The organism is Pseudomonas sp. TNT2022 ID642 (genome assembly GCF_028656995.1).
Taxonomy (GTDB): domain Bacteria; phylum Pseudomonadota; class Gammaproteobacteria; order Pseudomonadales; family Pseudomonadaceae; genus Aquipseudomonas.
Genome location: NZ_JAMDGW010000006.1, coordinates 1 through 227,557, shown reverse-complemented (window position 1 = coordinate 227,557; position 227,557 = coordinate 1). Strand labels below are relative to the sequence as shown.

210 protein-coding genes, 4 tRNA genes and 1 pseudogene (1 of these 215 cut by a window edge) are annotated in these 227,557 nt (G+C 59.5%); 113 read left to right on the top strand and 102 right to left on the bottom strand.

Annotation, left to right across the window (positions count from 1 at the left end; translation table 11 throughout):
- The 3 genes from M5G26_RS05775 to exaC form a co-directional block, all read right to left on the bottom strand.
- A protein-coding gene (locus tag M5G26_RS05775) for an ethanolamine ammonia-lyase subunit EutB (RefSeq protein ID WP_273914663.1) crosses the window boundary here: on the bottom strand, positions 1-492 show its beginning. Its footprint begins 903 nt before the window's first position; the window shows 492 of its 1,395 coding nt (coding positions 1-492); its start codon is at positions 490-492; its stop codon lies off the left edge, out of view.
- A gap of 163 nt (positions 493-655) precedes the next feature.
- Positions 656-2,026 (bottom strand): ethanolamine permease, encoded by a 1,371-nt coding sequence (eat, locus tag M5G26_RS05770; RefSeq protein ID WP_141126569.1) that lies wholly within the window; start codon positions 2,024-2,026, stop codon positions 656-658.
- 303 nt (positions 2,027-2,329) lie between these two features.
- Entirely contained in the window at positions 2,330-3,850 is a 1,521-nt protein-coding gene (gene exaC, locus M5G26_RS05765) for an acetaldehyde dehydrogenase ExaC (protein WP_034153748.1), read from the bottom strand.
- Between the two features lie 302 nt (positions 3,851-4,152).
- On the opposite strand from exaC, the gene M5G26_RS05760 reads away from it, so the two are divergent.
- From M5G26_RS05760 to M5G26_RS05745, 4 genes are all read left to right on the top strand, one after another.
- On the top strand, positions 4,153-6,066 hold the full coding sequence (locus M5G26_RS05760; RefSeq protein WP_273914662.1) for a sigma-54-dependent Fis family transcriptional regulator: 1,914 nt from the start codon (positions 4,153-4,155) through the stop codon (positions 6,064-6,066).
- Positions 6,067-6,331: 265 nt separating this feature from the next.
- Positions 6,332-7,681: a UDP-N-acetylmuramate:L-alanyl-gamma-D-glutamyl-meso-diaminopimelate ligase gene (gene mpl, locus M5G26_RS05755; RefSeq protein ID WP_273914661.1), complete on the top strand. Its 1,350-nt coding sequence runs from the start codon at positions 6,332-6,334 to the stop codon at positions 7,679-7,681.
- The gene (ubiX, locus tag M5G26_RS05750) at positions 7,678-8,310 is read left to right on the top strand and encodes a flavin prenyltransferase UbiX (RefSeq protein ID WP_095122104.1); all 633 of its coding nucleotides are present in this window, start codon (positions 7,678-7,680) and stop codon (positions 8,308-8,310) included. Before mpl ends, ubiX begins: the two co-directional genes overlap by 4 nt.
- Positions 8,303-8,587, top strand: a complete 285-nt coding sequence (locus M5G26_RS05745; protein WP_273914660.1) for a YceK/YidQ family lipoprotein — start codon at positions 8,303-8,305, stop codon at positions 8,585-8,587. The genes ubiX and M5G26_RS05745 overlap by 8 nt, the downstream gene beginning before the upstream one ends.
- Before the next feature lie 137 nt (positions 8,588-8,724).
- Here M5G26_RS05745 and M5G26_RS05740 read toward each other — a convergent pair whose 3' ends face one another.
- The 3 genes from M5G26_RS05740 to M5G26_RS05730 form a co-directional block, all read right to left on the bottom strand.
- Complete coding sequence (locus M5G26_RS05740) at positions 8,725-9,366, bottom strand: oxidoreductase (RefSeq protein WP_273914659.1); 642 nt, start codon at positions 9,364-9,366, stop codon at positions 8,725-8,727.
- Positions 9,367-9,393: 27 nt separating this feature from the next.
- The gene (locus tag M5G26_RS05735) at positions 9,394-11,121 is read right to left on the bottom strand and encodes a C13 family peptidase (RefSeq protein ID WP_150694706.1); all 1,728 of its coding nucleotides are present in this window, start codon (positions 11,119-11,121) and stop codon (positions 9,394-9,396) included.
- A 102-nt stretch (positions 11,122-11,223) separates the two neighbouring features.
- Positions 11,224-11,679, bottom strand: a complete 456-nt coding sequence (locus tag M5G26_RS05730; protein ID WP_007909575.1) for a MaoC family dehydratase — start codon at positions 11,677-11,679, stop codon at positions 11,224-11,226.
- A 194-nt stretch (positions 11,680-11,873) separates the two neighbouring features.
- On the opposite strand from M5G26_RS05730, the gene M5G26_RS05725 reads away from it, so the two are divergent.
- The 5 genes from M5G26_RS05725 (at position 11,874) to M5G26_RS05705 (ending at position 14,532) form a co-directional block, all read left to right on the top strand.
- Positions 11,874-12,236, top strand: coding sequence for a CidA/LrgA family protein (locus M5G26_RS05725; RefSeq protein ID WP_273914658.1), 363 nt, complete (start codon positions 11,874-11,876; stop codon positions 12,234-12,236).
- The gene (locus M5G26_RS05720) at positions 12,236-12,952 is read left to right on the top strand and encodes an LrgB family protein (protein WP_273914657.1); all 717 of its coding nucleotides are present in this window, start codon (positions 12,236-12,238) and stop codon (positions 12,950-12,952) included. The genes M5G26_RS05725 and M5G26_RS05720 overlap by 1 nt, the downstream gene beginning before the upstream one ends.
- Before the next feature lie 10 nt (positions 12,953-12,962).
- Positions 12,963-13,553: an LON peptidase substrate-binding domain-containing protein gene (locus tag M5G26_RS05715; RefSeq protein WP_150694703.1), complete on the top strand. Its 591-nt coding sequence runs from the start codon at positions 12,963-12,965 to the stop codon at positions 13,551-13,553.
- Between the two features lie 114 nt (positions 13,554-13,667).
- Positions 13,668-13,898 carry a hypothetical protein gene (locus M5G26_RS05710; protein ID WP_273914656.1) on the top strand — a complete coding sequence of 77 codons (231 nt, stop codon included), beginning with the start codon at positions 13,668-13,670 and terminating at the stop codon, positions 13,896-13,898.
- A 73-nt stretch (positions 13,899-13,971) separates the two neighbouring features.
- Positions 13,972-14,532 (top strand): hypothetical protein, encoded by a 561-nt coding sequence (locus tag M5G26_RS05705; protein ID WP_273914655.1) that lies wholly within the window; start codon positions 13,972-13,974, stop codon positions 14,530-14,532.
- Positions 14,533-14,591: 59 nt separating this feature from the next.
- Here the strand turns inward: M5G26_RS05705 and M5G26_RS05700 are convergent, their stop codons facing one another.
- The 6 genes from M5G26_RS05700 to M5G26_RS05675 all read right to left on the bottom strand — a co-directional run bounded on the left by M5G26_RS05700 (position 14,592) and on the right by M5G26_RS05675 (position 26,743).
- Entirely contained in the window at positions 14,592-16,568 is a 1,977-nt protein-coding gene (locus tag M5G26_RS05700) for a hypothetical protein (protein WP_273914654.1), read from the bottom strand.
- 47 nt (positions 16,569-16,615) lie between these two features.
- A complete protein-coding gene (locus M5G26_RS05695) occupies positions 16,616-18,592 on the bottom strand; it encodes a hypothetical protein (protein WP_273914653.1) in 1,977 nt (658 codons plus the stop codon).
- 109 nt (positions 18,593-18,701) lie between these two features.
- The gene (locus M5G26_RS05690; RefSeq protein ID WP_273914652.1) at positions 18,702-22,172 is read right to left on the bottom strand and encodes a calcium-binding protein; all 3,471 of its coding nucleotides are present in this window, start codon (positions 22,170-22,172) and stop codon (positions 18,702-18,704) included.
- A 49-nt stretch (positions 22,173-22,221) separates the two neighbouring features.
- Positions 22,222-24,342, bottom strand: a complete 2,121-nt coding sequence (locus M5G26_RS05685) for a hypothetical protein (protein ID WP_273914651.1) — start codon at positions 24,340-24,342, stop codon at positions 22,222-22,224.
- A 262-nt stretch (positions 24,343-24,604) separates the two neighbouring features.
- Positions 24,605-25,921, bottom strand: a complete 1,317-nt coding sequence (locus M5G26_RS05680) for a bifunctional DedA family/phosphatase PAP2 family protein (protein ID WP_134177804.1) — start codon at positions 25,919-25,921, stop codon at positions 24,605-24,607.
- A gap of 126 nt (positions 25,922-26,047) precedes the next feature.
- A complete protein-coding gene (locus M5G26_RS05675) occupies positions 26,048-26,743 on the bottom strand; it encodes a DNA-3-methyladenine glycosylase (RefSeq protein WP_273914650.1) in 696 nt (231 codons plus the stop codon).
- 177 nt (positions 26,744-26,920) lie between these two features.
- On the opposite strand from M5G26_RS05675, the gene M5G26_RS05670 reads away from it, so the two are divergent.
- The 13 genes from M5G26_RS05670 to M5G26_RS05610 all read left to right on the top strand — a co-directional run bounded on the left by M5G26_RS05670 (position 26,921) and on the right by M5G26_RS05610 (position 39,502).
- Positions 26,921-28,192, top strand: a complete 1,272-nt coding sequence (locus tag M5G26_RS05670) for a glutamate-5-semialdehyde dehydrogenase (protein ID WP_273914649.1) — start codon at positions 26,921-26,923, stop codon at positions 28,190-28,192.
- Entirely contained in the window at positions 28,161-28,883 is a 723-nt protein-coding gene (gene nadD, locus M5G26_RS05665) for a nicotinate-nucleotide adenylyltransferase (protein ID WP_443218372.1), read from the top strand. The genes M5G26_RS05670 and nadD overlap by 32 nt, the downstream gene beginning before the upstream one ends.
- 72 nt (positions 28,884-28,955) lie before the next feature.
- Positions 28,956-29,450: a ribosome silencing factor gene (gene rsfS, locus M5G26_RS05660; protein ID WP_273914647.1), complete on the top strand. Its 495-nt coding sequence runs from the start codon at positions 28,956-28,958 to the stop codon at positions 29,448-29,450.
- A 9-nt stretch (positions 29,451-29,459) separates the two neighbouring features.
- Positions 29,460-29,927, top strand: coding sequence for a 23S rRNA (pseudouridine(1915)-N(3))-methyltransferase RlmH (gene rlmH, locus M5G26_RS05655; RefSeq protein ID WP_003185785.1), 468 nt, complete (start codon positions 29,460-29,462; stop codon positions 29,925-29,927).
- A gap of 10 nt (positions 29,928-29,937) precedes the next feature.
- Positions 29,938-31,833: a penicillin-binding protein 2 gene (mrdA, locus tag M5G26_RS05650; protein WP_273914646.1), complete on the top strand. Its 1,896-nt coding sequence runs from the start codon at positions 29,938-29,940 to the stop codon at positions 31,831-31,833.
- Between the two features lie 31 nt (positions 31,834-31,864).
- Positions 31,865-32,968 (top strand): rod shape-determining protein RodA, encoded by a 1,104-nt coding sequence (gene rodA, locus M5G26_RS05645; RefSeq protein WP_049802149.1) that lies wholly within the window; start codon positions 31,865-31,867, stop codon positions 32,966-32,968.
- Between the two features lie 17 nt (positions 32,969-32,985).
- Positions 32,986-33,996 (top strand): lytic murein transglycosylase B, encoded by a 1,011-nt coding sequence (gene mltB / locus M5G26_RS05640; RefSeq protein ID WP_122599808.1) that lies wholly within the window; start codon positions 32,986-32,988, stop codon positions 33,994-33,996.
- Positions 33,996-35,006 (top strand): septal ring lytic transglycosylase RlpA family protein, encoded by a 1,011-nt coding sequence (locus tag M5G26_RS05635; RefSeq protein WP_150694693.1) that lies wholly within the window; start codon positions 33,996-33,998, stop codon positions 35,004-35,006. The genes mltB and M5G26_RS05635 overlap by 1 nt, the downstream gene beginning before the upstream one ends.
- A gap of 185 nt (positions 35,007-35,191) precedes the next feature.
- A complete protein-coding gene (locus M5G26_RS05630; protein WP_038361911.1) occupies positions 35,192-36,349 on the top strand; it encodes a D-alanyl-D-alanine carboxypeptidase family protein in 1,158 nt (385 codons plus the stop codon).
- 85 nt (positions 36,350-36,434) lie between these two features.
- Positions 36,435-36,710, top strand: coding sequence for a DUF493 domain-containing protein (locus M5G26_RS05625; protein ID WP_008087908.1), 276 nt, complete (start codon positions 36,435-36,437; stop codon positions 36,708-36,710).
- On the top strand, positions 36,710-37,357 hold the full coding sequence (lipB, locus tag M5G26_RS05620; RefSeq protein ID WP_134177810.1) for a lipoyl(octanoyl) transferase LipB: 648 nt from the start codon (positions 36,710-36,712) through the stop codon (positions 37,355-37,357). The genes M5G26_RS05625 and lipB overlap by 1 nt, the downstream gene beginning before the upstream one ends.
- A gap of 25 nt (positions 37,358-37,382) precedes the next feature.
- A complete protein-coding gene (lipA, locus tag M5G26_RS05615; RefSeq protein ID WP_161986515.1) occupies positions 37,383-38,381 on the top strand; it encodes a lipoyl synthase in 999 nt (332 codons plus the stop codon).
- 173 nt (positions 38,382-38,554) lie between these two features.
- Positions 38,555-39,502, top strand: a complete 948-nt coding sequence (locus M5G26_RS05610) for a S66 peptidase family protein (protein ID WP_273914644.1) — start codon at positions 38,555-38,557, stop codon at positions 39,500-39,502.
- A 103-nt stretch (positions 39,503-39,605) separates the two neighbouring features.
- Here the strand turns inward: M5G26_RS05610 and M5G26_RS05605 are convergent, their stop codons facing one another.
- The 5 genes from M5G26_RS05605 to leuS form a co-directional block, all read right to left on the bottom strand.
- Complete coding sequence (locus M5G26_RS05605; RefSeq protein ID WP_134177204.1) at positions 39,606-40,928, bottom strand: lytic murein transglycosylase; 1,323 nt, start codon at positions 40,926-40,928, stop codon at positions 39,606-39,608.
- 61 nt (positions 40,929-40,989) lie between these two features.
- The gene (arfA, locus tag M5G26_RS05600) at positions 40,990-41,154 is read right to left on the bottom strand and encodes an alternative ribosome rescue factor ArfA (RefSeq protein ID WP_016986126.1); all 165 of its coding nucleotides are present in this window, start codon (positions 41,152-41,154) and stop codon (positions 40,990-40,992) included.
- Positions 41,155-41,329: 175 nt separating this feature from the next.
- Complete coding sequence (gene holA / locus M5G26_RS05595; protein WP_095048770.1) at positions 41,330-42,367, bottom strand: DNA polymerase III subunit delta; 1,038 nt, start codon at positions 42,365-42,367, stop codon at positions 41,330-41,332.
- Between the two features lie 39 nt (positions 42,368-42,406).
- Complete coding sequence (locus M5G26_RS05590) at positions 42,407-43,012, bottom strand: LPS-assembly lipoprotein LptE (protein ID WP_134177205.1); 606 nt, start codon at positions 43,010-43,012, stop codon at positions 42,407-42,409.
- A gap of 87 nt (positions 43,013-43,099) precedes the next feature.
- Positions 43,100-45,706: a leucine--tRNA ligase gene (gene leuS, locus M5G26_RS05585; RefSeq protein ID WP_134177207.1), complete on the bottom strand. Its 2,607-nt coding sequence runs from the start codon at positions 45,704-45,706 to the stop codon at positions 43,100-43,102.
- 255 nt (positions 45,707-45,961) lie between these two features.
- Between leuS and M5G26_RS05580 the strand changes: the two genes are divergently transcribed.
- A complete protein-coding gene (locus tag M5G26_RS05580; RefSeq protein WP_134177208.1) occupies positions 45,962-46,285 on the top strand; it encodes a hypothetical protein in 324 nt (107 codons plus the stop codon).
- Positions 46,286-46,389: 104 nt separating this feature from the next.
- Positions 46,390-47,151, top strand: a complete 762-nt coding sequence (locus tag M5G26_RS05575) for a YdcF family protein (protein WP_273914643.1) — start codon at positions 46,390-46,392, stop codon at positions 47,149-47,151.
- Between the two features lie 87 nt (positions 47,152-47,238).
- Here the strand turns inward: M5G26_RS05575 and lnt are convergent, their stop codons facing one another.
- The 5 genes from lnt to miaB all read right to left on the bottom strand — a co-directional run bounded on the left by lnt (position 47,239) and on the right by miaB (position 52,613).
- Positions 47,239-48,762 carry an apolipoprotein N-acyltransferase gene (gene lnt / locus M5G26_RS05570; RefSeq protein ID WP_095114030.1) on the bottom strand — a complete coding sequence of 508 codons (1,524 nt, stop codon included), beginning with the start codon at positions 48,760-48,762 and terminating at the stop codon, positions 47,239-47,241.
- 14 nt (positions 48,763-48,776) lie between these two features.
- Positions 48,777-49,616 carry an HlyC/CorC family transporter gene (locus tag M5G26_RS05565; RefSeq protein ID WP_007909641.1) on the bottom strand — a complete coding sequence of 280 codons (840 nt, stop codon included), beginning with the start codon at positions 49,614-49,616 and terminating at the stop codon, positions 48,777-48,779.
- A 5-nt stretch (positions 49,617-49,621) separates the two neighbouring features.
- The gene (ybeY, locus tag M5G26_RS05560) at positions 49,622-50,116 is read right to left on the bottom strand and encodes an rRNA maturation RNase YbeY (protein ID WP_150694689.1); all 495 of its coding nucleotides are present in this window, start codon (positions 50,114-50,116) and stop codon (positions 49,622-49,624) included.
- On the bottom strand, positions 50,109-51,107 hold the full coding sequence (locus M5G26_RS05555) for a PhoH family protein (RefSeq protein ID WP_042704951.1): 999 nt from the start codon (positions 51,105-51,107) through the stop codon (positions 50,109-50,111). The genes ybeY and M5G26_RS05555 overlap by 8 nt, the downstream gene beginning before the upstream one ends.
- Positions 51,108-51,284: 177 nt before the next feature.
- On the bottom strand, positions 51,285-52,613 hold the full coding sequence (gene miaB / locus M5G26_RS05550) for a tRNA (N6-isopentenyl adenosine(37)-C2)-methylthiotransferase MiaB (RefSeq protein WP_273914642.1): 1,329 nt from the start codon (positions 52,611-52,613) through the stop codon (positions 51,285-51,287).
- Between the two features lie 133 nt (positions 52,614-52,746).
- Between miaB and M5G26_RS05545 the strand changes: the two genes are divergently transcribed.
- A complete protein-coding gene (locus tag M5G26_RS05545; protein WP_003185742.1) occupies positions 52,747-53,076 on the top strand; it encodes a DUF1820 family protein in 330 nt (109 codons plus the stop codon).
- Between the two features lie 124 nt (positions 53,077-53,200).
- Here the strand turns inward: M5G26_RS05545 and M5G26_RS05540 are convergent, their stop codons facing one another.
- From M5G26_RS05540 to M5G26_RS05525, 4 genes are all read right to left on the bottom strand, one after another.
- The gene (locus M5G26_RS05540; protein ID WP_003228518.1) at positions 53,201-53,755 is read right to left on the bottom strand and encodes a tetratricopeptide repeat protein; all 555 of its coding nucleotides are present in this window, start codon (positions 53,753-53,755) and stop codon (positions 53,201-53,203) included.
- Positions 53,756-53,980: 225 nt separating this feature from the next.
- Positions 53,981-55,264, bottom strand: a complete 1,284-nt coding sequence (gene hemL, locus M5G26_RS05535) for a glutamate-1-semialdehyde 2,1-aminomutase (protein WP_038361864.1) — start codon at positions 55,262-55,264, stop codon at positions 53,981-53,983.
- Between the two features lie 15 nt (positions 55,265-55,279).
- Positions 55,280-55,903, bottom strand: coding sequence for a thiamine phosphate synthase (thiE, locus tag M5G26_RS05530; RefSeq protein ID WP_122599794.1), 624 nt, complete (start codon positions 55,901-55,903; stop codon positions 55,280-55,282).
- An 18-nt stretch (positions 55,904-55,921) separates the two neighbouring features.
- Complete coding sequence (locus tag M5G26_RS05525) at positions 55,922-56,719, bottom strand: hydroxymethylpyrimidine/phosphomethylpyrimidine kinase (protein WP_007909650.1); 798 nt, start codon at positions 56,717-56,719, stop codon at positions 55,922-55,924.
- Positions 56,720-57,022: 303 nt separating this feature from the next.
- On the opposite strand from M5G26_RS05525, the gene M5G26_RS05520 reads away from it, so the two are divergent.
- The 4 genes from M5G26_RS05520 (at position 57,023) to M5G26_RS05505 (ending at position 63,521) form a co-directional block, all read left to right on the top strand.
- Positions 57,023-59,377, top strand: coding sequence for a hybrid sensor histidine kinase/response regulator (locus tag M5G26_RS05520; RefSeq protein ID WP_273914641.1), 2,355 nt, complete (start codon positions 57,023-57,025; stop codon positions 59,375-59,377).
- A 96-nt stretch (positions 59,378-59,473) separates the two neighbouring features.
- Entirely contained in the window at positions 59,474-61,123 is a 1,650-nt protein-coding gene (locus M5G26_RS05515; protein ID WP_273914640.1) for an acyl-CoA dehydrogenase family protein, read from the top strand.
- A gap of 192 nt (positions 61,124-61,315) precedes the next feature.
- The gene (gene amn, locus M5G26_RS05510) at positions 61,316-62,815 is read left to right on the top strand and encodes an AMP nucleosidase (RefSeq protein WP_161986511.1); all 1,500 of its coding nucleotides are present in this window, start codon (positions 61,316-61,318) and stop codon (positions 62,813-62,815) included.
- Between the two features lie 70 nt (positions 62,816-62,885).
- On the top strand, positions 62,886-63,521 hold the full coding sequence (locus M5G26_RS05505) for a pseudouridine synthase (RefSeq protein ID WP_150694684.1): 636 nt from the start codon (positions 62,886-62,888) through the stop codon (positions 63,519-63,521).
- On the opposite strand, the gene M5G26_RS05500 is transcribed toward M5G26_RS05505, so the two are convergent.
- Together M5G26_RS05500 and M5G26_RS05495 are read right to left on the bottom strand one after the other, a co-directional pair.
- On the bottom strand, positions 63,516-63,725 hold the full coding sequence (locus tag M5G26_RS05500; protein ID WP_007909655.1) for a DUF2788 domain-containing protein: 210 nt from the start codon (positions 63,723-63,725) through the stop codon (positions 63,516-63,518). The genes M5G26_RS05505 and M5G26_RS05500 overlap by 6 nt on opposite strands.
- Positions 63,726-64,020: 295 nt before the next feature.
- The gene (locus M5G26_RS05495) at positions 64,021-64,500 is read right to left on the bottom strand and encodes an Lrp/AsnC family transcriptional regulator (RefSeq protein WP_007909658.1); all 480 of its coding nucleotides are present in this window, start codon (positions 64,498-64,500) and stop codon (positions 64,021-64,023) included.
- A 451-nt stretch (positions 64,501-64,951) separates the two neighbouring features.
- On the opposite strand from M5G26_RS05495, the gene M5G26_RS05490 reads away from it, so the two are divergent.
- Positions 64,952-66,046, top strand: coding sequence for a DUF6515 family protein (locus M5G26_RS05490; protein WP_273914639.1), 1,095 nt, complete (start codon positions 64,952-64,954; stop codon positions 66,044-66,046).
- Here the strand turns inward: M5G26_RS05490 and M5G26_RS05485 are convergent.
- Positions 66,040-66,948: a cation diffusion facilitator family transporter gene (locus M5G26_RS05485; protein ID WP_150694682.1), complete on the bottom strand. Its 909-nt coding sequence runs from the start codon at positions 66,946-66,948 to the stop codon at positions 66,040-66,042. The genes M5G26_RS05490 and M5G26_RS05485 overlap by 7 nt on opposite strands.
- Positions 66,949-66,960: 12 nt before the next feature.
- Positions 66,961-67,380 (bottom strand): hypothetical protein, encoded by a 420-nt coding sequence (locus M5G26_RS05480; RefSeq protein WP_007909665.1) that lies wholly within the window; start codon positions 67,378-67,380, stop codon positions 66,961-66,963.
- 364 nt (positions 67,381-67,744) lie between these two features.
- Here M5G26_RS05480 and hrpB point away from each other — a divergent pair, with 364 nt between their 5' ends.
- Complete coding sequence (hrpB, locus tag M5G26_RS05475) at positions 67,745-70,264, top strand: ATP-dependent helicase HrpB (protein ID WP_273914638.1); 2,520 nt, start codon at positions 67,745-67,747, stop codon at positions 70,262-70,264.
- An 82-nt stretch (positions 70,265-70,346) separates the two neighbouring features.
- Here hrpB and M5G26_RS05470 read toward each other — a convergent pair whose 3' ends face one another.
- Together M5G26_RS05470 and M5G26_RS05465 are read right to left on the bottom strand one after the other, a co-directional pair.
- Complete coding sequence (locus tag M5G26_RS05470) at positions 70,347-71,426, bottom strand: endonuclease/exonuclease/phosphatase family protein (protein ID WP_273914637.1); 1,080 nt, start codon at positions 71,424-71,426, stop codon at positions 70,347-70,349.
- A 75-nt stretch (positions 71,427-71,501) separates the two neighbouring features.
- On the bottom strand, positions 71,502-72,176 hold the full coding sequence (locus M5G26_RS05465) for a YciC family protein (RefSeq protein ID WP_134177226.1): 675 nt from the start codon (positions 72,174-72,176) through the stop codon (positions 71,502-71,504).
- A 178-nt stretch (positions 72,177-72,354) separates the two neighbouring features.
- On the opposite strand from M5G26_RS05465, the gene M5G26_RS05460 reads away from it, so the two are divergent.
- The 3 genes from M5G26_RS05460 to M5G26_RS05450 all read left to right on the top strand — a co-directional run bounded on the left by M5G26_RS05460 (position 72,355) and on the right by M5G26_RS05450 (position 74,372).
- On the top strand, positions 72,355-73,113 hold the full coding sequence (locus M5G26_RS05460; protein WP_273914636.1) for a DUF2076 domain-containing protein: 759 nt from the start codon (positions 72,355-72,357) through the stop codon (positions 73,111-73,113).
- Positions 73,114-73,251: 138 nt separating this feature from the next.
- Complete coding sequence (locus M5G26_RS05455; protein WP_016986151.1) at positions 73,252-73,731, top strand: LabA-like NYN domain-containing protein; 480 nt, start codon at positions 73,252-73,254, stop codon at positions 73,729-73,731.
- 35 nt (positions 73,732-73,766) lie between these two features.
- Complete coding sequence (locus tag M5G26_RS05450) at positions 73,767-74,372, top strand: 3'-5' exonuclease (protein ID WP_150694677.1); 606 nt, start codon at positions 73,767-73,769, stop codon at positions 74,370-74,372.
- Positions 74,373-74,419: 47 nt separating this feature from the next.
- On the opposite strand, the gene M5G26_RS05445 is transcribed toward M5G26_RS05450, so the two are convergent.
- Complete coding sequence (locus tag M5G26_RS05445) at positions 74,420-74,875, bottom strand: Lrp/AsnC family transcriptional regulator (protein ID WP_150706848.1); 456 nt, start codon at positions 74,873-74,875, stop codon at positions 74,420-74,422.
- A 163-nt stretch (positions 74,876-75,038) separates the two neighbouring features.
- Between M5G26_RS05445 and yedA the strand changes: the two genes are divergently transcribed.
- Both yedA and M5G26_RS05435 read left to right on the top strand, forming a co-directional pair.
- Positions 75,039-75,974: a drug/metabolite exporter YedA gene (gene yedA, locus M5G26_RS05440; protein WP_150694675.1), complete on the top strand. Its 936-nt coding sequence runs from the start codon at positions 75,039-75,041 to the stop codon at positions 75,972-75,974.
- Between the two features lie 52 nt (positions 75,975-76,026).
- Positions 76,027-77,364, top strand: coding sequence for a DEAD/DEAH box helicase (locus M5G26_RS05435; protein ID WP_016986155.1), 1,338 nt, complete (start codon positions 76,027-76,029; stop codon positions 77,362-77,364).
- Between the two features lie 411 nt (positions 77,365-77,775).
- Here the strand turns inward: M5G26_RS05435 and M5G26_RS05430 are convergent, their stop codons facing one another.
- Both M5G26_RS05430 and M5G26_RS05425 read right to left on the bottom strand, forming a co-directional pair.
- A complete protein-coding gene (locus tag M5G26_RS05430) occupies positions 77,776-79,023 on the bottom strand; it encodes a TIGR03862 family flavoprotein (RefSeq protein ID WP_273914635.1) in 1,248 nt (415 codons plus the stop codon).
- Between the two features lie 307 nt (positions 79,024-79,330).
- On the bottom strand, positions 79,331-80,251 hold the full coding sequence (locus M5G26_RS05425; protein ID WP_102899921.1) for a histone deacetylase family protein: 921 nt from the start codon (positions 80,249-80,251) through the stop codon (positions 79,331-79,333).
- An 82-nt stretch (positions 80,252-80,333) separates the two neighbouring features.
- On the opposite strand from M5G26_RS05425, the gene M5G26_RS05420 reads away from it, so the two are divergent.
- The 3 genes from M5G26_RS05420 (at position 80,334) to M5G26_RS05410 (ending at position 82,474) form a co-directional block, all read left to right on the top strand.
- Complete coding sequence (locus tag M5G26_RS05420; RefSeq protein ID WP_273914634.1) at positions 80,334-80,903, top strand: GNAT family N-acetyltransferase; 570 nt, start codon at positions 80,334-80,336, stop codon at positions 80,901-80,903.
- A gap of 111 nt (positions 80,904-81,014) precedes the next feature.
- Positions 81,015-81,884 (top strand): acyl-CoA thioesterase II, encoded by an 870-nt coding sequence (tesB, locus tag M5G26_RS05415; RefSeq protein ID WP_095048747.1) that lies wholly within the window; start codon positions 81,015-81,017, stop codon positions 81,882-81,884.
- Entirely contained in the window at positions 81,881-82,474 is a 594-nt protein-coding gene (locus tag M5G26_RS05410) for an HAD family hydrolase (RefSeq protein ID WP_273914633.1), read from the top strand. The genes tesB and M5G26_RS05410 overlap by 4 nt, the downstream gene beginning before the upstream one ends.
- 143 nt (positions 82,475-82,617) lie before the next feature.
- On the opposite strand, the gene M5G26_RS05405 is transcribed toward M5G26_RS05410, so the two are convergent.
- The 4 genes from M5G26_RS05405 to M5G26_RS05390 all read right to left on the bottom strand — a co-directional run bounded on the left by M5G26_RS05405 (position 82,618) and on the right by M5G26_RS05390 (position 87,209).
- Positions 82,618-83,571, bottom strand: coding sequence for an alpha/beta fold hydrolase (locus M5G26_RS05405; RefSeq protein WP_273914632.1), 954 nt, complete (start codon positions 83,569-83,571; stop codon positions 82,618-82,620).
- Positions 83,572-84,459 carry a KPN_02809 family neutral zinc metallopeptidase gene (ypfJ, locus tag M5G26_RS05400; protein ID WP_095121652.1) on the bottom strand — a complete coding sequence of 296 codons (888 nt, stop codon included), beginning with the start codon at positions 84,457-84,459 and terminating at the stop codon, positions 83,572-83,574.
- Positions 84,460-84,652: 193 nt separating this feature from the next.
- Positions 84,653-85,486, bottom strand: coding sequence for an aldo/keto reductase (locus M5G26_RS05395; RefSeq protein WP_273914631.1), 834 nt, complete (start codon positions 85,484-85,486; stop codon positions 84,653-84,655).
- On the bottom strand, positions 85,470-87,209 hold the full coding sequence (locus M5G26_RS05390) for an FAD-dependent oxidoreductase (protein ID WP_273914630.1): 1,740 nt from the start codon (positions 87,207-87,209) through the stop codon (positions 85,470-85,472). The genes M5G26_RS05395 and M5G26_RS05390 overlap by 17 nt, the downstream gene beginning before the upstream one ends.
- Positions 87,210-87,385: 176 nt before the next feature.
- On the opposite strand from M5G26_RS05390, the gene M5G26_RS05385 reads away from it, so the two are divergent.
- The 4 genes from M5G26_RS05385 (at position 87,386) to M5G26_RS05370 (ending at position 91,267) form a co-directional block, all read left to right on the top strand.
- Entirely contained in the window at positions 87,386-88,162 is a 777-nt protein-coding gene (locus M5G26_RS05385) for an IclR family transcriptional regulator (protein WP_134177246.1), read from the top strand.
- A 230-nt stretch (positions 88,163-88,392) separates the two neighbouring features.
- Positions 88,393-89,454: a Gfo/Idh/MocA family protein gene (locus M5G26_RS05380; protein WP_273914629.1), complete on the top strand. Its 1,062-nt coding sequence runs from the start codon at positions 88,393-88,395 to the stop codon at positions 89,452-89,454.
- A 2-nt stretch (positions 89,455-89,456) separates the two neighbouring features.
- Positions 89,457-90,272 (top strand): sugar phosphate isomerase/epimerase family protein, encoded by an 816-nt coding sequence (locus M5G26_RS05375; protein ID WP_273914628.1) that lies wholly within the window; start codon positions 89,457-89,459, stop codon positions 90,270-90,272.
- Between the two features lie 116 nt (positions 90,273-90,388).
- Positions 90,389-91,267, top strand: coding sequence for a DMT family transporter (locus M5G26_RS05370; RefSeq protein ID WP_102899931.1), 879 nt, complete (start codon positions 90,389-90,391; stop codon positions 91,265-91,267).
- Positions 91,268-91,393: 126 nt separating this feature from the next.
- Here M5G26_RS05370 and M5G26_RS05365 read toward each other — a convergent pair whose 3' ends face one another.
- On the bottom strand, positions 91,394-92,731 hold the full coding sequence (locus tag M5G26_RS05365) for an MFS transporter (protein ID WP_016986167.1): 1,338 nt from the start codon (positions 92,729-92,731) through the stop codon (positions 91,394-91,396).
- Between the two features lie 357 nt (positions 92,732-93,088).
- Between M5G26_RS05365 and quiC the strand changes: the two genes are divergently transcribed.
- Entirely contained in the window at positions 93,089-94,990 is a 1,902-nt protein-coding gene (gene quiC, locus M5G26_RS05360) for a 3-dehydroshikimate dehydratase QuiC (RefSeq protein ID WP_134177252.1), read from the top strand.
- 101 nt (positions 94,991-95,091) lie between these two features.
- The gene (locus M5G26_RS05355) at positions 95,092-95,769 is read left to right on the top strand and encodes a TetR family transcriptional regulator (RefSeq protein WP_134177253.1); all 678 of its coding nucleotides are present in this window, start codon (positions 95,092-95,094) and stop codon (positions 95,767-95,769) included.
- Positions 95,770-95,873: 104 nt separating this feature from the next.
- On the opposite strand, the gene M5G26_RS05350 is transcribed toward M5G26_RS05355, so the two are convergent.
- Together M5G26_RS05350 and aroQ are read right to left on the bottom strand one after the other, a co-directional pair.
- Entirely contained in the window at positions 95,874-96,728 is an 855-nt protein-coding gene (locus tag M5G26_RS05350; protein ID WP_273914627.1) for a shikimate dehydrogenase, read from the bottom strand.
- A 5-nt stretch (positions 96,729-96,733) separates the two neighbouring features.
- A complete protein-coding gene (gene aroQ / locus M5G26_RS05345; protein WP_134177257.1) occupies positions 96,734-97,174 on the bottom strand; it encodes a type II 3-dehydroquinate dehydratase in 441 nt (146 codons plus the stop codon).
- Positions 97,175-97,504: 330 nt separating this feature from the next.
- On the opposite strand from aroQ, the gene M5G26_RS05340 reads away from it, so the two are divergent.
- On the top strand, positions 97,505-97,933 hold the full coding sequence (locus tag M5G26_RS05340) for a DUF4160 domain-containing protein (protein ID WP_273914626.1): 429 nt from the start codon (positions 97,505-97,507) through the stop codon (positions 97,931-97,933).
- Entirely contained in the window at positions 97,930-98,376 is a 447-nt protein-coding gene (locus M5G26_RS05335; RefSeq protein ID WP_016986172.1) for a DUF2442 domain-containing protein, read from the top strand. The genes M5G26_RS05340 and M5G26_RS05335 overlap by 4 nt, the downstream gene beginning before the upstream one ends.
- A 54-nt stretch (positions 98,377-98,430) precedes the next feature.
- On the opposite strand, the gene trmA is transcribed toward M5G26_RS05335, so the two are convergent.
- Both trmA and M5G26_RS05325 read right to left on the bottom strand, forming a co-directional pair.
- Positions 98,431-99,510: a tRNA (uridine(54)-C5)-methyltransferase TrmA gene (trmA, locus tag M5G26_RS05330; RefSeq protein ID WP_273914625.1), complete on the bottom strand. Its 1,080-nt coding sequence runs from the start codon at positions 99,508-99,510 to the stop codon at positions 98,431-98,433.
- A complete protein-coding gene (locus M5G26_RS05325; RefSeq protein WP_102899937.1) occupies positions 99,507-100,802 on the bottom strand; it encodes an NCS2 family permease in 1,296 nt (431 codons plus the stop codon). The genes trmA and M5G26_RS05325 overlap by 4 nt, the downstream gene beginning before the upstream one ends.
- Positions 100,803-101,024: 222 nt before the next feature.
- On the opposite strand from M5G26_RS05325, the gene M5G26_RS05320 reads away from it, so the two are divergent.
- Entirely contained in the window at positions 101,025-101,474 is a 450-nt protein-coding gene (locus tag M5G26_RS05320; RefSeq protein WP_273914624.1) for a DUF4879 domain-containing protein, read from the top strand.
- Between the two features lie 66 nt (positions 101,475-101,540).
- On the top strand, positions 101,541-102,086 hold the full coding sequence (locus M5G26_RS05315; RefSeq protein ID WP_273914623.1) for a DJ-1 family glyoxalase III: 546 nt from the start codon (positions 101,541-101,543) through the stop codon (positions 102,084-102,086).
- A 12-nt stretch (positions 102,087-102,098) separates the two neighbouring features.
- Here the strand turns inward: M5G26_RS05315 and M5G26_RS05310 are convergent, their stop codons facing one another.
- The 3 genes from M5G26_RS05310 to M5G26_RS05300 all read right to left on the bottom strand — a co-directional run bounded on the left by M5G26_RS05310 (position 102,099) and on the right by M5G26_RS05300 (position 104,002).
- Entirely contained in the window at positions 102,099-102,386 is a 288-nt protein-coding gene (locus M5G26_RS05310) for a HigA family addiction module antitoxin (RefSeq protein WP_273914622.1), read from the bottom strand.
- A 14-nt stretch (positions 102,387-102,400) separates the two neighbouring features.
- Positions 102,401-102,679: a type II toxin-antitoxin system RelE/ParE family toxin gene (locus tag M5G26_RS05305; RefSeq protein WP_122607875.1), complete on the bottom strand. Its 279-nt coding sequence runs from the start codon at positions 102,677-102,679 to the stop codon at positions 102,401-102,403.
- An 84-nt stretch (positions 102,680-102,763) separates the two neighbouring features.
- Positions 102,764-104,002 carry an MFS transporter gene (locus M5G26_RS05300; protein WP_016986176.1) on the bottom strand — a complete coding sequence of 413 codons (1,239 nt, stop codon included), beginning with the start codon at positions 104,000-104,002 and terminating at the stop codon, positions 102,764-102,766.
- A 395-nt stretch (positions 104,003-104,397) separates the two neighbouring features.
- On the opposite strand from M5G26_RS05300, the gene M5G26_RS05295 reads away from it, so the two are divergent.
- The 3 genes from M5G26_RS05295 (at position 104,398) to M5G26_RS05285 (ending at position 107,095) form a co-directional block, all read left to right on the top strand.
- Positions 104,398-105,846, top strand: a complete 1,449-nt coding sequence (locus tag M5G26_RS05295) for a cytochrome ubiquinol oxidase subunit I (RefSeq protein WP_102899941.1) — start codon at positions 104,398-104,400, stop codon at positions 105,844-105,846.
- Positions 105,847-105,849: 3 nt separating this feature from the next.
- Positions 105,850-106,857 carry a cytochrome d ubiquinol oxidase subunit II gene (cydB, locus tag M5G26_RS05290; RefSeq protein ID WP_007909749.1) on the top strand — a complete coding sequence of 336 codons (1,008 nt, stop codon included), beginning with the start codon at positions 105,850-105,852 and terminating at the stop codon, positions 106,855-106,857.
- Between the two features lie 70 nt (positions 106,858-106,927).
- Positions 106,928-107,095: a DUF2474 domain-containing protein gene (locus M5G26_RS05285; protein WP_016773090.1), complete on the top strand. Its 168-nt coding sequence runs from the start codon at positions 106,928-106,930 to the stop codon at positions 107,093-107,095.
- Positions 107,096-107,167: 72 nt separating this feature from the next.
- Here M5G26_RS05285 and M5G26_RS05280 read toward each other — a convergent pair whose 3' ends face one another.
- Positions 107,168-108,292 carry a methyltransferase gene (locus tag M5G26_RS05280; RefSeq protein ID WP_273914621.1) on the bottom strand — a complete coding sequence of 375 codons (1,125 nt, stop codon included), beginning with the start codon at positions 108,290-108,292 and terminating at the stop codon, positions 107,168-107,170.
- A 176-nt stretch (positions 108,293-108,468) separates the two neighbouring features.
- Positions 108,469-109,182 carry an autoinducer binding domain-containing protein gene (locus M5G26_RS05275; RefSeq protein WP_273914620.1) on the bottom strand — a complete coding sequence of 238 codons (714 nt, stop codon included), beginning with the start codon at positions 109,180-109,182 and terminating at the stop codon, positions 108,469-108,471.
- A 321-nt stretch (positions 109,183-109,503) separates the two neighbouring features.
- Between M5G26_RS05275 and M5G26_RS05270 the strand changes: the two genes are divergently transcribed.
- Positions 109,504-110,280 (top strand): ferredoxin--NADP reductase, encoded by a 777-nt coding sequence (locus tag M5G26_RS05270; RefSeq protein WP_273914619.1) that lies wholly within the window; start codon positions 109,504-109,506, stop codon positions 110,278-110,280.
- 46 nt (positions 110,281-110,326) lie between these two features.
- Here the strand turns inward: M5G26_RS05270 and mscL are convergent, their stop codons facing one another.
- Positions 110,327-110,740: a large-conductance mechanosensitive channel protein MscL gene (mscL, locus tag M5G26_RS05265; RefSeq protein ID WP_038361758.1), complete on the bottom strand. Its 414-nt coding sequence runs from the start codon at positions 110,738-110,740 to the stop codon at positions 110,327-110,329.
- Between the two features lie 286 nt (positions 110,741-111,026).
- Here mscL and katB point away from each other — a divergent pair, with 286 nt between their 5' ends.
- Genes katB through radA form a run of 3 tightly spaced genes read left to right on the top strand, consistent with a single transcriptional unit; the run spans position 111,027 to position 114,586 of the window.
- Positions 111,027-112,568, top strand: coding sequence for a catalase KatB (gene katB / locus M5G26_RS05260; protein ID WP_273914618.1), 1,542 nt, complete (start codon positions 111,027-111,029; stop codon positions 112,566-112,568).
- Between the two features lie 59 nt (positions 112,569-112,627).
- Positions 112,628-113,173, top strand: a complete 546-nt coding sequence (locus M5G26_RS05255) for an ankyrin repeat domain-containing protein (protein WP_273914616.1) — start codon at positions 112,628-112,630, stop codon at positions 113,171-113,173.
- 45 nt (positions 113,174-113,218) lie between these two features.
- The gene (gene radA / locus M5G26_RS05250; RefSeq protein WP_007909773.1) at positions 113,219-114,586 is read left to right on the top strand and encodes a DNA repair protein RadA; all 1,368 of its coding nucleotides are present in this window, start codon (positions 113,219-113,221) and stop codon (positions 114,584-114,586) included.
- Between the two features lie 127 nt (positions 114,587-114,713).
- Here radA and M5G26_RS05245 read toward each other — a convergent pair whose 3' ends face one another.
- Entirely contained in the window at positions 114,714-115,082 is a 369-nt protein-coding gene (locus M5G26_RS05245; protein WP_122599752.1) for a PilZ domain-containing protein, read from the bottom strand.
- Positions 115,083-115,241: 159 nt separating this feature from the next.
- Between M5G26_RS05245 and M5G26_RS05240 the strand changes: the two genes are divergently transcribed.
- The 3 genes from M5G26_RS05240 (at position 115,242) to yjiA (ending at position 118,656) form a co-directional block, all read left to right on the top strand.
- Positions 115,242-117,308 (top strand): carbon starvation CstA family protein, encoded by a 2,067-nt coding sequence (locus M5G26_RS05240; RefSeq protein WP_095121699.1) that lies wholly within the window; start codon positions 115,242-115,244, stop codon positions 117,306-117,308.
- A gap of 15 nt (positions 117,309-117,323) precedes the next feature.
- The gene (locus M5G26_RS05235) at positions 117,324-117,521 is read left to right on the top strand and encodes a YbdD/YjiX family protein (protein ID WP_003228401.1); all 198 of its coding nucleotides are present in this window, start codon (positions 117,324-117,326) and stop codon (positions 117,519-117,521) included.
- A gap of 163 nt (positions 117,522-117,684) precedes the next feature.
- Positions 117,685-118,656 carry a GTPase gene (yjiA, locus tag M5G26_RS05230; RefSeq protein WP_273914615.1) on the top strand — a complete coding sequence of 324 codons (972 nt, stop codon included), beginning with the start codon at positions 117,685-117,687 and terminating at the stop codon, positions 118,654-118,656.
- A gap of 123 nt (positions 118,657-118,779) precedes the next feature.
- On the opposite strand, the gene M5G26_RS05225 is transcribed toward yjiA, so the two are convergent.
- The 5 genes from M5G26_RS05225 to morA form a co-directional block, all read right to left on the bottom strand.
- Positions 118,780-119,490 carry a GntR family transcriptional regulator gene (locus tag M5G26_RS05225; RefSeq protein ID WP_273914614.1) on the bottom strand — a complete coding sequence of 237 codons (711 nt, stop codon included), beginning with the start codon at positions 119,488-119,490 and terminating at the stop codon, positions 118,780-118,782.
- Between the two features lie 19 nt (positions 119,491-119,509).
- Entirely contained in the window at positions 119,510-120,214 is a 705-nt protein-coding gene (locus tag M5G26_RS05220; protein WP_034153832.1) for a FadR/GntR family transcriptional regulator, read from the bottom strand.
- 83 nt (positions 120,215-120,297) lie between these two features.
- Positions 120,298-121,611, bottom strand: a complete 1,314-nt coding sequence (locus M5G26_RS05215; RefSeq protein WP_007909782.1) for a C4-dicarboxylate transporter DctA — start codon at positions 121,609-121,611, stop codon at positions 120,298-120,300.
- Positions 121,612-121,948: 337 nt separating this feature from the next.
- Entirely contained in the window at positions 121,949-123,202 is a 1,254-nt protein-coding gene (gene glyA, locus M5G26_RS05210; protein WP_077574612.1) for a serine hydroxymethyltransferase, read from the bottom strand.
- Between the two features lie 253 nt (positions 123,203-123,455).
- Positions 123,456-127,304 (bottom strand): cyclic di-GMP receptor MorA, encoded by a 3,849-nt coding sequence (gene morA / locus M5G26_RS05205; RefSeq protein WP_273914613.1) that lies wholly within the window; start codon positions 127,302-127,304, stop codon positions 123,456-123,458.
- A 425-nt stretch (positions 127,305-127,729) separates the two neighbouring features.
- On the opposite strand from morA, the gene ettA reads away from it, so the two are divergent.
- Positions 127,730-129,394 carry an energy-dependent translational throttle protein EttA gene (gene ettA, locus M5G26_RS05200; RefSeq protein WP_007909789.1) on the top strand — a complete coding sequence of 555 codons (1,665 nt, stop codon included), beginning with the start codon at positions 127,730-127,732 and terminating at the stop codon, positions 129,392-129,394.
- A 374-nt stretch (positions 129,395-129,768) separates the two neighbouring features.
- Positions 129,769-131,106 (top strand): NADP-specific glutamate dehydrogenase, encoded by a 1,338-nt coding sequence (gene gdhA / locus M5G26_RS05195; RefSeq protein WP_134177283.1) that lies wholly within the window; start codon positions 129,769-129,771, stop codon positions 131,104-131,106.
- Here the strand turns inward: gdhA and M5G26_RS05190 are convergent.
- The 4 genes from M5G26_RS05190 to M5G26_RS05175 form a co-directional block, all read right to left on the bottom strand.
- Positions 131,103-131,597 (bottom strand): GreA/GreB family elongation factor, encoded by a 495-nt coding sequence (locus tag M5G26_RS05190; RefSeq protein WP_273914611.1) that lies wholly within the window; start codon positions 131,595-131,597, stop codon positions 131,103-131,105. The genes gdhA and M5G26_RS05190 overlap by 4 nt on opposite strands.
- Positions 131,598-131,667: 70 nt before the next feature.
- Positions 131,668-132,024 (bottom strand): hypothetical protein, encoded by a 357-nt coding sequence (locus tag M5G26_RS05185; protein ID WP_038361731.1) that lies wholly within the window; start codon positions 132,022-132,024, stop codon positions 131,668-131,670.
- Positions 132,025-132,179: 155 nt separating this feature from the next.
- Positions 132,180-134,033, bottom strand: a complete 1,854-nt coding sequence (locus tag M5G26_RS05180) for an Lnb N-terminal periplasmic domain-containing protein (protein ID WP_273914610.1) — start codon at positions 134,031-134,033, stop codon at positions 132,180-132,182.
- A 95-nt stretch (positions 134,034-134,128) separates the two neighbouring features.
- Positions 134,129-134,617, bottom strand: coding sequence for a DUF3015 domain-containing protein (locus M5G26_RS05175; RefSeq protein WP_007909797.1), 489 nt, complete (start codon positions 134,615-134,617; stop codon positions 134,129-134,131).
- A gap of 301 nt (positions 134,618-134,918) precedes the next feature.
- Between M5G26_RS05175 and M5G26_RS05170 the strand changes: the two genes are divergently transcribed.
- Together M5G26_RS05170 and M5G26_RS05165 are read left to right on the top strand one after the other, a co-directional pair.
- A complete protein-coding gene (locus M5G26_RS05170; RefSeq protein ID WP_038361727.1) occupies positions 134,919-137,357 on the top strand; it encodes a Lon protease family protein in 2,439 nt (812 codons plus the stop codon).
- A gap of 312 nt (positions 137,358-137,669) precedes the next feature.
- Positions 137,670-137,987, top strand: coding sequence for a PA4575 family protein (locus tag M5G26_RS05165; RefSeq protein ID WP_095121723.1), 318 nt, complete (start codon positions 137,670-137,672; stop codon positions 137,985-137,987).
- A 51-nt stretch (positions 137,988-138,038) separates the two neighbouring features.
- Here M5G26_RS05165 and M5G26_RS05160 read toward each other — a convergent pair whose 3' ends face one another.
- On the bottom strand, positions 138,039-139,868 hold the full coding sequence (locus M5G26_RS05160; RefSeq protein WP_273914609.1) for a hypothetical protein: 1,830 nt from the start codon (positions 139,866-139,868) through the stop codon (positions 138,039-138,041).
- A 161-nt stretch (positions 139,869-140,029) separates the two neighbouring features.
- Between M5G26_RS05160 and M5G26_RS05155 the strand changes: the two genes are divergently transcribed.
- From M5G26_RS05155 to M5G26_RS05145, 3 genes are all read left to right on the top strand, one after another.
- The gene (locus tag M5G26_RS05155; protein ID WP_007909801.1) at positions 140,030-140,518 is read left to right on the top strand and encodes a TIGR00645 family protein; all 489 of its coding nucleotides are present in this window, start codon (positions 140,030-140,032) and stop codon (positions 140,516-140,518) included.
- A 135-nt stretch (positions 140,519-140,653) separates the two neighbouring features.
- Positions 140,654-140,959, top strand: coding sequence for a DUF6482 family protein (locus tag M5G26_RS05150; protein WP_150694646.1), 306 nt, complete (start codon positions 140,654-140,656; stop codon positions 140,957-140,959).
- A 121-nt stretch (positions 140,960-141,080) separates the two neighbouring features.
- Entirely contained in the window at positions 141,081-141,698 is a 618-nt protein-coding gene (locus tag M5G26_RS05145) for an FKBP-type peptidyl-prolyl cis-trans isomerase (RefSeq protein WP_008078561.1), read from the top strand.
- Positions 141,699-141,829: 131 nt separating this feature from the next.
- Here the strand turns inward: M5G26_RS05145 and M5G26_RS05140 are convergent, their stop codons facing one another.
- The 3 genes from M5G26_RS05140 to M5G26_RS05130 form a co-directional block, all read right to left on the bottom strand.
- Complete coding sequence (locus M5G26_RS05140) at positions 141,830-142,087, bottom strand: PA4570 family protein (protein WP_034153845.1); 258 nt, start codon at positions 142,085-142,087, stop codon at positions 141,830-141,832.
- Positions 142,088-142,292: 205 nt separating this feature from the next.
- On the bottom strand, positions 142,293-142,634 hold the full coding sequence (locus tag M5G26_RS05135; protein ID WP_016986200.1) for a zinc ribbon domain-containing protein YjdM: 342 nt from the start codon (positions 142,632-142,634) through the stop codon (positions 142,293-142,295).
- Positions 142,635-142,780: 146 nt separating this feature from the next.
- Entirely contained in the window at positions 142,781-143,749 is a 969-nt protein-coding gene (locus M5G26_RS05130) for a polyprenyl synthetase family protein (RefSeq protein WP_007950962.1), read from the bottom strand.
- Between the two features lie 239 nt (positions 143,750-143,988).
- On the opposite strand from M5G26_RS05130, the gene rplU reads away from it, so the two are divergent.
- From rplU to M5G26_RS05105, 5 genes are all read left to right on the top strand, one after another.
- A complete protein-coding gene (gene rplU, locus M5G26_RS05125) occupies positions 143,989-144,303 on the top strand; it encodes a 50S ribosomal protein L21 (RefSeq protein ID WP_003176051.1) in 315 nt (104 codons plus the stop codon).
- A 34-nt stretch (positions 144,304-144,337) separates the two neighbouring features.
- A complete protein-coding gene (gene rpmA / locus M5G26_RS05120; RefSeq protein ID WP_003176049.1) occupies positions 144,338-144,595 on the top strand; it encodes a 50S ribosomal protein L27 in 258 nt (85 codons plus the stop codon).
- Between the two features lie 193 nt (positions 144,596-144,788).
- Complete coding sequence (gene cgtA / locus M5G26_RS05115) at positions 144,789-146,012, top strand: Obg family GTPase CgtA (RefSeq protein WP_016986202.1); 1,224 nt, start codon at positions 144,789-144,791, stop codon at positions 146,010-146,012.
- 220 nt (positions 146,013-146,232) lie between these two features.
- Positions 146,233-147,351: a glutamate 5-kinase gene (gene proB / locus M5G26_RS05110; protein WP_034153848.1), complete on the top strand. Its 1,119-nt coding sequence runs from the start codon at positions 146,233-146,235 to the stop codon at positions 147,349-147,351.
- Positions 147,352-147,361: 10 nt separating this feature from the next.
- Positions 147,362-147,829, top strand: a complete 468-nt coding sequence (locus M5G26_RS05105; protein ID WP_007909822.1) for a CreA family protein — start codon at positions 147,362-147,364, stop codon at positions 147,827-147,829.
- A 183-nt stretch (positions 147,830-148,012) separates the two neighbouring features.
- Here M5G26_RS05105 and rpsT read toward each other — a convergent pair whose 3' ends face one another.
- Complete coding sequence (gene rpsT, locus M5G26_RS05100) at positions 148,013-148,285, bottom strand: 30S ribosomal protein S20 (protein WP_003228351.1); 273 nt, start codon at positions 148,283-148,285, stop codon at positions 148,013-148,015.
- Positions 148,286-148,537: 252 nt separating this feature from the next.
- Here rpsT and murJ point away from each other — a divergent pair, with 252 nt between their 5' ends.
- The 6 genes from murJ to ispH all read left to right on the top strand — a co-directional run bounded on the left by murJ (position 148,538) and on the right by ispH (position 156,028).
- Positions 148,538-150,076, top strand: a complete 1,539-nt coding sequence (gene murJ / locus M5G26_RS05095) for a murein biosynthesis integral membrane protein MurJ (protein WP_134177291.1) — start codon at positions 148,538-148,540, stop codon at positions 150,074-150,076.
- 129 nt (positions 150,077-150,205) lie between these two features.
- Positions 150,206-151,144 (top strand): bifunctional riboflavin kinase/FAD synthetase, encoded by a 939-nt coding sequence (ribF, locus tag M5G26_RS05090; RefSeq protein WP_038361708.1) that lies wholly within the window; start codon positions 150,206-150,208, stop codon positions 151,142-151,144.
- A 13-nt stretch (positions 151,145-151,157) separates the two neighbouring features.
- The gene (gene ileS, locus M5G26_RS05085; RefSeq protein ID WP_038361705.1) at positions 151,158-153,989 is read left to right on the top strand and encodes an isoleucine--tRNA ligase; all 2,832 of its coding nucleotides are present in this window, start codon (positions 151,158-151,160) and stop codon (positions 153,987-153,989) included.
- Positions 153,982-154,494, top strand: a complete 513-nt coding sequence (gene lspA / locus M5G26_RS05080) for a signal peptidase II (protein WP_007909836.1) — start codon at positions 153,982-153,984, stop codon at positions 154,492-154,494. Before ileS ends, lspA begins: the two co-directional genes overlap by 8 nt.
- Before the next feature lie 7 nt (positions 154,495-154,501).
- Positions 154,502-154,939, top strand: coding sequence for an FKBP-type peptidyl-prolyl cis-trans isomerase (gene fkpB, locus M5G26_RS05075; RefSeq protein WP_180988114.1), 438 nt, complete (start codon positions 154,502-154,504; stop codon positions 154,937-154,939).
- Between the two features lie 144 nt (positions 154,940-155,083).
- Positions 155,084-156,028 (top strand): 4-hydroxy-3-methylbut-2-enyl diphosphate reductase, encoded by a 945-nt coding sequence (gene ispH / locus M5G26_RS05070; protein WP_034153853.1) that lies wholly within the window; start codon positions 155,084-155,086, stop codon positions 156,026-156,028.
- Here ispH and M5G26_RS05065 read toward each other — a convergent pair.
- Positions 156,000-156,554, bottom strand: a complete 555-nt coding sequence (locus M5G26_RS05065; protein ID WP_134177293.1) for a GspH/FimT family pseudopilin — start codon at positions 156,552-156,554, stop codon at positions 156,000-156,002. The genes ispH and M5G26_RS05065 overlap by 29 nt on opposite strands.
- A 130-nt stretch (positions 156,555-156,684) precedes the next feature.
- Here M5G26_RS05065 and M5G26_RS05060 point away from each other — a divergent pair, with 130 nt between their 5' ends.
- From M5G26_RS05060 to thiO, 7 genes are read left to right on the top strand one after another with little or no spacing between them, the layout of a single operon-like run.
- Positions 156,685-157,158 (top strand): GspH/FimT family pseudopilin, encoded by a 474-nt coding sequence (locus M5G26_RS05060; RefSeq protein ID WP_273914608.1) that lies wholly within the window; start codon positions 156,685-156,687, stop codon positions 157,156-157,158.
- On the top strand, positions 157,155-157,604 hold the full coding sequence (gene pilV / locus M5G26_RS05055; protein ID WP_273914607.1) for a type IV pilus modification protein PilV: 450 nt from the start codon (positions 157,155-157,157) through the stop codon (positions 157,602-157,604). The genes M5G26_RS05060 and pilV overlap by 4 nt, the downstream gene beginning before the upstream one ends.
- Positions 157,601-158,314, top strand: a complete 714-nt coding sequence (locus tag M5G26_RS05050; protein WP_273914606.1) for a PilW family protein — start codon at positions 157,601-157,603, stop codon at positions 158,312-158,314. Before pilV ends, M5G26_RS05050 begins: the two co-directional genes overlap by 4 nt.
- A gap of 10 nt (positions 158,315-158,324) precedes the next feature.
- The gene (locus tag M5G26_RS05045) at positions 158,325-158,804 is read left to right on the top strand and encodes a pilus assembly PilX family protein (RefSeq protein WP_134177300.1); all 480 of its coding nucleotides are present in this window, start codon (positions 158,325-158,327) and stop codon (positions 158,802-158,804) included.
- Positions 158,791-161,874 carry a pilus assembly protein gene (locus M5G26_RS05040; RefSeq protein ID WP_273914605.1) on the top strand — a complete coding sequence of 1,028 codons (3,084 nt, stop codon included), beginning with the start codon at positions 158,791-158,793 and terminating at the stop codon, positions 161,872-161,874. The genes M5G26_RS05045 and M5G26_RS05040 overlap by 14 nt, the downstream gene beginning before the upstream one ends.
- 15 nt (positions 161,875-161,889) lie before the next feature.
- Positions 161,890-162,291, top strand: a complete 402-nt coding sequence (locus tag M5G26_RS05035) for a type IV pilin protein (RefSeq protein WP_038361678.1) — start codon at positions 161,890-161,892, stop codon at positions 162,289-162,291.
- Between the two features lie 57 nt (positions 162,292-162,348).
- A complete protein-coding gene (gene thiO / locus M5G26_RS05030) occupies positions 162,349-163,449 on the top strand; it encodes a glycine oxidase ThiO (RefSeq protein ID WP_273914604.1) in 1,101 nt (366 codons plus the stop codon).
- An 89-nt stretch (positions 163,450-163,538) separates the two neighbouring features.
- On the opposite strand, the gene M5G26_RS05025 is transcribed toward thiO, so the two are convergent.
- The 4 genes from M5G26_RS05025 to M5G26_RS05010 all read right to left on the bottom strand — a co-directional run bounded on the left by M5G26_RS05025 (position 163,539) and on the right by M5G26_RS05010 (position 167,846).
- The gene (locus tag M5G26_RS05025; RefSeq protein WP_273914603.1) at positions 163,539-164,885 is read right to left on the bottom strand and encodes a sigma-54-dependent transcriptional regulator; all 1,347 of its coding nucleotides are present in this window, start codon (positions 164,883-164,885) and stop codon (positions 163,539-163,541) included.
- Positions 164,882-166,471, bottom strand: a complete 1,590-nt coding sequence (locus M5G26_RS05020; protein WP_273914683.1) for an ATP-binding protein — start codon at positions 166,469-166,471, stop codon at positions 164,882-164,884. The genes M5G26_RS05025 and M5G26_RS05020 overlap by 4 nt, the downstream gene beginning before the upstream one ends.
- Entirely contained in the window at positions 166,461-166,703 is a 243-nt protein-coding gene (locus tag M5G26_RS05015) for a PP0621 family protein (RefSeq protein WP_038361669.1), read from the bottom strand. The genes M5G26_RS05020 and M5G26_RS05015 overlap by 11 nt, the downstream gene beginning before the upstream one ends.
- Before the next feature lie 126 nt (positions 166,704-166,829).
- On the bottom strand, positions 166,830-167,846 hold the full coding sequence (locus M5G26_RS05010; RefSeq protein WP_093434846.1) for an outer membrane protein assembly factor BamD: 1,017 nt from the start codon (positions 167,844-167,846) through the stop codon (positions 166,830-166,832).
- Between the two features lie 151 nt (positions 167,847-167,997).
- Between M5G26_RS05010 and rluD the strand changes: the two genes are divergently transcribed.
- The 9 genes and pseudogenes from rluD (at position 167,998) to M5G26_RS29485 (ending at position 174,878) form a co-directional block, all read left to right on the top strand.
- Positions 167,998-168,960, top strand: coding sequence for a 23S rRNA pseudouridine(1911/1915/1917) synthase RluD (rluD, locus tag M5G26_RS05005; RefSeq protein WP_042610487.1), 963 nt, complete (start codon positions 167,998-168,000; stop codon positions 168,958-168,960).
- Complete coding sequence (gene pgeF, locus M5G26_RS05000) at positions 168,957-169,679, top strand: peptidoglycan editing factor PgeF (protein WP_273914602.1); 723 nt, start codon at positions 168,957-168,959, stop codon at positions 169,677-169,679. Before rluD ends, pgeF begins: the two co-directional genes overlap by 4 nt.
- Before the next feature lie 130 nt (positions 169,680-169,809).
- The gene (gene clpB, locus M5G26_RS04995; protein WP_034153867.1) at positions 169,810-172,374 is read left to right on the top strand and encodes an ATP-dependent chaperone ClpB; all 2,565 of its coding nucleotides are present in this window, start codon (positions 169,810-169,812) and stop codon (positions 172,372-172,374) included.
- 297 nt (positions 172,375-172,671) lie between these two features.
- Positions 172,672-172,747: transfer RNA gene (locus M5G26_RS04990), tRNA-Asn, on the top strand.
- A gap of 9 nt (positions 172,748-172,756) precedes the next feature.
- Positions 172,757-172,833: transfer RNA gene (locus M5G26_RS04985), tRNA-Pro, on the top strand.
- A gap of 5 nt (positions 172,834-172,838) precedes the next feature.
- Positions 172,839-172,914: transfer RNA gene (locus M5G26_RS04980), tRNA-Lys, on the top strand.
- A 97-nt stretch (positions 172,915-173,011) separates the two neighbouring features.
- Positions 173,012-173,088, top strand: a tRNA-Pro gene (locus tag M5G26_RS04975).
- Between the two features lie 164 nt (positions 173,089-173,252).
- A pseudogene (locus tag M5G26_RS29490) lies at positions 173,253-174,023 on the top strand (MCP four helix bundle domain-containing protein); the annotation flags it as partial.
- The gene (locus M5G26_RS29485; protein ID WP_371044025.1) at positions 174,015-174,878 is read left to right on the top strand and encodes a methyl-accepting chemotaxis protein; all 864 of its coding nucleotides are present in this window, start codon (positions 174,015-174,017) and stop codon (positions 174,876-174,878) included. The pseudogene M5G26_RS29490 and the gene M5G26_RS29485, both read left to right, overlap by 9 nt.
- Before the next feature lie 59 nt (positions 174,879-174,937).
- Here M5G26_RS29485 and M5G26_RS04965 read toward each other — a convergent pair whose 3' ends face one another.
- The 5 genes from M5G26_RS04965 to M5G26_RS04945 form a co-directional block, all read right to left on the bottom strand.
- The gene (locus tag M5G26_RS04965) at positions 174,938-175,345 is read right to left on the bottom strand and encodes an HvfA family oxazolone/thioamide-modified RiPP metallophore (protein ID WP_273914600.1); all 408 of its coding nucleotides are present in this window, start codon (positions 175,343-175,345) and stop codon (positions 174,938-174,940) included.
- A gap of 316 nt (positions 175,346-175,661) precedes the next feature.
- A complete protein-coding gene (locus M5G26_RS04960; RefSeq protein ID WP_016986237.1) occupies positions 175,662-176,960 on the bottom strand; it encodes an NAD(P)/FAD-dependent oxidoreductase in 1,299 nt (432 codons plus the stop codon).
- 63 nt (positions 176,961-177,023) lie between these two features.
- A complete protein-coding gene (locus M5G26_RS04955) occupies positions 177,024-177,197 on the bottom strand; it encodes a DUF3094 domain-containing protein (RefSeq protein ID WP_007909875.1) in 174 nt (57 codons plus the stop codon).
- A gap of 51 nt (positions 177,198-177,248) precedes the next feature.
- Positions 177,249-177,776: an MOSC domain-containing protein gene (locus tag M5G26_RS04950; RefSeq protein ID WP_273914599.1), complete on the bottom strand. Its 528-nt coding sequence runs from the start codon at positions 177,774-177,776 to the stop codon at positions 177,249-177,251.
- Positions 177,773-178,399, bottom strand: a complete 627-nt coding sequence (locus tag M5G26_RS04945) for a DUF1780 domain-containing protein (RefSeq protein ID WP_007909887.1) — start codon at positions 178,397-178,399, stop codon at positions 177,773-177,775. Before M5G26_RS04945 ends, M5G26_RS04950 begins: the two co-directional genes overlap by 4 nt.
- Before the next feature lie 130 nt (positions 178,400-178,529).
- Here M5G26_RS04945 and M5G26_RS04940 point away from each other — a divergent pair, with 130 nt between their 5' ends.
- From M5G26_RS04940 to M5G26_RS04930, 3 genes are all read left to right on the top strand, one after another.
- On the top strand, positions 178,530-178,997 hold the full coding sequence (locus tag M5G26_RS04940) for an FAD/FMN-containing dehydrogenase (protein ID WP_273914598.1): 468 nt from the start codon (positions 178,530-178,532) through the stop codon (positions 178,995-178,997).
- The gene (locus M5G26_RS04935; RefSeq protein WP_122599716.1) at positions 178,994-179,683 is read left to right on the top strand and encodes an energy-coupling factor ABC transporter permease; all 690 of its coding nucleotides are present in this window, start codon (positions 178,994-178,996) and stop codon (positions 179,681-179,683) included. Before M5G26_RS04940 ends, M5G26_RS04935 begins: the two co-directional genes overlap by 4 nt.
- Before the next feature lie 65 nt (positions 179,684-179,748).
- Positions 179,749-179,964 (top strand): hypothetical protein, encoded by a 216-nt coding sequence (locus M5G26_RS04930; RefSeq protein ID WP_007909901.1) that lies wholly within the window; start codon positions 179,749-179,751, stop codon positions 179,962-179,964.
- Positions 179,965-179,969: 5 nt separating this feature from the next.
- On the opposite strand, the gene yacG is transcribed toward M5G26_RS04930, so the two are convergent.
- The 5 genes from yacG to pilB are packed head-to-tail and all read right to left on the bottom strand — an operon-like array spanning position 179,970 to position 184,581.
- The gene (gene yacG / locus M5G26_RS04925) at positions 179,970-180,170 is read right to left on the bottom strand and encodes a DNA gyrase inhibitor YacG (RefSeq protein WP_007959585.1); all 201 of its coding nucleotides are present in this window, start codon (positions 180,168-180,170) and stop codon (positions 179,970-179,972) included.
- Positions 180,167-180,790 carry a dephospho-CoA kinase gene (coaE, locus tag M5G26_RS04920; RefSeq protein WP_134177320.1) on the bottom strand — a complete coding sequence of 208 codons (624 nt, stop codon included), beginning with the start codon at positions 180,788-180,790 and terminating at the stop codon, positions 180,167-180,169. The genes yacG and coaE overlap by 4 nt, the downstream gene beginning before the upstream one ends.
- The gene (locus M5G26_RS04915; protein ID WP_095114084.1) at positions 180,787-181,659 is read right to left on the bottom strand and encodes a prepilin peptidase; all 873 of its coding nucleotides are present in this window, start codon (positions 181,657-181,659) and stop codon (positions 180,787-180,789) included. Before M5G26_RS04915 ends, coaE begins: the two co-directional genes overlap by 4 nt.
- A 1-nt stretch (position 181,660) precedes the next feature.
- Positions 181,661-182,878, bottom strand: a complete 1,218-nt coding sequence (locus M5G26_RS04910) for a type II secretion system F family protein (RefSeq protein ID WP_273914597.1) — start codon at positions 182,876-182,878, stop codon at positions 181,661-181,663.
- A 2-nt stretch (positions 182,879-182,880) separates the two neighbouring features.
- Positions 182,881-184,581 carry a type IV-A pilus assembly ATPase PilB gene (gene pilB, locus M5G26_RS04905; protein ID WP_273914596.1) on the bottom strand — a complete coding sequence of 567 codons (1,701 nt, stop codon included), beginning with the start codon at positions 184,579-184,581 and terminating at the stop codon, positions 182,881-182,883.
- A gap of 226 nt (positions 184,582-184,807) precedes the next feature.
- Between pilB and M5G26_RS04900 the strand changes: the two genes are divergently transcribed.
- Both M5G26_RS04900 and M5G26_RS04895 read left to right on the top strand, forming a co-directional pair.
- Positions 184,808-185,239 (top strand): pilin, encoded by a 432-nt coding sequence (locus tag M5G26_RS04900; RefSeq protein WP_038369043.1) that lies wholly within the window; start codon positions 184,808-184,810, stop codon positions 185,237-185,239.
- Between the two features lie 297 nt (positions 185,240-185,536).
- Positions 185,537-185,893 carry a BON domain-containing protein gene (locus M5G26_RS04895; protein ID WP_047600285.1) on the top strand — a complete coding sequence of 119 codons (357 nt, stop codon included), beginning with the start codon at positions 185,537-185,539 and terminating at the stop codon, positions 185,891-185,893.
- A gap of 234 nt (positions 185,894-186,127) precedes the next feature.
- On the opposite strand, the gene M5G26_RS04890 is transcribed toward M5G26_RS04895, so the two are convergent.
- The 16 genes from M5G26_RS04890 to dksA form a co-directional block, all read right to left on the bottom strand.
- Positions 186,128-186,424 carry a DUF2845 domain-containing protein gene (locus M5G26_RS04890; RefSeq protein WP_007909909.1) on the bottom strand — a complete coding sequence of 99 codons (297 nt, stop codon included), beginning with the start codon at positions 186,422-186,424 and terminating at the stop codon, positions 186,128-186,130.
- On the bottom strand, positions 186,424-189,375 hold the full coding sequence (locus tag M5G26_RS04885) for a DUF748 domain-containing protein (protein WP_273914595.1): 2,952 nt from the start codon (positions 189,373-189,375) through the stop codon (positions 186,424-186,426). Before M5G26_RS04885 ends, M5G26_RS04890 begins: the two co-directional genes overlap by 1 nt.
- Positions 189,376-189,574: 199 nt before the next feature.
- Positions 189,575-190,591, bottom strand: coding sequence for a class I SAM-dependent rRNA methyltransferase (locus M5G26_RS04880; RefSeq protein WP_273914594.1), 1,017 nt, complete (start codon positions 190,589-190,591; stop codon positions 189,575-189,577).
- Positions 190,592-190,729: 138 nt separating this feature from the next.
- Positions 190,730-191,602: an oxygenase MpaB family protein gene (locus M5G26_RS04875; RefSeq protein WP_273914593.1), complete on the bottom strand. Its 873-nt coding sequence runs from the start codon at positions 191,600-191,602 to the stop codon at positions 190,730-190,732.
- 51 nt (positions 191,603-191,653) lie between these two features.
- Positions 191,654-193,591, bottom strand: a complete 1,938-nt coding sequence (gene acs / locus M5G26_RS04870; protein ID WP_273914592.1) for an acetate--CoA ligase — start codon at positions 193,589-193,591, stop codon at positions 191,654-191,656.
- Between the two features lie 230 nt (positions 193,592-193,821).
- Positions 193,822-195,486: a glucose-6-phosphate isomerase gene (gene pgi, locus M5G26_RS04865; RefSeq protein ID WP_102900508.1), complete on the bottom strand. Its 1,665-nt coding sequence runs from the start codon at positions 195,484-195,486 to the stop codon at positions 193,822-193,824.
- Between the two features lie 231 nt (positions 195,487-195,717).
- Positions 195,718-196,098 (bottom strand): aspartate 1-decarboxylase, encoded by a 381-nt coding sequence (gene panD / locus M5G26_RS04860; RefSeq protein WP_003205654.1) that lies wholly within the window; start codon positions 196,096-196,098, stop codon positions 195,718-195,720.
- A 209-nt stretch (positions 196,099-196,307) separates the two neighbouring features.
- Entirely contained in the window at positions 196,308-197,168 is an 861-nt protein-coding gene (panC, locus tag M5G26_RS04855) for a pantoate--beta-alanine ligase (protein ID WP_273914591.1), read from the bottom strand.
- Positions 197,165-197,965 carry a 3-methyl-2-oxobutanoate hydroxymethyltransferase gene (gene panB / locus M5G26_RS04850; RefSeq protein WP_038369034.1) on the bottom strand — a complete coding sequence of 267 codons (801 nt, stop codon included), beginning with the start codon at positions 197,963-197,965 and terminating at the stop codon, positions 197,165-197,167. The genes panC and panB overlap by 4 nt, the downstream gene beginning before the upstream one ends.
- Before the next feature lie 389 nt (positions 197,966-198,354).
- A complete protein-coding gene (gene folK, locus M5G26_RS04845; protein WP_273914590.1) occupies positions 198,355-198,840 on the bottom strand; it encodes a 2-amino-4-hydroxy-6-hydroxymethyldihydropteridine diphosphokinase in 486 nt (161 codons plus the stop codon).
- A gap of 4 nt (positions 198,841-198,844) precedes the next feature.
- A complete protein-coding gene (locus tag M5G26_RS04840) occupies positions 198,845-200,248 on the bottom strand; it encodes a polynucleotide adenylyltransferase PcnB (RefSeq protein WP_038369032.1) in 1,404 nt (467 codons plus the stop codon).
- Positions 200,249-200,982: 734 nt separating this feature from the next.
- Positions 200,983-202,419, bottom strand: coding sequence for a sigma-54-dependent transcriptional regulator (locus M5G26_RS04835; RefSeq protein ID WP_134177340.1), 1,437 nt, complete (start codon positions 202,417-202,419; stop codon positions 200,983-200,985).
- Between the two features lie 22 nt (positions 202,420-202,441).
- Positions 202,442-205,396, bottom strand: coding sequence for a sensor histidine kinase (locus M5G26_RS04830; protein ID WP_162483053.1), 2,955 nt, complete (start codon positions 205,394-205,396; stop codon positions 202,442-202,444).
- Positions 205,380-205,556 carry a hypothetical protein gene (locus M5G26_RS04825; protein WP_003176118.1) on the bottom strand — a complete coding sequence of 59 codons (177 nt, stop codon included), beginning with the start codon at positions 205,554-205,556 and terminating at the stop codon, positions 205,380-205,382. The genes M5G26_RS04830 and M5G26_RS04825 overlap by 17 nt, the downstream gene beginning before the upstream one ends.
- Positions 205,557-205,633: 77 nt before the next feature.
- Entirely contained in the window at positions 205,634-206,530 is an 897-nt protein-coding gene (gluQRS, locus tag M5G26_RS04820) for a tRNA glutamyl-Q(34) synthetase GluQRS (protein WP_134177341.1), read from the bottom strand.
- A gap of 203 nt (positions 206,531-206,733) precedes the next feature.
- Positions 206,734-207,177 carry an RNA polymerase-binding protein DksA gene (dksA, locus tag M5G26_RS04815; RefSeq protein WP_008080850.1) on the bottom strand — a complete coding sequence of 148 codons (444 nt, stop codon included), beginning with the start codon at positions 207,175-207,177 and terminating at the stop codon, positions 206,734-206,736.
- A 334-nt stretch (positions 207,178-207,511) separates the two neighbouring features.
- Between dksA and M5G26_RS04810 the strand changes: the two genes are divergently transcribed.
- Positions 207,512-208,684 (top strand): pyridoxal phosphate-dependent aminotransferase, encoded by a 1,173-nt coding sequence (locus M5G26_RS04810; protein ID WP_150694623.1) that lies wholly within the window; start codon positions 207,512-207,514, stop codon positions 208,682-208,684.
- Positions 208,684-209,397 (top strand): DNA/RNA nuclease SfsA, encoded by a 714-nt coding sequence (gene sfsA, locus M5G26_RS04805; RefSeq protein ID WP_134177345.1) that lies wholly within the window; start codon positions 208,684-208,686, stop codon positions 209,395-209,397. The genes M5G26_RS04810 and sfsA overlap by 1 nt, the downstream gene beginning before the upstream one ends.
- On the opposite strand, the gene M5G26_RS04800 is transcribed toward sfsA, so the two are convergent.
- Positions 209,394-209,711, bottom strand: a complete 318-nt coding sequence (locus M5G26_RS04800; RefSeq protein ID WP_273914589.1) for a Rieske (2Fe-2S) protein — start codon at positions 209,709-209,711, stop codon at positions 209,394-209,396. The genes sfsA and M5G26_RS04800 overlap by 4 nt on opposite strands.
- Before the next feature lie 165 nt (positions 209,712-209,876).
- Between M5G26_RS04800 and M5G26_RS04795 the strand changes: the two genes are divergently transcribed.
- The 4 genes from M5G26_RS04795 to M5G26_RS04780 are packed head-to-tail and all read left to right on the top strand — an operon-like array spanning position 209,877 to position 213,423.
- Complete coding sequence (locus M5G26_RS04795) at positions 209,877-210,749, top strand: heme/hemin ABC transporter substrate-binding protein (RefSeq protein WP_134177349.1); 873 nt, start codon at positions 209,877-209,879, stop codon at positions 210,747-210,749.
- Positions 210,746-211,783 (top strand): FecCD family ABC transporter permease, encoded by a 1,038-nt coding sequence (locus M5G26_RS04790; RefSeq protein WP_273914588.1) that lies wholly within the window; start codon positions 210,746-210,748, stop codon positions 211,781-211,783. The genes M5G26_RS04795 and M5G26_RS04790 overlap by 4 nt, the downstream gene beginning before the upstream one ends.
- 2 nt (positions 211,784-211,785) lie before the next feature.
- A complete protein-coding gene (locus M5G26_RS04785; protein WP_443218373.1) occupies positions 211,786-212,550 on the top strand; it encodes a heme ABC transporter ATP-binding protein in 765 nt (254 codons plus the stop codon).
- A gap of 21 nt (positions 212,551-212,571) precedes the next feature.
- Entirely contained in the window at positions 212,572-213,423 is an 852-nt protein-coding gene (locus tag M5G26_RS04780; RefSeq protein WP_273914586.1) for a ChaN family lipoprotein, read from the top strand.
- 227 nt (positions 213,424-213,650) lie between these two features.
- On the opposite strand, the gene M5G26_RS04775 is transcribed toward M5G26_RS04780, so the two are convergent.
- The 4 genes from M5G26_RS04775 to M5G26_RS04760 all read right to left on the bottom strand — a co-directional run bounded on the left by M5G26_RS04775 (position 213,651) and on the right by M5G26_RS04760 (position 217,019).
- Positions 213,651-214,451: a Crp/Fnr family transcriptional regulator gene (locus M5G26_RS04775; RefSeq protein ID WP_273914585.1), complete on the bottom strand. Its 801-nt coding sequence runs from the start codon at positions 214,449-214,451 to the stop codon at positions 213,651-213,653.
- A 16-nt stretch (positions 214,452-214,467) separates the two neighbouring features.
- Complete coding sequence (locus M5G26_RS04770; protein ID WP_003228231.1) at positions 214,468-214,740, bottom strand: TfoX/Sxy family protein; 273 nt, start codon at positions 214,738-214,740, stop codon at positions 214,468-214,470.
- 287 nt (positions 214,741-215,027) lie between these two features.
- Entirely contained in the window at positions 215,028-215,372 is a 345-nt protein-coding gene (locus tag M5G26_RS04765) for a pentapeptide repeat-containing protein (RefSeq protein ID WP_007909940.1), read from the bottom strand.
- A 90-nt stretch (positions 215,373-215,462) separates the two neighbouring features.
- On the bottom strand, positions 215,463-217,019 hold the full coding sequence (locus tag M5G26_RS04760) for a bifunctional aminoglycoside phosphotransferase/ATP-binding protein (protein WP_134177358.1): 1,557 nt from the start codon (positions 217,017-217,019) through the stop codon (positions 215,463-215,465).
- Between the two features lie 118 nt (positions 217,020-217,137).
- Between M5G26_RS04760 and mrcB the strand changes: the two genes are divergently transcribed.
- Genes mrcB through M5G26_RS04745 form a run of 3 tightly spaced genes read left to right on the top strand, consistent with a single transcriptional unit; the run spans position 217,138 to position 220,563 of the window.
- On the top strand, positions 217,138-219,462 hold the full coding sequence (gene mrcB, locus M5G26_RS04755; protein WP_150694617.1) for a penicillin-binding protein 1B: 2,325 nt from the start codon (positions 217,138-217,140) through the stop codon (positions 219,460-219,462).
- 16 nt (positions 219,463-219,478) lie between these two features.
- Complete coding sequence (locus tag M5G26_RS04750; RefSeq protein ID WP_273914584.1) at positions 219,479-220,228, top strand: hypothetical protein; 750 nt, start codon at positions 219,479-219,481, stop codon at positions 220,226-220,228.
- On the top strand, positions 220,228-220,563 hold the full coding sequence (locus tag M5G26_RS04745; RefSeq protein ID WP_273914583.1) for a YqcC family protein: 336 nt from the start codon (positions 220,228-220,230) through the stop codon (positions 220,561-220,563). Before M5G26_RS04750 ends, M5G26_RS04745 begins: the two co-directional genes overlap by 1 nt.
- A gap of 108 nt (positions 220,564-220,671) precedes the next feature.
- Here the strand turns inward: M5G26_RS04745 and M5G26_RS04740 are convergent, their stop codons facing one another.
- The gene (locus M5G26_RS04740) at positions 220,672-221,088 is read right to left on the bottom strand and encodes a DUF4124 domain-containing protein (protein WP_273914582.1); all 417 of its coding nucleotides are present in this window, start codon (positions 221,086-221,088) and stop codon (positions 220,672-220,674) included.
- 398 nt (positions 221,089-221,486) lie between these two features.
- Between M5G26_RS04740 and M5G26_RS04735 the strand changes: the two genes are divergently transcribed.
- From M5G26_RS04735 to msrQ, 6 genes are all read left to right on the top strand, one after another.
- Entirely contained in the window at positions 221,487-223,211 is a 1,725-nt protein-coding gene (locus M5G26_RS04735; protein ID WP_034153917.1) for an acetolactate synthase 3 large subunit, read from the top strand.
- A gap of 2 nt (positions 223,212-223,213) precedes the next feature.
- The gene (ilvN, locus tag M5G26_RS04730) at positions 223,214-223,705 is read left to right on the top strand and encodes an acetolactate synthase small subunit (protein WP_003176102.1); all 492 of its coding nucleotides are present in this window, start codon (positions 223,214-223,216) and stop codon (positions 223,703-223,705) included.
- Between the two features lie 48 nt (positions 223,706-223,753).
- On the top strand, positions 223,754-224,770 hold the full coding sequence (ilvC, locus tag M5G26_RS04725; RefSeq protein ID WP_007909969.1) for a ketol-acid reductoisomerase: 1,017 nt from the start codon (positions 223,754-223,756) through the stop codon (positions 224,768-224,770).
- Positions 224,771-224,918: 148 nt separating this feature from the next.
- A complete protein-coding gene (gene pssA / locus M5G26_RS04720; RefSeq protein WP_016983477.1) occupies positions 224,919-225,776 on the top strand; it encodes a CDP-diacylglycerol--serine O-phosphatidyltransferase in 858 nt (285 codons plus the stop codon).
- 63 nt (positions 225,777-225,839) lie between these two features.
- Positions 225,840-226,853 carry a protein-methionine-sulfoxide reductase catalytic subunit MsrP gene (msrP, locus tag M5G26_RS04715; RefSeq protein ID WP_273914581.1) on the top strand — a complete coding sequence of 338 codons (1,014 nt, stop codon included), beginning with the start codon at positions 225,840-225,842 and terminating at the stop codon, positions 226,851-226,853.
- On the top strand, positions 226,853-227,470 hold the full coding sequence (gene msrQ / locus M5G26_RS04710) for a protein-methionine-sulfoxide reductase heme-binding subunit MsrQ (RefSeq protein WP_273914580.1): 618 nt from the start codon (positions 226,853-226,855) through the stop codon (positions 227,468-227,470). The genes msrP and msrQ overlap by 1 nt, the downstream gene beginning before the upstream one ends.
- The last annotated feature ends 87 nt before the right edge of the window (positions 227,471-227,557 follow it).

Here is a 227,557-nt window from a genome sequence, read left to right as displayed (position 1 = left end):
GGGTTGTAGTCGGGTCGAAAGGCGTCCGCGCAGGCCAAGGGTGCCGCGAAATTTTGTGACCACGCGGATTTTTTGCGCCACCAGCACCAGATCCTGCACGCGCATGATCTTTGATACCGCCGCGACCATTTCTGGTGTCAGGCCGGGGGCGAGGTTGCGCAGGCTGGTTTCATCGGCGGCGTCGCTGAGCAACCAGTCGCGAAAACCACCGACGGTGAGGTGGCTGACCACGGCGAAGGCTTGTTTGTCGTGGGTGTCGATGATCAGGCGGGTGACTTCATCGGACTCATAGGGAATCAGCGCCTCTTGCAGGAAGTGCGTGAGCGGGATGTCGGCCAGCGCCATTTGCGCAGCCACGCGCTCGCCGTCGTTGAGCGCGGCGACGCCAGCGAGAAAGTCCCCGGAGCGCGCCGGGCTGGCCTTGGCCATGACGTCCTTGAGACTGTCGAAGCGATAGGTCTGGGCGCCGACGGAATGGGCGAATGCGGCCACAATATCCTCCTGTAATCGATAAACCCCCTGTAGGAGCTGCCGCAGGCTGCGATCTTTTGACTTTGATTTTCTAAAAACAAGATCAAAAGATCGCAGCCTTCGGCAGCTCCTACAGGGTTCCAGCACAGTGCCTGAATGGGCGCTGTGCACTTTTAAATGGCAGTCAGATACCTTCGAGCATAGCGTCTGCCGGCGCTTCGGAGCGTTGCTTGGCGGTCAGTTGGAAGTACAGATAGCCGGCGGCCATGAAGCCAAGGAACACACAACCGATCAGCGTGTTGAACCACGCCATCGCGATCAGGCACACCACCGCCAGAAACAGCGCAATCGCCGGCACCACCGGATAGCCCGGGGCGCGGAAGGTACGTTCCAGATTTGGCTCGGTCTTACGCAGTCTGAACAGGCTGAGCATGCTGATGATGTACATCACGATGGCGCCGAACACCGACATGGTGATCATCGCTGCGGTCAGGGTCATGCCTTGCAGATTGACCAGGCCGTCGCTGTAAATCGCCGCGATGCCGATCACGCCACCGGCCAGAATCGCCCGATGCGGCGTCTGGAAGCGCGACAGTTTGGCCAGGCCTTTCGGCAGATAACCGGCGCGGGCGAGGGCGAAGAACTGTCGCGAGTAACCGAGAATGATCCCGTGGAAACTCGCCACCAGTCCGAACAGCCCAATCCACACCAGCATGTGCATCCACGTCGAGTTGTTGCCGACCACGGCTTTCATCGCCTGCGGTAGCGGGTCGTTGATGTTCGACAGTTGGCGCCAGTCGCCAACGCCGCCGGCCATGACCATCACGCCGATCGCCAGAAATACCAAGGTCAGGATGCCGCTGACATAGGCCTTGGGAATCGTGCGTTTCGGGTCTTTCGCCTCTTCAGCCGCCATGGCAGCACCCTCGATGGCGAGGAAGAACCAGATCGCGAAGGGGATCGCCGCGAAGATCCCCGGAATCGAACCGAGGGTGAATTCGTTGGCGCCCGACCAGCCGTTGAGCACGAAATTGCTGAAGCTGAAGCCCGGCGCAACCACGCCCATGAACACCAGCAACTCGGCAACGGCGAGCACGGTGACTACCAGCTCAAAGGTCGCCGCGATACTCACGCCGAGGATGTTCAGGGTCATGAACACAAAGTACGCGCCGACGGCAGCGATCTTCGGATCAAGCTCCGGATACTGCACATTCAGATAGGCGCCGATGGCCATGGCAATCGCCGGTGGCGCAAAGACGAACTCGATCAGCGTGGCGATGCCGGCGATCAATCCGCCTTTCTCACCGAACGCCCGGCGGCTGTAGGCAAACGGCCCGCCGGCGTGTGGGATGGCGGTAGTCAATTCGGTGAAGCTGAAAATGAAACAGGTGTACATCGTCGCGACCATCAAGGCCGTGACCAGAAAACCGAGCGTGCCGGCGGTACCCCAGCCGTAACTCCAGCCGAAGTATTCGCCGGAAATCACCAGGCCGACGGCAATGCCCCACAGATGCAGGGTGCCGAGTGTGGGTTTGAGCTGTGTGGTGGAAGTCATAAGTCCTCTCTGTTTTTTATTGTTTGATCTGTTGGACTTTCGGGTGGCGCGGTTGAGGTGGATGGATGCTGTTCACGCAGCGGCAGTTTTAGTGCAAAACCTGAATGACGGGTACGCAAGGGCCGTGCCAGAGCGGCCAGACCTTGTTTGATGTGTCATTGAGGACGCCTTCGCTGGCAAGCCAGCTCCCACAGTTTTGAGTCGAACTCAAAATGTGGATTCGCCCACACCCCTGTGGGAGCTGGCTTGCCAGCGATAGCTATCTGGAGGGCAACACAGAATCGTCTGTGTTGCCCACGGTTTTTAGAAAAAGCCCAACGGATTGATGTCGTAGCTCACCAGCAGGTTTTTCGTCTGCTGGTAGTGATCGAGCATCATCTTGTGGGTCTCACGGCCAACGCCGGACTTCTTGTACCCGCCGAACGCGGCGTGCGCCGGGTACAGGTGATAGCAGTTGGTCCAGACGCGACCGGCCTTGATCGCCCGGCCCATGCGATAGGCGCGGTTGATGTCGCGAGTCCACAGGCCGGCGCCGAGGCCGAACTCGGTGTCGTTGGCGATGGCCAGGGCTTCGGCTTCGTCCTTGAACGTGGTGATGCTCACTACCGGGCCGAAGATTTCTTCCTGGAACACGCGCATCTTGTTGGTGCCCTTGAGCAGGGTCGGCTGGATGTAATAGCCGGTCGACAGGTTGCCCTCGAGTTTCTCCACTTTGCCGCCAGTCAGCAGCTCGGCGCCTTCGCCCTTGGCGATTTCCAGGTACGAAAGAATCTTGTCGAATTGCTGCTCGGACGCCTGGGCGCCAACCATGGTGTCGGTGTCCAGCGGATCGCCACGTTTGATTTGCAGGACTTTCTTCATGACGACGGCCATGAACTCGTCGTAGATCGATTCCTGCACCAGTGCGCGGGATGGGCAGGTGCACACTTCGCCCTGGTTGAAGAACGCCAGCACCAGACCTTCAGCGGCTTTCTCAATGAACGTCGGCTCGGCCTGCATGATGTCTTCGAAGAAGATGTTCGGCGATTTGCCGCCCAGTTCCACGGTGGAAGGAATGATGTTCTCGGCCGCGCACTTCATGATGTGCGAGCCAACCGGGGTCGAGCCGGTGAAAGCGATTTTGGCGATGCGTTTGCTGGTCGCCAGCGCTTCGCCGGCTTCCTTGCCATAACCCTGGACAATGTTCAGCACGCCCGGTGGCAGCAGGTCGCCGATCAGTTCCAGCAACACGGTGATACCCAGCGGGGTTTGCTCGGCGGGTTTGAGTACCACGCAGTTCCCGGCAGCCAGGGCCGGGGCGAGTTTCCACGCGGCCATCAGGATCGGGAAGTTCCACGGGATGATCTGGCCGACCACGCCCAGCGGTTCATGAATGTGATAGGCCACGGTGTTGCCGTCGATTTCGGCAGCACTGCCTTCCTGGGCGCGCAGGCAGCCGGCGAAGTAGCGGAAATGGTCGGCGGCCAGCGGGATGTCGGCGTTGAGGGTTTCGCGGATGGCTTTGCCGTTGTCCCAGGTTTCGGTGATCGCCAGCAGTTCGAGGTTGGCTTCGATGCGATCGGCGATTTTCAACAGGATCAGCGAGCGCGCCTGCACGGAGGTCGCGCCCCACGCGTCGGCAGCAGCGTGGGCGGCGTCCAGTGCCTTGTCGATGTCTTCGGCAGTGGAACGCGGGAATTCGGCAATTGGCTGGCCATTCACTGGCGAGGTATTGGTGAAGTACTGACCTTTGACAGGCGCGACGAACTCGCCGCCGATGTAGTTACCGTACTTGGCTTTGAACGAGACTTTGGCGCCTTCAGTACCGGGGTGAGCGTAACGCATGATGATGTTCTCCTTGGCTTTGTACTTATTAGAGAAACGCGCAATTGCGCTTGCTATAAGCGTAGAGCAAAGGTCGGGCCACTGCCGTGCAGGGCAGGTAAATCAAGGGCTTGGGTGGTTTTTGTCGGACGAGTGGATTTTGCCTGTGACGGTTTTGGTACAGATGGGGTGACAGTTTGTACCGCTTTCGGTACAGCCCGTGACCGGGCAGTCTTGCCAGCATTGCAATGCGGCGGTGGCTGGAGGATGCTGGGCGTCACCTCAAGCATTGGGCCGTCGAGCCTCGGGGAGAACAATAAGAAATGCACGACAACCATTTGAGTCGCCATGCCCGACAGGTTCTCACCGCTACCCAGGGCAAGCCGCACCTGCACGGTCCCGGTGCCGATCCATCGATTGCCCGTTCGTGGCTGCGCTGTCTGGAGGACTATCACCTCGACCCCGCGCTGAGCATGGCGCCGACCGTGCTCGAACATGGGCGCGTTCTCGAAAGCCGCGAACGACTGCAGCAAGTCCTGCAGATCGCCGGCAATGAAATGAGCAGCCTGCATCAACAACTCTCCGGCGCCGGGCATGCAGTGCTGCTGACTGACGCGCGTGGGGTGATCCTCAACTGCGTCACCGCACCCGCTGAACGGAAAATTTTCGAACGCGCCGGCCTCTGGCTCGGTGCGGACTGGAGTGAAGCCTGCGAAGGCACCAACGGCATCGGCACCTGCCTGGTCGAGCGCCAGGCGCTGACGATTCATCAGGACGAACACTTTCGCGGTCGCCACACAGGGCTGACCTGCTCGGCGAGCCCGGTGTTCGACCCGCACGGCGAACTGCTCGCGGTGCTCGACGTGTCTTCGGCGCGCCACGATGTCTCGCGGCAAAGCCAGTTCCACACCATGGCGCTGGTCAATCTGTCGGCGAAGATGATCGAGAGTTGCTACTTCCTGCGCTGTTTCGATAACCAATGGTTGCTGCGCTTTCATCTGCAGGCCGAGTCCGTCGGGCTGTTCAGCGAAGGCTTGCTGGCGTTTGACGGCGAAGGGCGGATCAGCGCGGTTAACCAGAGTGCACTGAATTTGCTCGGGCATATTCGCGGCGGCTTGCTCGGTAAACCGGTGGAGGCGTTTTTCGATTGTTCGCTGGATGAATTGCTTGGCCGCGCCAGCGCCCATGCCAGCGCCAGTTGGCCGTTGCGCACTCGTGACGGCCGACATCTGTTTGCTGTGTTGCGCGGTGAATCGCGCAAGCCTTTACCGATGGTATCGGCGCCAGTCGTGGCTGAAGCGCCGCGCCTGTCGGGCATCTGCCTCGGCGATGAGGCGTTGCAGGCAGACTTCCGCAAAGCCCTGCGCGTGTTTGAACGTGATGTGCCGCTGTTGATCAATGGCGAAACCGGCTCGGGCAAGGAGGCCTTCGCCAAGGCTGTGCATCAGGCCAGTCAACGCTCCGCCAAAGCCTTCGTTGCACTCAACTGCGCGGCGATTCCTGAAAGCCTGATCGAAAGCGAACTGTTCGGCTATCGCGGCGGCAGCTTCACAGGCGCGCGCAAGGACGGCATGCGCGGCAAATTGCAGCAGGCCGATGGCGGCACGTTGTTCCTCGATGAAATTGGCGATATGCCGCTGGCCTTGCAGACTCGTCTGTTGCGGGTGCTGGAAGATCGGCAAGTGGTGCCGATTGGCGGCGAGCCGGAGTCGGTCAACGTGCGGATCATCAGTGCCACCCACCGCAATCTGCTGGAGCGGGTCGCCGATGGCAGCTTCCGCGAGGATTTGTATTACCGGCTCAACGGTCTGGAAGTGGCGTTGCCGGCGTTACGCGCGCGCAGTGATAAATCGCAGTTGCTGGATTTTCTGCTGGCCGAAGAGGCGGGCGGTGAAGCGATCCTGATCGACGAGGCGGCGCGTCAGGCTTTGCTGGCGTTCAATTGGCCGGGCAATGTGCGGCAGTTGCGCAATGTCCTGCGCACGCTGGCGGCGTTGTGTGATGAGGGGCGGATCGGGCTGGAGGATTTGCCGGTGATGATTCGGCAGGGGCGGGTGCCGATTTTTCAGCCTGATTCATCTGAACATCCACTGGAAGACGCCGAGCGGATTGCGCTGCTTAAAACGCTGGAGCAGACGCGGTGGCACATGACGCATACGGCGGAACAGCTTGGGGTCAGCCGTAATACGCTCTATAGAAAACTGCGTAAGCATGGCATTGAGCGTCGTGTCAGTTAGAAGGCCCTCACCCTAGCCCTCTCCCAGGGGGAGAGGGGACTGACCGGGTCGCTCTACTGATTTACGCCGACCTGAAATATCGAGCCGAACTCAGAATATAAGAGCAGCACAGATCGGCTCCCTCTCCCTCGGGAGAGGGCTGGGGTGAGGGGCGACACTCTACAGTCGAGCCAAATGCCAGGCCCACCCAGCCCCGCCCCTCACCTAAAGAGTGCGATTTCCCCCTCCCTACGCTAACCTGCGGCCATGTTTTACGAGGTCGACTATGCACATTCATATTCTGGGTATCTGCGGGACTTTCATGGGCTCGATGGCGGTGTTGGCCAAAGAGCTGGGCCATCACGTGACTGGCTCCGACGCCAATGTCTATCCACCGATGAGCACACAGCTTGAAGCCCAAGGCATTCAGCTGACGCAGGGCTATGACCCGGCGCAACTCGATCCGGCGCCGGATCTGGTGGTGATCGGCAACGCCATGTCCCGCGGCAACCCGGCGGTGGAATATGTCCTGAACAAAGGCCTGCCGTACGTCTCCGGCCCGCAGTGGCTGGCGGATCACGTGCTGCAAGGTCGCTGGGTCTTGGCGGTTGCCGGTACGCACGGTAAAACCACCACCAGCAGCATGCTCGCCTGGGTCCTGGAACACGCCGGCATGAGTCCGGGCTTCCTGATTGGCGGCGTGCCGCAGAACTTCTCGGTATCGGCGCGTCTGGGCGGTACACCGTTCTTCGTGATCGAGGCCGACGAATACGACAGCGCGTTCTTCGACAAACGTTCGAAGTTCGTGCACTACCGTCCACGCACCGCGATCCTCAATAACCTTGAGTTCGATCATGCCGACATCTTCCCGGATCTGCCGGCAATCGAGCGGCAATTCCATCACTTGGTGCGGACCATTCCGAGTGAAGGCCTGGTCATCCACCCGACCACCGAGCCTGCCTTGCAACGTGTGATCGAAATGGGCTGCTGGACCCCGGTGCAAACCACCGGTGCCGGCGGTCAGTGGCAGGTCAAACTGCTCAGCGAAGACGGCTCGGCGTTCGAAGTGATGTTCGAAGGCGTGTCGCAAGGCACCGTCGAGTGGGAGCTGACCGGTCAGCACAACGTCGCCAACGCCTTGGCCGCGTTGGCGGCAGCGCGGCATGTTGGCGTGGTGCCATCGATGGGCATTGCCGGGTTGAGCGCATTCAAGAACGTCAAACGCCGCATGGAGAAAGTCGCCGAAGTCCGCGGCATCACCATCTACGACGACTTCGCCCACCACCCGACGGCGATTGCCACCACTCTCGACGGTTTGCGCAAGCGCATCGGCGACGCTCCGTTGATTGCGATCATCGAACCGCGCTCCAACTCGATGAAACTCGGCGCGCACCGTGACGGTTTGCCGGACAGCGTGGCCGATGCCGACCAGGTGATCTGGTACGCCCCGGCCAACCTCGGCTGGGACCTCGCCGGCACCGCCGCGCTGTGCACGGTGCCGTCGATTGTCAGCGATTCGCTGGAAGGCATCATCGAACGCGTGAAGAGCCAGGCCCAGCCCGGCACGCACGTGGTGATCATGAGCAATGGCGGCTTCGGCGGCCTGCACGGCAAGCTCGCCGAGGCGCTGATATGAACAATGGCCCCGAACGCATCACGCTGGCGATGACCGGTGCCTCCGGCGCCCAGTACGGTTTACGCCTGCTCGATTGCCTGGTGCGTGAAGATCGCGAGGTGCACTTTCTGATCTCCAAGGCTGCGCAACTGGTGATGGCCACCGAGACCGATGTCACGCTGCCGCCCAAGCCGCAGATGATGCAGGCCTTCCTCACCGAATACACCGGAGCTGCCGCCGGGCAGATCCGCGTGTACGGCAAGGAAGACTGGATGTCGCCGGTGGCCTCGGGGTCTGGTGCTCCGGCGGCGATGGTCGTGGTGCCGTGCTCCACGGGCACGCTATCGGCAATTGCCACGGGTGCCTGCAACAACCTGATCGAACGCGCCGCCGATGTGACATTGAAGGAGCGACGTCAGTTGATTCTAGTGCCGCGTGAAGCGCCGTATTCGAGCATTCATCTGGAGCACATGCTCAAGCTGTCGAACATGGGCGTGACGATTCTGCCGGCCTCGCCTGGGTTCTATCATCAGCCGCAGACCATCGATGATCTGATCGATTTCGTCGTGGCGCGGATCCTCAATTTGCTGGGTATTCCCCAGGACATGTTGCCGCGTTGGGGTGAGCATCATCTGAGCAGCGATGAATAAGCTGCTGGTGATCGGGCTGGCGTTGTTGCTGACAGGCTGCGCCACGGCGCGGACGCTGGATGCAGCGAAACCGGGGGCGCCGGTGGTGTACTCCGGGACGCGGCTGGATTTGTATGCATTGAATGGCGGGTGCTGCGCGATGGATCGGTTCGGCGCTGAGGCGCCGAGCTATCCGGGTGTGGATCTGCCGGCGAGTGCTTTGCTCGATACGCTGCTGTTGCCGTTGTCTTTGCTGACGGTGCTTGGCGTAGGTTTTCAGGCGACCGGCGGATTGTAGTCGGGTGTTCTGATCGTTCCCACGCTCCGCGTGGTAACGCCTCCTGTGACGCTCCGCGTCACGCGTTGGGACGCAGAGCGTCCCTGACTGCATTCCCACGCGGAGCGTGGGAACGATCAATTCCAGACACCGCCGGATTATTTACCGAGCTTCCTCAGCTCATCCGACTCGATCACCCGCACCCCATCCTGTTCTTCCAGCGCCAGGCGCCACATTGCCCGGGCCAGTTGGCAGGCCTCGATCCCGCGATACTTACCGGGAATCAATTTTGAAAACGGCGCGGCCAGTTGCTCGCCCAGGCGTGGCTCGGTCCGTTCCCCAAGCAACAGCGACGGCCGGCAAATGGTCAGTTGCGGCCAGTCTTGCGCGCGCAATGCCTGTTCCATTTCCCCTTTGACCCGGTTGTAGAAAATCGACGACTTCGGATCGGCGCCCAGCGCACTGATCACAATCAGATGCCGCGCGCCCATCTCCCGCGCGCGTTTGGCAAACGCCACCACCATGTCCAGATCCACCGCGCGAAACGCCGCTTCCGAGCCGGCCTGTTTGATGGTGGTGCCGAGGCAGCAATAGGCGATATCGACACGGCCACTGAGCTGCGGCAGAAATGCCTGTGGATCACCCACGGGGTTTTCCAGGTGCGGATGTTCGGCCAAGGGGCGACGGGAAGGGGCGAGCACGCGAGAAATTGTCGGCTCGTTGAGCAAACGGTCGAGTAGATGTTCACCGGTCAAACCGGTGGCTCCGGCAAGCAATACGTGCTGAGGCGTCAAGTACATAGTGTCTCTCCCTTGATACTGTTCAGCTTAGTTGCTCTTTATCGCTCCGTCGTTCAATGCAGCACTTTGCAAAGCTTTTCTTGCTTGCTGTTTGCGCAGCAGTTGCCAGTGCGTCAGCACGGTTTTCGGCGCCCAGATCTGCGGCTCCGAAGCTTCGAAATTGTCCGCCAGTTCACGCTCGGCGACGGTGGCCTTGGCCAGTTTGAAGGCTTGCTCCAGGTCATCGGTCTGGTTCAGCGCCTGGGCGAACAGAGCGTCGCCGAAATAGGTGAAGTTGGCTTCTTCCGAACAGCCGAAGGACACCCGATCGGCGCGCGAGGCGGTCATGATCAGCGTGCGTTCGTCTTTCAGCGCCGGGATGAAACCGCCGGAGTAGCACGACGAAATCACGATGATTTTGTCGCGGTTTTTCAGCGGTGCCAGCACGGCAGCGAGTTCGTCGGCAGGCAGGTCGGCCAGTTCCATGCGCGGTTGGTCGAGCACCAGTTCATGCTCGGCGGTGCCGTGGCTGGTCAGGTAGATGAACAGCAGATCTTCCGGGCCGCTGCGTTCGGCGAGGGTTTGCGCGGCGCGGCGCAGGTTTTCGCGGGTGGCCATCGGCCGGTCGCCGAGGTGGTCACGGTGGTTGACCAGACGGATCTGGCCATAGGCGCCGAAGCGCGTATGGAGCATGTTGGCGACGTAGTCGGACTCGCGCAGGAATACGCTTTGCTTGCCGTCGCCACCGAGGGTAAGGGTGTACAGCTCGACCGCCGGAGTTGAAGCGGGAATGGCGGCCAAGGCGTCATCAAGCAGACGGCCCTGAGCGAGCAAACCGAGTTCGAGGATATCGGGCAGCAACTTGCCGTCGGCGTCGCGCACGCGCTGGCCGTTGATCCAGGTGCCGTTCATCACGCTGCCGTCGGTGAGCACCAGGGTGCCGCGCCCGGCGTAGCTGTCGTTGTCGAAGCCGCCGATGTAGAAGCTGCCATCAGGCAGGTTCAAACGGCCCTGACCGCTGAAGCGCCAGTCGCTGAATGTGCCGATGTAATGGCTGCCGTCGGCGCCGATCAACTCGCCCTTGCCGGTCAGCGCGCCTTCCTTGAACTGGCCGAGCCAGACGTCGCCGTCGGCATTCTCGTAGCGGCCCTTGCCGTGCAACTGATTGTTCTTGAAGCCGCCGACGTAGATATCGCCGTCAGCGCTGTTGAACGTGCCGTTACCTTCCAGTTGACCGTTGACGAAATGCCCGCTGAACGAGTTGCCGCTGGCGTCGCCGCGCTGGCCTTCGCCGTTGGGTTTGCCGTGGGCGAACTGGCCTTGATAGGAGCTGCCGTCGTCCATTTCCAGACGACCGAGCCCGGAATACTGGTCGGCCTTGAATTCGCCACGATAGGTCATGGCGTTTTCTTTCAGGGTGCCTTCGCCTTCGCGGCGTCCCTGCTTGAAGCCGCCGGTGTAACTGCTGGCGTTGGTGGTCAGGCTGCCCTGACCGTCGAACAGGCCTTGCTGGAACTGCCCGCGATAGACTTCGCCGTTGCTGCCATGCCATTCGCCCTGACCATGCCACTGGCCCTTGTCGAACTGCCCGGCATACCAACTGCCGTTGGGGTAGTCGACGCGGCCCTGACCTTGCAGCAAGCCATCGACCAGTTCACCGCGATAGCGTCCGCCGTCGGGCAGGCGCGCATCTGGCGGCAACAGCGATTCGCCGTCGCCGCAAGCGGTGAGCATCAGGGTCAAGGCAAGGGGTGCAAGACGTGCAAGTGAGCGCATAGCGGGATCCGGGCAATTAGGCGACCGAGTATGCCGCAGCTATGCGTCGCATATATAGAGACGTGACGCGAAACAGCGTGCGCTGCTTCGCATCCGGAACCATCAGACGAAGCAGAGCGACAGTGGCTCGGCGATATAGGCCGGTTTGTCCGAACCTTCTATCTCCAGTGTCGCGGTGGCTTTGAGCAGCCACTGCCCGGGTTTTTTCTCGGTGACTTCACCCAGATCGACCTTCAGGCGAACTTTGGAATTGACCTTCACTGGCTGGATGAAACGTACGCTGTCCAGACCGTAGTTGACGACCATCTTCACGCCTTGCGGCAGGATCAGAATGTCTTCCATCAATTTCGGGATCAACGACAACGACAGGAAACCGTGAGCAATGGTGCTGCCAAATGGCGTTTGCGCGGCTTTGACCGGGTCGACGTGAATGAACTGATAATCACCGGTGGCTTCGGCGAACAGGTTGATGCGTTCCTGATCGATGGTGAGCCATTCGGAACGTCCGAGTTCCTTGCCGACATAATCTTTGAGCTCTGCAACTGGAACATAGGGCATTGAGACTCTCCTTGGGTTCATCGGTTTTATAGTTTTTAAGGTGGGGGGATTTGACCTCCCTGCGAACCACTGTAGATCATCATGGCGATTTGCTCCGGTCAACCGACCATGCTTTTGGCGAATGCCGATCCATAGCGCAGGCGTGCTTATAATGCGGGCGACTTGCACAGTGGAAAGTAAGACGGAGATGTCGGATGTTGCTACGTGGCCTGACCCTGCTGGTGCTGTTCCAATTGCTCGGTACGGCGCTCAATCATTTGCTGTTGCCGGTGCTGCCGGGGCCGATCATCGGCTTGCTGCTATTGCTGGTCTTTCTGATCATTCGCGGTGAGGTCGGCGAACCGCTGAACCTCGCGGCCGGCAGTCTGCTGCGTTATCTGCCGTTGTTGCTGGTGCCGCCGGCGGTGGGTGTGATGGTTTATGCCACAGCGATTGCCGCGGATTTCTGGGCGATTGTCGGTGCGCTGGTGCTGTCGCTGATCCTGTCGATGGCTTTTGCCGGCGTGCTGATGCAACGGCTGGTTAAACGTCACGCGTCTGCGTCGGAGGAGTCTTGATGCTTTTCGACTGGCAGGGCGCCTGGGCTTCGGTCATTCATCACCCGCTGTTCGGCATCGGCATCACCCTCGGTGCCTATCAACTGGTGCTGGCGGCGTTCGAGAAAACCCGCTGGATCTTTCTGCAACCGGTGCTGGTCTCCATGCTGTTGGTGATTGGCGTGCTGGTCGGCTGCGGCCTGACCTACGTCGAATATCGCAAGAGCACCGAGATCCTCAGCATTCTGCTCGGCCCGGCGACTGTGGCGCTGGCGGTGCCGCTGTATCTCAACCTGCGGCGTATTCGCCAATTGTTCTGGCCGATTTTTACTACGCTGGTGATAGGCGGGGTGGTGGCAACGGGCATGGGCGTGTTGCTGGGATGGTGGTTCGGTGCCGAGCACATGATCCTGATGACCATGGCTCCGAAGTCGGTAACCTCGCCGATTGCCATGCTGGTGGCCGAGCAGATCGGTGGCGTTGCGGCGCTGGCGGCGGTGTTCGTGCTGATCACCGGGGTGATCGGTGCGATCTTCGGTCCGGCACTGCTGACCCGCCTCGGTGTGCACAGCCCCGAAGCGCGAGGTATGGCGCTGGGCATGACCGCGCACGCGGTCGGCACGGCGGTGGCCATGCAGGAGAGTGATGAGTGCGGCGCCTTCGCAGCGCTGGCAATGAGTCTGATGGGCGTGGCCACGGCGGTGTTTCTGCCGTTGGCGGTGTCGATGGTGGTGTAAGGAAATGTCTATGAGTCTGCCGCTTTTCCCGCTGAACACAGTGCTGTTTCCCGGCTGCAATCTCGACTTGCAGATCTTCGAGGCGCGCTATCTGGACATGATCGGCCGCTGCATGAAACAGGGCGGTGGTTTCGGTGTGGTGTGCATCCTTGACGGCCACGAAGTCGGCGTCGCACCAGAGGGTTTTGCTCTGGTTGGCTGCGAAGCACGCATCACCGATTTCCAGCAGCAAGACAACGGTTTGTTGGGCATACGTGTGCAGGGCGGGCGCCGGTTTGCCGTGTTGCGAACCGAGGTGCAGCGCGACCAGTTGATTCTCGCCGATGTCGAGTGGCTGGATGACGAACCCGAGCAACCGCTGCAGGACGAAGACGCTGATCTGGTGGCGTTGCTCAAGGCCTTGGCCGAGCACCCGATGGTGGAAGCGTTGAACATGGGCACCGAAGCGCTGGGTCAGCAATCGCTGGCCAATCAACTGGCGTATTTGCTGCCGTTCGCCGAGGAGGACAAGATCGATTTGTTGCAACTCGACGATCCCCAACAGCGACTGGATGCAATCCAGGCACTGCTCGACGAGCTGCAGGGTGAGCTGTTTGCCTAGTTGTATTTTGAATTAACTCATGTCGCTTGCCAGCATTGTTTTGCTTTTGTCTTTGACTTAGTTTCAAGTTGCCCGCAGGAAGCGGGCGACTTGAATAAAAATAAGGATGAAATCATGACTGTATATGAAGACGAGTGGGAATTTTGGGATGATATTGCCGGCAAGTATATTCTGAAGCATGCCGAAACGGATCATAACGTTAGCCACGTTATTGAGGCAGCCTCTGATTATGCGGACCGGATGGTAATTGCCCGGCGTAAACGCAAATCTGAAAAAGTCCCTGTTGGCGACGTCCCTCGGATGTCTGCGACAGCCAAAGCCTTAGTGGCCGCGACCGCCATTTGACTCTTTCCTTTTTTCAGCATGGCCTGCCGTTGCCGTTTCAGCGTCGGCAGGGCGTTTGCAAGTGGGCAACTTTATGTCTTTAGCAAAAACAAACAACCAAACATTCACGGCACATCTTTATCTTGATGGCCGGCCAGTGGTGCTTAATCAAAAACGTCTGCAACAGGCTCTGCGCGACCCGCGGATAACCAATCTTGAGAAACTCGATGCCGAGGTAGGGCTGGCAGATTCGCGTACGTCCAGTTTCATAACGCTGGCTGATCATGAAGACGACGCTCCACTGCTATTGAAGTTCGTCCCAAAAGGTAATGAATATGCCATCAGCCTTGAGCTTGCGGGGGGGGGCGAAGGCGCGCGGTTATTCATAGAGGACAAGACTCATAACCTGTTGGCCGGTACCAGTGCTCCCGTACAGTACTTTTCAATCAGGACGTATGGTGCGCCGAAGGCATCCTTCAGCGCTATCGAATCCGGCCCGGTCTATCTCGATTTGATCAGCCAGCAGAATGACAAGCCGTTGTATCGTCATATGAGCAGTGGCATGAGCACATTCCTCAATGTCGACCCTAATATGACGGTGCATAACGCGTTCAATAACAAGCCGGCAACATTCGTGATCAAGGTGATCAAATAGCGTCCAGCCGCTGATTAATAAAATGGCGCCATGCATTTTCAAATGAATGGCGCCTTTTGTCAGGCTCGGTAATGTTCGTCCACTGGCCAGGTTATGTCGTTGGAGAAAGTGTTTTTGCCTTTGGGCAACTTCAGCACGACACCGCCGGAGTTGGCTACTTGATCTATCAATTTGTCGTAAGCAGTGACTCCATAATCGTAGACATCGTTCCTGTCGGTACCTGCCCATGTGGCTTTCTCGATAGCCTCAGCGTTGTCACCGGCCTGCCGCAAGATATCCTCGACTCTGGCCGCCTGGCTCAGGTCCGATCTCGCCAGCCAGATTCTTTCTGCACTGATACCTCGCGTCGGCATTGATATCCGGCCTTCCAATGGATCGCCGTCAAAATCCATGTCGTTCAGGTAAATGTTTTCGTCTCGGGGGACCACTTCGATGCCGCGGGTGTCGATGATGTAACGGAAGCCAAGACGTTGTTCGCGCCGCAGCAATGGATAGTCACGCGAGTGGTCCATTTCAAACGATGTATCAGAATCGTTAGCTGAACTGTGTCGATCCCCGCTCGACGAATCGCTGTCGGAGAAATGCCCCGGATAACGGTTAGCCTGGCTGTTGTAATGCCGAGGGTTGGAGTAGTAATCAAAATCCATGTAGGACGAGAGCCTGGACATAGAGAATGTCGCGCTGAAAGGCGATTTGTTCGTGGAGTCGGAAGGGTTGCCCCTCAATTTCACCAGTCGTTTGTCCCGCGCCAGTTCGAAAGGCGTGCGCAAATCGGCGCGGAACATGGCCGGGATGTCCGTTCTGAAAAGGTAGCCATGCCTGGTGAGCTTGTAGCCGGCATGCTCCAGATAACTTTTCAGAAATCTTTCTTCATAACGTTGTTCAACGGGATGTGCGTCGAAATCAGGATGCTCGCCAATTTGTCTTATTCTTAGAATCAATGGCTGCATTTCCTCTGCAATCTGATCGAAGCGGCGTTCGTCCAGCGTGTTCTGAGTCAATTGTTTGTGCTGTTCGGTCCATTCGGGAAAGCCGTTATCCATGTCCGGGAGCAAGCGTTTTCGCTGGGCGATGGTCAAGTTGTAGCTGCGCAGAAGTTCGGCGCATTCGCTCCGGGATTTCTGTGGGTAGGACCATTTCATGGAGTTAATGAGGGATTTGTGGTGATCGTCATTATCGGTGCGTGTTGCCCAGTCCGGCGCTCTGCCGCTGGCTTGGGCCTCGGCTCGAAAGGCCACAACTTCTGCACCGTGGATGTTGTACACGTCCCATATTTCGCGATCGGTCCAGTGCGCAAGCTTCAAGGGTACGGATGCATCTCCGCGAGCCTCGCTCGGGTCGACTTTAACCAGATGGCCGTATCGATCCTTGAAGGCAAAGCCGACATTACGGCTCATGATAAGGTCCCCGTGAAGCGGCACATGTTCCCATTCGTGTACCGCGTAATAGCCTTGTGCATCTGGCCCATTACCAGTGTAGGTATGACCCTTTTCATGCACGGTGTAGCGATCAAGAGGGTAGTGCGCAATGGGCTTTTTCAAGCTCCAGACGTTGCTGTCAGCCACTCGATACAGCGGAGGACCGGACGGCACCCGCTCACTCGGCAACCTTGCCCGGTAGGCTTTCATCAGATCGTGGAACGCCACCATCACCGTCAGCCCGGCGGCTGATCCATCGTCGTGGGCGATGTCCGCGAACGTGCGCCCCTTGTGAATCTTCAGCCCGTCTGCGTCGTGGCTCAAAGACGCATCGACGTTCTGCAAATAGGGCTCGAGGGGCGAGGTTGTTGTACGAGGCCGGGGCATTTGCGCTTCGGGCATCTGCGTAATCGATAAGGCGGATTGCACTTTTGAGGTGCTGCTGTGAGGGCCGTCGGCGTTAATGCCCGGTGATTCGTTTGTCCCGTCCGGTCTGATGCGGCCAGGCAAACGGGGATCCAGATCGACTGGACGATCGGAGGGCGCAGGACGGGGTGTCGAGGCGGCGGGTGTCTCTGTGGTTGGGGATGGGCGCAGTGACCCGGGTTTCTGGCGCATAAAAGTCACTCCATGTGATTGAGTCAGCCGTCCATTGGCTGAATGAGTCAGGGCCGGTCATGCTCGGGAACCGGCCAGACGATGTCGTCGGCGAACGTCTTGTCGCCCTTGGGGAGTTCAAGAATCAGGCCGCCTGAACCGGCGATTCCATCGATCAGGCTGTCATAAGCGTTGCTGCCAAAATAGCTGGCCGTTTGACTGTCGCTTCCTGCCCAGGTGGCCTGTTCGATTTCCGCGACACGGTCACCCGCCTGGTCCAGTACATCCTTGACCCGAGCGGCGCGCGTCAGGTCGGAACGTACCAGCCAGATCCGCTCGGCACTGATGCCGCGTGTGGGCGTAGAGATATGACCCTCCATCTCGTCGAAGAAGAATTGACCGTTAGCGGAGTTGAATGCCTTGTTTTCCGCCCCCGGCACCACTTCCAGGCCGCGAGTATCAATTGCGTAGACGAATGAAGTAGTTTGCTGACGGCGCTTGGACTCGTAACCTTTCGAATCATCGAAAATGAAGGAGCTGTCAGAGTCGATCTCGTCGCCGCTTCGTTTACCCTCCGATACCGAGCTGCTGCCCGAGTCCGAGGAGTCTGCGGTTTGCCCTTTCGAGCTTTGAGGATTCACGCCGGGAAAACGATTGGCTTGCGAGTTGTAATGCAACTCGTGATAGAAGCCGCCCTTGGCTGCCGCGTAGGCGGTGGCATCATGCAGTCCGAACGTTGCACTCAACGCGCGCTTGTTCGTGGTGCCAGTGGGGTTGCCTTTGCGGTGCATCATCCGACCATCTCGGGCCAACTCGAACGGCAATCGGGTTTCGCCCCGGAACATCGCCGGAATGTCTGTGCGGTACAGCATGTTGTGTTGGGTCCGGAGGTAACCGAGGGACGTGGCGTAGTCGGCTAGGAAAGCATCGCTGTAGCGGGTGGCGGGCCAGTGATGGTCGAGACCCAGCCCTTGGGTTCTCAAGTCTTGAACGTAGTTGTCCAGCTCTTCGTTGATCAGTTTGAAGCGCTGGTCATTAGTCGGGTCGAGGCTCTGGCGTTTATGGCTTTCAACCCAATCCGGGATCGGGCCGTCACTGAACTCCGTGCGTAACCGACACAGTTGGTCCTTGGTCAGGTTGTAGCTGCGCTGCAAATTCAGACGCTCGGCCAGAGGCATTTGTGGGTGGAGCCACTTCAACGACTCGGCCACAAATAGATGGTCTTCGGTGTTCTGTGCCCGAGGTGCCCAGTCCGGCGCCTTCCCGGAGGCTTGCGCTTGCGTGCGGAAATCCGAAATCCGAGCGTCATCCACAATGTACATTCGCTGGATGTCCTGATCCGACCATTGCGCAACAGCTGAACGTCTGTCCCTCGCTCGCGCGGGATCGATGGCAATCCATTGATGCTCCGGGTGCTTGAAGGCATAGCCGAGGATGGCCGCGTCACTGCTCGATCCGAGCGCACGAAACGCGTAGTAGCCATCAGCATCCGGTGTCGCTGAAAACGCATAGTCATCGCCGTTCAGAAAAGTCAGGTGTCGATCCAGACTCCACAGATTGTCCTGGGTGGTCCGGTATATCGGTGGGCCAGGCGCCAGGCGCCTGAAGGACATCACCCGATACGCCCTGAGGTCGGCATCGTATTGAACACAAACGTGGTGCCGGCCTTCCGTGTCTGGAAGGTGCACGTCCACCCAGTCCTTGGCCAGATAATGTCGAATGCCTGACTCATTTGGCGCGGGTAGATCGCCAAAAAACGGATGCGTGAAATCTTCCAGTGACGTTATCGAAAATGCCGGCGTGTCTGCGGGAGATTTCGGCACAACGCTCATTCCGGCGGGGATGTTTTTGGGGCGGGAGCTGTCTGGCTCGTCCTGTCGAGGTCGCTTGGGTGAAGTGGGCGCATCGACCGGTAAATGACCCGGAATGCTTTCGACGGTGAGGGGGGGCGGGTTGTTCGCCGAATGATCTAAAGCAACCGGTTTCGAAGGTACCGGTGTATCGACTGTCGGCGATTTGGGGCGTGGGCCCGGTTTTTGGCGCATGCATGAACTCCGTTTTTGCGAGTCAGCCTTTCCGTAGGCTGAGATGAGCAGGTGCCAGTGTGGACGTCAGAGCCACACTGGCACGTCGATGAAAGCGGGCAGCGTAGGGTCAGGTCTCGTTGCTTGAAAAAACCAGATCTTCGGGTTTGATTCGCACTTGTGGATCGCTACCCAGGCCCCAGTATTTGCGCACTGAGTTGTAAACCACTGCGCCGATGGTTCCGGCCTTTACAGTGATGTGGGTGACATGAACCCTGGCCGCCAGTTCGTTTCGCTGCTGATGCGCAGTGATCTCGGCCAACAGCGCTTCGATGCTGGCGTAGCCACGCGCATCAATGACGTAAAGCTGCAGCACTTCAAACAGCAGGGACACTTCATAAATATTGCCGGCCGACGTCGCCACGTTGATGGACTCCACTGGAGCGTCGTCTTCGACATCGGGCAATTCAATCGTGACACTGGCAATGCGCAAGCGGTTGCCGTCCAGTTGTATGTCGTCGCGGGTGACCGTTTCTTTCAGCGCGTGGGTATACAGGGTCCAGGTCGAAGCATCGGCGGTTTTCGCCGCGGCGCCTGGTGTAGAAAGGCGAACGATAGTGTTGCTGGCAAGATAGACATCGTAAGTGGAACTCTGGCCTTCGAGCACATAAATACCGGTGTGCGACCCCGTGTCGATGGTAATGCGGCTGGGTTCTGCTGTTATCAGCGGTTTCACGCTGGCCAGCGGTCTGACAAAGCGATAACTGCCATTTCGTCGCCTTAGGCAACTGCGAGTGCTGCGTACGCGCAGGCCGGGGTTTTTCACATCGTCTTCATAGTCCATCCGGGGTATTTGAAGCCGATATGAAACCTGGTCCTGCATGATCAGGACAACGTTTTGTTGCAGGCGTGGGGTGGTGACTTTCAGGCTGTTCCTGCCGCTGTAACCGGTGGCTGCGGCGATAGGCTGAATGACGCCTTTGAACATCACGACTTTCGATGGCAGGCTGACCGACAGGGTGAAATCTTTGTAGTACAAGTGGGTGTTGCCCGAGACGCCTTTGCGCACCTGCACTTCGTAGCTGGCTTGTACGTCGATGATTTCAGCGCTGTCGAACTCCAGATAAACGCTACGGGACGTTTCGGCGGTGTTGCGCTGGGCAACGAATTCCACCTGGCGGTCGTTGCGAGAAACAAAGTGTCGCTTCAAGCCTTGTTCGGCAATCTCGACCGTACCGCCGTTGACAATTTGCGGCGCGGCTGCCGGTTGACCAATGACGACCACGGCGGGCCTGATATCCAGATAGTGTGCCTCACCTGGCTGCTGGGGTAACTGGACCAACAGCTCGTAACCGTCCTGGGTCTTGAATCGGAATCGATCATTTTTCAGCTGACGTTGGCCATCGATCCTCTGGTAGACATTTTCCAGCGTGAGCACATGCTCGGGGTCGTTGCCGTCTTCACCGCGCAATGAGCTGACCACCAGCGAGGTGCCGACGATTTGCCAGCGCTGGATAATATCCGCCGGCCAGCCGAACTCGATCAGACTCGACTCTGTACCGTCCTCGATAATGGTCGTTCGAGCGTTGCTGCTGGCGATGTAAAAACGATCTGCGCCGCTGCCACCTTCGACCCGACAGTCCAATCCGTAGAGCGCAATGGTATCGTCGCCTCCGCCGGCATTGATGCGGTCGTAGCCATTGGCGACAATCTGGTTGGCCTCTTCGTTACCGCTGACACGGCTGGTGCCTTTGCGCAGTGTCGAGACGTTTTCGATCGAAGTGAGCTGCGCGACCTCTACCGCATCAACGGCAGGATCAAGTCCTCGCAGCGCGACTCTGCCGCTGTGCAGGTTGATGTCGTGGCCAATGTGGCGGGTGTCGCTGAGCGGGCGGCTGCCTTCGAAGGCCAGTGTGTCGGAACCTGAGCCGCCATCCAGTACATTGAGGTGCGCCGGTTTGTTGGTCCGGTTCAACTCCTGCTCGGTGATGTCCTGATAAAACGCATCGTTCCGGTCACCCCCGGTCAGTGCCTTGTGATCAGCGCGATAGGTGAACAGATTGGGCTTGTTTCGGACACCGATGACCCGGTCATTGCCGTCATCCAGGCGCCAGAATAGGCCTTTGTCGTCACCGGCACTGCCCGATACTTTGCCTTTGAGGTTGGCGGGCAGGCCGTTGCCGGCATCGATCACGTCGTCGCCGCCGACAACGACTGCCTGGCTGTCGAGCTTGAACGGCTGTTGGCCAGCGCTTTCGTCCCATTGGTAGCGCCAGATTTCAACCGGCTTCAATTCAACCTGAAAGGCGCCGTTGATCACGTGTTCGATGGAGTGTTTGTAGGCACCCTCCAGCATATCCCTGGCCGACAATTCGAGCTGCTGCTGGTGGTCGCTATAGCTCTTGGAAAGCTTGAAACGATCCAGTACGTCTTGGTCCAGTTCCTTGTTGGTGAAGGCGAACCAGCCGGAGCGCATGCGTTCTTCAAAGGTCAGTTCGATGTAGTCATCGATGTCATCCACGACTCGGGCGGCCTGGTAGATCATTGAGGCGGCGATGAGCAATCCGGCGGCAACCAACCCGACCGGCCCGGCGACGCTGCCAAAGCCGGCCAGGGCGACGACGCCCAGCACCAGGCTGATACCGGCCCCGGCGACGCTCAGACCGCCGCTCACGTAGTGATCCTGGGCCTCTTTGCCCTGCGCCGCGGCGGCGGCATTGAACGATTTGATTGCATCGGCGATGTCGAAGGGCAGGGTGATTGCGCTGGCGAACATCCCGGCACCGCGGCTCATGTATTTGCCTACCGATGTCAGCGGGAAATACTTCAGCGCGGTTCCGCCATTTCTGAGCATGGCTTCGCCGGTCTTGGTCAGCCCCCGTTCGACGATCAACGAGCCGAATTCGGCGGCGATCGAGCCACCCTGGAAAACCGCTTCCAGAGTGTCGCCCTGTTTGATCGCATCGATCATGGCCTTGTAGCCGCTGTAGATGCCGAACGCCTGCATGCCGACGCCGGCGCCGCTCATCAGATAGCTTTTGTTTTTGCTGATCCAGCCCGGCGCATTCTCCAGCGCGTCGGCGCGATGGATATCCAGTTTTTGCGCAGCCTTGCCTAACTGATTCAGGCGATCCACTGCGCTGCCGGGGTCGAGGGTTGTATCGGCGACGAACAGCGGCCCGGCATCGATCGAGCGCTTGCAGGCGATTTCATAGAACAGCATCGCCGCTACATTGCTGTCCGGGGTGTCGACAGAGAGCAAACGCGCCTGCACCCGGTCTGCGTCGAAATTGAGCCCGTCGAGAAAGTCTTGGTCCACTCGCTGCATGCCGGCATTCAACGGGCTGATGGGCTGGCCATGCACTGTCGCGCCCAAAGCCTGGAGTTCTACGCGGCTGGTGAGTATTTCGCCGATGCGCAAAGGGCCGAAGTGTTTGTCGAGGGATTTGAGTGTGCGTCGATAAGGGGCGTCAGTGTCGTTTGCCGCCATGGTGTCAAGCCTGCCCGCCTGCGGAGCATGGGGGTTGGCCGAGGCGCTGACGGGGTTGACCTGAACGGGGCTGATATTGGGTATTTGTGGTGGAGTGATAATTTTAGACATGTCATTAATCCTTTAATGAAAGCGCATGGCCGGTGTCCCTGTCGGTGTGTCACCGATGTTGAGTGGTTGGCGTTGCCGACTCGGGCCAGCTGACGTCGTAGGCAAACTCTTCGCCGCTGCCCGAAAGCCTGAGCACGGGCTTGCCCTCGGCTTCCGCTTCATCGATCAATTGGTCGTACTCGAATTTGTTCTGATGTCCGGCATGGGTGGCAGCTTCGATGCGCTCGGCACGTGCGTCGGCCTGGTTCTTGATGTCGTCGATCTTCACCGCTTTGGTCAGGGCGGAATTGAGCAGCCAGATACGATCGGCATCCAGTCCGCTGCGGCTGACCGATATCAGCCCTTCAAAATCATCGTCGGGAAACCAGGTGGGGGGTGTGTCGCGGGCGGCTGAATTGAAACTCATGTTTTCTTCGTGAGGCACCACTTCCAGGCGACGGGTGTCGAGCACATACAGAAACATTTCCTTCTGGCGTGTGCGCGTTGATTCATAGCTGCGATCGCGATCCCACGGGATCGGGCTTGCGGCATCGGACCATTCGGACGATGTGGTGCTTTCTGCGTCACTGGCATCGCTGCCCGCGGCGCTACCGTCAGTATCCTGCCCCGGGTGTTTGTTGGTCTGGCTGTTGAAGCGCAAGTACTCAGGATCAGGCTCGCTTGCGTACATCTGCCCTTCTTTGAGGCTGAAGGTCGCACTCATCGGTTTATGAGTGGTGGCGCCGGGTTTGTGCTTGTATCGCGGCAGCATGAAACCGTCATTGGCGAGTTCGAACGGTGTGCGTTCATCGCCACGGAACAGCGCCGGAATGTCCGTGCGGTACAAGCAATTGTTCTTGTTGCGCAGATACCCGAGTTTGCTCAGCAGCGCTTCGCGCACTGGCGCGGTCATGCTGGTCTCGAGGCTGTACCAGTCGTGCCGGGCATCGTGCTTGAGGTTGAGTTCCCTGGCGGCGTCCTGGCTCATTTGTTCGAGGCGCTGCGGATTGGCGATGTCGTCGATCAGGCTTTTGTGCGCCTGCACCCATTGCGGCATTTTCAGTTCGGTCTTCAGGTCCTGTTGCAAGCGGTTCAGCTGGCTGGGCAACAGGTTGTAGGACTGCAGCAATGCCTCTCGCTGGGTTAGGTTCATGGTCGGGTGCAGCCAGCGCAGGCTATCGCGCAGCAAGTCACGGTGCGGGTTCGTGACTTCGGGAACCGCCCACAGCGGACGCTTGCCGCTGGCCTGGGCATCGGTGCGAAAGCGCAAAAGATCCTGGCCATGGATGCCATACGCCTGCCAGATCTGGTGATCGGTCCAGTGCTTGAGGAGTGCCGGCTGAGCTGCAAATCCGTCGGCCGGCGGATCGACCGGGACCCATCGGCCGAAGTGATCCATGAAGGCAAATTGCACGACCGTATTGTTCACTCCGAACGCGGATACCAGTTCGTAATAGCCTTGGGCATCCGGTGAGCGCGGGGAGGCTTTGTACAGATTCGCGTCCAGGTGGGCAGGTCGGGGTTGTTTTGCGGCGGAAGCGCTCCCGGGTTGATCGCTCGCTGAAGGTGCAAGTCGTTTTGTCGTGGCCATGGTTGGCGTTGGCTGTTCCGTCAGGCGCCAGGTCAATCGGCCGTCATTTTTGTAAAGCGCCGGTCCAGAGGCTATTCGCTCGTAGATCGACTTGCAGTGATAACCCCCGGCGACATCCTTGCCGACATGCGTGGTGCGCAAGCGCCCTTCATATTCGACGTCGACAAACTGTCGCCCGACGATCCAGCGAATACCGTCGTCTTCCGCTGGTTTCATGCCACGCAGGAAGTCGTCGCGCAGCCAGTAAATGTCGAGCGAGTTATCGCTTGCGAGGCGGGCAGAGCTTGTCGCTGGCATCGCCTGGATGACCACGGCGGGCGGCGTGTTATCCATGATCGGACGGCCGCCAGCGGTGTGGCCGGAGTCCTGGCCAGTCGGCAAACCCGGTAACCGGAAAATGGACGGCCCGCCTGCAGGGAAGGGTGGATCGGTTCGCAGAGGCGGCGATGTGCCTGGGTCAGGTTGTTGCGTTGAAGGCTGGTACGTTTTGCGCGGTATCTTTGGACTCATGGAATACTCGAAATCAGTTGATGTATTGAAACCCTCGATCTGTAAGTTGTGTTGTTTGTCTGGCAGGCAGATAAGTGCAAGCAGGTTCACTGTATTGAACAAGTGTCGGCGGGTTTCAATGGGGGTGGATTTAATCTAACTGGTTTTTCAAGTTATGGAAGGCGTTGTTATGTCGGTTTATAGGTGATGTGTAACTTCTATTGTTTTTATTTTTAAGTGTAGGAAGTCGCAGTTATGGAAATAAGAAGTTTTACCTTGGATGGGTAAGTATTGATAAGGGGAAAGCGCTGCTCATGTCGGACATTTCCTAAAAGAGCAGCGCGAAGGGAATAAGGCTTGTATATCGCCTCATTCAATAGGCGTAACGCAACAGCGTATGGGGCAGATGCCGCAAGACGAAAAAGCCAAACAGCGCCAACATGGCCGGCAGGATCAGCCACCAGATCTTGAACGGCATGGGATTGAGCGGGGTTTTGCGCTGACTCAGCCACAGGGCTGCTGCGCAGACACAGGTGGCGAGCATGGCACCGGCCAATACGTCGGTTGGCCAATGAGCACCCAGATAAACCCGCGACAGTGCAATGGAAAGGGCCGGAATACAGGCGATCAGCAACCAGGTCAGGCGCATGCGTGGCGGCTGGCCACGGCCCGCCAGCACGGCCAGGGTCAGAAACAACGCAAACGAACCTGAGGCATGGCCGCTGGGCATGCTGTAGGTGGTCAGCGGATCGGTCAGCACTTCCGGGCGCACCCGGGCGAAGAAGTACTTGGTCCCGGTGTTGGCCAGTGCGGTCACCAGCAGCGTGCCGCCGACGAAGATCGCCTGGCGCCACTGGCGGCACAGCAGCAACAGCCCGGTCAGCAGGACGCTGAACAGCAGCATGTTGCGGAACTCACCAACCAGAGTCAGCGTGACCGCAATTTCATCCAGCATTGGCTGGCGATGTTCCTGCACCAGCGTCATCACGCCTTGATCGAGCGCTGTCAGGTACGGATAGCCGATGAACAGACCAATCAGAATCAACAGGCTCATGCTGCTGATCCAGATCGTCGCGCGGCGGTGCCGGCGCAGGCTGCTGTTCACGCTGAGGCCGACCATCACGGCGATGCTGCCGGCGACAATGCCGGCTTCCAGCCAGAACCCTTCAGGCAAAGGCAGGCGGAAGGCTGCGCCGGTGGCCCAGCCCGGCAGCAGATACGCCAGACTCCAACCGGCGGCGGCCAGCAGGCTGACAGCGGCGAAACGCGGGAAGGGCATGTCGCACATACCGGCGACCATGGGCAGCATCGGTCGCAACGGCCCGATAAAGCGGCCGACCAGCAGGCTGGCAATGCCGTAGCGCTGGAAGTAGGACTCGGCGCCGGCCATCCACTCCGGATGATGGCGAAGCCCCGGCAGGCGGCGGATGTTCTGGTGGAAATGGCGGCCGAGGAAATACGAAACGGCGTCGCCGAGGATCCCGCCGAGAAAACCCAGCAACAGGGTTTCGCTCAGCGACAGGGCGCCGCTGCCGGCCAGAACGGCCACGGCAAACAGCAGCACGGTGCCCGGCACGATCAAACCGGCAATCGCCAGGCATTCGACAAAAGCAACAATGAACACTGCAGCAGCCAGCCACTGTGGGTTGGCTGCCAGCCAGCCGGTCACGCTATCGAGCCATGGGCCCATACAGAAAAACTCCAAATCATTAATGGCTTCCTGTAGGAGCTGCCGAAGGCTGCGATCTTTTGATCTTGATCCTGACAGCAAGATCAAAAGATCGCAGCCTTCGGCAGCTCCTACATGAGTGTGTGTTTACAGCAGAAAATAATCCCGGCCTTCGACCTGACCGCGCCGCAGCGGGTTCCGCGTGCACCATTGCGCATAGGCTGAGTCGACAAAGCGGTACATCAAATGTTCGTCACGGCCGTGGGGAATGCCCAGGCGTGTGGTTTGAATGATGTGCGAAGGTGCAGGCCCGGTGTCTTCGACGAGAAGCAACTCATGATCGAAACGTTTGGCGTCCCACACCGGCACCTTCAATCCCAGCGCTTTGCACAGCAGGGTTTGCCCGGCGCAGAGCTGTTGCGAAGGACGCGCACGTCCCTGCGCATCGGGATTGTTCAGCAGCATCTGCGCCAGACTCGCCGGCCCGCTGATTTCATCGACCCACGGATAGGCGGATTTGATCAGTACCGCATTGCCCGGCCCTTGCGCGCTGAAGTTCAGCGAATCACCGCCACGGGCGTAATACATATAGATGTGGCCGCCATCCAGAAACAAAGCCTTACGTTTTTCTGTGTAGCCCAACGAGGCGTGGCTGCCTTTTTCTGCGCAGTAATAGGCTTCGGTTTCGATGATTCGCGCGCTCAGCCACAGATCGCCGACCCGGTGGCGAATGACTTTGCCGAGCAGATCCTGCGCCAGCACTTGCGCATCTCGGTCGAAAAAGGCGTCCGGCAGCCCCAGTGGCAGGCGTTCGGCGCGGTTACGAACGGTCAGGTTGGACATGGCAGGCAATGTTTATCCAGGCTCAGGAGGTCGTGATGATAACAACGCACGGCTTAATTGGGCCTGAACGCCGGCGAATCCGCGTTCATTTCGACCATCCGCCCGTCACCGCTGTTAGTCCCGGGACGCGACAGCTATAATCTGCCGCTTTCCTCTTTGCCAAGACCCCAGCAGACCATGACTGAGTCCGTTCTTGACTACATGACCCGATTGGGTCGCGCCGCCCGCGAAGCTTCTCGGGTCATCGGCCGTGCCAGCACCGCGCAGAAGAACCGCGCCTTGCAGGCTGCTGCCAATGCCCTGGACGCCGCCCGTGCCGAGCTTGCCGCCGCCAATGAGCAGGATCTGGCTGCCGGTCGCGCCAATGGTCTGGAGCCCGCTTTGCTGGAGCGTCTGGAACTGACCCCGGCGCGCATCGACGGCATGATCGTCGGTCTGCGTCAGGTCGCGGCACTGCCGGACCCGGTTGGTGCGATCCGCGACATGAGCTTCCGCCCGTCGGGGATTCAGGTCGGCAAGATGCGCGTGCCGCTGGGCGTGATCGGGATCATCTACGAATCCCGGCCAAACGTAACCATCGATGCTGCCAGCCTGTGCCTGAAGTCCGGTAACGCGACCATTCTGCGCGGTGGCTCTGAAGCGATTCATTCCAACCGGGCGATTGCCGCGTGCATTCAGCGCGGTCTGGCCGAGGCCGAGTTGCCCGCCGCCGTGGTGCAAGTGGTCGAAACCACCGACCGTGCCGCCGTGGGCGCGATGATCACCATGCCTGAATACGTCGATGTGATCGTACCGCGCGGTGGTCGTGGCCTGATCGAGCGAATCAGTCGCGATGCCCGGGTTCCGGTGATCAAGCATCTGGACGGTATCTGCCACGTTTATGTCAGTGCCCACGCCGATCTGGCGAAAGCCCAGCGCATCGCCTTCAATGCCAAGACTTATCGTTATGGCATCTGTGGAGCAATGGAGACGTTGCTGGTCGACCAGACTGTTGCCAGGGATTTCCTGCCGTCGATGGCAGCCCAGTTCCGCGAAAAAAGCGTCGAACTGCGCGGTTGCGAGCGCACCCGGGCAATCATCGACGCCGTTGCCGCCAGCGAAGACGACTGGAACACCGAATACCTGGCGCCGATCCTGTCGATCCGCGTGGTCGACGGTCTGGATCAGGCCATCGAACACATCAACCATTACGGCTCCCATCACACTGACTCGATCGTCAGCGAAAACCTCGCCGACACCCGTCGCTTCGTGGCCGAAGTCGATTCGGCGTCGGTGATGATCAACACGCCGACGTGCTTTGCCGATGGATTTGAATACGGATTGGGTGCCGAGATCGGCATTTCTACTGATAAGCTGCACGCCCGTGGCCCGGTGGGCCTCGAAGGACTGACCTGCGAGAAGTACATCGTGGTCGGTGATGGCCAGTTGCGCGGCCAGGCGCCGGTCTGACTTGACCGACCTCGACCTGACAGCGCCGACCACCGGCAGCGAGCCCCGCCCCCGACGCATTGGCGTATTGGGCGGTACGTTCGACCCGGTGCACATCGGCCATTTGCGCGGTGGGCTGGAAGTCGCCGAAGCGCTGGCGCTCGACGAGTTGCGCTTGATGCCGAACGCGCGGCCGCCCCATCGCGGTACGCCGCAGGTATCGGCGCAGGATCGCTTGGCGATGGTCGAGTGCGCGGTGGCCGGAATGCCGCCGCTGGTGGTGGACGCCCGCGAATTGCAGCGGGACAAGCCGTCCTGGACCATTGATACCCTGGAGTCGATGCGCGCTGAAATGCCCGCCGAGACCCAGGTTTTTCTGCTTTTGGGCTGGGACGCATTTTGCGGCCTGCCCACTTGGCACCGCTGGGAAGAGTTGCTCCAGCATTGCCACATCCTGGTGCTACAGCGCCCGGACGCCGACAGCGAACCGCCGGATGCCTTGCGCAACCTGCTGGCAGCGCGTTCGGTGAGCGACCCGCTGGCCCTGAAAGGGCCGAGCGGACAGATTGCATTCGTCTGGCAGACACCGCTCGCGGTTTCCGCCACCCAGATCCGTCAACTGCTGGCCAGCGGTAAGTCGGTACGTTTCCTGGTGCCCGACGCGGTCCTGGCCTACATCGATGCGCACGGTCTGTACCGTGCGTCGAACTGAGCAAGGCGTGCTTCACTGATACGAATCCACGTATCGCCAAGCCGCCGAATATATGAGCAAAACGAGTTTTATATGACTGATAAAGACCTACCCAAAGTAAAGCGCAAAGGCACATTCAAGAGCGCGCCGCTGCCTGAGCCGGTCAACACCAATGAGCCGCTCACTGGCGCGCAACTGGTCGAACTTGCCAAGGTGGCCCTGGAAGACGTCAAGGCGCAGGATATTCAGGTCATCGATGTTCGCGACAAGCACAGCATCACTGACTACATGATCATCGCCACCGGTACCTCCAACCGCCAGATCAACGCGATGCTCGACAAGGTTCGCGAAGAAGTCAAAAAGCAGGGCGCCAAGCCGCTGGGCGAAGAAGGCAAGGGCGACAGTGACTGGGTGCTGTTGGACCTGGACCTGGTGATCGTGCACATGATGACCGCCTCGGCACGTCAGTTCTACGATCTGGAGCGCCTGTGGGCCGGTGCCGAGCAAAGCCGTGCGGCCGACGCCAAGCACCACAGCCCGGAAAACACCCACGAGCATTTCACCAAGCTCAACAAAGACCAGCTGTAAGGGATTGCTGTGCGACTGCGCCTGATCGCCGTCGGTTCACGCATGCCCAAGTGGGTGGAAGAAGGCTGGCATGAATATGCCAAGCGTCTTCCGTCCGAACTGGCGCTGGAACTGGTGGAAATACCGCTCAATACCCGTGGCAAGAATGCCGACGTGGCCCGTTTCATCCGTCAGGAAGGCGAAGCCATGCTGGCCAAGGTCGGGCCGAACGAGCGGATTGTCACGCTGGAAGTCCACGGCAAGCCGTGGAGTACCGAGCAACTGGCGGTCGAACTCGATCGCTGGCGGCTGGATTCGCGCACGGTCAATTTCATGGTCGGTGGCCCGGAAGGGCTGGCGCCGGAAGTCTGCGCTCGTGCCGATCAGCGCTGGTCGTTGTCGCCGCTGACGTTGCCGCACCCGTTGGTGCGGATCCTGATCGGCGAACAGTTGTATCGTGCCTGGACCGTGCTGTCCGGTCACCCTTACCACAAGTAATCCAGCCCTCATGTCTCAGCCGATCCGCATCAAGGACCACGAAAAGGACGCACGCCTGGTGCGTAGCCGCGTCGTGTTCGGGGCCATTGCGATCATGCTGTTGATTGGCGTGTTGATCGCGCGGCTGTATTACTTGCAGGTGATCCAGTACGAGTACCACTCGACGCTCTCGGAAAACAACCGCGTCCATGTGCAGCCGATTCCACCGACCCGTGGGTTGATTTTCGACCGCAACGGCGTGGTGGTGGCGGACAACCGCCCAAGCTTCAGCCTGAGCATGACCCGCGAGCGTTCCGGCGACTGGCAGCAAGTGCTCGACGTGATCGTCGAAGTGCTCGAGCTGACGCCCGAGGATCGGGTGATCTTCGAGAAGCGCATGCGTCAGGGGCGCCGGCCGTTCGAGCCGGTGCCGATCCTGTTCGAGCTGAGCGAAGAGCAGATTGCCCGAATCGCCGTGAACCAGTTCCGCCTGCCAGGCGTGGAAGTGGTTGCGCAACTGGTTCGTCACTATCCGCAGGGCGCGCATTTTGCCCACTCGGTCGGTTACATGGGGCGGATCAACGAGAAAGAGCTGAAAACCCTCGATCCGGTCAACTACAGCGGCACCCACCACATCGGCAAAACCGGCATCGAGCGTTTCTACGAGCCGGAATTGCACGGTCAGGTCGGTTACGAAGAAGTCGAGACCAACGCCCGAGGCCGCGTTCTGCGTGTGCTCAAGCGCACCGATCCGATTCCCGGCAAGGACATCGTCCTCAGTCTGGACATCAAATTGCAGGAAGCGGCCGAGGCAGCATTGGGCGGACGTCGCGGCGCGGTTGTGGCGCTCGATCCGAAGACCGGCGAAGTGCTGGCAATGGTCAGCCAGCCGAGCTTTGACCCGAACCTGTTCGTCACCGGCATCAGCTTCAAGGCGTACGCCGAGTTACGTGATTCCATCGACCGGCCGCTGTTCAACCGCGTGCTGCGCGGTCTGTACCCGCCGGGCTCGACGATCAAACCGGCGGTGGCGATTGCTGGTCTCGATTCCGGTGTAGTGACGGCGTCGAGCCGAGTGTTCGATCCCGGCTACTACATGCTGCCCAACTACGATCACAAATACCGTAACTGGAACCGCACGGGCGACGGCTTTGTCGACCTCGACACGGCGATCATGCGGTCCAACGACACCTACTTCTATGACCTGGCGCACAAGCTCGGCATCGATCGGTTGTCGGCCTACATGAACAAGTTCGGCATCGGCCAGAAGGTCTCGCTGGACATGTTCGAAGAATCCCCCGGCCTGATGCCGTCCCGTGAATGGAAACGGGCGACGCGCAAGCAGGCGTGGTTCCCTGGCGAAACCCTGATCCTCGGTATCGGCCAGGGCTACATGCAATCGACTCCGTTGCAACTGGCTCAGGCGACTGCCCTGGTCGCCAACAAAGGTATCTGGAATCGTCCGCACCTGGCCAAATCCCTCGAAGGGGTGAAGCCGGTAGACGAAAACCCGATGCCGAATATTGTCCTGCGTGATCCGTCGGACTGGAACAAGGTCAACCACGGCATGCAGCAGGTGATGCACGGCGCGCGAGGTACTGCGCGCAAAGCGGCGATCGGCGCGCAATACCGGATTGCCGGCAAATCCGGTACGGCTCAGGTCGTGGCGATCAAACAGGGTGAGAAATACGACCGTTCCAAGGTTCAGGAGCGCCACCGCGACCACGCCTTGTTCGTCGGTTTCGCCCCGGCGGATGACCCGAAAATTGTTGTTTCGGTGATGGTCGAGAACGGCGAGTCCGGCTCCGGCGTCGCGGCGCCAGTCGTGCGGCAGGTCATGGACGCCTGGCTGCTCGATCAGGACGGACGTTTGAAGGCCGAATACGCCAGCCCAATCAGTGCGGAGGCTACGGCCCGTGATGAATAATTTTGATCGCATGCTCTCCAGTGAGGATGTGATGCGTCGCCGCGCGACGTTGCTGCAAAGACTGCATATCGATGGCCCCTTGTTGATCCTGCTGCTGATCCTCGCCGCCGGCAGCCTGTTCGTGCTGTATTCGGCCAGCGGCAAAAGCTGGGATCTGCTGGCGAAACAGGCCACTTCGTTCGGCATCGGTCTGGTGTCGATGATCATCATCGCCCAGTTCGAGCCGCGTTTCATGGCGCGCTGGGTGCCGCTCGGCTATGTGATCGGCGTGGTGCTGCTGTTGGTGGTGGACATCATGGGCCACAACGCGATGGGCGCCACCCGCTGGATCAACATCCCCGGGGTGATCCGCTTCCAGCCCTCGGAGTTCATGAAGATCCTGATGCCGGCGACCATCGCCTGGTACCTGTCCAAGCGCACGTTACCGCCACAACTCAAGCATGTCGGCATCAGCCTGATGCTGATCGGCGTGCCGTTCGCGCTGATCGTGCGCCAGCCGGATCTCGGTACTTCGCTGCTGATTCTGGCGGGCGGCGCATTTGTGCTGTTCATGGGCGGGCTGCGCTGGCGCTGGATTCTCAGCGTGCTGGCCGCCGCGATTCCGGTGTCGGTGGCGATGTGGTTTTTCATCATGCACGACTACCAGAAGCAGCGAATCCTGACCTTCCTCGACCCGGAAAGCGACCCGCTGGGCACTGGCTGGAACATTATTCAGTCGAAAGCCGCGATCGGTTCTGGCGGCGTGTTCGGCAAGGGCTGGCTGCTCGGCACCCAGTCGCACCTGGACTTCCTGCCGGAAAGCCACACCGACTTCATCATTGCCGTACTCGGCGAAGAGTTCGGTCTGGTAGGTATCTGCGCGCTGTTGTTGATCTACCTGTTGCTGATTGGCCGAGGGCTGGTGATTACCGCTCAGGCCCAGACGCTGTTCGGTAAATTGCTCGCCGGTGCGTTGACCATGACGTTTTTTGTTTACGTTTTCGTCAACATCGGTATGGTCAGTGGCCTGTTGCCGGTCGTAGGGGTGCCGTTGCCGTTCATTAGCTACGGAGGAACTTCGCTGGTGACACTGCTGTCAGCGTTTGGGGTTTTGATGTCGATCCATACCCATCGCAAGTGGATCGCACAGGTTTGAATAAGGTGAAGAGTTCAATGCAAGTAATGCGTGGCTGGGCGACTCGATGCGCGCCGTTGGTAGGCCTGATGGGCCTGCTGGGCAGTGTGCAGGAGGCGCTGGCCGGCGAATACGAAGGCTCGCCTCAGGTGGCCGAGTTCGTCGGTGAAATGACCCGCGACTACGGTTTTGCTGGTGAGCAGCTGATGGCGGTGTTCCGCGAAGCTCAGCGCAAGCAGGCGATTCTCGACGCCATTTCCAGGCCTGCCGAGCGGGTCAAGCAGTGGAAAGAATACCGTCCGATGTTCATCACCGATGCGCGCATTGCACGGGGTGTCGACTTCTGGCGTCAGCACGAGGCGACGCTGGCCCGTGCCGAGCAGGAATACGGCGTGCCGGCACAAGTCATCGTGTCGATCATCGGCGTTGAAACCTTTTTCGGACGTAATACCGGTAATTACCGGGTGATCGATGCCTTGTCCACGCTCGGTTTCGACTATCCTCCCCGTGCCGAATTTTTCCGTAAGGAACTGCGTGAGTTCCTGCTGCTGGCGCGTGAAGAACAGGTCGACCCACTGACCCTCAAAGGCTCGTACGCCGGCGCCATGGGCCTGCCGCAGTTCATGCCGAGCAGCTTTCGCGCTTACGCGGTGGATTTCGACGGTGACGGCCACATCAATATCTGGAACAACCCGGATGATGCGATCGGCAGCGTCGCCAGTTATTTCAAACGTCACGGTTGGGTCGCCGGTGAGCCGGTGGTCAGCCGCGCCGATGTCCGTGGCGAGCAGGTCGATGAAGGCCTGACCACCGGCATCGAGCCGACAAAGACCGTCGCAGAGTTGCGGGCGCTGGGCTGGTCAAGTCATGATGCGCTGCGCGATGATATGCCGGTTACTGCATTTCGCCTCGAAGGCGACAACGGCCCTGAATACTGGATGGGCCTGAAGAATTTTTACGCGATCACGCGTTATAACCGCAGCGTGATGTACGCCATGGCCGTACATCAACTGTCTGAACAGCTGGTACAAGCACGGGGCGTCAAGTAATGCGGGCATTGCCTAACAATAAACCCCTGAAGCTGGTGGCATTCGCTGCGTTGGCGGTGCTGGTCGCCAGTTGTTCGACCAGCCGTTCGCCGACTCAGAAAACCTCTTCGACCGCTGTGCGAGCGCAGCCGGGCCTGGACATCAACCGTGCACACAAAGATGGCGCGCCTTGGTGGGATGTCGATGTTTCGCGCATCCCCGATGCCACGCCGACCCTGCACACCGGTCCGTACAAGGCCAACCCGTACACCGTACTGGGCAAAACCTACTTCCCGTTGCAGGAATCCAAGACCTACGTCGCTTCCGGCACGGCGTCCTGGTACGGCACCAAGTTTCACGGTCAGAACACCGCCAATGGCGAGGTCTACGACCTGTACGGCATGAGTGCCGCCCACAAGACGTTGCCGCTGCCAAGTTACGTTCGGGTGACCAATCTGGACAACAATCGCACGGTGATCCTGCGCGTCAACGACCGCGGGCCGTTCTATTCCGATCGCATCATCGACTTGTCCTACGCCGCCGCGAAAAAGCTCGGTTACGCCGAAACCGGTACTGCGCGGGTCAAGGTTGAAGGCATCGATCCTCAGCAATGGTGGGCCGCCAAGGGCCGTCCGGCGCCGTTGATGCTCAACGAGCCGCAAGTCGCGCAGAATAGCGCCCCGGTGATCACCGCCTCGGCCGGCACCGTTGAGCAATGGACGCCACCGCCGCAACAACACGCTGCGGCCGTTGTGCCAGTGCAGATCGATGCAAAAAAAAACGCTTCTGCAACAGCGTCTGGCCAGTATCTGCAGGTGGGCGCGTTCGCCAACCCGGACGCTGCAGAACTGCTGAGGTCGAAGCTCAGCGGGATGGTGAGCGCTCCGGTGTTCATCAGCTCGATCGTGCGCAATCAACAGACTCTGCATCGGGTTCGCCTGGGGCCGATCGGCTCGCCGGGTGAGATCGCCCAAGTGCAGAACAGCGTGCGCCTGGCCAACCTTGGTTCGCCAAGTGTGGTCACCGAGTAATACGTAGGACTTGATTGACGATTCGCCAGCGATTGGGGGGCGAATCAGGTTGTTGGCTCGTCGAAGAACAAAAGCCCGGCAAGGGTGACTGGAGTGAGCAACTGAACACGCGATGGCTCGTTAGAAAGTCATCTGATTAAATTTTGTCCGCAAGGACAGTTTCCATTAGCGATTTCGAGAGACGGATGAACATCACCACCTTTGCCAAACGCCTGTGTCTGCTAGTCCCGCTGCTCCTCTCGCCAGCCGCCTTCGCGGCCGAGATGATGCCGTCGCCACCGCAACTGGCCGCCAAAGCCTACGTTCTGATGGATGCCAGCAGCGGCAACGTGCTGGTCGAGAACAATGGCGACCAGCGTCTGCCACCGGCCAGCCTGACCAAGCTGATGACCGCGTACATCGCGACCCTGGAAATCCGTCGTGGCCAGATCGGTGAAAACGATCCGGTGACCGTCAGCGAAAACGCCTGGCGCACTGGCGGTTCGCGGATGTTCATCAAAGTCGGCTCGCAGGTGACGGTCAGCGACTTGCTGCACGGCATCATCATTCAGTCCGGCAACGACGCCAGCGTGGCGCTGTCCGAGCACATCGCCGGTAGCGAAGATGCATTCGCCGATCTGATGAACAAGACCGTGACTGATCTGGGCATGACCAACTCCCACTTCATGAACCCGACCGGTCTGCCAAACCCTGAGCACTACTCGTCGGCTCACGACATGGCGATTCTGGCGCGCGCGATCATCCACGAAGACCCGGCTCACTATGCGATCTACTCGCAGAAAGAGTTCTTCTGGAACGGTATCAAGCAGCCTAACCGCAACCTGCTGCTGTGGCGTGACAAGACCGTTGACGGTCTGAAAACCGGTCACACCGACGAAGCCGGCTACTGCATGGTGTCCTCGGCTGTGCGTGACGGCCAGCGTCTGATCGCCGTGGTGTTCGGCACCAACAGCGAAGTGGCTCGCGCCGCTGAAACCCAGAAGCTGCTGACCTACGGCTTCCGCTTCTTCGAAACCCAGACCTTCTATCAGAAGGGCACCGAACTGGCTCAGGCCCCGGTGTGGAAAGGCACCACCAATCAAGTCAAGGCCGGCCTGGCTGAAGACCTGACCATGACCCTGCCAAAAGGCCAGCTGAAGAAGCTTGCTGCGAGCATGACCATGAACCCGCAACTGACCGCGCCAATCGCCAAGGGCGACGTGATCGGTAAAGTCGAAGTCAAACTGGAAGACAAGGTGGTGCACAGCGCTGACCTGATCGCTCTGGATGGCGTCGAGGAGGGTGGTATCTTCCGCCGCATGTGGGATAGCATCCGTCTATTCTTCTACGGCTTGTTCAACTGATTTGTGTTGACCTGCATGGCCCCGCCCCGATCCGGTGCGGGGCCATGTGCGTTATCACGGCTTGCGCTCAAGAGGCCGTTACGCCATGACCGATACCGAAGTAAAGGCGCCAAAGATCGAATTTCCCCAGGTTGATTATCCGGTTAAGGTGATCAGCGACACGGGGGTTGGCCACAAAGACAAGATCATCGAAATCGTGAAGAAATTCGCGAAGATCAATGATGAGCGTGTCGACGAGCGTTCGAGCAGCAACGGCAAATACACCACGATTCAGTTGCACATCGTCGCGACCGATCAGGATCAGCTGTACAACATCAACAGCGAACTGCGGGCGACCGGTTTCGTGCACATGGTGCTGTGATGCCAGGCACGCTGGGCTTTCGTGAGCTCGGCCAGATGGCGTACGAGCCGGTCTGGCATGCCATGCAACGGTTTACCAACGAACGCGGCAGCGATGCCGCCGACGAAATCTGGCTCGTCGAACACCCTCCGGTGTTCACTCAGGGCCAGGCCGGCAAGGCCGAACACCTGTTGCTACCGGGCGATATTCCGGTGGTACAGGTCGATCGCGGCGGGCAGGTGACTTATCATGGTCCCGGCCAGTTGGTGGCCTACCTGCTGCTGGACGTACGCAAGCTGGGTTTCGGCGTGCGTGATCTGGTCAGCCGTATGGAGCTTTGCCTGATCGAACTGCTGGCCAGTTACGGCGTGACCGCCACGGCCAAGCCAGACGCTCCCGGCGTGTACGTCGACGGGGCGAAAATTGCTTCTCTGGGTTTGCGGATTCGCCACGGTTGTTCCTTTCATGGTCTGGCCCTGAACGTGGATATGAACCTGGAACCGTTTCGACGGATTAATCCCTGCGGCTATGCCGGGCTGGCGATGACCCAGCTGAGCGATCACGCAGGATCGATTGAATTTGCCGAGGTAAGTGCCCGGCTGCGCGCGCAGCTCGTCAAACACCTCGACTATGCTGAGCAGACGACCCTGACGGGCGGAATCGACTGATATGACTACTGATGCAGTGCAAACCATGATCCCGACGCTCGACGTGACCGAGCGCCCGGCCCCGCGTCCCAAGGTTGAAGCCGGCGTCAAGCTGCGCGGCGCCGAGAAGGTTGCACGCATCCCGGTAAAGATCATTCCGACCACCGAACTGCCGAAGAAACCTGACTGGATTCGTGTACGCATTCCGGTTTCGCCGGAAGTCGATCGCATCAAGAGCCTGCTGCGCAAACACAAGCTGCACAGCGTCTGCGAAGAAGCCTCCTGCCCGAACCTCGGCGAGTGCTTCTCCGGCGGCACCGCGACCTTCATGATCATGGGTGACATCTGCACCCGTCGCTGCCCGTTCTGCGACGTCGGCCATGGTCGCCCGAAGCCATTGGACGTCAACGAGCCGGAAAGCCTGGCCATCGCCATCGCTGACCTTAAGCTCAAGTACGTGGTGATCACCTCGGTTGACCGCGACGACCTGCGCGACGGCGGTGCCCAGCACTTTGCCGACTGCATCCGCGAAATCCGCAAACTGTCGCCGAACGTGCAGCTCGAGACTCTGGTTCCGGACTACCGTGGCCGTATGGACGTCGCGCTGGAAATCACTGCGGCCGAGCCGCCGGATGTGTTCAACCACAACCTGGAAACCGTGCCGCGTCTGTACAAGGCTGCGCGTCCGGGTTCGGATTACCAGTGGTCGCTAACCCTGCTGCAACGCTTCAAGCAGATGATGCCGCACATTCCGACCAAATCCGGCCTGATGCTGGGTCTGGGCGAGACCGACGAAGAAGTCATTGAAGTGATGAAGCGCATGCGCGAACACGACATCGACATGCTGACCCTCGGCCAGTACCTGCAACCGTCGCGCAGCCACTTGCCGGTGCAGCGTTTCGTGCACCCGGACACCTTCGCCTGGTTCGCCGAGGAAGGTTACAAGATGGGCTTCAAGAACGTCGCCTCGGGCCCGCTGGTGCGTTCTTCGTACCACGCCGACGAGCAAGCGAAGCTGGTCAAGGCTGAGCTGCTGGGTTCCTGAGCCTGCGTTGAATGAAAACATGCCCGCCGAGGCTTTAACGCCCGGCGGGCATTTTTTTGCCCGGATTACATTCGCTGCTGATTTTTCCTTCAATCCACGGCGTGGCTGACCCTCTTCTGTTTGCCGCCGTTCCTGACTACTGTGTGTGCATGACTTCACAGGGAGATCCAAGGATGACCGTTCGACCAACCCACACACTTTGCCCGCACAAAGCCGTGCCTGCGCTGCCCTCGGAAGGGCTGATCGGCGTCATTGCGCCTGCCGGCCCCGGTGCTCTGGACACCGATAAGGCGATGCAATGGATGCGCGCTCGTGGTTATGGGCTGAAGGTGTTTCCCGGCGTTTATGAGAAGGACGGCTATCTGGCCGGTAGTGACGATGTACGCCTGCGTGACCTGCACGCGGCGTTCGCTGATCCCGAGGTCGATGCGATCATTTGCCTGCGCGGTGGCTACGGCACGCCGCGATTGCTCGACCGGATCGACTACGACCTGCTGAGCCGCAACGCCAAGCCTTTCGTCGGCTACAGCGATATCACTGCGCTGCATCTGGCCATCAGTCGTTATGCCGGATTCGTGACCTTTCACGGGCCGCTGCTCAACGCCGACCTGTTGGGCGATAAGGAGCCGCCGACCGTTACTTCGTTCTTCGCCATGCTGCGCGGGCAATTGAAGGCAGGGAGTGTGTTTAGCCATCCGGTGGCTTATCCATTGACCACGGTCGAGCCCGGCATCGCGCACGGGCGCTTGCTCGGCGGTAATCTGGCGATGATCGCCGCAACGCTGGGCACGCCTTACGAGATTGATGTCGAAGGGGTGATTCTGCTCATCGAAGACATCAACGAGCCGCTGTATCGCATTGATCGCTTGCTGACCCAGATGCGTCTGGCCGGCAAACTGGCCAAATTGCGTGGTGTGTTGGTCGGGGATGTGGCGGGGGTGGATGTCGCGGCACTGAACCGGTTGCTCAAGCAGACGTTCGAGCCGTTACGGATTCCGGTGTTATCGGGGTGGCGAAGCGGGCATTGCGATCCGAACCTGACGCTGCCGATGGGTGCGCTGGTGCGGCTGGATGCGGGGAAGCAGGAATTGATGCTGGAGCAGGATGTCGTCACCCGATAGTTTGTGGGTGAAGTAAAAAGATCGCAGCCTTCGGCAGCTCCTACAGGGGATTGATATTTGCCCAGTAGGAGCTGCCGAAGGCTGCGATCTTTTGATTTTTACTTTATTGGTTGCGCAGGCTTTCCAGCAACTTGTGCGTCGGATACCCATCCGCCGGCCAGCCAAGCGACTGCTGGGCACTGCGAATCGCTTTGCGCGTATTGGCGCCGATGATCCCGTCCGCTGTGCCGGCATCGTAATTGCGCGCGCTCAGCAGGGTCTGCAATTCCATGCGCTCGGTGCGGCTCAGCGGCAGGTCATCTTTCGGCCAGTTGCCGTTGATCAAGCCGCCGCCGCTGAAACGCTCGGACAACAGACTGACCGCCAAGGCATACGACGAAGAATTGTTGTACTTGAGGATCGCCCGGAAGTTGTCGAGGATCAGGAACGCCGGGCCGCGATAGCCGGCGGGCAGCAGCAGGGCGGCGGACAGTTGTTCTGAACCTGCCGGGACCTGAGCGCCGTTCGGCAGCATCACGCCCAGTTGACGCCATTCGGCAACGCTCTTGCGAATCGCACCGTCGGCCAGCGTGTAATTGAAGCTGCTCGGCAGTTGTACTTCGAAGCCCCACGGCTGGCCACGCTGCCAGCCTGAGCTTTGCAGGTAATGCGCGGTCGAGGCCAGCGCATCGGCCGGGCTGCCCCAGATGTCGCGGCGGCCGTCACCGTCGAAATCCACGGCGTGAGTGTTATAGGTGGTCGGAATGAACTGGGTCTGCCCCATGGCGCCGGCCCACGAGCCGAGCATCTTCTCCGGCGTGATATCACCCTGCTGCAGGATCTGCAGGGCGGCGATCAGCTGTGCATGAGCAAAACCCGGGCGGCGGCCTTCGTAGGCGAGGGTGGCCAGCGAGTTGATCACCGACTTGCTGCCCTGGAACTGGCCGAAGTTGCTTTCCATGCCCCACACCGAGACCAACGCCTGACGGTCAACGCCATAACGCTGCTCGATGCTTTGCAGTATATCGGCGTACTGGCTGATCAGCGCCTGACCCTTGCGCACGCGCAGTGGCGACAGGGCGCCGTCGAGGTATTCCCACACCGGGCGGGAGAACTCCGGCTGACTGCGGTCGGCCCGAATCACACTGGCGTCGAAGCTGACATTGGCAAATGCGCGATCGAACAGATCGGGGCGAATCCCAGCGGCCAGCGCATCTTTGCGAAAGCCTGCCTGCCATTCGGCAAAAGTCTGGGTCGGCTGAAGGTCGAGAGGGTCGGCGGACGGCACTACCGGCGGAATAATCGCTGGGGCCGTGGCGACGGGAGCGGCTTGAAGAGGTTGCGCATCGGCGGCGGTCGGTTTTTCCGCGCAGGCGACAAGCAGAATGAAGCTGGAGGCAGCGATCAATTGGCGAACAGGCCAACGACGGGAAAGACTAAAGGGCATGCACGGTTCCAGGGGATACGAATCAGGTGCAGACCTTAACATGACCGAGGGGTGCTGTGCTTCAAGCAGCCAGAAAGTAAGAAGCCTCCCAGCTGTCAGACTGGAAGGCTTCGCGGCGGTAGCTGCCTTTACCCTTGGTTGGTCGTTCCTGGCGACTGCGGAACAGGGGCTGGGCGACGATGGATTTGGCCTTGTTGGGGCCATGTTTCGATGGCTTTTTGCTCATGAGGGTTCTCTCGATTGAGTGGGTTTTGCGCGGCAAATAATCTGCCGATGTCGGGCATCTGTCTATAGTGCAAATGCAGGCGTGCATTGTAGGAAACAAGATCAAAAGATCGCAGCGTGCCGCAGCTCCTACAGGGATTGGTGTAGGAGCTGCCAAAGGCTGCGATCTTTTGATCTTATTCGGCAGGCAGTGAAAGACGCTGGCCAGCCATCAATAGAGCCAGACGACTCAGACTCATCCACGGCGAACCGGCAGCCTGGCCCTTGATTTGCGCATCGATCCGCTGCGCTTCCAGCAACAACTGCGCCCAGCGTTGCGCCGAGTAGCGCTGCAGGGCTTTGCTCATCAGCGGCTTGCGCTTGTCCCAGACTGGCGGTTTTGCCTGGCTGAAACACTTGTCCAGCGGCGTGCCCTGGCTGTATTGCAAGGAGATGTTGGCCAGCAGCCGCAGCTCCCGCGCCAGCGCCCAGAGAATCACCGGTGGTTCGACGCCTTCGCCACGCAAGCCTTCAAGCATGCGCAGCGCGTGGGCCGGCTCGCCATTGAGCACGGCATCGGTAAGGCCGAACACGTCGAACCGCGCACTGTCGGCCACAGCGGCCTGCACGGTTTCGACGGTGATCTGGCCACCTTCGGCCATCAACTTGAGCTTTTCGATTTCCTGCGCGGCGGCGAGCAAATTGCCCTCGACGCGTGCAGCAATCAATTCGACCGCGTCCTGGCTGGCCGACAGTCCGGCCTGAGACAAGCGCTGACGAATCCAGCTGGGCAGCTGATTGGCATCCACCGGCCAGATCTGGATGAACTGGGTTTGCTGACCTTCGACCAGCGCCTTGCCCCACTTGGTCTTCTGCGCGCTGCCATCCATCTTGGGCAGGCTGATCAGCAGCACCGTGTCTTCAGCGGGACGTGAGCAATATTCGATGAATGCAGCGGCGCCCTTGTCACCGGGCTTGCCTGAAGGCAGGCGCAGTTCCAGCAGGCGTTTTTCCGCGAACAACGACATGCTGGCGCCCGCTTGCAACAACGTGCCCCAATCGAAATTGGCGTCGGCAGCAAAGACCTGGCGTTCGTCAAAACCTTGCTGGCGCGCAGCGCTGCGGATGGCGTCGGCGGCTTCCTGACACAGCAGCGGGTCATCGCCGCTGATGATGTAGACAGGCGCCAAAGCACCTTGCAGGTGTTTACCGAGTTGGGCGGGAGCGAGCTTCATAAGGAATGCCGAACGGGGCGCCTGAGCGCCCCGAACGTCTTACTGCTGCGGTACTTCGAGCGGCGACTGACGCGGGGTTTCCGCTTCAGCCTTTTGCGCCGCTTGCAGCGCATCGGCTTCTGCCTTGGCGCGGTCATTGGCGGCTTGCTGCAGTTGCTCCAGTTGACCAGGGGTCAGCTGTTGCAGGCGTAGCATCATGCGTTGAACCAGTTCGCGACGGATATCGCGACGGGCGTCGTTGGCTTCCTGGTCGGAGCCGACGAGGTTGTTGCCGTCGTGGATAAACACTTTCTGTACTTCAAGCTTGTCGCTCAGCAGAGAAAGATTTTTGTCGCCACGGATGTCGTAGCTCAGGATGGTAGTGACCTGATACTCACCGGTACGACCGGCGCCGGCGTAGCTGAGGATACGCTGGCTTTCCTGCTCGTCAGCCAGGAACAATTTGTACGGCGCACCGCTGTAAACCTTGACGCCGCTCGACTCCAATACCTGGCGCAGTTGCGTGACCGTCTCGCCATAGGCGTTGCGGGCGCTCAGATCAAGTTCCTTGATCGTCAGTTCGTTGGTGCCGGTGCCGCGCAGCTGGAAACCGCAGGCGCTCAAGAGAACGGCGAGGCCCATCACCAGCAGATTGCGTTTGATCATTGTGTTGCTCCCCTTGAAACCAGGTGGGCCGACCGTGCGGCCCGAAAGGTTTTACTTGGCGCCAGGCAAACCTGACGCCCGATCCAATTAGCTGGCGACGATGTTGACCAGTTTCCCCGGCACAACGATCACTTTACGAATCGTCAGGCCGTCGACGAAACGCAGTACGTTTTCGTTGGCGCGGGCTGCCGCTTCGACTTCTTCACGCGTTGCGCTGGCCGGCATTTCGATCTGGCCACGCAGCTTGCCGTTGACCTGAATAACCAGCGTCAGGCTGTCCTGCACCAGCGCGCTTTCGTCCACAGCCGGCCAGCCGGCGTCGATGACAGCGTCGGCGTGACCGAGCTGATTCCACAGTTCGTGGCTGATGTGCGGGGTGATCGGCGCCAGCAACAGTGTCACGGCTTCCAGGCCTTCGTGAATCAGCGCGCGGTCCTGTTCGGTGCCTTGCGCGGCTTTCTCCAGCACGTTCATCAGTGTCATCACCTGGGCGATGGCAGTGTTGAACTTGTGGTTCTGGCCGACGTCGTGGCTGGCCTGTTTGATGGCCAGATGGATCGCACGGCGCACGGCTTTCTGCTCGTCGTTCAGGCTGGCGATGTCCAGTTTGCCCGGCAGACCCTGAGAAACGTGAGCTTGTGCCAGACGCCAGACGCGTTTGAGGAAGCGGTGCGAACCTTCGACGCCGGAGTCGGACCATTCCGCGCTCATGTCGGGTGGCGAAGCGAACATCATGAACAGGCGGCAGGTGTCCGCGCCGAACTGATCGATCATCGACTGTGGGTCGACGCCGTTGTTCTTCGACTTGGCCATCTTCTCGGTGCCGCCGATTTCCACCGGCAGGCCGTCGGCAATCAGTTTGGCGCTGATGACCTTGGCTTTGCTGTCGCGCTCGAGTTCCACGTCCGCCGGGTTGAACCAGGTGTAAGCACCATTGGCTTCGCGACGGTAGTAAGTTTCGGCGATCACCATGCCTTGGGTCAGCAGGTTCTTGAACGGCTCGTTGGAGCTGACCAGGCCTTCATCACGCATCAGCTTGTGGAAGAAGCGCGCATAGAGCAGGTGAAGAATGGCGTGTTCGATACCGCCGATGTACTGATCGACCGGCAGCCAGTGATCGGCTGCGGATTTTTCCACCAGGCCACCTTCAAAGTGCGGCGAGGCGTAGCGGGCGTAATACCACGACGACTCGACGAAGGTGTCCATGGTGTCGGTTTCACGCTTGGCAGGCTGGCCGCATTTCGGGCAGCTGCACTCGTAGAACTCAGGCATGCGCGCCAGCGGCGAACCGGCGCCGTCCGGCACCACGTCTTCCGGCAGGACCACAGGCAGTTGATCTTCCGGCACCGGCACGTCACCGCAGGCATCGCAGTGGATGATCGGGATCGGGCAGCCCCAGTAGCGCTGGCGGCTGATGCCCCAGTCGCGCAGGCGGAACTGGGTACGCGAAGCGCCCAGTTCTTTCTTGATCAGGGCGACTTCCATGGCGTCGAACGCGCCGGCGAAGTCGAGGCCGTCGAACTCGCCGGAGTTGATCAGCGTGCCGTGCTCGCCGTAGGCGTCTTGCCACGGGGCCGGGTTGGTATCGCCGGAGCTGGTACGCACCACGGATTTAACCGGCAGGTTGTACTTGTGGGCGAATTCGAAATCACGCTCGTCGTGCGCCGGTACGGCCATTACAGCGCCGTCGCCGTAGTGCATCAGCACATAGTTGGCGACCCACACCGGGAGTTTTTCACCGGTCAGCGGGTGCTCGACGAACAGGCCGGTCGGCAGGCCTTTTTTCTCTTGGGTAGCGACGTCGGCTTCGGCGACGCTGCCGCCCTTGCATTCAGCGATGAACGCTTGCAGCTCAGGATTGTTTTTCGCCGCCAGGGTCGCCAGCGGGTGCTCGGCAGCCACGGCGACGTAAGTCGCGCCCATCAGGGTGTCCGGACGGGTGGTGAAGACTTTCAGGGTGCCGGCTTCGCCGATCGAGTCGACGTTGTACGGGAACTGCACTTCCATGCCGCGGGATTTGCCGATCCAGTTGCGCTGCATGGTCTTGACCTGTTCAGGCCAGCCCGTCAGCTCGTCGAGGCTCTCCAGAAGCTCATCCGCGTAGGCGGTGATCTTGAAGTAGTACATCGGGATTTCGCGCTTTTCGATCAGCGCGCCGGAACGCCAGCCGCGACCGTCGATCACCTGTTCGTTAGCCAGAACGGTCTGGTCGATCGGGTCCCAGTTCACGGTGCCGTTTTTACGGTAGATCACGCCTTTTTCGAACAGGCGAGTGAACAGCCATTGTTCCCAGCGGTAGTAATCCGGCTTGCAGGTAGTCACTTCGCGCGACCAGTCAACCGCCAGGCCCAGGCTGCGCAGCTGGGTTTTCATGTAGGCGATGTTTTCGTAGGTCCACTTGGCCGGCGCGACGTTGTTCTTCATCGCGGCGTTTTCCGCCGGCATGCCGAAAGCGTCCCAACCCATCGGTTGCAGAACGTTCTTGCCGAGCATGCGCTGATAGCGGGAGATCACGTCGCCGATGGTGTAGTTGCGCACGTGCCCCATGTGTAGCTTGCCGCTGGGGTAAGGGAACATCGACAGGCAGTAGTAGGTTTCCTTGCCTGGCTGTTCACTGACTTCAAAGGACTTTTGCTCGTCCCAGAACGACTGGGCGGCGGCTTCGATTTCACGGGGCTGATATTGTTCGTGCATGGCTACTTTTGTACTGGATAGGGGTGGCCTAATCCTCTTCAACGCAGGTTCCGGGGTTGGCCCGGACGAGCTGGAAGTGGAATTACAGGAAGCGCCGTAGCATACATGACCGCGCTTGGCCTAGGGAAACCCTGATTACAGCTGTTTTCCCCGGCCAATCCGTGGCGAGGGCCGTTGGTCGCGGCGTGCAGCCGGTTTGTGCAGCGAAGCTAAGCTCTAACTGGGGAGTGAGTCTTATCTTCAATGAGGTGAGGGATGGTGGAGCAACGGCAGAAAAAAGTGACTAAACCCGAGTTGTACGAAAGGTTGATCGACCGTCTGGGTATGGCCCTGGACGCTGTAAAAACCGCCGACCGGCTGCGCGACGAGCGCCCCCTGGAACTGGAATTGCGTGGCTTGAGCCCCGCTGAGTTCAAACTGGTCAAGGCCTATCTGGATCGCAGTGAACGTGAATCGCATGGATGCCTGTCACAAGCAGTGAAGCAGCTCGATGCAGCACATTCGGCCAAGGTCATCTGGCTCAAGGACAAGGCGCCCGGCAGAGACACCGTCAAGGTTCGCTCTGTGCAGGCCAAGTAACCGCATGGCAGGTCAAGAACCGGATCTTTTTCAACAGGATCCCACCTATTGGTTGTAACGCTTTATTAACACTCTTAGGCTTCGGGCATCTCTGGAGATGCTCGATGCCTTTTCGTTATTTGATCAAACAACTTTTATTGCCGCCCGGCATTCTCTTGCTGCTATTGCTGGCTGCGTGGTGGCTGCGTCGCTCTCGGCCACGCCTGGCTGGTGTGTGCTTTGCGCTTGGACTTGGCGGAATGTGGCTGATGAGCCTGCCGGTGGTCGTGCAGTGGGGTGCCAAAGCGCTGGAGCGCGAACCACCGTTGGCCCGTGAAGAGTGGGCGACGTTGGCGCAGCGGGCTGACGCGATTGTGGTGCTGGGTTCCGGGCGCGAGCGCGGTGATCTGGCGTGGGGCGAGGATCAGCCGACCGGCGTGGGGCTTGAGCGTCAGCGATATGCGGCGCGGCTGGCCAAAGCTTCCGGTTTGCCGATTCTGACCACGGGAGGCCTGCATTACGGTACGCCGCCGACTGAGGCGAAGTTGATGGCGGACTCATTGCGCGACGATTTTGGCGTGACAGTGCGTTGGCAGGAAGGTGAAAGCCGTACGACGTGGGAAAACGCCAGGTTCACGGCTGATATCTTGTTGCCGCAGGGGATCAAACGCGTAGTCGTGGTGACGCAGGCCTGGCACATGCCGCGCTCGGTTTGGAGTTTTCAACAGGCGGGATTTGAAGTGGTGCCGGCGCCGGTGGGGTTTCTGGGGACCGATAACGCAAGACCGTTTGGTGGCTGGCTGCCGGAGTTCAAATCGATCTGGCAGAGCGGGCAGTTGCTGAACGAGGCGGTGGGGCAGGTGGGGTATTCGTTGTTTTACCGCTGAAGATCAAAAGATCGCAGCCTGCGGCAGCTCCTACATTGGGATTTGCGTTTTCCCTGTAGGAGCTGCCGCAGGCTGCGATCTTTTGCTTTAAAGGGTTTTCGACATCCGGCTGGCCATCAGTGCCCAGCCAAACAACAGCACGCACAGGATGATCAATGGCCACGAACGCCATTGCAGATACGGCGTCAGGTTGTGCATCGGCACCACTTCGCCGTACAGAATGCCCTGTTCGAACTGCGGAATCTGCTCGGTGATCTGCCCGAACGGGTTGATCAACCCGGTCACGCCGTTGTTGGTCGCGCGGATCATCCAGCGCCCGGCCTCAAGCGCGCGCATCTGCGCCATCTGCAGATGTTGCAGCGGGCCAATCGAGGTGCCGAACCAAGTGTCGTTACTGATCGTCAGTAGCAGATCACTGCGCGCCGACAGGCTGGCGGCAAACTCCGGATACACCACTTCGTAGCAGATGAACGGCGCGATCTGATAACCCTTGGCCTGCAGCAACGCCTGATCAGCCGGGCCACGGGCAAAGTCGGACATTGGCAGGTCGAAGAAGGCGATCAGCCCGCGCAATACATCCTGCAGTGGCACGTATTCGCCGAAGGGCACCAGTTTCTGTTTCAGATAAGTACCGTCGCCTTCGCCGACCACGGTAATACCGTTGAAGAAGCGTTTTTCATGACGAACGGTTTCGCGAATCGGTACACCGGTGATCAGCGCCGATTTACGCTCGGCGGCGAAGGTGCCCATCATGTTCAGGTAGCCCTCGGCGGACTCCTTGAGCACGGGCACCGCGGTTTCCGGCCAGATCAGCAAGTCGACCGGTTTCGAACGGAAACTCAAATCGCGGTACAGGGCCAGTTGCGCGTTGAGCTCGGCCGGGTCCCATTTCATGCTTTGTGCGACGTTGCCTTGAATCGCGGCAACACTCAGCGGCGCGCCGGACGGGCTGGTCCAGGCGTGGCCTTTAAGCGCAATGCCGGCCACCCAAGGGCCAGCCAGCAGCACCAGACCGGCAACGACAAAACCTTTGCGGCCGGTTTGCAACAGACGCGGCGCGTTGTAAATCAGCGCCGCAGTCAACGCCAGTACGAACGACACCAGCCACATGCCACCGACCGGCGCGAGTCCGGATAATGGGCCGTCGAGCTGGCTGTAACCCGAGTACAGCCACGGGAAACCGGTGAGGAACCAGCCACGAAAGGCTTCCTGTCCGACCCACAACGCAGCAAACGCCAAAGCATCCGCCACGGGCGCTTCATTACGGCGCAACCAGCGCGCCCACAGCCAGGCCGGCAGGGCAAAGAACCAGGCAATCGCTGCGGTAAACAGCAGCATCAGGAAGCCAGCCAGCAGCACCGAAGCGCCGCCGAAATGGTGAATGCTGTAATAGATCCAGCTGGTGCCGGCGCCGAACAGGCCGAAACCGAAACACCAGCCACGGCCCAGCGCCTGACGCGGGCTCAGCTCGCGCAAACCGGCATAGAACAAGCCGACCGCCAGCAAAGCCAGCGGCCAGATGTTGAAAGGTGCCAGAGCGAAGGTGGTGATTGCACCGGCCGCCACGGCCAGCAGGTTACCGGGCCAGCCGGGGCGGGTTGTCCAGCGCATTTCAGTCCTTAGAATTAACGAGCAATTGGCGTCAGTCGCAGCAAATGAATCCGACGGCTGTCGGCGTTCAGGATGCGGAAACGATAGGCGCCGATTTCAGTGATTTCGTTGCGTTTTGGCAAGTGCCCGAACGCGCTCATCACCAGACCGCCGACGGTGTCGAACTCGTCGTCGGAGAACTCGCTGTCGAAAAACTCGTTGAAGTTCTCGATCGGCGTCAGGGCCTTGATCAGGAAGTCACCGCTGGGCAGTGGCTTGATGTAGCTGTCTTCTTCGACGTCGTGCTCGTCTTCGATGTCGCCAACGATCTGTTCCAGCACGTCTTCAATCGTTACCAGACCGGCCACGCCGCCGTATTCGTCGATGACGATGGCCATGTGGTTGTGGTTGGCGCGGAATTCTCGCAGCAACACGTTCAGACGCTTGGACTCCGGCACGAAGGTGGCCGGGCGCAGCAGATCCTTGATGTTGAAGCTGTCGCCGTTCTCCTTGAGGATCAGCGGCAGCAGATCCTTGGCCAGCAGCACGCCCATCACATCGTCATGGCTTTCGCCGATGACCGGATAACGCGAGTGGGCCGAGTCGACCACGGCCGGGAGGAATTCACGCGGTGTCTGGGTCGCCTTGATGCTGATCATCTGCGAGCGCGGCACCATGATGTCGCGTACTTGCAGGTCAGCCACCTGAATGGCGCCTTCGACGATGGCCAGCGCTTCGCTGTCCAGCAGTTTGTTCTGATGTGCATCACGCAGCAGCTCGAGAAGCTCCTGACGGTTCTTCGGCTCGTGGGCAAAAGCCTGGGTCAGTTTACCCAGCCATGACTTCTGCCCGTTGCTCGATCGATCTTCGCTCATAGCGATTACTCTGAATCCTTTGTTGTAACGATAGGGGATGTTTCGGGTTCGTCGTCCGCGTACGGATCGGGATAGCCCAATTCGGCAAGCAACTCGCGTTCCAGTGCTTCCATTTCTTCGGCTTCTTCGTCATCTATATGGTCGTAACCGAGCAGATGCAAGCAGCCGTGAATGACCAGATGTGCCCAGTGGGCCTTTAGTTCCTTGCCTTGTTCGGCGGTTTCACGCTCGACCACCGCCACGCAGATCACCAGATCGCCGAGCAACGGGATGTCGAGAAACTCGTCAGGCACTTCAGCCGGGAACGACAGGACGTTGGTCGCGTAATCCTTGTGGCGCCAGGTGTGATTGAGCTCGCGGCCTTCTTCTTCGTCGACCAGACGAATGGTCATTTCCGAATCGGCGGTGCGTTGGCGCAGGGCCAATTCGCACCACAGGCGGAAGTCGGCTTCACTCGGCGCGCTCGCTTCAGTCGCGATTTGCAGGTCTAGCTCAAGCATTTCGCGAGGTGTCCTTGGGGGCGTCATCACGGTTTTCGAAGCGCTCGTAGGCTTCGACGATCCGCTGGACCAAAGGATGGCGCACGACGTCTTTAGGCTGGAAGTGCGTGAAGCTGATGCCCGGAACGTCTTTGAGCACTTCAATCACATGATGCAGACCCGACTTGGTGCCTTTCGGCAGGTCGACCTGGGTGATATCACCGGTGATGACTGCTGTGGAGCCGAAACCGATCCGCGTCAGGAACATCTTCATCTGTTCAACGGTGGTGTTCTGGCTTTCGTCGAGAATGATGAAGCTGTTGTTCAGTGTACGGCCGCGCATGTAGGCCAGCGGCGCAACTTCGATCACCTGACGTTCGATCAGCTTGGCCACGTATTCAAAACCGAGCATCTCGTAGAGCGCGTCGTAGAGCGGGCGCAGATACGGGTCGATCTTCTGCGACAGGTCGCCGGGCAGGAAGCCGAGTTTTTCACCCGCTTCAACCGCCGGACGCACCAGCAGGATGCGGCGGATCTGCTCACGCTCCAGTGCATCGACAGCGCAAGCAACGGCCAGATAGGTCTTGCCGGTACCGGCCGGGCCGATGCCGAAGTTGATGTCGTTGCCGAGGATTTCCTTCACGTAGCGCAGCTGATTCAAGCCGCGCGGGCGAATCATGCCTTTCTTGGTGCGCAGGGCGACGGAGGCTTCGGCGGGGGCGTGGTTATCCAGTTCGACGACGGCCGATTCCTGCAGGAACAGGTGAACCGTATCTGGCGACAGCTCTGAACCTTTGGTTTCCCGGTACAGGCGACGAATCAGATTTTCCGCAGACGTGGTGTGTTTGGGGTCGCCGATCAGCTCGAACTGGTTTCCGCGGTTGCGGATCTCGATCGTCAGGCGCTGTTCGATCAAGCGCAAATGCTCGTCGAATTGCCCGCACAGATTGGCGAAGCGGCGAGCCTCAAAGGGCTCGAGGATAAAACGATGTGGTTCTATGGGTGCGTTCAAGGTCGTATTTAGCCGCCCTGGGGCAATTAAGATGAAATCAAGGATAACGCCAGAGGCCTGGGGGCGAAAGCTCTTAAATATTCTTGGCGTCGACACCGTCAAGATCGCAGCCTTCGGCAGCTCCTACAGGGGAATGTAATCCATGTAGGAGCTGCCGAAGGCTGCGATCTTTTGCATTTATTGGATCAGCGAGCCGCGCAGCGAGTGCGGTTGCGCCGCGTCGATGTGTACATCAGCAAACTGACCAATCAGGGTCGGATTGTCGCAGCGGAAGTTGACGATACGATTATTCTCGGTACGCCCCTGCAACTCGCCCGGGTCTTTCTTCGAATAATCGGTGACCAGAATGCGCTGGATCGAACCGACCATTTGTCGGCTGATTTCGAAACCTTGCTGATTCAAGCGATGTTGCAGCGCGTTCAGGCGCTCCTTCTTCAGCTCTTCCGGGGTGTCGTCGGCCAGATCGGCTGCCGGCGTGCCCGGGCGCTGGCTATAAACGAAGGAATAAGAGAAGTCGAAACCGACGTCGGCAATCAGCTTCATGGTCTGTTCGAAGTCTTTCTCGGTCTCGCCGGGGAAACCGACGATGAAGTCCGAGCTGATGCAGATACCCGGTACCGCCGCGCGCAGTTTGCGCAGCTTGGATTTGTACTCCAGCGCCGTGTGGTTGCGCTTCATCGCCGCGAGAATCCGGTCGGAACCCGATTGCACCGGCAAATGCAGGTGCTTCACCAGTTCCGGCACCTCGGCGTGGGCCTGGATCAGGCTGTCCGAGAACTCCAGTGGGTGCGAGGTGGTGTAGCGGATGCGGTCGATGCCGTCGATGGCGGCGACAACGCGAATCAGCTCAGCGAGATCGGCGAGTCGACCGTCATGGGTGGTGCCGCGATAGCCGTTGACGTTCTGCCCCAGCAGCGTCACTTCACGCACACCGTTTTCGGCGAGGTGGATGACTTCGGCGATCACGTCATCGAACGGCCGGCTGACTTCTTCGCCACGGGTGTAAGGCACCACGCAGAACGTGCAGTACTTGCTGCAGCCTTCCATCACCGACACATAGGCGCTCGGGCCATCGATGCGCGGCTCGGGCAAGTGGTCGAATTTTTCGATTTCCGGGAACGACACGTCGACTTGCGGCAGCTTGGTGATACGCGCGGCGTCGATCATTTCCGGCAGGCGGTGCAGGGTCTGCGGGCCGAAGACCACATCGACGTACGGCGCGCGATCACGAATTGCCGCGCCTTCCTGGCTGGCCACGCAACCGCCGACGGCGATCACCATGTCCGGGTTGGCCAGTTTCAGTTCGCGCCAGCGACCCAACTGCGAGTACACGCGATCTTGCGCGCGCTCGCGGATCGAGCAGGTGTTGAGCAGAATCACGTCGGCGTCTTCCGCACGGGCGGTGACTTCCAGGGCCTGATGTTCACCCAGCAGATCGACCATGCGCGAGCTGTCGTACTCGTTCATCTGGCAACCGTGGGTTTCGATGTAAAGCTTCTTGGCCATGGATTAGTGTCGTCACGTGATTCAAAGAACCCGGCATTATAGGGAACAAGCACTCAGGTTCCTACCGCTGTGCGTCCGGAGGCTATGCTATAGTTTGTGCCCTCATTTTTATCCCCGATGTTATCCCCCCGCCATGACCAAACGCGAAGCTCCAATCTATAAGGTGATTTTTCTCAACCAGGGCCAGGTGTTCGAAATGTACGCCAAGCAGATCTATCAAAGTGATCTGTGGGGCTTTCTGGAAGTGGAAGAGTTCGTCTTTGGCGAGCGCACGCAAGTGGTCGTCGATCCGAGCGAAGAAAAGCTCAAGGCGCAGTTCGAAGGCGTGGTGCGCAGCTTTGTGCCGATGCATTCGATTGTGCGCATCGACGAAGTGGAACGTCTGGGCACCCCGAAAATCAGCGAAGCCCGTGGCGCGGTCGGCAATGTGATGCCGTTTCCGATGCCGATGCCTGAGAAGTAAAACCGGATCTGGATTTTTGATCGTTCCCACGCTCTGCGTGGGAATGCCGCCTTCGACGCTCTGCGTCGGTGACGCGGAGCGTCACGGGATGAATTCCCACGCAGAGCGTGGGAACTATCGGCGGTCAGGGAAGAGGCGAAAACGGCGTACGCCCATCGGCGCTCTGCAGTTCCATCAGGTATTTACGGAAAATTTGCCCGAGCACCTGAGTGGCGGTTTCGAGATCTTCGCGGGACATTTTTTCGGAAACTTCGTCAGCCGTATCCAGCGCATCTTCAGCGCCGTTGACCGCGGCCATCTTCAGCACGATATACGCCTGAATGTTGTTGGCCTGCACGCCTTCACCGTGGAAGAACATGGTGCCGAGCTTGAACTGCGCCTGAGCGTGGCCTTGCAGCGAGGCTTTTTCGAAATAGCTCAGGGCTTGATTGAGGTCGCGCGGCGCATTCTTGCCGTCGTAGTAGAACTCACCCAACTCGTATTGCGCTTGCGCATCCCCTTCGTCCGCCGCTTTCTGGCAGGCGGCCAGTGCCTGCGTGACGTCTTGCGGCTGAGTATTGAGGGTGCAACGACCCATCGCCGGGATCAACAACGAGTTGCCGCCTGCTTGTGCATGCGCGAGCAGGGGCTGAAGGAGCAACAGGCAGCCCAAGGCAAGGGTGCGGCCGGTGCGGTTCATGGGAATCGACTTACCTCTGAAGGGCACGCGGACCCATCGAGGGATCCAATAAGCGCGCATTATGAAATAAGCAGGGCCAACCTTACAAAGTCTTTACTCGTTTTTCTGCTGCGCGGGGAATATATCGCCCACTTTAGGGGAGATTTTTAGCAGGAGCATCGGAAAAACAGCGTGGGTGTAGGTGAATGCTGACGCTGGCGATAGCCAACGTCAGCGGTACGGCGATTACTTCAGTGCAGCGAAGGCGCGCTCGGCAGCGTCCAGTGTCAGTTTCAACTCGGCTTCGCCGTGGGCGATCGAGGTAAAACCGGCTTCGAAGGCGCTCGGTGCCAGATACACGCCACCTTCCAGCATCAGGTGGAAGAAGCGACCGAACAGGGCAGCATCGCTGGCCATCACGTCTTCAAAGGTGACGATGTCATCGGCGCCGCTGAAGTACAGACCGAACATGCCGCCAGCCTGGGTGGTCACGAACGGAATACCCGCAGCATCGGCGCGTTGTTGCAGACCGTCGAGCAGGCGCGTGGTGTAGTCGGTCAACTCGGCGTGGAAACCCGGACGGCTGATCAGGCGCAGTGTGGTCAAACCAGCGGCCATGGCCAACGGGTTACCCGACAGAGTACCGGCCTGATACACCGGACCCAACGGCGCGATGCGCTCCATGATTTCACGCTTGCCACCGAAGCAGCCAACCGGCATGCCGCCGCCGATGATCTTGCCGAACGTGGTCAGATCAGGATTGACCCCGTAGTACGCCTGAGCGCCACCGAGGGCAACGCGGAAACCGGTCATCACTTCGTCGAAAATCAGCACCACGCCATGCTTGTCGCACAGCGAACGCAGACCTTCGAGGAAACCCGGCGCTGGCGGCACGCAGTTCATGTTGCCGGCCACCGGCTCAACAATAATGCACGCCACGTCCTCACCCACTTCAGCGAGCATCTTTTCCACAGCGTCGATGTCGTTGAACGGCAGGGTCAGAGTGTGTTTGGCGAATGCCGCCGGTACGCCGGCCGAACTTGGCACGCCTTGGGTCAGTGCGCCGGAACCGGCCTTGACCAGCAGGCTGTCGGAGTGACCGTGGTAGCAGCCTTCGAATTTGATGATGCTGTCGCGGCCGGTGTAACCACGGGCCAGACGGATCGCGCTCATGGTTGCTTCGGTGCCGGAGCTGACCATGCGCACCATGTCCATCGACGGCACCAGCGAGCAGACCAGATCGGCCATCTCGGTTTCCATCGCGGTCGGCGCGCCGTACGACAAGCCGTGTTGCAGTTGATTGCGTACCGCGTCCAGAACGTCCGGGTGGCTGTGACCGAGGATCATCGGGCCCCACGAACCGACGTAATCGACATAACGCTTGTCGTCTTCGTCAGTGACGTAAGCGCCTTCAGCGTGTTTGAAAAACAGCGGGGTGCCGCCAACGCTCTTGAATGCGCGGACTGGCGAGTTCACGCCACCGGGAATGTGTTTCTGAGCATTGGCAAACAGCGTTTCGGAACGAGACATGATCGGGCTCTCAAATCAGACTTTCAGTAATTCATTGAACGCGCGGGCGCGGCGGGTGACTTCGGCGGTGCTTTCGGCACCAAACAGACCGTGAACCACGGCCAGCAGGTCGACGCCATGGGCCACCAGCGGGGCGGCGTTGTCGAGGGTGATGCCGCCAATCGCGCAGATTGGCAGGTGCAACGTGCGCTTGGCTTCGTCCAGCAGATCGAGGCTGCAGGTCGGCGCGCCGGGCTTGGTGTTGGAATTGAAGAAGCGACCGAAGGCGACATAACTCGCGCCTTCTTTGGCCGCTTGTTCGGCCAGCGCGATTTGCGCGTGGCAGGTCGAACCGATGATCGCTTTGGAACCGAGCAGCGCGCGGGTCGGCGACAGCGGGCCGTCGGTCTGACCGAGGTGCACGCCGACGTTGAGGCGCGCGGCCAGTTCGGCATCATCGTTGATGATCAGTCGCGTCTTGTAGCGCTCACACAGATCGCGCAGCGCTTCGGCCTCGCGCAGCCGGCGGGCTTCGTCGCTGCTCTTGTCGCGGTATTGCAGCAGGGTGACGCCGCCTTCCAGCGCCGCCTCCACGTAAGACAGAAACTTGCCGGCCAGCAATTGGCTGTCGGTAATGGCATACAGGCCACGTAGTTTCATCGGGCAGACCTCACGACGTTACGAGCAGAAATCCAGCGGCAGGCGACGCGGGACGAACTGGCCTTTGCCCAGTTGTTCGGCGTCGCGCAGGGTGCGCCAAGTGTAATCCAGAGCACTGCGCACAGCGCTGGCCAAATGTTCGCCTTGTGCCAGTCGGCCGGCGAGGGCGCTGGCCAAGGTGCAGCCGGAACCGTGATAGCTGCCCGGCAGGCGCTGGCAGATAAAAGTTTCACGCAGACCGTCGCGGCTATATACGCGGTTGTGGATTTCAGTTTCGTCGCCGTGGCCGCCGGTGATCAGCAGGTTTTTGACGAACGGCAGGAGTTTTTCCGCGCACTCGTCCGCGGTGCCTTCGGGCAGTTCGGCGAGGATGCGCGCTTCAGGAAGGTTAGGGGTGGCAATGATCGACAACGGCAGCAGACGCTCGCGCATCGCATAGCCGACCTCGTCCTTGCCCAGGCGACCGCCGCCACCGGCGCGCAGCACCGGGTCGCAGACCACTGGCAAGTGCGGGTGCGCCGAAAGCAGTTCGACAACGGTGTCGACCATTTCCAGCGAACCGAGCATGCCCAGTTTGACCGCCGCGACTTCGGAGTCGTTGAGCACGGCATTGGCTTGAGCCAACACCCACTCACGGTCGAGGACGCGGAAGTCAGTGACGTTGACGGTGTCTTGCACGGTCAGGGCGGTGACGGCCGGAGCCGCATGGCAACCCTGCGCGAGCAGGGCTTCGATATCTGCCTGCAAGCCGGCGCCACCACTTGGGTCGTGGCCGGAGAGACAGAGGACAACGGGGCGGGAGCTGTAGATATTCATGGTGCGCGAGCTTACCACCAAAGCTGATTTTCGGGTTCAGTGCCGTTGTGCGTGGCCGATAACCTGGCAGATGAATCCGACCGTACTGTCACAACCTGACCAACCCAACAGCTCTAGCTCGGTGCTTTGCTCTGAAACGCCCGTTCTAGAGCCTTTGTAGGAAATATTTCGATGGTGCTCAATGGCCATCAACGGCTATGCTAGTCTGGATCCAAACCAATAACAGGTAATACCGGTTTTACGTCTACTCAAAGGGAATGGGGGGCTTCCTGACACAACCGGACGAGCCACGCTGGGGCTTCAATGCGCTATTTGCTGATGTTGCTGTTCTGCTTGCCCTTCATGGCGAGCGCCGTCGAATTCGACGAGTTCACCCAGAGCCTCCCTCTGGGCCGGTCGCTGCAAGTGTTCGAAGACCCGAGTGGTCAGGCGAGCATTGCCGATGTTCGCGCGCAGGCTGCCGCCGGCAATTTCAAACCTCACGATAAAGCCACGCTCAATGCCGGCTATTCGCGTTCGGCGTTCTGGCTGAAGATCGACCTGCATTATCGTCCGAGCAATCCCGCCGCCCAGCGCACCTGGCTGCTGGAACTGGCGTATCCACCGCTCGATCATCTCGATCTGTACATGCCCGATGCTGCTGGCGACTACCGTCTCGTCCGGCAAACCGGTGATGCCTGGCCGTTCGCCAGCCGCGAGATCCGCCAGAACAACTATTTGTTCGACCTTGCATTCGAGCCTGGGCAACAGCAAACCGTGTACTTGCGCCTGGCCAGCGAAGGCTCGATCCAGGCGCCGGTGACGTTATGGTCGAGTACCGCGTACCTCGAAGACCAGCCAGTGCGCCTTTATGTGCTCGGCATCATTTATGGCGTGTTGCTGGGGATGGTGGTCTACAACCTGTTCATCTACCTCAGCGTGCGCGACACCAGTTACCTCTATTACATCTTCTATATCGCCTCGTTCGGCCTTTATCAGCTGTCGGTGAACGGCGCGGCGGTGGAGTATTTCTGGCCGGACAATCCGTGGTGGGCCAACGCCGCCACGCCATTCTTCATCGGTTGCGCCGGCCTGTTTGGCAGCCAGTTCGCTCGCAGTTTCCTGCAAACCAAAAACCACAGTCGTGGGCTTGATCGTGTGCTGATCGGATTGATCGCGTTCAGTGCGTTAGTCATCGGCCTGTCGCTGATGACCAGTTACGCCCTGGCCCTGCGCCTGGCAACGACGCTGGCGCTGACCTTCACGGTGGTGATTTTTGCCGCCGGGATTCTGGCCTGGTGGCGCGGCTTGCGCGTGGCGCGCTATTTCATCATTGCCTGGTCGGCGTTTCTGCTCGGCGGCATCGTCAACACGCTGATGGTGCTCGGCCTGCTGCCGAACGTGTTCCTGACCATGTACGCCAGCCAGATCGGTTCGGCCATCGAAGTGGCGCTGCTGTCGCTGGCACTGGCCGATCGTATCAACGCGATGCGCGAGCAACAGGCGCAGACGCTGTACGACGCCGGTCAGAAGCTCGAAGTGCTCAACCAGCAACTGGCCCACAGCAACAAGCTCAAAGATGAGTTTTTGGCGACCTTGACCCACGAACTGCGCACGCCGATGAACGGTGTGATCGGTTCGCTGGAACTGATGCAAACCGTCGAAATGGATCCGGAGCTGGAGCAATATCAGCAAACCGCTGCCGGGTCCGCGCGGGACATGATGCGCATGGTCAACGGCATCCTCACCCTTACCGAATTGCAGGCCGGCAAGCTCAAGGCTGCGCCGGGCAGTTTCAGCCTGCGCGCGGTGGTCGAAGCGTTGCGTGTGCAATTCGACGGGAATGCGTCGAGCAAGTCGCTGGACTTCAAGGTCGATGTCCTGCCGACCCTGCCGGATCGCTTGCACGGTGACAGCGCGAAACTCGCGCAATGCCTGGAATGCCTGCTGGATAATGCGATCAAGTTCACCCGTGTCGGTGGGCTGGCATTGCGGGTGACTGGCAAACCGTCGACGGGCAATCGTCTTGCGTTGTCGTTTGCGGTGATCGACACCGGCATCGGTTTTACCGACCTGGGCGAGGCGACGATGTATCAGCGCTTCTTCCAGCTCGACGGTTCGATGACCCGTGAATACGGCGGACTGGGCGTCGGCCTGGCGATCTGCCGACAGTTGGTTGAGCTGCTCGGCGGCAAGCTTACCCATCGCTCGGAACCTGGGAGCGGCAGCCGCTTCCAGTTGGACGTCGAGTTCGAATTGCCGGTGGTTGAATCTGCGCCAATAGCCGCGCCTTCGCACGATTGTGTTCGCGCACCGCAGGATTGCACGGTGTTGCTGGTGGACGATAACAGCGTCAACCAATTGGTGATGCGCGGCATGTTGCTCAAGCTCGGTTTTCGCGTGCGCACCGCTGACAATGGCGCAGCGGCACTGGACTGCCTGCAGCGGGAAACCTTCGATGCGGTGCTGATCGATTGTCAGATGCCCGCCCCTGAAGGCGCGTCCTTGTGCTGCCAGATTCACGCCATGCCGGGCTGCGCCAACCTGCCGGTGTTCATGCTCGCACTGACCGCGGACCGAGAGCTTTGCGCCACGGGAGCCCCGGTCGATTACCTGAACAAACCGGTGAAATTCGAGGAACTGCAATCCGCACTGGAGCGTCGGGTGCTGTGCTGTTGATAGGGTAAAAGCGCCGCCAATTCGGCGCGTATGACACTTTGATCAGTCTGGGGGCGGTGCTTAACTGACCGCTCCGGTTGATTCAAGGAGCCCGTCATGAACCTGCATCAGTTCGCCGAAACCCACGAAGTCACCAACCAGCCACCGTCGCTGGACGGCACCAATCTGTACCGCATCGACCTGCCGTTGCAGGAGTGGTCGCGCAGGTTCGGCGCCGGGTGGGCGGAGTCGCGGATCGATGCCTACGGCGCGCTCGCCGGTGGTCCGTTGATGGAAGCCGGCTTTCTTGCCAATCAGAACAAACCAACGTTCGCCAGCCATGACCGCTATGGCCATCGCCTTGATCTGGTGGAATTTCACCCGGCTTATCACGAGCTGATGCGCACGGCGATCGAGCATGGTTTGACCTCATTGCCATGGGCGCACCCACAGGATGGCGCCCACGTCGCCCGCGCCTCGATGACTTATTTGCACAGCCAAGCCGAGGCCGGCAGCGGTTGCCCGTTGACCATGACCTTTGCCAGCGTGCCGGCCCTGCGCTTGCAGCCGAACATCGCTGAGCAATGGCTGCCGAAAGTCCTCGCCACCGAATACGATCCGCGCAACGTCGGCGTGGCGCACAAGGCCGGCGTGACCATCGGCATGGCCATGACCGAGAAACAGGGCGGCACCGACGTGCGCGCCAACACCACCAAGGCCTATCCGGTCGGCGCCAGCGGCCCGGGTCAGGCCTATGAACTGGTCGGGCACAAGTGGTTTTGCTCGGCGCCGATGTGCGATGCCTTCCTGACGCTGGCGCAAACCGACAAGGGCTTGAGCTGTTTCCTGCTGCCACGCCATCGTCCGGACGACACGCGCAATCAGTTCTACATCCAGCGCCTGAAAAACAAACTCGGCAACCAGTCCAACGCTTCCAGTGAAGTGGAGTTCCGTGGCGCGCTGGCGTGGATGGTTGGTGAAGAAGGGCGCGGCGTGCCAACCATCATCGAGATGGTCGCGATGACCCGTTTTGATTGCATGGTCGGTTCCAGCTCGCTGATGCGTCAGGCGCTGACCCAGGCCAGCCACCACTGCGCGCACCGCAAGGTCGGCGGCAAACTGCTAAGCGAACAGCCATTGATGCAGAACGTGCTGGCCGATCTGGCCCTGGAAAGCGAAGCCGCGCTGGCTCTTAGCTTGCGCATGGGCAAGGCGCTGGATCATCTGGATGATCGCCACGAAGCGCAATTTGCGCGGCTGGTGACGGCGGTGGGCAAGTACTGGATCTGCAAACGCGCGCCGGGGATGATCAACGAAGCAGCGGAATGCATGGGCGGCGCGGGGTATGTCGAGGACAGCATCCTGCCGCGTCTGTATCGCGAGGCACCGGTGAACTCGACATGGGAAGGCTCGGGGAATGTGCAGTGCCTGGACGTGCTGCGCGCGTTGTCGAAAGAGCCGGGTGTGCTGGACGTGTTGTTCAGCGAACTCGGTGATGGTCATGGTGACAGGCGTCTGGCCGCGCATATTCAGCAGTTGCAGGCGCAGTTCAAGGACACCAGTGATATTCAGTACCGGGCACGGCAACTGACCGAAGACATCGCGCTCGGTTTGCAGGCCAAGCTCCTGTTGGAGGCCGGGAACTCAGCTGTCAGCGATGCCTTTATTGCCAGCCGCCTGAGCGGTGGTGGCCGCGTGTACGGCGCCTTGCCGCGCGGCCTCGACATCGAGTCCCTCGTCGCCCGCTCAACCCCGCAAGGTTTCTGACCGCAATCTCCCCAACACTACAAAACCCTGTGGGAGCTGGCTTGCCAGCGATGGCGGCCTGTCAGTCAACACTGATGTTGCATGTGCTGGCCTCATCGCTGGCAAGCCAGCTCCCACAGGGGTTCGCTTTGTCTGAAAGATTTGGGTACACCCACAACGCCACTGTTCCCGTGACGCCACGATGCAGGCAAGATGAAGCTCTGCAAGTCAGAACACAGGAAGCTGATCGTGACCGAAGCGTTTATTGTCGTTCAAACCGCCGAACAAGCCGTGGACCGTCTGGCCGAGCTGCATGAGCGGGCCACCACTGCGCTGAATTCGGCGCTCAAGCGTTACCTCAAGGATCGCGTCGAACCCGACGCTGCGCAGCGTGCTCTGTTTCGTTATCCCGAACTGCGTCTGACCTATCACTGCCAGGGCGAAGTCCCGCAGACCACCCGCGCTTACGCCAAGGTGCAATTGCCGGGCACTTATAGCGTCACCGTCACCCACCCGGCGGCGTTCCGCAAATACCTGCTCGAGCAGCTTGTGCCGTTGATGCACGACTTCACCGTGACCGTGGAAGTCGGCGTCAGCCAGCAGAACATTCCGTATCCGTACGTGGTCGAGCAGGGCGATGAACTGGCCGGTTCCGGCGTCACCGCTGCCGTGCTGGCGCGGGTGTTCCCGAGTACCGACCTGTCCGCCGCCACCGATGGCATCGCCGACGGTCTCTACGACTGGGAAAACACCGATCCGCTGCCGCTGGCCTTGTTCGACGCCGCGCGCGTGGATTTCTCCCTGCGCCGTCTGGTGCACTACACCGGCAGCGACTGGCGCCATGTGCAGCCGTGGATTCTGCTGACCAACTATCACCGCTACGTCGACCAGTTCATCGTCCATGGTCTGGAGCAATTGCGCAGTGACCCGCGTTTCGTGCGCATGGTGTTGCCGGGCAACGTGATCATCGAGAAGGGCATGGATCACGGAGAAGCCTCGGCGATTGCCGCCGGTGTGGTCTGGCACCGTTACCAGATGCCGGCCTATCACCTGATCGCCAGCGATGGCCACGGCGTGACGCTGGTCAACATTGGCGTCGGCCCGTCCAACGCCAAGAACATCACCGACCACCTGGCCGTGCTGCGTCCGCATTGCTGGCTGATGATCGGTCACTGCGGCGGCCTGCGTCAGTCGCAGACCATCGGCGACTATGTGCTGGCCCACGCTTATATGCGTCGCGACGGCATTCTCGACCGAGTGGTGCCGCCGAATATTCCGATCCCGGCACTGGCCGAAGTGCAAATGGCGCTGCAACAAGCAGCGGCGAATGTCACCGGCGAGAAGGGTGATGATCTGAAAAAACGCCTGCGCACCGGCACCGTACTGACTTACGACGACCGTAACTGGGAATTGCGCTGGGCGCAGGAGCGGCCGTTGATCAACCTGTCCCGCGCGGTCGCGGTGGACATGGAAAGCGGCACGATTGCCGCGCAGGGTTATCGCTTGCGGGTGCCGTACGGCACGTTGCTCTGCGTTTCGGACAAACCGCTGCACAGCGAAATCAAGCTGCCGGGTTCGGCCAACGCCTTCTATGAGCGCGCGGTCAGTCAGCACTTGAAGATCGGCATCGAAGCGGTGGACCTGCTGCGCACCGAACTCAACTCGCTGCACTCGCGAAAACTGCGCAGCTTCGACGAACCGCCGTTCCGCTGATTTGTTGATGGTCATTTAACGGTCAGGCTACTAGCATTGGCAGCCCTGACCGTTAGATGTTCTTTTCGCCATGTCCCGTCCCCCGCGTCCACCTTCCCGCCGTCCTGGCGCGAAGCCTCAGTCTTCTTCCCCGCGCCGTGTTGCCAAGGCACCCCCGGCCGAGCCGAAACTGATCCTGTTCAATAAACCGTTCGATGTGCTGACGCAGTTCAGCGACGGCGAAGGGCGGGCGACGCTCAAGGACTTCATCGATGTGCCCGGCATCTATCCGGCCGGACGCCTTGATCGTGACAGCGAAGGCTTGTTGCTGCTGACCAACGACGGGCAGTTGCAGGCGCGCATCGCCGATCCGAAACACAAACTGGCGAAGACCTATTGGGTGCAGGTCGAGGGCGTGCCGACGGCCGAACAGCTGCAGCGTTTGCGTGACGGCGTGGAGCTGAATGACGGCATGACCTTGCCCGCCGAAGCGCGACAACTGGATGAGCCTGAGTTGTGGCCGCGCAATCCGCCGGTGCGCTTTCGCGCGACCATACCGACGTCATGGCTGGAGCTGGTGATTCGCGAAGGGCGCAACCGTCAGGTGCGGCGCATGACCGCGGCGGTCGGGCTGCCGACATTGCGGCTGGTGCGGGTGAAGATTGGCGACTGGACGATTGAAGGGCTTGATCAGGGCCAGTGGAAGGAAGTGCCGGCGCGCTTATAAAGCGCCGGATTCGATCAGGCCGATCACCACACTCTTGATGATGAACGCGGCCACGCCCAAGCCCAGCACGAAGAACAGAATGAACGAGCCAAAGCGCCCGGCCTTGGACTTCTTCGCCAGATCCCAGACGATGAAACCCATGAAAATGATCAGGATACTGACCAGACCGGTCATCATCCACTCTTCTAATAAGGCTGGATCCATTGGGCATCTCCGGCGCGCACGCGGCTAAAAGGGCGCGGCGAGTATACGCCAAGGTGTGTGGGGTGACATTGATCTGGGTCTGATCCGGAACTGTTGCCCTCACCCTAACCCTCCCGAAACGTCGGACCGCCCGGAGGGAGAGGGGACTGACCGGGGGATGCTCGCAAAATACGCCGACCTGAACGTTCTGTTGTGAATCCATAATCGACTCAATCTTTCAGGTCGATGTATGACAGCAGACACCTCGGTCGGCTCCCTCTCCTGGGGGAGAGGGCTGGGGTGAGGGGGCCTTTGATCAGCTACGCAAATGAGTCAGCGGCAGTTCAGTGCTGTTGAGCACCTGATTCAGCACAAAACTCGACCGCACACTCGTCACCCCTTCAATCCGCGTCAAATGCCCCAGCAACAGCTTCTGATAGTGATCCATATCCGGCACCACCACCTTCAACTGGTAATCCGCATCCACGCCTGTCACCAGACTGCACTCCAACACCTGCGGCAACGTGCGAATCGCTGCCTCGAAGTTCTCGAAACGCTCCGGTGTATGCCGGTCCATGCCGATCAGCACATAAGCCGTCAGGCTCAACCCAAGCATTTTGCGATCGAGCAATGCCACCTGACGCGAAATATACCCGTCGTCTTCCAGTTGCTTGACCCGGCGCGAGCAAGGGGAGGGCGACAGACCGATGCGCTCGGCCAATTCCTGGTTGGAGATGCGGGCGTCGCGCTGCAATTCCGCCAAAATGCTCAGGTCGTAACGGTCGAGTTTGCTCATCAATCTGTCCTTGGTTGTAACTATTGCGGCGGATTATCTATCCAGGGTTAAAAATTGCGCAAGTGGTGTTTATTTCAGCAATCTTCGCAATCCTCTGCCGCCGTCTCAGGCCTATTCTTATCACCAGAATCACTGCTCGGTAACACAGTCCACGCGGCCCGCCCTATCCGGCCTGCCGCGGCCGCCACCCCCACCGGGGTTGTGCCGGCCCCCGAGCTGCACACTGTCCAGAAGACGGCGTGAGGTGAGCCGACGTCAAAAGCGTCGAGCCAGGACGAAGTTCTCTAAAGGGAGGCCGACGGGTCTCCCTTTTTTCTTGCCTGCGATTTCATGCCCACGGGCTCAATAAATAAGTTGTGCGACTGATAACCTGTTGCAGAACCCGGTGTGTGTATTGCCGGTCTTAGTGACAAGCCCTCTTACATTTACAGGCCCCGCAGTGAGAAAAAGCATGAAGTCGCGCATTTGGCGTCTGGCCGGTGTTGGTTTGCTGTGTGTGAGTGTCAGTGCGCAAGCGCTTGCCGATGAACCGCAGAATCGCGGGCCGGAGGGTGGTGGCCATGGCCAGGACCATCAGGGCAATAATCAGGGCCATGGCGGCAACAATCAGCCGCGTCCGCAGAACAATCCATCGCAGAATCAGCCGCAACAGAATCAGCCGCGTGCGCAGAACAACGAGATCATTCGTGGCGACAACAGCCGCCAGTTCGAGCACAACGGTCAGCAGCACAATAACAACGGTCAGCAGCACAATAACAATGGTCAGTGGCAAAACCACGACCAGAACCGTCCAGCGTATAACCCCAACCCGGTGCGCCAGCCGCCACCGCCGCCGCAGTTGCCGGCCAACAGCCTGCCGATCCAGCCACGGCCCGACGCCGTGCGCCAGACTCAAGAGCCGCGTCAGGGTTACTACCGCGATGAGCGTCCGCAGAACGGTTACCACAACCAGCAATGGCAGACCAACAACCGACCTAACGACAATCGCTGGCCGGGCCGTCCGGACGGTCACGGCAACGGTTGGGGGCCAGGCCCGCAATATCGCCCGGGGCACGTGATCGACCGCTTCCCGGATCGCGATTACCGCGTGCCGTATCGCGGTCAGGATTACTTCTATTCCGGCGGTTACTGGTATCGCCCGCAAGGCCCGCGCTACATCGTCGTGCAACCGCCGCGCGGGATCCGCATCCAGTATCTGCCGGATTACGCCCGAGAAGTGTGGATCGGTGGTTCGCTGTTGTTCCTCGCCGCCGGTTCCTACTATGCCTATCAGGAAGCGACGCAGGATTACATCGTGGTCGAGCCGCCGGCACAGCAACAGCCGCAGCCGCAATCCCAAGGCTATGACGTCGAAGCGTATCCGGCCAACGGCCAGTCGCCCGAGCAGGTGCAGCAGGACGGTTACCAGTGCTATCAGTACGCCGTGCAGCAAAGCGGTTTCGATCCGCGCACCGCGACGTATCAACCGGCGCCCGAAGTGGTTCAGGCCTACCGTCAGGCGCAGGGCAATTGCCTGAGCAGTCGCGGTTATCAGGTCAGTTACTGAAGCCGGGTTTGCGCCCGTTCTGACTTGACCACTTCCTGCGGGTCGGCGTGCACCAGCACTTCGGCTCGCGGGTAGGCCTTGTGAATGGCATCGGCCGCTTGATCGCTGATGCCGTGCGCCACTGACAGGGTCAGTTCCCCCGGCAACTCCAGGTGCAACTGCACAAACCAGTGGTTGCCTGAGATTCGCGTGCGCAAGTCATGTGCGCCCAACACCCCCGGCACACTGCAGGCCAGTTCGAGCATGTGCTGACTGACATCCGCCGGCAGCTCCTCATCCATCAACACCGAAAAACTTTCCCGGGCAATCTGGATGGCACTCCACAGAATGTAGGCGGCAATTCCCAGTCCGAACCAGGCATCCAGTTGATGCCAGCCGAACCCGGCCAACATCAGCGCCACCAGAATACTGCCGTTGAGTAACAGATCGGATCGGTAATGCAGTGAGTCGGCACGCACGGCGTTGGAGCCGGTCTGCTTGATCACTCGATGCTGCAGCATCAGCAAGGCCACGGTCAGCAGCAATGAGAAAATGATCACGCCAATGCTGATCCACGGCGCGCCAAGCGGTTCCGGGTGCTGGATGCGTTCGTAGGCCTGAAACGCGATCAACACCGCACTGCCGCCAATGAACAGCGCCTGCGCCATGCCCGCCAGCGATTCCGCCTTGCCGTGACCATAACGGTGATCGTCATCGGCCGGGCGCAGCGCGTAATGCACCGCCAGCAGATTGAGCAGCGAAGTGACGCCATCCAGCGCCGAGTCGGTGAGGCCGGCGAGCATGCTCACCGAACCGCTCAGCCACCAGGCGATGGCTTTGGCGATGATCAGTGTGCACGCGACCGCCACCGAGGCGCGGGTCGCCAGCCGCAGCAGGCGAGCGTGTTCGGGGCTGGATGTCATTGAACGTCCTTTTTAAGCGGCGGGTTGCAGGCCGAACATCGCCAATTGTTGAGTGCTGCCCTTGTGTTGAATCAGGCGCGGATCATCCAGTGGGAAATCTCGGCCCAACTCGCTTTCGAGAATAGCCTGCAGCTTGTGATTATCGACCTGACCGTCCGGGCCGATGGCTTGCTTGAGTTTGGCCGGGTCGATCTGCGCGGTGTGGCCCGGTTCGAAATAGATCGCGCCGGTGGCAAAGTCGACGGCAAACGCGATCAGGCCGGGAATGACGTAGAACAGCAGGCCCACGGCGTCGAGCACGGCAATCGCCGGGTCGATCTTGCCGTCGATCTGACCGCGCCGGTCCGGGTAGAAAATCGAACCGCACGCGGTGATTTGCGTGAGCAGGGTGGCGACCAGTACACCGCCGATCAGGCGAAAAGGTAAGCGCATGGGAAAATCTCCTGAGTCATCTGATAACGAAGCGTCGTCGTGTGAAGTTAAGACCCCGACGAACGCCCGCCAGTTCGCCGTTATACTCGGCCATGGCAGGGCATGCCCACAGTAAATTGCGGCCTCGTCTCACCCCTACCGAAATACGTTGAGGATTGAAGTTGTTTTCTCCAGATCGACACCGCGTGAAGGCCAACGAATCCTATCGGGGTTCGGCCCTCCGGGCTAAAGCTGTGAGCGCGCCATGCTGCGTTGCGGGACTTGGCAAGGAAACGACCCTTACCTGCGTCCCGCGCCTTGCCTGGCACGCTCACAGCTCTAACGCGACTCGCAATTTACTGTGGGCACGCCCTGGGGAGCCAGCATGATTTCTTTGCCAATCGATGAAGTTTTACCCGCCCTGCGTGAAGCCTTGGCGACTCGCCACGAAGCCGTGCTCGAAGCACCGCCCGGCGCCGGTAAAACCACCCGCGTGCCGTTGGCCTTGCTCAATGAAGCGTGGCTGGCCGGGCAGACCATTCTGATGCTTGAACCGCGCCGTCTCGCCGCGCGTGCGGCGGCGGAACGTCTGGCCAGCGAGCTGGGCGAGAAGGTCGGTGAAACCGTTGGTTACCGCATTCGTCTCGACACCAAGGTCGGCCCCAATACGCGCATTGAAGTGGTCACTGAAGGCATTCTCACCCGCCGCTTGCAGGATGACCCGGCGCTGGAAGGCGTGGGTCTGCTGATCTTTGACGAATTTCACGAACGCAGCCTCGACGCCGATCTGGCGCTGGCGTTAAGTCTGAACGGTCGCGAGCTGTTCCGCGCTGAACAGCCGCTGAAGATTTTGCTGATGTCGGCCACGCTCGAAGGTGAACGTCTGGCCGGGTTGCTGGATGATGCGCCGATCCTGCGTAGCGAAGGCCGCATGTATCCGGTGACGATGCGCTGGGGGCGGCCGTTTCAGCCCGGCGAATACATTGATCAACGCGTCACGCAAACCGTGCTTGAAGCGCTGCACGATGAAACCGGCAGCCTGTTGGTGTTCCTGCCGGGTCAGGCTGAAATTCGTCGCGTGCATCAACAATTGGTCGACGCCCTTGGTGAGCGCAGCGACGTTTTGCTGTGCCCGTTGCACGGTGAACTCGACCTCAACGCACAACGTGCGGCGATCGATCCGGCGCCGGCCGGTCAGCGCAAGGTGGTGTTGGCGACCAACATCGCCGAGACCAGTTTGACCATCAACGGCGTGCGCGTGGTGATCGATGCCGGGCTGGCGCGGGTGCCGCGTTTCGATCCGGGCAGCGGCATGACACGGCTCGACACTCAGCGGATTTCCAAGGCCAGCGCCACCCAGCGTGCGGGCCGGGCAGGGCGACTCGAGCCGGGCGTTTGTTATCGCTTGTGGTCGCAGGATCAGCACGAACAACTCGCCGCTTATGGCAGTGCGGAAATTCTTTCGGCGGATCTCGCCAGCCTCGCCCTGCAACTGGGACGCTGGGGTGTCACGCCGGGCGAACTGGTCTGGCTCGATGTTCCGCCGGCGGCAGCCTATGCCCAGGCGCAAGATTTGTTGCAAAGGCTTGGCGCGCTGGAAGGCGAGTCTCTGACCACGCACGGTCAGGCCATGGCTGAATTGCCGGCGCATCCGCGCATCGGCCATTTGCTGCTGCGGGGGCAGGCGTTGGGTCTGGCGAACATGGCGTGCGATGTCGCCGCGTTGCTCGGCGAGCGCGATATTTTGCGTGGCGCCGGGGCCGATCTGCACAGTCGGCTGGTGCTGCTGTCCGGCGAGGAACGTGCCGCCCGTGGTGCGCAGGGCGGGGTGCAGCGCGCTAAGCAACTGGCGCGGCAATATCGCGGTTACCTGCGCGGCAAAGCGAGTGAGCCGGTCAGCGATCCCGATCATCCGCGCTGGCTCGGTGCGTTGCTGGCGCTGGCGTATCCGGATCGCGTCGCGCAACAGCGGCGTCCTGGCGGTGCCGAATATCGGCTGGCCAACGGTCGTGCGGCGCTGTTCGCCGAAGCTGACAGCCTGATGAAAGAACCGTGGATCGTCATCGCCGATCTCGGCAGCCGTCAGGGCCAGCGCGAAGAACGGATTTATCTGGCGGCGGATTTCGACCCTGCGCTGTTTGATTCGGTGCTGGCCGAACAGGTGCGCAACGTCGATCAACTGGATTGGGACGAGCGCGAAGGCGTGCTGCGCGCCGAGCGTCAGCGCAAGGTCGGCGAGCTGATCCTCAACCGTGAGCCGTTGACCGGTCTCGATGAAAATGCGCGCAGTCAGGCGCTGGTCAATCTGGTGCGGCGCAAGGGTCTGGAGTTGCTGCCGTGGACGCCGGAGCTGCGTCAGTGGCAGGCGCGGGTGGCGCTGTTGCGTCAGTTGGAATTGCACAATCAGGACGACAGTCAATGGCCGGATGTCAGCGATGCAACGTTGCTGAACACCCTCGAAGACTGGCTGATGCCGTATCTGGGCAAGGTTTCGCGGCTCAGCCATTTTGCCAATCTCGATCTGTCGAGCATCGTGCGTAACCTGCTGCCGTGGCCATTGCCGCAAAAGCTCGATGAGTTGGCGCCGCATCATTTGAGCGTGCCGTCGGGGTCGTCGATTCGTCTGGACTACAGCGAGTTTCCACCGATTCTCGCGGTGCGCTTGCAGGAGTTGTTCGGGCTGGCGGATACACCGCGAATTGCCGGCGGCCGGCAAGTGGTCAAGCTGCACTTGCTATCGCCAGCGCGGCGCCCGGTGCAGGTGACGCAGGATCTGGCGAACTTCTGGCGCAGCACTTATGCCGAGGTGAAGAAGGATTTGAAGGGGCGCTATCCGAAGCATTATTGGCCGGATGATCCGTTGGTGGCCGAGGCGACCGCACGGGCGAAACCGCGTGGGACCTGAAGATCAAGAGATCGCAGCCTTCGGCAGCTCCTACAGAATTGAAGTCGGCCACAGTAGATCGGTGGTGTGCCGAAGTTGTGAACTACGGCGTGGCGGGGAGCAGGAAGCGTGCGATGACTGGCAGGTGATCGGAGATGCGTAACGTATCGTCCTGCCGCACCATTGCCCCGACCCGTTTGATCTTCGGGCTGTAGAACAGATAGTCGACCGTGCGATCCGGGCCATTCAGGCCGGGGTCGTTGGGGTAGTGGGTCAGCCACTGCGCGCGGTCGATGCCGCTGGCCTCGTTGTTGGTCGGGATCATCGGGTATTTGTCCCACAGCAGGTGCAGTTCGCTGTCGGCGGCGTAGGGCGTGCGCTGCTCGGCGGGCAAGCGACGGTATTGACCCAGCGGCAGCAGATTGAAGTCGCCACCGATCAACCATGGCAGGCCCTGGCTTTCGTACTTGTCGAGCACTTTGGCCACGGCGCTCACTTGCGCCTGCAAGGTGTCATCGGGCTGGCTGGCACGCTCCAGATGGGTATTGAAAACGGTCAGTTGCCCACCATCGCTCAGGGGCAGTTTGGTCGCGAGCAGCGCATCTTTTGGCTGGAATTGACGGCTGATGACATTGGCTGAGGCGACCGGTAATTGCAGGCGTTCGGCGTGTTCGATGCGGTAGCGGCTCAGGGTCGCCAGTTGTCGGCCGACACTGCCGAAAATAGGCGAGTCGGGGACAAAATCGGCTTTCCAGTCAAACGCGCTGGCGCTGCACGGATACAGGTCGGCAACGCGTTCCTGCAATAACTTCAGCTGATCCTGGTAGTCGCTGGCCTTGGCGCCGTCATCCAGTTCCTGCAACAGCACCACATCAGGCTGCTCATCGCGGATTACCCGCGCCACTTCGTCGAGGCTGAAGGCCATGTCTTCCAGGGTCGGCGCTTCATCGTTGCCCTGGGCCAGATCATTCCAGAACACGTAACGCTTGCCGGCCAGGTACTGCACATTCCAGGTCATGACTTTCAGCGCCTGGCCCGGCACCAGCGTCGGTGGCGTCCCCGTGCAACTGACCGGCAAGGTTTCGCGGGCATCGGGACGCCAGGTCAGGCTGAAGATCAGCGCGCCGATCAGGACGAGGGCGAGCACGGCAAGTAACAGGGTGTAGCGCAGTAGACGGGTCATGGCTCGGCTTATAGCGTTACAGAAAGTGGCCCCGAGCATACCTGACGGCCGTCTCGAAGCCCAAGCGCAGTGCTGTCAGACCACTCTGTCACGTTTGTCAGGCAATTCGCTTATAAGCATGAACAGGCGGAACAACACTACGCTGGTGAACAGTTGCAGGAAGCTGTGAGCGCTGTCGATCAGTATGGCGATCACAGGATTCTGCGGCTCGGGGTAGACCGCCAGCGTCGCCCCTTTGAGCAACCACAGCGGCGTCATCACGCAGAGAATGCACAGCAGGATTCGCCAGAAATGCCCACGGGTGAGGCGCAGGCTTTCCTTCATCGCCTGCAAGGGGCCCATGCCGCGCAGCACCAGCAGGTATTCGCCGAACGCGAGCATGACCATCAACATCAGGCCCGGCAGGAAATACAGCGACAAGCCCAGCAGGATCAACAAGGTGTTGAGCGCAGTCAGCAGGGCGAAACGTGGCCAGAGGGTAGCGGCCATCGCCAGCAGATCACGGTTGCGCGGCGCCTCGCCACGGCTGCGCGCATCGAGAAAGAGGATGAGCGCAGCGGTGTACAGCGGATACACCAGCAGACCGACGACGATACTGATCGCCGAGATGTTTTCCGGCCCGCTGGCGTGATCGACCACCTGTTGCAGGAACGCTTCGAATATCACCAGCGGCAGACACAACTGCACGATGCTGCCCAAATGGCGTTTGAAAAAATACAGAGAGTCGCGCAGTACTTCGAGGGCATTCATCAGTCGGTATCGCAGGTGGAAAACAGTGGCTCACTTTAACCGATGATGGCTGGCGCGACACAAACGTAAACATTCGGTAAAGGTCATTGAAACGTTTTGTCACCGTCTCCATTACAGGAGAGCACCTCGGCCAATGTGGACGAGGGCAATGTGATCCCCGGCAATCTATGAGGTCGCCATGAACAGCGAAGAGCAAACCCTGATCGATGGACTGTTTTCCCGGCTGCAACAGGCCGAAACGGAGGCAGCCCCGCGCGATGCCCAGGCAGAGGCGCGGATCAAGGAACACCTGACCCGCCAGCCAGCGGCAGGTTATTTCATGACCCAGGCGATTCTGGTGCAAGAGGCTGCGCTCAAGAGCCTCGACGAGCAGAACAAGCAACTGACTCAGCAAGTCCAGCGTTTGCAGGCGGAGTTGCAGTCGGCCAAGGCGCAGAGTGCCGCGCCGGCGCCAAGCAGCGGCGGTGGGTTCCTGTCGAGCATCTTTGGCGGCAGCCCGCGTCCGGCGCCGACTCAGAGTGCCACCCCGGCGTCGACCGGCGGCTGGCGTGACCCGGCACCGCAGCAGAATTACGGCGCGTCTGCACCCCAACAGAACTTCGGCGCGCCACCGCCTAACTACGCGCAACAAGCCGCTCCGGCGGCGGGCAGCAGCTTCCTCGGCGGCGCCTTGAAAACCGCCGCTGGTGTGGCCGGTGGCGTGATGCTGGCGCAGGGCATCAGCAGCCTGTTCCATCACAACCAGCAGCCGGAAGAAATCGTTGAAGTGATCAAGGAAGAGCCGGCGCAGGTCGCCGACCAGAGCAACAGCGGTTGGGGCGATGACCAGCGTGTGGCCGATAACGGCTTCTCTGGCAACGACCAGGGCGGGTTCACCGACACCGACTACGGCAACGACAATTCTTCCTTCTTTGATGACGACGATTCCTTCGTCTGATTCACCATTCGTCCGGAGCCCCTGAGGGCTCCGGGCCGATTATTCGCGGAACCTTCCTTCGGACTGGCATACTGAGCGCCTTTTTCGGGCCCTGCGCCTGATCCCGCTTCGTGCGCTTGCGCGCCCACAGGAACTCCGGTGAAAAAAATCGCAGTGTTCGCCGACGTGCAGAACCTCTACTACACCGTGCGTCAGGCTTATGGTTGTCACTTCAACTACGCCGCCTTGTGGGCCGACATCAGCAAGGACGGGCAGATCGTCGAGGCCTACGCCTACGCGATCGACCGTGGCGACAGCAAGCAGCAGCAGTTCCAGCAGATCCTGCGCAACCTCGGTTTCACCGTGAAACTCAAACCCTACATCCAGCGCAGCGACGGCTCGGCCAAGGGCGACTGGGACGTGGGCATCACCCTCGACATCATGGACGCCGCCGACCACGTCGACGAAGTTGTCCTGGCTTCCGGTGACGGCGATTTCGACATGCTGCTTGAGCGCATCATCAGCAAACACGGCGTGCAGGCAGTCGCCTATGGCGTGCCCGGCCTGACGGCCAACTCGCTGATCCGCGCCGCCAGCCGTTACGTGCCGATCGAAGGCGCGCTGCTGTTAAAAAATTAAGCTGAAGAATTGATTTGTACGGAGTTGAACCCGGTTTGGAACGCATTGCAGTCATCGACTTTGAAACCACCGGCCTGTCGCCGAACAGCAACTGCCGCGCCACGGAAATCGCCGTGGTCATGCTGGAAAACGGCCGCATCGTCGAGCGTTACCAGAGCCTGATGAACGCCGGCGTGCGCGTCCCTGCGTTCATCGAACAACTGACCGGCATCAGCAACGCCATGTTGCGCACCGCGCCCTCGGCCGAGCAGGTGATGAACGAGGTCAATGAGTTTGTCGGCTGCACGCCGCTGGTGGCGCACAACGCCTCGTTCGACCAGAAGTTCTGGGACTTTGAACTGGGGCGGATCAAGCGCACGCGGTTGCAGAACTTTGCCTGCTCGCTGCTGCTGGCACGGCGGCTGATGCCGGCCGCGCCGAATCACAAGCTCGGTACGCTGACCACGTTTGCGCGTCTGCCGCACACCGGCCAGGCTCACCGGGCCATGGCCGATGCCGAGATGGCGGCCAATCTGATGGCGCATTTGGCCGATGAGTTGCGGCACAAGCACGGTGTAAGCGAGCTATCGCATGACCTGCTGTGCAAACTGCAGAAAGTCCCTGCTGCGAAAGTCAGCGAGCACTTGCTGCGTTACCGCTGATCCCCAATCCAGTACACAACCCCTGTGGGAGCGAGGCATCATCGTTCTCAGGATTTGCCGTTGCCTTCGATCTGGCCAAGCGGCACACGCTTTTCGATGGCACTCGACAACACAATCGACGTCTTGCTGAAGCCAAACTTCGCGACCCGATTGATCAACTCCTCCAGCTCCGTCATCGATCCCACCGCGGCTTTCATCATCACGCACGGATCGCCTGTCACTCGAAAGCACTCGGTCAGCTGCGGGATTTTCACCAGTTCGTCGTAGACCTTCTGGCTGCCGTTCTGGTGCAGGCGCAATTCGATCATGCACTGGATCGGCAGACCGATTTTCGACAGGTCGATTTTCGCCTCATACCCGGTAATCACCCCGGATGCCTCTAGCTTGGCTACGCGCTCGGCGACGGCGGGGGCGGAGAGATTCACTTTGCGTGCGAGGTCGGCGTAGGACGCTCGACCGTTTTCGAGCAGGGCGCTGAGCAGCATGCGGTCATATTTGTCCAAGGCCGGACTCCTGAAAATGCCAGACTTTCGAAATCGTGGTTTATTCCAGCGATCTCCGTGATTTCCAAAGTGTACCGGCGCTATAAACAGGTTTTGTAACTTATTTTTGCCCGCAAGCCTTTCTAGAATAACTAATCCCGAGAGCCTGATATTTGAGCTGCCCATGCCTGCCTTGCGCCGTTTTTCCTTGCCGCTGATCGCCGCGTTTTTTGCGTTGTATGTGATTTGGGGATCGACCTATCTGGTGATCCGCATTGGCGTCGAGTATTGGCCGCCGCTGATGCTCGGCGGTGTGCGCTTCGTGATCGCCGGTACGTTGATGTACGCGTTCCTGCGTTGGCGCGGGGCTCCGGCGCCGACCTGGGCGCAGTGGAAAGCGGCGGGGATCATCGGGATTTTGCTGCTCAGTTTTGGTAATGGCGCGGTGAGTGTGGCTGAACACACTGGCGTGGCTTCGGGCGTTGCGGCGTTGGCGGTGGCGACGGTGCCATTGTTCACCTTGCTCTGTGGATATTTCTGGGGTGCGCGTAATACGCGTCTTGAGTGGGCCGGGGTAGCGTTGGGGATTATCGGCATCGCCATGCTCAACATGGGCTCCAACCTGCAATCGAGTCCGATGGGCGCGGCGTTGCTGATTTTCGCGGCGGCGACCTGGGCGTTCGGTTCGGTGTGGAGCAGACATTTGCCGTTGCCGCAGGGCGCGATGGCCAGTGCGGTGGAAATGCTGGTCGGCGGTGTGGTGCTGCTGATCGGCAGCGCCGTCAGTGGTGAGCGTCTGCAAGCAATGCCGCCAGTTGAAGGCTGGCTGGCGCTGGCGTACCTGATCTTCTTTGGATCGATCATCGCCTTCAACTCTTATATGTATTTGCTCAAGCACGTGCGTCCAGCGGCGGCGACCAGTTATGCCTACGTCAACCCGGCGGTGGCGGTGTTGCTGGGGATCGTGTTTGTTGGCGAGACCATCGGGATCGAGGAAGCGCTGGCGATGCTGGTGATCATCAGCGCCGTGGTGTTGATCGGACTGCCGCAGTGGCGCCGTCCGGCACAGCCGCCGATCGTAGCGCCGACAGCCGTTCGCGAAGAACAGCGTACGAATTAGGGTAAACTGCGCGGCATTGCATGCCCGCGTCATTTTTTCCTACGGTACTCCCATGACTTTCGCCACCCTTGGCCTGATCGAACCCTTGCTGCGCTCCCTCGAGACGCTCGGCTACCAGACCCCGACGCCGGTTCAGGCGCAAGCCATTCCAGCCGTGCTGGCCGGTCGTGACCTGATGGCTGCCGCCCAGACCGGCACCGGCAAGACCGCCGGTTTCGCCTTGCCGCTGCTGCAGTTGCTGGCCATGGAAGGGCCGAAAGTCGCTGCCAATTCGGCACGTGCGCTGATTCTGGTGCCGACCCGTGAGTTGGCCGAGCAGGTTCATGAGTCTGTGCGCCAGTACGCCGAAAACCTGCCGCTGCGCACTTATGCGGTTTACGGCGGTGTCAGCATCAACCCGCAAATGATGAAGCTGCGCGGTGGCGTCGATGTGCTGGTCGCCACGCCAGGTCGCCTGATCGATCTGTTCCGCCAGAACGCGCTGAAACTCGATCAACTGCAGACTCTGGTGCTGGATGAAGCCGACCGTATGCTCGATCTGGGCTTCTCCGAAGAACTGGCGAACATTTACCGCATGCTGCCGAAAAAGCGCCAGACCCTGCTGTTCTCCGCGACCTTCTCCGATGACATCCGCCTGCTGGCCGGGCAGATGCTCAACGATCCGCTGACCGTCGAAGTCAGCCCGCGCAACGTCGCCGCCAATACGGTCAAGCAGTGGATCGTCACGGTAGACAAAAAGCGCAAGGCCGAACTGTTCGTGCACCTGATGCGCAAGAACAAGTGGAAGCAGGTGCTGGTGTTCGCCAAGACCCGCAACGGTGTTGATGCGCTGGTGGAAAAACTTCAGGGCCTGGGTGTGAATGCCGACGGTATCCACGGCGACAAGCCGCAGGCGACCCGTCAGCGCGCGTTGGATCGTTTCAAGCTCAGTGAAGTGCAGATTCTGGTGGCGACTGACGTGGCTGCCCGTGGTCTGGATATCGAAGATCTGCCGCTGGTGATCAACTTCGATCTGCCGATCGTGGCTGAGGATTACATTCACCGCATCGGTCGTACCGGCCGTGCGGGCGCGACGGGCGAGGCGATCTCGCTGGTGTGCGCGGATGAAGTGAACATGTTGTCGGCGATTGAAATGCTGACTCGCCAGACGTTGAAGCGTCAGAACGAGCCGGATTTCGAGCCTGAGCACCGCGTGCCGGACACCGATGCCAGCGGTCAGGTGATCAAGAAGCCGAAGAAACCGAAGAAGCCGAAGGCTTCCGGTGGTGGCGGCAAGCGCAATCTGGGCAAGTGGGTGGATAGTGGCGAGACGCAGGCTCCGGAGCCTTCGATCAAACCTGTGCGTAAAGTGCCGGTGTTCAACACTGGGCCTCGCAAGCGCAAGCCTTAAGGTCAAAAGCCCCTCACCCTAACCCTCTCCCCGAGGGAGAGGGCACTGATTGGGGGATGCTCGCGTAGTACGCCGACCTGATCCTATGGCTGTGAATCCATAATCGAAAAAGCTTTCGCCTGACACCTAGGTCGTCTGACCAAATCCTTAATCGACTCGGTGTTTCAGGTCGATGTATGGCGCCAGACACCTCGGTCAGCCCCCTCTCCCCGAGGCAGAGGGGGCTGATTGGGGGGCGCGAAGTACGCCGACCTGATTCTTTGTGTTGTGAATCCATAATCGACAGAGCTTTCGCCAGACACCTCGGTCGATTGACCAAATCCATAATCGACTCGGTTTTTCAGGTCGATGGATGACGTCAGACACCTCGGTCGGCCCCCTCTCCCTCTGGGAGAGGGCTGGGGTGAGGGTTCAGGCAGACGCCTCGGGCTTGAGCCACTGCACAATCCCCAACCCCGCCGCCCGGCCACTGGCAAAACACCCCGTCAGCAAATAGCCACCCGTCGGTGCTTCCCAATCCAGCATTTCCCCCGCGCAGAACACCCCCGGCAACGCCTTGAGCATCAAGCGCTCATCCATCGCCTCGAACGTCACGCCCCCGGCACTGCTGATCGCTTCGTCCAGCGGACGGGTTTTCACCAACGTCAGTGGCAACGCCTTGATCGCCCGCGCCAACAGCGCCGGATCAGCAAACGTCGCCGCATCAGTCAACTCCCGCAACAACGCCGCTTTCACCCCATCAATGCCGACCTGACTGTGCAGATGCTTGGCCATCGAGCGCGATCCGCGTGGCTTGCTCAATGCCGCCTGCAATTTATCCACAGGCCGGCCGGGCAACAGATCGATGTGAACGGTCGCTGCGCCGTACTGATTGATCGCCTCACGAATCGGCGCCGACAGCGCGTAAATCAGACTGCCTTCAATGCCGGTCGCGGTGATCACGCATTCGCCCAAGCGCGGAATATCGTCGTTCAAACCGATGGCGATATTTTTCAGCGGCGCGCCGGCGAATTTGCTGACCATCAATTCACTCCAGGCCTGCACCTCGAAACCGCAATTACTCGGCTGCAACGGCGCCAGTCCTACACCGCGTTGCTCCAGCGGCAACATCCACGCACCGTCGGAACCGAGGCGCGCCCAACTGCCGCCGCCGAGGGCGAGCAGGGTGGCGTCGGGCTTGACGGTGATTTCACCTTCCGGGCTGTCGATGCGCAGCGCACCGTGTTCGTCCCAACCGAGCCAGCGATGGCGGGTGTGGATAACTACGCCGCTGTCGCGCAGGCGTTTGAGCCAGGCGCGCAACAGTGGCGCGGCCTTCATGTCCGTAGGAAAAACCCGGCCGGAGCTGCCGACAAAGGTCTCGATTCCAAGATCATGAATCCATTGGCACAACGCATCGGCGTCGAAGCCGCGCAGCAATGGCGCGATCTGCGGTGCGCGCTCGGCATACCGCGAGAGGAACGCCGGGTAGGCTTCGGAGTGGGTGATGTTCATGCCGCCGACCCCGGCCAGCAGGAATTTGCGGCCCACCGAGGGCATGCCGTCGTACAGATCGACGCGGATTCCGGCTTGGCTCAGCACTTCGGCGGCCATCAGGCCGGCGGGGCCACCGCCGATGATGGCGACGTGAGCGGGGGAGGAGGCGGAATTCTGGGTCATGGCATGCGCTGCGGTATGGCGGGATAAGGCGCGCATTCTAACAGCGCAAACCAATGTGGGAGATCCCTGTGGGAGCGAGCCTGCTCGCGAAAGCGGTGGGTCAGTCAGTTAAATGTTGAGTGCTCCGACGCCTTCGCGAGCAGGTCGAATCGTCGCACCGTCGCTCCCACAGGGAATTTTGGTGGATTCAGTATCTGGTTAAAAATTAGCCAGTGTTCTGTGGGCCGCAATTGGTATGGCCTGTAGTCCCTTTCACTCAGGTTATCCACAGGCAGTTCCACAGCCATTGTGGGTAACGCAGCACAGCTCAATGACAACCGTGTGACTGCCAGACCCGTTGCGCGCTGTGATGCAGGATGCCGTGGCGGCGGGCGAGGGCATGGCGATCCTTGCTGTAACCGCCGCCAATCACACCGACCACCGGAATGTCGCGGCCCAGGCAATGGCGCATCACGCTTTCATCGCGGGCGGCGACACCTTCGTCGGTCAGTTGCAGATAACCGAGGGCGTCGTCCTTATGTACATCAACGCCGGCGTCGTATAGCACGAGATCCGGCTGATACAGCGGCAGCAAGTAGTTGAGTGTGTCGTCCACAACCTTCAAATAGTCGGCATCGCCCATGCCTTTGGGCAGCGGAATGTCCCAGTCACTTTCCGCTTTGCGTGCAGGAAAATTCTTCTCGCAGTGCAGGGAAACGGTAATCGCCTCCGGCGTGTCATGCAGGATTCGCGCGGTGCCGTCGCCCTGATGCACATCGCAATCGAAGATCAGCACGCGATTCACCCGACCGCTTTGCAGCAGGTAATGGCTGATGATTGCCAGGTCATTGAAGATGCAGAACCCCGCCGGATAGTCGTAGTGCGCGTGGTGAGTGCCGCCGGCCAAGTGGCAGGCCAGGCCATGTTCCAGGGCTTTTTCTGCGGCCAGAATCGAACCGCCGACCGCCCGTACCGTACGCCGCGCCAAGGCTTCGTTCCACGGCAGACCTAGACGCCGCTGGTCTTCGCGGGACAGCTCGCCGCTCATGTAGCGTTCGATATACGCACGGTCATGGGCGAGGGCGAGGATGTCGTTGGGGCAGATCTCCGGGCGCAGCAGGTCGGCATCGCGGGTCAGACCGCTGTCGACCAGGTGATCGCGCAGCAGGCGAAACTTGTCCATCGGGAAGCGGTGATCCGCCGGAAACTCGGGGCTGTAGTCTTCGTGGTAGATCAGCGGCAGTGGCATGGCGAATTCATGTAGGAACGTAGGAAAGAGTGAAGGATCCTACCAGCGATGTAGACTTGCGGCATGGAAACGGAGGGGCACGATGGAGCCGATACTGGAACTTGAAAGCGCGCGCTTGCTGATGCGTCAGTGGCAGGACGAGGATTTGCCGGCATTTGCCGCGATGTGCGCCGATCCTCAGGTGATGCGCTATTTTCCGGCACCATTGAGCCGCCTGGAAAGCGCCTCGATGATCGGCCGCGTGCGCGGGCACTTTGCCGAGCACGGTTTTGGCCTGTGGGCGCTGGAGCGCAAGGACAGCGGCGAATTCATCGGTTTCACCGGACTCGGCGTGGTCGGTTTCGACGCGTCGTTCACGCCTGCGGTGGAAATCGGCTGGCGCCTGGCCAAGGAACATTGGGGCCTGGGTTATGCCAGTGAGGCGGCGTGGACCGCTCTGCGCTGCGGTTTTGATCGGTTGGCGCTGAAGGAAATCGTCTCCTTCACCGCGCAATCCAATCTGCCGTCGGAGAAAGTCATGCAGGCGATCGGCATGCATCACGCCCCCGAGGATGATTTCGATCATCCGAAACTGGCCGTCGATCATCCGTTGCGCCGGCATGTGCTGTACCGCATCACTCGGGAACAATGGCTGCAAACCTTGCATGGATAAGCCGACACGGACGTTTACAATGGCCGCCATATCATTGGCCCGCGCCAGAATCTGAATCGGCCGCCGCAGCCAAGACTGCGCGGCATAGTGCTTTGTGTGAGGAGAGTCTGAATGAGCCAAGTGTTGGAAGATCTGGTCGACCTGCTGACCCTGGAACCGATCGAAGAAAACCTGTTCCGTGGCCGTAGCCAGGATCTGGGTTTCCGTCAGTTGTTCGGTGGTCAGGTGCTCGGCCAGTCGCTGTCGGCGGCCAGTCAGACCGTTGAAGAGGCGCGTCATGTGCACTCGATGCACGGTTATTTCCTGCGTCCGGGCGATGCCAAGTTGCCGGTGGTTTATTCGGTTGATCGCGTGCGCGATGGCGGCAGTTTCAGCACTCGTCGGGTCACGGCGATCCAGAAGGGTCATCCGATCTTTACTTGCAGCGCTTCGTTCCAGTACGACGAAGCAGGCTTCGAGCACCAGAGCCAGATGCCGGTGGTGGTCGGCCCGGAAAACCTGCCATCGGAACTGGAACTGACTCAGCAACGCGCGCACCTGATTCCGGAACACATGCGTGAAAAACTGCTGTGCCCGAAACCGATCGAAGTGCGCCCGGTCACCGAAAAAGACCCGTACAACCCGCAACCGGCGGATCCGATCAAATACGTGTGGTTCCGTGCCGATGGCGCACTGGCCGACATCCCGGCGCTGCACAAATACCTGCTGGCCTACGCTTCCGACTTCGGTTTGCTGACCACTTCGATGCTGCCACACGGCAAGTCGGTCTGGCAGAAAGACATGCAGGTCGCCAGCCTCGATCACGCGTTGTGGTTTCACAATGATCTGCGTGCCGATGACTGGTTGCTCTATGCGATGGACAGTCCGTGGGCCGGCAATTCCCGTGGTTTCTCTCGTGGCAGCGTGTACAACCGCGCCGGGCAACTGGTCGCGTCGGTGACGCAGGAAGGCTTGATCCGCCATCGCAAGGATTGGGCATGAGCCTGAAAGAGGTGAAGCACTGGGTGTTCGACATGGACGGCACGCTGACCGTCGCCGTGCATGATTTTGCGGCGATTCGCGTGGCGCTGGCGATTCCGCCGGAGGACGACATCCTCACTCATCTTGCGGCATTGCCGGCGGATGAGGCAGCGGCGAAACATGCCTGGCTGCTGGAGCACGAGCGCGATCTGGCGCTTGGTTCGACCCCGGCGACCGGAGCGGTGGAGCTGGTGCGCGATCTGCATGCGCGCGGTTATCGCCTCGGCATTCTGACCCGCAATGCTCGGGAACTGGCGCATGTGACGCTGGAGGCCATTGGTTTGGCTGACTGTTTTGCGGTGGACGATGTGTTGGGCCGTGATGAAGCACCGCCGAAACCGCACCCGGGTGGTTTGCTGAAACTGGCTGACGCTTGGGACGTGCCGGCGAGCGCGATGGTGATGGTCGGTGATTACCGCTTTGATCTGGATTGCGGGCGAGCGGCGGGGGCGCGGACGGTGTTGGTGAATCTGCCGGAAAACCCGTGGCCGGAGCTGACGGATTGGCATGCGAAGGATTGTGTAGAGTTGCGGCGGATGCTGCTGGCCTGAGATTTATGTTGTCAGAAGGGACGCCTTCGCGAGCAGGCTCGCTCCCACATTAGATCTTCGGTGCACAGAGATTTTGTGCAATGCATCAATCCAATGTGGGAGCGAGCCTGCTCGCGAAGAGGCCAGATCATCCACCGCACAACTTACTGTTCAAACAACGCCTTCTGCCCCTCCGGCGAGGTCAACATCCCATCGCCGTTATGCCCAACCCCCGGCACTTCAACCAGTCGCTGATTCACCCCTTCCGGATGGCGGCGCAACAAATAGCCGAAGTACAACTTCCCACGCTCCAGGCGATACGCACCTTGCGCCTTGGCTTCACAACGCTTGTCCAGCGCCGGATGGTTGGGATCGACGTCCTGCTGCCCAAGCAGATAAATCACTTCGCGTTTGACGTAACCGCTCTCAAGCTGCAACGGCGTTTGCCCACCGGCATACACCGGCATGTCTGTCAGACCGTACTTCCAGCGGTTGAAACCCGCGCACTTGGCGTGATCGAACGCCACCGGCCGTTGCTCATTGAAATAGGCGTACGACGACGGGTTGGCGACCACATAGCGCAGACGAATGCCGTTGGTTTTCAGTGCCGGCTGATCCTTGGCGAGCAGGGCATAACGCTGCACCACCTGGCCACCACCGGAATGACCGAAGATCACGATCTGTTTAACGTCGGGAAACTGTTTGCGATCGCTGATCCGCGCGACGATCTCATCGAGCGCCGCATAGGAACTCAACGGATTCGGACCTGTGGATAAGCCGCCGCCCATCCACTCGTTGCCCTGCCAGCGCAGGACGGTGGCGGGCAACGAATACAGGGCGACATCGCTTTCATTGAGAAACTGCGGGGCGATCACCAAGGTGTGCGCGGTTTGTCCCGCTAGCTCGGCCGCACTTTCGGCGCTTTTGCGATAGGTCTCGGCGTTGCGTAATCGGCCATGAATGACGATCAGCACACGCTCGATTTTCTCCGGCGCGGGACCAATGCCCACCGCCATTTCCCCGGCCTTGAGTTGCAAGCGACCGGGGCTGATCGCATCGACACCAGCTGCTTGCGCGGTGCTGCCAACAATCAGTAACGCCAAAAGCCATTTATGCATTTACAGGTTTTTCGCCGCGAAGGTGTCGCACTGGCCGACCTGGCCCTGTGCGAATCCGGTTTTGAACCAGCGCACCCTTTGCGCCGACGTACCGTGGGTAAACGAGTCCGGCACCACACGGCCCTGACCCTGTTGTTGCAAGCGATCATCACCGATGGCGTTGGCCGCGTTCAAGGCTTCTTCGATATCGCCCGGTTCCAGCCAGTTCAAGCGCTTCTGTGCACTGTAGGCCCAAACGCCGGCGAGGCAGTCGGCCTGCAACTCCTGACGCACCAGCAGGCCGCCATCACCTTCCATCTGCCGGCCTTGCTGGCGGGCTGTCTGAATTTTCGCCGACACGCCGAGAAGCGTCTGCACATGGTGTCCGACTTCGTGAGCGATCACGTAGGCCTGAGCGAAGTCGCCGGCGGCCTTGAAGCGTTGCGACATTTCCTGGAAGAACGCCATGTCCAGATAAACCTTCTGGTCCGCCGGGCAATAGAACGGGCCAGTGGCCGAGGTCGCCAGACCGCAGGCGGAATTGACCCGGTTGCTGAACAGCACCAGCGTCGGATCTTTATATTGCCGCCCGGCCTGTTGGAAAATCGTGCCCCAGGTGTCCTCGGTATCGCCAAGGATCGAGCGGACGAATTCGGCCTGTTCATCATTGGCCGGCGGTGCCTGGCGGGTTTGCGAGGTAGGCGCCGATTGCTGTGTGGATTGCCCAGCGAGCTGACCGAGAATCTGCAGCGGATCCTGTCCGGTGATCCAGCCGATGCCGACGATCAGCAGGATGGCCCCCAGGCTCAGGCCTTTGCCGCCACCGAAGCGCATGCCGCCGCCACCGCCGGCATCATCACCACGGGCATCGACGACGTTGTCACTGCGTCGGCCTTTTTTCCATAGCATGTGGGAATCCTCTGTGTGTATCGGGTGGTGATGAGTGTTGCTGTTGTGTGAGTGTGGCGCCAGTCCGGTCGTCCGTCTATTGGCGCACACGCAAACAGGCCCGGCCTCGTACTGACGAGGTCGGGCCTGTTATTGACGGTCTGGCACGCGGCAAATTCAATCCCGCGCAGGATTTCTATCGCTGGATTATCAATCAGCGATCAAACGCATCCCACTCCGGGGCGAAATCCGGACTGACCTGACGTTCGCGCTTCGACAGCGCGGCGATCAATGCGCGGTCTTCATCGTCGAGTTCGACCTGCAGAGATGCGAGGTTGGCCAGTTGATTGGCTCGGCTGCTGGCCTTGGGAATGGCCGCGACGTTGGGTTGATCAAGCAGCCATTTCAACGCCACTTGAGTTGGCAACACACCGTGCTTGTTGGCGATCTGTTGAATCTGCGGGATGTCCGAGACCTTGTTGCGCGCCAGTGGGGTGTAGGCCGTCAGTGCCATGTCGTGTTGACGGGCGTAGTCGAGCAGGGCGTTCTGGCCGAGCAGGACGTGGTACTCGACCTGAATCGCTGACAGACCAATCCCATATTCCTCGATGACTTTGCGCAGCAATGGCAGCGGAAAATTCGCCACGCCGATGTTGCGTGCCAGGCCTTGCTCCTTGAACGAGGCCAACGTAGCGAGGGTGCTTGGCAAATCCCAGTCGGTGGTCGGCCAATGAATCATGAACAGGTCGACATAGTCACTGCGCAAGGCTGTGAGGCTGCGGTCCATGGAATGGCGCATTGCATCGGGTTGCAACTGATCCCACCAGACCTTGGTGGTGACGTGAATCTGCTCGCGCGGTGTCGGCGTATTCGCCAGTGCTTGTCCGACCGCGTCTTCGTTGTTGTAGGCCGCTGCCGTGTCGATGTGTCGATATCCCAATTCCAGCGCTTGCTCCACGGCGCGGGTGCATTCATCGCCGAGCATCGGCCAGGTGCCGAGGCCCAGTTTCGGCATGTTCAAACCTTGGGTATTAACGATGTGCTGCATGGTCGATCTCCTGTTCGAAAGCAGTCATGCCGGCAATGTGCCGGGCGGCGATGTAGCCGAAAGTCAGTGCCGGGCCGAGGTTGATCCCGCCCGCCGGGTAGTGGCCACCCATGATGCTGGCCATGTCGCCGCCCGCTGCGTAGAGGCCGGTGATGGGGTTTTGGTTGGCATCCAGCACTTGCGCATGTGGATTGACCTTGAGGCCGGCAAACGTACCGAAGCAGCCGGGTTGGACTTTTACGGCGTAGAAAGGGCCGGTTTCTATTGGGGCAACGCAGGGGTTGGGAAGGTTCGCCGGATCACCCTGTTTGCGGTTGTAGGGTGTTGCGCCGCGACCGAACAACGGGTCTTCGCCATGGCGGGCATGGCGATTGTAGTTATCCACAGTCTGGCGCAAGCCGCTCGGGTCGATGCCGCAGGCGAGGGCCAATTCTTCAACGGTGTTACCGGTTTTCAGATAGCCGCTGCGGATAAATTCTGACACTGGCAGCGGAAATGGCCGCGATATGCCCAATCCATAACGCCGTTGAAAGGCACGTGTGCAGATCAACCATGAGGCGACTTCTTCACCTTCCGGCGCGGCGGCGACCATCGCGCTGACGTAGTCGTAGTAACCGTTGGCTTCGTTGACGAAGCGCTGGCCGTTGCGCAGAACCCCGATGATCCCGGGTTTTCCGCGCTCGATGATGTGTGGGAAATGGCCGGTGCTGCCGTCGGAATGCGGCACTTGCGATACCGGTGCCCACGCCACGGGCGAAGCCACATCGGTATTGACCCGTGCACCGACGCTTTCGCCCAGGCGCAAGCCATCGCCGTTGACGGCCAGTGGCGGCAGCGCCCAATGTTCGTGGCCGGTCGGTGTGCGCGGGAACAAGGCTTTGCGCCGCTCGATGTCATTGGCAAAACCACCGGCGGCAAGCACCACGGCCTTGCGGGCATGAATGCGGATCGGGCCCTTGCGGGTGTTGACCACCGCGCCCGAGACGCGCGAGCCATCACGCAGTAGTTCCGTTACGGGCGCCGATTCCCAGAGCAGAACGCCAAGGTCTTCGGCGGACTTCGCCAGTCTTGCCACCAGCGTCACGCCGTTGACCAGTTGCATCGCCCGGCCATGCACCGCGAGGTCGAACAAGTGCCGAGTGAAACGTTGGGTTACATGCCATGCGGCTTTCATTGAGCGCGTCAGATTGAGAAACGCCGACAGATCCGCCCCGGCCATGATCGGCATGCCCATGAAGGACGTTTCGCGCATCGTTGTACGAAGGCGCTTGAGCAAGTGTCCGACTTTGCGCCCATCGTAAGGTGCTGCGATGACCGAGCGGCCGCCAGTGCCAGCACCCGGCGTGTCGCCATGAATGTCGGCGATGGTGTTGCCATCGGCAAATTGCAGCGCGGTGTGCTGCTCGAAAAACGCAACCATGCGCGGCCCGGCTTCAAGGAAAGCGTCGATCATCGCCGGGTCGAAGTGCTCGCCCAGTTCATGGCGCAAATAGGTGCGCGGTTGTTCGATGTCTTCGACGATTCCGGCCCGACGCGCCAGAGGATTGCACGGCACCCACGCCCAGCCACCGGACCAGGCGGTGGCGCCACCGAATACCGGATCTTTCTCGACAACGATGACTTTCAAGCCATGCCACGCGGCCGTCACGGCGGCCGAAAACCCGGCAGCGCCGGATCCGACGACCAATACGTCACAGTCGATTTCCGGGAGTTCGGCAGACATCAAACAACACTCCAGCGATGAATTTTTTTTGGAATTTGATTCCAGAAAATAACCAGTGCTGGAGCGGCTCGACAAGCGTTGATTCAACAAAGCGGGCGGTTATCGAACAAGTGGTTCCAGATTTCGCTTTGCCGCCAATGTCTTCTAGAATCGGCAAAATTTCTTTGGATGTCCCCATGGCCGGCAGTCAAATCGAACGGGTTTTCAGCGTGCTCGAAAGCCTCACCAGTGATCCGCGCGGGCTGCCGATGCAGACGTTGGCCGAGCAACTGGATATCCCCAAAAGCGCGACGCACCGCTTGCTCGCCGAGCTGATCCGCCTGGGCTACGTGCGCCAGAACGCGGAAACATTGCGCTATCACCTGTCGACCAAACTGGTGGCGATGGGCTTCCAGTATTTATCGAGCAGCGGTGCCGACATCGTCCAGCCGGTGCTTGATCGACTGGCGCAGGAAACTGGCGAACTGGTGCGGCTGGGGGTAATCGACGGCGAGCGCCAGACCTGGATTGCCAAGGCCCAGGGGGCGCGCACCGGTCTGCGTTATGACCCGGACATGGGCCGCGATGCGCCGCTGTTCTACACCGCCTCCGGGCATGCGTGGCTGGCGTGCATGAGTGATGCCGAGGCGTTGTCACTGGTCGAGCGGCAGGCGGCGGAAGTGCCGGTGGGGATCGGGCCGAATGCGCCGCGCTCGAACATCGAATTGCTGGAACGGCTGCGTCTGGCGCGCGAGCAGGGTTATGCCTGTGTCGAAGAAAGTTCGGCAGTGGGGACTTCGGCGATTGCGGCGGTGGTGAGGCATCCAACAGATGGTCGGGTGATTGGTGTACTGAGTATCGCCGGACCGAGTGCGCGGATGCCGGGGGCGCGCTTGCATGAGCTGGCGCCGTTGCTTCTGCAGTTTGCTGAGGAGATGTCGGCGGCCAGCCTGGCCTCCGAACTGTTTGTCTAATCCGCCGCAAATCCCCGGTAGGAGCTGCCGAAGGCTGTGATCTTTTTATCTTGTCTTTTAATAGCAAAATCAAAAGATCGCAGCCTTCGGCAGCTCCTACATGGATGGGTTTGGCATGAAATTGTGCGGTGTTCGCACGGTTTCAGGATGGATGGGTGTTTGATTCTGGAACTCGGTTCTAAATTGTTGCTGGAGTGATATTCCAACAACAATCACAAGAGGACCGCACCTTGAATTCGCCCCTTCGAATCGCCCTGATCGGCGCCGGTAACATGGGCCAGCAGCATTATCGGCATCTGCAAACCCTCAGCGAAGCGACGCTGTGCGCCGTGGCTGATCCCGGGCCGCAAGCAGCAGGGCTTGCGGCGAAATGGGGCGTCAGGCATTTCGCCGATCATCGTCAGATGCTTGAGCTCATCCGGCCAGACGCGGTCATTGTCGCCAACCCCAATAATCAACACGTCAGCACCGCGCTCGATTGTCTGGCGGCGGGTGTGCCGGTGCTTCTGGAGAAGCCGGTCGGTGTGCATCTGGACGAAGCGCGCGAGCTGGTCGCGGTGGTCAAAAGCAGCGGCGTGCCGGTGCTGGTCGGCCATCATCGGCGTCACAATCCGCTGATCGTACGCGCCCATGAGCTGGTGCAGAGCGGGGCACTCGGGCGTCTGACCACGGTCACTGCGTTGTTCCAGTTGCGCAAACCCGACAGCTATTTTGAAATCCCATGGCGCCGCGAACCGGGCGCCGGGATGTTGCTGACCAACCTGATTCACGACCTCGACCTGCTACGGCATCTGTGCGGTGAAGTGCGCTCGGTGCAGGCGATCACCGACAACGCCGTGCGCGGTTTTGCCAATGAAGACAGCGCGGCGGTGTTGCTGCAATTCGAGGGCGGCACGCTGGGCACATTGAGCGGTTCCGACGCGGTCGCCGCGCCGTGGAGTTGGGAGCTGGGTTCCGGTGAGAACCCGGTCTATCCGCGTCAGGCCGGTCAGCCCTGTTATCTGCTGGCCGGGACCGCTGGCGCCTTGAGCATTCCGCAACTCAAGCGTTGGCATTACGCCGCTGATCAGGTCGACGCTGGTTGGCATGAACCCTTGCAGGTAGTGGAAGAGTCCTACAGCGGTGACGACGCCTTACGCTTGCAGTTACAGCATTTCGTACGCGTGGCACGGCGTGAAGTCGAGCCGCTGGTGAGTGCGGCCGATGCCGCCCGCACCCTTGCGCTGGTCGAAGCGATCCGCGAGGCCGCCGCCACCGGCCGTACCTGCACCCCTGCACTGATCGAGTCCTGAACATGAGTGAACGAATCCTGTCCCTGGCCAGCCTCACCGTGCTGGAGTTGTCGCCACCGCAAATGGTCGAAGTGGCTGCGCGTGCCGGTTACAGCCATGTCGGCCTGCGTCTGGAGCCAGCAACGCCAGAGGAATATCACTTCCCGTTGGTCGCCGATGGTGCTTTGTGCCGTCAGACATTGCAGCGGCTGCGCGAAACCGGCATCCGTGTGCTCGACGTGGAAATCCTGCGTCTGAAGCCACAAACCGTCGTCGCCGATTTTGAGAAACTTCTTACGGTCGGTGCGGAATTCGGCGCCACGGAATTACTCGTCGCCGGTAACGATCCTGACGAGCAGCGGCTTACCGATCACTTCGCGGCCCTTTGCGATCTGGCGGCGCCTTACGGGTTGCACCCGCATCTGGAGTTCATGCCCTGGACTGATGCGCGCGATCTTCGACAAGCGCTGCGAATCGTCGAGAACGCTGACCGGGAAAACGCTGCGGTGTTGGTCGATGCGTTTCACTTTGATCGATCGGCGTCACGTTTGGAGGATCTGGACAACGTGCCGGCGTCGCGCCTGCGTTATGCGCAATTATGTGATGTAGCGGGGCCGCGACCGTCAGACATGGCCGAGATCTTGCGTCAGGCGCGCAACGAGCGGCGGTTTCCCGGCGAGGGTGATTGCGATCTGCTCGGGTTGCTGAAAGCGTTGCCGGCTAATATTCCACTGAGTCTGGAAATTCCCACGGTAAAACTGCTGGAGCAGGGCGTGAGCGGATTGCAGCGGGCGCAGATGGCGATTGATAAAACTCGAGCGTTGTTGGCGCGGCTTTAAGCGGTGCTGCGCACCTATCGCGGGCAAGCCCGCTCCCACAGGGACAGCGCTGTTCCTGTGGCGGCGCGACTTTCCTGCGAAGACTTCTGATCTTTTTGGCAACACAAGGAAACCCAATGACCGTCAGCACTCCGCTCTCCGGTGTCAACCAACCCTTCAAGGGGATCTTGCTGATTGTCGTGGCAACCTTCCTGTTCTCCAGTCACGACGCGCTGTCGAAATACCTGTCCGGTTTCTATCCGATCGTGATGGTGGTGTGGGCACGCTATCTGGTGCACACCTTACTCATGGCGGGGATTTTTCTGCCGCAGTCCGGGCTGCGCGTCCTACGTACCAAAAAGCCTTTATGGCAATTGGTCCGAGCACTTTGCCTGCTCGGCACCAGCCTGTTCTTCACCACCGCGTTGTTGTACATCCCGTTGGCGGAAGCGACGGCGGTCAACTTTCTTGCGCCGGTTTTGGTGACGGCATTGTCCGTGCCGCTGCTCAAAGAGCGGGTAACACGTGGCCAATGGATTGCAGTGATTTGCGGTTTTATCGGCGTGCTGATCATCGTCCATCCCGGCGGTGAGTTGTTCACACCGGCGGTGTTGCTGCCGTTCTGTTCGGCGCTGTTTTTCTGCTTCTATCAATTGCTGACGCGCAAGCTCGCCGAAGTCGATAGCCCGACCACCAGCAACTTTTTTGCCGGGCTGTGCAACACCCTGGTGATGAGTGCGCTGGTGCCGTTCTTCTGGCAGGTGCCGACGTTGACCCACGCCGGGCTGATGCTGGCGCTGGGCAGTTGCGGGATGACCGCGCATTTGTTTCTGACCCAGGCATTCCGCCATGCCGCGCCGGCACTGCTGGCGCCGTTCGGTTATTGCCAGATTGTGTTTGCGGGGTTGTTGGGCTGGCTGCTGTTCAATCACACGCCGAGTCTGTTGACGGTGATCGGCATTGCGGTGATCTGTTGCAGCGGGCTGGCGGCAGCGTGGCAGCAGAGCCGCCGCTGAAGAGACCGCAACCCCCTGTGTAGGAGCTGACGAGTGAAACGAGGCTGCGATCTTTTGATCTTCAACATCAAGATCAAAAGATCGCAGCGTGCCGCAGCTCCTGCAAGGGAGCCAGGTGTAGGCAGATTACTCGGTGATGGTCGGAATCTTGCGCGGTGCCATGAAGTACATCCACGTCAGCGCAATGAAATACATCGCCGGAATCAGGGTGAACAACACGGTGTAGTTGTTGTTGGTGACGGTGAGGATATGGCCGACGATCTGAGTCATGAACATCCCGCCGATCGCCGCGCACATGCCGCCGAAACCGAACACCGTGCTCATCATGTGCTTGGGTGTGTAGTCCATCACCAGGCTCCAGATGTTCGCCGTCCAGGCTTGGTGCGCGCCGATCGCCAGAGAAATCGCAGCCACCGCCACCCAAAGATTGGCAGAGCCAGCCGCCATGACCACGCCGATGATGCAGCAGGCAAACAGGAACATCGACAGCAGGCGCGCCTTGATCGAGTTCATCCCGCGACCGATCAGGAACGAAGACAGAATCCCGCCGCCGACGCTACCAAAGTCAGCCGTCACATAAATGATGATCAGCGGAATACCCATTTGGGTGACGTTGATGCCCAGGTTGTATTGCTGATTGAGGAACGGCGGCAGCCAGTACAGGTAGAACCAGAACACCGGCGCGGTCAGCGAGTAGGCGAGGGCGAAGGCCCAGGTGCCGCGCATGCGCAGGATTTTCGAGAACGGCACACGGGCCTGTTCCGGTTCGACTTCTTGCTGGATGTAGTCCAGTTCGGACTGCTTAACGCTCGGGTGATCTTCCGGGTTGAAGTACTTCAAACCCCAGAACAGCAACCAGATGCCGCCCAACGCCGCCATGCACAGGAACGCCGCTTGCCAGCCCCACACGTGCAGGACCAGTGGTAGCAGCATCGGGGTGAACATCGCACCGACGTTGGTGCCGGCGTTGAAGATGCCGGTAGCGACTGCACGTTCGCCGGCCGGGAACCACAAGCGCGTGGTTTTCACGCAGGCCGGGTAGTTCGCCGCTTCAGTCAGACCGAGGATAAATCGGCAGACCATAAAGCCGACGGCCGACGTCGCCAGACCGTGAGCACCGGTGGCCAGGCTCCAGAGCAGCACGGCGCAGAAGAACACGCGTTTGACGCCGACCCGGTCGATCAACCGTCCTTGCAGGACGAAACCGATCGCGTAGCCGACCTGAAACCAGAAGTTGATGTTGGCGTAATCCATCGCCGTCCAGCTCATTTCCTTGGCGAGGATCGGCTGCATGACGCCGAGGGCGGCGCGGTCGATGTAGTTAAGGGTCGTGGCGAAAAACACCAGCGCCAGCATGCCCCAACGGGTCTTGCCGACGGCCATGGCGCCTCTGATCTTGTCGCCGATGCCACCCGTGGCAGTGCTCATGGCCGGGGCCATGCGGGAAGTCTGTGAAGGAATCATGTGTTCCACCCGTTTTTGGATTTGTTATTTGGTGTGCTTGTTACTTGCACGCTGCGACCGGTGGTTCAGATCCGGACTCAATGTGCAGTCGATGTTGGGCAGTGGACGAAAAATCGTCAATTCGCCAAACCGCCATTGTGTTCGATAATCGCACGCAAAACTAACCGGGTAGTACACTTTAAATTGCTGCGCTCGGGGATGCAGCCAATAATTTCCCTCACTATAAAAACCATCCTGTGTAGGAGCTGCCACAGGCTGCGATCTTTTGATTTTGCTTTCAGCAATAAAGATCAAACGATCGCAGCCTTCGGCAGCTCCTACAGTAAAGATAAAGCGGCGCAGTCCGGGAGTTGAAACATGCAGCGTTCCATTGCCACCGTTTCCTTGAGCGGCACCCTGCCGGAAAAACTCGAAGCCATTGCCGCCGCCGGGTTCGACGGGGTGGAGATTTTTGAAAACGACCTCCTGTACTACGACGGCAGTCCGCGAGAAATTAAACAGATGTGCGCCGACCTCGGCATCGCCATCACTCTGTTTCAGCCATTCCGCGATTTCGAAGGCTGCCGCCGCGATCGCCTCGCGCGCAATCTGGAGCGGGCCGAGCGCAAGTTCGACCTGATGCAGGAACTGGGCACCGATCTGGTGCTGGTCTGCAGTAACGCCTCGGCCGACAGCGTCGGCGATCAGCAAATTCTAGTCGATGATCTGCGCCTGTTGGCCGAGCATGCCGGTGCGCGTGGTTTGCGCATTGGCTACGAAGCACTGGCCTGGGGCCGTCACGTCAACACTTATCAACAGGTCTGGGACATCGTGCGCCAAGCCGATCACCCGAGCCTCGGCGTATTGCTCGACAGCTTTCACACCTTGTCGTTGAAGGGCGATCCAAGCGCTATCGCCGACATTCCAGGCGAGAAGATCTTCTTCGTGCAAATGGCTGATGCACCAATCCTGCAGATGGACGTGTTGGAGTGGAGCCGGCATTTCCGCTGCTTCCCGGGGCAGGGCGAATTCGATCTGCCGGGGTTTCTCGCGCCGATCATCCAGAGCGGTTACACCGGGCCACTGTCTCTGGAAATCTTCAACGACGGCTTCCGCGCCGCACCGCCACGGGCCAATGCCGCCGACGGTTTGCGTTCGCTGCTGTATCTGGAAGAGAAGACCCGTCAGCGTCTGGAGCAGGCAGCCCAACCTGTTGCCAACCGTGAAATCCTTTTCGAAACACCGAAGGCCAGCGAGTACAACGGCATCGAGTTTCTTGAGTTTGCCGTAGACGAAAGCCTCGGCGCCAAACTGTCGAACTGGTTGGAGCGCCTCGGTTTCGTCAAGGCCGGGCAGCATCGTTCCAAGAGTGTGAGCTTGCTGCGTCAGGGCGACATCAACCTGATCCTCAACTCCGAGCCTTACTCGTTTGCTCACAGCTTTTTCGAGGCTCACGGCCCGTCGCTGTGCGCGACCGCCGTGCGAGTCAAGGACAGCGCCAGTGCGCTGGCCCGCGCTGTCGCCTACAAAGGTCAGCCCTATCGCGGACTGGTCGGCCCCAATGAACTGGAGCTGGCAGCGGTGCGCGCGCCGGACGGCAGCCTGATTTATCTGGTGGATGAACAGGCCGACGTCTACGGCACCGATTTCAATCTGCTGGCAGATGCGCCCGCCCGTGGCGGTCTCAAGCGTATCGATCACATGGCCATGGCGCTGCCGGCCGACAGCCTCGACAGTTGGGTGCTGTTCTACAAGAGCCTGCTGGATTTCGAGGCGGACGATGAAGTGGTATTGCCCGATCCGTACGGGCTGGTGAAGAGCCGCGCATTGCGCAGTCGCGACAGTTCGATCCGCTTGCCGCTGAATATTTCCGAGAACCGCAACACTGCGATCTCCCACGCGCTGTCGAGCTATCGCGGCTCGGGTGTGCACCACATCGCCTTCGATTGTGACGATATCTTCGCCGAAGTCAGTCGCGCAAAAGAGGCTGGCGTACCGTTGCTGGATATTCCGCTCAACTATTACGACGACCTCGCCGCGCGCTTCGATTTCGATGACGAATTCCTCAGCGAACTGGCGTATTACAACGTCTTGTACGACCGTGATGCTCAGGGCGGTGAGCTGTTCCACGTCTACACGGAGCCGTTCGAAGGGCGTTTCTTCTTCGAGATCATCCAGCGCAAGAACGGCTATGCCGGTTACGGCGCGGCGAACGTCGCAGTGCGTCTAGCGGCGATGGCGAAATCCCGCAGCGGCGCCGTGCGCCAGGCGAAGTTGTAGGAAATTCGTAAGCGCGGGATTAAACACAGGTCCCGCAGCTTCCTTCACTGTGCTGCGCGGCCCATAATCGCCGCCTGTGCAGTGATGGCCGTGAGCCCGCAATGACGATGAATACAGAACTTTCCGCAGCTCCTGTCGTATCCGCCGTGGAGCCGCGCAAGAGTCGCAAGAACAACCCGGAAAAGACCCGCGAGAACATCCTGCAGGAGGCGATCGTCGAGTTCGTCCAGCAAGGTTTGTCGGGGGCTCGCGTCGATGCGATTGCCGAGCGTATCCACACCTCCAAACGCATGATCTATTACTACTTCGGTAGTAAGGAGCAGTTGTACGTCGAGGTGCTGGAAAAGCTATATGGCGATATTCGCAACACCGAAAACCGTTTGCACCTGGCCGAGCTGGCGCCGGTGGAAGCGATTCGCCGATTGGTCGAGTTCACCTTCGACCACCACGACCGCAACGTCGATTTCGTGCGCATCGTCAGCATTGAAAACATCCACAATGCCGAATACGTGAAGCGTTCCGATGCGATCAAGGCGATGAACAACACCATCCTCGATTCGCTCGGTGAGATTCTGCGTCGGGGTGCTGCTGAAGGTGTTTTCCGTGCGGGGCTGGATGCGCTGGATGTGCATTTGCTGATCAGTTCGTTCTGCTTCTATCGCGTATCGAACCGGCACACGTTTGGCGAGATTTTTCAGATCGATCTGCCGGATGAAAGCATCAAGCAGCGGCATCGCGAGATGATTTGCGAGTCGGTGCTGCGCTACCTGCAGGCCTGACATCGTCCCTGTGGGAGCGAGCCTGCTCGCGAAAGCGGTGTGTCAGTCAGTAAATATGTTGACTGAAGGTAAGCCTTCGCGAGCAGGCTCGCTCCCACAGGTTTTTAGCCATTCATGCTTTGAAAATGCGCGAGCATCCGCTGCGCATCCGGCACCACGCCGCTGAACAATTCAAACGCCTTCACCGCCTGAAATACCGCCATATTGCCGCCGTCCAGTGTCCGGCAACCCAGCGCGCGGGCATTGCGCAACAGCTCGGTTTCCAGCGGGAAATACACAATCTCGGCCACCCACAATTCCTTGCGCAGCAGCTCGACCGGCACCGGCATGCCCGGCAGTTTGGCCATGCCCATTGGCGTGGTATTGACCAGGCCGTCGGCCAGATTCAGCGTGCTCGGCAGATCATGTCCGGCCACCGCGCGAGCGGAGCCGAAATGCTCATTGAGATTGTTCGCCAGGCTCTCGGCGCGCTCACTGTCGACATCGAAAATAGTCAGTTGCTGTACGCCTTCGCTCAGCAACGCGTGGGCCACCGCCGCACCGGCGCCACCGGCGCCCATCTGGACCACGCGTGCACGGGCAGCGTCCTTCAGGCCACGGCGAAAACCTTCGGCAAAACCGAGGCAGTCGGTGTTGTGACCGACACGCTTGCCGTCCTTCAGCACGACCGTGTTCACCGCGCCGATGCCCTTGGCTTCCGGCGACAGCTCATCGAGCAGCGGGATGATCGCCTGCTTGCACGGGAAGGTGATGTTCAGCCCGGTGTAATTCATCCGCTCGGCCGCCAGCAGCAGGTCGGAGAGGGCGGTGCTGTCCATTTTCAACTGATCGAGATCGATCAATCGATAGAGGTAGCGCAGACCTTGGGCATCGCCTTCGTGCTCATGCAGCGCTGGCGTGCGAGAGGCCTGAATGCCGGCGCCGATCAGCCCGGCGAGTATTACGTTAGAGCGAGACATGCGCGTTACCCCTTTAGCCGCTGGCTGAAATGTTCCAGTGCCAGTCGATAACCATGACTGCCAAAGCCGCACATCACCGCCGTGGCGATCGCCGAGACAAACGAGTGATGACGAAACGGTTCACGAGCATGGACATTGGACAGGTGCACTTCGATCACCGGCAATTCACTGGCCACCAGCGCATCGCGAATCGCAACCGAGGTGTGCGTCCACGCCGCCGGATTGATCACGATCCCGGCGCAACGGCCACGGGCAGCGTGAATCCAGTCGAGCAGTTCGCCTTCGTGGTTGGTCTGGCGAAATTCCACGGCCAGGCCGAATTCTTCGCCGGCGCGACCGCACAACGCCGAGATGTCCGCCAGGGTTTCGTGGCCGTAAGTCGCCGGCTCGCGGGTGCCGAGCAGGTTCAGGTTCGGGCCGTTGAGCACCAGAACGATAGGGGGCATGAGGGGTAACTCCACTTATTGTTTTTGGCTTTGGCCGAGGATTTCAGCCTGTGGAGATAAAATGTACTAGATGGTTACCATGGTCAATTGAAGTGCCTGAGCCCAGGATTTTTGTGTTCGGTAATCGCACCAAGGCTGTTTCATACTTGATGTTGTTCGAATCGTAACGACAGTTTTGCTTACGTTTTCCCTCGAAGATTTACCGACTCCTGACCCATGCCGGCGCTAGCCTGAGAGAAGAGCGGAGCCGCTTGCGTTTTACGGCACCGGTCGTCGGATTTGAAAGGATTATCGGATCCTGAAATTTATTAACCTAACGGATGGGTTAGCATGAATGTGTGCAACTACAAGGGATTGTCGATACGCGTAATGTTGCGGAATGAGCATTGCCCACCGCACGCTCATGTAAATGCGGGCGCCTGGAGTGCGCGATTCCATTTCAGCTTTTGGCACAACGACATTGATCTGTGGGATGTCGTGCCGCTGTCTCGTCGACCGACGATGGCTGTATTGGAGGGTTTGTGTCGATCGTTGGGGCATCCCGTTCATCTGCGTCGCGCACGAGGGATCTGGTGGTCAGGTTTGCAAACCGTCTGTCTCGGCAATCAAGTGTGGGACTGCGAATCAAACGAGGTACCCGTGATGAAACTGGTTACCGATACGACTTACAGGATCGCTGCGGCGCGCTACGAACCAGAAGAAGACAAGTTGCTTCTGACATTGGTTGGCAAACCGGAAGGAGTTGAAATCCATTTATGAAAGTCATTAAGGCAAAGCCGTCCGTACATCGACCACTGACGGAAGAAATGCTCGATGCAGCCATAAAGCTTGGTGAAGTACGACAGGCCAGCAGTTTCCAAGCTGTTTCTGTGTGCTTTGAAAAATCATCTTTGGTCATCCGTTTTGAGGATGGCAGCGGTGTGTTGCTTCCGGTGAACCAGTATCCAGAGTTTGACGGGTTTGATGCAGGCGATTACGAGGGACTAACCGTCGGATTCGCAGGCACTGCGCTTTGCCATGAGGGCAAAGACCTTGACGTTTCCATTGCCGGGATGATTTCAGCGAGCCAGTCACTCATGAAGATGGCTGCGTCGGTGGTTGCATCGCGTAACGGTCGTCAAAGCAGTGCTGCAAAGTCCGAAGCTGCTCGAGCGAATGGCAAAAAGGGCGGGCGACCACGCAAGGCCGATCCCGCGTTGTAAAACCACAAAAAAGCCGTCAATCACGACGGCTTTTTCCTATCTGCTATGCCGCAATCAACGGCGAGTCAGCAACACACCCGATTCCATGTGATGCGTCCACGGGAACTGGTCGAACAACGCGCATTGGGTAATACGGTGCGTGTCGTGCAACTGGGCGATGTTCGCCGCCAGGGTTTCCGGGTTGCAGGAGATGTACAGGATGTTGTCGAAGCGCCGGGTCAACTCGCAGGTGTCCGGGTCCATGCCGGCGCGCGGCGGATCGACGAAGACGCTGCCGAACTCGTAGCTCTTCAGGTCGATGCCTTGCAGGCGACGGAACGGGCGCACGTCGTTGAGCGCTTCGGTCAGTTCTTCGGCGGACAAACGCACCAGAGTGACGTTATCCACAGCGTTTTCGCTGAGGTTGCTCAATGCAGCGTTGACCGAGGTCTTGCTGATTTCGGTGGCCAGCACTTTGCGCACGCGGGTGGCGAGCGGCAGGGTGAAGTTGCCGTTGCCGCAATACAGCTCCAGCAGATCGTCGTTGCGATCACCCAGCGCTTCGTATGCCCAGTTGAGCATCTTCTGGTTCACTGTGCCGTTCGGCTGAGTGAACGCGCCTTCCGGCTGGCGATAGCTGAAGGTGCGACCGCCGACGTCGAGTTTCTCGACCACGTAATCGAGGCCAAGTACTTCGCGTTTGCCCTTCGAGCGACCAATGATGCTGACGCCGAGATCCGCCGCCAGCTTCGTCGCCGCTGTATGCCAGTGTTCGTCCAGCGGGCGGTGATAGCACAGGGTGATCATTGCATCGCCGGCCAGCGTGGTCAGGAATTCCACCTGAAACAGCTTGTGGCTCAGCGCCGAACTGGCCTGCCATGCCGCCTTCAATTGCGGCATCAACTGGTTGATGCGCAGGCTGGCGATCGGGAATTCTTCGATCAGGATCGGCGTGCGTTTGTCGTCCTGAGCGAACATCGCGTAATGCCGCTCGCCACCCTCGCGCCACAGGCGGAATTCGGCGCGCAGACGGAAGTTCTGCAGCGGCGAGTCGAACACGGTCGGCTCGGGGGCATCGAACGGCGCCAGCAGATCACGCAAGCGCGTGACCTTGGCTTCTAGTTGCTCGGCGTAGGCCTGGGAATCGAAAGTCATGCGTTGAACCAACCCAACTTGATCACGAACAGAATCGACAGAATCACCAGCGCCGGGTTCAGCTCACGGGCGCGGCCCGACAGCAGCTTGATCACGGTCCAGGAGATGAAACCGAACGCGATGCCATTGGCAATCGAGTAAGTGAACGGCATGGCCAGCGCGGTCACGACAACTGGCGCGGCGACGGTGATGTCGTCCCAGTCTATTTCCGCCAGGCCGGAAGTCATCAACACGGCGACGAACAGCAACGCCGGTGCCGTGGCGAAAGCCGGAACGCTGGCCGCCAGTGGCGAGAAGAACAGCGCCAGCAGGAACAGAATCGCCACAACGATGGCCGTCAGACCGGTACGGCCGCCCGCACTCACGCCAGCAGCGGATTCGATGTAGCTGGTGGTGGTCGAGGTACCCAGCAACGAACCGGCCATGGCCGCGGTGCTGTCAGCGATCAGTGCGCGACCCATTTTCGGCATGTGGCCGTCCTTGCCCATCAGGCCGGCGCGCTTGGCGACGCCGATCAGGGTGCCGGAGTTGTCGAACAGGTCGACAAACAGGAAAGCGAAAATCACGCTGACCAGACCGATGTCCAGTGCGCCTTTGATGTCCAGTTGCAGGAAGGTCGGGGCCAGCGAAGGTGGCATCGAGGTCACGCCGTTGAACGGGGTGAAGCCCATGGCGATCGAGACAATGGTCACCGCCAGAATGCCGATCAGCACCGCGCCGCGCACTTTCAGTGCTTCGAGGGCGACGATCAGGGCGAAACCTAGGGTGGCGAGAATCGGTGCCGGTTGTTTCAGGTCACCGAGGCCGACCATGGTCGCCGGGTTGCTGACGACGATACCGGCGTTGTGCAGGGCGATCAGCGCGAGGAACAGGCCAATACCGGCGGCAATCGCCGAGCGCAGTGGCAGCGGGATGCTGTTGATGATCCATTCACGAATACGGAAGATCGACAGCAGGAAGAACAGCACGGCAGAAATGAACACCGCTCCCAGCGCCACTTGCCAGGTGTGGCCCATGTGCAGAACCACGGTGTAGGTGAAGAAGGCGTTCAGCCCCATGCCCGGTGCGAGGGCGATCGGGTAGTTGGCGATCAGGCCCATCACCGTCGAGCCGATGGCGGCTGCCAGACAGGTGGCGACGAACACCGCGCCCTTGTCCATGCCGGTCTCACCGAGGATGCTCGGGTTGACGAACAGAATGTAGGCCATGGCCAGGAACGTCGTGATGCCCGCAAGAATCTCGGTGCGCACGTTGGTGTTGTGTGCCTTGAGTTGAAACAGCCTTTCCAGCATGTCTGCTCCCCGTGGCGCGCGTGGCGCCGTGAATGTATCGACCTCAACAGCAAAGCACAGACCGTCGCAAGCGCCTGAAAAATTGTGCTGGGCCGGAAAAAGCCGCGCATCATACCAGCAGCGTGAGGAATATGGCGGTTGTTGGTGTCGATCGTCGGCGAAGTTTTGCGTTGATGCCAACTGCGCCATACTGCGCGCTGATTTTTTCGGGGCGGGAAGCGCATGAGCAAGTGCTGGATGAAGGTTTTGGGTTTGATTGCCGTACTGATGGCCGGGATGTCGACAGCCTGGGCGGCATCGGCGCCACCGTTGACGCAAGTGAAAGTGATCAAGGTGCAATCGCCGGCCTGCGGTCTTGAAGACATCGGCGATGGCCAGACACAGACCCAATGCAATCACGGCGGACCGAACATCAAGGTCTACGTGCTCGAAGTCGGCTACGGCAAGAGCCAGCCTCAGGTCGCACTGGACGGTTTTGAAGTGAACGGCACCCGTGCCCCGGTGTGTGCCTTTGATAACGGCAACCTGACCGAATGCACTCCCGGCAACAAAACCGTCGGTTCTCTTTATACCTTCGATCTGGCGGGCAAGCAGGAGGGCACCTTCACCTTCAGCAACACCTCGATCAACGCGCCGCGCAACACGATGTCGACTCAGCTTTACATCAAGTAACGGCTGCTGCAGCGCGATCCGGTTGAAGCTGACTACGCTTCAAGCATCACCCAGCGGATAACGCCCATGACCTTTAGAGCCCTGATTACCCTCGCCGAGGGCATCGATGATCTGCAAAGCGTGACCCTGATCGACGTGTTGCGCCGCGCCGGTATCGAAGTGGTCGCCGCCAGTATTGAAGGCCGACGCATGCTCACCTGCGCCCGTGGCACACGCCTGACCGCCGACGGCATGCTGGTCGATGTGCTGGCGCAAACCTTTGACCTGATCGTCCTGCCCGGCGGTGTTGTCGGTTCACAACATCTGGCCGCGCACCAACCTCTGCAACAGTTGCTCAAGGATCAGGCCAGCGCCGGACGCCTGTTCGCTGCCATCGCCGAATCCCCGGCCGTCGCCCTGCAATCCTTCGGCGTGCTGCGCCAGCGGCGCATGACCTGCCTGCCCAGCGCCAGCCATCAACTCTCGGGCTGTACGTTTGTTGATCAACCGGTGGTGGTCGACGGCAACTGCGTCACCGCACAAGGCTCAAGCGCTGCAATGGAGTTTGCCTTGACGTTGGTCGAGCAACTCGGCGGCAAGGCCTTGCGGGCGAAAGTGGCGGGGGAGTTGTAGTGGCTGGAGGTGTCAGGCGTGGACAGAGATCAGTTCGATAACCGGTTGCTCCCGATGCTCCGCTTGCCACAGATCGTAGTCGGTTTGTACGCCTAGCCACACACGCGCCTTGCCAATGCCGGCACGCTCAAGACGCACAGCCAGATCCGGGCTGATTGGCGCATGTCCGTGTAATACACGGGAAAGATGTGGGCGCGCGAAGCCCAAGTGTCGGGCCAATTCGGTCACGCTGATGCCAAGCTCGGGCAAAACATCCATCAGCAGTGTTTCGCCGGGGTGTGGCGGGTTGTGCATGGGCATGAGCCTGCCTCCTGTCAGTGGTAGTCCAGATAATCGACCAGTTCGATATCCGAACCGACAAAACGAAAGATCACTCGCCAGTTGCCTGAAACGCTCAGCGACCAGTACTCCGTCAGTTCACCTTTCAATCGATGCAGGCGCCAACCCGGAAGGTCCAGATCTGCAGGAAGCGTAGCGCGATCCATGAACTGCAGCATGCGCGACAGCCGTTTTGCGTGGTCGGCACGAATCCCGCGAGTCGAACCTGTTTCATAGAAGCCTCGAAGGCCTTTGTGCTGAAAGGATTTGATCATAGGCTCGAGTGTAAGGCGATACATTACACTCGGTGCGGTAACTATGTACCGCACATTTTCAGTTTTCTTGTGCTTTGGAGGTTGTCAGACCTTCACCTCTTCCACCGGCACATGCATCCGATCCCGATTGGCCAGCGTCGGAAACAACTTGATCCACGTCCCCGTGACCACCAGCGTGCCGATCCCTCCCATGACCACCGCCGGCACCGTGCCGAACCAGTGGGCGGTGACGCCGGATTCGAATTCGCCCAACTGGTTTGAAGCACCGATGAACAGCCCGTTCACCGCGCTGACCCGGCCGCGCATTTCGTCCGGGGTTTCCAGTTGTACGAAGGAAGCACGGATGACCATGCTGATCATGTCCGCTGCGCCGAGCACCACCAGCACCGCCAGCGAGAACCAGAACGAGGTCGACAGGCCGAAGGCGATGGTCGCCACGCCGAAGATGCCCACTGCGGTGAACATCACCCGGCCAACATTGCGCTCCACGGCAAACCGCGCGAGAAACAGCGACATCCCCAGTGCGCCGACCGCCGGTGCAGAGCGAAGCAGGCCTAGGCCCCACGGTCCGGTCAACAAGATGTCTTTGGCAAATACCGGCAGCAGCGCCGTGGCGCCGCCGAGCAGTACCGCAAACAAATCCAGCGAAATTGCCCCGAGAATGTCCGGGCGGCTGCGTATGAAACGAATCCCCGCCAGCAACGAATCCAGCGTGGCTTTGCCTTTGTTCAACGGCGTCTGGCGCGCGGGAAGATTGAGCATCAGCGTGCAGGCAATCACATAAAGCAGCACCGTCGGGCCATAAACCCAGACACTGCCGAACGCATAGAGCAAACCGCCCAGCGCCGGGGCGACGATCGTTGCCGACTGCTGCGCCGACTGCGCCGCCGCCACTGCCCGAGGGAATAGCGCGCTAGGGACGATGCTCGGCAGCAATGCCTGAGTGGTCGGCATCTCGAACGAGCGCGCCGCGCCAAGCAGAAAGGCGAGGATGAAGATCATCTCGCGGGTCACGTGATCGGTGGCGCTGCCAATCGCCAGCGCCAAGGCGATCAACGCCTGCAACGACTGACAGATCGCCGCGACTTTGCGTCGGTCATAGCGGTCGGCGACATGCCCGGTGTGCAACATGAACAGCACGCGCGGGGCAAATTCGACCAGTCCGACCAGACCCAGATCAAGCACGTTGCCGGTCAGTTGGTAGAGGTTCCAGCCGATCGCCACGGTGAGCATCTGAAATCCGCTGGCGGTAAAGATCCGCGCGAACCAGAAAGCGAGAAACGGACGATGGTGACGTAACAGCAGGGGCTCTTGGCTGGGCATCTGAAGGCAGGTCTGGCTCGAGGGGAACCGCGAGATTATCACCAGTCTGTAACAGGAAGTTGCTATGACAAAAAATTTAGTTAGGAAGACATCGATTTATTCAAGCTCGCCGCAAGAAATCCATTGCAGAGCATTGCCGCGCCGATGAGGCAACTTGTCACGCGGCAAACGACCACGCAGTTCTTCGTCGGAAATGGGACTACTCTTTCAACGTTGCTTGATCCAGATCAAGACCCTCCCGGGCCATGCTCTGGTGGCCCGTTGGCCAGACTCCCTGCGTTGCGATGGTTGTTAAAAAAGAACGAATCAGAATTCGCCGCACTCCATATCCGTGGGGGCAGTAGGCGCAGGGGCCACAAGCCCCGAAGCCGGTATTACCTGACAGAGGAAGACTTATGTTCGGTTTAGAGGCACTCGATCTCGCCCGAATTCAGTTCGCGTTCACCATCTCGTTCCACATCCTGTTCCCGGCCATCACCATTGGCCTGGCGAGTTACCTCGCGGTGCTCGAAGGCCTGTGGCTGAAAACCCGTAACGACACCTACCGTGACCTCTACCATTTCTGGTCGAAGATCTTCGCCGTCAACTTCGGTATGGGTGTGGTCTCCGGGTTGGTCATGGCCTACCAGTTCGGCACCAACTGGAGCCGCTTCTCGGACTTCGCCGGCGCCGTCACCGGGCCGTTGCTGACCTATGAAGTGCTCACGGCATTCTTCCTTGAGGCTGGTTTTCTTGGGGTCATGCTGTTCGGCTGGAACAAGGTCGGGCGCGGGCTGCACTTCTTTTCCACGGTCATGGTGGCGATAGGTACGCTGATTTCGACCTTCTGGATTCTCGCCTCCAACAGCTGGATGCAGACCCCGCAGGGCTTCGAGATCGTCAACGGTCAGGTAATCCCCACCGACTGGCTGGCAATCATCTTCAACCCTTCGTTCCCGTATCGCCTGATGCACATGGCGACCGCTGCGTTCGTTGCCACAGCTTTCTTCGTCGGCTCCTCGGCGGCCTGGCACTTGCTGCGCGGCAAGGACAATCCGGCAATCCGCACCATGCTGTCGATGGCAATGTGGATGGCGCTGATCGTCGCGCCGATCCAGGCAGTCATCGGCGACTTCCATGGTCTGAACACGCTCAAACATCAACCGGCAAAAATCGCTGCGATCGAAGGTCACTGGGAAAACCACGGTGATGAAGCGACGCCGCTGATCCTGTTCGGCTGGCCGGACATGAAAGAAGAGAAGACCAAGTTCGCCGTGGAGATTCCCTACCTCGGCAGCCTGATCCTGACTCACTCGCTGGACAAACAGGTGCCGGCGCTCAAGGAATTCCCGCCAGAAGACCGGCCGAATTCGACCATCGTATTCTGGTCTTTCCGGATCATGGTCGGCCTCGGTTTCCTGATGATCTTCACCGGTCTGTGGAGCCTGTGGCTGCGCAAACGCGACACGCTCTACACCTCGCGCCCGTTCCTGTATCTGGCATTGTGGATGGGGCCTTCCGGCCTGATCGCGATTCTCGCTGGCTGGTTCACCACTGAAATCGGCCGTCAGCCGTGGGTGGTTTACGGGCTGATGCGCACGGCGGATGCGTCTTCAAACCACAGCTTCATGCAGATGAGCATCACCTTGATCATGTTTGTGGTGGTGTATTTCGCGCTGTTCGGTGCAGGTCTCGGTTACATGATGCGTCTGGTGCGCAAAGGGCCGAAGATCAGCGAAGGCACGGAAACGCCGGACGGTGGTCCAGGCAAGAAACGCACACCGGCCCGTCCGTTGTCCGCTGCCGACGACTCGGCCGATGCCGATCACGGCGACGACGACATTCGCGTGACCAAGGAGATTTGACTCATGGGTATTGATCTTCCGCTGATCTGGGCCGTGATCATCATCTTCGGCATCATGATGTACGTGGTCATGGACGGCTTCGACCTGGGGATCGGGATTCTCTTCCCGTTCATCCCGGGCAAAGTCGACCGTGACGTGATGATGAACACCGTCGCCCCGGTCTGGGACGGCAACGAAACCTGGCTGGTGCTGGGCGGTGCGGCGTTGTTCGGCGCATTCCCGCTGGCTTATTCGGTGGTGTTGTCAGCGTTGTACCTGCCGCTGATCTTCATGCTCATCGGTTTGATCTTCCGCGGCGTGGCGTTCGAGTTCCGCTTCAAGGCCAAGGACGACAAGCGCCATTTGTGGGACAAGGCGTTTATCGGTGGCTCGGTGGCGGCAACGTTCTTTCAGGGCGTGGCGCTGGGCGCGTTCATCGACGGCTTGCCGGTGGTCAATCGGCAGTTCGCCGGCGGTTCACTGGACTGGCTGACGCCGTTCACAATGTTCTGCGGCGCCGCGCTGGTGGTGGCCTATGCCTTGCTCGGCTGCACCTGGCTGATCATGAAAACCGAAGGCAAGCTTCAGGAACAGATGCATGACCTGGCACGGCCATTGGCTTTCGTACTGCTGGCCGTGATCGGTATTGTCAGTATCTGGACGCCGCTGGCTCATCCGGATATTGCCACCCGCTGGTTCAGCATGCCGAACCTGTTCTGGTTCATGCCGGTGCCGATTCTGGTGCTGGTGACGATGTACGGGCTGATCCGCGCCGTGGCACGCAATGCCAACTACATGCCGTTCCTGCTGACTTTAGTGCTGATCTTCCTCGGCTACAGCGGTCTGGGCATCAGCCTGTGGCCGAACATCGTGCCGCCGTCGATCTCGATCTGGGACGCCGCCGCACCGCCGCAAAGCCAAGGCTTCATGCTGGTGGGCACGCTGTTCATCATCCCGTTCATCCTGGGTTACACCTTCTGGAGCTACTACGTGTTCCGCGGCAAGGTCACCCATGAAGACGGTTATCACTAATCCTGTGGGAGCGGGCTCGCCCGCGATGGCGTCGGCAGCGGCGCCATCGATCTGACTGAGGATCGAAACAATGACCGGCAAACATTCCCTGCACGACATTGAAGAAGCCGAAAAAAAACCGCTGTGGCAGCGGCTCGGCTGGTTGGCCTTGATCTGGGTCGGTAGTGTTGGCGTGCTGTTTATCGCCGCCAGCCTGATGCGTATGTTCATGAACGCGGCAGGCCTGACCACGCACTGAATCATCCCCGTCCCGGCGCCTTCGGGTACGGCTTTGCAACCCTCCTCACGGAGGGTTTTTTTTGTCTGAAGGTTACTTGCGGGCCTTGATGATCACGAATTTCGGCGTGGCGGCCACTTGCTCGACGCCGCGGAACAGCCGCGCCAGTTTGCTGTGGTAACCCAGATGACGGTTGCCGACGATGTACAGCGCGCCACCCACCACCAGTGCTTCGCGCGCCTGCTGGAACATGCGCCAGGCGAGGAAGTCGCCAACCACCTGCTGCTGATGGAACGGCGGATTGCACAGCACCACGTCCAGCGATTGCGCTTCCTGACCGGCCAGGCCATCGCCGGCACGCACGATGACATCGCGATTGCCCAGCGCTGCGCGCCAGTTCTCGGCAGCTGATTGCACGGCCATGAACGATTCGTCGACCAGTGTGTAATGCGCATCGGGATTGTGCAGGGCACTCGCGATGGCCAGCACGCCATTGCCACAGCCCAGATCGGCGACTCGCGCACTGCCAAGGTTTTTCGGCAGGTGCGGGAGGAAGGCACGTGTGCCGATGTCCAGACCTTCGCGGCAAAACACGTTGGCGTGGTTGAGCAACTCGATCGATGGCTCGTCGAGGCGATAACGCGAAGGGTAGGGCGACACGGCCGGGGCTTTGGCTTCAGGCGTGGCGATCAACAGCCGTGCCTTCTTCACTGCGAGAGAGGCTTGCACCGGGCCAATGTAGCGTTCAAGCAAGTCACTGGCGGCGCGGGGCAAGTGTTTGACCATGGCGGCGGCGATCACTTCGGCGCCGGGTGCGAGTTGCCCCTGCAGGCGGACTAGTTGTTCTTCCAGCAGCGCGAGGGTTTTCGGTACGCGGATCAGCACCCGGTCGAACGGTCCGACCAATGGTTGGCTTGCGGGGATCGCGCAAATGGCGTCGAACGCCTGGCCATTACGCAGCAGATTTTTTTCCAGCCCCTGAAACCCAAGGAACGAGTCGCCGCTGCTGCTGACCTGGACTTTGCCGAGCAGGCTGGCTGCCAGCGCGCCGAAACTGTCGTTGAGCACCAATACGCGCGTGTCAGCCGTCGGTTGCTGCGCCGCCAGATGGTTGAGCAGGTATTCGTCGGCCGCATCGAAGGCTTGCAGCGGTTCGTTCTGCTGTTCGGGCTGGCGGATCAGATCGAGTTGGGCGAAAGGCGTATCAAGCAAAGGCATCGGGGGGAACTCAGGGTAATCAACGGGGTGTTCCGCAGCCCTGACAATGTGCGGCGGAACCGACCGAGTGTAATGCAACGCAGAATGTTCGCGTCATCACTCAGGAGGGCCATAAATGGTACGTTTTTTTGTTCGTCATTACCCACAAGTTTTGTAAAGGAGGCAAGACCGTTCGACTAGATGATGCCGGCTCTGGCGGCCGCTATGACAGCGGAAATCTTGTTGCAGACGTTGAGCTTCTCGATGACGTTCTGCACGTGGTAGTTCACGGTGCGCTCGCTCAGGCTGAGGATCTTCGAGATTTCATAGGCTGTCTTGCCTCCCGCGGACAATTGCAGAACCTCCAGCTCTCGCGGCGAAAGGTGTGGTTGGCGGGGTTTGAGTGCCTGGGGGGGCAGGGACCGGGCAGACAGTTCGCTCAAGTGACTGGTGGCGTAGAACATATAACCAAAATGTTCATAAAGCTCCAGAGAGCTGATGGGGCAGTGCTTGCGCGCCAGACTGATAATGCTGCACAAGCCACTTTGCTCATGATGGAATGACTGTGACCAGCCATGTTGCAGTCCGTGTTGCTGCAAACCTTGCCATAACTGCGGAGTATCTGCGAATACCGATTCGTTCCAGACGATGGGCATCATTGAGTGGTTGCAGTGTGCTATCAGTGGATCTATTTCAATGTAGCTTTTCTGTTCATACTGAGCCTTCCATTCTTTAGGATAGTTATTGATTTGCAAGGCATTGAGGCGTAGTTCCCGATTGGGTGATGTAACCGAAACAGCACAATAATTAAAGCCCAGGTTTTCGGCGAATCTCAACAGAATCGAATAGGCAGCATCTATACCCTTGGCGAAAGTCAGTTGCTTTAACTGCGACTCCTTCCAGGTTTCCATTACAGAATCTCCATTGATGTTGCGGGGGGTGCCAAAATGGATCCAAAAGATCCGGCACGAAACGGAGTGTAGGACGTTTCCTATAAAAGTTATTGAATTTTTTCGATCTTGAGAATCGGGATTTTTTTATAAAAGGTTCTTAGCGATCAGTCGGCCTTAGTATTTGACTTGTCATGTTAATTTTTAAATTCTTCCGGGAAATTCCTTAATGATTTCAGTTTTTATTCATGCCGATAAATAGCTTAATGCCATTACTCAACATAGGTGTTTAAGGCGGGCGATATGCGCGACACTGACGGCAATCGTTCACTGGAGTGCCCCATGACCGCCAGCGCAGAGAAATACACCTTGCAGACCTTGCTCGATGTCCAACCCTTGACCCCGAGCCTGTTTACCCTGCGCACCAGCCGGGATGCCGGTTTTCGCTTCCGCGCCGGGCAGTTCGCCAGGCTGGGTGTGACCAAAGCCGATGGCAACATCGTGTGGCGCGCGTATTCGATGGTGTCGTCGCCGTTTGACGAGTTTCTCGAGTTCTTTTCCATCGTCGTGCCGGGCGGGGAGTTCACCAGTGAGCTGAGCCGGTTGCAGGTCGGCGACACCTTGCTGGTGGATCGCCAGGCATTTGGTTATCTGACCCTTGATCGCTTTGTCGACGGGCGCGATCTGTGGCTGCTATCCACAGGCACTGGGGTGGCACCGTTTCTGTCGATCCTGCAGGACTTCGAAGTCTGGGAAAAATTCGAGCGCATCATTCTGGTGTACAGCGTGCGCGAGGCGCGGGAGTTGGCTTATCAGGAGTTGATTGCCGGACTTACGCAGCGTGAATACCTCAGCGAATACGCGCACAAATTGCAGTTCATCGCCACGGTGACGCGTGAAGCGCATCCCGGGGCGTTAAACGGGCGCATTACCAGCCTGATCGAAAGCGGGGAGTTGGAGCGTGCAGCAGGTGTGGAGCTGTCGGCGGAGCACTCTCGCGTCATGCTCTGTGGCAATCCGCAGATGATCGATGACACTCGCGCGCTACTGAAAAAACGCCACATGAGCCTGAGCCTGACCCGTCGGCCCGGTCAGGTGGCCGTGGAAAACTACTGGTAAACCAACGGCGCCTCGAAGGCGCCGTTGTTTCTATCGTGCACAGAATTCAGGGCCGGGTGTTCTGGGCCTTGAGCAAGTCGCGGATCTCGCCGAGCAACTCTTCTTCTTTGGTCGGAACCGGTGGCAGGGTAGGAGCCACGGCTTCTTCGCGTTTTAGGCGGTTGATCGCTTTGACGCCCATGAAGATCGCGAAAGCGACGATCACGAAGTCCAGAATGGTCTGCAGAAACTTGCCGTAGGCCATGACCACCGCAGGCGCAGCGCCATCGGCGGCCTTGAGCGTGATGGCTAAATCACTGAAGTCCACCCCACCGATCAACAGGCCGATTGGCGGCATGATGACGTCACCGACAAACGACGAAACAATCTTGCCGAAGGCGGCGCCGATGATGATACCGACGGCCATGTCGACCACATTGCCTTTGACCGCGAAGGCCTTGAACTCACTTAGCACGCCCATAGTTATTTCCTTGTTACAGATGAGTTTGGTGTACGCAGTGTAAATCAGCAAAACGCGTCCTGCGCGAAACACCTTCTTACAATGCCCGTTTTTATCGACACATCAATCGGCGATTAGTTTGCAAAGTGCCATCAATCGCGCGCGAAATATACGGTAACTCGCTGATCGGAAAGCCAATTTTCTCAATCATGGCGTTACGTTCTTTCTATTTATGTTCGACGTCGCAGGCCTCTAGCCTTGGGTTGGCGCATCTGGATGCGCCCCAAAACAACCAGAGGATCCTGATATGAACTCCGCACTTGGACTGGGGGCTTTTCCCCGTCGCCGCACACTTGGCGTACTCACCGCCAGCCTGTTGACCTTCTCCGTAAACGCCGCGCCCCTGACCCGCGATAACGGGGCTGCGGTCGGCGACAATCAGAACTCGCAGACCGCCGGCGCCAACGGCCCGGTGCTGCTGCAAGATGTGCAATTGATTCAGAAGTTGCAGCGCTTCGACCGTGAGCGCATTCCCGAGCGTGTGGTTCACGCCCGCGGTACCGGCGCCCATGGCACTTTCACCGTGACCAACGATCTCAGCGACCTGAGCAAGGCCAAGGTCTTTGCCGCCGGTCAGACGACGCCGGTCTTCGTGCGCTTCTCTGCCGTGGTGCACGGCAATCACTCGCCGGAAACCCTGCGTGATCCACGGGGTTTCGCCACCAAGTTCTACACCGCCGACGGCAACTGGGACCTGGTCGGTAACAATTTCCCGACCTTTTTCATCCGCGACGCGATCAAGTTTCCCGACATGGTGCACGCGTTCAAACCGGATCCGCGGACCAACCTTGATGACGATTCGCGCCGATTCGATTTCTTCTCCCATGTACCGGAAGCCACCCGTACCTTGACCGAGTTGTATTCGAACTCGGGAACGCCTGCCAGTTATCGAGAAATGGACGGCAACGGCGTACATGCTTACAAGTTGGTTAATGCCAAGGGCGAAGTTCACTACGTCAAGTTCCACTGGAAGAGTTTGCAGGGACTTAATAACCTTACGCCAAAGCAAGTCGCGAAAGTTCAGGGTCAGGACTACAGTCACATGACCAATGACTTGGTGAGCAACATCAATAAAGGTAACTTCCCGAAATGGGACTTGTACATTCAAGTGCTGAAACCACAAGATTTGTCCAAGTTTGATTTTGATCCATTAGACGCGACCAAGATCTGGCCAGGTATTCCTGAGCGAAAAGTTGGACAAATGGTATTGAACCGTAATCCGGCAAATGTATTCCAGGAAACCGAACAAGTGGCCATGGCGCCGGCGAATATTGTTCCGGGTATCGAACCCTCTGAAGACCGTTTGTTGCAAGGCCGAGTGTTTTCTTATGCCGATACGCAAATGTATCGCCTGGGTGCCAATGCCCTGCAATTGCCAATCAACGCAGCGAAAGTTGCCGTGAATAATGGTAATCAGGACGGTGCGATGAACGTCGGCGCCAGCAACAGCGGTGTGAACTATCAGCCAAGCCGTCTGCAACCCCGTGACGAGACGCCAGGCGGGCGTTACAGCCAGTCGGCGCTGTCCGGCAGCACCCAGCAGGCGAAGATCCAGCGTGAGCAGAACTTCAAGCAGGCGGGTGATCTGTATCGCTCGTTCAGCAAGAAAGAACGCCGGGACCTGATCGACAGCTTCGGTGGTTCGCTGGCGACCACCGATGACGAGAGCAAGCACATCATCCTGTCCTTCCTTTATAAGGCCGATCCGGAATACGGCACCGGCGTCACGGAAGTGGCCAAGGGTGACCTGAGCCGGGTCAAGGTGTTGGCGGCCAAACTGGTCGACTGATCCCTACGTAGCGCACACGGGGCCTGATTCAGGCCTCGTTCCGCGCAAGGAGGCTGCTTATGCGCACCTGTCTTTTACTGCTGGCCGGTTGCCTGTCGTTCGCGGCGTGGGCAGCACCGGTCGAGCAAAGTCCCGAGGCGATCAAGGCCCAACTGCAGGCCTACTACTTCGACGCGGCCCGGCGCGGTGATGTACCGATGCTCGACACGTTCATCGAATCGGGTTATGCCCTCGACACCCGCGACAGCAAGGGCTACACCGCGCTGATTCTGGCGGCCTATCACGGTCAGGCTCCGGCCGTGGAACGTTTGCTCGCCGCCGGCGCCAATGCCTGCGCCCAGGACCAACGCGGCAACACGGCGCTGATGGGGGCGATTTTCAAAGGTGAATTACAGATCGCCCGGCGCCTGATGGCCACCGATTGCAGCCCTGATCAGCGTAACGGCGCCGGGCAGACGGCGGCCATGTACGCCGGGTTGTTCAAGCGTCAGGAGTTGCTCGATGCGCTGAAGGCCAAGGGTGCTGACCTGAATGCCGAGGATCCGTTGGGCAATAGCGCCGCGCGTCTGGCCAGTGGCGAAATCCGTAGTGCGGCGCCGCGCTGATCGGCGGCACGTGCGTTATCATCGCGGTTTTTGTCGGGGGTTCTGATGGCCAAGGCCAAGCGCATGTACGGCTGCACCGAGTGCGGCGCAACCTTTCCCAAGTGGGCCGGGCAGTGCGGTGAGTGCGGTGCCTGGAACACCCTGACCGAGACCATGATCGAAAGCGGCGGGGCCACGGCGCCGACCGGCCGCACGGGGTGGGCCGGGCAACAGGCGCAGATCAAGACGCTGGCCGAAGTCAGCATCGAAGAGATTCCGCGCTTTTCCACCGCTTCCGGTGAGCTGGATCGCGTGCTCGGCGGCGGTCTGGTCGACGGTTCGGTGGTGTTGATCGGCGGTGACCCTGGCATCGGCAAATCGACGATTCTCTTACAGACATTGTGCAACCTCGCCAAGAGCATGCCGGCACTCTACGTCACGGGCGAAGAATCGCAGCAGCAAGTGGCCATGCGCGCGCGTCGCCTCGGCTTGCCCCAGGATCAACTGCGGGTGATGACCGAAACGTGTATCGAAACCATCATCGCCACGGCTCGTCAGGAAAAGCCCAAGGTGATGGTGATCGACTCGATCCAGACGATCTTCACCGAACAACTGCAGTCGGCCCCCGGCGGTGTTTCCCAGGTACGTGAGAGTGCGGCGTTGCTGGTGCGTTATGCCAAGCAGAGCGGCACGGCGATTTTCCTCGTCGGCCACGTGACCAAGGAGGGTGCGCTGGCCGGTCCCCGTGTTCTCGAACACATGGTCGACACCGTGCTGTATTTCGAGGGCGAGTCTGATGGGCGCCTGCGTTTGCTGCGCGCGGTGAAAAACCGTTTCGGCGCAGTCAATGAGTTGGGCGTGTTCGGCATGACCGACAAGGGTTTGAAAGAAGTCTCCAATCCTTCGGCGATTTTCCTCACCCGCGCGCAGGAAGAAGTCCCGGGCAGTGTGGTCATGGCGACGTGGGAAGGCACCCGGCCGATGCTGGTGGAAGTGCAGGCACTGGTTGATGACAGTCATCTGGCCAACCCGCGTCGGGTGACATTGGGTCTTGATCAGAACCGTCTGGCGATGTTGCTCGCGGTTTTGCATCGCCATGGCGGCATTCCGACTCACGATCAGGACGTGTTCCTCAACGTCGTGGGTGGGGTGAAGGTGTTGGAGACGGCGTCTGACCTGGCGTTGATGGCTGCGGTCATGTCGAGTTTGCGCAATCGACCGTTGCCGCATGATCTGTTGGTATTTGGTGAAGTGGGGCTGTCCGGCGAGGTGCGCCCGGTACCGAGCGGGCAGGAGCGTCTGAAGGAAGCGGCCAAGCACGGCTTCAAGCGGGCGATCGTGCCGAAGGGCAATGCGCCGAAGGAATCCCCACCAGGCTTGCAGATCATTGCCGTGACCCGCCTCGAACAGGCCCTTGACGCGCTCTTCGAATAACTTGAACCCACCGCATAACCTGTGGGAGCTGGCTTGCCAGCGATTGCGTTCTGTCCGTCGACATATTCGTCGAGTCTGAAATCGCTATCGCTGGCAAGCCAGCTCCCACAGGGTTCAATTGTCGATTCTAGATTTCGATCAGGGCGCCCAACTCGCGCTCCAGTTCGGCCTCGTCAGCCAGGTTCAGCTCGATCAGCCGCCGCAAACGCTGGATCGATTCCAGGCTGATATGCCGGCAGACAAATCCCAACTGGCCGTTTTCCTCATGGGCCAAGTGCACGTCCATCTCGATATCAACGTCATCGCTCAGATGAATGTCGACGAAAAAATCCTGTTCCTTATCGCCCAGCCACGGCTCCGGCCGCTCGATCAGCAATCCTTTCAGCGACAGGTCGATCAGCTTGACCGGCCAGATGTACTCGCCCTGACTCAGCTCGGTTCTGGCATCGAACGCAATACGTTTGAAGCGACGACGGTTGGCTGGGTGCTCGCTCATGGCGCAATCCTCATGAAGGTTCGCTGACTATAGACCGCGAATGCGGGCGCCAGCCAATCGCTAAAGCGTCTAGACCAACGTCGGGGTATGGCCTTTGGCGCCGTAAGCGCTAAACTCGGGGTGGCTGTCTTTCTTGTCCACCCTGGCTGGAATAATAAAATGAAAAATAATAATAGCCTGCTACGCCACTTACCCTGGCTAGTGCTGGCAATCGTAGGAGCGTGCGCCCTGGGCGTAGTGGCATTGCGCCGCGGCGAGGCGATCAACGCCTTGTGGATCGTGGTCGCAGCCGTGGCCATTTATCTGGTTGCGTACCGTTACTACAGCCTGTTCATCGCTAACAATGTGATGCAACTCGATCCGCGTCGGGCCACCCCCGCCGTGCTCAACAATGATGGTCTGGACTATGTGCCGACCAACAAACACATTCTTTTCGGTCACCACTTCGCCGCGATCGCGGGCGCCGGACCTCTGGTCGGCCCGGTATTGGCCGCGCAGATGGGCTACTTGCCCGGCACGCTCTGGCTGATTGCCGGCGTGGTGCTGGCGGGCGCGGTGCAGGACTTCATGGTTCTGTTCATGTCGACCCGGCGCAACGGCCGTTCCCTGGGCGACATGGTGCGTGAAGAAATGGGCCGCGTGCCCGGCACCATCGCGCTGTTTGGCTGCTTCCTGATCATGATCATCATCCTCGCGGTGCTGGCGCTGATCGTGGTCAAGGCACTGGCCGAGAGCCCGTGGGGCATCTTCACCGTGATGGCAACCATCCCGATCGCGATGTTCATGGGCATTTACATGCGCTACATCCGCCCGGGTCGCATCGGCGAAATCTCCGTGGTCGGCGTGTTGCTGCTGCTCGGTTCGATCTGGCTCGGTGGGCAGATTGCTGCTGATCCGGTGTGGGCCAAGGCGTTCACCTTCACTGGCGTGCAGATTACCTGGATGCTGGTCGGTTACGGTTTCGTCGCTGCTTCGCTGCCGGTGTGGCTGATTCTGGCACCGCGCGACTACCTGTCGACGTTCCTGAAAATCGGCACCATCGTCGCCCTGGCGATCGGTATTCTGATCACCATGCCCGAGCTGAAAATGCCGGCGCTGACCCAGTTCGTCGACGGCACTGGCCCGGTGTGGAAGGGCGGTCTGTTCCCGTTCCTGTTCATCACCATCGCCTGCGGTGCGGTATCGGGTTTCCACGCACTGATTTCTTCGGGCACCACGCCGAAGCTGCTGGATAACGAAACCAATGCCCGTTATATCGGTTACGGCGGCATGCTGATGGAGTCGTTCGTGGCGATCATGGCGATGGTTGCCGCGTCGGTGATCGAGCCTGGCGTGTACTTCGCTATGAACAGCCCGGCCGCCGTGGTCGGCAGTGATGTCGCTTCGGTTGCGCAAGTGGTTTCCAGCTGGGGCTTTGCGATCACGCCGGAAGCGCTGCAAGCCGTGGCGCATGACATTGGTGAAACCACCATCCTCGCCCGTGCCGGCGGTGCGCCGACGCTGGCGGTCGGTATCGCGCAGATCCTGCACAGTGTCCTGCCGGGTGAAAACACCATGGCATTCTGGTACCACTTTGCGATCCTGTTTGAAGCGCTGTTCATTCTGACTGCTGTGGACGCCGGCACCCGTGCCGGGCGCTTCATGCTGCAGGACCTGCTCGGCTCCTTCGTTCCGGCACTGAAACGTACCGAATCGTGGACCGCCAACCTGATCGCCACCGCCGGTTGTGTGGCGATGTGGGGCTGGTTGCTGTATCAGGGCGTGATCGATCCATTGGGCGGCATCAACACCCTGTGGCCACTGTTCGGTATCTCTAACCAGATGCTGGCCGGTATCGCGCTGATGCTCGGCACCGTGGTTCTGATCAAAATGAAGCGCCAGCGCTACATCTGGGTCACCCTGCTGCCAGCCACTTGGCTGTTGATCTGCACCACGACTGCCGGTTTCATCAAACTGTTCGATGCCAACCCGGCGATCGGCTTCCTGTCGCTGGCCAAGAAGTACAGCGATGCGCTGGCCAATGGTCAGGTGCTGGCCCCGGCAAAAAGCGTCGAGCAGATGCAGCACGTGATCTTCAACGCTTACACCAACGCAACGCTTACCGCGCTGTTCCTGTTCGTGGTCTTCAGTATCCTGTTCTATGCGCTCAAGGTCGGCATCGCCGCCTGGGGCAAAAAAGAGCGTACGGATAAAGAATCGCCATTCCAGGCCCTGCCGGATGCGTAACCAGAGGATTGCACCATGTTCAATGACCTGAGTCGCCTCGGTAAATACCTCGGTCAGGCCGCGCGCCTGATGGTCGGCATGCCCGACTACGACACCTACGTCGAGCATATGCAAACCAAGCACCCGGACAAACCGGTGATGAGCTACGAGATGTTCTTTCGCGAACGTCAGGAGGCGCGTTACGGTGGCAAGGGTGGGCCGAAGTGCTGTTGAGCTGACAGCCTGCGGTTGAGGTAATCCCCCTGTGGGAGCGAGCCTGCTCGCGAAAGCGGTGTGTCATCGAGCAATGATGTCGACTGACACGACCCCTTCGCGAGCAGGCTCGCTCCCACAGTTGTTTTTGTGTTGTTCATTCATTTTGTGAAGGAGAAAGCGTTTGTCCTCTCCCATCCCGGTCACGGTACTCAGCGGTTTCCTCGGTGCCGGCAAGACCACTTTGCTGCGCCATATTCTGAAAGCCGAGCACGGCCTGAAAATCGCCGTGATCGAAAACGAATTCAGCGACGCCGGCATCGACACGCAGTTGCTGGGTGATGAGCCGGTGCAAGTCATGACTCTGGCCAACGGCTGCGTCTGCTGCACTATTCACACTGACCTGACCAAGGCGCTGTACTTGCTGCTCGAGCGTCTGGACAGCGGCGAGATCGCGTTTGATCGCTTGGTGATCGAATGCACTGGTCTGGCCGATCCTGCACCCGTAGCGCAGACCTTTTTCATCGACGAAGAACTGCGTGAGCGTTACCTGCTCGACGGCATCATCACCCTGGTCGATGCCGCCCACGCGGACGTGCACCTGACCCAGACCATCGCTCAGGCGCAGATCGGTTTTGCCGATCGCTTGCTGGTGAGCAAGACCGATCTGGTCGACGAAGCTACGTTCAATGCACTGAGCGAACGCCTGACGCGGATCAACCGTCGCGCGCCGATCCGTGTGGTCGAGCACGGCAGCATTGATCTGGCAGAACTGCTGGATGTACGCGGCTTCAACCTCAATGCTGATCTCGGCGGTGGATTGAGCCTGCGTCCGGTGGGCAAGGCGCCATCGATTGATCGCATTTCCAGTCTGGTGCTGCGCACCGATCATCCGCTGGATATCGATCAGCTCAGTGAGTTTATGAATGAGCTGCTGGAAGAACACGGCAAACAATTGCTGCGTTACAAAGGTGTGCTGAACATTGCGGGTGAGGATCGGCGCTTGGTGTTTCAGGGCGTGTTGAAGCTTTACGGTTTCGACTGGGACACTGAATGGGCCGAGGGTGAGGCGCGGGAAAGTGTGATTGTGTTTATTGCTGATGAGTTGCCGGAAGAGAAGATTCGGGCGGGGTTTGCCAAGGTAGCTTCTGCCTGATGGTTCTTCGGTGTCAGGGCTGACGCCATCGCGGGCAAGCCCGCTCCCACAGGGTTATTTGTCGTTCACAGATTGTGTGGACACCAATAAACCTGTGGGAGCGGGCTTGCCCGCGATGGCGATTTAACCGACAACACAATGCTTGACGGTCGACTCCAGCAGGGTCTGCTCAAGATGATCCAGATGCCGATTCATCAGCATGCCTGCTTTGGAAACATCCCGAAGCTCCACTGCCTCAACCAGCGCCAAATGCTCCTGCCATGCGCAACAGCTGTGCGTCTGGCACTCACTTCGCGCAATCGCCAATGAAGTCAGCGGCACAAGACTGCCAAGAAAATGCGCCAACGGTGCATTCCCCGCCATTTTCGCCAATTGCAGATGAAACTCCCCGGACAAGCGAATCGCCGCACCCCGCCGATCCTGCTCGACGGCTTGCCGCTCGCGCTCGATCAGCCCGCGCAAGCGTTTCAACCCTTCCGCTTGCGGACGTTGGCAGGCCAGACGCACCAAGGTGTTTTCGGCCAGTCGCCGCGCATGCAGAGCCTGCCGCGTCTGCTCCCGATCGGGTGCTGCCACACGCGGCCGATGATTGGCGCGCAGCACAATGACGTGTTCAAGAGACAACTGCGTCAGCACCCGGCGCACATCGGCACGACTGGCGCAGAACATCTCTTTCAAACTGTCCTCGGTGAAACGGCTGGCCGGATCGATGCGCTGCTCGAGAATCGCGTCGAACAGTCGCGGGTACAGATCCTCCGCCGGCACTCTTACGCGGGAGAAGGGCAGGGGCGCTTTGGTCGGGTGGGTTTGCGACGGTGAAGCGAAACTGTTCATGGCCTGTCTCCAATAGAAATCAGCGACTCAGGTTGTCTTCCGGAATATTCAACTCAATCCCCATCCGCTGGCCTTCGCGCAAAATGTGCCGACGCATTTCCGCGCTGGCCTGGGCGCTGTTCTTGCTACGGATCGCGCGGACCACCGCTTCGTTTTCTTCCAGCCGCTCGGCCAGATGCTCCGGCGAATTGCGCAGCACCTCGGCGCTCTGCTTGAGGGCGTTGCTGGTTTGCTGCACCACGCTCTGGAAGATCGGATTCGACGTGAGCGTGAACAACTCTTCGTGGAAGGCGATGTAAGCGCTGACCCCGGCTTCGCTATCGCCAGCCTCAAGGGCTTCGCGCATGTCCATCAAAGTCAGGCGCAACTGGCCGACTTCCTTGCTGCTGATCGACTGCGCGACCAGGCCGACGATAAACGGCTCAAGGGTGTAACGCAGTTGCAGGACGTCTTCGAGGCTGGCGCCGGCCACCGCACTGTCGTGGCTCTGGCTGTCGCTCAGTTGTGCGTCGAGGACGACCACGCCTTTGCCCGGCATCGAACGCACCAGACCAAGGGTTTCCAGGACGATCACCGCTTCACGGAGGCTCGGGCGGCTGATGCCCAATTGTTCGGCCAGTTCGCGCTGGCCCGGCAGCATGTCGCCGGAGCGCCACTGGCCACGGGCCAATGCGGCGCGCAGTTTTTCTACAACTGAGTTGACGACGGTTGATGTGGTAATCACTTGTCTTGCTCCATGTGCCTAAAGGGGCGCCGCAAACCGGGATCAAAAGATCGCCACTTGCGGCAGCGCCGATAGGGTTGAAATCAGAACTCCTGCTGGTGCGCCGGAGTTGCTGTTTTACGCGGCTGAAAGGTGTAGCCCTGCTGACCGCTGAGTACTTTGTTGGCGCGTTGCACGTCGATGTCCTTTTCCCAACGGGCGATGGCGACAGTAGCGACGCAGTTGCCGATGAGATTGGTGAGTGCCCGGCCGATGCCCATGAACCAGTCCACCGCCAACACCAAGACCAGACCGACCACCGGGATCGCCGGAATCGCCGTCAATGTTGCCGCCAGAATCACCAGTGCCGAACCGGGAATACCGTGGGCGCCTTTGGAGGTGATCAGCGACACCAGCAGAATTGTCAGCAAATCGGTCATCGCCAATGGCGTGCCGGTGGCGTTGGCGATGAAGACGATGGCCAGGGTCAGGTAGATCGAGAAACCGTCGAGGTTGAACGAGTAGCCGGTCGGAATCACCAGACCCACGGTCGAGCTGCCAATGCCGAGGTGTTCGAGTTTGCGCATGATCTGTGGCAGCACGGCGTCAGAAGAGGCGGTGCCCATGACGATCAGCAGTTCTTCACGCAGATACTTCAACAGCGGCCACATGCGCAGGCCGGAAGCACGCATCACCAGACCGAGAATCACGCTGACGAAGGCGATGCAGGTCAGGTAGAACAAACCGACCAGGCTACCCAGATGTTGCAGGGAGTCGAGGCCATATTTGCTGGTAGTAAACGCGATGGCGCCGAACACGCCGATCGGTGCCAGACGCACGATCATGCCCATGATGCGGAAGATCACGTGGCTCAGTTCGTTGATCAGGCGCGAGATCCCGGAAGCCGCTTCACCGACCAGATTCAACGCGCTGCCAAACAGTACCGAGAACAGCAGCACTTGCAAGATGTTGTTGTCAGCGAAGGCGCCGATCACCGAGGTCGGGATCAGGTCCATGAGGAACTGCGTGGTGGTGTGCATGTGCTGGCTGCGTTCGGCGAGATCGCCCATGTCGGCCGCAGACAGTTGCTCGAGATGGATATTCGCGCCGCTGCCGATGCCGGTGCTGAAGGCGAAGACCAGGCCGATCACCAAAGCGATGGTGGTCAGCACTTCAAAGTAGATCACCGACTTGAGGCCGATGCGCCCGACCTTCTTCAGATCGCCCGCGCCACTGATGCCGCTGACCACCACGCAGAACACGATGAGGCCGATGAGCATCTTGATCAGTTTGATGAAACCGTCGCCGAGCGGTTTGAGCTGGGCCGAGTATTCAGGAAGGGTCAGCCCGCAGACGATGCCGAGCATCAGTCCGAGAACCACTTGGAGGAAGATTGAACGCGAGCACCATCTGAGCATGGGAGGAATCCTGGTCGGTGTCCTGGCTGCCGTGCGCTTAGGGCGCATCAGATTCAGGACTTAATTATTGTGGTCTTACCGGTATGTCCAGTGCGGGTGCAGTCTACGCTCGGTTTTTTCGGGATGACAAGTGAAAAGATCAAAATTGGCATGACCGGTCTGACCAGTGGCCATAGCCACGTGTAGGAGCTGCCGAAGGCTGCGATCTTTTGATCTTGTTTTTAAGATCCAGATCAAAAGATCGCAGTCTTCGGCAGCTCCTACAGGGGAATCACAGGCGAAAAAAAACCGGCCAATCACTTGGCCGGTTTTTCATGCTGCGGATTTAACGTCGCAATTAAGCGCCGTATACCGGCAGTTTCTTGCAGATGGCTTTGACTTTCTCACGAACGGCGTCGATCACCGCTTCGTTGTTCAGGTCAGCCAGGATGTCGCAGATCCAGCCGGCCAGCTCTTTGCACTCTGCAACCTTGAAGCCGCGAGTGGTCACAGCCGGAGTACCGAAGCGCAGGCCGGAGGTGACGAACGGCGAGCGTGGATCGTTTGGCACGGAGTTCTTGTTCACGGTGATGAACGCTTTGCCCAGAGCGGCGTCGGCGTCTTTACCGGAGATGTCTTGCTTGATCAGCGACAGCAGGAACAGGTGGTTCTTGGTGCCACCGGAAACTACGTCGAAACCGCGCTCGATGAACACTTCGGCCATGGCCTGGGCGTTCAGCACTACTTGTTCCTGGTAGGCCTTGAACTCAGGCTGCAGCGCTTCCTTGAAGCAGATCGCTTTAGCGGCGATCACGTGCTCCAGCGGGCCACCCTGGGCACCCGGGAATACCGCGGAGTTGAGCTTCTTCTCGATGTCGGCGTTGGCGCGAGCCAGGATCAGGCCGCCACGTGGACCGCGCAGGGTCTTGTGCGTGGTGGTGGTCACGACGTCAGCGAAAGGCACCGGGTTCGGGTAAACACCAGCGGCAACCAGACCGGCTACGTGAGCCATGTCGACGAACAGGTAAGCACCAACTTTGTCCGCGATTGCGCGGAAACGCGGGAAGTCGAGAATCTGCGAGTAGGCAGAGAAACCGGCCACGATCATTTTCGGCTTGTGCTCAACTGCCAGACGCTCGACTTCGTCGTAGTCGATCAGGCCGTTGGCGTCGATGCCGTACTGCACGGCGTTGTACAGCTTGCCGGAGGAGGACACGCTGGCGCCGTGAGTCAGGTGACCACCGTGGGCCAGGCTCATGCCCAGAATGGTGTCGCCACCTTGCAGCAGAGCCAGGTAGACCGCAGCGTTGGCTTGCGAACCAGCGTGCGGCTGAACGTTGGCGTAATCGGCGCCGAACAGCTCTTTGGCGCGGTCGATGGCCAGTTGCTCAACGATGTCGACGTACTCGCAACCACCGTAGTAACGCTTGCCTGGGTAACCTTCAGCGTACTTGTTGGTCAGGACCGAGCCTTGAGCTTCCATCACCGCTGGGCTGGTGTAGTTTTCCGAAGCGATCAGCTCAATGTGTTCTTCCTGGCGCTGAGCTTCTTGCTCCATGGCGGCAAAAAGGTCGGCGTCGTACTTGGCAATAGTCAAATCACGGCTGAACATGGCGGTCCTCAAGGATCGGGGGCAGAAAAGGGGGGCATTCTAACCCAATGGGTTTTGGATGGCATATGAAACGACATCATGTCGCAGACAAGTGGCGTTCATGCGCAGATAGATGGTGATTGTGCCGGCCTCAAAAGATCGCAGCCTTCAGCAGCTCCTACAGTAATCCGAGCTGATCCCGAATACTGTGACCGACATCAATCCTTGTAGGAGCTGCCGAAGGCTGCGATCTTTTCGGTCGCGCCGCCGATCTTCAGTCGAACATAAAGAGCGCGTCATTACTGAACTGCGCCTCAAACCGCCCCGCCGGCATCGGCCGCCCGAACAGATAGCCCTGAACCTCATCGCAACCATGCTCACGCAAGAAATCCAGTTGCTCATGGGTCTCCACACCCTCGGCGATTACCGCCAGATTCAGGCTGTGGGCCATGGCGATGATCGCCCGGGCGATCTGCGCGTCCTGCTCACCGGACGGCAAGCCATCGACGAATGTGCGGTCGATCTTCAGCACGTCGATCGGGAATTGTTTGAGGTAGTTCAGCGATGAGTAACCAGTGCCGAAGTCATCGACCGCGATGCTCAGGCCAAGGTTTTTCAGCCCGGCAAGAATCTGCATGGCCTCGCTGACTTCACGCATCAGGATACTTTCGGTCAGTTCCAGTTCCAGACACGCCGGCGGCAGGCCGGTTTCGCGCAGGATCGTGGCGATCCGCGTGCCGAGCTGGCCATCGGAGAACTGCCGCGCCGAGATGTTTACCGACACTTTCGGCACACGCACACGATTCTGGTGCCAGGTCTTCAACTGACGGCACGCCTCGCTGATCACCCAATCGCCGACGTCCACCACCAGCCCGAGTTCTTCCAGCACCGGAATGAAATCCCCCGGCGGCACCAGCCCGCGACGCGGATGGCGCCAGCGCAACAGCGCTTCGGCGCCGGTCAGGCGTTTGCCGTCGCCGCTGAATTGCGGTTGGTAATACAGGACGAATTCGTTTTGCTCCAGCGCGTGGCGCAAGTCGCTTTCCAGTTCCAGACGCTCCAGCGCACTGGCGTTCATGTCGGCCTGATAGAACTGGAAGTTGTTCTTGCCGCGCTCCTTGGCGTGGTACATCGCGGTGTCGGCGTTCTTCATCAACTGGCTGAGTTCGTTGCCGTCCTGCGGACTCAGGGCGATGCCGATACTGGCGGTGACGAAGAATTCGCGGCCTTCAAGCACGAATGGTCGGACGAGGCTGCCGAGGATCTGTTCGGCGACATGAATCGCTCGGTTCAGCGCCATTTCGCGGCTGGAGCGATGTTGCAGTAGCAGCGTGAATTCGTCGCCGCCCATGCGCGCCACGGTGTCGTCATCGTCGACGCAGGCCAACAAGCGCGTGGCCATGTCTTTCAACATGCGGTCGCCGGCGGCGTGGCCGAGGGAGTCGTTGATCGGTTTGAAACGGTCGAGGTCGAGGAACATCAGCACCACCCACGACTTCTGCCGCTCGGCCGATTGCAGTGCGGTGTGCAGGCGATCCTGGAACAGCGTGCGGTTCGGCAGATGGGTCAGCGCGTCGTAGTAGGCAAGGCGATGAATCCGCTGCTCGCTGGCCTTGCGCTCGCTGATGTCGCTGAAGAAGCACACATAGCTGGCCAGATCGCCTTCGTCGTCGAGCACCGCAGTGATGCCGACCCACGCCGGGTAATGCTCGCCGTTGCGGCGCTTGAGCCAGACTTCGCCTTCCCAAGTGCTGTGCTGATGCAGTTGCTTGAGCACATAGCGCAAGTGTGCGTCCTGCTGCTCGTCGACAGTGAGCATGTTCGGCAATTGGTCGAGAACTTCGGACACGGCGTAACCGCTGACCCGGCTGAACGCTTCGTTGGCCTGGACGATGTAACCGGCCGGGTCGGTGATCAGAATCGCCGAGGTCGAGTGCTCGAATACCGTGGCAGCCATGCGCAGGTCTTTCTCGGCGCGGCGCTGCTGGCTGATATCGCGACCGACACCGAGCACGCCTTCGAACGCGCCGTGCTCGTCCCATACCAGCACCAGACGCAGCTCGATCGGGATCTTGCGGCCGTCGGCGCGCAGGCAATCGAACAGGAACATTTGCGTCTGCACCTGGCTGCGCAACACGGCCAGTTGCTCGGGTTTATCCAACGATTTACTGACCCGATCCATCAGCGTGTAAATGCCGCTCAATTGCTGCGGATTGGCGATGGTCGATTGCCAGCCGTTCTGGAAAATCCATTCGGCGTCGTAGCCCAGCACGGCTTGCACCGACGGGCTGACGTAGTTCAGCGACAGCTTACTGTCGGTGGAGAAAATCACGTCGCTGATGCTTTCGGCGAGCATCCGGTAGCGCTGTTCGCTGTCACGCAGGGATTCGCTGGCTTCGATCTGTTCGGTGATGTCCTTGGCCACGCCGATGATCCGCGTGACCTGATCGTGCTTGTCGCGAGCCAAGGCCTGCTCACGGATGTCGAAGCGCCGCCACTTGCCGTCGCGATGGCGGAAGCGCAACTGGCATTGCAGCAACTGGCTGTAACCGGCGTGACGCTGCATCTGCCGCGAGCGATGGTAATAGTCGGCGTCTTCCGGGTGCAGCAGGATCTCCCAGAAGTACTCGCCCATCTGGTGCAGTTCGGTGCGGTTGTAGCCGAGGGTCTGGCCGAGGTGGTGGTTGCTGAAAATCATCCGCTGGCTGATCACGTCCTGCACATACAGATGATCCGGCACGGTGCGCACCACGTCCGACCAGAAACCTTCGCGTTCGAGCAGCGACAGTTCGATCAGCTTGCGGCTGGTGATGTCGTTGATGCTGAGGATCACCGCTTTGTAGTCGTGCTGCTCGTTGGGCAGGCGCAAGACCATCCACAGGTGCTGGTCGCGGCCGTTGATGTCCGGCAGTTTGATTTCCAGTTCCAGCTGCTTTTGTTGCTGCAGGACGGCGTCGAGTACTTGATTGCCGATGGCGCACTGGCGGTGTGGATGGCCGTCGATCAACAGTTGCCAGGCGTGCTCGCAGGAGTTGACGTTGAGCAGTTGCAGCGCGACCTGGTTGACCTCGGTGACGCGCAATTCCTGCAACAGTTGCTGGCGTTGCTGCGGTTGGTCGAGCCAAGCCTTGAGCTGGTCGCTGGTCTGGATCTGCGCCTTGTCGAAGACCTGCTTCAAACCGGACAGATCGAGCACGCAGAGGGCCACGCCGGTGCCTTCGAAAATGTCCTGATAGCGTCGACGACCTTCGTGCAACTGGCGCTGGCGGCGGCGCATGTTCAACAGCGCAATCACCGGCAGCATCGAGAACGCCAGACCCAACAGGCATTTGCCGATAAACGCCGGGAGCAATTCTTCCAGCACACGCTGGCGGTCGAACAGGCCACGCAACTGCCAGTCGCTGCTGCTCAGTGGCACGGTCAGCACGGTGTTGGCCATGTCGTCCGGACTCAAGACGCCGGGCCTGGCCGAAGGCTGCGCTTCGTCGCGGCTGATGATCTGATGGTTGATCCGGTTTTCCACCAGCCACAACGGGCGGATACCGGTTTCGCCCTGTTTGGTCAGCGAGTCGAAGAACGTCGGGGTCAGGCGTAACGCCCAATAACCGCGCGTGCTGCCGCTGGCCTGATGTAGTAACAGATGCACCACCGAACCGTCGTCGGCGTTGCTGAAGTAATGCGCCTGGGCACGGCTGCGGCGCACCAGTTCGGTGAGGTAGTCGGCATCGTGACTGTCGACGGCGCTGTCGTTGATGATTCGTCCGGAAGGGCTGAGCAACGCCAGGCTGCGCAAATCGGGCAGCGATTGCTGGAGCTTGCGCAGCAACGCCTGCTGTTCGTCGGCTGATTGCGGTTGTTCGACGATCGGTAGCAGGTTGAGGGCGATTTGCGCGTTCAGCGCCATGTTCAGGCTGACCTGCGAGGCGAGGTCGGCGGTGTAATCGATGGTGTATTGACGCTGGTTTTTCTGGGTTTCGCGCAGTTGATCGAGCAGTTGCCAGAACAGCAATGCGAGCAACAAAAGCACGAGCGTCGCCAGCGCACCCTTTAATGTACCGCGCAGGGACGAGCCGGGCGCCGGTGGGGTGCTGCTCACAGAAGCTGGCGGAGTGACATTGGACAAGCTGTAATCCTGCGATTTGGCTGGACTGGCGCGACGTGCACTATAAGCCGGACGCCCAAAGGGCGGCTAGCATGCCTTGAGTCGTGGCGAAGTGCCAGCCCCGCGCGGCTGGACTGCCTTTCATCATTAAGGTAGCTTTGCCGGTTACGCGGGAGCCCAGACACTGTTAAAACTACTGCGCTCGGAAATACTGCGTTGAAAACAGGCTCGGACTGCTCATTTACAACCCGTAAACTCCGCGTCCTCGCCTGTTTTCGCCTTGTCTTTCCTTCGCTCGTTACGTTTTAACAGCGTCTGGTCCAGCTCCTAGACTCAGACTTTTTCAGCGCGCACGCATTGATAACCATCAAGTGAACGACGCGCATGGTCTGGCCGGGCTTCGCCTGCGCTGCAATCATTCATCTGTCACTGACCCAAGGTTCTCCATGGCTCAATACGTCTTCACCATGCATCGGCTGGGCAAAGTTGTTCCGCCGAAGCGGGAAATTCTCAAAAACATTTCGCTGTCGTTCTTCCCCGGCGCCAAGATCGGCGTACTCGGCCTCAACGGTTCGGGTAAGTCCACGCTGCTGAAAATCATGGCCGGCGTCGACACCGAGTTCGAAGGCGAAGCCCGTCCGATGCCGGACCTGAACATCGGTTATCTGCCGCAAGAGCCGCAACTTGATCCGACCAAGACCGTGCGTGAAGTGGTCGAGGAAGCGGTCAGCGTGATCAAGGATGCGCAAGCGCGTCTGGACGAGGTTTACGCCGCTTACGCCGATCCGGATGCCGACTTCGACAAGCTCGCCGCCGAGCAAGCCAAACTCGAAGCGATCCTGCAGGCCAGCGATGGTCACAACCTTGAGCGCCAACTGGAAGTCGCCGCCGATGCGCTGCGTCTGCCGGCCTGGGATGCGAAAGTAGAACACCTGTCCGGTGGTGAAAAGCGTCGTGTGGCCCTGTGCCGCCTGTTGCTGTCCGCCCCGGACATGCTGCTGCTCGACGAACCAACCAACCACTTGGACGCCGATTCGGTGGCGTGGCTGGAGCACTTCCTGCACGACTTCCCGGGCACCGTGGTAGCGATCACGCACGACCGTTACTTCCTCGACAACGTGGCTGGCTGGATTCTGGAACTCGACCGCGGCGCGGGCATTCCGTACGAAGGCAACTACTCGGGTTGGCTCGAAGCCAAGTCCGATCGTCTGGCGGCTGAATCCAAGCAGCAGTCGGCTCACGAAAAAGCCATGAAAGAAGAACTGGAGTGGGTGCGCAAAGGCGCGAAAGCCCGCCAGTCGAAATCCAAGGCACGTCTGCAACGCTTCGAAGAAATGCAATCGCAGGAATTCCAGAAGCGCAGCGAAACCAACGAGATCTACATCCCGGCCGGCCCACGTCTGGGCGACAAGGTCATCGAATTCAAGAACGTCACCAAGGGCTACGGCGATCGCGTGCTGATCGACAACCTGTCGTTCTCGATGCCGAAGGGCGCCATTGTTGGCGTGATCGGTGGTAACGGTGCCGGTAAGTCGACCCTGTTCCGCATGCTGATGGGCAAGGAAACACCGGATTCGGGCAGCATCGAAGTCGGCGAAACCGTGCAACTGGCCTGCGTCGATCAGAGCCGCGACGACCTGGATGGCAGCAAGACTGTGTTCCAGCAAATCTCCGACGGTTCCGACCAGATCCGCATCGGCAACTACGAGATCCCGTCGCGTACCTACGTCGGTCGCTTCAACTTCAAAGGCGGCGACCAGCAGAAGTTCGTCAAGGACCTGTCCGGTGGTGAGCGCGGTCGTCTGCACCTGGCGCTGACCCTGAAGGAGGGCGGCAACGTCCTGCTGCTCGACGAACCGTCCAACGACCTCGACGTTGAAACCCTGCGTTCCCTGGAAGAAGCCCTGCTGGACTTCCCGGGCGCTGCGATTGTGATCTCTCACGATCGGTGGTTCCTTGACCGCGTCGCGACACACATCCTGGCGTACGAAGACGACTCGCAAGCGATCTTCTTCGAAGGCAACTACACCGAGTACGAAGCTGATCGCAAAAAGCGTCTCGGCGAAGCGGCTGCCCAGCCACACCGGGTACGTCACAAGAAACTGGCCTGATTCGGGTTGGTTGCAAAAAGAGCGGAGCCTTCGGGCTCCGTTTTTTTTTGCCTGGTTTTTCAGGGATACCGAGTTGGATTCATCGCTGGCAAGCCAGCTCCCACAGGGTTTTGTGGGGGTGTTCGAGTTATGTGTTTCACCGATGTCCACTGTGGGAGCTGGCTTGCCAGCGATGGCGGTATAACTGTTGGTGCATAGCTTGAATTTGATCTCACCATTCAGGTGCAAAACTGGGCAAAAACCAGCCTGATTTATATCCTGTGCACCATTTAATTTCATAACTGCGACATTTTGCTCTGTTCCTGTGCGCATTTCGTTTGTTACAGTCCGGCCCAATCTCCTCCAACGACAATAAATTTGCCGAGACTTTTCCCATGATCGAATCCGTCGAATCCTTCCTCGCTCGTCTGAAAAAACGCGACCCGGATCAACCCGAATTCCACCAGGCCGTCGAAGAAGTCCTGCGCAGTCTGTGGCCGTTTCTCGAAGCCAATCCGCATTACCTGAGCTCAGGGATTCTGGAGCGCATCTGCGAGCCGGAGCGTGCCGTGGTGTTCCGCGTGTCATGGGTCGACGATCAGGGCAAAGTGCAGGTCAATCGCGGTTTCCGCATCCAGATGAACAGCGCTATCGGCCCGTACAAGGGCGGCTTGCGCTTCCATCCTTCGGTCAATATGGGCGTGCTGAAATTCCTCGCCTTCGAACAGACCTTCAAAAACTCGCTGACCTCGCTGCCCATGGGCGGCGGCAAGGGCGGCTCGGACTTCGATCCGAAGGGCAAGAGCGACGCTGAAGTCATGCGTTTCTGCCAGGCGTTCATGAGCGAGTTGTATCGCCATATTGGCGCCGACGTTGACGTACCCGCCGGTGACATCGGTGTCGGTGCGCGCGAGATTGGCTTCCTCTTCGGCCAGTACAAGCGCTTGAGCAACCAGTTCACCAGCGTGCTGACCGGCAAAGGCATGACCTACGGCGGCAGCCTGATTCGTCCGGAAGCCACCGGTTTCGGTTGCGTGTATTTCGCTGAAGAAATGCTCAAGCGCCGCGAGCAGACCGTCGAAGGCAAACGCGTGGCGATTTCCGGTTCCGGCAACGTTGCGCAGTACGCCGCGCGCAAAGTCATGGATCTGGGCGGCAAAGTGATTTCCCTGTCCGACTCCGAAGGCACGTTGTATTGCGAAGCCGGGTTGAGTGAAGAGCAGTGGCTGGCGCTGCTGGAGCTGAAAAACGTCAAACGCGGACGCATCAGCGAATTGGCGGCAGCGTTCGGCCTGGAATTCCGCGCCGGTCAGCTGCCGTGGTCGTTGCCGTGCGACATCGCGCTGCCGTGCGCCACGCAGAACGAACTCGACGCAGAAGCTGCGCGCACGTTGCTGCGCAATGGCTGCGTGTGCGTGGCTGAAGGCGCGAACATGCCGACCACGCTGGAGGCTGTGGATATCTTTATCGAGGCCGGCATTCTGTTCGCCCCGGGCAAAGCCTCCAACGCCGGCGGTGTCGCGGTTAGCGGTCTGGAGATGTCGCAGAACGCCATGCGTCTGCTGTGGACGGCGGGTGAGGTGGACAGCAAGCTGCACGCGATCATGCAGTCGATCCACCACGCTTGCGTGCATTACGGCGAAGAGAACGGGCGGATCAACTACGTCAAAGGCGCGAACATCGCCGGCTTCGTCAAAGTCGCCGACGCAATGCTCGCGCAGGGCGTGGTTTAAGCCGGTTCGATGCGGATCACTTCAATCATTTGATCGCCGGCGGGGCGCTGCCACAGCACCTCGTCGTTGAGTCGGGCACCGAGCAGCGCGCGGCCCAGCGGTGAGTCCCAATTGATCAGGCCTTTGCTGGCATCGGCCTGATCTTCGCCGACCAGTTGCACCCGGCGTTCGGTGTCGTGCTCATCGGCGTAGGTCACCCAACTGCCGATCTGCACTTTGTCTCTGGACGTTGCTGCTACGGCGACTTGTGCGCTGCTCAGGCGCTGATTGAAATAACGCAAATCCCTTTGCAGATCCGCCAGCCGTTGCTTGTCGGCCTGCTCACCTCTGGCTGATTGTTCGGCATACAGGGTTTGCAGTTCGGTGACTTTCGCCTGCAACTGCGCCAGCCCTTGCGGCGTGACGTAATTGGGCTGCTCGCTGACCTGGCGTTCGACCGGCTGATCGGCTTGTGCGGCGGCGTTGTCTTCGTTGACGAATGCGCGACTCATGGTGTCCTCCTCGTATGAGGTTTGGGCCATGCTCGCAGGCATTTGGTTTCACTGGATGTCTGGAAACGACCTATTGCGAGCGATAGGCCCGCCCGGCGTCCTGATCTTTCTGTTGTTGCCAGGCGCGCTCGCGTTCGTCCCAATGTTCGTTGCGGTATTGCTCGCGATCCTTGTTCTCCAGCATCGCCTGACACTGGCGGAAGCCGTCGGTCCAGCCTTCGGCGTATTGCTTGTCCTTGAGATAACGCGGCACGTTCTTGCGAAACTCGCCGCTGATCGAACCGGCCGCCTGACGACCGCTGATGCAACCGTCATCGAAACCGTCGGCGAAGGCCGGTGGATAACCTTTGGCGATCAGATCTTCATGGGTGGTCTGGCAACCGCCCAGCAACAGCACAACACCCAGCAAACCCGCACACCGCCACATCGCACTCTCCCGCGCCGGTTGTCCGGCTTATGGGGAAAGTCTAGAAGGGGATTCGTTGGTGGGGTGTGAAAGAAAGATCAAAAGATCGCAGCCTGCGACAGCTCCTACAGGTGAAGCACATTCCAAATGTAGGAGCTGCCGAAGGCTGCGATCTTTTAATAGTGATACCACTTCACTTCAAGCATGACTTCGGTTTCCGGCGTGGCGAGATGGCTGAACTCACGCTGCGCACTCAGGCGCAAACCAAGGTTGCGCGACAATTCCCACTGCTGATTCAGACTCAGGCTGCGGCGCACTTCGCCATTGAAGAAGTAATCGCCCTTGGCCTCCAGACTGAGATTGCCCAGCGGGTTTTTCCACAACACGCCGGTATTGAAACCACCCGCCGGGGACACGAACTCGGCGAAGTCATTGTTGTGTTCAACGCGTACCGTGCCGAGAGCAAAACCCAGCACATCCTCACCCAGCGCCCACGTGCCACCGCCACCACCGTTGACGTGGCTGACCAGCGTTTCGTCATCGTGCTTGCCCGGTACGCGCTCCAGGCCACCGGTGACCTGCCACGACAGCGGCTGCAGCAGCTCATTGCGTGGCGTCAGCGAGCGAATCGTCGCCAGATCCAGTTGCTGGAACTGCCAGTGATTGCCTTCGTACTGACGCAACTTCATCTGCAGGATTTCGATCTGTGCGCCGAGCGGGAAGCTCTCGGCGTTGTCGTTGAGATCGTGATAGGCCATGCGCAAACCGTACTCACCGAATGCACGATCACCACGGGTGCCGAGACCGGCCTGCCAGGTGCGGGATTCGTGGCCGTCTTCCGGCAAGCCTGGCTGCGGAATGTCCAACTCAGGTGCCGGGTTCTTGTTGATCGCCCGCAGCAATTCGAAACTGCGCTGCGCCCGTTGCGGATCACGTTCCTGCCCGTTGGCGCGGTAGCGCTCGAGGCGATACGCCGCGTCGATGATCAACGCCTGACGGTCGCGTGGCAGGGCTTTGAAAGCCGGATCCTGCAACTGCTGCTGATCGGCGCTGACGTTCAGCACCCATTGCTGTTCGTCACTGTTCAATGGCTCGGCGCGGCTGAGCAATTCGCGCTCACGGGACGGGCGATATTCGATGCTTTCCACCAGCCCGGCTTCTTTCACCGCTTTAACGGTGTCCGTGGGTATCGCGGTCAACGGGAATTGTTCGGTCAGGCGCAGGCTCGGCCGTGCGACTTGCAGCAACTCCAGCAAGCGATACGAGCAGTTTTCGTCGAAGAAGAAGTAGTCGAACTGGATCTGCTTCAACTCCCACACATGCTCGACCATGCGTGCGGTTTCTTCCTGGGTCAGATTGAGCCGGTATTCCCACAGATCGCGGTTTTCCAGGCTGCGGTATTCGGAGAGTTTTTCCTGATACGGCACCAGGGCGAACAATCCCGGATAACCGCCCATCAAACCTTTCCAGGCATACAGAATGCTGTTGTCCGAGCCTTCGATGTAGGCGCCGAAGTTGATCGCGTAACTGAGCAGCGATGTCTTGTCGGCCTGCACGTCAGCCTGATCGATACGCAGCAGGGTGTGACCGAACATCGATGACGGGCTGTTCAAATAAGCCGCCGGGAAGATCATCACCGCGCTGTGCGGCGAAACATCCTTGAACCACTTCTTGTATTCGGCGCATGCAGGTGTCGGCAGATCGCTGAGATTGAGCTGCGCTTTCAACCAGCGAGTGCGCGCCGGATACACACATTGCGCATGTTGCTCGCCAAGACTGGCCGGGGCGTACAGCGCTTGCACGGTGGCCGCCAGTTCATGATCGGGATGTTCATTGCCATCGGGCGCCAGAAAGAACTTCTTGTCGCTGACATAGCTGCGCCAGCCGCCAAGCTTGGCGGTTTCGTAGTGACCGAGGGAAATCCAGAAGCGGTCGTTGGCCAGTTGCTGCAAACGTTGAGGGTCGATGGTTGGCGCGGCGGACAGCGGGGCGCAGACACAGAGCGCCAGCCAGGCAAGGCGTTTGAGCATAGTCGGCAACTTGAACAGGAAAGAAATAAAGACCCAAGGAGGGACGGGCCGAAAAAATAAAACCCGCTTCCCGAAGGAAGCGGGCGAGGTCGAGCTTAAGCCTGAGTTGCGTACTTGGCCAGACGAGGATCCGATTTCAGCACGGCCAGGGTGTTGGTATGCACGTCTTCAGCGGTCACGTCAGCCTTGCTGAAGATCTGCTGGAAGTGCTCGTGAGTCACAGCCGCGAAGTGCGCACGGTCTTCCGGCGCTACGCCCAGTACCACGGCGTAAGTCGTCAGCGCTTCGCCGTTGCCTTTGGCCATGTCTTCGGACAGCTCGTTCATCATGCCATTCATGGCAAACCAGGATTTGCCGCCGTAGGTCAGCGATGCGTTGGTCGAGCAGCCGTTGGTGCCGGACGTCATCCCGAAGGTGGCGTTACCGGACGTGCCGTTGGTGGTGGAAGCGAGGAAGTGAGCAGGGGTGCCACGCTGACCTTCGAACAGCATGTTGCCCCAACCGCAATCCGGGCCGCCTGGAGCTTGCGCCATTGCGTTGATGGATACAGCGGTGAAGAGAGTACCGAGAAGAATCCGTTTCATAGCTTTGTTCTCTTTATGTGCATACCAATGGACAGGGTTCTGGCCCCCCAAGCTCTGTACGAGACAGACCCAAACGAAGCCAGTGGGCCGGTATTAGTTCCAGCCGCGCAGTTTGGAGTTTAGGCACGTTCCAGGGGTTCCGTGGTTTTTTGCAAAATATTTGGAATAAACCCCGGTTTCCGGGGGCGGGCCGCCGGCTTGGCCGGTTGTCTATGCTTTGTGGTGTGGCGCGCCTTGCCAGTGGGGCACGGGCAGCGCCAGAATGCCGCTATCTGCCCCGCCTGATTGTTAAGGAAGCCCGATGCCTGATCCTGTTGCTGCCAGCTTGCGTCTCGCGCCCGAAGCGCTGACCCGTCCGTTTTCCGCTGAACAGTTCAGCTTCACTACCACCAATGATCTGGAGCCCTTTCGCGGTGTGCTCGGCCAGGAACGCGCGGTCGAAGCCTTGCAGTTCGGTGTGGCCATGCCACGCCCCGGTTACAACGTATTCGTCATGGGCGAGCCCGGCACTGGCCGTTTCTCGTTCGTCAAACGCTACCTGAAGGCCGAAGGCAAACGCCTGCAGACCCCGGCGGACTGGGTCTACGTCAATAACTTCGATGAGCCGCGCGAGCCGCGTGCGCTGGAACTGCCTTCGGGCACGGCCGGCGCATTCATCGGTGACATCAACGGTTTGATCGACAACCTGCTGGCGACGTTTCCAGCGGTGTTCGAGCACCCGTCCTACCAGCAAAAGAAAAGCGCCATCGACCGAGCTTTCAACCAGCGCTACGACAAGGCCCTCGACATCATCGAGCGTCTGGCCCTGGAAAAAGACGTCGCCCTGTATCGCGACGCCAGCAACATTGCCTTCACGCCGATGCTCGACGGTAAAGCGCTGGATGAAGCGGAATTCGCTCAGTTGCCGGAAGCCGATCGTGAGCGTTTCCACGATGACATTTCCGGCCTCGAAGAGCGCCTGAACGAAGAACTCGCCAGCCTGCCGCAATGGAAGCGTGAGTCGAACAATCAGCTGCGTGCGCTCAACGAAGAAACCATCACCTTGGCCTTGCAGCCGTTGCTGTCACCGTTGTCGGAGAAGTACGCCGAGAACGCTGCGGTCTGCGGTTACCTGCAAGCCATGCAGGTCTATCTGCTGAAAACCGTGGTCGAGCAACTGGTCGATGACAGCAAGACCGACGCCGTTGCGCGCAAGCTGCTGGAAGAGCAATACGCGCCGAGCCTGGTGGTCGGTCATCCAGTGAGCGGCGGTGCGCCAGTGGTGTTCGAGCCGCACCCGACTTACGAAAACCTCTTCGGCCGCATCGAATACACCACCGATCAGGGCGCGCTTTACACCACCTATCGCCAGTTGCGTCCGGGTGCCTTGCACCGCGCCAACGGCGGTTTCCTGATTCTTGAAGCGGAAAAAATGCTCAGCGAGCCGTTCGTATGGGATGCGCTGAAACGCGCCTTGCAATCGCGCAAGCTGAAAATGGAATCGCCGCTGGGCGAGATGGGCCGTTTCGCCACGGTGACGCTCAACCCGCAGCACATTCCGTTGCAGGTCAAGGTCATCATCATCGGTGCGCGATCGCTGTACTACACGCTCCAAGACCTCGATCCGGACTTCCAGGAGATGTTTCGCGTTCTCGTTGATTTCGACGAAGACATCCCGATGGTCGACGAGAGCCTGGAGCAATTCGCCCAGCTGTTGAAAACCCGAACTTCGGAAGAAGGCATGGCACCGCTGACCGCCGATGCGGTGGCGCGTCTGGCGACCTACAGTGCACGCCTGGCCGAACACCAAGGGCGTTTATCGGCGCGCATTGGCGATCTGTTCCAGTTGGTCAGTGAGGCGGATTTCATTCGTCATCTGGCCGGCGATGAGATGACCGATGCCGGGCATATCGAACGAGCGCTGAAAGCCAAAGCCACGCGCACCGGGCGTGTGTCGGCGCGGATTCTCGACGACATGCTCGCCGGGATCATCCTGATCGACACCGATGGTGCTGCAGTCGGCAAGTGCAACGGTCTGACCGTGCTCGAAGTCGGCGACTCGGCGTTTGGTGTGCCGGCGCGTATTTCCGCCACGGTTTATCCGGGTGGCAGCGGCATCGTCGACATCGAGCGTGAGGTCAACCTTGGGCAGCCGATTCACTCCAAAGGCGTGATGATCCTCACCGGGTATCTGGGCAGCCGTTACGCCCAGGAATTCCCGTTGGCGATTTCCGCGAGCATCGCTTTGGAGCAATCCTACGGTTACGTTGATGGCGACAGTGCGTCGTTGGGCGAGGCGTGCACGCTGATTTCGGCGCTGTCGAAAACCCCGCTCAAGCAGTGCTTCGCGATCACCGGTTCGATCAACCAGTTCGGTGAAGTGCAGGCGGTTGGTGGGGTCAACGAGAAGATCGAAGGCTTCTTCCGCCTCTGCGAAGCACGCGGCTTGACCGGCGAGCAGGGCGCGATCATTCCGCAGGCCAACGTCGCCACGCTGATGCTCGATGAGAAAGTACTGGCGGCGGTGCGTGCCGGGCAGTTCCACGTGTATGCGGTGCGACAGGCCGACGAGGCGTTGAGTCTGTTGGTGGGCGAACCGGCCGGTGAGCCGAATGCCGATGGCGAATTCCCGGAAGGCAGCATCAACGCACGGGTGGTGGAGCGCTTGCGCGACATCGCCGAAATGATCAGCGAAGAAGACCTCAAGGAAGCTGAGAAGGAACTGGCGCAGGAGGCTTTGGCCGAAGCCAAACCGGCTTAAGCTTTAACGCGGTCAAAAACTGTGGGAGCGAGCCTGCTTGCGAAAGCGCTGTATCAGACGACGAATAAGTTGCCTGACGCTCCGCATTCGCGAGCAGGCTCGCTCCCACATTTGTTTTGTGTGAATTCATCGAAAATTCGCCACTACTCTGACGCCAATATTCACACAATGACCATTCGGCGCCTTCTGGTTCCATTCGGCTTGCGCAGCGAACTTTTCCTCTATTCTCAGCTCAAGGATATCGACAGTATCACTGGATCGAGCCAGTCCTCCCGTGAGGGCTGAATACCGGCTTCACCGAGGGTCGCCGCCATGTCGCGCAACCTCTGTCTCACCCGTCAATGCCTGGGTCTCGTGACCCGTATCGAATGCGCCATCAAGCCGTTGGCCGGCGATAACGGCATGTGGACGCTGCTCTTCGCCGCCGGCATGGCCGGCGAACAACCTTCCGCCATCAAGGCCCAAGGCCCGTTTCATGGGCCGGTCGCCGCTGAATCGATACTCGACACCATCGTCGAAAGTCTGACCTTGCACGGCTATGAACTGGCCGATGATCCGCAGATCTGGAGCCTGCACCTGCAAGCGCAGTTGCGGCAGATCAACGGTGGTCGTGGCCGCAGCCTGAATTAGGATCTACGCCTGTAGGCGCTGCCGCAGGCTGCGATCTTTTGATCTTGCCCTTCAAGGGACAGCATCAGGCAGCTGCGCCTTGTCGAGTTTGACCTCAAAACCGTATTGCACGGTGGCGAGGTCGGTGCGCTGATAGGCTTCCACGTGGGTTGGGCGGCCGTAGAAATAATGCACGCCAAACAGCGCCGGGCCTTCTGCGCTCGCATCGTGGCTGACCGAGAGGATCTGCTTGAGGTAGTTGCCACTGTCGTCTTTGACGAAGAAACGCCACTCGTTGGGCGGGAACAGTTTCAGGTCCACCACCAATTGGTTGTTCTTGATCTCCAGGCCGTTGGGCAAGGATTTGGCGTCGTACGCCTGTTTGGCCACCGTGGCGAGAAACAGCGGCATTGAGCCGACGGCAATCGCCGGGGTTTCCGGGAACAGGTTCAGGTCGTAGGTGATCGTCGCGCGCAGCGGATCGACTTGATAGGCCTCGGGCGGCAATTCAATCGGTTCATCGAGCTTGCCACCGCGCTTTTCGGTGAAGAACGTGACAGGACTGACCCCGGGATTGAAGTCGTCGCCCAGCAATTCATCGTTGAACGTGCGGCGGTGGGAAAACTCGATGCGGGCAGCGCTCGGCTCTTCCACGGATTGGTGGACGCGGATGCCCGCCTTCAATTGCTCTTCGGTCAGGCTCGCGCCCTTGAGCCAGTTGGCCGCCAGATCGTCGTAAACGGTCACCGACGGATCCAGTGGCTGGATGGTTTTCTCCGTGGTGTGCTGATTGAACGTGCGAATCGGCAGGTCCAGCGATTTGCGGGTCACGGTCGCCGAGGAAAAATCCAGCACGCTGACTTCCAGCGTTTCGATCGGGCCATTGAAATAGACCTTGTTGTAGCGACGCGGGTGTTTCTGCTCGAAATCCTGCTGTTCCTGGGTCAGCTGCTTTTCCAGCGTATCGCTCCAGGTTTTCTGCTGTTGCAGGTACGTCAGTTGTTTCTCGTAGAAGGCTACTTGCTCCGGACTCTCGTTGATCGAGCCGGCACGCACCAGGTACTGTCCGGTGTTATCGCGGGCCTGAACGATCATCGGGTTGAGCTGGGCATCGGCGACTTCCGTAGCCAGCGGAAGGTTGTTGCTGAATTCGACTTCGGCGTAATTCTGTTCAAGCTTCAGCAGTTTGACGCTGAGGTTGTCATTGCTGCGGGTCTGGCCGACGTCCTTTTGCGTCAGGTCGAAGCTGTACAGGCGGCGCGGGGCGATGACTTCGATCTGGCCTCGCAGGCTGACCGGTTGCGGCAGGGTCTTCTTGTCCACATCCAGTCCGTCGATGAATGGGTAAGTCACGGTCAGGTCATCGGGGTTGGTGACGTTGGAGCTGGAGGGGCTGAGCTGAATGCCCGGATCGGTTTCCGACCATTCCGGCTGATAGGCGATCACACGTTTGTTGCTCAACGTCACCGACTGCCACTCCACGCCATGGGGGAACAGGAAGCCGCCGGGAATGTTCAGGTTGAACGGGAACACCGGTTGCAGATCAGTGAGGTAATCGGAACTGGCGTCCTTGTGCAGCACGAACAGGCCATTGATAAAAGTGTCGACCAGGGTCTGCGGGGCAGGGTAGTGCTTGAGCACGGCGAGGGCGTCTTCGCCGTATTCGGTGCGCGGTGGATTATCGGCGAGTTTGAGCTGCGCGCGTTCGAGCAGCAGCAGTGAGCCGCCGAGTTCGGTGATGGCGTCCTTGAGTTTCGAATCGGTGATGGCGTCCAGCGACTGTTCGAACGTTGCGGTCTTTTCTTCAAGGCTGGCGGCGTGCTTCTCGTCGCCGGGCGAGCAGCCGCTGAGCAACACAGCAAGGCATATTCCGGCAGTCGTTATTGGTAATCGCACATCCATTTCCACGCGTCCTGTCTACAGTCACTGGGCTGTCAATGGTTTGGACACTAGCAGAAAAAAAATCACTCACACACGCAGGTGGCGGATTTTTCGGCGGTTTCTGGCTGTCATAGGGGGCTGTTATACTCGCCGCCATTTCCAGCCCCCCTGTGTGAGATTCAATGGAACGCTTTATCGAAAATGCAATGTACGCCTCGCGCTGGCTGCTGGCGCCAATCTATATCGGGCTGTCCCTCGGACTGCTGGCGCTGGCACTGAAATTTTTCCAGGAAGTTTTCCACATCCTGCCCAACGTGTTCTCGATGGCCGAGTCGGAACTGATTCTGGTGCTGCTGTCGCTGATCGATATGGCGCTGGTCGGCGGCCTGCTGGTGATGGTGATGATTTCCGGCTACGAGAACTTCGTCTCTGAACTGAACATTGATGAAGGCAAGGAAAAGCTCAGCTGGCTCGGCACCATGGACTCTTCGTCGCTGAAGATGAAAGTCGCGGCTTCGATCGTGGCGATCTCCTCGATCCACCTCCTGCGCATCTTCATGGATGCCAAGAACGTCGATCCAGAGCACTTGATGTGGTACGTGATCATCCACATGACCTTCGTCGTCTCGGCCTTCGCCATGGGTTACCTGGACAAGGTCACCAAGCACTGATCAACCGTTGATCGCTGCAAAAACACCGCCCGTCTGTTGTGAAACAGACGGGCGGTGTCGTTTGTGGCTTGTGCTTTGGTGCGCGCGGGCATATCCCTGTAGAGGTCCTGACTCGCCACGTTGTGAGGTGCGTTCATGAACCTGCAAGAGTTGAATGCGTTTGCCATCGCCAAGAAGGTTGATGAGCTGAATCTGATCTCCATGGAAGGCGGGATTTATCTGCTCGAAGCGCGGATGCATGGGGCGGCGTATCCGTTGAGTGATCTCAAGGGCAAGATGCTGACGCTGCGCTCGGTTGAGCATGCGCGGGATTTGCTGCATGACCTTCCGGTGCTGCCGTTCAACCTCGTACACACCTCGGTACATGATGAAATGTGTGGTCTGGGCGCCAGTGGCGAGGAAAGCCTGAAGGTGCCGCTGGCCTGGCGTTCTGCCCTGTAGGCGTTGTGCGCCATCGCGGGACATCTGTGCTAGTCTGCTCGCCCTTTTGGTTCCGGGCGCGCCGGGACGCGCTGTGCAAGCACGGCAAGTCTTGTGGCCGTCCGCACAGCGGAGCAGTGTCATGTCCGAAGTAAATCTGTCCACCGACGAAACCCGCGTCAGCTATGGCATCGGCCGTCAGCTGGGTGACCAGCTGCGCGACAACCCGCCACCGGGCGTTAGCCTGGACGCCATCCTGGCCGGTCTGACCGACGCGTTCGCCGGTAAGGAAAGCCGTGTTGGCCAGGAAGAAATGTCCGCCAGCTTCAAAGTGATCCGCGAGATCATGCAAGCCGAAGCCGCTGCCAAAGCTGAAGCCGCTGCAGGCGAAGGCCTGGCTTTCCTGGCTGAAAACGCCAAGCGTGATGGCATCACCACCCTGGCTTCCGGCCTGCAATTCGAAGTGCTGACTCAGGGCGAAGGCGCCAAGCCAACCCGTGAAGATCAAGTGCGTACTCACTACCACGGCACACTGATCGACGGCACCGTGTTCGACAGCTCCTACGAGCGTGGCCAGCCTGCAGAATTCCCGGTTGGCGGCGTGATCGCTGGCTGGACCGAAGCCCTGCAACTGATGAATGCCGGCAGCAAATGGCGTCTGTACGTGCCGAGCGAACTGGCTTACGGTGCTCAAGGCGTTGGCAGCATCCCGCCGCACAGCGTTCTGGTATTCGACGTCGAGCTGCTGGACGTTCTGTAAGACCGGGCCTGCCTTGATGGCGGGCTAATGTGGGAGCCAGCCTGCTGGCGATAGGGTCGACCGGGTTTTCCTTCAGGACCGCGTTGGTACCATCGCCAGCAGGCTGGCTCCCACAGTTTTTTGGGTGATGCTCATAGTTCTATCTTGTGATGCAGCTCACTGGTCGGGCGCAACGCCCGGGCATAGCAGAACAGGAACAGATTGCGCACCAGCTCCTTGAGCACCAGCGGCTCGCTGGAATTGAGGCTGCTGACGTCCAGATCCCCTTGATCCTGCAGTTCATGCAGAGCTTCTTCTTCAAGCACCGCACAGACTTCACCGGTTTCCCGATGGAGGATTCTGAGGTAAGGGTGTGGGCGGTCCAGCCACGCGTCGATCAAATAAGTCATGGTTCTCATCTCCTTGAAGGGTTTCAATGAGAATAATTCTTATTCATCAAATAGCAAGCGTCTATTGGCGGATTCTGAAATTTTCCGGGTAAAGATTGCGTAAGGTCAAAACGGCTGGCGTTTGGCTATTGCTTGGTTTTGCTGGGGCGGAGCGGGGAGGGCGAAGCTCCATCCCACGCCTGGCGCGGGATGGATGACAAGCGATTCAGACCTTTCTGACGAACTCGGATTTGAGTTTCATCGGGCCGATGCCGTCGATCTTGCAGTCGATGTCGTGGTCGCCATCGCACAGGCGGATGTTCTTGACCTTGGTGCCGACCTTGACCACCAGCGAGGTGCCCTTGACCTTCAGATCCTTGATCACGGTGATGGTGTCGCCGTCCTGCAGGACGTTGCCGACCGAATCTTTCTTCACGGCGTCATCGGACGCCACTTCGGCTTCGCCACTGGCGGACCACTCGTGGGCGCACTCCGGGCACACCAGTTGGGTGCCATCTTCGTAGGTGTATTCGGAATTGCATTTCGGGCAGGGTGGCAACGTGCTCACTAAGGCTCCTTGGGATGTGGATCGCTAAAAGTCGCACATTGTATAGGGTTTTAGCTTTTCAGGCAGTCAAAAGCAAAAATCGCAGCCCCGACAGCCCCTGTAGGAGCTGCCGAAGGCTGCGATCGTTTGATCTTGCTTCAGCGATATCAGTGCGTACGGGCGACCGCAAACTCACTCAGTTCAACCAGCGCATCCCGATATTCACTGGCCGGCAGGGCATCGAGGCACTTGATCGCACGAGCCACGTAATCACGGGCCAGTTGCGCGGTGTACTCCAGCGAACCGGACGCTTCCACGGCAATGCGGATGCTTTCCAGATCTTCGATCCCGCCTTTCTGGATCGCCTGACGCACCAGTGCAGCCTGTTCCGGCGTGCCTTCGCGCATGGTGTAGATCAGCGGCAGAGTCGGTTTGCCTTCGGCCAGATCGTCACCGACGTTCTTGCCCAGGGTTTCCGCGTCACCCTTGTAGTCGAGCAAGTCGTCGACCAGTTGGAATGCGACACCCAGGTGATCACCGAAGGTGCGCAGGGCTTCGCTCTGTTCGGCGGTAGCACCGGCCAGTGCGGCGGCACTGTGGGTCGAGGCTTCGAAGAGCATCGCGGTCTTGCCGCGGATGACTTCCATGTAGGTTTCTTCGGTGGTGCTGGCGTCGCGAACCTTGGACAGTTGCAGCACTTCGCCTTCGGCGATGATGCGCGTGGCCTGGGAGAGGATCTTCATCACCGGCATCGAGCCCAGTTCGACCATCATTTCGAACGAGCGCGAGTACAGGAAGTCGCCGACCAGCACGCTCGGAGCATTGCCCCACATGGCGTTGGCGGTCGAACGGCCACGGCGCATGCCGGACATGTCGACCACGTCGTCATGCAGCAGAGTGGCGGTGTGCAGGAATTCGATGGTGGCGGCCAACAGGCGCATGTCGTCGCCTTCGCGACCCAGGGCCTTGCCACACAGCAACACTAATAAAGGACGCAGACGTTTGCCGCCGGCCGAGGTGATGTAATCGCCGATTTTCGATACCAGCGGTACTCGGGAAGTCAGCTGCTTCTTGATGATGCCGTCGACGGCGCTAAAATCGTCCGCCACCGCGCGGTAGAAAGCTTGGGGTTGCATCAGCGAGAGTCGCTCCAGAAGGGTTGCGCGGCATGCTAGGACCCCCGTCCAGACCTGTCAAGGCGCGATGGACGGCTACTTGCAAGCCTGCCGCGCCTTGCGTACAATCGCGCACCCTGAACTTCCTGGGCAGCACCTGCCTTACGCAATTGCAACGGGCCTTCCAGCCTTATGCAGCCATGCCAGCCAATACCTCTTCCTATAAAGAGCTGGGTGAGCAGGATTATCGGAGAAATACCATGTCTTATGCAGTAATCGTTACTGGCGGCAAGCAGTACAAAGTCGCCCCAGGTGAATACCTGAAGATCGAAAAACTGGAAATCGCCACCGGCGAATCCGTTACCTTTGATCGCGTTCTGTTGGTTGCCAATGGCGACGACGTGAATATCGGCGCTCCAGTTGTTGCTGGCGCTACCGTTGTGGCTGAAGTGATCTCCCAAGGTCGTCACGATAAAGTCCGCATCATCAAGTTCCGTCGCCGTAAGCACCACATGAAGCGTATGGGCCACCGCCAGTGGTACACCGAGATCAAAATCACCGGTATTCAGGCTTAATTTCAGCCTAATTCCTCACTAGGAGAATTGACTCATGGCACACAAAAAAGCTGGTGGTAGTACCCGTAACGGTCGCGACTCAGAAGCCAAACGCCTTGGCGTTAAGATGTATGGCGGCCAGAAAATCATTCCGGGCAACATCATCGTGCGTCAGCGCGGCACCCAATTCCACGCTGGCTACGGCGTTGGCATGGGTAAGGATCACACCCTCTTCGCGAAAATCGAAGGCGTGATCAAGTTTGAAGTAAAAGGCGCGTTCAACCGCCGTTACGTGAGCGTTGTCGCAGCTTAATTGCGCGATCGCTGGAAAAGCCCTGTCTCGCGACGGGGCTTTTTCGTTTGTGGGGTGAGTCTCTTGCAAAACTGTTTGTATGGGCTGTCGGCGTGCGATACATGTCGTGTTTTGGGGTCGCTGCGCTCATTTTTGCAAGAGTCTTATGTCTTGATTGTTTTTCGGCTCGTCCGTATGGCGAGAGGCGTTGGTTATGAAGTTTGTTGATGAAGTATCGATTCGCGTAAAGGCTGGTGACGGCGGCAATGGCGCCATGAGTTTCCGTCGGGAAAAATTCATCGAAAACGGTGGCCCGAACGGCGGTGATGGCGGTGACGGCGGTTCCATCTACATGATGGCTGACGAAAACCTCAACACCCTGGTCGACTACCGTTACACCCGGCACTTCGATGCCGAGCGTGGTTCCAACGGCGGCAGCACTGACTGCACCGGTAAAAAAGGCGAAGACCTGATCCTGCGCGTGCCGGTCGGCACCACGGTGATCGACTCTGCCACCCAGGAAGTGATCGGCGACCTGACCAAGGCTGGCCAGAAGCTGATGGTCGTGCAGGGCGGCTGGCACGGTCTGGGCAATACCCGTTTCAAATCCAGTACCAACCGTGCGCCGCGTCAAACCACGCCGGGCAAGCCGGGTGAGCAGCGCGACCTGAAACTGGAAATGAAAGTGCTGGCTGACGTCGGTCTGCTGGGCTTGCCGAATGCCGGTAAAAGTACTTTTATCCGTTCGGTATCGGCCGCTAAGCCGAAAGTTGCCGATTACCCGTTCACCACGCTGGTGCCGAACCTCGGTGTGGTCAGCGTCGATCGCTGGAAGAGCTTCGTCATTGCTGACATTCCGGGTCTGATCGAAGGTGCTTCCGACGGTGCGGGTCTGGGCATTCGCTTCCTCAAACACTTGGCGCGTACGCGTCTGTTGCTGCACCTCGTCGATATGGCGCCGCTGGATGATTCCAGTGCACCGGATGCGGCTGAAGTGATCGTCAACGAGCTGATCAAGTTCAGTCCGTCCCTGGCTGAGCGTGATCGCTGGCTGGTGCTGAACAAGTGCGACCAGATCCTTGAAGAAGAGCACGATGAGCGCGTCAAGGAAATCGTTGATCGCCTTGAGTGGACTGGTCCGGTTTACGTGATCTCGGCGATCGCCAAGATCGGTACCGAGCGTCTGTGCCACGACATCATGCGTTACATGGAAGATCGCGCCGATCGCCTGGCCAATGACCCGGCTTACAAGGAAGAGCTGGCCGACCTCGATCAGCGCATCGAAGATGAAGCGCGCGCGCAACTGCAGGCGCTGGATGACAAGCGTGCCCTGCGCCGCAGTGGCGTGAAGTCGGTCCATGACATCGGCGACGATGATTGGGACGAAGAAGATGTGGATGACGAAGACGGTCCGGAAATCATTTACGTGCGTGACTGATTCGTTGGGTAGGAGCTGCCGCAGGCTGCGATCTTTTGATCTCCAGAAGATCGCTGGTGTGTGCTGAGTCTTCATCTCGGGGCGGTGTTATCATCGCTGCAAGCCGTTTTTCTAAGGCGCCGCTCAATCGAGCGGCGTTTTAGTATCTGGAAATCGCAAGTCACAAATAACGTCATGGGCGGCGCTGGGTCGCGCTGCCCTCAAGCTAAGGTTGAAGATGATGCGGAGCAAGGTGACAGGTGCGCAGCGTTGGGTCGTGAAGATCGGCAGCGCTTTGCTGACAGCTGATGGCAAGGGGCTGGATCGCGCGGCAATGAGTGTCTGGGTCGAGCAGATGGTGGCCTTGCATGAGGCTGGCGTCGAGTTGGTGCTGGTGTCCTCCGGGGCGGTGGCGGCCGGCATGAGTCGTTTGGGCTGGACCGCACGACCCAGTGCGATGCACGAGCTCCAGGCGGCTGCGGCAATTGGTCAGATGGGTCTGGTGCAGGCGTGGGAGTCGAGCTTCGCTGAGCATGGCCGGCACACTGCACAGATTCTCCTGACTCACGACGACCTGTCCGATCGCAAGCGCTACCTCAATGCCCGCAGCACCCTGCGCGCACTGGTCGAGCTGAAAGTTATTCCTGTCATCAACGAAAACGACACCGTGGTCACCGACGAAATCCGTTTCGGCGACAACGATACGCTGGCGGCGCTGGTGGCTAACCTGGTCGAGGCGGATCTGCTGGTGATCCTGACCGATCGCGATGGCATGTTCGACGCCGATCCGCGCAATAACCCCGATGCGCAGCTGATTTACGAGGCGCGCGCGGATGATCCGAGCCTGGATGCAGTGGCGGGTGGTACTGGCGGCGCGCTGGGTCGTGGCGGCATGCAGACCAAGCTGCGTGCGGCACGTCTGGCTGCGCGTTCCGGTGCGCACACCATTATTGTTGGTGGGCGTCTTGAGCGCGTGCTCGATCGTCTGAAGGCGGGTGAGCGCATCGGCACATTGCTGTCGCCTGAGCGCGGCATGCTTGCGGCGCGTAAGCAATGGCTGGCTGGGCATCTGCAAACTCGCGGCACGCTGGTGCTGGATGATGGCGCGGTGTCGGCATTGTCCCAAGGCAACAAAAGCTTGCTGCCAGTCGGTGTCAAACTGGTTCAAGGCAGCTTCCGTCGCGGCGAGATGGTCGTCTGCGTGGCGCCCGATGGTCGCGAGATTGCTCGTGGTCTGGCCAACTACAGTGCGCTGGAAGCACAAAAAATCATCGGTCAGTCGTCAGATGCGATTGTCGGTTTGCTCGGTTACATGGCGGAGCCTGAACTGGTTCACCGTGACAACCTGATTCTGGTTTAAGGAAAACTCGATGCGTTTAGCGAAAGGATTGTTGGGCTTGCTGATGGCAATGCCATTGCTGGCCTCGGCCGAAGAAATCGGTCAGGTGTCGACGGTGTTCAAGTTTGTCGGCCCGAACGACCGCATTGTGGTCGAGGCTTTCGATGATCCCAAAGTCGAAGGGGTTACCTGCTACCTGTCGCGCGCCAAGACTGGCGGTGTGAAGGGTGGTCTGGGTCTGGCTGAAGATCGTGCCGAAGCTTCGATCGCCTGTCGTCAGGTAGGGCCGATCAAGTTCAAGGGTGATCTGAAGGATGGCGATGAGGTGTTCAAGGAGCGCACTTCGCTGGTATTCAAGACCATGCAGGTGGTGCGTTTCCTCGACAAGAAGCGCAACACGCTGGTGTATCTGGTCTACAGCGACCGCTTGATCGAAGGCAGTCCGCAGAATGCCGTGACCGCCATCCCGATCCTGCCATGGGTGCCGGTCCAGCAATAACACCGCAAATCCAACTGTAGGAGTGAGCCTGCTCGCGATAGCGGTGTGTCAGTCGATGCAATTATTGACTGTGACACCGCTATCGCGAGCAGGCTCACTCCTACATTTTTTTGCGCTGGGATTTGTTAAATCACAGGCAATAAAAAACCGACCCTAAGGTCGGTTTTTTAATGACTACGTCGATTAAGCGGCTTCTTTCAGCGCTTTAACGTGGCCATTCAGACGGCTCTTATGACGAGCAGCCTTGTTCTTGTGGATGATGCCTTTATCGGCCATGCGGTCGATAACTGGCACAGCCAGAACGTATGCAGCTTGAGCTTTTTCAGCGTCTTTTGCGTCAATGGCTTTAACTACATTCTTGATGTAGGTGCGAACCATGGAACGCAGGCTGGCGTTGTGGCTGCGACGCTTCTCAGCCTGTTTTGCACGTTTTTTGGCGGAAGGTGAGTTGGCCACCGTCGAGCTCCTCGAAAGACTTTTTAGGAAATAGCAAACAAAATAGGCCGCGAATCATGCCGATGAGTTGAAGTCTTGTCAAGGGCACTTGAAACGTTCCGCTAAGTGGTAGGTATAAAGAGGCGGGATATTTATTTCCGGCGCTTGACCTGTAAACTCGCGAGCTTTGGCTCTGTGCTGCTGCGGCGCGGAGTATCGCACAAGTAGGCGCTTTGTTCGCCTGCTGTTTATCGACAGGCACAAATTCCCTCAATGAATCTGCTCAAATCGTTGGCCGCCGTCAGCTCTATCACGATGCTTTCCCGGATTCTGGGCTTTGTTCGTGACACGCTGATTGCTCGTACTTTCGGCGCCGGGATGGCGACGGACGCCTTTTTTATTGCCTTCAAACTGCCCAATCTGTTGCGGCGTATCTTCGCTGAAGGCGCGTTCTCTCAGGCATTCGTGCCGATTCTCGCTGAATACAAAAGCCAGCAGGGTGAAGAGGCGACCCGAACCTTTATTGCCTATGTGTCGGGTCTGCTGACGCTGGTATTGGCGGTAGTGACGGCGCTGGGCATGATCGCTGCGCCCTGGGTGATCTGGGCGACGGCCCCGGGTTTTACCGATACGCCGGAAAAATTCCAGCTCACCTCCGATCTGTTGCGGGTGACGTTCCCCTATATATTGCTGATCTCCCTGTCCTCACTCGCGGGCGCGATTCTCAATACCTGGAACCGTTTCTCGGTGCCGGCCTTTGTGCCGACGTTGCTCAACGTCAGCATGATCGTGTTTTCGCTGTTCCTCACGCCGTACTTCGATCCGCCGGTGATGGCGCTGGGCTGGGCAGTACTGGTCGGTGGACTGGCGCAGTTGCTCTATCAGCTGCCGCACCTGAAAAAGATCGGCATGCTGGTGTTGCCGCGCCTGAACCTGCGCGATACCGGCGTCTGGCGCGTAATGAAGCAGATGCTGCCGGCGATTCTCGGCGTGTCGGTCAGCCAGATCTCGCTGATCATCAACACCATCTTCGCCTCGTTTCTGGTCGCAGGCTCGGTGTCGTGGATGTATTACGCCGACCGCTTGATGGAGTTGCCATCCGGCGTGCTTGGCGTGGCATTGGGGACGATTCTGCTGCCGACGTTGGCGAAAACCTATGCCAGCAAGGATCGCCATGAGTACTCGCGAATCCTCGATTGGGGCCTGCGCCTGTGCTTTGTGCTGGTGCTGCCCTGTGCGCTGGCGCTGGGGATTCTCGCCGAGCCGCTGACTGTTTCGTTATTCCAGTACGGTCAGTTCAGTGGCTTCGACGCCGAAATGACCCAGCGCGCATTGATTGCTTACTCTGTCGGTCTGCTCGGGATTATCGTGATCAAAGTGTTGGCACCGGGCTTTTATGCGCAACAGAACATCCGTACACCGGTAAAAATCGCAATCTTCACCCTGGTGGTCACTCAGTTGTTCAACCTGGTGCTGATTGGCCCGTTGGCGCACGCTGGGCTGGCCCTGGCGATCAGTGCCGGTGCCTGTCTCAACGCCGGATTGCTGTTCTATCAACTGCGTAAACAGCAGATGTATCAGCCGCAGCCGGGTTGGGCCAAGTTTGGTTTCAAGCTGGTGATCGCGGTGACGGTGATGTCGGCAGTGCTGCTGCTTGGCATGCATTTCATGCCGGCGTGGGATCAAGGTCACATGCTTGAGCGCTTCCTGCGTCTGGGCGCTTTGGTGGCTGCCGGCGTAGTGGCGTATTTCGGTATGTTGCTGCTGCTGGGTTTCCGCCTGCGCGACTTCAATCGCAAGGCCTTGAGCTAAGGTTTTACCCTTTATAAGTAGGCGCGGGCCGGCAGTTTTGTCGGCTCGTTCACTTTGCGTTACGGTGTTGCCTGTCGTCGGCCGTCGGGTGTGGTTATAATCGACCACTTTATGAGCAAGAAGCGCGTTATGCAGCTGGTTCGAGGCCTCCACAACTTGCGCCCCCAGCATCGGGGCTGCGTCGCCACTATTGGCAACTTTGACGGTGTTCACCGTGGTCACCAGGCTATCCTGGCCCGACTGCGTGAGCGTGCGCTCGAGTTGGGCGTACCCAGCTGCGTGGTGATTTTCGAGCCGCAGCCACGGGAGTTCTTTGCCCCCGAGACCGCGCCGGCGCGTCTGGCGCGGCTGCGTGACAAGCTGCAACTGCTGGCCGCCGAAGGCGTTGACCGGGTGTTGTGCCTGGCCTTCAACCAGCGCCTGAGCAAGCTCAGCGCCAGTGAATTCGTCGATACCATCCTCGTCGATGGTCTCGGCGTGCAGCACCTGGAAGTCGGTGACGATTTCCGCTTCGGTTGCGACCGTCTCGGCGATTTCGACTTCCTGATGCAGGCCGGGCAGGTTCACGGTTTTACCGTTGAAGCGGCGCAAACCGTCGAGCTGGACGGCATTCGCGTTAGCAGCACCCAGGTGCGCAACGCGTTGGCCGCCGCCGATTTCGCCTTGGCCGAACGTTTGCTCGGTCGCCCGTACCGGATTGCCGGTCGCGTGCTGCATGGCCAGAAGCTGGCCCGGCAACTGGGTACGCCCACAGCCAATATTCAACTCAAGCGTCGTCGCGTGCCGTTTACCGGGGTGTATCTGGTGGATGTCGATATCGACGGCAAGACCTGGCCCGGCGTCGCCAATATCGGCGTACGGCCCACGGTGCAAGGTGATGGCAAGGCCCACCTTGAAGTCCATCTTCTAGATTTTGCCGGCGATCTGTATGACCGGCGTTTGACGGTGGTTTTCCACCAAAAGCTGCGTGAAGAGCAGCGCTTCGCCTCCCTGGAGGCATTGAAAACGGCGATCAATGCGGATGTCGCCACCGCCCGTGCACTAGCCGCACCTAGCGCCCATCGCTAATGAAGAGCCTTAAATGACCGACTATAAAGCCACGCTAAACCTTCCGGACACCGCCTTCCCAATGAAGGCCGGCCTGCCACAGCGCGAACCGCAGATCCTGCAGCGCTGGGACAGTATTGGCCTGTACGGAAAGTTGCGCGAGATTGGCAAGGATCGTCCGAAGTTCGTTCTGCACGACGGCCCTCCGTATGCCAACGGCACGATCCACATCGGTCACGCACTGAACAAGATTCTCAAGGACATGATCATCCGCTCGAAGACCCTGTCGGGCTTCGACGCGCCGTATGTCCCGGGTTGGGACTGCCACGGCCTGCCGATCGAGCACAAGGTTGAAGTGACCCACGGTAAGAACCTGGGCGCGGACAAGACCCGCGAGCTGTGCCGTGCCTACGCCACCGAGCAGATCGAAGGGCAGAAGTCCGAATTCATCCGTCTCGGCGTGCTGGGCGACTGGGCCAACCCGTACAAGACCATGGATTTCAAGAACGAGGCCGGTGAAATCCGCGCCCTCGCCGAAATCGTCAAGGGCGGTTTCGTGTTCAAAGGCCTCAAGCCGGTGAACTGGTGCTTCGACTGCGGTTCGGCCCTGGCTGAAGCGGAAGTCGAGTACGAGACCAAAAAGTCCTCGACCATCGACGTTGCCTTCCCGATCGCTGACGAAGCCAAACTGGCTGCCGCGTTCGGTCTGCCGTCGCTGGGCAAACCTGCCTCGATCGTGATCTGGACCACCACCCCGTGGACCATCCCGGCCAACCAGGCGCTGAACGTTCACCCGGAATTCAACTACGCGCTGGTTGATGTCGGCGACAAGCTGCTGGTATTGGCTGAAGAACTGGTCGAAGCCTGCCTGGCGCGCTACAGCCTGGAAGGCTCGGTCATCGCGACCACCACCGGTAAAGAGCTGGAGCTGATCAATTTCCGTCACCCGTTCTATGACCGTCTGTCGCCGGTGTACCTGGCTGACTACGTTGAACTGGGCGCCGGCACGGGCGTGGTTCACTCCGCTCCTGCCTATGGCGTGGACGACTTCGTAACCTGCAAGAAATACGGCATGGTCAACGACGACATCCTCAATCCAGTGCAGAGCAATGGCGTGTACGTGCCGTCGCTGGAATTCTTCGGCGGCCAGTTCATCTGGAAGGCCAACCCGGCCATCGTCGACAAGCTGACCGAAGTCGGTGCGCTCATGCACACCACCGTCATCGAACACAGCTACATGCACTGCTGGCGCCACAAGACTCCGCTGATCTACCGCGCCACCGCGCAGTGGTTCATCGGCATGGACAAAGAGCCAACCAGCGGCGACACCCTGCGTGTGCGCTCGCTCAAAGCCATCGAAGACACCAAGTTCGTTCCGGCCTGGGGTCAGGCGCGTCTGCACTCGATGATTGCCAACCGTCCGGACTGGTGCATCTCGCGTCAGCGCAACTGGGGCGTGCCGATCCCGTTCTTCCTCAACAAGGAAAGCGGCGAACTGCACCCGCGCACCGTCGAGCTGATGGAAGAAGTCGCCAAGCGCGTTGAAGTCGAAGGCATCGAAGCCTGGTTCAAGATGGACGCTGCCGAACTGCTCGGCGACGAAGCGCCGCTGTACGACAAGATCAGCGACACCCTCGACGTTTGGTTCGATTCGGGCACCACGCACTGGCACGTCCTGCGCGGTTCGCACCCGATGGGTCACGAGAGCGGCCCGCGCGCCGACCTGTACCTGGAAGGGTCCGACCAACACCGTGGCTGGTTCCACTCGTCGCTGCTGACCGGTTGCGCCATCGACAATCATGCGCCGTACCGCGAACTGCTGACCCACGGTTTTACCGTTGACGAGTCTGGTCGCAAGATGTCGAAGTCGCTGAAAAACGTGATCGAGCCGAAAAAGATCAACGACACATTGGGCGCTGACATCATGCGTCTATGGGTCGCTTCGACAGATTATTCGGGCGAGATCGCGGTATCGGATCAGATCCTGACACGCAGTGCGGACGCCTATCGTCGCATCCGTAACACCGCGCGTTTCCTGCTCTCGAACCTGAGCGGTTTCAACCCGGCTACCGACATCTTGCCGGCCGAAGAAATGCTCGCGCTGGATCGTTGGGCGGTTGATCGCACCTTGCTGCTGCAACGAGAGTTGCAAGAGCACTACGGCGAATACCGTTTCTGGAACGTCTACTCCAAGATCCACAACTTCTGCGTGCAGGAGCTGGGCGGTTTCTACCTCGACATCATCAAGGACCGTCAGTACACCACTGGCGCCAACAGCAAGGCCCGCCGTTCGGCGCAAACCGCGCTGTTCCACATCTCCGAAGCGCTGGTGCGCTGGATCGCGCCGATCCTCGCCTTCACTGCTGACGAGTTGTGGGAATACCTGCCGGGCGAGCGCAACGAGTCGGTGATGCTCAACACCTGGTACGAAGGTCTGACCGAACTGCCGGCAGACGTTGAGCTGGGCCGCGACTACTGGGAACGCGTAATGGCGGTCAAAGTAGCGGTCAACAAAGAGATGGAAATCCAGCGCGCGGCCAAGGCCGTCGGTGGCAACCTGCAAGCCGAAGTGACGCTGTACGCTGAAGACGCCCTGAGCGCCGATCTGGCCAAGCTGAGCAACGAACTGCGCTTTGTCCTGATCACTTCGACTGCCAGCGTTGCGCCGTTCGTACAGGCTCCGGCCGATGCGGTAGTGACTGAAGTCAGCGGCCTGAAGCTGAAGATCGTCAAATCGGCCTTCCCGAAGTGCGCCCGTTGCTGGCACTGCCGCGAAGACGTTGGCGTCAACCCGGAACATCCGGAAATCTGCGGTCGTTGCGTCGACAACATCAGCGGCGCTGGCGAGGTTCGTCACTATGCCTAATGCCGTTGGCCGTTTCGGACGGTTGAGCTGGCTGTGGTTGAGTTTGCTGGTTCTGGTCATCGACCAGGCCAGCAAGTTCTACTTCGAAGGCAAGCTCGAAATGTTCCAGCAGATCGTGATCATTCCCGATTACTTCAGCTGGACCCTGGCTTACAACACCGGCGCTGCGTTCAGCTTCTTGGCTGACAGCTCCGGGTGGCAGCGTTGGCTGTTCGCCCTGATCGCAATTGTCGTCAGTGCTGTGCTGGTGGTCTGGCTCAAGCGCCTGGGCCGCAACGAAACCTGGCTGGCCGTCGCTTTGGCGCTGGTGCTGGGTGGCGCGTTGGGCAATTTGTACGACCGCATTGCCCTGGGCCATGTGATCGACTTCATTCTGGTGCACTGGCAGAACCGCTGGTACTTCCCGGCGTTCAACTTCGCCGACAGCGCGATTACCGTTGGCGCGGTGATGCTGGCACTGGATATGTTCAAAAGTAAAAAGACCGGAGAAGCCGTTCATGACTGAACAGGTATTGGCTGAGCAACGCATCGGCCAGAACACGGAAGTCACCTTGCACTTTGCATTGCGCCTGGAGAACGGCGACACCGTCGACAGTACGTTCGACAAAGCCCCGGCGACCTTCAAGGTCGGCGACGGCAATTTGCTGCCGGGTTTCGAAGCGGCGCTGTTCGGCTTCAAGGCAGGCGACAAACGTACGCTGACCGTCGAGCCGGAAAACGCCTTCGGCCAGCCGAACCCGCAGAACGTGCAGATCATTCCGCGTTCGCAGTTTGTCGACATGGAGTTGTCACCGGGTTTGCTGGTGATCTTCAACGATGCGGCCAATACTGAGTTGCCGGGTGTGGTGAAAGAGTTCGATGACGCGCAAGTGACCATCGACTTCAATCACCCGCTGTCGGGCAAGACGCTGACCTTTGACGTGGAAATCATTTCCGTCAAAGCGCTGTAAAAATGTGGGAGCGAGCCTGCTCGCGAAAGCGGTGTGTCAGGCGACATCGATGTTGACTGTCAGTCAGCTTTCGCGAGCAGGCTCGCTCCCACAATGTTTTCCACCGTTTTCGCTATTTCTTGCGCGCAAGACACGAGGCACAGCATGCAAATCAAACTCGCCAACCCCCGTGGCTTCTGCGCCGGCGTGGACCGGGCGATCGAAATCGTCAACCGCGCCCTGGAAGTCTTCGGGCCGCCGATCTATGTGCGCCATGAAGTGGTGCACAACAAGTTCGTCGTTGAGGACCTGCGCAGCCGCGGAGCGATCTTCGTCGAAGAGCTGGATCAGGTGCCGGACGACGTCATCGTGATCTTCAGTGCCCACGGCGTCTCTCAAGCCGTGCGCACCGAAGCCGCCGGCCGTGGCCTGAAAGTATTCGACGCCACTTGCCCGCTGGTGACCAAGGTGCACATCGAAGTGGCGAAATACAGCCGCGACGGTCGTGAGTGCATCCTGATCGGCCATGCCGGTCACCCGGAAGTCGAAGGCACCATGGGTCAGTACGACGGCAGCAATGGCGGCGCGATTTACCTCGTCGAAGACGAGAAAGACGTTGCCGAGTTGCAGGTGCACAATCCGGAAAAACTGGCTTTCGTTACTCAGACGACGCTGTCGATGGACGACACCAGTCGCGTCATCGATGCCTTGCGCACGCGCTTCCCGGCCATCGGTGGTCCGCGCAAGGACGACATCTGCTACGCCACGCAAAACCGCCAGGACGCGGTCAAGCAATTGGCCGACGAGTGCGACGTGGTGCTGGTAGTCGGTAGCCCGAACAGCTCCAACTCCAACCGTCTGCGTGAGCTCGCCGAGCGCATGGCCACACCGGCCTATCTGATCGACGGCGCCGAAGACCTGCAGAAGAGCTGGTTCGATGGCGTTGAACGTATTGGCATCACCGCCGGTGCCTCTGCGCCGGAAGTGCTGGTGCGCGGCGTGATTCAGCAATTGCAGGCCTGGGGCGCAACCGGCGCCGATGAACTGGCCGGGCGCGAAGAGAACATCACGTTCTCGATGCCTAAAGAGCTGCGCGTACGTTCGATCTGACGTTTTCGGTTTTTTGACACAGCGCCTGCTCAGCCTCTTTACTGTTCAGGCGCACGCGTCCGGTCGCCGCCAGCACTATCTGGCGCTGGCTGACCGGCTCGCGAGCCGAACAGACATGTAATGTCCCTGCCTGAAATGCCCGCCCGGGCATCAGCGGTTGCCCCAGACTGCTGAAGCGTACATAACGACTCACCGACCAATTGCCGACGATCGGCACCTGCTTGTCGCTCGCACGCTCTTGCAGTAGCGGATTGCTGCTGTCCTTCGACCCTTTGCCGCTGATATCCAGAATGATCCGCCAGCCCTGACTCCAGTCGCCGTTGATGCCATGAATCACCACGCTCTGATTGCGCGTGATGGCCAGTGTGCGGGCGTTGCGAAGGCCATCAAGCAGCGATTGCGCCGCTTGATCCCGATGGTTCGATTCTCTGAGTGTGGCAAACGCCGGACTGACCAACAGCAGAACAATTGCGCCAATCGCCAGTCCCATAAGCAGTTCTATCAGGCTGAAACCCTGTTGCGGCATGAAAACTCCCTCCATGGAGTGTGAAGAACGGCGCGCTCCATGCGCCGGGCAGGGCAAATCAACCGACGCGGGCCGGTTGAATGTTCTAGCGTGTAGAAGCAGGTATAGCCGACGGCAACGGAGGGCATTGATGGATCTTCGTACAAAAGGTTTCACGCTGATCGAGTTATTGGTTGCGATCGCGATCTTCGTGATCCTGATCACTCTGGCGGTGCCGGCGTTCACTCGTTCGATACAGGGCAGCAAGGCCGATACCGAGATGGGCGACCTGCAGCGAGCGATCAATTTCGCCAGGCTCGAAGCGATCGACCGTGGCACCACCCTGCGCCTGCGCCCAACCGCTGGCGGCAGCGTCTGGACCGGTGAGTTAACGGTCTACGACAGTACTGGCTATCCGGCCAATGTGTTGCGGGTTGTTCCCGCGATGAGCAGCGGCGCCACTCTGACGCTACCCTCAGGAGTGACCGCACTGGATTTCAACAACCTCGGTGGCCTGGCAGCGCCGTCGACGGCGGTGACCATCAGTTACACGTTGGGAACGCAAAGCAGGACGCTGAACGTGTGTTTGAACGGACGAATTCAATTGGGTGGAAGTTGCGGATGAGGGCAGGGAGTCAACACGTACAGCAGGGCATGACGCTGATCGAAGTACTGGTCGCGTTGCTGATTCTGACGGTCGGGCTGCTGGGCGCGGCAGCGGTGCAACTGAATGCGCTGAAGTACACCGACAGCTCGCGGATGACCAGCCAGGCCAGTTTCATCGCCTACGACATGATGGACCGCATCCGCGCCAACTCCGGCGCCGACTACACCGTCACGCCGCCGACTTCGGGCAATCTCAGCGTTGCGCGCGACCAGGATCTCTACGATTTCACCACCAACATCGTCAACTTCGGCGGCCCGACCGCGACAGGCAGCATCACCCTCAATCAGCGGGTTTACACGATTACCATTAACTGGAGCGATGCGCGAGCGGCCAACAGCGCCAGCGCTCAACGCAGTTTTGTCCTGACCAGCCGCGCCGCCGTCGATCCGGTGGCTACACCATGAGGCGTGGTCAGCGTGGTTTTGGTCTGATCGAGATGCTTGTCGCCCTGGCACTGGGGCTGATTGTGGTGCTGGGCGTGGTGCAGATTTTCATCGCGGCGAAAAATACTTATGTCAGCCAGAACAGCGCCGCCGCGATGCAGGAAGACGCGCGGTTCGTATTGAGCAAGATGATTCAGGAAATTCGCATGGTCGGGATGTTCGGTTGTCTGGGCACCATCCTCGATTCGAGCTCCGCGGGCGACTTCAACGCTGCGCAGGTCATGCCGATCAGTTGGGACAATGCCAACCTGAAACTGACGCTGGTCACCGCCGATATCGGCAGCGGCGGGGGCACGCCGACCTGGACGGTGCTCTCCGACTGCCGTAACAGTGCAACGGCCTATACCGGCTTGCGCTCTCCGGCGAGCGGGCAGATCGCGTTCCCGATCCGGCGTCTGATCTACAGCTTCAGCAACAATCAGATTCTCATGGGCACCGGCAGCGGCACACCGACGCAGCAGGTGCTGGTGAACAATGTCAGTGCGTTCACCGTGATGTTCGGTCTGGCCAGTTCCGCGACAGATGTGGCCGCTTCGACTTATAGCGCCAACCCCAGTGATCCGGCGCGTATCCGCAGTGTGCGCCTGAGCCTGACTCTCACCGACCCGAACAACCGGGTGCGCAATCAAACCTTCAACGTGGTTGCCGCTTTGCGCAACCGCTTGCAGTGAGGGCGCGCTGATGAGGATTTCTCTTCATACCCGTCAGGCGCAGCGCGGCATGGTCTTGCTGGTCAGTCTGGTCTTCCTGCTGTTGTTGACCCTGATTGGTTTGTCGTCGATGCAGAGCGCCAACCTGCAGGAAAAAATGGCCGGCAGCGTGAGTTTGCGCAATCAGTCGTTCCAGACCGCTGAAGCGGCTTTGCGTGTGGGGGAAAGCGCTGTGCAACTGGACAGCTATGCGCTGGCCGTTTGCAGCGGCACCACTCAATGCGCGCCGCCAGCGGAGTCATCAGTGGTCAGCGCGGCGGGGTTCAACTCGACCTCCGGGGTGACCTGGATCGCCGCCGGCAATGGTTTCTATGGTGTGCAGAATATCGGCACCACGCTCACGGCGGTGAACGTGCCGAGCAATACCTCGGCGACGTTGTATCGGGTTACAGCGGTCGGCATCGCCGGTACTTCGCGCAGTGTGGTGGAGAGTGTTTATGCGAAGTATTGAGCGCTGCATATCACTATTGATCGGCATGCTGCTGAGCTTTTATCTGGCCGCGCCGGCGTATGCGTTCACGCCTTCCGATTCGCCGCTGTTGAGTGCGGCGGCGGTGCCACCCAACGTCATGCTGCTGATCGACGATTCGGGGAGTATGAACAGCATCATTTATGCGGCTGGGTTCGATCCGACGGTTGATCGCACACCGGCGCGGCAATGTAATGCCTTGCTCGGTTTATGCCTGAGTTCGACGACGATCACCGGCGACACGATCTTTCTGTCGAGCCTGCCGACATCCGGTTGCTCGGGCGGCGCCTATGCGTTCTACAACAACAGTCTGGCGCCGTTGTGCCTGAAACTGCCAGATCCGGTCGGCAGCGGCAATACGCGTTACTCAGGGGATTACATTTCCTACGTAGTCGGCCTGGCCATCAACAACGGCACCCGCGATTTCACCACCGGGGCGATCCCCAACGACTACCGCATCAACGTTGCGCGCAACGTCTCCACCGCACTGGTCAGCAGCAACCGCACCTTGCGTATTGGTCTGTCGACGTTCAATCCGGCCACCAGCAACAACTCCGGCAATGGCGGTTTCATTGCCCGTGCGATCAGCGATTTGTCGCCGGTGTCCGGCAGCGTGACTCAAGCTCAGGCCGACACGAATTACAACGCACTGATTTCTTCCATCAACGGCTTGAGCGCAGTGGCCAACACGCCGTTGGCTGAAACCTATTACGAAATCACCCGCTACATGCGCGGCATGGCGCCTTACTACAACAGCACGCCGAGCACCTACACCAGTCCGATTCAGTACCGCTGCCAGAAAAACTATGGAGTGGTGATCACCGACGGCTTGCCGACTTTCGACCGAACTTTCCCCACCAATGACCCGTTGGGCGGCAGTCGTTTGCCGAACTGGGATGGCGTCAACAATGACGGCAACAACCTCAATGGCGATAACGAAGGGGATACGCTGTATCTGGATGACATCGCCAAGTTTGCCTTTGACATCGATATGCGTTCGACCGGTACTGACGCGGCGGGCAAGAGCTGGAACGCGGTGGATTTTCCCAAGCAGAACATGAATACCTACACCGTGGGCTTCACCGCCGATAACGACATGTTGTCGGACGCGGCCAGTTACGGACAGGGCAGGTATTACCAGGCGACTGACAGCACCGGCCTCAACGCCGCGTTGTCGTCGGCGTTGAGTGATATCACCTCCAAGGCCGGTTCCGGCGGGGCGGGCACCGTCAGTGGGACAACGACCAGCAGTGGCAGTAGTTTTTATCAGACTACTTACGATCCCAGGGACTGGCGCGGCACGATCAAATCATTCGGCTTTACCTCGACCGGAACCGTTAATACATCGACAGCACTCTGGAGCACTGACACGACAATCGTGCCAGGTGCGACTGCACCGACCTATCAATCCTGGAACACCGCAAGCAATGCCGCCGTGACGCTGGCCTACGGAAATTTTTCCGCCGCACAGCAGGCCACGCTGAGTCAGGGCCTGCCCACCGGCATTACCGGTATCGACCTGGTGGAGTGGAGCAAGGGCACCAATAAAACCGGGCTCAAGTCACGTAGCGTGTTATTGGGCGACATCATCAATTCGCCATTGGTGCTGGCTTCACCTACCGATAAAACCGCCTCAGACCTGTCGGGCGATACCTCTTACACCTCCTACCTGACCACTAAAGCGGCGAACATGAATGCAAGCCTGGTGGTAAATGCCAACGACGGTTTCGTCAACGTGATCAACTCGGCCAACGGCACCCGGCGTTACGGTTATATGCCGTCGAGTGTATTGCCGTCGCTGCGGCTGATTGCCGATCCAACCTACATCAACGGTGTCAGCCACAAGTTTCTGGTCGATGGCCAGGTCGGGGTTTATGACGCGCAATTCAACAGCGCTTGGAAAACCTTGGCCATCGGCGGTACCGGCGCCGGCGGTAAGACGTTCTATGCGCTGCAACTGTTCGACGCTTCGGCTGGCAACGTAATGCGTGCGCTGTGGGAAGTGAGTGGACCAACGACCGCGAACACCGCTAATGTTTTCAATGATCTAGGTTATGCCTACGCCCGGCCGGAAGTGGCACGCTTGGCCGATGGTCGCTGGGCGGCGTTCATTTCCAACGGTTACGGCAGCAACTCCGGTGTGGCGGCGTTGTACGTGCTGGATGTACGCGATGGTTCGTTGATCAAGAAAATCGTAATCGACAGTTCGGAAACCACTAACGGTCTGTCGTCGGTGAAGCTCAAGGTCAATTCGCAAAATGTGGTGCAGGCTGCCTATGGCGGTGACTTGAGAGGGCGATTGTGGAAGTTCGACCTGAGTGCTAGTGCGCCTGACAGCTGGGGCGTGGCGTTTTCCGGCAAACCGCTGTTCACCACGGCAGGCGGCGCGAGTCAGCCGATCACCGCGCAACCATTGCTTGCGGACAATTCATTGGGCGGCAAACAGATTTTCGTCGGTACCGGTAAATTCAACGAAACTGCAGACAAGACCAACAAGGATTTGCAGGCGTTTTACTCGGTGTGGGATGCCGATGGGGGTTCGGGACAGCTCACCGTCAGCAGTTTGCAGCCGCAGGCGATAACCGGTTCATTTTCCGGCAGCTCCGGGCAATTGCTGACCACAACTCAAAATGACACGACTTATCCGGGGGAGAAGGGCTGGTATCTGCCGCTGGTGTATAACAACGTGCTGACTGGCGAGCGGGTCATTAATCAGGCGAGTATGGTGCTGGGTCGTATCGTCTTCACCACGGCGAGTGTCGATACCACTGACCCTTGTGCGAGTTTTGGTACAGGCAAACTGGTCGAACTCGATGCGTTCAGCGGTAAGATGCTCAACTACGCCGTGATTGACTCCAATACCGATGGAGTAGTCAACAGCTCCGACACTATTTCCAGCGGTGTGATTTTTACCGGGGGCATTCCGACCCTGAACGCCATTATCAATGCCGGCACAGGCAAGCTCACGACGGACAGCAGCGGCACCATCACGGTGGTTGTAGAAAAGGGCGGCGGTGGCAGCCGTCGTATCATGTGGCGACAAATACAGTAAGTGAGAGTTTGAGGCATGCGCAGATTCAACCGAGGCTTCACCCTGATCGAAATCATGATCGTGATTGCGATCATCGGGATCGTCATCACCATCGCCGCACCGAGCTATACCGAGTACCTGAAAAAGGGCCGCCGCGCCGAAGTGGTGTCGCTGCTCTCGGAGCAGGCTCAGAGCCTCGAACGCTTCTACACCAAGAACAATGTCTACACCGGTATCACCGGACTCAGCACGGGCAATGATTTCTACACCCTCACCCCGACCATCGCTGACCAGACCTTCCTGCTGACCGCTACCCGTAAAACGGGTACCTCCATGGCCACCGACAAGTGCGGGGATTTCACCCTGACCAACACCGGTGTCAGAAGCATGAACAACGCGACGACCGGGCTGACCACCAAGGATTGCTGGGGCCGCTGAGGCGCTTTCTTTCGGGTGCCTTTTGCGCCCACTGTCTTTTTTACGGTTGGATCAAACATGACCAGGCAACAGCAAGTGGTGATTGTCGGTGGCGGGGTGATTGGCCTGCTGACTGCCTACAACCTCGCCTCCGAAGTGTGCAGTGTGGTGCTGCTCGATCGCTCGAACCTCGGCCAGGAATCGTCCTGGGCCGGCGGCGGTATCGTTTCGCCGTTGTATCCGTGGCGTTACAGCCCGGCGGTCACGGCGCTGGCGCACTGGTCGCAGGATTTTTATCCACAGCTCGGCGAGCGCTTGTTCGCTGACACTGGAGTGGATCCTGAAGTGCACACCACCGGCCTGTACTGGCTGGATCTGGACGATGAAGCCGAAGCACTGGCCTGGGCCAAGCGGGAAAACCGTCCGCTGCGTGCTGTGGATATCTCGGCGGCGCATGATGCGGTGCCGGTGCTCGGTGGTGGTTTCTCGCGGGCGATCTACATGGCCGATGTCGCCAACGTGCGTAATCCGCGTCTGGTCAAGTCGCTGAAAGCGGCCTTGCAAGCGCTGTCGAACGTGACCATCCACGAACAGTGCGAAGTCAGCGGGTTTGTCCGCGAGTCTGAGCGGGTTGTTGGCGTGCAGACATCCACGGGCGTGATCAAGGGCGATCAGGTGGTGCTGACGGCCGGTGCGTGGAGCGGTGATTTGCTCAAGACGCTGGACTTGTCGCTGCCGGTCGAACCGGTCAAAGGCCAGATGATTCTCTACAAGTGTGCGGCGGATTTTCTGCCGAGCATGGTGTTGGCCAAAGGGCGTTATGCGATTCCGCGTCGCGACGGGCATATCCTGATCGGCAGCACGCTGGAGCACGAAGGTTACGACAAGACCCCAACCGAGGTTGCACTGGAAAGTCTCAAGGCTTCGGCGGTTGAATTGCTGCCAGCGTTGGCCGATGCCGAAGTGGTCGGGCACTGGGCGGGGTTGCGTCCGGGCTCGCCGGAGGGCATTCCGTACATTGGCCGGGTGCCGGGGTTTGACGGGTTGTGGTTGAACTGCGGGCATTACCGCAATGGACTGGTGCTGGCGCCGGCGTCGTGTCAGTTGTTTGCCGATGTGATGCTTGGGCGCGCGCCCATTATTGATCCGGCGCCGTATGCGCCTGAGGGTCGCATTTAAAGCAAGATCAAAAGATCGCAGCCTTCGGCAGCTCCTACATTGGAATGCGTTTCCTGTAGGAGCTGCCGAAGGCTGCGATCTTTTAGGATTTAATCCAGACCGAGTTTTTTCAGTCTGTAGCGCATCGACCGAAACGACAGACTCAACCGCTGCGCCGCCGCAGTACGATTCCAGCGCGTCTCCTCCAGCGCCTGCAAGATGAGTTTGCGTTCGACGTTCTCCAGATAATCCTCAAGATTATCGATCTGGGTCAGATCGGCAATCCCACCATCCGCCGCGCAGTTGCCTTCACTCAAACGTAAGTCTTCAGCCTCGATCGTGCGGTTTTCACACAAGGTGTGCGCCCGTTCGAGAACGTTCTCCAGCTCCCGTACATTCCCCGGAAACCGGTAACTCTTCAGCGCTTCCAACGCCTGCGGATGCAAGCGTGCTGCCGGCTGGCCGGTGTCCTTGGCGAGGCGCTTGAGCATATTGGCCGCCAGCACTTCAATGTCATCACGGCGCTCACGCAGGGGCGGCACGCGCAATTCAATCACGTTCAGGCGGTAGTAAAGGTCCTGACGAAAGCGTTCGGCCGCGACCTCTGCATCGAGATCCTTGTGGGTGGCGCAAAGAATCCGCACATCGACCACGCTTTCCTGCTGGCCGCCGACACTGCGCACGGCTTTTTCCTGAATCGCGCGCAGTAACTTCACCTGCATCGACAGCGGCAAGTCCGCCACTTCATCGAGAAACAACGTGCCGCCATGGGCGGCCTGAAACAGCCCCGGCTTGTCTTCGACCGCGCCAGTGAAACTGCCTTTGCGATGGCCGAAAAACTCGCTTTCCATCAGCTCGGAAGGGATCGCCCCACAGTTCACCGGCACGAAAGGCTGGCAGGCGCGCGGCCCTTGTTCATGGATCAGCCGCGCGACCAGTTCCTTGCCACTGCCCGACTCGCCACTGATGTACACCGGCGCCTGACTGCGAGCGAGTTTGTCGATTTGCTTGCGCAAGCTGCGCATCGGCGGCGAATCACCGAGCAGGCGTCGATCAATCGTGGTGAAACTGCCTCCCGCCGCCGACATCCGCAGGGCTGTGCCGACCAGTTCGCGCAGGCGCGTGAGGTCGACCGGTTTGGTCAGGAAGTCGAATGCACCTGCTTTCAGGGCATTGATGGCCGTTTCCAGGCTGCCATAGGCGGTGATCATCGCCACCGGCAGTTGTGGATAACGTTGCTGGATGTGCTGCACCAGTTCCAGCCCCGTACCGTCGGGCAGGCGCATGTCGGTCAGGCACAGGTCGAAACTCTCGCGGTTCAGCAGCGCCTGGGCTTCAGCCAGATTGCGTGCGCTGTAGGTGTCGAGCTTCATCCGACCCAGGGTGATTTCCAGGAGTTCGCGGATATCCGGTTCGTCGTCGACGATGAGGATTTTTTGCCGTGGGCTCGTGTTCAACTTTGTTTCCGTCCGTGAGCAAAGGTGATGCGAAAGCAGCCGCCGCCTTGGCGTGATTGAAAGTCTAGGCGCGCTTGGTTGCTTTCGCACAGCTCACGGGACAGATAAAGCCCAAGGCCGGTGCCCTGGCTGCTGGTGGTGAAGAACGGTTCGAACAGATGCGTCTGTTCACCGGCTGGCACGCCGGGGCCGTTGTCCTGCACTTCGAGGACCGCCAACTGGCTGTCGGGGTCGATGAACAGGGCCAGCCAGACTTGCGCCTGATCGTGCAGCAGGGCGCTGTGGCGCCAACCGTTGCGTAACAGATTGTCGAGAATTTGCGTGAGCTGGCCGGGGTCCATCAGCGTGGTGAAATCCCCCGAATGGGTCCGCAGGTGGATCTGCTGGCGCTCGCTGGCCTGTTCGCGGCTCTCGGTGACGAAGTTTTCCAGCCATGGCTTGAGATCCAGCCGTTGCGGGGCGCTCTGTTGGCGGCGGGACAGTTGCAGGACGTTTTCGATGACTCGGTTCATGCGCTGGGAGTGGTCTTGAATGATCTGCGTCAGACGCCGATCCGCGCTATCGAGTTCCTCGGACTCAGCCAATAGCTGTGCGGCGTGACTGATGGCACCCAGCGGATTGCGGATCTCATGGGAGATGCCGGCGGTCAAGCGGCCGAGTGCGGCAAGTTTCAGTTGCTGCGCTTGCTGGGCGATTTGCGCGAGGTCTTCGAGAAACACCAGGGTTTGCTGGTTGGGGCTCTGTTCGAGGGCGATGAAGCTGGGTTGCAGCTCCAGGCCGTTGCCGGGGATTTTCAGGCTCTGCGGGCGCAAGGTCGGGTTGTTCATCCACAGTTGCAGGCGATCGACCAGCGCCGTCGAATAGTCATCGATCAGATGCCCCTGAAGATGCGATTGCGCGAGCAGGGTTTGTGCGCTGTGGTTGGCCAGTTGCACCCGCCGCTCCTCATCGAGCACCAGAATGCCGGTGCGCATGCGTTGCAGGATAAGTGCGTTGAGGGCTTCGAGGCCGACGACTTCGCTGGCGCGTTTTTCCGCGAGTGTCTCGCTGACTTCGAGGCGACTGATCAGCCCTTGCACCAGCAGCGACGCGGCAAAGCACAGGGCGCCGAGGGTGCCGGCTTGCAGGTACTCATTGGCGCTCAGCGGATGGTTGAAACTCAGCAGGAAACTCGAACCGACGATGCCCAGCGCGCCGATAGCGGCAATCAACAGACCTATGCGTCGACGCAGCAAGGTGTTGCTGATCGCTACCGAGACAATCAGCAAATTGCCCAGCGCACTGCCAACGCCGCCCGCTGCAAAGAACAAACCGGATAAAAGCAGGGCATCGACGAGGGCCAGGCTGAACAGTTGCGCCGGCCTTCGCGTGTTCTCAAGGAACACCACCAACAGAATGTTGAGGATCAGATACAGCCAACTGCCGCCGCGCAGCAATTCGTCATTGGCCGAGGTCAGCAGGCGGTTGTCCATGTTGCTGGAGATCAGCAACACCAGTGTGATGCCGACGCTTAGGCGGTAAAGATGATAAAGGCGCAGCAGGCGCTGCGCCTGTTTGCTGTTGGCGCTGGCGGCCTCAGCGATCACTGGCACCCGGGCCTTGCTCAAGGTGAGCCTGGCTGCAATACCACTGTTGTTGAACGCTCAGCGCACGGTCGCGGGGCAGATGCACGCCGCAATGGGCGCAGCGCACCATCGGTGGCGCGTCCTGTTCGCGCGGGGCGCGATTGGATTGATTGGACGCGGCAGGCGCCTTGAATTTACGCCACAACCATATCGCGGCGAAAATCACGACGATCCAGAACAATAAACGAAGCATGATGAGCGGCTTTCCGACTGATGATCCGGCAGTTTAGCCAAGGACCCGACATGCGCACAGCCTATTAAAGCGCGGAAATGAAAAAGGGAGATCCGCAGATCTCCCTTTTCTGTACATCCGGTGTGATCAGTCGAACACGCCGAAAGTCATGTAGCTGAACCACGAGCGGTCGGTGTTGCTCGACTCAGGCTCCGGCTCTTCGATCACGTCGCCGTTTTCGTCTTTAGGCTTGAGCTCGTTCGGGATCGCGTCTTTCGCGTCCTGGAACTGCTTCTGCACATCCTGGTTGGCGCGGGTTTCGCCCGGCGGCAGCGGTGGACGCGATTCGATCAGGCCCAAAGTCGCCTTGCTCAGGAAAGAACGGTTGTCGGCTTCGGCAACCCGTGGCACGAACTGGCCATCCTGCAGGCTCGGGTGATTCGGGTAGTTGAGCTTCAGGGTTTCCAGACTGGTGGCCGCCAGATCGTCCAGATGCAGACGCTGATAGGCTTCAGTCATCACCGCCAGGCCGTCGCCGACCGATGGGGTTTCCTGGAAGTTTTCCACTACATAGCGGCCACGGTTGGCAGCGGCGACATAAGCCTGACGGGTCAGGTAGTAGTCGGCCACGTGGATTTCGTAGGCTGCCAGCAGGTTGCGCAGGTAGATCATGCGCTGCTTGGCGTCCGGCGCGTAGCGGCTGTTCGGGTAACGGCTGGTCAGCTGGGCGAACTCGTTGTACGAGTCGCGCGCGGCGCCCGGGTCACGCTTGGTCATGTCCAGCGGCAGGAAGCGCGCCAGCAGGCCCACGTCCTGGTCGAAAGAGGTCAGACCTTTGAGGTAGTACGCGTAATCCACGTTCGGGTGCTGCGGATGCAAACGAATGAAACGCTCGGCGGCAGACTTCGCAGCCTCAGGCTCGGCGTTTTTATAGTTGGCGTAGATCAGCTCCAGCTGTGCCTGATCGGCGTAGCGACCGAACGGATAACGCGACTCCAGAGCCTTCAGCTTGGCTGTGGCGCTGGTGTAGCTGTTGTTGTCCAGGTCAGTCTGAGCCTGCTGATACAGCTCGGCTTCGCTGAGGTTTTCGTCTACGACTTCCTTCGATGAGCAAGCAGCGGTCAATGCGAGGATGGCGATCAGCAGCAGGTGTTTCACTTGCATGGCGGCTTGCGTCCCTATGACGGCCGCTGTCTTGGGCGGGGCCGTCCTGTTATGATGAGCGCCCCGTTGAAAAGCCTCGGGGCAAAAGACGCCGTATTTAACCACAAGCGCGCAGCCGAAACCAAAAGCTGTGCCGACGCACAGTCAGAGCATGTCCGATAAAATTGAACTTCGCGCAGAGGTGCCGTCCGAATTGGGCGGCCAACGCCTCGATCAAGTCGCTGCCCAACTCTTCGCTGAGCACTCTCGCTCGCGCCTTTCCGCCTGGATCAAAGAAGGTCGCCTGACTGTGGACGGGGCGGTCATCCGCCCGCGCGACATCGTGCACGGCGGTGCCATCCTTGAGCTGACTGCCGAGCAGGAAGCCCAGGGCGAGTGGATCGCCCAGGACATCGAACTCGACATCGTCTATGAAGACGACGACATCCTGGTGATCAACAAGCCTGCGGGCCTGGTGGTGCACCCGGCTGCCGGTCACGCCGATGGCACGCTGCTTAACGCCTTGCTGCACCACGTGCCGGACATCATCAATGTCCCGCGCGCCGGTATCGTGCATCGTCTGGACAAGGACACCACCGGTTTGATGGTGGTGGCCAAGACCATTCAGGCGCAGACCAAACTGGTCGCACAGCTGCAAAGCCGTAGCGTCAGCCGCATCTATGAGTGCATCGTGATTGGCGTGGTGACGGCCGGTGGCAAGATCAACGCCCCGATCGGTCGTCACGGCCAGCAGCGCCAGCGTATGGCGGTGATGGAAGGCGGCAAGCCTGCCGTCAGTCACTACCGCGTGCTGGAGCGCTTCCGTTCCCACACCCATGTACGGGTGAAACTGGAAACCGGTCGTACGCACCAGATTCGCGTACACATGGCGCACATCAACTTCCCGTTGGTCGGCGACCCGGCGTACGGCGGTCGTTTCCGCATTCCGCCAGCGGCCAACCCGACGATGGTGGAATCGCTCAAGCATTTCCCGCGTCAGGCCCTGCACGCGCGCTTCCTTGAGCTGGATCACCCGACGAGCGGTGAGCGCATGAGCTGGGAATCGCCGCTGCCGGAAGATTTCGTCTGGCTGCTGACCCTGCTCAAGCAGGATCGCGAGGCCTTCGTCGGATGAACTGGCTGACGCCGGACTGGCCTGCGCCGGCCAGCGTCAAAGCCTGCGTCACCACCCGCGAGGGTGGTGTCAGCGCGGCGCCGTTCGACAGCCTCAATCTGGGCGATCATGTCGATGATCGTCCTGAGGCGGTTGCCGAGAACCGTCGGCGCCTCACTGATCACTTCTCTATAATGCCTGCCTGGTTGCAGCAAGTGCACGGAATTGTCGTGGCGCATGCTGATCCGGGCATTGTCGCGACCGCCGATGCCAGCTGGACGGCAACGCCGGGCATTGCCTGCGCGGCGATGACGGCAGACTGTTTGCCGGCATTGTTCTGTGATCGTGCCGGCACGCGTGTCGCGGCGGCTCATGCCGGTTGGCGTGGTCTGGCGGCGGGCGTGCTTGAGGCAACTCTCGACAGCCTCGATGTTCCGGCTGCAGAGGTGCTGGTCTGGCTCGGTCCGGCCATTGGCCCCAAAGCCTTTGAAGTCGGCCCGGAAGTGCGGGAAGTCTTCATCAATCAACTGCCTGAAGCAGCAGAAGCGTTCGTACCGAGCGACAATGCCGGCAAGTTCATGGCTGACATCTATCTGCTGGCGCGCCTGCGTCTGGCTGAGCGGGGTGTCACTGCTGTTTATGGTGGCGGTTTCTGCACCGTGACCGATCCGCGCTTCTTCTCCTATCGCCGTGCCCCACGCACCGGTCGCTTTGTCTCCCTTATCTGGCTCACCCGCTAGACTTGCCTGACCTGAATCAACCCTCTGACGCTTGAATCTCCCAGAATCGACCGCATCTACAGTGGTATCTGGCAGGTTTCTTTATTCAGGATGGTTTTTAGGTCCGGCCTGCTCAAAAGGAAGGTGACTTATGCGAATAGACCGTTTAACCAGCAAATTACAGTTGGCCTTGTCCGACGCCCAGTCGTTGGCTGTCGGCCACGATCATCCGGCGATTGAGCCGGCGCACTTGATGCAAGCCATGCTTGAACAGCAGGGTGGTTCGATCAAACCTCTGCTGATGCAGGTGGGCTTCGACGTCAACAGCTTGCGCAAAGAGCTGACCAAAGAGCTCGACCAATTACCGAAAATCCAGAACCCGACCGGCGACGTCAACATGTCGCAGGATCTGGCGCGCCTGCTCAATCAGGCCGATCGTCTGGCCCAGCAGAAGGGTGACCAGTTCATTTCCAGCGAACTGGTGCTGCTCGCGGCGATGGACGAGAACAGCAAGCTCGGCAAGTTGCTGCTCGGTCAGGGTGTGAGCAAGAAAGCCCTGGAAAACGCGATCAACAACCTGCGTGGCGGCGAAGCGGTAAATGACGCCAATCACGAGGAATCGCGGCAGGCGTTGGATAAATACACCGTCGACCTGACCAAGCGCGCCGAAGACGGCAAGCTCGATCCGGTGATCGGCCGTGACGACGAAATTCGCCGCACCATCCAGGTTCTGCAACGCCGCACCAAGAACAACCCGGTGCTGATCGGTGAGCCTGGCGTGGGTAAAACTGCGATCGCCGAAGGTCTGGCCCAACGCATCATCAACGGCGAAGTACCGGACGGCCTCAAGGGCAAGCGTTTGCTCTCGCTGGACATGGGCGCGCTGATTGCCGGTGCCAAGTATCGCGGTGAGTTCGAAGAGCGCCTGAAATCGCTGCTCAACGAGCTGTCGAAGCAGGAAGGACAGATCATTCTGTTTATCGACGAACTGCACACCATGGTTGGCGCCGGGAAAGGCGAAGGCTCGATGGACGCCGGCAACATGCTCAAGCCTGCGCTGGCTCGTGGTGAGTTGCACTGCGTTGGCGCGACCACGCTCAACGAGTACCGCCAATATATAGAGAAGGACGCGGCCCTCGAGCGACGCTTCCAGAAAGTCCTGGTGGATGAGCCGAGCGAAGAAGACACCATCGCCATCCTGCGTGGCCTCAAAGAACGTTACGAGGTTCACCACAAGGTGGCGATCACCGACGGCGCGATCATCGCCGCGGCCAAGCTCAGCCATCGCTACATCACTGACCGGCAGTTGCCGGACAAGGCCATTGACCTGATCGACGAGGCGGCCAGCCGCATCCGCATGGAAATCGACTCCAAGCCGGAAGTGCTCGATCGTCTGGAGCGTCGCCTGATTCAGTTGAAGGTCGAGTCCCAGGCACTGAAGAAAGAAAGCGACGAAGCGGCGATGAAACGTCTGGAAAAACTCCAGGAAGAAATCGTCCGCCTCGAACGCGAGTATTCCGATCTGGAAGAAATCTGGAACTCGGAAAAAGCCGAGGTGCAGGGTTCTGCGCAGATTCAGCAGAAGATCGAACAGTCGCGTCAGGAACTGGAAGCCGCGCGCCGTAAAGGCGACCTCAACCGCATGGCCGAGTTGCAGTACGGGGTGATCCCGGATCTGGAGCGCAGCCTGCAAATGGTCGACCAGCATGGCAAGAGCGAAAACCAGTTATTGCGCAGCAAGGTGACTGAAGAAGAGATCGCCGAAGTCGTATCGAAGTGGACCGGCATCCCAGTGTCGAAAATGCTCGAAGGCGAGCGCGACAAACTGATGAAGATGGAAAGCCTGTTGCACAAACGGGTGATCGGTCAGGAAGAGGCCGTGGTCGCTGTGGCCAACGCGGTACGGCGTTCGCGCGCCGGGTTGTCCGATCCGAATCGTCCGAGCGGCTCGTTCATGTTCCTCGGCCCGACCGGTGTCGGTAAAACCGAGCTGTGCAAGGCGCTGGCTGAATTCCTCTTTGATACGGAAGAGGCGATGGTGCGGATCGACATGTCCGAGTTCATGGAGAAACATTCCGTGGCTCGCCTGATCGGTGCGCCACCGGGATACGTCGGTTACGAAGAGGGCGGTTACCTGACTGAGGCGGTACGTCGTAAGCCTTATTCGGTGATCCTGCTGGACGAGGTCGAGAAGGCGCACCCGGATGTGTTCAACATCTTGCTGCAAGTGCTCGAGGATGGTCGCCTGACCGATAGCCATGGCCGCACGGTGGACTTCCGCAATACCGTGATCGTCATGACTTCGAACCTCGGCTCTGTGCAGATTCAGGAGCTGGTCGGTGATCGCGAGGCTCAGCGTGCTGCCGTCATGGATGCGCTGACGTCGCACTTCCGTCCGGAGTTCATCAACCGGGTCGACGAAGTGGTGATCTTCGAGCCTTTGGCACGGGATCAGATCGCGGGCATTACCGAGATCCAGTTGGGCCGTCTGCGTACTCGTCTGGCCGAGCGCGAGCTGAAGCTGGAACTCAGCCCGGAAGCGATGGACAAGCTGATCGCTGTTGGTTACGACCCGGTGTATGGCGCACGTCCTTTGAAACGGGCGATTCAGCGCTGGATCGAAAACCCGTTGGCACAGTTGATTCTCTCGGGTCACTTCATGCCAGGCGACACGGCGACCGGCAAGGTCGAGAACGACGAAATCGTTTTCAACTGAGTCCAAGCACCAATGAAAATTGGCAGGCCCTACATCGTAGGGCCTTTTTTTTCGTTAGGCTGTTGAACTCAAAGGAAAAGGCTTGTAAAGTGCGCCCCGCAGTCAGTCGCCAAGACGGTCTCAGCTCACTGAGTTGAAATCTGAAATAAGTTGCAAATCATTAACTTGAAAGCAATTTAGGGGGTTGACAGAGGTGTTCTAGGTTGTAGAATAGCGCGCCTCAGACACACGAACGCAGCGATGCGAACGAGTGACTAGATGCAACAAGTTTCACCGTTGTAAATTGAAATATGTAGTTCCGTGATAGCTCAGTCGGTAGAGCAAATGACTGTTAATCATTGGGTCCCAGGTTCGAGTCCTGGTCACGGAGCCAATTTCAAACCGGGGTATAGCGCAGTCCGGTAGCGCGCCTGCTTTGGGAGCAGGATGTCAGGAGTTCGAATCCCCTTACCCCGACCATTTTTGGGTCGTTAGCTCAGTTGGTAGAGCAGTTGGCTTTTAACCAATTGGTCGTAGGTTCGAATCCCACACGACCCACCATTTTTGAAACCAGTTTGCGCTGGGATCGAATCTTAAGATCAGAGGCCAAAAGCGCTGATCGAAGAAGGCGATCTTTGAAAGGTCGCCTTTTTTTTACCGGGGTATAGCGCAGTCCGGTAGCGCGCCTGCTTTGGGAGCAGGATGTCAGGAGTTCGAATCCCCTTACCCCGACCATATTAAAAATCCTCGTATCGAAAGATACGGGGATTTTTTTTGTCCGACAAAAACTCATTTCCCCTTCAAGTCATCATACAACCTGCCGATAGCCCGCTAACAAGAGGGGACTGCCATGGCTTCGCCCCTTGAATCTGGCCAATACAAGAATAAGGGCGTTCGTCATGTTGCTTCGTCAGTTGAATATTGCTCCCCGGGCGGCCCTGGGGTTCGCCTTGATCGCGGTGTTGGTGGCATTGCTCGGCGTGTTTGCGCTGGGGCAGATGTCGAGCATTCGCGACAGTGAAGTCGCGGTCGAAAATCAGTGGCTGCCGAGCATTCGTGGCGGCGACGAGATCCGCGAGATCATGCTGCGCATCCGCACCATCTCACTGCGCATGGCGCTGGACCAGGATGCGAACAATATCGCCACCTACCGCAGCCAGATGGACACACGCGACAAGGAGCTGAGCGAGAAAATCGCCACCTACGACAAACTGGTCAATACCCCGGAAGGCCAGCAGCTATACGACCAATTCAAAAAGACCTTCGTCGCGTATCGCAGTGGTATTGCTCAATCGTTCGCCCTCGCCGAGCAAGGCAAGCGTGATGAGTTGACCAAATTGTTGCTGATCGACATGAAGACAGTGGTCGACGGCTCCGGCAAGCAACTCAATGATCTGGCGGACCTGTTCGCCAAACAAGTCGCCGCCGAAAGCCAGAAGTCCGCTGCGCACTACGAAAACTCGCGCACGATTGTCAGCTTGTTCATTGCCTTGGCCGCGCTGGCCACGGTGGCACTGGCGATGATGCTCACGCGCAGTATCGTTCGTCCGCTGAGCAGTGCCGTGAGCGCCGCAGAAAGTGTCGCGCAGGGTGATCTGACCCGGCCAATCGAAACCCATGGCAACGATGAAGTCAGCCGCTTGCTCAAAGCCTTGGCGACCATGCAGCAAAACCTGCGTGAGACGCTGCAAGGCATCAGCGGTTCGGCCACGCAACTGGCGACCGCTGCCGATGAACTCAATGCGGTAACTCTCGACAGCACCCAGGGACTGCAACAACAGAACAACGAAATCGAGCAAGCCGCGACGGCCGTCAACCAGATGACGGCAGCGGTGGAAGAGGTCGCACGCAATGCGGTGTCGACGTCTGACGCGACCCGTCAATCCAGCGAGTCGGCGCATCTGGGGCAGGTGCGCGTCAGTGAAACGGCCACAGCCATCAATGCCCTGGCCAGCGATGTGCAACAGACCGGTGAGTTGGTGCAATCACTGGCCAATCAATCGCAGGACATCGGCAAAGTGCTGGACGTGATTCGGGCGATTGCCGAGCAGACCAACCTGCTGGCGCTCAACGCGGCGATTGAAGCGGCGCGGGCCGGTGAGAGCGGGCGAGGGTTTGCCGTGGTCGCCGATGAGGTGCGCGCGCTGGCCTATCGCACGCAGCAATCGACGCAGGAGATCGAGCAGATGGTCCAGGGCATGCGCAGCGGTTCGAGCCTGGCGCTGGATTCGATGCAGGCCAGCACGGCGCGGGCGACCACCACGCTGGCGCTGGCTGAGCGCGCCGGTGAGGCGCTGCAAACCATTACCGCGTCGGTGCATGAGATCCATGAGCGCAATCTGGTGATCGCCAGCGCGGCGGAAGAACAGGCGCAAGTCGCCCGCGAAGTCGATCGCAACCTGGTGAACATTCGTGATTTGTCGGTACGTTCCGCCGCCGGTGCCGACCAGACCAGTGCTTCCAGCCATGAGTTGTCGCAACTGGCCAATGCCTTGCAGGGCATGGTGCGGCGTTTCCAGCTGTAAACAATCACACATGAAAAAGCCGCGCGTCTCACAGGAGAAGCGCGGCTTTCTTCTGGCGGTCAGACGCCGTCTTGATCTTTCAGGTGCTCGAACAGACCTTTCGGCATCTTCTTGCCGTTGGCTTCAAAGTTGGCCTTTACGTTGTTGTAGGCCTCTTGCTCGTCGATGAAGCCGTCATGGTTGGTGTCGATCTTGTCGAAGTCGGACTTCGGCGCGACTTTGAGGAATTCGGCGCGGGAAACCTTGCCGTCACCATCGCTGTCAGTCTTGGCCATCGAAGCATCGCCACATTTGCCTTCACCGCATTTGCCTTCCGGCGCTTTCACCGAGGTTTCCGCCGAGGCGACCATGTAGCCCTGTGCCAGTGGCTGCGCGGCAAACACCGAACCGGACAACATCAGGCCGCCAGCCAGGGCTGCGCCGATCAGGCCAATGGATTTTTTACCGAGGGTCGAAGTACGGGACATTTAAATTCTCCTGGGCTGCACAACGCAACCACACGTTAAAGACGCAAGCCTGAGCAGGTGTTGCTCGGGTGTGGCCATTAGGCGGTGGCGGTGTATCGCGACTGTGTCGCGCAGCGGGGGAGTTTGTAAGCGAAGGAGGGAAAAGCGGGGCGGGGATACAGTAAGAAACAGATCTTTCGATCAACACAAAACATTGTGGGAGCGAGCCTGCTCCGGGCGGCGATCCGACGAATGCATCAGATCAGTCGCATCAATAACGACTGACAGAACGCTTTCGTCGGATCGCCGCCCGGAGCAGGCTCGCTCCCACAGGTTTTTAGTGCAGCTTCAGGCGCGGCTCGGTGCCACGGCCGATCTTGCTGCCCAGCATCAGCATCGCCGTGCGGAACGGCCCGTACAGCGCCATCTGGTGCATGCGGTACAGCGACACGTAAAACATCCGCGCCAGCCAGCCTTCGAGCATCACGCTGCCGGTCAGGTTGCCCATCAAGTTACCCACCGCCGAAAAACGCGACAGCGAGATCAGCGAGCCGTAGTCGGTGTACTTGTACTCCGGCAGGGTCTTGCCTTCGATGCGCAGTTTCAGCGACTTGGCCAGCAGCGACGCCTGTTGGTGCGCGGCTTGCGCACGTGGCGGCACGTTGCGATCGGTGCCCGGTTGCGGGCACGCAGCGCAATCGCCGAAGGCGAAGATGTTCTCGTCGCGGGTGGTTTGCAGCGTCGGCAACACTTGCAGCTGATTGATGCGGTTGGTTTCCAGGCCATCAATGTCCTTGAGGAAACCTGGTGCGCGAATACCGGCAGCCCAGACTTTCAGGCTGGCCTTGATCTCATTGCCATCGGCCGTGATCAGGCTGTCGGCGGTCACTTCGCTGACCGAAGCGTTGGTCATGACATTGACCCCGAGTTTCTCCAGGGTCTTGTGCACCGGCCCGCTGATGCGCTCCGGCAGTGCTGGCAACACCCGTGGCCCGGCTTCGATCAGGGTGATGTGCATGTTTTCCGGTTTGATCCGGTCCAGACCATACGCCGCCAGTTCATGGGCGGCATTGTGCAGTTCTGCCGCCAGCTCGACGCCCGTGGCGCCAGCGCCGACGATCGCGACGCTGATCTGCTCGACCACATCGGTTTGCCCGGCGTGTGCACGCAGGTAGTGATTCAACAGTTGCTGGTGAAAGCGCTCGGCCTGTTTGCGCGTGTCGAGGAACAGGCAGTGCTGCGCCGCGCCCTGAGTGCCGAAATCATTGGTGGTACTGCCGACGCTGATCACCAGCGAGTCGTACTGCACTTCCCGTGCTGGCACCAGCTCGACGCCGTTTTCGTCGTAGGTCGCTGCCAGCTGGATTTTCTTCTGTGCGCGATCAAGCCCGCTCATGCGCCCCAGCTGGAACTCGAAGTGGTTCCATTTCGCCTGGGCAACATAGTTGAGTTCGTCTTCGGAAGAGTTCAGCGATCCGGCGGCCACTTCGTGCAGCAGGGGCTTCCAGATATGCGTCAGATTGGCGTCGACCAGCATCACACTGGCCGTGCCGCGCTTGCCCAGAGTCTTACCCAGACGGGTAGCCAACTCCAGACCGCCGGCGCCGCCGCCGACAATAACAATACGATGGGACATAGGGATAACTCGCAAGGTTTTTAAAGGAAATCGGTGCGGTTACCCAAGCGAGCGCGAGGCAGCTCATAGCGTCAGGTAACTGATAAATCGGCTCAACAGGCCCAGACCAATGGTCACTGCCAGCACCAGCACCAGGAGCATCCACGGCCGGAAAGGCCGGCGCTCGACTCGGTGTTGGGACAGTTGCAGGTACTCTTCGACATGTTTCTGGTCTTCGGGGTTCAGGCGGCTGGTCATATTTGCCTCGTCAGGTAGACGTTGCTGAATGGACAGAAGCTACAGCAGTTTTTATCCGGGGTTGAAAGCAGCATAGCCGCTGTCCGGAACCGGCTCGACGCTCACCCGGTCTTCGAGGCGAATGATCCCGCTTTGTAACACTCGCGCGGTAATTCCGCCATGTCCGCGCACCGCTTGAAAGGTGCCGGGGCCGAGGTTGTTCTGCAGCCGTGCGCAGGGCTGACACCAGCCCGTGGTTTCGAATATTGCCTGACCGATGCGAAAGCGCCGACCCTTGAGACTAAACAAATTGATACCGCTGATAACGAGATTGCGCCGCAGATCTTCAGGCCTGACCGGTTGATTATCAGGGCGCCCCATCAATGCGCTGATCACCGCCAAATGTTCCCACTGGATCAGGGTCACCTGCCGCGCGTTACGCACACCGGGGCGGGCGTGGTCGCCGGTCAGCCCTGCTTCCAGCCGCGCTTCCACCGCATCAAGTTCGATCATCGGCCCACGGGATTCGGGGCGCACGCCGATCCAGCGCACACATCCGGTCTGTGGCACATCGGCAATCAATTGCTGCAGCGGCGTCACAGGCTGATCCCGACATCGAAAACGATGCTGCGACCGAGGTTGCTGCGCAGGAAGTCCGGTGCGTCCGGGTGGGCGAACAGCACACGGGCGAAGGTCGGGCCGACAAGAGATAACGAACGCCAGCCTTGGCGCAGATATTCGGTCGGCGGGGGAAAATGGCTGTTCAGATCCAGCACCTCACGTTTAAGACTGGCGAAGGCGATGATATCCAGTTCGCCCAGATCCATGCCGCGTTCCTTGTAGTTGTGCGCTTTCTTGCGCAAGGTCGGCGCCAGTCGCAGCAGGAATTCATTGGCCGGAATCCGCTTGGGCTTGGCTTCACGGCGCACCAGTTGGCTGAGGGAAAAGGCGCTGCGGCGGCGCTGCAGTTCATCGCGCCATTCGTCGTTGAGCCGACGGCCCTCATCGAGAACAAAGAACACCTCGAAATTGGCATCGCGAAACAGCACATCCGGCGGTTCGCCGGCCGGCGCGAATTCGTCGGCGCGGTAGGGAATGTTCAAGCCTTGCAGCAGGCGTTGGCAGACCCAACGCTCACGCTCCCATTTGCGGGCATTGGACAGAAAGGCGTTGGCCTGCTCGGCCGCGATGGTCAGCAGGCGTAAATAATCTGAGTCATCCATAAGCCCAAGCTTAGCGTTCAAATGCGACAAGCTGAAAGCGTTACGCGGCAAAGTGCATCAGTGGGCAGTCGAGAAGGGCGGTGTAGACTCATGGCAATCGACTATTTACGCCAAACCGTGAGGACTCATCGTGAAATTTCGCTGGCTGCTGCTGTTTGCTGTTTTTCCGCTGTTTGCCCATGCACTCGAAACCGGCGAGCGTCTTGCATCCTGGACGTTGCTTGATCAGTACGAGCAGCCCTTCACCCTCGACGACAGCACTACAACGTTGCTGGTGGCGCGGGATATGGACGGCGCCAAGCTGATCAAAGAAGCGTTGAAGGATCAGCCCAAGGGCTATCTGGAGGCGCGCCACGCGGTATTCGTTGCCGATATCCAGCGCATGCCGGCGCTGATTGCCAGGATGTTTGCCGTACCGGCCATGCGCGACTACCACTACCGGGTCATGCTTGATCGAGAAGGCCGGGTCGCGTCGCGCTATCCCGGCGCAGAAGGCCAGGTGTTGTGGTTGCAATTGAAGGACGGTCGATTGCTCTCGCAACGTGAGTACGCCAACGCGAGCGAACTGCGCGAGGCGCTGGAGAAGGCGCGCCCATGATCGGCGTCGAGGTGCTGGCGACTGAAAGTCTGCTGCTGGGCTGGCTGATTTATCTGCCGGTGCTGCTTTGGGCGATCGTGCGGGCGCCGTGGGTCGAGTTGTTCAGCGACAGCCGGCGTCAGCATCTGCTGTTCGGCACCGTGTTTGCGTTGTTTCTGTTGTGGTTGATGCGCAGGGATTTCGACACGGGCGTGTCGTATCACTTCCTCGGCATGACGGCGGTAACGCTGTTGCTGGACTGGCCGCTGGCGATTGTCGGCGGGCTGGTGGCGCAAATCGGCCTGGTGCTGCTCGGGCGTCAGGATCTCGCGGCGATGGGGGTCAATGGCGCGATGTTCATTTTGCTGCCGGTGCTGGTCACCGAGTGCGTGGCAATCCTTGTCGAGCGTGCCCAACCGCGCAACCCGTTCGTGTACATCTTCTGTTCCGGTTTTTTTGCCGCCGCGTTGTCGGCCTTGTTGTGCCTGATCCTCAGCCTGACGCTGCTGTGGTACGACGGCCTTTTTGCCATGCCAGAGTGGCTGGAAGACTTCATCGGTTACGTGTGGCTGATCATTTTCCCCGAAGCGTTCATCAACGGCATGATCATCAGTGCGCTGGTGGTATTCAGCCCGGAGTGGCTGGAGACCTTCAACCGCACGCGCTACCTTTCGGCGCCGTGGAAGGACGACGATCCGAAGTCTTGATCCACATCAAACCCGCCAGACGCGGGAAATTTCATGCTCGCGCAAATCCCTTCAGGAGCAGCGGCATGAGTGTTTACGAGTGGGCAAGACAGGAGACCCGGCAGAGTCTGGACATGGCGCAGGAGGTGGGCTTTGACCCGGGGTTGAGTTTGCGTGCCTTGCTCAGTGCGGTGGTGCAGCAGAGCAAGGCTGTGCGCAACGCCGAAGACCTGGCCGACGAGTTGCGCTTTCTGGCGGAAAACCTCGACGACGATCAGGACTACGGCTTTATGCGGCCCTGATCAGGTCAGTGGCGCGGATCGAAATCGCCGGAAAACAGTTCGTCCTCGGCATCCGGCGCGACCGGAATCTTGTGTTCTTCCGACGCCCAGGCGCCGAGGTCGATCAGTTTGCAGCGATCGGAACAGAACGGCCGAAACTTGTTTTCGGGGGTGAATTCCACGGGGGCGCCGCAGGTTGGGCATTCAACGGTGGGGATCTGGCTCATGCTTGGCCTCCGGATAAAGTCAGGTAAAAGTGATGCAGGCGCTCGACTTCGCTGTGCAACCAGGCGAGGTCGCGGTCATTGACCACCACGTCGTCGGCACGGCTCACACGGTCTTCGCGGCTCGACTGAGCCTTGAGGATCGCCTGAACCTGCTGCTCGCTGGTCTGGTCACGCTGCAAGGTGCGTTCGATCTGCAGTTGTTGCGGGGCGTCGATCACCAGGATGCGCTGGGTCATCGCGTATTGCCCGGATTCGATCAACAGCGGCGAAACCAGAATCGCGTAAGGCGATTTTGCCAGCGCCAGATGATGAGCGATTTCCTCGGCGATCAACGGATGCAGCAGCGCTTCGAGCCAACGGCGTTGCTCCGGTACTTCGAAGATCAGTTTGCGCAGGGCGGCGCGGTCCAGCGTGCCATCGGCCTGCAGCACGTCGGGGCCGAAGTGTTCGGCAATCTTCGCCAGCGCCGGGCGCCCCGGTTCAACCACCCAGCGCGCCGCGTGATCGGCATCCACCACGTGGACACCCAGATCAATGAAGTGCTGAGCTGCCGCGCTTTTGCCGCTGCCGATGCCGCCGGTGAGGCCGAGAATCCAGGGTTTTTCCACAGGGGTATTCATTTCAAACCGACAAACTGCCAATAGAAGTCGGTTATTTGACCACCCCAGAGCAAGGCAATCCAGCCAGCAATTGCCAGCCACGGGCCAAAGGGTATCGGCGTGGAGGTTTTCTCATTGCGCAAGCGCAGTAAAACCACCCCGATAATGGCGCCCACCAGCGATGACAGCAGGATGGTCAGCGGCAGAATCTGCCAGCCGCCCCACGCGCCGAGCAGCGCCAGCAACTTGAAATCACCGTGACCGATGCCGTCCTTGCCGGTCAGCAGTTTGAACAGCCAGAACACCGACCACAGCGTCAGGTAACCGGCCACCGCGCCCCACAGCGCATCGTGCAACGACACGAACAGGCCGAAACTGTTGACGATCAGCCCCAGCCACAACAACGGCAGCACCAGCACATCGGGTAGCAGCTGATGTTCGGTGTCGATCAGACTCATCGCCAGCAAACCCCACGTCAGGACAATCAGCAGGCATGCCGACCAACCGAAGCCGATATGCCAGGCGATGAAGGCAGAGAGCAGCCCGCAAGCCAGTTCGGTCAGCGGATATCGTTTGCTGATCGGCGCGGCGCAAGCTGAACAGCGCCCGCGCAGCCAAAGATAACTGAGCAGGGGAACGTTCTCCCACGGGCGAATGCGATGGGCGCAATGTGGGCACTCGGAGTGCGGCAGCATCAGGTTGTAGGTGGGCAGCGGCGTTTCGCCGGGCAAACCGAGCACGTCGTGGGCCTGCTGGCGCCAATCGCGTTCGAGCATTTTCGGCAGGCGCCAGATCAGCACGTTGAGGAAGCTGCCAACCACCAGACCCAGCAGCAGGGCAGTGAAAACAAAGGCCAGCGGATACAGGGCAAACAGTTCGTCGATAGGCATGTCAGATCGCTGAGCCGAGTTGGAAGATCGGCAGGTACATGGCCACCACCAGCCCACCGACGATAACGCCTAGCACCACCATGATGAACGGCTCCATCAGGCTGGTGAGGTTGTCGACCATGTTATCCACTTCTTCTTCGTAAAAGCCTGCAACCTTGTCGAGCATTTCATCTAGCGCCCCCGACTCTTCGCCAATCGCGGTCATCTGCACGGCCATGTTGGGAAAGACCCCGGTGGAGCGCATCGAAAAATTCAGCTGCATACCGGTTGAGACATCCTGGCGAATCCGCAGGACGGCACGTTTGAACACCACATTGCCGGTGGCGCCGGCCACTGAATCGAGTGCCTCCACCAAAGGCACACCGGCCGCGAACGTAGTCGACAGGGTACGGGCGAATCGCGCCACGGCGGACTTGTACATCAGCGTGCCGACCAAGGGCAGTTTCAACAGCCACGTGTCTTTGCGATCGCGTAGCGCCTGGGAGGTTTTCAGTGCGTGACGAGTGCCGAAAATCGCCGCGACCAGCGCACCGAGAATCGCCCACCACCATTGCTGCATGAACTCCGAAAGGCTGATCACTATCAGAGTGAAGGCCGGTAACTCTGCACCGAACCCCGAGAATACCGACTGGAATTGCGGCACCACTTTAACCAACAGGATTCCGGTCACGACCGCCGCGACCAGCACGACGGCGGTGGGGTAGGTCATGGCTTTTTTGATCTTGGCCTTGAGCCGTTCGCTTTTTTCCTTATAAGTCGCGACCCGTTCCAGCAAGGTATCGAGCGCGCCGGACTGCTCGCCGGCATCGACCAGGTTGCAATACAACTCGTCGAAGTATTGCGGCTTCTTGCGCAGGGCTGTGGCGAAGCTGTTACCGGCCGCGACCTCCTGTTTCACCTCGTCTACCAGTTTGCGCATGGCCGGGTTTTCAAAGCCTTCGCCAATGATGTCGAACGACTGCAGCAGCGGCACACCGGCCTTCATCATGGTCGCCATCTGCCGGGTGAACAGGGCGATATCCTGCGCCTTGATGCGTTTGCCAAAGCTCAATAACGACGCGGACTTCTTGCGCACCCTGCCCGGGTTGATTCCCTGTTTGCGTAGTTGTGCCTTGATCAGCGCCGGGTTCTGTCCGCTCAACTCGCCAGTGACTTTACTGCCTTTCCTGTCCGTGCCTTCCCAGGCATAAATACTGATTTTCGCTGCCTTGACCGCCATGTTCAGTCCTTGGTGACCCGGTTGATTTCTTCAAGGCTGGTAATGCCTTGCATGGCCTTGTGCAGCCCGGAGGTGCGCAGGTCGTCGAAGCCGTCGCGGCGCATTTGAATGTCGATTTCCAGCGAGTTGCCTTCGGCCATGATCAAGCGTTGCAACTCCGGTGTGTTTTTCACCACTTCATAAATCCCCACGCGTCCCTTGTAACCGCCGTTGCAGTGATCGCAACCGACCGGCTCGTAGATCGTGAAATGGCCGATGCGTTCCTCGGGGAAGCCTTCCTTGATCAAGGTTTCGCGTGGGATCTCGATAGGCTTCTTGCAGTGGCTGCACAGTTTTCGCGCCAGGCGCTGAGCGATGATCAGGCTGACCGAGGTGGCGATGTTGAAGCCGGGGATGCCCATGTTGTGCAGACGGGTCAGGGTTTCCGCAGCGCTGTTGGTGTGCAGGGTCGAGAGCACGAGGTGGCCGGTCTGCGCAGCCTTGATCGCGATCTCGGCGGTTTCCAGATCGCGGATCTCGCCAACCATGATCACGTCCGGATCCTGACGCAGAAACGAGCGCAGCGCTTGGGCAAAATCGAGGCCCTGTTTGGGGTTGACGTTGACCTGGTTGATGCCTTCCATATTGATCTCCACCGGGTCCTCGGCGGTGGAGATATTGATGTCGACGGTGTTGAGGATATTCAGGCCGGTGTACAGCGACACGGTTTTCCCCGAGCCGGTGGGGCCAGTGACCAGAATCATGCCTTGGGGCTGCTTGAGCGCGGCCATGTACAGTTCTTTCTGCGCGGGTTCGTAACCAAGCGCGTCGATGCCGATCTGTGCGCTGGACGGATCGAGGATCCGGATCACCACTTTTTCCCCCCACAGCGTCGGCAGGGTGTTGACGCGGAAATCGATCGACTTGCTCTTCGACAGGCGCATCTTGATCCGCCCGTCCTGCGGCTTGCGCCGCTCCGAAATATCGAGACTGGCCATGACTTTCAAACGTGCGGCGATGCGCCCGGCCAGTTGAATCGGCGGTTTGGCCACCTCGCGCAGGATGCCGTCGGTGCGCACTCGTACCCGGTAGTTCTTCTCGTAGGGCTCGAAGTGCAAATCAGAAGAACCGCTTTTGATCGCGTCGAGCAACATCTTGTGAACAAAACGCACCACCGGCGCATCGTCGGCGTCGAGTCCGCCAATCGTGTCTTGCTTGCTGTCGTCGATGGATTCGACATCGAGGCCATCGAGATCGACATCGGCCATGTCTTCCAGGCCACTGGCGTGGGTGTCGAAGAATTTCTCGATGGCGTCGGTGAGCTTGTCGTCCTCGACCAGAATGGCTTCGGTGCTCAGCCCGGTGCTGAACTGGATGTCGTTGATCGCTTGATGGTTGCTCGGGTCGGAAATGCCCACGAACAGTTTATTGCCGCGCCGCCACAGGGGCAGGGCATGGTGCTGACGCACCAGTTTTTCGCTGACCAGGCCTTTGGGCTGGGTTTCCTTGTCGAGGCAATTGAGATCAAGGAACGCCATGCCGAAATGCTCGCTGGCGATCTCGGCGACCTGCCAGCTCTTGACCAGTTTGTTCTGCACCAGATAGCTGACCAGCGACAAACGATTGCGCTGGGCCTGTTGCCAGGCTTGCTGGGCGCTTTTTTCCGTGAGCAGTTCGGCCTGGACCAATTGCTTGGCCAGACCGCTCAGAGCGATGTCATTCATGGGGATTCCGCACGCTTGCAGTTCATGACTTATAGCCTAGTCAAGTGACAGCGCCAAACACGGCCAATGCAGGTGACAAAAAGTGTCAGATAGTGCGGTTACGGGTTGTAGGAAATGGCGATGTATGTGGTTCGCGCCCAAGGGGCGGGGCTTCGAAGGCATTGGCATGGCCTATGCTGCTTCCCTTTCAGATCATGAGATTTCGACTCATGCATGGAGCGTGTCTATGAAAAAACAACAAGGTTTTACTCTGATCGAGCTGCTGATCGTGGTGGCGATCATCGGGATTCTGGCAACCATCGCCCTGCCGCAATATTCCAAGTATCAGGCGCGGTCGAAGGTGACGGCGGGGCTGGCGGAAATCAGTGCGCTGAAGGTGCCGTTTGAAGACACCATCAACCAAGGCACAAATCCTACCCTCGCAATCGTGAAGGGGGATGCGGTGACCACTACATCCAACTGTGCATTGTCGGCCACAGGTACCGCCGCTGACGGCGCGGGATCGATCGTGTGTACGATCGCCAATGCCCCGGCACCGGTGCTGGGTAAAACCATTACGCTGACGCGCTCTTCGGGTACCGGCGCCGGTGTCTGGAGCTGTGCTACCACGGTGGCACCGGACTATTCGCCAAAAGGCTGCACCGCCAGCGGTACATAAGTTGAATGTATGCTGAACAGAATGCCCCGCAGTGCGGGGCATTTTTCATTGCGCAGCCGTTCACAAAAGCTTCAATAATTTCAGCGTCTTAGGAACTTTCCAAAAAACCGCAACTTGCATGTGAATATTGCGCATGTCATGCAAATTGCATGATTCCGAAAATCTGCGATAAACATAAGTTGTTGATTTATAAGGATTTTGTGTTGATGGAAAAGTTGGCACAGCGTTCGCAACTACCTTGGTAACCCTGCTGACAAGACAACCAGCAGACTTTCCAGAAAAACAGGAGTTACTCGTATGAAGAAGTTCGCTATCACTGCCGCTGCTGCTACCGCGCTGACCCTGACCATGGCTTCCGGTGCATTCGCACAATCCACTCAGGCTACCCAGGCTCCAATGACTCTGGCTGCCGGTGAAGTTACCCAGGCTAAAGAAGCTACTTCTGACACCTGGATCACCACCAAAGTCAAAGCTGACCTGGTCACCGAAAAAGGCATTCCAGGTACTGACATCAAAGTAGAAACCAACAAAGGCGTTGTATCGCTTTCGTCGACTACTGCTGTAACTGAATCGCAGAAAGACGTTGCTGTTGCGATCGCCAAGAAAATCAAAGGCGTTAAAGCGGTCTCCGCTGACGGCCTGAAAGCCGAGTAAGGCATGACTTCTCGCCTGGACCGGGAGAAGGCGCGACAGACGGGCCGAGCAATACGTCTGCCGCAACTTTAGAGTTCATGCGAACGGTCACACGGAGGTGACCATTACGGGCCCCGACACTTGTGTCGGGGCCTGTTCTATTTTTAGAAGCAAAAGATCGCAGCCTTCGGCAGCTCCTACAATTGGAATGCACTTCCATGTAGGAGCTGCCGAAGGCTGCGATCTTTTGCTTTTTCAGTTACCGCGTTTGCTGTTGATCTGCCGCAGGCGATTGCCTTCAAAGCGCAGGTATTGGTACATGCCGTTGCTCGGGCCGTAGGTCCACTCCTCGACCTGAAACTCTTCGCGGCGATTGGCGCTGCGCTTGTAGCCCAACACATCACGGCTGACCGGCTCACCGCATTTCTGCAGGACTTCGCTGGACCGGTCGCCAAGGCTGATCAATTGACTGCCGCAGCGCAGCGTATCGGACGCCGAGGCGTGACTGGCCGCGAGCGTCATTGCGAGCAAGGCCAGCCACTGTAGTTTCATCATTCGGCGTCCAGATGCATTTGCGTCACCACGCGGCCATCGCTCTCGGCTTCACCGAGATTGGCGTCGATGAAGTACACGCGGTCATCTGCCAGTTGGCCTTTATCGACGAGGTAGTCCTTGATGCTGCTGGCACGGTCCTGACCCAACTGACGCAGCAACACATCGCTGCCACTCCAGAACTGGATCACGCCTTCACGCATCTTCGCCGTGCGTTCTTCCTTGCCCAGATCCTTCCATTCGGCCGGCGGCTGGGTTTTCAGGCGGGTGCGGTAAATGCCTTCGAGCAGTGGACCTTTTTCGCTGTCCGGCACTTGCAGCAATGAAGCTTGGGCCGGGACTTTATCGCCGCGACGCTGGAGCATCTTGTAGTAGTTGTACTGGTATTCACGTTCCAGACGTTGCTCGGCGAGTAACGGACCGTCACTGCTTTTGGCCGCAGTGCCTTCGATTTCCAGACGCAGTGCCGGACGCTCCTTCAGCGCCTGGGACAATTTGACCAGTGCGGCCTCGGCATCCTTGCTCAACTCGCTGGAACCCGGAGCAAACGAAACGGTGCCAAGGTCTTGCGAACCACCGCCACTGATCAGCCCGCCAATCATTTTGAACGGCGCGGCGGCGGCTTTGACGATCAGGTTGCGCAAGGTCTGCCAGACAATCGGCATCACGCTGAATTGCGGGTTGTTCAAGTCGCCGGTCACCGGCAATTCGATGGAGATCTTGCCGTCGACATCCTTGAGCAGGGCAATCGCCAGTTTCAGCGGCAGGCTCACGGCATCCGGGCTGTCGACCTTTTCACCGAGCTGCAATTGCTCGACCACCACTTTGTTCTCGGCTTTGAGCTGGCCCTTGGTGATCAGGTAGTGCAGGTCGAGGTTGAGCCGGCCTTTGCGGATGCGGTAACCGGCGAATTTGCCGGAGTAGGGCGTCAGCGTGGTCAGCTCGACACGTTTGAAACTGGTGGCGATGTCGAGGCTGGCCATTGGGTCAAATGGATTGACCGCGCCCTTGATGGTCACCGGTGCGTAGCGATCGACCTTGCCTTTGATGTCGACGCTGGCCGGTTTCGCCTGACGGCTGTCGATGGTGCCGATCTGGCCGTTGAGTTGCTGCACGGCGGTGGCGAAATTGGGCGTCAGGCTGAAGTCGGCGAAGTTCGCCGAGCCGTCATTGATCGCGATGCCACCGATGTGAATGCCCAACGGTTTCTCGTTGCTGGCCGGTTTGGCTGCCGTGGTTTTTGCGCCGCTGTCGGCCGGTTGCGGGATCAGCAGGTCGTCGATGTTGGTGGTGCGATCATCGTTGATCATGAACCGTACATAAGGCTGGAACAGGTTGACCCTGTCGATCGACAGACTGTCGCCGTGCTGATAATTCAGGCCTTCGACCACCACTTGCTGCCACTTGAGGAAATCGCGGGTTTTCAGGGTGTCGAGGGTGTGCAGTTGATCGATCTGCGCGCGGCCGGTGACGCTGAGTGCCAGCGGTTCGGTGCTTTTGAGGTTGACCTTCAGGTCACTGCCGAGCATGCCGCTGCGCAGTTCCAGGCGAATGAAAGGATTGATGTAGGACTGCGCGACACGCAGGTCGATGTCCTGGGTTTTCACATTGAGCTGGGCGTTGACCGGGGCGAGATTGACGGTGCCGTCGGCCGTGATCTTGCCTTGCTTGCCCACGCCGCTATCGAGCTTGAGCTTGAAGGGCGAACCGTTGAGGCTGTCGAAGTCTTGCAGGTCGACGTTCAGCGGGGTGATATCCAGTGCCACCGCAGGTGTTGCCGAGCGGTCGGCCAGATGCACAGTGTAGTTACGCAATTGCACGTCTTTGAGCAGCACTTGCCAAGGCTTGCTCGGCGCAGTCGGTTCAGCTTTCGGCGAGTCGGCAGCAGCTGGCGTACTGGCTGGTTCTGCGGCGGCTTTGGCGGCGGGTTTAGACGGTTGGCTGGCGAACAGTTTCTGCCAGTCCAGCTGGCCGTCGGCTTCGAGGGCGGCCCAGGTTTCCAGTTTGTTGCTGCGGATCTTGCCGACCACGACTTGTTGCTTGGCCAGATCCACCGAGGTTTCGCTGACGTCGAGGCGTTCGAGTTTCGCCAGTGGCCGGCCGTCCGGAGCCTTGATGGCGAACGGCGCGATGCTCACCGCGACGTTGTTCAACTGCAGCTCGGTTTCTTTCGACAGATTGAGTTTGTATTCGCTGCTGAGGCTGATCACGCCGTCTTCCAGCACCAGCGGCACCGAATCACGCACGTAGGGCCAGAACGCTTTCATCTTGCCGTCGGTGACTTTCAGGGTGCCTTCGGAAGTGAACGGGATCAGGCTGAAATTGCCACTCCAGTCGATCCGCCCACCGGCCGGGCCGATGGCGACCAGGGTCATGTCGGCGCTGTCTTCGGGTAGGGTGCTGAGGTTTTTCAGTTCGAAGCTGAGGTCGTCGTAGAGGAATTCGATCGGCTCGCTCGGGCGCACGTCTTCAAAGTGCACGACGCCGCCGGCCAGTTTGATGTTGTCGATGCGCAGCGGGAACGGCTTGGCGTCCGGGTCGGTTGGTGTTGGCTCACTGGCCGGCACATTGAACAGGCCCAGCAGGTTGAGCTTGCCGTCTTTGGCGAAGAGGATTTCGCTCTTTGGCTTGTCCAGCTCGATGTTGGCCAGATGCAGGGCTTTGGTCCACAGACTGTCGATTTGCAGGTCGGCGTACAGGCGATCGAAGCCGATCTGTTCCTTGCCCGGCTCGCCGATGACCAGCCCCCACAGGGTGACTTCAAGGCTGAACGGGTTGAGTTCGATACGCTGGATATGCGCGGGCACCGTCGCGTAGTTGGCCAGTTGCTGATTGGCTACCCGCAGAGCGATGCCCGGCAAAATCAGAAACCCCAGCAGGCTGTAGAGGGCCAGAGCAGTCAACAGGGCGCCAATCGCGCGAATCAATCCTTTGGGCATGTGCGGCTTCATCTGTCTGAATCGGAGTGCCTTGGAGTATGGCACGCGATTCTGGTTCCGAAGTACCTCGCGTGGGGCAGGATTGTTCAGATTTGTCTCAAAACACAGAACCCCTGTGGGAGCTGGCTTGCCAGCGATGAGGGAATACCAGTCGACAACTTTGTTGACTGACCCACCGCAATCGCTGGCAAGCCAGCTCCCACAGGGTTGTTTATAGCTGCAGGATCAGGGTTTTCAACGGCGGTTGCTGGTCCATGGACGGGAAGTCGGCGCCCGGGGTCATCACGCTCCACTCACGCACCGGTCGCCCGGCCTTCTCGGCACAGCGCAGCACCTGCTCGCGCCAGTCGTCCATGCTGACTTTCGCCAGGTTGTTGCAGCAGATCAGCACGCCGTTGTCGGCGGTGGTCAGCAGGGCCGGTTTGAGCAAGCTCTGATAGTCGCGCAGCAGGTCGACGGTGCCGAATGCGCTCTTGGCCCAGGCGGGCGGGTCGAGCAGGACCAGATCATATTGGCGCTGATCGAGGCGCTGGTAGCTCGGCAGTTTCTGTCCACGGCGCTGACTGATCGGCAGACCGGCGAGTTGCCGGATTGCCGGAAAGTAATCGGACTGGATGAACTGCATCTCAGGCAATTGCGGGTTGAGCAGACCGTTTTCGCGTCCGACCGCCAGATTGCCTTCGGCGAAATCCAGGTTGCACACTTCACGCGCGCCACCGGCGGCGGCACTCAGGCCAACGCCGCAGGTGTAGGCGAACAGGTTGAGCACGGATTTGCCCTTGGCGTGATCCTTGACCCAGCCGCGCGTGTTGCGCAGGTCGAGGAACAGCAGCGGATCCTGCCCGGCATGACGCCCGCGCACGCGGTAGTTCAGGCCCCACTCGTGGCCGACCAGATCCGCCAGTGCGGCGTCGTCGGCTTTGTAGACGCTATCTTCGCGGTCGATGCGCGAGTTGCCACGGGAGCGGTCGTTGTAAACCAGCAACGTTTCCAGGCCCAAAGCTTGATTGACCACGGCGTGCAGTTGCAGCAGGTCATCGCGCTCGAGCGTCTGGTGGAAGCTTTGCACCAGCAGTTGCGGGCCGTAGCGGTCGATGGTCAAACCACCGGCGCCTTCCTGGCTGCCGTGAAACAGCCGATAGCAATCGGTGCCCTGGCTGTGCAGCTCGGCGAGCAAGTCCTGGCGTTGATCGAGGGCGGCGCGCAGCGCCTGATTCAAGGAAGACATGCGGGCGCCTTGCTGGAGAGAATTGGGGCGCGGGAGTTTAGCAGCTTGGCGGGTAACCGAGGTGCTGCCTTCGCGAGCAGGCTCGCTCCCACATGGAAATGCATTCCAAATGTGGGAGCGAGCCTGCTCGCGAAGCTTTTAGGTCAGCAAACCCATTCGGCGTTTGGCCCGTTGCACTGAGCCATTGCGCATCGCCCAGCGCAGCATCGGTGCACTACGTTTGACGCTGGCGCGAATCAATTGCCGTTGCAGCGAGCTCTGCCGGACATCAAGCATATCGCTGGCCCAGTCCGGCAGCAGGTCGATGCCGGCCTTCATCATCAAATCACCAAATGGTCGCGCCAGAGCACTCGGCGCCGGTGCTGCGAGCAACAATCGAAAAACCTCACGGCTGCGTTCATCGCACAACAACTGCGGGCGCATGCGTTGCAGATACTCGGCCACGGCTTGCCGTGATTTCGGCACCTCCCGCGCGCCCAGGCGTTCGGCAATCACGGCAATCTCTGCGTAATAACGATCCTGATCCGCCCCCGACAACTGCGGGTTGCGATAGCGCAAATGCGCCGCCAGAAAGTTACTCACTTCCGCCACATGCACCCACGTCAGCAAATCCGCATCGCTGGCCGCGTAAGGGCGTCCATCCGGCGCGGTGCCGACCACTTGCAGATGAATGGTGCGCACTTTCTCGATCAGCCAGTCGGCGTCCCGGCGCGAGCCGAACGTGGTCCCGGAAACAAACTGACTGGTGCGCCGCAAGCGTCCGAGCATATCTTCACGGAAATTCGAATGATCCCAAACCCCGGCCAGTGCCAGTGGATGCAAGGCTTGCAGTAACAACGCGCTGATACCGCCGATCAACATGCTGCTGAAATCGCCGTGCACCTGCCAACTGATCGAATCCGGACCGAACAGGCCGGGATCGCCCTTGGGGTTTTCCAGGTCGAGTTGACCGAGTGACAGCCCGGTCAGGCTCATGAGCTGGTTTTCGATACGACTGCGGATGAATTCCATGACCACTCAGTGCGAAAGGGCGGGCGCGGCCGGTTGACCGCGCCCGGGGTATTACTGATTGAGGCGCTTGTCGATCAGGCCTTGCACCACACTCGGGTCAGCCAGGGTCGAGGTGTCGCCGAGGCTGTCGAGTTCGTTGCAGGCGATCTTGCGCAGGATGCGCCGCATGATCTTGCCTGAGCGGGTTTTCGGCAAGGCCGGCGCCCACTGGATCAGGTCAGGTTTGGCGAAGCTGCCGATTTCCTTGCTGACGTGGGCCAGCAATTCTTTTTTCAAATCGTCATTGGGTTCGGTGCCGTTCATGGGCGTGACGAAGGCGTAGATGCCCTGACCTTTGACGTCGTGCGGGTAACCGACCACGGCGGCCTCGGCGATGCTGTCGTGCAGCACCAGCGCGCTTTCCACTTCAGCGGTGCCGATGCGGTGGCCGGAAACGTTGATCACGTCGTCGATGCGCCCGGTGATCCAGTAGTCGCCATCCTCGTCGCGGCGTGCGCCGTCGCCGGTGAAGTAGTAGCCGGGATAAGGTTTGAAATAGGTGTCGACCATTCGCTGCGGGTCGCCATAGACGCTGCGGATCTGCGCCGGCCAACTGGATTTGATCGCCAGCACGCCGCTGCCGGCGCCTTTGATTTCCTTGCCGTGCTCATCGAGCAGCACCGGTTGTACGCCGAACATGGGTTGTGTGGCGCAGCCCGGTTTGATCCGCTGGGCGCTGACCAGCGGGCTGAGCATGATGCCGCCGGTTTCAGTCTGCCACCAGGTATCGACGATAGGGCAGCGCTGTTCTCCTACGACGTTGAAATACCATTCCCACGCCTCAGGGTTGATCGGCTCACCGACGCTGCCGAGCAATCTAAGGCTGGCGCGCGAGGTTTCTTTCAATGGTTCGGCACCTTCTCGCATCAACGCGCGCAGAGCAGTGGGTGCGGTGTAGAAAATATTGACCTTGTGCTTGTCGATGACCTGCCAGAAGCGTGAACTGCTCGGGTAGCTCGGTACGCCTTCGAACATCAACGTGGTCGCGCCATTGGCCAGCGGGCCGTAGACGATATAGCTGTGGCCGGTGACCCAGCCGACGTCGGCGGTGCACCAGAACACTTCGCCGTCGCGGTAATCGAGCACGTATTTGAAGGTCATCGCCGCTTGCAGCAAATAGCCGCCGGTGGTGTGCAGCACGCCTTTGGGTTTGCCGGTACTGCCGGAGGTGTAGAGGATGAACAGTGGATCTTCAGCGTCCATCGGTTCTGGCGGGCAATCGTCGCTGACGTCGCGCACAGCCTGGTGATACCAGAGGTCGCGGCCCTCGACCCAGTCGACCTTGCCCTGGCTGCGTTCGACCACCACGACGGTGCTGACGTCCGGGCAACTCTGCAGGGCTTTGTCGACATTCTGTTTCAGCGGTACGAACTTGCCGCCGCGTACGCCTTCATCCGCGGTGATCACCGTGCGGCAGTCGGCATCGAGAATGCGATCACGCAGGGAATCGGGGGAGAAACCGCCGAACACCACCGAGTGAATCGCGCCGATCCGCGAACAGGCGAGCATGGCGTAAGCAGCTTCGGGGATCATCGGCATGTAGATGCACACCCGATCGCCTTTCTTCACGCCACGGCTTTTCAGCACATTGGCCAGGCGGCAGACATGGTGATGGAGTTTTTTGTAAGTAATTTGCGCCGATTCTGCCGGGTCGTCGCCTTCCCAGAGCAGGGCAGTCTGATCGCCGCGCTTTTCCAGATGGCGGTCGATGCAGTTGTAACTGACGTTCAGTTTGCCCCCGGCGAACCAGGCGGCTTCACCGGTTTTCAGGTCGTAGCGCTGAACGGTCTGCCACGGCGTGCTCCAGTCGAGGAAGCGCGTGGCCTGTTCGGCCCAGAAGGTGCTGGGGTGTTCAATGGATTCGCGGTACAGGCGCCGATAGTCTTCCTGACTCAACTGAGCAGCCCGGCGGACGGCATCGGCTTTGGGGAACGTGCTGATATCGAACATGACGGTTCCTTATTCTTGTTGTGCGACAAGAGGGGAGCTGTACGACCCTCGTAGGAGCTGCCGAAGGCTGCGATCTTTTGATCTTGTTTTTTAAGGTCAAGATCAAAAGATCGCAGCCTTCGGCAGCTCCTACAGGGATCGTGTACGCCACCGATTCTGCGATTAGCCCGGTGCCGTGGAACTGTCGATGTTGCAAGCTGTAGGGGCAGGCAAACCGCCCCTTCAGCCTATCACCCGCGGTGACGACCGCGGAAGTAGTTGATCAGGCCCTGAGTGGAAGGATCGTCAGCGGTAGTTTCATCGCTGCCGACCAAGCGGTTGTAAACGCCTTTACCCAGTTCCTTGCCCAGTTCCACGCCCCATTGGTCAAAGGCGTTGATGCCCCAGACCACGCTCTGTACGAACACTTTATGTTCATACATTGCCACCAGTGCGCCGAGACGACGCGGGCTGATGCGTTCAACCACAATGGTGTTGCTCGGACGGTTGCCCGGGATCACCTTGTGCGGTGCGAGTTTGTGCACTTCTTCTTCGCTCATGCCCTTGTCGCGCAGTTCTTGCTCGGCTTCCGGCAGGGTCTTGCCGAGCATCAGCGCCTGGCTCTGCGACAGGCAGTTGGCGTACAGCCACTGATGGTGGTCGGAGACCGGGTTGAAGCTGACGATCGGCACGATGAAGTCGGCCGGGATCAACTGCGAACCTTGATGCAGCAACTGGTGGTAAGCGTGCTGACCGTTGCAGCCGACGCCGCCCCAGATCACCGGACCGGTATCGGTCGACACCGGCGTGCCGTCCTGACGCACGCTCTTGCCGTTGGATTCCATGTCCAGTTGTTGCAAGTGCTTGGTGATGTTACGCAGGTAGTGGTCGTACGGCAGGATCGCGTGGCTTTGCGCGCCCCAGAAGTTGCCGTACCACACACCGAGCAGGGCCAGCAGCACCGGCATGTTCTGTTCGAACGGTGCGGTCTGGAAATGCTGGTCCATGGTGTAGGCACCGGACAGCAGCTCCTTGAAGTTGGACATGCCGATGGCCAGCGCAATCGGCAAACCGATCGCCGACCACAGCGAATAACGACCGCCGACCCAATCCCACATCGGGAAGATGTTTTCTTCGCGGATACCGAACGCAACGGCCGCTGCGTTGTTGCTCGATACGGCGATGAAGTGACGATACAGCTCGGCTTCCGAACCGCCCTGCGCCAGGTACCAGGCACGAGCAGCCTGAGCGTTCTTCAGGGTTTCGAGGGTGTTGAACGACTTCGACGAAACGATGAACAGCGTGGTCTCGGCGCGCAGCTTTTGCGTCAGCTCGTGGAATTCGCTGCCGTCGATGTTCGCCAGATAATGGCAACGCACGCCTTTCTGCGCGTACGACAGCAGCGCTTCGGAGACCAGCTCAGGGCCGAGGAACGAGCCACCGATGCCGATGTTGACCACGTCGGTGATCGGCTTCTCGGTGTAACCACGCCATAGACCGTCGTGAATGCGGCCAACCAGATCGGTGATCTGGTTCAAGACCTTGTGGACCTCCGGCATCACATTGACGCCATTGACCGACAGTTTGTCGCCTACCGGGCGGCGCAGGGCGGTGTGCAGCGCCGGGCGGCCTTCGGAAGTGTTGACGATTTCGCCTTCAAACAGCGCTTTGATCGCGCCCTTGAGATCGACTTCATTGGCCAGACCGACCAGCAGGTTGCGGGTCTGGGCGTTGATCAAATTCTTCGAATAATCGAGAAACAGTCCGCAGCTGCTGAGGGTGAACTGGTTGAAGCGCTGCGGATCGGCGTTGAAGGCTTCGCGCATGCTGAAATCCTGCATGGCTTGGCGGTGATCTTTCAACGCTTGCCAGGCGGGCAGAGCGGTAACGTCTTGAGGAGTGAGGTAATACGCCATCGCTGCGGTTTTCCTTTTTACTTGAACGGCCTTTTGAACACTGAACAGACCCGGCACGCCCTGTTTGGGCATGGGATCAACTGCGTCGACACGATTTCCGGACACAGGGCGAATACAGTAAACCTCGCGCTGCGTTCTGTCTTGACTTTGTCTGACCAGATCCCTGTACTTTTTTAACATCCAGACCGGGAACTGGCCGACAAACGGAGGGGGAGCGGGGCGATTTCGCGATCAGGCGAGCTGAACCGGGATGGCGTTGCTGGTGTGGCTCAGTTCATTGCCCGGCGCCATGTAGAGCATGCGCGGCTTGAAATTGACCAGCTCGGCTTCGCTGTAATGGGCGTAGGCACAAATGATCACGCGGTCGCCGACCTTGGCCTTGTGCGCAGCGGCGCCGTTGACGGAGATCATCCGCGAACCCTCTTCACCACGAATCGCGTAGGTGGTGAAACGCTCGCCGTTGTCGACGTTGTAAATCTGGATCTGCTCGTATTCACGGATGCCGGACAAGTCCAGCCACTCGCCGTCGATGGCGCACGAACCTTCGTAATCGAGCACTGCATGAGTGACTTCGGCGCGGTGCAGTTTGGCCTTGAGCATGATCGCGTGCATGAGGGTTTTCCCGGGTTGGAATCGAACGGCGGGCAGTGTGCCCGAAGGCTTTTAAGGCGGCAATACAGCTGGAATGCAATCTTTATGACGCTGAAAAACACTGTAGGAGTGAGCCTGCTCGCGATGGCGGTGTGTCATTCAACACTAATGCTGACTGACACACCGCCATCGCGAGCAGGCTCACTCCTACAGGGGGCGATGCGGTGTTTTTAAGCCGGGGTGTCGAGGTTCAGGTGCAGGTTGTCGATCAACCGCGTTGTGCCGAGGAACGCCGCCACCAGAATTACCAGATCACGGTCTTCAGCCGTCGCCGGACGCAGGGTCAGCGCATGGCGGATTTCCAGATAGTCCGGACGCAGCCCCGCAGCTTCCAACTGCTGCACCTGAGCACCGATCAGCGCCGGGAAGTCGCGTTCACCTTGCTTGATCGACTCGGCAATGTTGCTCAGCGAGCGATAGACCACCGGCGCCACCGCACGTTGTTCATCGCTGAGGAAACCATTGCGCGAGGACAGCGCCAGGCCATCGGCAGCGCGCACGGTCGGTTCGCCGATGATCTGGATCGGCATGTTCAGGTCATGCACCAGCGCGCGAATCACCGCCAGTTGCTGATAATCCTTCTGGCCGAAAATCGCCAGATCCGGCTGGACCATGTTGAACAGCTTGCTGACCACGGTCGCCACGCCTTCAAAGTGCCCCGGACGGCTGGCGCCGCACAGGCCTTCGGACAATTGCGGCACGCTGACCCGAGTCTGCCCGGCCATGCCGTCGGGGTACATTTCCTCGACAGTCGGCGCGAAGAGCAGGGAACAACCGGCGTCGAGCAGTTTTTCCTGGTCCGCTGCCAAGGTGCGGGGGTATTTGTCGAGGTCTTCGCCGGCGCCGAACTGCAGCGGGTTGACGAAAATGCTCGCGACCACGAAATCGACCCGCTGCGTGGCTTTGGTGATCAGCGCAACGTGACCGCTGTGCAGGTTGCCCATGGTCGGCACGAAGCCGATGCGCTTGCCTTCGCTGCGGGCGCGGGCTACAGCGGCGCGCAGTTCGCGTACGGTTTTAACGGTGTTCATGCAGAGAATCCGTGTTCGATGCCAGGGAACGTGGTGGCTTTGACTTCGTTGACGTAAGCCTTCAGCGCGGACTGGATGCTGTCCTGACCGTGCATGAAGTTCTTCACGAACTTCGGCACGCGGCCAGTGATCGACAGGCCGAGCATGTCGTGCAGCACCAATACCTGACCGTCGGTGGCGTTACCGGCACCGATGCCGATCACCGGAATCTTCACCGCCTGGCTGATTTCAGCGGCCAGTTCGCTCGGCACGCATTCGAGCAGCAGCATCGCCGCACCGGCCTGTTCCAGCGAGATCGCATCGGCACGCATCTGCCGTGCCTGGTTCTCGTTGCGCCCCTGCACTTTATAGCCACCAAGAATGTTCACCGCTTGCGGGGTCAGGCCCATGTGTGCGCACACCGGTACACCGCGTTCGGCGAGCAGACGGATCGACTCGGCGAGCCACAGCTGACCTTCGACCTTGACCATGTGCGCACCGGCCTGCATCAGCATGGCGCTGTTAGTCATGGTTTGTTCAAGGGTGGCGTTGGCCATGAACGGCAGGTCGGCGAGGATCAGGGCATCGCTGTTGCCGCGTTTGACGCAAGCGGTGTGGTAGGCCATTTCTGCAGTGGTCACCGGCAACGTGCTGTCGTGACCTTGCAGGACCATGCCGAGGGAGTCGCCCACCAGCAGCACTTCGACACCGGCCTCGTTGCAGGCGTGGGCGAAGGTCGCGTCATAGCAGGTCAGCATGGTGATCTTTTCACCTTTCTGCTTGAGGCTCTGGAGCGTGGTCAGGGTGATGGCTGGCATGTAAAAAATCCTCGTTCAGGCGCTCTGGAAACTACTGCGAGTAACGCGCGTGATTCTTCATCTACTCAGGCGCACGCTCTTTTGTCGTGCTTATAAGGCCTGGATTGCGCCCGTATGTGCCGTGTTGGCGGCAGCGGGACGCCTATAGTCGTGATGAGCCAACAGGAAGTCAATTGCGTGTGTTACCGCATTGTTACGAGGGGAGTGTTACCGGCGTTACTGATGCGATTCAGCGGCGCGGCGGGGCTGATTCGACGGTTTTTTGTCCGACAATAAATCTGGATATGGAAAGCTATTCCTGTAGGAGCTGCGGAGCGCTGCGATCTTTTGATCTTGATTTTGAAGATCAAAAGATCGCAGCGTTCCGCAGCTCCTACAAAGGATTTATGTCAGGCGTGGGGGAGGCGTTCCAGGCCGACGAACGGGCAGGCTGCCAGCAGGTCGGGCAGGGTGCGGCCGTCGGCCAGGCGCAAATCTTGCGGCGCCAGTTCGGCAAGGGGATAGAGCACGAACGCGCGTTCCTGAATCTGGTAATGCGGGACTTTCAGGCGTGGCTCATCGATCAGTCGATCACCGAACAGCAGAATGTCCAGATCCAGCGTACGCGGGCCCCAGCGTTCGAGGCGTTCGCGACCTTGGTCATTCTCGATGGCTTGCAATGCATCGAGCAGTTCCAGTGGGGCGAGCGAGCTGTCGAGCGCCGCGACCGCGTTGGTGTAACGCGGTTGGCCCGGCAGCAACGAGTCGCTTTGATAGAAGGCGGAAACGCCAGCGAGGGTGGTTTGCGGCAATTGCCCGAGCGCCTCGACGGCGCTGCGCAATTGTTCGGCCGGGTCAGCGAGGTTGCTGCCCATGCCGATGTAGATGCGTTCCATGCCTTTACTCGCCGGTCGAAGCGCTCGGTGCGCCGGCGCGTTTGCGTTTGGAACCGCTGCTGCGGCGACGTTTGCGCGGCGCGCCACTGGCGTCATCACCTTTACCGCTGAGGTCGCGAATCATGTCGCGGCGTTCGCTGTCGTTGGCGTCCTGATAATCCGTCCACCATTCGCCCAGGCCATCAGTCTCCTCACCAGCGCTTTCACGCAGCAGCAGGAAGTCGTAACCAGCGCGGAAGCGTGGGTTGTCCAGCAACAGGTCGGCACGTTTGCCGCTGCGCCGAGGCAGGCGCTCCTGCATGTCCCAGATCTCGCGGATCGGCATGGTGAAGCGTTTTGGAATCGCGATGCGCTGGCACTGTTCGGCGATCAGTTCGTGGGCGCCTTCCTGCATCGCCGGGATCGGCGGCATGCCACGTTCCTGCAAGCGCAACACGCGGGCCGGCAGGGCAGGCCACAGCAGTGCGGCAAACAGGAAAGCCGGAGTGACCGGTTTGTTCTGCTTGATGCGCAAATCGGTGTTGGTCAGCGCTTCGCTGATCAGCGTGTGGGTGTATTCCGGGTTATGTTCCAGCGCATCGGCGCTGGCCGGGAACAGCGGGGCGAACAGTTGCAGGTCGACCAGCATTTCGAAAGTGATCGCGCCGTGGCCCGAGAGGAACAGCTTGAGCACTTCTTCGAACAGACGCGCCGACGGGATCTCGCGCAGCATCGGTGCCAGTTCGCGGATCGGTTGCACGGTGTGCTTTTCGATGCCGAAGTTGAGCTTGGCGGCAAAACGCACGGCCCGCAGCATGCGCACCGGGTCTTCCTGATAGCGCTGCTTCGGATCGCCGATCAGGCGGATCAGGTGATTGCGGATGTCATGTACGCCGTTGGCGTAATCGAGGATGCGCTCGCTGACCGGATCGTAATACAGGGCGTTGATGGTGAAGTCGCGGCGTTGCGCGTCTTCTTCCAGGGTGCCGTAAACGTTGTCGCGCAGAATCCGCCCGCTTTCGTTACGCGAAGACTGGTTGCTGTCTTCGTCGTCTTCGTTGACCGGGTGATTGGCGCGGAAGGTCGCGACTTCAATGATTTCGCGACCGAAATGAATGTGCACCAGTTTGAAGCGGCGACCGATGATCCGCGCATTGCGGAATTCGGCACGGACTTGCTCGGGCGTGGCGCTGGTGGCGACGTCGAAATCCTTGGGCGTGATGCCCAACAGCATGTCACGCACGCAACCGCCGACCAGATAAGCCTGGTAACCGGCACCTTGCAGGCGTTCGACGATATTCACCGCATAGCGGCTGAACTGCGTTTTCTGCAGCGAATGTTGGCCGCTGTTGAGCACTTCAGGGGTGCTGCGGATGTGTTGCGTACGACGCACGGGAGTTCGGAATGACTGGAACAACTTCTTCAGCATGGGATGCACTGTTTGAAGGAATGTTCGGCCATACCAAAGAATGACCGCATGATGGGCGCAGATTCTAGCATTTAGTCGGGGGATGGTGTAGGACACGGCAGATTTGAGCTGTAAGCCGCAAGCTGCAAGGGGCGAGCAAGGGAAATTCGAAGGATTTTGCCGCGAGGGAGAAACTACAAGGGGAGCCGAAGCTCCCCAAGAAGTAGTTGCGTGCTCTTTTTATTATTGATTCGGGCTTCTTGTTTTTGTTGAGTGCCCTCGCCACGAAGTGTTTTCTTCGTGACCCTCCCAATCGGGAGCCAAGAGCAAACGGATTGCTTTGGTCGCTGAATTGCAGTGATCTCTCGATCCAACCAGTACAGGCTCTGTCTTAGGACAGTTTTTGTTGTTCTCGGCCTGGTCGTGGGGCAAGCCCCAAATACAACGCCTCTCCAAAAGAATCAGTTAGCTGCGCCTCTCGCCGTCTTGTTTTTATTGTGCGTGAGTCGATTCGTCTTATTTTTATTGTCTTGTGCATTGCTTGTTATTGTTCTTGTACTGAACATATAGCAGGTGCCGTGCCAACTTTTGCGAAGCCCAATAAAACAAGGGGTTAGGTCGATATAACCGTTTTGTCAGGGCGAAAAAAAGCCGGGGTTTCGTTACCGATAACCCCGGCTTCTGTTACGTGAATCGACTGAGGTAACAGTTTTTTCACCTCTTCAAGCGTTACCCGCACACTCGACAGGTAACGTTCAGCTCTCGCTGGCGACCCCGGTCTTGCGCCGCGGAATGCCCAGACGCTGACGACGTTCCCACAGACATTTACGGCTGACGCCGAGTTTGCGCGCCAGTTCGGTCTCGGTCATGTGGTCCTGATGCTCAAGGACGAAGTGCTGAAAGTAATCTTCCAGCGATAGGTCTTCGGTCGGCTCATGGCTGCTATTGCCGGTGTTACCCGCCGTCTGCGGTGGCAGACCGATGAACTCGTCGTCTTCCAGATCGCTCAGCTCGATGTCGATGCCCAGCAGGTCGGCGGAGATTTCCGGGCTTTCGCTCAGAATCACCGCGCGTTCGACCGCGTTCTCCAGCTCACGCACGTTACCCGGCCAGGAATAATGCCGGATCGCCTGCTCGGCATCCGCGGCAAACTTCAGGTCGGTACGGTTGATGCGCGCACTCTGGCGAGCCAGGAAGGCAGTGGCGATTTCGTTGACGTCGGCGCCGCGCTCACGCAGGGCCGGCAGTTTCAGCGCGATCACGTGCAGGCGGTAATAAAGGTCTTCACGGAACTGGCCGATTTTCGCCAGGCTCTTCAGGTCCCGGTGAGTCGCGGCGATCAGGCGCACATCGACTTTCTGCGACTGCACCGAGCCGACCCGACGAATCTCGCCTTCCTGCAACACACGCAGCAGGCGGGCTTGCGCCTCAAGTGGCAGCTCACCGATTTCGTCGAGGAACAACGTGCCGCCGTCCGCCGCTTCAACCAGACCGGCACGCCCGGCGCTGGCGCCAGTGAACGCGCCTTTCTCGTGGCCGAACAGTTCGGACTCGATCAGGCTTTCCGGAATGGCCGCGCAGTTCACCGAAATCATCGGCGCCTTGGCGCGTTTCGACAGGTTGTGCAGGGCGCGGGCCACCAGTTCTTTACCGGTACCGGACTCGCCCTGGATCAACACATTGGAATCGGTCGGCGCGACTTTACGGATCTTGCTGTACAGATCCTGCATCGGTGGGCAGGAACCGATGATGCCGATTTCACCGTTACTGTTGTCAACGGCGGATTTGCCGCTGCCATTGGTCGGTTTGCTGGCAACCGCTTCGCCGGCCGCCGGTGCCGATTGGCGATCACGCAGGATTCGCGCGACAGCCTGAAGCATTTCATCGTGGTCGAAAGGCTTGGCGATGTAATCCACCGCGCCCATCTTCATCGAGTCGACCGCCGAGCGCAGGCTGGCGTAACTGGTCATGATCAGCACCGGCGTGCCCTGGCCGAGCTTGATCAGCTCGGTACCCGGCGCGCCCGGCAAACGCAGATCGCTGACGATCAGATCGAACGTAGGAATGGTGAAGCGTTCTTGTGCTTCCTGCACTGAACCGGCTTCGCTGACCTGGTACTGATTGCGTTCCAGCAGGCGGCGCAAGGCGGAGCGGATAATTGTTTCGTCTTCGACGATCAAAATGTGCGGCATTGATTCGATACTCTCGACGGTCTCAGTTCACAGCGGACGTCGCTTCGACATGACGCGGTAAGGTCACCCGGATACGGGTGCCGCGTTGGCTTTGTACATCAGCCGGGCTGTCGATGGTGATTTGTCCATAATGCTCTTCAACGATGGAATAGACCAGTGCAAGGCCCAGACCGGTGCCTTCGCCAGGATCCTTGGTGGTGAAGAAGGGTTCGAACAATCTATCCATGATGTTCTTCGGAATACCGCTGCCTTCGTCTTCGACGATCAGATCGACCGTGTGTTCGCCGGCTTCGCTCTTGACCCGTACCGCACTGTGCGGCGGCGAGGCGTCGCGGGCGTTGGAGAGCAGATTGATCAGTACCTGGGCGAGTCGCTGCGGATCGCCCTCGACCCAATGATCAGGATCGCAGAGGTTGTAGAACTGCACTTCGAAATTGCGCCGGTTCAGGGCAAGCAGGCCAATGGCATCCTGGGCCACTTCGGCCAGACAAACGGGCTCGTCACTGTGCTGATGGCTGCCGGCGTGGGCGAAGCTCATCAGCGACTGGACGATGCGCGAGACGCGTTTGGTCTGTTCGAGAATCTGCCCGCTGATTTCCGTCAGTTCGCCGTCGTCTTCGCGTTCTTCGCGCAGGTTCTGCGCCAGACAAGCGATGCCGGTGATCGGGTTGCCGATTTCGTGGGCTACACCGGCCGCAAGGCGACCAATGCTCGCCAGGCGTTCGGAGTGCACCAGTTTGTCTTCGAGCATCTGCGTTTCGGTCAGATCTTCGACCAGTAACACCAGTCCGCTGTTACCCGGTGCCAACGGCTCATCGATCGCCGCTTTGTGCAGGTTCAGCCAGCGGGTCTGGCCGTCGAGGGCCAGATGCTGTTTGTGCAAATGCTCGTCGGGCAGGTTGATGAACCCCTGCAGCAATTCTTTCCACGGCTCACCAATGGTGCTCAGACGTGAACCGACCACGCGTTGTGCGGCGATCCCGGTGAGTTCTTCCATGGCCTTGTTCCACATCAGGATCTCTTGATCCTTGGCCAGCGAGCAGACGCCCATCGGCAATTCCTGCAGGGTCTGGCGGTGGTAACGACGCAGGGCATCGAGTTCGGCGGCCAAACCGGTGAGGCGCGAGTGGTAGTCCTCTAGGCGGCTTTCGATGAAGTGGATGTCTTCGGTGACATAGTTTTCGCCGCCGGCCTTATAAGGCAGGAAGGTTTCGACCATGTCCTGCGCCACGCTTGGGCCCATCAGGCCGGACAGGTTGGCTTCGATTCGGTCACGCAAACGGCGCAGGGCATAAGGGCGGCGCTCGTCGAATGGCAGATAGAGATCACGCAACGCTTGTTCGACTTCTTTCTGTGCAGCCTTGGCACCCAACGGTTTCGCCAGTTGTGTGGCAAATTCCTGTGGCGAGGCCGCGTGCAGCTCACGCCGCTGCGGACGACGAACGTTATCCACAGCGCAAGCTTCGGCAGCGCTGGCTTCTTCGGGGCTGGCGTTGGTGAACAGCGAGATCAGGGTGAACATCAAGACGTTGGCGGCGAGCGAGGCGATGGCCGCCATGTGCCAACTGGTGTCGTCGAGCACGTAAATCATGTTCAGTAGCGGGATGTAGAAACCCTGCAGATTGCCGACCAGCGGCAGCAGCATGGTCACTACCCAGACCAGAATCCCCGCCAGCAGACCGGCTATAAAGCCGCGACGGTTGGCAGTCGGCCAGTACAGAACGGACAGCACGCCGGGCAGGAATTGCAGGGTCGCGACAAACGCGACGATACCGAGGTTGGCCAGATCCTGCTCGGCGCCGAGCATCAGATAGAAACCGAAACCGGCCATGATGATCGCGACGATCAGCGCCCGGCGGGTCCATTTCAGCCAGCGGTAAATATTGCCCTCGGCCGGCGGCTGATAAAGCGGCAGCACCAGGTGGTTCAACGCCATGCCTGAGAGTGCCAGCGTAGTGACTATGATCAGGCCGCTGGCTGCCGACAGACCGCCGACATAGGCGAGCAACGCCAGCGGCTTGCTGTTGGCAGCGATACCAATGCCGAGGGTGAAGTATTCCGGATTGGTCGTGGCGCCGAGTTTCAGGCCGGCCCAAAGGATCAGCGGCACCGCCAGGCTCATCAGCAGCAGGAACAGCGGCAAGCCCCAGCTCGCACTGACCAGCGAGCGCGGATTGAGGTTCTCGGTAAAGGTCATGTGATACATGTGCGGCATCACGATTGCCGAGGCAAAGAACACCAGCAACAACGTGCGCCACGGGCCTTCCTGCAATGGCGTGTGCAGGGCGGCGAGGGCGGTCTGGTTTTGCAGCAGCCACAGTTCCAGCTGTTGCGGGCCATCGAACACGCCGTACAGCGCATACAGGCCGACGCCGCCGAGAGCGATCAGTTTGATCACCGACTCAAAGGCGATCGCGAACACCAGTCCTTCGTGCTTCTCGCGCGTAGCGATATGCCGGGAACCGAAGAAAATCGTGAACAGAATGATCAGCGCACAGAACGCCAGCGCCACGCGGCTCTGGATCGGCTCACCGGTGAGGATGCCAATGGAGTCGGCGACTGCCTGAATCTGCAGCGCCAACAGCGGCAGTACGCCGATCAGCATGAAAATCGTGGTCAGCGCACCGGCCCAGGTGCTGCGAAAGCGAAATGCAAACAGATCGGCCAGCGAAGACAGTTGATAAGTGCGGGTGATCTTCAGGATCGGATAGAGCAACACCGGCGCCAGCAGAAACGCGCCGGACACGCCGAGGTAACTGGAGAGAAAGCCGTAGCCGTACTGATAGGCGAGGCCGACCGTGCCGTAAAACGCCCACGCACTGGCGTAAACCCCCAACGACAAGGTGTAGGTCAACGGGTGGCGAATGATCGCGCGCGGGATCATGCCCCGTTCGCTGATCCAGGCAACACCGAACAGCACCGCCAGGTACGCGGCGCTGATCAGGATCATCTGGGTCAGGCTAAAGCTCATCGGCATCTTTTTGGCTCTGCAGGATGAAGGTCACGACTATGAGGATCAGCCAGAGCAGATAGGGGCGATACCAGGCGCCCGTAGCGTCGATCCACCAATCCATGATGGCGGGGGAAAACAGGTAGATCCCCACGACTAAAAGCAGGACCAAGCGATAGATGTACATCCCGGCCTCTCTTTTTTATGCGCGTGCCCGAAAACGTGCGGCGATGGTAACGGATGGGCGCGCGACTGCAAGTGTCGTCATAGCAGTTGCGCTTCGGGCAGGGTCAGTGTGCGCGGGATCTGTGTGGCATCCCAGTGCGCGCTGCCCCACGCCAGCAACTCTTGCGGCGAGGCGTGAGCCAGTTCGGCGCCGGGGTTTTGCCCCAGTGCGCGCAGGGCTCGCAGCAACAATGGCGTGGCTTGATCGGCTTGCAGCGGCGGCGAGCGGTAGGACTTGCCTAGCTTGTTGCCGTCCGGCTGGATGATCAGCGGCAGGTGCAGGTAGCGTGGTTGACGCAGGCCGAGCAGTTCTTGCAGATAGAGTTGGCGCGGGGTCGAGTCGAGCAGGTCGGCGCCACGCACGATGTCGGTGATGCCTTGCCAGGCATCGTCGAGCACCACGGCCAGTTGATAAGCGTAGAGCCCGTCGCGGCGGCGGATCACGAAATCGCCGACGTCACGGCCCAGATGCTGGCGGTATTCCCCTTGCACACGATCGATGAAGTGGTATTCCAGTTCCGGCACGCGCAGGCGGATGGCGGCGTCTTGTTGGTCATGACCGGCATTGCGGCACAGGCCCGGATAAATGCCGTTGTACGCTTCAAGCTGTTTGCGCGAGCAGGTGCAGGCGTAAGCGAGGCCGTGATTGAACAGGCTGTTGAGCACTTCGGCGTACGCATCGTGGCGATCGCTCTGGCGCACCATGTCGCCGTCCCATTCAAAGCCGTAACTCTCCAGTGCCTTGAGGATCGCCACCTGCGCACCGGGTTCTTCGCGGGGCGGATCGAGATCTTCCATGCGCACCAGCCAGCGACCGCCGACCGAACGGGCGTCGAGGTAGGAGGCGAGGGCGGCAACGAGCGAACCGAAGTGCAAGTGGCCACTGGGGGTTGGGGCGAAGCGGCCGATGTAGGCGGGGGATGTCTTGGCGGTCATGGAGACGAAGCTACTTTTCAGGCTATACGCAGGTCAACCTGTGGGAGCGAGCCTGCTCGCGAAAGCGTAATGTCAGACGATCAAATGCTGAATGACACACCGCTTTCGCGAGCAGGCTCGCTCCCACAAGAGCAAAAGGCAAAGGCAAAAGGCAGAAACAAAAACGGAGCGTTCGCACGCTCCGTTTTTCGTTCAGGTCGAGATTACTTGCCGACCTGCTTTTCCTTGATTTCCGCCAGGGTCTTGCAGTCGACGCACATGTCGGCAGTAGGACGTGCTTCCAGGCGTTTTACACCAATCTCGACGCCGCACGAATCACACCAGCCGTACTCTTCGTCTTCGATCAGTTGCAGTGTCTTGTCGATTTTCTTGATCAGCTTGCGTTCGCGGTCGCGGGCGCGAAGTTCGAGGGCGAACTCTTCTTCCTGGCTGGCACGGTCGGCCGGATCCGGGAAATTGGCAGCTTCGTCCTTCATGTGGTCAACGGTGCGGTCGACTTCCTGCATCAACTCCTGTTTCCACTTGTTCAGGACCTTGGTGAAGTGCGCGCGCATCGGGGCGCCCATGTACTCCTCACCTTTCGCCGGAACATAAGGTTCGAAACCGCTGATCGTCTGATTCTGCTGTTGCTTTGCTTGGGTGGGCATGAAATGGACCGCCTCTACTCTTGTAATCCATTGCGCAGGATTGCTCCATCACCGACACCTGCCGGCCCTGCGGCTGCAAGCGGGCGAACTTACCAGATCAAATCGGCCTGCGCTACTCCCGGATGTCGAGGCCCCGGCGGGTGGCGCTTGCAAATGTTTGGCAAGCCGTGTCTGTTGGTGTTGAAGACCTGTTCAATCACTGATTTTAGTCAATCCTGGAGCGTACGTGCGTATCGTTACAGTCCAGCGTTCTTGAGGCTGTGACCGCTGCGGGTTCTCGCTCGTTCCGGCAGATGGGTAGAATCGTCTCTTTTTCCCTGCCGAAGGAAAACCAATGGCTCAGCCCTACAGTGCGCGCAGTCGTGCGATCGAACCGTTCCATGTCATGGCGTTGCTGGCGCGGGCAAATGAATTGCAGGCTGAAGGCCACGATGTCATCCATCTGGAGATCGGCGAGCCGGACTTCACCACGGCCGAACCGATCATCCGCGCGGGGCAGGCAGCGCTGACGGCGGGCAAGACCCGTTACACCGCCGCACGCGGCATTCCGGAACTGCGCGAGGCAATCTCCGGGTTTTATCAATCGCGTTATGGCTTGAACATTGATCCACGGCGGATCCTGATCACGCCGGGCGGTTCCGGTGCCCTGTTGCTGGCCAGCGCTTTGCTGGTCGATCCGGGTAAACACTGGTTGTTGGCGGATCCCGGTTATCCGTGCAACCGGCACTTCCTGCGCTTGGTGGAAGGCGCGGCGCAGTTAGTGCCGGTGGGTCCGGACGTGCGTTATCAACTGACTCCGGATCTGGTTGAGCGCCACTGGGATCACGACAGCGTTGGCGCTTTGGTCGCTTCGCCAGCCAACCCGACCGGGACGATCCTGACCCGCGACGAACTGGCCGGGTTATCCACAGCCATCAAGGCCAGACACGGGCATCTGGTGGTGGACGAGATCTACCACGGTCTGACTTACGGCACCGATGCGGCGAGCGTGCTGGAAGTCGATGACAGCGCTTTTGTCCTGAACAGTTTCTCCAAGTACTTCGGCATGACTGGCTGGCGTCTGGGCTGGCTCGTCGCGCCGGAGGCGGCGGTCAGTGATCTGGAAAAGCTCGCGCAGAACCTCTACATCAGCGCGCCAAGCATGGCGCAACATGCGGCATTGGCTTGTTTCGAGCCAGACACCATTGCGATTCTGGAAGAGCGCCGCGCCGAGTTCGGCCGACGTCGCGATTTCCTGCTGCCGGCGTTGCGGGAACTGGGTTTCAACATCGCCGTCGAGCCCGAAGGTGCTTTCTATCTTTACGCCGATATCAGCCAGTTCGGCGGCGATGCCTTCGCGTTCTGCCGACATTTCCTTGAAACCGAGCACGTAGCCTTCACGCCGGGGCTGGATTTTGGTCGCTATCAGGCCAGCCATCATGTGCGTTTTGCCTACACGCAAAACCTCCCTCGCTTACAGGAAGCAGTGGAGCGAATCGCCCGTGGCTTGAAGAGTTGGCAAGGCTGATGCGTTTTTATCCACCACTTGAAGAGGCGCGTCTGATCCGGCGTTACAAGCGTTTTCTCGCCGATATCGAAACCGTTGGCGGCGAGTTCCTGACCATTCACTGCCCGAACACCGGTTCGATGCTCAATTGTCAGGTCGAGGGCGGGCAAGTCTGGTTCAGCCGTTCCAATGATCCGAAACGCAAATTGCCTGGCACCTGGGAGATCGGCGAGACGCCGCAGGGCCGCTTGTTCTGCGTGAATACCGCACGGGCCAACGGTTTGGTTGAAGAGGCGTTACAGGCTGGCGTGATCACCGAGTTGAACGGCTTTACCGCGTTGAAGCGTGAAGTCGCTTACGGGCAGGAAAAGAGCCGTATCGATTTCCGCCTCGAATACCCCAGTGGCCCGGCTTACGTGGAAGTGAAAAGCGTCACCCTGGGCTTCGACGGTACAGCGGTGGCGGCGTTTCCCGATGCCGTGACCCAGCGTGGCGCCAAACATCTGAGGGAGTTGGCACATCTGGCGCGGGACGGGATCCGGGCGGTGCAGTTGTATTGCGTCAATCTCACCGGGATTGAAGCGGTGCGGCCGGCGAAGGAAATCGATTCGGCCTACGCCGATGCGCTTCTCGAAGCGGTCGCTTGTGGCGTTGAGGTTCTGGCGTATGGCGTGCGTCTGGACCATGAAGAGATGGTCATCGACCGGCGTCTCGACGTGCTGCTCAATGGTTAAACATCGATCCACAGACCTTGGGCATCTTCACGGCAAGGGATGGCAGTGAGTGATTGTCCCGCGCAGGGGCCGGCCACGCATTCACCGTCCTCGATCAGAAACAGTGCGCCGTGGGTGGCGCACTGGATCAGGCTGTTGCTCGGGTCGAGAAACTGGTCGGGTTGCCATTCCAGCCCGACGCCCCGGTGCGGGCAGCGATTGAGATAGACGAATGCCTGCCCGTTGCGGCGCACGGCGAACAGCTTTTTCCCGTCGACTTCGAAACCACGGCTACTGGCCTCGGCGAGTTCAGCGCCCGCGCAAAGAATCTTCATGGCTATCCTCTAATGTCCGCTCGTGTCTGGATATGTCCGAGCTTGACGTTTAAATGCAAACAATTATCAAATGGCGGCCTTCGCCCGCAGGGCGGCTGGCAGGGGCGAGGATACTTGGCCTGTCATCCGGATGCCCGGGGAAAACCTTATTCAAGGAAGCTGTGTATGCGCCTGAGTACCCGCGTTGCTGTGCTGTGTGTCGGACTTTTGGTCAGCCACCAGGCTGCAGCGGCTGATTTGCCGCAACGTTGGGTCAGCGCTGGCGGTGCGCTGTCGGAGTGGGTCAGTGCCTTGGGCGGCGAGTCGAAACTGGTTGGCGTGGATACCACCAGTCAACATCCAGAGTCGTTGAAATCGCTGCCGAGTATTGGTTATCAGCGCAGTCTTTCGGCAGAGGGCATTCTCAGTCTGCGTCCGGACATTCTCATCGGCACTGAAGAAATGGGGCCGCCGCCGGTTCTGTCGCAAGTCAAAGCGGCCAAGGTTCAGGTGGTGTTGTTCTCGGCTCAACCGGATCTGCCGACGCTGGAGAAAAACGTCACCCACCTGGGCCAGTTGCTGGGCACCGAGCCACAGGCTGCGCAGTTGCTGCAAACTTATCAACAGCAACTCGATGCGCAGAAGGCGCGGGTTGTTCAGGTGCAAACCAGACAAAAAGCGCCAGGCGTTCTGCTCTTGCTTGGGCATGCCGGTGGCAAACCGTTGATCGCCGGCAAAGACACCGCCGCTGATTGGCTGCTGCAACAGGCCGGTGGGCATAACCTGGCGACCCATACCGGTTACAAACCGTTCTCCGTGGAATCCCTCGCCAGCCTCGATCCTGAAGTGCTGGTGTTCGCCGACCGTGCGTTGACCGGTGATGCGGCGAAAGCGGCGCTGTTCAAGGAAAATCCTATTCTCGATTCAAGCCGCGCGGCCAAGGCGGGGCGCGTGCTGGAGCTGGATCCGACCCTGCTGGTCGGTGGGCTCGGGCCGCGTTTGCCGGCAGCGCTGAAAACCCTGACTGACGGTTTCTACCCGGCCAAGAGCGGCCAATGACCACACTGGTAAAACCCCGTGGCTTGTTCATCGGTCTGACGCTCCTGTGTTTATTGGCGATCTGGCTGTCGCTGGCGTTGGGGCCGGTCAGCTTGCCGCTGTTCGACACATTGCGCGCGGCATTGCGCATGCTCGGCGTGCCGCTGGCACCGGACGGACTGGAGCAGGCTGAACTGATCCTCGGACAGATTCGCCTGCCGCGAACGCTGCTCGGGCTGGCGGTCGGCGGTGTATTGGCGTTGTCCGGCGTGGCGATGCAAGGCTTGTTTCGCAATCCACTGGCGGATCCGGGGTTGGTCGGTGTTTCCAGCGGCGCGGCATTGGGCGCAGCGATCGCGATTGTCGGCGGTTCTTTTTTTGGCGGTATGCCGGAGTGGTTCGGGCCGTATCTGTTGTCGGTCTGTGCGTTTCTCGGTGGGCTCGGCGTGACGGCGCTGGTCTATCGACTCGGCCGCCGTAATGGCCAGACCAATGTCGCGACCATGCTGCTCGCTGGTATTGCGCTGACGGCGCTGGCCAGCTCGGCGGTCGGGCTATTCACTTATCTGGCGGATGACGCAACGTTGCGCACGCTGACCTTCTGGAACCTCGGCAGCCTCAATGGCGCCAGTTATGCGCGGCTCTGGCCATTGCTGATCATCAGCGCCGGTGTCGCATTGTGGTTGCCGCGTCGAGCCAAAGCGCTGAATGCCTTGCTGCTCGGGGAATCCGAGGCCGGGCATTTGGGCATTGATGTCGAGCGGCTCAAGCGTGAATTGGTGTTTTGCACGGCGCTGGGGGTTGGCGCAGCAGTGGCGGCCGCCGGGATGATCGGTTTTGTCGGGCTGGTGGTGCCACATCTGATGCGTTTGCTGGCGGGGCCGGATCACAAAATACTGCTGCCAGCATCAGTGCTGGCGGGGGCGAGCCTGTTGCTGTTGGCTGATCTGGTCGCGCGGCTGGCGCTGGCGCCGGCAGAGTTGCCGATCGGTATTGTCACTGCGTTTATCGGTGCACCGTTCTTCCTTTATCTGCTGCTGCGAGGGCGTGCCTGATGTTGCGTGCGCAGAACCTGCACATCCAGCGTGGCCGCAAGGCAGTGCTCAGCGATGTCACGCTGCAACTCGAACCGGGTGAGGTGCTTGGTGTGCTCGGGCCGAACGGTGCCGGTAAAAGCACATTGCTCGGTGCCTTGTGCTGTGAGTTGGCGGCGAGCGCGGGCGGGGTTTCGCTCGACGGGCAAGCGTTGAGTCACTGGACCGGCCCGCAACGCGCGCAGCGATTGGCGGTATTGCCCCAGGTGTCGACCCTGGATTTTGCTTTTCGCGTCGAAGAAGTCGTGGGCATGGGCCGCTTGCCTTGGCAAAGCGGTCGGGTGCGCGATGACGAAGTCATCGCGGCGGCGTTGACGGCAGCGGATGCCGGGCACTTGAGCGGTCGCAGTTATCTGGCGCTGTCCGGCGGCGAGCGTCAGCGTGTGCATCTGGCGCGGGTGCTGGCGCAGCTTTGGCCGGGGCAGGCCGGGCAGACGCTGCTGTTGGATGAGCCAACGTCGATGCTCGATCCGCTGCATCAACACACAACGCTGCAGGCCGTGCGCGAGTTTGCCGATCGTGGCGCCGCGGTATTGGTGATCCTGCATGATCTGAATCTGGCGGCGCGTTATTGTGATCGCATTCTGCTGCTGGAAGGCGGGCGTCCGGTGGCGCTGGATACACCGCAGCAGGTTTTGCGACCGGACACGCTCCAAGCCGTATTCGGTCTCGAAGTGTTGGTGCAGCCGCACCCGGAGCGTGGGCATCCGCTAATCATCGCCCGCTGACTGGATCATCGAGGTGATTGCATGCGTGGAATGTGGCTGTTGGCGGTGGTGTTGCTTGCGGGGTGTCAGCATGCTGTGGCGCCACCGCCGGTCAGTGGCGAGATTCGCGATCTACGCAACGGCGAAGTGCTGACGGCGCAGCAGCTGCTGAAGCGCTTGGCTGAGCCTGAGCGGTTGATCATCGGCGAGCAGCATGACAATGCCGATCATCATGCCGCGCAGTTGTGGCTGTTGCGCTCGCTCGGTGAGCGGCGGCCGCAAGGCAGTCTGCTGCTGGAAATGCTCACGCCGGATCAGCAGCCTCGCGTTGATCAAGTGCGCCAGTCGACAACGCCCCCAGCTGATCTGCCTGGCGCATTGGCCTGGGAGGATGGTTGGGACTGGAGTCTCTACGGGCCGATTGTCCGCTTCGCTTTGACTCAGCCGTATCCGCTGCTGGCGGCGAATCTGAATAACGGCGAAATCCGCGGTTTCTATCGCAGTCCGCCAGTGTTGAAGGGGGAGCGCAGCAATGCTGGATCGGTGAAAACGCTGTTGTTGGAACAGATCAGCGATTCCCACTGTGGCCTGTTGCCCGAATCACAGATGCCGGCAATGCTGGCCGTTCAGCAACAACGTGATCGGCGTATGGCCGAGCGTCTGCTGGCGGCTCCCACACCCTCAATCTTGCTGGCCGGCGCGTGGCATGCGCGCAAGGATGTTGGCGTGCCGTTGCACCTGCTGGACTTGGGCGCTGCTCAGGCCCCCATAGTGTTGATGCTGGCAGAGCAGGGCGCCGAAGTGACCGCAACGATGGCCGATTACGTTTGGTTCACACCCGCCACGCCGAAGCAGGATTACTGCGAGCAGATGCGCAAACAGTTCGGCAAATGACTTTTCCACAGGCAAAAAAAGACCCGGTAAAAACCGGGTCAAATAACCGTGATTAGCCTGATGAGGAGATAATCTGAGAGTCCGAACCAAGGGCTTTTCAGAATATCGACTGATCTCGCGACCAGTTGTGATAATCATAGCGATTCTCATTACCGAGTCAACAACTGTTTTCCCGTTTCAGTGGATTTGTCTGGGAAATGGCCTTTATGCCCCGTAAACAAAGGGCGTCAGCGCTGGCCTGGTGGTGACGTCATTCGCGTGATCTGCCGATTCAGCTGGCCGATCCGTCGCGCCATACTCTCAATCAGGCTGTGGGCGATCTTTGGGTTGGTGCGGGTCATGCTCAAGAATTGATCACCGGGAATCAACATCACCGTGCTCGGCGCTCGCGCAATCACCGTGGCATTGCGCGGCTCGCCGGTGAACACGGCCATGGCGCCGAAAATCTCGTCCTTGGCCACATCGCCAACCTTTTGTCCGTCGACAAATGCTTCGGCATGCCCTTCGATAATCACGAATACGTGGTCAGCCGCGTCACCCTGCCTGATCAGCGTTTCACCCGCCTCGACCCGCTTGAAGCCATTGGTGCTGCGAAACTCGCGCGGTTTCAGCTCCGCGACGGCATGGGCGAGGATTGCCATTTGCCCCAGCAGATACTCCAGAAACTGCTCTGCCCGATGAGAATCCGCAAACAAGTGCTGGAAAACCTCGCGGCGTTGATAAGGCGTCAGGCGCAACATCCCCTCACTGCGCAAGCGGCAATCAGCCCAGTCGTTACCCTGCTGAAGGCCGATCAAATCACCCTCCTGCCAATAAAACAGTGGTCTGGCACCAATGCAGCCGTTGATCACGCCTTCGTCGAGCAGAAACAATTGATCAGCGGGTAACCGCGCGAGTAAGTCTTCCGTCGCTTCCAGTTCCAGAGGTGGCCCGCAAGGCGTCAGGTCGCGTAGCCACAGCGCGGGCAAACTCTGCAAACGGTTGATCAAGGCATCGGCGCAGGCCGATTGTTCCCCCAGTAAATACATGACGGTCAATGCCCGTTCAGTTCTTGTGGCGCGAGGAAATGGCTTCGAGCTGTTTGTTCAGGGCGTCTTTGCGTTCGGCGGGGATGTCATTCCAGTGCACATCCATCAGTGCGCCCTCGATCGCATACAACAACACCTTCGATGCGCGAAACCCGCGGGTACGCACGGCCCGGTAGGCGTCCACCGCGCCCAGGCGACGCAAGTCCGAGGCGCTGTGGATGCCCACGGCATGCAGCCATTGCGCCGACGTCTTGCCAAGATTCTTCAGGTGTTGCAGTTCATCATTCATCAAGCCTCCTTGCGACGGCCGAATGGTGCGTGGGCGAGCTTCTCAGGAGTGTAGCCATCAGTAGGAAAAGCGTGGTTGTTTGGTCGGATTCAACGCAAACGCTTCTAAGAAAGGGAGCTTGTAAGGCTTGCGAGCGCAGAAAGGCAGGAGGAAACACATTCCAAATGTGGGAGCGAGCCTGCTCGCGAAAGCGGTATGACTTTCACGATCAGGGTGACTGACACTCCCTCTTCGCGAGCAGGCTCGCTCCCACCAGGTGGGTGTTGTATCAGTGAGGGGTATGCGTATCAGCGGGTGCGATAACGCAGGCGCGTACCGAAATTCATCGACATCAGAATCTCGTCAGCGCTCAGTTCAGGCGGGAAATACGCCCCGGAAATCTGCGCGTGCGCCAGGCTTGCACCTTCCAGCGATGCGTTACGGAAATCGATGCCACGTAAATCGGCGGAACGGAAATACGCGTCCCGGAAATCCACGCCATCGGCATTCAGTTCACGCAAATCGAGACCACGGAAATCGCCGCCGACCATATCGATCGGGCCATCCTGTGGGCGCTCTTTGTTGAAACCTGTGATGTCGTCTTTGTGCAGCAAGGCATACAGCGGGGTGTCGAGAAGTTTCGGCTGGCTCATGTCATATCACCGTTGGTTTTATGACGCCAGTATAGTGCCACTATTTGACGGCCGTGAAGCAAGCGAGGGCTTCACGGCCGAAATAGTTTCTTACAGGCCTGGCAGGCGCTGACGGATCTGCGCGACCACGGTGTCCAGCGTGCCGGATTCATTGGTCTGCACGCGTTTGCTGCGCAGGATTTCTTCCGGCGTCAGCGGTTCACGGTTGGCCTGCTGCGCTTCGATTACGGCCAGGGTGGCGTCGGACGGATCCTTCTGGTCGGCCTGACGAATCGCCAACCAGCTCTCGATCACCGCTTGTGGCGCGTTGCAGTCGAGGATCAGGAATGGCGTGCCGGTGGCTTCGGCAATTTTTGCCGCGTTGTCGCGTTGTTCGCGTTTGAGGTAAGTCGCGTCGATGACCACCGGGAAACCGGCGTGCAGGATCACTTCCGCAATTTCGTGCAGACGCGCGTAGGTCGCGGTGCTGGCGTCAGCACTATAGATACCGGCTTGCACGTCGTTGGCAACGGTTTGCTCGCCGAACAGGCGCTTGCGCTCAACGTCAGAGCGCAGGCGGATTGCGCCCAGCGCTTCGACCAGACGCATGGCCACGTGGCTTTTGCCAACCGCGGAAACACCGTGGGTGATCGCCATGAAACGCGAGGGAATGGTGCTGTAGCTCTCCGCCAGGTTGGCGTAGTTGCGGTACTGGCGCAGGGTGGTGGCGCGCTGCACTGGCGTTGCGTCTGCCGGCATGCTGAACAGCGCAACCTTGGCGCGAACCAGTGCACGGTAGGCTTTATAGAAGTTCAGTACTTCCAGGCCTTGATAATCGCCGGTCAGTTCCAGGTACTGGCTGATGAAGCGGCGCGCCAGGGATTTCAGGCCACGGTCTTCCAGGTCCATCGCGAGGAAACCGGTGTCAGCCCAGACGTCAGTGAAGCGGAAGGGTTCGTTGAACTCGATGCAGTCGAAGATCACCACTTTGCCGTCAATGACCGTGGCGTTGCCCAGGTGAATATCGCCGTGGCATTCACGGGTGAAACCTTCGGTCTTGCGCTGAGCGAACAGGGGCTTGAGACGCTCGAAGCTGCTTTCGGCCCAGGCCTTCAGTGCGTCGAGTTGCAGCAGATCGTTTTTGTCGCTGAGGAACGGCAGGATCTGCTCGAAGTTTTGCGAGACCGGCGCCATCACGCTGTCCGGGGTACCAGCATCGTGTTCGGCCGGGACTTTTGGCGCGGTGAGGTGGAAGCGCGCAATCTGCTCGGCCATCTCGTCGATGTGCTGGGTGGTCAGCTCGCCATTGGCTTGCAGGGTGCTGAGCAATCCGCTCTGCGGGAACTGGCGCATTTTCAGCACATATTCGATCGCTGCGCCGTCGCCGCCCAGTTGCGGTGCTTCAACGCTGCCAGTCACCGGCAACACTTCCAGATACAAGTCATCAGTCAGACGCTGGTTCAGACGCAGCTCTTCAGCGCAGAAATGTGCGCGTGATTCGAGGCCGGTGAAGTCGAGGAAGCCGAAGTTAACCGGTTTTTTCACTTTATAAGCGAAGGGACCGGTGAGGATCACCCACGAGATATGCGTTTCGATGACCTGAAACCCTTCGACAGGGTGCGGGTAGAGGGCCGGGTTTTGCAGGGCAGCGATCAGTGATTGGCTCACGGGCGATCCTTCAGAGACTGGGGGAAATTCGAGGCGGCCATTATGGCCGCTCGCCAGCCTGACGCAAACCTCGGAGCGCTCCTGTTGAGGATGAATAAAGTGCGTATAATCCGCCGCCATGACTCGAACTCGATCTCCCCGTACCAAGAAAAAACCACCCTCCAAGGGCCTCAGCCCATGGTTGAGCTGGGCCATTAAACTCAGTCTGGTCGGCCTTGTCGTGCTGGCCGGCTTCGCCGTTTACCTCGATGCCGTGGTGCAGGAGAAGTTCTCCGGCAAGCGCTGGACCATCCCGGCCAAGGTCTACGCGCGCCCGCTCGAGCTGTTCGTCGGACAAAAGCTCAGCAAGGACGATTTCCTTACCGAACTCGATGCCCTCGGCTATCGCCGCGAAGCCGTGAGCAACGGCCCGGGCGCCGCCGCCGTCAGTGGCAATACGGTCGATCTGAATACCCGTGGCTTCCAGTTCTATGAAGGCCTGGAAAAACCGCAGCCGGTGCGCGTGCGTTTCTCCGGCGACTATGTGGCTGAACTGTCGGCGACCAACGGTTCGAAATTGTCCGTGGTGCGTCTTGAGCCGCTGATGATCGGTGGCATTTATCCGAAAAATCTTGAAGACCGCATTCTGATCAAGCTCGATCAGGTGCCGCCGTATCTGCTCGAAACCCTGGTCGCTGTCGAAGATCGCGACTTCTATAGCCACTGGGGTGTGTCGCCGAAGTCGATTGCCCGTGCTGTCTGGGTCAACACCTCGGGCGGCAAGATGACGCAGGGTGGCAGTACGCTGACTCAGCAGTTGGTGAAAAACTTCTACCTGACCAACGAACGCAGCCTGACCCGCAAGCTCACCGAAGCGATGATGGCGATGCTGCTGGAACTGCATTACGACAAAAAGGAAATCCTTGAGGCCTACCTCAATGAAGTCTTTGTCGGCCAGGACGGTCAACGTGCGGTGCACGGTTTCGGTCTGGCCAGCCAGTTCTTCTTCGGTCAGCCATTGTCCGAGCTGAAACTGCATCAGGTGGCGATGCTGGTCGGCATGGTCAAAGGCCCGTCCTACTACAACCCGCGTCGCAACCCGGAGCGTGCGCTGGAGCGGCGTAACCTGGTGCTCGACGTGCTTGAGCAGCAAGGCGTGGCGACGGCCGAACAGGTCGAAGCGGCGAAGAAAATGCCACTGGGTGTGACCACGCGCGGCAAGCTCGCCGACAGTTCGTTCCCGGGCTTTATCGATCTGGTTAAACGTCAGTTGCGTGAAGACTACCGCGACGAAGACTTGACCGAAGAAGGCCTGCGCATCTTCACCAGTTTCGACCCGATCCTGCAGATGAAAGCAGAAGCCTCGGTCAACGACACCTTTAAACGTCTGTCCGGGCGCAAAGGCTCTGATGACGTGGAAGCGGCGATGGTCGTGACCAATCCGGAAACCGGCGAAGTCCAGGCGATGATCGGCAGCCGTCAGGCCAGTTATGCCGGTTTCAACCGCGCACTGGACGCGGTGCGGCCGATCGGTTCGTTGATCAAACCGGCGGTTTATCTGACCGCGCTGGAAAAACCGAGCCAGTACACACTGACCAGTTGGCTGTCTGACGATCCGTTGTCGGTCAAAGGCGCGAACGGTCAAGTGTGGAAACCGCAGAATTATGATCGCCGCTCCCACGGTACCGTGTTCCTCTATCAAGGCCTGGCGCATTCCTACAACCTGTCGACCTCGCGTCTGGGTCTGGAAGTCGGCGTGCCTAACGTGCTCAAGACCTTGGGTCGTCTGGGTGTGACGCGTGAGTTCCCGGCATTCCCGTCGATGTTGCTGGGCGCCGGTGGCATGACCCCGATCGAAGTCGCGACCATGTACCAGACGTTGGCCAACGGTGGTTTCAATACGCCGATGCGCGGGATTCGCAGCGTGCTGACCGCTGAGGGCGAACCGCTCAAGCGTTATCCTTTCCAGATCGAACAGCGTTTCGATCCGGCGTCCATCTATCTGATCCAGAACGCCATGCAGCGCGTGATGCGTGAAGGTACCGGCAGCTCGGTTTATAACGTGCTGCCCAAGACTCTGACATTGGCCGGCAAAACCGGTACCAGTAACGATTCCCGTGACAGCTGGTTCGCCGGTTTCAGTCAGGACTTGCTGGCGGTGGTGTGGCTGGGGCGCGACGATAACGGCAAGACGCCGTTCACCGGTGCCACCGGTGCGCTGCAGGTCTGGACCAGTTTCATGCGCAAGGCCGATCCATTGCCGCTGGACATGCCGCAACCGGACAACGTCGTGCAGGCATGGGTTGATTCGCGTACCGGGCAGGGCTCCGATGCCAACTGCCCGGGGGCGGTACAGATGCCGTATATTCGCGGCAGCGAACCGCCACCCGGCGCCGCCTGTGCAAGCGAAACGCCTGCTTCCGGCGAGTCGGTGATGGATTGGGTCAAGGGCTGGATGAATTAAGCAAAGAGGGTTTCAAGTGAACAAGTGGTTGATTCCAGCGGTGACCGCCGTGGCTTTGCTCAGCGGCTGCTCTACCGTACAGCGTGGTTCGATTCCGGTGGTTGATTCCGGTACAGCGGTGTCCAACAGCGAGCGCATTTCGGCCAATGGCGGTTTCCGCCAAACAACAGTCAAGCGCCCTGCGCAGGGCCAGACTCAGGCAATCCCGCAAGGTGATACTGGCGTGGTGGTGATGGTACCGGGTGGCGGTGCGACGGCTTCTGCGCCGATCAGCTCCTCGCCAATCGTGCCGGGTCCGGCGTCCGGTGGTATCACGCCGGGGCCGTATAACCCTTCGGCAGTTGAGTCGGCACCGATCAATTCCGGCAGCTACAGCATGCCATCGACGCCGAGCGGCATTCCTTCGGCCAGCAGTGGCGGCGGTCTGTCGGCCGACGAGCAGTTGGACGGTCCGGTGCTTGCCTTGCTGACGACGGCTCAACAGCAGCAGGCCGGTGGCGACCTTAACGGTGCATCGTCCAGTCTGGAGCGCGCCCAACGTGTGGCGCCGCGTGAGCCGCAAGTGCTTTATCGTCTGGCGCAGGTGCGCATGGCCCAGGGTGATGCGCCGCAAGCCGAGCAGTTCGCCCGTCGTGCGCTGACCATGGCTAATGGTCGCCCGGACCTGCAAGCCAGTCTGTGGGAAATCATTGCCCAGTCCCGTGAGAAACAAGGCGATTCCGCCGGCGCCGCTCAGGCCCGTCAGAAGGCCAAGGTTTCGCTGTGATGGATGCTCGTTTCCCGAAGATCGCCGATCAGCTGTTGCTGATCGAGCGTGAACTGCGCACTCAGGGTTGGTGGGACGACGTTCAGCCGTCGGTTGAGGCACTGAGCAGTGTCGAGCCGTTTTCGGTCGATACGCTGGACTTCGAGCAGTGGCTGCAATGGATCTTCCTGCCGCGCATGAAGATGATCCTCGAACAGGATCTGCCATTGCCGAATGCCTCGGGGATTCAGGAAATGGCTGAAATGGTCTTTGCCCAGCGCAACGTGGGCGGCAAGGATCGTCAGCTTCAGGTGCTGCTCAAAGAGTTTGATCTGCTGATCACTGCCTCGCGCTAACCCAGACTGACACCGGATATGTAGGAGCTGCCGCAGGCTGCGATCTTTTGATCTTGTTTTTGAAAGCAAAATCAAGAGATCGCAGCCTGCGGCAGCTCCTACAGGTGTCTATTCACAATTCTGCGCGATTTGTTTCTGTGCCTCGACGATGCGCTCCTGCCGCTGCGCATCATCCAGCCGTCGCATCTGTCCCTCGACCTCTTCCCGCAGGCGCGGATTGTTCTGCAATTGCGCCAGGTTCGTCCGTGCCTGCTCACAAAACTGTTTGAGCTGCGTCTGTTGCTCCGCAACCTGCTTCTTCACCTTGTCGTCGATAGCCTTCTGATCACCGAGCGCGCCACTGCCCGGCATTGCCGCAGGTTTCGGCGGGGACGAGGAGGGCGTCTGCAAGGTCGTCGACGGCTGGCCCGGTGGCGGCTGCGCATCAAAGTGCGTGACACCTTGAGCATCGACCCATTTGTAGATTTGAGCGGCCATGCACCATGGGCTGAGGCCGATCAGCAGAGTGAAGAGGAGCGTTCGCATGCTGATTCCTTGGCAAAATTGCGCAATTGACACTAACAGAGTAGCGGTTTTCAGGTTTTTTCTTGCGTTCTCATGTGCTTACCCACAATTAACCACACAGACGACTTGACTTGGAGAGGGCGAAACAGAAGAATCCAAAGTCCGCTGTAGAGGGACTGCCAGAAGCAGACCCACTCGGTAGATCATGAGGCGCACATCCGCGCCGACCTGTTACACCCGCAACGCGTTACCTCGCGCTGGGTGGGAAAGGCCCGCAACACTGGGACGATCCCAATACTTGCTCAGTCAGTGCTGACGTAGTCGGCGACCACCGTCGCTCATGCTCTGCCGAGAAGTAAACCTATTAAGACCCGCCCCTTTTTTGTGGACGGTATTCTGGCGTTTTAGAGGTGAACAACGTGGAGCTTTTATCTGGCGGTGAGATGCTCGTCCGCTTTTTGCGTGACGAAGGCGTCAAATATATCTACGGGTACCCGGGTGGTGCTCTCCTGCATGTTTACGATGCCCTGTTCAAAGAACCGGAAGTGACTCACATCCTGGTTCGTCACGAGCAAGCGGCAACCCATATGGCTGACGGTTATGCCCGTGCCACCGGTAAAGCCGGCGTGGTATTGGTGACGTCCGGTCCTGGCGCCACAAACGCCATCACCGGTATCGCGACCGCCTATATGGACTCGATTCCAATGGTGATCATTTCCGGTCAGGTGCCAAGCACCATGGTCGGCACCGATGCGTTCCAGGAAACCGACATGATCGGTATCTCCCGGCCGATCGTGAAGCACAGCTTCATGATCAAGCACGCTTCGGAAATCCCGGAAGTCATGAAGAAGGCCTTCTACCTGGCGCAATCCGGTCGTCCGGGCCCGGTCGTGGTCGATATCCCGAAAGACATGACCAACCCGGCCGAGAAGTTCGAATACATCTTCCCGAAGAAAGCCAAGCTGCGTTCCTACAGCCCGGCCGTTCGCGGTCACTCCGGACAAATCCGCAAGGCAGCAGAAATGCTTCTGGCGGCCAAGCGTCCGGTCATGTACTCCGGTGGCGGCGTGATCCTCGGCAACGGTTCCGCACCGCTGACCGAACTGGCGAAAATGCTCAACCTGCCGGTGACCAACACGTTGATGGGCCTGGGCGGTTTCCCTGGCACTGATCGTCAGTTCATCGGCATGCTCGGCATGCACGGCAGCTACACCGCCAACCTGGCGATGCACCATGCTGACGTGATCCTCGCGGTCGGCGCGCGTTTCGACGATCGCGTGATCAACGGCGCGGCGAAGTTCTGCCCGAACGCCAAGATCATCCACATCGACATCGACCCGGCCTCGATTTCCAAGACCATCAAGGCTGACGTGCCAATCGTTGGTCCGGTGGAGAGCGTCCTGACCGAAATGGTCGCGATCCTCAAGGAAATCGGCGAGACCCCGAACAAGGAGTCCGTGGCCAGTTGGTGGAAGCAGGTTGATGAGTGGCGCGGTGATCGCGGCCTGTTCCCTTACGAAAAGGGCGACGGCAGCATGATCAAGCCGCAGACCGTGATCGAAACCCTTTGCGAAGTGACCAAGGGCGATGCCTTCATCACTTCCGACGTGGGCCAGCATCAGATGTTCGCTGCGCAGTACTACACGTTCAACAAGCCGAATCGCTGGATCAACTCCGGCGGTCTGGGCACCATGGGCTTCGGTTTCCCGGCGGCCATGGGCATCAAGCTGAGCTTCCCGGACGATGACGTTGCCTGCGTGACCGGCGAAGGCAGCATCCAGATGAACATCCAGGAACTGTCGACCTGCCTGCAATATGGTTTGCCAGTGAAAATCGTCATCCTGAACAACGGTGTTCTGGGGATGGTTCGCCAGTGGCAGGACATGAGCTACGGCAGCCGTCACTCGCACTCCTACATGGAATCGTTGCCTGACTTCGTCAAGCTGGCTGAAGCCTACGGCCACGTCGGCGTACGCATCACCGAATCGAAAGATTTGAAGTCGAAGATGGCAGAAGCGTTCGCCATGAAGGATCGCCTGGTCGTGATCGATATTTCGGTCGACACCAGCGAGCACGTCTATCCGATGCAGATCAAAGACGGCTCGATGCGCGATATGTGGCTGAGCAAGACGGAGCGTACTTAATCATGCGGCACATTATTTCCTTGCTTCTGGAAAACGAACCCGGCGCTTTGTCTCGCGTAGTCGGCCTGTTCTCGCAGCGCAACTACAACATCGAAAGCCTGACCGTGGCCCCGACCGAAGACCCGACCCTGTCGCGTCTGACGCTGACCACCGTTGGCCACGATGAAGTCATCGAGCAGATCACCAAAAACCTGAACAAGCTGATCGAAGTGGTCAAGCTGGTGGACCTGTCGGAAAGTGCTCACATCGAGCGCGAACTGATGCTGGTCAAGGTCAAGGCCACTGGCGCCCAGCGCGCCGAGATCAAACGCACCACCGATATTTACCGTGGACAGATCGTCGACGTCAGCGCCAGCGTGTATACCGTTCAACTGACCGGTACCAGCGACAAGCTCGACAGCTTCATTCAGTCCATCGGCACCGCATCGATTCTGGAAACCGTCCGTAGCGGCGTGACCGGCATTGCCCGCGGCGACAAAGTACTCAGCATCTAAACCAAATTAGCGAATGGCCTGAACGGCCTGGATATAAAGGGGAAATTCATGAAAGTTTTCTACGATAAAGACTGCGACCTGTCGATCATCCAGGGCAAGAAAGTTGCCATCATCGGTTACGGTTCCCAGGGCCACGCCCAAGCGTGCAACCTGAAAGATTCCGGTGTCGACGTTACCGTTGGTCTGCGTAAAGGTTCGGCCACCGTTGCCAAAGCTGAAGCTCACGGCCTGAAAGTGACCGACGTTGCTTCCGCTGTTGCTGCTGCCGACCTGGTCATGATCCTGACCCCGGACGAGTTCCAGTCTTCCCTGTACAAGAACGAAATCGAGCCGAACATCAAGAAGGGCGCCACCCTGGCCTTCTCCCACGGCTTCGCGATCCACTACAACCAGGTAGTTCCGCGTGCCGACCTCGACGTGATCATGATCGCGCCGAAAGCTCCGGGTCACACCGTACGTTCCGAGTTCGTGAAAGGCGGCGGTATTCCTGACCTGATCGCGATCTACCAGGACGCCTCGGGCAACGCCAAAAACGTTGCACTGTCCTACGCTGCTGGCGTTGGTGGCGGTCGTACCGGCATCATCGAAACCACTTTCAAGGACGAGACCGAAACCGACCTGTTCGGCGAACAAGCCGTTCTGTGCGGCGGTACCGTTGAGCTGGTCAAAGCCGGTTTCGAAACTCTGGTTGAAGCTGGCTACGCGCCGGAAATGGCCTACTTCGAGTGCCTGCACGAACTGAAACTGATCGTTGACCTCATGTACGAAGGCGGTATCGCCAACATGAACTACTCGATCTCCAACAACGCTGAGTACGGCGAGTACGTGACTGGTCCGGAAGTGATCAACGCCGAATCCCGTCAGGCCATGCGCAACGCCCTGAAACGTATTCAGGACGGCGAATACGCCAAAATGTTCATCAGCGAAGGCGCAACCGGCTACCCTTCGATGACCGCCAAGCGTCGCAACAACGCCGCTCACGGCATCGAAGTCATCGGCGAGCAACTGCGCTCCATGATGCCGTGGATCGGTGCCAACAAGATCGTCGACAAAGCCAAAAACTAAGTCGTCGTTCCTTGTGCGAAAAACGCGGCCTCGGCCGCGTTTTTTCGTTTGGGGCGGTGGTTCTGGTATAAAGCTGCAGCGTTTGTGGCCGAACTGTCGTCCTCAAGCATCTGTCGAATTTTCTTCAAACCGTTGCAAGGTAATGTCCATGAGCGAACGTCCCGAAGAGCCGAACAAGGCTTCTGACGCCGAAAGCCTGCTGCCCATCGATGAACACATCGAGGAAGGGCACGACGCAGAAGGTCGTAAAGTCCGGCATCGTGGTATCTATCTGCTGCCGAATCTGTTCACCACTGCGAACCTGTTCGCAGGGTTTTACTCCATCATCAACTCGATGAGCGCCCAGGCTGCGTTGAGCGCCGGTGATTCGGCGAACGCGAGCAAGTATTTCGCTTTCGCCGCGATCGCGATTTTTGTCGCCATGGTGCTCGACGGCCTCGACGGTCGTGTAGCGCGCATGACCAATACGCAAAGTGCCTTCGGTGCCGAGTACGACTCGCTGTCGGACATGGTTGCTTTCGGTGTCGCGCCGGCGTTACTGGCCTTTGGTTGGGCGTTGGGCGACATGGGCAAGGTTGGCTGGATGGTCGCCTTTATCTATGTGGCAGGCGCGGCGTTGCGTCTGGCGCGTTTCAACACTCAGGTGGGTACGGCTGACAAGCGCTATTTCATCGGTCTGGCCAGTCCGGCAGCTGCTGGTGTGGTGGCAGGGATTGTCTGGGCATTCAGCGATTACGGGATTCAGGGTTCGAAGATGTCGTTCCTGGTCGCACTGATGGTTGCGGCGGCCGGCATGCTGATGGTCAGCAACATCAAGTACAACAGCTTTAAGGAGCTGGACCTGAAGGGGCGCGTACCGTTCGTGGCGATCCTTGCGGTGGTGCTGGTGTTCGCCGTGGTCTTCAGCGATCCGCCGCGCATTCTGCTGCTGGTGTTCCTCGCCTACGCCGCTTCTGGCCCTGTGCAGTACCTGTTGCATCTTCGTCGGCACAAAAAAGCCGAGTGATGTAATTTCCCGCATACTCCGCAGTCTATGGGTGCATCTGTCCTCCAAAGCTGCGGAGTTGCCATGTTGATCAAAGTCCCCAAAGCGTCCGACTGCCATGAGTCGGATGTCACGCCTGAATCCATTTATCTCTCTCGCCGCCAATTGTTGGGGGCCACTGCTGCCGGTATCGCCGTCAGCAGCCTGCCGCGCTGGGCCAATGCCGACGATGCGGCGCGGTATGCCGATGTCGAGCCGGGCAAGGCACCTGCATGGTTCAGCGAAAAGCTGCCTTCTACTAAATGGGGAGCGGTTAACGTCAAGGATGAGGCGATCACGCCTTATAAAGACGCAACTCACTACAACAACTTTTATGAGTTCGGTACCGACAAAGGCGATCCGGCGGCGAATGCCAGCTCGCTGAAAACCGAACCGTGGAGCGTAGTGATCGACGGGGAGGTGGGTAAACCAGGGCGCTATGCGCTGGAAGACTTCATGAAGCCTTACCAGTTGGAGGAGCGTATCTATCGTTTGCGCTGTGTCGAGGCGTGGTCGATGGTCATTCCGTGGATCGGCTTTCCAATCTCGGCGCTGCTCAAGCAGGTCGAGCCAACGTCCAATGCCAAATACATCCGGTTTGAAACCTTGCAGGATCCCAAAAGCATGCCTGGCCAGCGTTCTGGTTTTGCCTTGATCGATTGGCCTTATGTAGAAGGTTTGCGTCTGGATGAGGCAATGAATCCTTTGGCGATTCTGGCGGTAGGCATGTATGGCCGTGAGTTGCCGAACCAGAATGGCGCGCCGCTGCGTCTGGTGGTGCCGTGGAAGTATGGCTTCAAGAGTGTCAAATCCATCGTGCGTATCAGTCTGGTCAGCGAGCAGCCGAAGACGACCTGGCAGAGCATTGCGGCAGATGAGTACGGCTTCTATGCAAATGTGAACCCGACAGTTGATCACCCGCGCTGGACGCAGGCGCGCGAGCGGCGTCTGCCGAACAGTCTGTTCAAGCCAAATGTGCGGGATACGCAAATGTTCAATGGCTACTCGGATGAAGTCGCTTCTTTATATACAGGGCTCGATCTGCGGAAGAACTACTGATGCGGTTTCCACTCTGGCGTATAGGCGTTTTCATTGCGGCGGCAGTCTGGCCGATGCTGTGGTTGTATCAAGCGCTCGAGGATTTACTCGGGCCAGATCCCGGTAAAGTGTTGGTAGATCGGTTGGGCCTCGGGACGTTGGTGTTGTTACTGGTCACCCTGAGCATGACGCCTATGCAGAAGCTCACCGGCTGGACAGGGTGGATTGCAGTGCGCCGTCAGTTGGGGCTCTGGTGTTTTGCCTATGTGGTTTTGCATCTGTGTAGCTATATGGCGTTTATTCTGGGTTTCGATTGGTCGCAGTTGACGGTCGAGTTGCGCAAGCGGCCCTACATAATAGTAGGGGCTTTGGGTTTTCTCGGATTGTTGGCGTTGGCGGTGACGTCCAATCGCTACAGTCAGCGTCGTTTGGGTTCGCGCTGGAAGAAGTTGCATCGTCTGGTCTACGTGATTCTGGGTCTGGGTTTGCTGCATATGCTGTGGATCGTGCGTGCTGATCTCGAGGAGTGGGCGATCTATGCCTTTATAGGTGTAGTGCTTCTGGTGCTGCGCATTCCGCCAGTGATGCGTCGGATCCCGCGTTTGCTGGCTAAAAAGCAGGTTTTGCAAGAAAAGTGAAATTAACGGTTGACGGCGAATTTCAGATGCCTATAATTCGCCCCACTTCCGGCGCAGTCGAAACGGAAAACTCCTTGAGATTCAATG

What these genes read in the sequence shown, in the direction of transcription:
- holA (WP_095048770.1), bottom strand. Translation starts at nt 42,367, where the DNA reads ATGAAGCTCGCTCCCGCCCAACTCGGTAAACACCTGCAAGGTGCTTTG.
- M5G26_RS05035 (WP_038361678.1), top strand. Translation starts at nt 161,890, where the DNA reads ATGCGCAGATTCAACCGAGGCTTCACCCTGATCGAAATCATGATCGTG.
- M5G26_RS04775 (WP_273914585.1), bottom strand. Translation starts at nt 214,451, where the DNA reads ATGTATTTACTGGGGGAACAATCGGCCTGCGCCGATGCCTTGATCAAC.
- M5G26_RS04945 (WP_007909887.1), bottom strand. Translation starts at nt 178,399, where the DNA reads ATGGATGACTCAGATTATTTACGCCTGCTGACCATCGCGGCCGAGCAG.
- M5G26_RS05225 (WP_273914614.1), bottom strand. Translation starts at nt 119,490, where the DNA reads ATGAACAGTTTCGCTTCACCGTCGCAAACCCACCCGACCAAAGCGCCC.
- ypfJ (WP_095121652.1), bottom strand. Translation starts at nt 84,459, where the DNA reads ATGCTATGGAAAAAAGGCCGACGCAGTGACAACGTCGTCGATGCCCGT.
- M5G26_RS05150 (WP_150694646.1), top strand. Translation starts at nt 140,654, where the DNA reads ATGAACCTGCAAGAGTTGAATGCGTTTGCCATCGCCAAGAAGGTTGAT.
- M5G26_RS05520 (WP_273914641.1), top strand. Translation starts at nt 57,023, where the DNA reads ATGCGCTATTTGCTGATGTTGCTGTTCTGCTTGCCCTTCATGGCGAGC.
- M5G26_RS04890 (WP_007909909.1), bottom strand. Translation starts at nt 186,424, where the DNA reads ATGAAACTACAGTGGCTGGCCTTGCTCGCAATGACGCTCGCGGCCAGT.
- M5G26_RS04765 (WP_007909940.1), bottom strand. Translation starts at nt 215,372, where the DNA reads ATGAGCCAGCCGAAACTTCTCGACACCCCGCTGTATGCCTTGCTGCAC.
- M5G26_RS05305 (WP_122607875.1), bottom strand. Translation starts at nt 102,679, where the DNA reads ATGATCAAATCCTTTCAGCACAAAGGCCTTCGAGGCTTCTATGAAACA.
- pssA (WP_016983477.1), top strand. Translation starts at nt 224,919, where the DNA reads ATGAGCGAACGTCCCGAAGAGCCGAACAAGGCTTCTGACGCCGAAAGC.
- rplU (WP_003176051.1), top strand. Translation starts at nt 143,989, where the DNA reads ATGTCTTATGCAGTAATCGTTACTGGCGGCAAGCAGTACAAAGTCGCC.
- M5G26_RS05390 (WP_273914630.1), bottom strand. Translation starts at nt 87,209, where the DNA reads ATGTCTGCCGAACTCCCGGAAATCGACTGTGACGTATTGGTCGTCGGA.
- M5G26_RS05480 (WP_007909665.1), bottom strand. Translation starts at nt 67,380, where the DNA reads ATGCGCTTACCTTTTCGCCTGATCGGCGGTGTACTGGTCGCCACCCTG.
- M5G26_RS05710 (WP_273914656.1), top strand. Translation starts at nt 13,668, where the DNA reads ATGACTGTATATGAAGACGAGTGGGAATTTTGGGATGATATTGCCGGC.
- M5G26_RS04745 (WP_273914583.1), top strand. Translation starts at nt 220,228, where the DNA reads ATGGATGCTCGTTTCCCGAAGATCGCCGATCAGCTGTTGCTGATCGAG.
- M5G26_RS05190 (WP_273914611.1), bottom strand. Translation starts at nt 131,597, where the DNA reads ATGAGTCGCGCATTCGTCAACGAAGACAACGCCGCCGCACAAGCCGAT.
- rluD (WP_042610487.1), top strand. Translation starts at nt 167,998, where the DNA reads ATGTCCGATAAAATTGAACTTCGCGCAGAGGTGCCGTCCGAATTGGGC.
- M5G26_RS05425 (WP_102899921.1), bottom strand. Translation starts at nt 80,251, where the DNA reads ATGCCACTGCCGCTGATCTACCACGAAGACTACAGCCCCGAGTTTCCG.
- proB (WP_034153848.1), top strand. Translation starts at nt 146,233, where the DNA reads ATGCGGAGCAAGGTGACAGGTGCGCAGCGTTGGGTCGTGAAGATCGGC.
- panD (WP_003205654.1), bottom strand. Translation starts at nt 196,098, where the DNA reads ATGCACGCGATCATGCTCAAGGCCAAACTGCACCGCGCCGAAGTCACT.
- M5G26_RS04910 (WP_273914597.1), bottom strand. Translation starts at nt 182,878, where the DNA reads ATGGCGGTCAAGGCAGCGAAAATCAGTATTTATGCCTGGGAAGGCACG.
- M5G26_RS05370 (WP_102899931.1), top strand. Translation starts at nt 90,389, where the DNA reads ATGACCGTCAGCACTCCGCTCTCCGGTGTCAACCAACCCTTCAAGGGG.
- M5G26_RS05335 (WP_016986172.1), top strand. Translation starts at nt 97,930, where the DNA reads ATGAAAGTCATTAAGGCAAAGCCGTCCGTACATCGACCACTGACGGAA.
- nadD (WP_443218372.1), top strand. Translation starts at nt 28,161, where the DNA reads ATGGCCAGTTGCGCGGCCAGGCGCCGGTCTGACTTGACCGACCTCGAC.
- M5G26_RS05525 (WP_007909650.1), bottom strand. Translation starts at nt 56,719, where the DNA reads ATGAATATCTACAGCTCCCGCCCCGTTGTCCTCTGTCTCTCCGGCCAC.
- M5G26_RS05385 (WP_134177246.1), top strand. Translation starts at nt 87,386, where the DNA reads ATGGCCGGCAGTCAAATCGAACGGGTTTTCAGCGTGCTCGAAAGCCTC.
- pgeF (WP_273914602.1), top strand. Translation starts at nt 168,957, where the DNA reads ATGAACTGGCTGACGCCGGACTGGCCTGCGCCGGCCAGCGTCAAAGCC.
- M5G26_RS05065 (WP_134177293.1), bottom strand. Translation starts at nt 156,554, where the DNA reads ATGCCGCAACAGGGTTTCAGCCTGATAGAACTGCTTATGGGACTGGCG.
- M5G26_RS04800 (WP_273914589.1), bottom strand. Translation starts at nt 209,711, where the DNA reads ATGAAGATTCTTTGCGCGGGCGCTGAACTCGCCGAGGCCAGTAGCCGT.
- M5G26_RS05485 (WP_150694682.1), bottom strand. Translation starts at nt 66,948, where the DNA reads ATGACATCCAGCCCCGAACACGCTCGCCTGCTGCGGCTGGCGACCCGC.
- M5G26_RS05320 (WP_273914624.1), top strand. Translation starts at nt 101,025, where the DNA reads ATGAGCAAGTGCTGGATGAAGGTTTTGGGTTTGATTGCCGTACTGATG.
- M5G26_RS05235 (WP_003228401.1), top strand. Translation starts at nt 117,324, where the DNA reads ATGTTCAATGACCTGAGTCGCCTCGGTAAATACCTCGGTCAGGCCGCG.
- M5G26_RS05700 (WP_273914654.1), bottom strand. Translation starts at nt 16,568, where the DNA reads ATGCGCCAGAAACCCGGGTCACTGCGCCCATCCCCAACCACAGAGACA.
- M5G26_RS04955 (WP_007909875.1), bottom strand. Translation starts at nt 177,197, where the DNA reads ATGACCAGCCGCCTGAACCCCGAAGACCAGAAACATGTCGAAGAGTAC.
- cydB (WP_007909749.1), top strand. Translation starts at nt 105,850, where the DNA reads ATGGGTATTGATCTTCCGCTGATCTGGGCCGTGATCATCATCTTCGGC.
- clpB (WP_034153867.1), top strand. Translation starts at nt 169,810, where the DNA reads ATGCGAATAGACCGTTTAACCAGCAAATTACAGTTGGCCTTGTCCGAC.
- M5G26_RS05740 (WP_273914659.1), bottom strand. Translation starts at nt 9,366, where the DNA reads ATGTACTTGACGCCTCAGCACGTATTGCTTGCCGGAGCCACCGGTTTG.
- M5G26_RS05105 (WP_007909822.1), top strand. Translation starts at nt 147,362, where the DNA reads ATGCGTTTAGCGAAAGGATTGTTGGGCTTGCTGATGGCAATGCCATTG.
- acs (WP_273914592.1), bottom strand. Translation starts at nt 193,591, where the DNA reads ATGTTCGATATCAGCACGTTCCCCAAAGCCGATGCCGTCCGCCGGGCT.
- M5G26_RS05170 (WP_038361727.1), top strand. Translation starts at nt 134,919, where the DNA reads ATGCCTGATCCTGTTGCTGCCAGCTTGCGTCTCGCGCCCGAAGCGCTG.
- M5G26_RS05010 (WP_093434846.1), bottom strand. Translation starts at nt 167,846, where the DNA reads ATGCAAGTGAAACACCTGCTGCTGATCGCCATCCTCGCATTGACCGCT.
- msrQ (WP_273914580.1), top strand. Translation starts at nt 226,853, where the DNA reads ATGCGGTTTCCACTCTGGCGTATAGGCGTTTTCATTGCGGCGGCAGTC.
- M5G26_RS04790 (WP_273914588.1), top strand. Translation starts at nt 210,746, where the DNA reads ATGACCACACTGGTAAAACCCCGTGGCTTGTTCATCGGTCTGACGCTC.
- M5G26_RS05310 (WP_273914622.1), bottom strand. Translation starts at nt 102,386, where the DNA reads ATGCCCATGCACAACCCGCCACACCCCGGCGAAACACTGCTGATGGAT.
- ileS (WP_038361705.1), top strand. Translation starts at nt 151,158, where the DNA reads ATGACCGACTATAAAGCCACGCTAAACCTTCCGGACACCGCCTTCCCA.
- M5G26_RS05285 (WP_016773090.1), top strand. Translation starts at nt 106,928, where the DNA reads ATGACCGGCAAACATTCCCTGCACGACATTGAAGAAGCCGAAAAAAAA.
- M5G26_RS05625 (WP_008087908.1), top strand. Translation starts at nt 36,435, where the DNA reads ATGACCGATACCGAAGTAAAGGCGCCAAAGATCGAATTTCCCCAGGTT.
- eat (WP_141126569.1), bottom strand. Translation starts at nt 2,026, where the DNA reads ATGACTTCCACCACACAGCTCAAACCCACACTCGGCACCCTGCATCTG.
- M5G26_RS05340 (WP_273914626.1), top strand. Translation starts at nt 97,505, where the DNA reads ATGAATGTGTGCAACTACAAGGGATTGTCGATACGCGTAATGTTGCGG.
- arfA (WP_016986126.1), bottom strand. Translation starts at nt 41,154, where the DNA reads ATGAGCAAAAAGCCATCGAAACATGGCCCCAACAAGGCCAAATCCATC.
- M5G26_RS05735 (WP_150694706.1), bottom strand. Translation starts at nt 11,121, where the DNA reads ATGCGCTCACTTGCACGTCTTGCACCCCTTGCCTTGACCCTGATGCTC.
- M5G26_RS05240 (WP_095121699.1), top strand. Translation starts at nt 115,242, where the DNA reads ATGAAAAATAATAATAGCCTGCTACGCCACTTACCCTGGCTAGTGCTG.
- M5G26_RS05760 (WP_273914662.1), top strand. Translation starts at nt 4,153, where the DNA reads ATGCACGACAACCATTTGAGTCGCCATGCCCGACAGGTTCTCACCGCT.
- M5G26_RS05705 (WP_273914655.1), top strand. Translation starts at nt 13,972, where the DNA reads ATGTCTTTAGCAAAAACAAACAACCAAACATTCACGGCACATCTTTAT.
- M5G26_RS05500 (WP_007909655.1), bottom strand. Translation starts at nt 63,725, where the DNA reads ATGGATCCAGCCTTATTAGAAGAGTGGATGATGACCGGTCTGGTCAGT.
- M5G26_RS05275 (WP_273914620.1), bottom strand. Translation starts at nt 109,182, where the DNA reads ATGGAAACCTGGAAGGAGTCGCAGTTAAAGCAACTGACTTTCGCCAAG.
- lspA (WP_007909836.1), top strand. Translation starts at nt 153,982, where the DNA reads ATGCCTAATGCCGTTGGCCGTTTCGGACGGTTGAGCTGGCTGTGGTTG.
- M5G26_RS05410 (WP_273914633.1), top strand. Translation starts at nt 81,881, where the DNA reads ATGAGCCTGAAAGAGGTGAAGCACTGGGTGTTCGACATGGACGGCACG.
- hrpB (WP_273914638.1), top strand. Translation starts at nt 67,745, where the DNA reads ATGATTTCTTTGCCAATCGATGAAGTTTTACCCGCCCTGCGTGAAGCC.
- M5G26_RS05420 (WP_273914634.1), top strand. Translation starts at nt 80,334, where the DNA reads ATGGAGCCGATACTGGAACTTGAAAGCGCGCGCTTGCTGATGCGTCAG.
- mltB (WP_122599808.1), top strand. Translation starts at nt 32,986, where the DNA reads ATGCAAGTAATGCGTGGCTGGGCGACTCGATGCGCGCCGTTGGTAGGC.
- M5G26_RS04780 (WP_273914586.1), top strand. Translation starts at nt 212,572, where the DNA reads ATGCGTGGAATGTGGCTGTTGGCGGTGGTGTTGCTTGCGGGGTGTCAG.
- M5G26_RS05605 (WP_134177204.1), bottom strand. Translation starts at nt 40,928, where the DNA reads ATGCCCTTTAGTCTTTCCCGTCGTTGGCCTGTTCGCCAATTGATCGCT.
- ribF (WP_038361708.1), top strand. Translation starts at nt 150,206, where the DNA reads ATGCAGCTGGTTCGAGGCCTCCACAACTTGCGCCCCCAGCATCGGGGC.
- M5G26_RS05175 (WP_007909797.1), bottom strand. Translation starts at nt 134,617, where the DNA reads ATGAAACGGATTCTTCTCGGTACTCTCTTCACCGCTGTATCCATCAAC.
- M5G26_RS05040 (WP_273914605.1), top strand. Translation starts at nt 158,791, where the DNA reads ATGCGAAGTATTGAGCGCTGCATATCACTATTGATCGGCATGCTGCTG.
- M5G26_RS04895 (WP_047600285.1), top strand. Translation starts at nt 185,537, where the DNA reads ATGAAGAAGTTCGCTATCACTGCCGCTGCTGCTACCGCGCTGACCCTG.
- M5G26_RS05045 (WP_134177300.1), top strand. Translation starts at nt 158,325, where the DNA reads ATGAGGATTTCTCTTCATACCCGTCAGGCGCAGCGCGGCATGGTCTTG.
- sfsA (WP_134177345.1), top strand. Translation starts at nt 208,684, where the DNA reads ATGCGTTTTTATCCACCACTTGAAGAGGCGCGTCTGATCCGGCGTTAC.
- mrdA (WP_273914646.1), top strand. Translation starts at nt 29,938, where the DNA reads ATGTCTCAGCCGATCCGCATCAAGGACCACGAAAAGGACGCACGCCTG.
- M5G26_RS05630 (WP_038361911.1), top strand. Translation starts at nt 35,192, where the DNA reads ATGAACATCACCACCTTTGCCAAACGCCTGTGTCTGCTAGTCCCGCTG.
- M5G26_RS05395 (WP_273914631.1), bottom strand. Translation starts at nt 85,486, where the DNA reads ATGCAGCACATCGTTAATACCCAAGGTTTGAACATGCCGAAACTGGGC.
- ubiX (WP_095122104.1), top strand. Translation starts at nt 7,678, where the DNA reads ATGAACAATGGCCCCGAACGCATCACGCTGGCGATGACCGGTGCCTCC.
- M5G26_RS05715 (WP_150694703.1), top strand. Translation starts at nt 12,963, where the DNA reads ATGAGTCTGCCGCTTTTCCCGCTGAACACAGTGCTGTTTCCCGGCTGC.
- M5G26_RS05725 (WP_273914658.1), top strand. Translation starts at nt 11,874, where the DNA reads ATGTTGCTACGTGGCCTGACCCTGCTGGTGCTGTTCCAATTGCTCGGT.
- ispH (WP_034153853.1), top strand. Translation starts at nt 155,084, where the DNA reads ATGCAAATCAAACTCGCCAACCCCCGTGGCTTCTGCGCCGGCGTGGAC.
- M5G26_RS05695 (WP_273914653.1), bottom strand. Translation starts at nt 18,592, where the DNA reads ATGCGCCAAAAACCGGGCCCACGCCCCAAATCGCCGACAGTCGATACA.
- ybeY (WP_150694689.1), bottom strand. Translation starts at nt 50,116, where the DNA reads ATGCTTGAGCTAGACCTGCAAATCGCGACTGAAGCGAGCGCGCCGAGT.
- M5G26_RS05405 (WP_273914632.1), bottom strand. Translation starts at nt 83,571, where the DNA reads ATGCATAAATGGCTTTTGGCGTTACTGATTGTTGGCAGCACCGCGCAA.
- M5G26_RS29485 (WP_371044025.1), top strand. Translation starts at nt 174,015, where the DNA reads ATGCAGCAAAACCTGCGTGAGACGCTGCAAGGCATCAGCGGTTCGGCC.
- M5G26_RS04740 (WP_273914582.1), bottom strand. Translation starts at nt 221,088, where the DNA reads ATGCGAACGCTCCTCTTCACTCTGCTGATCGGCCTCAGCCCATGGTGC.
- M5G26_RS05050 (WP_273914606.1), top strand. Translation starts at nt 157,601, where the DNA reads ATGAGGCGTGGTCAGCGTGGTTTTGGTCTGATCGAGATGCTTGTCGCC.
- M5G26_RS05140 (WP_034153845.1), bottom strand. Translation starts at nt 142,087, where the DNA reads ATGACTTATTTGATCGACGCGTGGCTGGACCGCCCACACCCTTACCTC.
- murJ (WP_134177291.1), top strand. Translation starts at nt 148,538, where the DNA reads ATGAATCTGCTCAAATCGTTGGCCGCCGTCAGCTCTATCACGATGCTT.
- katB (WP_273914618.1), top strand. Translation starts at nt 111,027, where the DNA reads ATGAACTCCGCACTTGGACTGGGGGCTTTTCCCCGTCGCCGCACACTT.
- mscL (WP_038361758.1), bottom strand. Translation starts at nt 110,740, where the DNA reads ATGGGCGTGCTAAGTGAGTTCAAGGCCTTCGCGGTCAAAGGCAATGTG.
- M5G26_RS05060 (WP_273914608.1), top strand. Translation starts at nt 156,685, where the DNA reads ATGGATCTTCGTACAAAAGGTTTCACGCTGATCGAGTTATTGGTTGCG.
- M5G26_RS05675 (WP_273914650.1), bottom strand. Translation starts at nt 26,743, where the DNA reads ATGTCCAACCTGACCGTTCGTAACCGCGCCGAACGCCTGCCACTGGGG.
- M5G26_RS05435 (WP_016986155.1), top strand. Translation starts at nt 76,027, where the DNA reads ATGACTTTCGCCACCCTTGGCCTGATCGAACCCTTGCTGCGCTCCCTC.
- folK (WP_273914590.1), bottom strand. Translation starts at nt 198,840, where the DNA reads ATGGAACGCATCTACATCGGCATGGGCAGCAACCTCGCTGACCCGGCC.
- gdhA (WP_134177283.1), top strand. Translation starts at nt 129,769, where the DNA reads ATGATCGAATCCGTCGAATCCTTCCTCGCTCGTCTGAAAAAACGCGAC.
- radA (WP_007909773.1), top strand. Translation starts at nt 113,219, where the DNA reads ATGGCCAAGGCCAAGCGCATGTACGGCTGCACCGAGTGCGGCGCAACC.
- M5G26_RS04900 (WP_038369043.1), top strand. Translation starts at nt 184,808, where the DNA reads ATGAAAAAACAACAAGGTTTTACTCTGATCGAGCTGCTGATCGTGGTG.
- M5G26_RS04960 (WP_016986237.1), bottom strand. Translation starts at nt 176,960, where the DNA reads ATGTCCCATCGTATTGTTATTGTCGGCGGCGGCGCCGGCGGTCTGGAG.
- M5G26_RS05295 (WP_102899941.1), top strand. Translation starts at nt 104,398, where the DNA reads ATGTTCGGTTTAGAGGCACTCGATCTCGCCCGAATTCAGTTCGCGTTC.
- M5G26_RS05245 (WP_122599752.1), bottom strand. Translation starts at nt 115,082, where the DNA reads ATGAGCGAGCACCCAGCCAACCGTCGTCGCTTCAAACGTATTGCGTTC.
- M5G26_RS04770 (WP_003228231.1), bottom strand. Translation starts at nt 214,740, where the DNA reads ATGAATGATGAACTGCAACACCTGAAGAATCTTGGCAAGACGTCGGCG.
- cgtA (WP_016986202.1), top strand. Translation starts at nt 144,789, where the DNA reads ATGAAGTTTGTTGATGAAGTATCGATTCGCGTAAAGGCTGGTGACGGC.
- M5G26_RS05280 (WP_273914621.1), bottom strand. Translation starts at nt 108,292, where the DNA reads ATGCCTTTGCTTGATACGCCTTTCGCCCAACTCGATCTGATCCGCCAG.
- M5G26_RS04840 (WP_038369032.1), bottom strand. Translation starts at nt 200,248, where the DNA reads ATGCTGAAGAAGTTGTTCCAGTCATTCCGAACTCCCGTGCGTCGTACG.
- M5G26_RS05300 (WP_016986176.1), bottom strand. Translation starts at nt 104,002, where the DNA reads ATGCCCAGCCAAGAGCCCCTGCTGTTACGTCACCATCGTCCGTTTCTC.
- coaE (WP_134177320.1), bottom strand. Translation starts at nt 180,790, where the DNA reads ATGAATACCCCTGTGGAAAAACCCTGGATTCTCGGCCTCACCGGCGGC.
- yacG (WP_007959585.1), bottom strand. Translation starts at nt 180,170, where the DNA reads ATGAGCCAGATCCCCACCGTTGAATGCCCAACCTGCGGCGCCCCCGTG.
- M5G26_RS04875 (WP_273914593.1), bottom strand. Translation starts at nt 191,602, where the DNA reads ATGGAATTCATCCGCAGTCGTATCGAAAACCAGCTCATGAGCCTGACC.
- mpl (WP_273914661.1), top strand. Translation starts at nt 6,332, where the DNA reads ATGCACATTCATATTCTGGGTATCTGCGGGACTTTCATGGGCTCGATG.
- thiO (WP_273914604.1), top strand. Translation starts at nt 162,349, where the DNA reads ATGACCAGGCAACAGCAAGTGGTGATTGTCGGTGGCGGGGTGATTGGC.
- aroQ (WP_134177257.1), bottom strand. Translation starts at nt 97,174, where the DNA reads ATGCCCCCTATCGTTCTGGTGCTCAACGGCCCGAACCTGAACCTGCTC.
- pgi (WP_102900508.1), bottom strand. Translation starts at nt 195,486, where the DNA reads ATGGCGTATTACCTCACTCCTCAAGACGTTACCGCTCTGCCCGCCTGG.
- M5G26_RS04830 (WP_162483053.1), bottom strand. Translation starts at nt 205,396, where the DNA reads ATGCCGATGAGCTTTAGCCTGACCCAGATGATCCTGATCAGCGCCGCG.
- ettA (WP_007909789.1), top strand. Translation starts at nt 127,730, where the DNA reads ATGGCTCAATACGTCTTCACCATGCATCGGCTGGGCAAAGTTGTTCCG.
- M5G26_RS05690 (WP_273914652.1), bottom strand. Translation starts at nt 22,172, where the DNA reads ATGTCTAAAATTATCACTCCACCACAAATACCCAATATCAGCCCCGTT.
- M5G26_RS05355 (WP_134177253.1), top strand. Translation starts at nt 95,092, where the DNA reads ATGACGATGAATACAGAACTTTCCGCAGCTCCTGTCGTATCCGCCGTG.
- M5G26_RS05215 (WP_007909782.1), bottom strand. Translation starts at nt 121,611, where the DNA reads ATGCTCAGATGGTGCTCGCGTTCAATCTTCCTCCAAGTGGTTCTCGGA.
- M5G26_RS05155 (WP_007909801.1), top strand. Translation starts at nt 140,030, where the DNA reads ATGGAACGCTTTATCGAAAATGCAATGTACGCCTCGCGCTGGCTGCTG.
- M5G26_RS05350 (WP_273914627.1), bottom strand. Translation starts at nt 96,728, where the DNA reads ATGTCTCGCTCTAACGTAATACTCGCCGGGCTGATCGGCGCCGGCATT.
- ilvN (WP_003176102.1), top strand. Translation starts at nt 223,214, where the DNA reads ATGCGGCACATTATTTCCTTGCTTCTGGAAAACGAACCCGGCGCTTTG.
- mrcB (WP_150694617.1), top strand. Translation starts at nt 217,138, where the DNA reads ATGACTCGAACTCGATCTCCCCGTACCAAGAAAAAACCACCCTCCAAG.
- msrP (WP_273914581.1), top strand. Translation starts at nt 225,840, where the DNA reads ATGTTGATCAAAGTCCCCAAAGCGTCCGACTGCCATGAGTCGGATGTC.
- tesB (WP_095048747.1), top strand. Translation starts at nt 81,015, where the DNA reads ATGAGCCAAGTGTTGGAAGATCTGGTCGACCTGCTGACCCTGGAACCG.
- M5G26_RS05670 (WP_273914649.1), top strand. Translation starts at nt 26,921, where the DNA reads ATGACTGAGTCCGTTCTTGACTACATGACCCGATTGGGTCGCGCCGCC.
- M5G26_RS05145 (WP_008078561.1), top strand. Translation starts at nt 141,081, where the DNA reads ATGTCCGAAGTAAATCTGTCCACCGACGAAACCCGCGTCAGCTATGGC.
- M5G26_RS04935 (WP_122599716.1), top strand. Translation starts at nt 178,994, where the DNA reads ATGATCGGCGTCGAGGTGCTGGCGACTGAAAGTCTGCTGCTGGGCTGG.
- M5G26_RS05255 (WP_273914616.1), top strand. Translation starts at nt 112,628, where the DNA reads ATGCGCACCTGTCTTTTACTGCTGGCCGGTTGCCTGTCGTTCGCGGCG.
- trmA (WP_273914625.1), bottom strand. Translation starts at nt 99,510, where the DNA reads ATGACTTTCGATTCCCAGGCCTACGCCGAGCAACTAGAAGCCAAGGTC.
- M5G26_RS05315 (WP_273914623.1), top strand. Translation starts at nt 101,541, where the DNA reads ATGACCTTTAGAGCCCTGATTACCCTCGCCGAGGGCATCGATGATCTG.
- M5G26_RS05375 (WP_273914628.1), top strand. Translation starts at nt 89,457, where the DNA reads ATGAGTGAACGAATCCTGTCCCTGGCCAGCCTCACCGTGCTGGAGTTG.
- M5G26_RS05490 (WP_273914639.1), top strand. Translation starts at nt 64,952, where the DNA reads ATGAAGTCGCGCATTTGGCGTCTGGCCGGTGTTGGTTTGCTGTGTGTG.
- M5G26_RS05430 (WP_273914635.1), bottom strand. Translation starts at nt 79,023, where the DNA reads ATGACCCAGAATTCCGCCTCCTCCCCCGCTCACGTCGCCATCATCGGC.
- M5G26_RS05325 (WP_102899937.1), bottom strand. Translation starts at nt 100,802, where the DNA reads ATGCTGGAAAGGCTGTTTCAACTCAAGGCACACAACACCAACGTGCGC.
- M5G26_RS04930 (WP_007909901.1), top strand. Translation starts at nt 179,749, where the DNA reads ATGAGTGTTTACGAGTGGGCAAGACAGGAGACCCGGCAGAGTCTGGAC.
- M5G26_RS04885 (WP_273914595.1), bottom strand. Translation starts at nt 189,375, where the DNA reads ATGAAGCCGCACATGCCCAAAGGATTGATTCGCGCGATTGGCGCCCTG.
- lipB (WP_134177810.1), top strand. Translation starts at nt 36,710, where the DNA reads ATGCCAGGCACGCTGGGCTTTCGTGAGCTCGGCCAGATGGCGTACGAG.
- M5G26_RS04915 (WP_095114084.1), bottom strand. Translation starts at nt 181,659, where the DNA reads ATGCCTATCGACGAACTGTTTGCCCTGTATCCGCTGGCCTTTGTTTTC.
- M5G26_RS05165 (WP_095121723.1), top strand. Translation starts at nt 137,670, where the DNA reads ATGTCGCGCAACCTCTGTCTCACCCGTCAATGCCTGGGTCTCGTGACC.
- M5G26_RS04965 (WP_273914600.1), bottom strand. Translation starts at nt 175,345, where the DNA reads ATGTCCCGTACTTCGACCCTCGGTAAAAAATCCATTGGCCTGATCGGC.
- rsfS (WP_273914647.1), top strand. Translation starts at nt 28,956, where the DNA reads ATGACTGATAAAGACCTACCCAAAGTAAAGCGCAAAGGCACATTCAAG.
- M5G26_RS05545 (WP_003185742.1), top strand. Translation starts at nt 52,747, where the DNA reads ATGACCAAACGCGAAGCTCCAATCTATAAGGTGATTTTTCTCAACCAG.
- M5G26_RS05745 (WP_273914660.1), top strand. Translation starts at nt 8,303, where the DNA reads ATGAATAAGCTGCTGGTGATCGGGCTGGCGTTGTTGCTGACAGGCTGC.
- M5G26_RS05565 (WP_007909641.1), bottom strand. Translation starts at nt 49,616, where the DNA reads ATGAGCGAAGATCGATCGAGCAACGGGCAGAAGTCATGGCTGGGTAAA.
- amn (WP_161986511.1), top strand. Translation starts at nt 61,316, where the DNA reads ATGAAGCTCTGCAAGTCAGAACACAGGAAGCTGATCGTGACCGAAGCG.
- M5G26_RS05130 (WP_007950962.1), bottom strand. Translation starts at nt 143,749, where the DNA reads ATGCAACCCCAAGCTTTCTACCGCGCGGTGGCGGACGATTTTAGCGCC.
- panB (WP_038369034.1), bottom strand. Translation starts at nt 197,965, where the DNA reads ATGCCAGCCATCACCCTGACCACGCTCCAGAGCCTCAAGCAGAAAGGT.
- M5G26_RS04795 (WP_134177349.1), top strand. Translation starts at nt 209,877, where the DNA reads ATGCGCCTGAGTACCCGCGTTGCTGTGCTGTGTGTCGGACTTTTGGTC.
- gluQRS (WP_134177341.1), bottom strand. Translation starts at nt 206,530, where the DNA reads ATGACCGCCAAGACATCCCCCGCCTACATCGGCCGCTTCGCCCCAACC.
- M5G26_RS05160 (WP_273914609.1), bottom strand. Translation starts at nt 139,868, where the DNA reads ATGGATGTGCGATTACCAATAACGACTGCCGGAATATGCCTTGCTGTG.
- ilvC (WP_007909969.1), top strand. Translation starts at nt 223,754, where the DNA reads ATGAAAGTTTTCTACGATAAAGACTGCGACCTGTCGATCATCCAGGGC.
- M5G26_RS05185 (WP_038361731.1), bottom strand. Translation starts at nt 132,024, where the DNA reads ATGTGGCGGTGTGCGGGTTTGCTGGGTGTTGTGCTGTTGCTGGGCGGT.
- leuS (WP_134177207.1), bottom strand. Translation starts at nt 45,706, where the DNA reads ATGCACGAACAATATCAGCCCCGTGAAATCGAAGCCGCCGCCCAGTCG.
- lnt (WP_095114030.1), bottom strand. Translation starts at nt 48,762, where the DNA reads ATGCGCTGGACAACCCGCCCCGGCTGGCCCGGTAACCTGCTGGCCGTG.
- M5G26_RS05575 (WP_273914643.1), top strand. Translation starts at nt 46,390, where the DNA reads ATGCCTTTTCGTTATTTGATCAAACAACTTTTATTGCCGCCCGGCATT.
- glyA (WP_077574612.1), bottom strand. Translation starts at nt 123,202, where the DNA reads ATGTTCAGCCGTGATTTGACTATTGCCAAGTACGACGCCGACCTTTTT.
- pilB (WP_273914596.1), bottom strand. Translation starts at nt 184,581, where the DNA reads ATGAATGACATCGCTCTGAGCGGTCTGGCCAAGCAATTGGTCCAGGCC.
- M5G26_RS05495 (WP_007909658.1), bottom strand. Translation starts at nt 64,500, where the DNA reads ATGAGCAAACTCGACCGTTACGACCTGAGCATTTTGGCGGAATTGCAG.
- M5G26_RS05460 (WP_273914636.1), top strand. Translation starts at nt 72,355, where the DNA reads ATGAACAGCGAAGAGCAAACCCTGATCGATGGACTGTTTTCCCGGCTG.
- dksA (WP_008080850.1), bottom strand. Translation starts at nt 207,177, where the DNA reads ATGCCCACCCAAGCAAAGCAACAGCAGAATCAGACGATCAGCGGTTTC.
- M5G26_RS05680 (WP_134177804.1), bottom strand. Translation starts at nt 25,921, where the DNA reads ATGGGCCCATGGCTCGATAGCGTGACCGGCTGGCTGGCAGCCAACCCA.
- M5G26_RS05015 (WP_038361669.1), bottom strand. Translation starts at nt 166,703, where the DNA reads ATGCTTCGTTTATTGTTCTGGATCGTCGTGATTTTCGCCGCGATATGG.
- exaC (WP_034153748.1), bottom strand. Translation starts at nt 3,850, where the DNA reads ATGCGTTACGCTCACCCCGGTACTGAAGGCGCCAAAGTCTCGTTCAAA.
- M5G26_RS05470 (WP_273914637.1), bottom strand. Translation starts at nt 71,426, where the DNA reads ATGACCCGTCTACTGCGCTACACCCTGTTACTTGCCGTGCTCGCCCTC.
- M5G26_RS05505 (WP_150694684.1), top strand. Translation starts at nt 62,886, where the DNA reads ATGTCCCGTCCCCCGCGTCCACCTTCCCGCCGTCCTGGCGCGAAGCCT.
- M5G26_RS05365 (WP_016986167.1), bottom strand. Translation starts at nt 92,731, where the DNA reads ATGATTCCTTCACAGACTTCCCGCATGGCCCCGGCCATGAGCACTGCC.
- pilV (WP_273914607.1), top strand. Translation starts at nt 157,155, where the DNA reads ATGAGGGCAGGGAGTCAACACGTACAGCAGGGCATGACGCTGATCGAA.
- M5G26_RS05515 (WP_273914640.1), top strand. Translation starts at nt 59,474, where the DNA reads ATGAACCTGCATCAGTTCGCCGAAACCCACGAAGTCACCAACCAGCCA.
- M5G26_RS05590 (WP_134177205.1), bottom strand. Translation starts at nt 43,012, where the DNA reads ATGATCAAACGCAATCTGCTGGTGATGGGCCTCGCCGTTCTCTTGAGC.
- M5G26_RS04835 (WP_134177340.1), bottom strand. Translation starts at nt 202,419, where the DNA reads ATGCCGCACATTTTGATCGTCGAAGACGAAACAATTATCCGCTCCGCC.
- M5G26_RS04880 (WP_273914594.1), bottom strand. Translation starts at nt 190,591, where the DNA reads ATGTCTTCCTTGAATCAGGCGCTGCGCGCCGCCCTCGATCAACGCCAG.
- lipA (WP_161986515.1), top strand. Translation starts at nt 37,383, where the DNA reads ATGATCCCGACGCTCGACGTGACCGAGCGCCCGGCCCCGCGTCCCAAG.
- miaB (WP_273914642.1), bottom strand. Translation starts at nt 52,613, where the DNA reads ATGGCCAAGAAGCTTTACATCGAAACCCACGGTTGCCAGATGAACGAG.
- M5G26_RS05610 (WP_273914644.1), top strand. Translation starts at nt 38,555, where the DNA reads ATGACCGTTCGACCAACCCACACACTTTGCCCGCACAAAGCCGTGCCT.
- M5G26_RS04825 (WP_003176118.1), bottom strand. Translation starts at nt 205,556, where the DNA reads ATGTACATCTATCGCTTGGTCCTGCTTTTAGTCGTGGGGATCTACCTG.
- M5G26_RS05540 (WP_003228518.1), bottom strand. Translation starts at nt 53,755, where the DNA reads ATGAACCGCACCGGCCGCACCCTTGCCTTGGGCTGCCTGTTGCTCCTT.
- M5G26_RS05580 (WP_134177208.1), top strand. Translation starts at nt 45,962, where the DNA reads ATGGTGGAGCAACGGCAGAAAAAAGTGACTAAACCCGAGTTGTACGAA.
- M5G26_RS05180 (WP_273914610.1), bottom strand. Translation starts at nt 134,033, where the DNA reads ATGCTCAAACGCCTTGCCTGGCTGGCGCTCTGTGTCTGCGCCCCGCTG.
- M5G26_RS05270 (WP_273914619.1), top strand. Translation starts at nt 109,504, where the DNA reads ATGACCGCCAGCGCAGAGAAATACACCTTGCAGACCTTGCTCGATGTC.
- rpmA (WP_003176049.1), top strand. Translation starts at nt 144,338, where the DNA reads ATGGCACACAAAAAAGCTGGTGGTAGTACCCGTAACGGTCGCGACTCA.
- yedA (WP_150694675.1), top strand. Translation starts at nt 75,039, where the DNA reads ATGCCTGCCTTGCGCCGTTTTTCCTTGCCGCTGATCGCCGCGTTTTTT.
- panC (WP_273914591.1), bottom strand. Translation starts at nt 197,168, where the DNA reads ATGAACACCGTTAAAACCGTACGCGAACTGCGCGCCGCTGTAGCCCGC.
- rodA (WP_049802149.1), top strand. Translation starts at nt 31,865, where the DNA reads ATGCGTCGCCGCGCGACGTTGCTGCAAAGACTGCATATCGATGGCCCC.
- quiC (WP_134177252.1), top strand. Translation starts at nt 93,089, where the DNA reads ATGCAGCGTTCCATTGCCACCGTTTCCTTGAGCGGCACCCTGCCGGAA.
- M5G26_RS05465 (WP_134177226.1), bottom strand. Translation starts at nt 72,176, where the DNA reads ATGAATGCCCTCGAAGTACTGCGCGACTCTCTGTATTTTTTCAAACGC.
- thiE (WP_122599794.1), bottom strand. Translation starts at nt 55,903, where the DNA reads ATGAAACTACGTGGCCTGTATGCCATTACCGACAGCCAATTGCTGGCC.
- M5G26_RS05720 (WP_273914657.1), top strand. Translation starts at nt 12,236, where the DNA reads ATGCTTTTCGACTGGCAGGGCGCCTGGGCTTCGGTCATTCATCACCCG.
- hemL (WP_038361864.1), bottom strand. Translation starts at nt 55,264, where the DNA reads ATGTCTCGTTCCGAAACGCTGTTTGCCAATGCTCAGAAACACATTCCC.
- M5G26_RS04810 (WP_150694623.1), top strand. Translation starts at nt 207,512, where the DNA reads ATGGCTCAGCCCTACAGTGCGCGCAGTCGTGCGATCGAACCGTTCCAT.
- M5G26_RS05730 (WP_007909575.1), bottom strand. Translation starts at nt 11,679, where the DNA reads ATGCCCTATGTTCCAGTTGCAGAGCTCAAAGATTATGTCGGCAAGGAA.
- M5G26_RS05635 (WP_150694693.1), top strand. Translation starts at nt 33,996, where the DNA reads ATGCGGGCATTGCCTAACAATAAACCCCTGAAGCTGGTGGCATTCGCT.